General features: G+C 71.4%; 172 protein-coding genes, 1 other RNA gene and 1 pseudogene (2 of these 174 cut by a window edge). 94 read left to right on the top strand and 80 right to left on the bottom strand.

Features of this window, described 5'->3' with window-relative positions; all coding sequences use genetic code 11:
• The 3 genes from WMF14_RS41760 to WMF14_RS41750 form a co-directional block, all read right to left on the bottom strand.
• A protein-coding gene (locus WMF14_RS41760; protein WP_437795860.1) for an AAA family ATPase crosses the window boundary here: on the bottom strand, positions 1 to 693 show its start. 4,839 nt of this gene lie to the left of the window's left edge; the window shows 693 of its 5,532 coding nt (coding positions 1–693); its start codon is at positions 691 to 693; its stop codon lies off the left edge, out of view.
• Between the two features lie 76 nt (positions 694 to 769).
• On the bottom strand, positions 770 to 1,864 hold the full coding sequence (locus WMF14_RS41755) for a type VI secretion system protein (RefSeq protein WP_437795857.1): 1,095 nt from the start codon (positions 1,862 to 1,864) through the stop codon (positions 770 to 772).
• Positions 1,861 to 2,502 carry a DotU family type IV/VI secretion system protein gene (locus tag WMF14_RS41750; RefSeq protein ID WP_272102341.1) on the bottom strand — a complete coding sequence of 214 codons (642 nt, stop codon included), beginning with the start codon at positions 2,500 to 2,502 and terminating at the stop codon, positions 1,861 to 1,863. The genes WMF14_RS41755 and WMF14_RS41750 overlap by 4 nt, the downstream gene beginning before the upstream one ends.
• 206 nt (positions 2,503 to 2,708) lie before the next feature.
• Here WMF14_RS41750 and eno point away from each other — a divergent pair, with 206 nt between their 5' ends.
• Positions 2,709 to 4,004 (top strand): phosphopyruvate hydratase, encoded by a 1,296-nt coding sequence (gene eno, locus WMF14_RS41745; RefSeq protein ID WP_437325518.1) that lies wholly within the window; start codon positions 2,709 to 2,711, stop codon positions 4,002 to 4,004.
• 185 nt (positions 4,005 to 4,189) lie between these two features.
• On the opposite strand, the gene WMF14_RS41740 is transcribed toward eno, so the two are convergent.
• Complete coding sequence (locus WMF14_RS41740; protein ID WP_437742042.1) at positions 4,190 to 4,564, bottom strand: RNA recognition motif domain-containing protein; 375 nt, start codon at positions 4,562 to 4,564, stop codon at positions 4,190 to 4,192.
• A 481-nt stretch (positions 4,565 to 5,045) separates the two neighbouring features.
• Between WMF14_RS41740 and WMF14_RS41735 the strand changes: the two genes are divergently transcribed.
• Positions 5,046 to 7,010: a hypothetical protein gene (locus WMF14_RS41735; protein WP_437795853.1), complete on the top strand. Its 1,965-nt coding sequence runs from the start codon at positions 5,046 to 5,048 to the stop codon at positions 7,008 to 7,010.
• A 37-nt stretch (positions 7,011 to 7,047) separates the two neighbouring features.
• Here the strand turns inward: WMF14_RS41735 and WMF14_RS41730 are convergent, their stop codons facing one another.
• On the bottom strand, positions 7,048 to 8,172 hold the full coding sequence (locus WMF14_RS41730) for a S8 family serine peptidase (RefSeq protein WP_437795850.1): 1,125 nt from the start codon (positions 8,170 to 8,172) through the stop codon (positions 7,048 to 7,050).
• Positions 8,173 to 8,303: 131 nt separating this feature from the next.
• On the opposite strand from WMF14_RS41730, the gene WMF14_RS41725 reads away from it, so the two are divergent.
• On the top strand, positions 8,304 to 8,636 hold the full coding sequence (locus tag WMF14_RS41725; protein ID WP_437795847.1) for a hypothetical protein: 333 nt from the start codon (positions 8,304 to 8,306) through the stop codon (positions 8,634 to 8,636).
• A gap of 96 nt (positions 8,637 to 8,732) precedes the next feature.
• Here the strand turns inward: WMF14_RS41725 and WMF14_RS41720 are convergent, their stop codons facing one another.
• Positions 8,733 to 9,593: a fibro-slime domain-containing protein gene (locus WMF14_RS41720; RefSeq protein ID WP_437795845.1), complete on the bottom strand. Its 861-nt coding sequence runs from the start codon at positions 9,591 to 9,593 to the stop codon at positions 8,733 to 8,735.
• A gap of 649 nt (positions 9,594 to 10,242) precedes the next feature.
• Here WMF14_RS41720 and WMF14_RS41715 point away from each other — a divergent pair.
• From WMF14_RS41715 to WMF14_RS41685, 7 genes are all read left to right on the top strand, one after another.
• Positions 10,243 to 11,709, top strand: coding sequence for a YncE family protein (locus WMF14_RS41715; RefSeq protein ID WP_437795842.1), 1,467 nt, complete (start codon positions 10,243 to 10,245; stop codon positions 11,707 to 11,709).
• Positions 11,706 to 13,130, top strand: a complete 1,425-nt coding sequence (locus WMF14_RS41710) for a YncE family protein (protein WP_272102349.1) — start codon at positions 11,706 to 11,708, stop codon at positions 13,128 to 13,130. The genes WMF14_RS41715 and WMF14_RS41710 overlap by 4 nt, the downstream gene beginning before the upstream one ends.
• A gap of 461 nt (positions 13,131 to 13,591) precedes the next feature.
• On the top strand, positions 13,592 to 19,330 hold the full coding sequence (locus WMF14_RS41705; RefSeq protein WP_437795839.1) for an AAA family ATPase: 5,739 nt from the start codon (positions 13,592 to 13,594) through the stop codon (positions 19,328 to 19,330).
• A 229-nt stretch (positions 19,331 to 19,559) separates the two neighbouring features.
• Positions 19,560 to 20,924 carry a hypothetical protein gene (locus WMF14_RS41700; protein ID WP_437795837.1) on the top strand — a complete coding sequence of 455 codons (1,365 nt, stop codon included), beginning with the start codon at positions 19,560 to 19,562 and terminating at the stop codon, positions 20,922 to 20,924.
• Between the two features lie 57 nt (positions 20,925 to 20,981).
• Positions 20,982 to 22,013: an expansin EXLX1 family cellulose-binding protein gene (locus tag WMF14_RS41695; protein ID WP_437795834.1), complete on the top strand. Its 1,032-nt coding sequence runs from the start codon at positions 20,982 to 20,984 to the stop codon at positions 22,011 to 22,013.
• Positions 22,014 to 22,226: 213 nt separating this feature from the next.
• Entirely contained in the window at positions 22,227 to 23,330 is a 1,104-nt protein-coding gene (locus tag WMF14_RS41690; protein ID WP_272102355.1) for an alpha-hydroxy acid oxidase, read from the top strand.
• A gap of 311 nt (positions 23,331 to 23,641) precedes the next feature.
• Positions 23,642 to 24,559, top strand: coding sequence for a metallophosphoesterase (locus WMF14_RS41685; RefSeq protein WP_272102356.1), 918 nt, complete (start codon positions 23,642 to 23,644; stop codon positions 24,557 to 24,559).
• Between the two features lie 185 nt (positions 24,560 to 24,744).
• Here the strand turns inward: WMF14_RS41685 and WMF14_RS41680 are convergent, their stop codons facing one another.
• Both WMF14_RS41680 and WMF14_RS41675 read right to left on the bottom strand, forming a co-directional pair.
• Complete coding sequence (locus tag WMF14_RS41680) at positions 24,745 to 25,320, bottom strand: hypothetical protein (RefSeq protein WP_437795830.1); 576 nt, start codon at positions 25,318 to 25,320, stop codon at positions 24,745 to 24,747.
• Positions 25,317 to 25,658 (bottom strand): hypothetical protein, encoded by a 342-nt coding sequence (locus tag WMF14_RS41675; protein WP_437795827.1) that lies wholly within the window; start codon positions 25,656 to 25,658, stop codon positions 25,317 to 25,319. Before WMF14_RS41675 ends, WMF14_RS41680 begins: the two co-directional genes overlap by 4 nt.
• A 362-nt stretch (positions 25,659 to 26,020) precedes the next feature.
• Between WMF14_RS41675 and WMF14_RS41670 the strand changes: the two genes are divergently transcribed.
• The gene (locus WMF14_RS41670; protein ID WP_437795824.1) at positions 26,021 to 26,782 is read left to right on the top strand and encodes a hypothetical protein; all 762 of its coding nucleotides are present in this window, start codon (positions 26,021 to 26,023) and stop codon (positions 26,780 to 26,782) included.
• Between the two features lie 59 nt (positions 26,783 to 26,841).
• Here the strand turns inward: WMF14_RS41670 and WMF14_RS41665 are convergent, their stop codons facing one another.
• Positions 26,842 to 27,531 (bottom strand): Kazal-type serine protease inhibitor domain-containing protein, encoded by a 690-nt coding sequence (locus WMF14_RS41665; RefSeq protein ID WP_272102360.1) that lies wholly within the window; start codon positions 27,529 to 27,531, stop codon positions 26,842 to 26,844.
• Positions 27,532 to 28,381: 850 nt separating this feature from the next.
• Here WMF14_RS41665 and WMF14_RS41660 point away from each other — a divergent pair.
• The gene (locus tag WMF14_RS41660) at positions 28,382 to 29,608 is read left to right on the top strand and encodes an ROK family protein (protein WP_437325505.1); all 1,227 of its coding nucleotides are present in this window, start codon (positions 28,382 to 28,384) and stop codon (positions 29,606 to 29,608) included.
• A gap of 11 nt (positions 29,609 to 29,619) precedes the next feature.
• On the opposite strand, the gene WMF14_RS41655 is transcribed toward WMF14_RS41660, so the two are convergent.
• Entirely contained in the window at positions 29,620 to 30,057 is a 438-nt protein-coding gene (locus WMF14_RS41655; RefSeq protein ID WP_437795820.1) for a membrane spanning transport protein, read from the bottom strand.
• A gap of 15 nt (positions 30,058 to 30,072) precedes the next feature.
• A complete protein-coding gene (locus WMF14_RS41650) occupies positions 30,073 to 30,852 on the bottom strand; it encodes a helix-turn-helix domain-containing protein (protein ID WP_437795817.1) in 780 nt (259 codons plus the stop codon).
• A 223-nt stretch (positions 30,853 to 31,075) separates the two neighbouring features.
• Here WMF14_RS41650 and WMF14_RS41645 point away from each other — a divergent pair, with 223 nt between their 5' ends.
• Complete coding sequence (locus WMF14_RS41645; protein WP_272102364.1) at positions 31,076 to 31,279, top strand: CopZ family metallochaperone; 204 nt, start codon at positions 31,076 to 31,078, stop codon at positions 31,277 to 31,279.
• A 57-nt stretch (positions 31,280 to 31,336) separates the two neighbouring features.
• A complete protein-coding gene (locus WMF14_RS41640; RefSeq protein ID WP_272102365.1) occupies positions 31,337 to 32,716 on the top strand; it encodes a GH1 family beta-glucosidase in 1,380 nt (459 codons plus the stop codon).
• Positions 32,717 to 33,135: 419 nt separating this feature from the next.
• On the opposite strand, the gene WMF14_RS41635 is transcribed toward WMF14_RS41640, so the two are convergent.
• Together WMF14_RS41635 and WMF14_RS41630 are read right to left on the bottom strand one after the other, a co-directional pair.
• The gene (locus tag WMF14_RS41635) at positions 33,136 to 33,474 is read right to left on the bottom strand and encodes a hypothetical protein (RefSeq protein WP_437795815.1); all 339 of its coding nucleotides are present in this window, start codon (positions 33,472 to 33,474) and stop codon (positions 33,136 to 33,138) included.
• 182 nt (positions 33,475 to 33,656) lie between these two features.
• Positions 33,657 to 35,825, bottom strand: coding sequence for a serine/threonine-protein kinase (locus tag WMF14_RS41630; RefSeq protein ID WP_437795813.1), 2,169 nt, complete (start codon positions 35,823 to 35,825; stop codon positions 33,657 to 33,659).
• Between the two features lie 114 nt (positions 35,826 to 35,939).
• Between WMF14_RS41630 and argS the strand changes: the two genes are divergently transcribed.
• The gene (gene argS / locus WMF14_RS41625; RefSeq protein WP_437795810.1) at positions 35,940 to 37,673 is read left to right on the top strand and encodes an arginine--tRNA ligase; all 1,734 of its coding nucleotides are present in this window, start codon (positions 35,940 to 35,942) and stop codon (positions 37,671 to 37,673) included.
• Between the two features lie 242 nt (positions 37,674 to 37,915).
• Positions 37,916 to 39,148 carry a choice-of-anchor L domain-containing protein gene (locus tag WMF14_RS41620; RefSeq protein WP_437795807.1) on the top strand — a complete coding sequence of 411 codons (1,233 nt, stop codon included), beginning with the start codon at positions 37,916 to 37,918 and terminating at the stop codon, positions 39,146 to 39,148.
• Between the two features lie 82 nt (positions 39,149 to 39,230).
• Here WMF14_RS41620 and WMF14_RS41615 read toward each other — a convergent pair whose 3' ends face one another.
• Both WMF14_RS41615 and WMF14_RS41610 read right to left on the bottom strand, forming a co-directional pair.
• Complete coding sequence (locus WMF14_RS41615) at positions 39,231 to 39,743, bottom strand: hypothetical protein (protein WP_272102370.1); 513 nt, start codon at positions 39,741 to 39,743, stop codon at positions 39,231 to 39,233.
• A 543-nt stretch (positions 39,744 to 40,286) separates the two neighbouring features.
• Positions 40,287 to 40,664, bottom strand: a complete 378-nt coding sequence (locus tag WMF14_RS41610; RefSeq protein WP_437795804.1) for a hypothetical protein — start codon at positions 40,662 to 40,664, stop codon at positions 40,287 to 40,289.
• On the opposite strand from WMF14_RS41610, the gene WMF14_RS41605 reads away from it, so the two are divergent.
• The 4 genes from WMF14_RS41605 (at position 40,663) to WMF14_RS41590 (ending at position 44,864) form a co-directional block, all read left to right on the top strand.
• Positions 40,663 to 40,875, top strand: coding sequence for a hypothetical protein (locus WMF14_RS41605; protein ID WP_437795803.1), 213 nt, complete (start codon positions 40,663 to 40,665; stop codon positions 40,873 to 40,875). The genes WMF14_RS41610 and WMF14_RS41605 overlap by 2 nt on opposite strands.
• Before the next feature lie 12 nt (positions 40,876 to 40,887).
• A complete protein-coding gene (locus WMF14_RS41600) occupies positions 40,888 to 42,699 on the top strand; it encodes an ABC transporter ATP-binding protein (RefSeq protein WP_437795801.1) in 1,812 nt (603 codons plus the stop codon).
• 112 nt (positions 42,700 to 42,811) lie between these two features.
• A complete protein-coding gene (locus tag WMF14_RS41595) occupies positions 42,812 to 43,267 on the top strand; it encodes a helix-turn-helix domain-containing protein (protein ID WP_272102373.1) in 456 nt (151 codons plus the stop codon).
• A 292-nt stretch (positions 43,268 to 43,559) separates the two neighbouring features.
• Complete coding sequence (locus WMF14_RS41590; protein WP_437795799.1) at positions 43,560 to 44,864, top strand: serine/threonine protein kinase; 1,305 nt, start codon at positions 43,560 to 43,562, stop codon at positions 44,862 to 44,864.
• A gap of 489 nt (positions 44,865 to 45,353) precedes the next feature.
• On the opposite strand, the gene orn is transcribed toward WMF14_RS41590, so the two are convergent.
• A complete protein-coding gene (orn, locus tag WMF14_RS41585) occupies positions 45,354 to 45,917 on the bottom strand; it encodes an oligoribonuclease (protein ID WP_272102375.1) in 564 nt (187 codons plus the stop codon).
• 121 nt (positions 45,918 to 46,038) lie between these two features.
• Here orn and WMF14_RS41580 point away from each other — a divergent pair, with 121 nt between their 5' ends.
• Both WMF14_RS41580 and WMF14_RS41575 read left to right on the top strand, forming a co-directional pair.
• Positions 46,039 to 47,271 carry an acetyl-CoA C-acetyltransferase gene (locus WMF14_RS41580; protein WP_437795797.1) on the top strand — a complete coding sequence of 411 codons (1,233 nt, stop codon included), beginning with the start codon at positions 46,039 to 46,041 and terminating at the stop codon, positions 47,269 to 47,271.
• On the top strand, positions 47,268 to 48,380 hold the full coding sequence (locus WMF14_RS41575; protein WP_437795795.1) for a cation diffusion facilitator family transporter: 1,113 nt from the start codon (positions 47,268 to 47,270) through the stop codon (positions 48,378 to 48,380). Before WMF14_RS41580 ends, WMF14_RS41575 begins: the two co-directional genes overlap by 4 nt.
• A gap of 182 nt (positions 48,381 to 48,562) precedes the next feature.
• On the opposite strand, the gene WMF14_RS41570 is transcribed toward WMF14_RS41575, so the two are convergent.
• The 4 genes from WMF14_RS41570 to WMF14_RS41555 form a co-directional block, all read right to left on the bottom strand.
• Complete coding sequence (locus tag WMF14_RS41570; protein WP_437795794.1) at positions 48,563 to 50,143, bottom strand: hypothetical protein; 1,581 nt, start codon at positions 50,141 to 50,143, stop codon at positions 48,563 to 48,565.
• The gene (locus tag WMF14_RS41565) at positions 50,101 to 50,484 is read right to left on the bottom strand and encodes a hypothetical protein (RefSeq protein ID WP_012240257.1); all 384 of its coding nucleotides are present in this window, start codon (positions 50,482 to 50,484) and stop codon (positions 50,101 to 50,103) included. The genes WMF14_RS41570 and WMF14_RS41565 overlap by 43 nt, the downstream gene beginning before the upstream one ends.
• Positions 50,484 to 52,949 (bottom strand): Hsp70 family protein, encoded by a 2,466-nt coding sequence (locus WMF14_RS41560; RefSeq protein WP_437795792.1) that lies wholly within the window; start codon positions 52,947 to 52,949, stop codon positions 50,484 to 50,486. The genes WMF14_RS41565 and WMF14_RS41560 overlap by 1 nt, the downstream gene beginning before the upstream one ends.
• 168 nt (positions 52,950 to 53,117) lie before the next feature.
• A complete protein-coding gene (locus WMF14_RS41555) occupies positions 53,118 to 54,275 on the bottom strand; it encodes a CAP domain-containing protein (protein ID WP_437795789.1) in 1,158 nt (385 codons plus the stop codon).
• A gap of 124 nt (positions 54,276 to 54,399) precedes the next feature.
• Here WMF14_RS41555 and WMF14_RS41550 point away from each other — a divergent pair, with 124 nt between their 5' ends.
• The 3 genes from WMF14_RS41550 (at position 54,400) to WMF14_RS41540 (ending at position 58,638) form a co-directional block, all read left to right on the top strand.
• Entirely contained in the window at positions 54,400 to 55,872 is a 1,473-nt protein-coding gene (locus WMF14_RS41550; RefSeq protein ID WP_272102381.1) for an MlaD family protein, read from the top strand.
• A 110-nt stretch (positions 55,873 to 55,982) separates the two neighbouring features.
• Positions 55,983 to 57,614, top strand: coding sequence for a multiheme c-type cytochrome (locus WMF14_RS41545; protein ID WP_437795787.1), 1,632 nt, complete (start codon positions 55,983 to 55,985; stop codon positions 57,612 to 57,614).
• Between the two features lie 106 nt (positions 57,615 to 57,720).
• A complete protein-coding gene (locus WMF14_RS41540) occupies positions 57,721 to 58,638 on the top strand; it encodes an alpha/beta fold hydrolase (RefSeq protein WP_437795784.1) in 918 nt (305 codons plus the stop codon).
• A 231-nt stretch (positions 58,639 to 58,869) separates the two neighbouring features.
• Here WMF14_RS41540 and WMF14_RS41535 read toward each other — a convergent pair whose 3' ends face one another.
• From WMF14_RS41535 to WMF14_RS41525, 3 genes are all read right to left on the bottom strand, one after another.
• Complete coding sequence (locus WMF14_RS41535) at positions 58,870 to 60,882, bottom strand: hypothetical protein (protein ID WP_437795782.1); 2,013 nt, start codon at positions 60,880 to 60,882, stop codon at positions 58,870 to 58,872.
• Between the two features lie 111 nt (positions 60,883 to 60,993).
• Positions 60,994 to 61,599, bottom strand: coding sequence for a hypothetical protein (locus WMF14_RS41530; protein ID WP_272102385.1), 606 nt, complete (start codon positions 61,597 to 61,599; stop codon positions 60,994 to 60,996).
• An 84-nt stretch (positions 61,600 to 61,683) separates the two neighbouring features.
• Positions 61,684 to 63,300 carry an AMP-binding protein gene (locus WMF14_RS41525; RefSeq protein ID WP_437795779.1) on the bottom strand — a complete coding sequence of 539 codons (1,617 nt, stop codon included), beginning with the start codon at positions 63,298 to 63,300 and terminating at the stop codon, positions 61,684 to 61,686.
• A gap of 62 nt (positions 63,301 to 63,362) precedes the next feature.
• Here WMF14_RS41525 and WMF14_RS41520 point away from each other — a divergent pair, with 62 nt between their 5' ends.
• Both WMF14_RS41520 and WMF14_RS41515 read left to right on the top strand, forming a co-directional pair.
• Complete coding sequence (locus WMF14_RS41520; RefSeq protein ID WP_437795776.1) at positions 63,363 to 64,142, top strand: ExbD/TolR family protein; 780 nt, start codon at positions 63,363 to 63,365, stop codon at positions 64,140 to 64,142.
• Positions 64,143 to 64,679: 537 nt separating this feature from the next.
• Positions 64,680 to 65,969, top strand: coding sequence for a hypothetical protein (locus tag WMF14_RS41515; RefSeq protein ID WP_437795773.1), 1,290 nt, complete (start codon positions 64,680 to 64,682; stop codon positions 65,967 to 65,969).
• A gap of 3 nt (positions 65,970 to 65,972) precedes the next feature.
• On the opposite strand, the gene WMF14_RS41510 is transcribed toward WMF14_RS41515, so the two are convergent.
• The 10 genes from WMF14_RS41510 to WMF14_RS41465 form a co-directional block, all read right to left on the bottom strand.
• On the bottom strand, positions 65,973 to 66,512 hold the full coding sequence (locus WMF14_RS41510; RefSeq protein ID WP_437795770.1) for a DUF2085 domain-containing protein: 540 nt from the start codon (positions 66,510 to 66,512) through the stop codon (positions 65,973 to 65,975).
• A gap of 1 nt (position 66,513) precedes the next feature.
• The gene (locus tag WMF14_RS41505; protein ID WP_437795767.1) at positions 66,514 to 67,617 is read right to left on the bottom strand and encodes a uracil-DNA glycosylase family protein; all 1,104 of its coding nucleotides are present in this window, start codon (positions 67,615 to 67,617) and stop codon (positions 66,514 to 66,516) included.
• A gap of 10 nt (positions 67,618 to 67,627) precedes the next feature.
• Complete coding sequence (gene trxB / locus WMF14_RS41500) at positions 67,628 to 68,587, bottom strand: thioredoxin-disulfide reductase (protein ID WP_272102391.1); 960 nt, start codon at positions 68,585 to 68,587, stop codon at positions 67,628 to 67,630.
• A 203-nt stretch (positions 68,588 to 68,790) separates the two neighbouring features.
• Positions 68,791 to 70,362 carry an OmpP1/FadL family transporter gene (locus WMF14_RS41495; protein WP_437795764.1) on the bottom strand — a complete coding sequence of 524 codons (1,572 nt, stop codon included), beginning with the start codon at positions 70,360 to 70,362 and terminating at the stop codon, positions 68,791 to 68,793.
• 42 nt (positions 70,363 to 70,404) lie between these two features.
• Positions 70,405 to 72,168 carry an MXAN_5187 family protein gene (locus WMF14_RS41490; protein WP_437795762.1) on the bottom strand — a complete coding sequence of 588 codons (1,764 nt, stop codon included), beginning with the start codon at positions 72,166 to 72,168 and terminating at the stop codon, positions 70,405 to 70,407.
• A gap of 3 nt (positions 72,169 to 72,171) precedes the next feature.
• A complete protein-coding gene (locus WMF14_RS41485) occupies positions 72,172 to 73,014 on the bottom strand; it encodes a hypothetical protein (protein WP_437325477.1) in 843 nt (280 codons plus the stop codon).
• Between the two features lie 277 nt (positions 73,015 to 73,291).
• Positions 73,292 to 73,484, bottom strand: a non-coding RNA gene (gene ssrS / locus WMF14_RS41480) — 6S RNA.
• Between the two features lie 310 nt (positions 73,485 to 73,794).
• Positions 73,795 to 74,682 carry an inositol monophosphatase family protein gene (locus tag WMF14_RS41475; protein WP_272102395.1) on the bottom strand — a complete coding sequence of 296 codons (888 nt, stop codon included), beginning with the start codon at positions 74,680 to 74,682 and terminating at the stop codon, positions 73,795 to 73,797.
• Complete coding sequence (locus tag WMF14_RS41470) at positions 74,679 to 76,166, bottom strand: UDP-N-acetylmuramate--L-alanine ligase (protein ID WP_437795758.1); 1,488 nt, start codon at positions 76,164 to 76,166, stop codon at positions 74,679 to 74,681. Before WMF14_RS41470 ends, WMF14_RS41475 begins: the two co-directional genes overlap by 4 nt.
• Before the next feature lie 305 nt (positions 76,167 to 76,471).
• Entirely contained in the window at positions 76,472 to 77,086 is a 615-nt protein-coding gene (locus WMF14_RS41465; RefSeq protein WP_437795755.1) for a ComEA family DNA-binding protein, read from the bottom strand.
• 324 nt (positions 77,087 to 77,410) lie between these two features.
• Here WMF14_RS41465 and WMF14_RS41460 point away from each other — a divergent pair, with 324 nt between their 5' ends.
• Together WMF14_RS41460 and WMF14_RS41455 are read left to right on the top strand one after the other, a co-directional pair.
• Positions 77,411 to 78,511 carry a DUF362 domain-containing protein gene (locus tag WMF14_RS41460; RefSeq protein WP_272102398.1) on the top strand — a complete coding sequence of 367 codons (1,101 nt, stop codon included), beginning with the start codon at positions 77,411 to 77,413 and terminating at the stop codon, positions 78,509 to 78,511.
• A 66-nt stretch (positions 78,512 to 78,577) separates the two neighbouring features.
• Positions 78,578 to 79,330: a hypothetical protein gene (locus tag WMF14_RS41455; RefSeq protein WP_437795752.1), complete on the top strand. Its 753-nt coding sequence runs from the start codon at positions 78,578 to 78,580 to the stop codon at positions 79,328 to 79,330.
• Positions 79,331 to 79,399: 69 nt separating this feature from the next.
• Here WMF14_RS41455 and WMF14_RS41450 read toward each other — a convergent pair whose 3' ends face one another.
• The 3 genes from WMF14_RS41450 to WMF14_RS41440 all read right to left on the bottom strand — a co-directional run bounded on the left by WMF14_RS41450 (position 79,400) and on the right by WMF14_RS41440 (position 84,634).
• Complete coding sequence (locus WMF14_RS41450; protein ID WP_437795749.1) at positions 79,400 to 80,641, bottom strand: serine/threonine-protein kinase; 1,242 nt, start codon at positions 80,639 to 80,641, stop codon at positions 79,400 to 79,402.
• Between the two features lie 250 nt (positions 80,642 to 80,891).
• The gene (locus tag WMF14_RS41445) at positions 80,892 to 82,619 is read right to left on the bottom strand and encodes an acyl-CoA dehydrogenase family protein (protein ID WP_437795747.1); all 1,728 of its coding nucleotides are present in this window, start codon (positions 82,617 to 82,619) and stop codon (positions 80,892 to 80,894) included.
• Positions 82,620 to 82,684: 65 nt separating this feature from the next.
• Positions 82,685 to 84,634 (bottom strand): HDIG domain-containing metalloprotein, encoded by a 1,950-nt coding sequence (locus WMF14_RS41440; RefSeq protein WP_437795744.1) that lies wholly within the window; start codon positions 84,632 to 84,634, stop codon positions 82,685 to 82,687.
• A gap of 493 nt (positions 84,635 to 85,127) precedes the next feature.
• On the opposite strand from WMF14_RS41440, the gene folP reads away from it, so the two are divergent.
• From folP to WMF14_RS41425, 3 genes are read left to right on the top strand one after another with little or no spacing between them, the layout of a single operon-like run.
• Entirely contained in the window at positions 85,128 to 86,051 is a 924-nt protein-coding gene (gene folP / locus WMF14_RS41435) for a dihydropteroate synthase (protein ID WP_437795741.1), read from the top strand.
• A complete protein-coding gene (cdaA, locus tag WMF14_RS41430) occupies positions 86,044 to 87,360 on the top strand; it encodes a diadenylate cyclase CdaA (protein WP_437795739.1) in 1,317 nt (438 codons plus the stop codon). The genes folP and cdaA overlap by 8 nt, the downstream gene beginning before the upstream one ends.
• Complete coding sequence (locus WMF14_RS41425; protein ID WP_437795738.1) at positions 87,357 to 88,295, top strand: CdaR family protein; 939 nt, start codon at positions 87,357 to 87,359, stop codon at positions 88,293 to 88,295. Before cdaA ends, WMF14_RS41425 begins: the two co-directional genes overlap by 4 nt.
• Before the next feature lie 33 nt (positions 88,296 to 88,328).
• On the opposite strand, the gene WMF14_RS41420 is transcribed toward WMF14_RS41425, so the two are convergent.
• Both WMF14_RS41420 and WMF14_RS41415 read right to left on the bottom strand, forming a co-directional pair.
• Positions 88,329 to 89,363 carry a BMP family lipoprotein gene (locus tag WMF14_RS41420; RefSeq protein ID WP_437795736.1) on the bottom strand — a complete coding sequence of 345 codons (1,035 nt, stop codon included), beginning with the start codon at positions 89,361 to 89,363 and terminating at the stop codon, positions 88,329 to 88,331.
• A gap of 37 nt (positions 89,364 to 89,400) precedes the next feature.
• Entirely contained in the window at positions 89,401 to 89,889 is a 489-nt protein-coding gene (locus WMF14_RS41415) for a nitrate reductase associated protein (RefSeq protein WP_437795734.1), read from the bottom strand.
• Between the two features lie 112 nt (positions 89,890 to 90,001).
• On the opposite strand from WMF14_RS41415, the gene WMF14_RS41410 reads away from it, so the two are divergent.
• Both WMF14_RS41410 and WMF14_RS41405 read left to right on the top strand, forming a co-directional pair.
• Positions 90,002 to 90,703, top strand: a complete 702-nt coding sequence (locus WMF14_RS41410) for a hypothetical protein (protein WP_272102408.1) — start codon at positions 90,002 to 90,004, stop codon at positions 90,701 to 90,703.
• A 1,280-nt stretch (positions 90,704 to 91,983) separates the two neighbouring features.
• Positions 91,984 to 93,300: a carbohydrate porin gene (locus tag WMF14_RS41405; RefSeq protein ID WP_437795731.1), complete on the top strand. Its 1,317-nt coding sequence runs from the start codon at positions 91,984 to 91,986 to the stop codon at positions 93,298 to 93,300.
• A gap of 96 nt (positions 93,301 to 93,396) precedes the next feature.
• Here the strand turns inward: WMF14_RS41405 and WMF14_RS41400 are convergent, their stop codons facing one another.
• Both WMF14_RS41400 and glpK read right to left on the bottom strand, forming a co-directional pair.
• Positions 93,397 to 94,188 carry a UPF0158 family protein gene (locus WMF14_RS41400; RefSeq protein ID WP_272102409.1) on the bottom strand — a complete coding sequence of 264 codons (792 nt, stop codon included), beginning with the start codon at positions 94,186 to 94,188 and terminating at the stop codon, positions 93,397 to 93,399.
• A 276-nt stretch (positions 94,189 to 94,464) separates the two neighbouring features.
• Positions 94,465 to 96,009 (bottom strand): glycerol kinase GlpK, encoded by a 1,545-nt coding sequence (gene glpK / locus WMF14_RS41395; RefSeq protein WP_437795728.1) that lies wholly within the window; start codon positions 96,007 to 96,009, stop codon positions 94,465 to 94,467.
• 236 nt (positions 96,010 to 96,245) lie between these two features.
• Here glpK and WMF14_RS41390 point away from each other — a divergent pair, with 236 nt between their 5' ends.
• The 10 genes from WMF14_RS41390 to WMF14_RS41345 all read left to right on the top strand — a co-directional run bounded on the left by WMF14_RS41390 (position 96,246) and on the right by WMF14_RS41345 (position 110,854).
• Positions 96,246 to 98,126, top strand: coding sequence for an adenylate/guanylate cyclase domain-containing protein (locus WMF14_RS41390; protein WP_272102411.1), 1,881 nt, complete (start codon positions 96,246 to 96,248; stop codon positions 98,124 to 98,126).
• Positions 98,127 to 98,248: 122 nt separating this feature from the next.
• Entirely contained in the window at positions 98,249 to 99,202 is a 954-nt protein-coding gene (locus WMF14_RS41385; protein ID WP_272102412.1) for an acetyl-CoA carboxylase carboxyltransferase subunit alpha, read from the top strand.
• Positions 99,203 to 99,257: 55 nt separating this feature from the next.
• Positions 99,258 to 99,659: a hypothetical protein gene (locus tag WMF14_RS41380; RefSeq protein WP_272102413.1), complete on the top strand. Its 402-nt coding sequence runs from the start codon at positions 99,258 to 99,260 to the stop codon at positions 99,657 to 99,659.
• Positions 99,656 to 100,675 (top strand): Gfo/Idh/MocA family protein, encoded by a 1,020-nt coding sequence (locus WMF14_RS41375; RefSeq protein WP_437795725.1) that lies wholly within the window; start codon positions 99,656 to 99,658, stop codon positions 100,673 to 100,675. The genes WMF14_RS41380 and WMF14_RS41375 overlap by 4 nt, the downstream gene beginning before the upstream one ends.
• A 229-nt stretch (positions 100,676 to 100,904) precedes the next feature.
• Positions 100,905 to 101,243 carry a gamma-butyrobetaine hydroxylase-like domain-containing protein gene (locus tag WMF14_RS41370; RefSeq protein WP_044966844.1) on the top strand — a complete coding sequence of 113 codons (339 nt, stop codon included), beginning with the start codon at positions 100,905 to 100,907 and terminating at the stop codon, positions 101,241 to 101,243.
• Complete coding sequence (gene yihA, locus WMF14_RS41365) at positions 101,240 to 102,007, top strand: ribosome biogenesis GTP-binding protein YihA/YsxC (RefSeq protein WP_437795722.1); 768 nt, start codon at positions 101,240 to 101,242, stop codon at positions 102,005 to 102,007. Before WMF14_RS41370 ends, yihA begins: the two co-directional genes overlap by 4 nt.
• A gap of 207 nt (positions 102,008 to 102,214) precedes the next feature.
• Positions 102,215 to 104,806: an NADH-quinone oxidoreductase subunit L gene (locus WMF14_RS41360; RefSeq protein ID WP_437795720.1), complete on the top strand. Its 2,592-nt coding sequence runs from the start codon at positions 102,215 to 102,217 to the stop codon at positions 104,804 to 104,806.
• A gap of 7 nt (positions 104,807 to 104,813) precedes the next feature.
• Positions 104,814 to 107,069 (top strand): complex I subunit 4 family protein, encoded by a 2,256-nt coding sequence (locus WMF14_RS41355; protein WP_437795718.1) that lies wholly within the window; start codon positions 104,814 to 104,816, stop codon positions 107,067 to 107,069.
• 3 nt (positions 107,070 to 107,072) lie between these two features.
• On the top strand, positions 107,073 to 108,593 hold the full coding sequence (locus WMF14_RS41350) for an NADH-quinone oxidoreductase subunit N (RefSeq protein ID WP_437795716.1): 1,521 nt from the start codon (positions 107,073 to 107,075) through the stop codon (positions 108,591 to 108,593).
• A 110-nt stretch (positions 108,594 to 108,703) separates the two neighbouring features.
• A complete protein-coding gene (locus tag WMF14_RS41345) occupies positions 108,704 to 110,854 on the top strand; it encodes a beta-galactosidase (protein WP_437795713.1) in 2,151 nt (716 codons plus the stop codon).
• 78 nt (positions 110,855 to 110,932) lie between these two features.
• Here WMF14_RS41345 and WMF14_RS41340 read toward each other — a convergent pair whose 3' ends face one another.
• Entirely contained in the window at positions 110,933 to 111,661 is a 729-nt protein-coding gene (locus WMF14_RS41340; protein WP_437795712.1) for a TM2 domain-containing protein, read from the bottom strand.
• 194 nt (positions 111,662 to 111,855) lie between these two features.
• Between WMF14_RS41340 and WMF14_RS41335 the strand changes: the two genes are divergently transcribed.
• Entirely contained in the window at positions 111,856 to 112,995 is a 1,140-nt protein-coding gene (locus WMF14_RS41335; RefSeq protein ID WP_272102422.1) for an AI-2E family transporter, read from the top strand.
• Between the two features lie 57 nt (positions 112,996 to 113,052).
• Here the strand turns inward: WMF14_RS41335 and mrtC are convergent, their stop codons facing one another.
• A complete protein-coding gene (gene mrtC, locus WMF14_RS41330; RefSeq protein WP_437795707.1) occupies positions 113,053 to 113,883 on the bottom strand; it encodes a myxosortase MrtC in 831 nt (276 codons plus the stop codon).
• A 240-nt stretch (positions 113,884 to 114,123) separates the two neighbouring features.
• On the opposite strand from mrtC, the gene WMF14_RS41325 reads away from it, so the two are divergent.
• The 5 genes from WMF14_RS41325 (at position 114,124) to WMF14_RS41305 (ending at position 121,349) form a co-directional block, all read left to right on the top strand.
• Positions 114,124 to 115,536: an extensin family protein gene (locus WMF14_RS41325; protein ID WP_437795705.1), complete on the top strand. Its 1,413-nt coding sequence runs from the start codon at positions 114,124 to 114,126 to the stop codon at positions 115,534 to 115,536.
• A 191-nt stretch (positions 115,537 to 115,727) separates the two neighbouring features.
• Positions 115,728 to 116,720: a serine/threonine-protein kinase gene (locus WMF14_RS41320; protein ID WP_437795702.1), complete on the top strand. Its 993-nt coding sequence runs from the start codon at positions 115,728 to 115,730 to the stop codon at positions 116,718 to 116,720.
• Positions 116,717 to 118,102, top strand: coding sequence for a serine/threonine-protein kinase (locus WMF14_RS41315; protein WP_437795699.1), 1,386 nt, complete (start codon positions 116,717 to 116,719; stop codon positions 118,100 to 118,102). Before WMF14_RS41320 ends, WMF14_RS41315 begins: the two co-directional genes overlap by 4 nt.
• A 60-nt stretch (positions 118,103 to 118,162) precedes the next feature.
• Positions 118,163 to 119,143 (top strand): hypothetical protein, encoded by a 981-nt coding sequence (locus tag WMF14_RS41310; protein ID WP_437795696.1) that lies wholly within the window; start codon positions 118,163 to 118,165, stop codon positions 119,141 to 119,143.
• 88 nt (positions 119,144 to 119,231) lie between these two features.
• Complete coding sequence (locus tag WMF14_RS41305; protein WP_272102428.1) at positions 119,232 to 121,349, top strand: ATP-dependent helicase; 2,118 nt, start codon at positions 119,232 to 119,234, stop codon at positions 121,347 to 121,349.
• Positions 121,350 to 121,376: 27 nt separating this feature from the next.
• Here the strand turns inward: WMF14_RS41305 and WMF14_RS41300 are convergent, their stop codons facing one another.
• Positions 121,377 to 123,041, bottom strand: coding sequence for a nitrite/sulfite reductase (locus WMF14_RS41300; protein ID WP_437795692.1), 1,665 nt, complete (start codon positions 123,039 to 123,041; stop codon positions 121,377 to 121,379).
• A gap of 85 nt (positions 123,042 to 123,126) precedes the next feature.
• On the opposite strand from WMF14_RS41300, the gene WMF14_RS41295 reads away from it, so the two are divergent.
• Positions 123,127 to 124,323 carry a trans-sulfuration enzyme family protein gene (locus tag WMF14_RS41295; protein ID WP_437795689.1) on the top strand — a complete coding sequence of 399 codons (1,197 nt, stop codon included), beginning with the start codon at positions 123,127 to 123,129 and terminating at the stop codon, positions 124,321 to 124,323.
• Between the two features lie 84 nt (positions 124,324 to 124,407).
• On the opposite strand, the gene WMF14_RS41290 is transcribed toward WMF14_RS41295, so the two are convergent.
• From WMF14_RS41290 to WMF14_RS41210, 17 genes are all read right to left on the bottom strand, one after another.
• Positions 124,408 to 124,956 (bottom strand): response regulator transcription factor, encoded by a 549-nt coding sequence (locus WMF14_RS41290; protein WP_272102431.1) that lies wholly within the window; start codon positions 124,954 to 124,956, stop codon positions 124,408 to 124,410.
• Between the two features lie 7 nt (positions 124,957 to 124,963).
• Positions 124,964 to 126,436: a sensor histidine kinase gene (locus WMF14_RS41285; RefSeq protein WP_437795685.1), complete on the bottom strand. Its 1,473-nt coding sequence runs from the start codon at positions 126,434 to 126,436 to the stop codon at positions 124,964 to 124,966.
• A 193-nt stretch (positions 126,437 to 126,629) separates the two neighbouring features.
• Entirely contained in the window at positions 126,630 to 127,127 is a 498-nt protein-coding gene (locus WMF14_RS41280; RefSeq protein ID WP_437795682.1) for a cytochrome C oxidase subunit IV family protein, read from the bottom strand.
• Positions 127,128 to 127,142: 15 nt separating this feature from the next.
• Positions 127,143 to 127,829, bottom strand: a complete 687-nt coding sequence (locus WMF14_RS41275; RefSeq protein ID WP_437795679.1) for a cytochrome c oxidase subunit 3 family protein — start codon at positions 127,827 to 127,829, stop codon at positions 127,143 to 127,145.
• Positions 127,826 to 129,463, bottom strand: coding sequence for a cytochrome c oxidase subunit I (gene ctaD / locus WMF14_RS41270; RefSeq protein ID WP_437795676.1), 1,638 nt, complete (start codon positions 129,461 to 129,463; stop codon positions 127,826 to 127,828). The genes WMF14_RS41275 and ctaD overlap by 4 nt, the downstream gene beginning before the upstream one ends.
• 19 nt (positions 129,464 to 129,482) lie before the next feature.
• Positions 129,483 to 130,427: a cytochrome c oxidase subunit II gene (gene coxB, locus WMF14_RS41265; RefSeq protein ID WP_272102436.1), complete on the bottom strand. Its 945-nt coding sequence runs from the start codon at positions 130,425 to 130,427 to the stop codon at positions 129,483 to 129,485.
• A gap of 30 nt (positions 130,428 to 130,457) precedes the next feature.
• Positions 130,458 to 131,300, bottom strand: a complete 843-nt coding sequence (locus WMF14_RS41260; protein WP_437795674.1) for an SCO family protein — start codon at positions 131,298 to 131,300, stop codon at positions 130,458 to 130,460.
• On the bottom strand, positions 131,300 to 131,950 hold the full coding sequence (locus WMF14_RS41255; RefSeq protein ID WP_437795671.1) for a hypothetical protein: 651 nt from the start codon (positions 131,948 to 131,950) through the stop codon (positions 131,300 to 131,302). Before WMF14_RS41255 ends, WMF14_RS41260 begins: the two co-directional genes overlap by 1 nt.
• Positions 131,951 to 131,960: 10 nt before the next feature.
• On the bottom strand, positions 131,961 to 133,163 hold the full coding sequence (locus tag WMF14_RS41250) for a hypothetical protein (protein WP_272102439.1): 1,203 nt from the start codon (positions 133,161 to 133,163) through the stop codon (positions 131,961 to 131,963).
• Entirely contained in the window at positions 133,160 to 133,771 is a 612-nt protein-coding gene (locus WMF14_RS41245; protein ID WP_272102440.1) for a c-type cytochrome, read from the bottom strand. The genes WMF14_RS41250 and WMF14_RS41245 overlap by 4 nt, the downstream gene beginning before the upstream one ends.
• Entirely contained in the window at positions 133,768 to 134,535 is a 768-nt protein-coding gene (locus WMF14_RS41240) for a DUF3341 domain-containing protein (RefSeq protein ID WP_437795667.1), read from the bottom strand. Before WMF14_RS41240 ends, WMF14_RS41245 begins: the two co-directional genes overlap by 4 nt.
• Positions 134,525 to 135,958, bottom strand: a complete 1,434-nt coding sequence (gene nrfD / locus WMF14_RS41235) for an NrfD/PsrC family molybdoenzyme membrane anchor subunit (protein WP_437795664.1) — start codon at positions 135,956 to 135,958, stop codon at positions 134,525 to 134,527. The genes WMF14_RS41240 and nrfD overlap by 11 nt, the downstream gene beginning before the upstream one ends.
• Positions 135,955 to 138,954, bottom strand: coding sequence for a TAT-variant-translocated molybdopterin oxidoreductase (locus WMF14_RS41230; protein WP_437795662.1), 3,000 nt, complete (start codon positions 138,952 to 138,954; stop codon positions 135,955 to 135,957). The genes nrfD and WMF14_RS41230 overlap by 4 nt, the downstream gene beginning before the upstream one ends.
• Positions 138,951 to 139,382, bottom strand: a complete 432-nt coding sequence (locus tag WMF14_RS41225; protein WP_272102444.1) for a cytochrome c3 family protein — start codon at positions 139,380 to 139,382, stop codon at positions 138,951 to 138,953. Before WMF14_RS41225 ends, WMF14_RS41230 begins: the two co-directional genes overlap by 4 nt.
• 596 nt (positions 139,383 to 139,978) lie before the next feature.
• Positions 139,979 to 140,764, bottom strand: coding sequence for a phytanoyl-CoA dioxygenase family protein (locus WMF14_RS41220; RefSeq protein ID WP_437795659.1), 786 nt, complete (start codon positions 140,762 to 140,764; stop codon positions 139,979 to 139,981).
• Entirely contained in the window at positions 140,761 to 141,756 is a 996-nt protein-coding gene (locus WMF14_RS41215) for an aldo/keto reductase (RefSeq protein WP_272102447.1), read from the bottom strand. The genes WMF14_RS41220 and WMF14_RS41215 overlap by 4 nt, the downstream gene beginning before the upstream one ends.
• A gap of 10 nt (positions 141,757 to 141,766) precedes the next feature.
• Entirely contained in the window at positions 141,767 to 142,009 is a 243-nt protein-coding gene (locus tag WMF14_RS41210) for a hypothetical protein (protein ID WP_012240189.1), read from the bottom strand.
• 129 nt (positions 142,010 to 142,138) lie between these two features.
• Between WMF14_RS41210 and WMF14_RS41205 the strand changes: the two genes are divergently transcribed.
• The 4 genes from WMF14_RS41205 (at position 142,139) to WMF14_RS41190 (ending at position 148,805) form a co-directional block, all read left to right on the top strand.
• Positions 142,139 to 144,160 (top strand): SpoIVB peptidase S55 domain-containing protein, encoded by a 2,022-nt coding sequence (locus WMF14_RS41205; RefSeq protein ID WP_437795657.1) that lies wholly within the window; start codon positions 142,139 to 142,141, stop codon positions 144,158 to 144,160.
• Between the two features lie 69 nt (positions 144,161 to 144,229).
• Entirely contained in the window at positions 144,230 to 146,338 is a 2,109-nt protein-coding gene (locus WMF14_RS41200) for a hypothetical protein (RefSeq protein ID WP_437795655.1), read from the top strand.
• Between the two features lie 304 nt (positions 146,339 to 146,642).
• Complete coding sequence (locus WMF14_RS41195; RefSeq protein WP_437795653.1) at positions 146,643 to 147,509, top strand: hypothetical protein; 867 nt, start codon at positions 146,643 to 146,645, stop codon at positions 147,507 to 147,509.
• 99 nt (positions 147,510 to 147,608) lie between these two features.
• Entirely contained in the window at positions 147,609 to 148,805 is a 1,197-nt protein-coding gene (locus WMF14_RS41190; RefSeq protein WP_437795651.1) for a metallophosphoesterase, read from the top strand.
• Positions 148,806 to 148,818: 13 nt separating this feature from the next.
• Here WMF14_RS41190 and WMF14_RS41185 read toward each other — a convergent pair whose 3' ends face one another.
• Entirely contained in the window at positions 148,819 to 149,520 is a 702-nt protein-coding gene (locus tag WMF14_RS41185; RefSeq protein WP_437795649.1) for a hypothetical protein, read from the bottom strand.
• Positions 149,521 to 149,655: 135 nt separating this feature from the next.
• Between WMF14_RS41185 and WMF14_RS41180 the strand changes: the two genes are divergently transcribed.
• Positions 149,656 to 151,026, top strand: a complete 1,371-nt coding sequence (locus WMF14_RS41180; protein ID WP_437795646.1) for an OmpP1/FadL family transporter — start codon at positions 149,656 to 149,658, stop codon at positions 151,024 to 151,026.
• Positions 151,027 to 151,126: 100 nt separating this feature from the next.
• Here WMF14_RS41180 and WMF14_RS41175 read toward each other — a convergent pair whose 3' ends face one another.
• Positions 151,127 to 151,921 (bottom strand): response regulator transcription factor, encoded by a 795-nt coding sequence (locus WMF14_RS41175; protein ID WP_272102454.1) that lies wholly within the window; start codon positions 151,919 to 151,921, stop codon positions 151,127 to 151,129.
• Between the two features lie 59 nt (positions 151,922 to 151,980).
• Here WMF14_RS41175 and WMF14_RS41170 point away from each other — a divergent pair, with 59 nt between their 5' ends.
• From WMF14_RS41170 to WMF14_RS41160, 3 genes are read left to right on the top strand one after another with little or no spacing between them, the layout of a single operon-like run.
• On the top strand, positions 151,981 to 153,093 hold the full coding sequence (locus WMF14_RS41170; protein WP_437795643.1) for a DsbA family protein: 1,113 nt from the start codon (positions 151,981 to 151,983) through the stop codon (positions 153,091 to 153,093).
• Positions 153,090 to 153,866 (top strand): 3'-5' exonuclease, encoded by a 777-nt coding sequence (locus WMF14_RS41165; RefSeq protein WP_272102456.1) that lies wholly within the window; start codon positions 153,090 to 153,092, stop codon positions 153,864 to 153,866. The genes WMF14_RS41170 and WMF14_RS41165 overlap by 4 nt, the downstream gene beginning before the upstream one ends.
• Before the next feature lie 4 nt (positions 153,867 to 153,870).
• Positions 153,871 to 154,452 (top strand): hypothetical protein, encoded by a 582-nt coding sequence (locus WMF14_RS41160; protein ID WP_437795641.1) that lies wholly within the window; start codon positions 153,871 to 153,873, stop codon positions 154,450 to 154,452.
• Between the two features lie 31 nt (positions 154,453 to 154,483).
• Here WMF14_RS41160 and folK read toward each other — a convergent pair whose 3' ends face one another.
• The 6 genes from folK to WMF14_RS41130 form a co-directional block, all read right to left on the bottom strand.
• Entirely contained in the window at positions 154,484 to 154,981 is a 498-nt protein-coding gene (folK, locus tag WMF14_RS41155; protein WP_272102458.1) for a 2-amino-4-hydroxy-6-hydroxymethyldihydropteridine diphosphokinase, read from the bottom strand.
• A gap of 187 nt (positions 154,982 to 155,168) precedes the next feature.
• Positions 155,169 to 155,534, bottom strand: a complete 366-nt coding sequence (locus tag WMF14_RS41150) for a hypothetical protein (RefSeq protein ID WP_272102459.1) — start codon at positions 155,532 to 155,534, stop codon at positions 155,169 to 155,171.
• A gap of 55 nt (positions 155,535 to 155,589) precedes the next feature.
• Positions 155,590 to 156,546, bottom strand: coding sequence for a glutathione synthase (gene gshB, locus WMF14_RS41145; protein ID WP_437795637.1), 957 nt, complete (start codon positions 156,544 to 156,546; stop codon positions 155,590 to 155,592).
• Between the two features lie 86 nt (positions 156,547 to 156,632).
• Positions 156,633 to 157,514 carry an anti-sigma factor family protein gene (locus WMF14_RS41140; RefSeq protein ID WP_437795635.1) on the bottom strand — a complete coding sequence of 294 codons (882 nt, stop codon included), beginning with the start codon at positions 157,512 to 157,514 and terminating at the stop codon, positions 156,633 to 156,635.
• On the bottom strand, positions 157,511 to 158,197 hold the full coding sequence (locus WMF14_RS41135) for a sigma-70 family RNA polymerase sigma factor (protein ID WP_272102462.1): 687 nt from the start codon (positions 158,195 to 158,197) through the stop codon (positions 157,511 to 157,513). The genes WMF14_RS41140 and WMF14_RS41135 overlap by 4 nt, the downstream gene beginning before the upstream one ends.
• Before the next feature lie 34 nt (positions 158,198 to 158,231).
• Entirely contained in the window at positions 158,232 to 158,975 is a 744-nt protein-coding gene (locus tag WMF14_RS41130) for a polyhydroxyalkanoate synthesis regulator DNA-binding domain-containing protein (protein WP_272102463.1), read from the bottom strand.
• A gap of 96 nt (positions 158,976 to 159,071) precedes the next feature.
• On the opposite strand from WMF14_RS41130, the gene WMF14_RS41125 reads away from it, so the two are divergent.
• The 4 genes from WMF14_RS41125 to WMF14_RS41110 all read left to right on the top strand — a co-directional run bounded on the left by WMF14_RS41125 (position 159,072) and on the right by WMF14_RS41110 (position 164,946).
• Complete coding sequence (locus WMF14_RS41125) at positions 159,072 to 159,878, top strand: ABC transporter ATP-binding protein (RefSeq protein ID WP_437795632.1); 807 nt, start codon at positions 159,072 to 159,074, stop codon at positions 159,876 to 159,878.
• 109 nt (positions 159,879 to 159,987) lie between these two features.
• A complete protein-coding gene (nuoH, locus tag WMF14_RS41120) occupies positions 159,988 to 161,928 on the top strand; it encodes an NADH-quinone oxidoreductase subunit NuoH (RefSeq protein WP_437795630.1) in 1,941 nt (646 codons plus the stop codon).
• Between the two features lie 49 nt (positions 161,929 to 161,977).
• Positions 161,978 to 163,780: a hypothetical protein gene (locus WMF14_RS41115; RefSeq protein ID WP_437795627.1), complete on the top strand. Its 1,803-nt coding sequence runs from the start codon at positions 161,978 to 161,980 to the stop codon at positions 163,778 to 163,780.
• The gene (locus WMF14_RS41110) at positions 163,777 to 164,946 is read left to right on the top strand and encodes a trypsin-like peptidase domain-containing protein (RefSeq protein ID WP_437795625.1); all 1,170 of its coding nucleotides are present in this window, start codon (positions 163,777 to 163,779) and stop codon (positions 164,944 to 164,946) included. Before WMF14_RS41115 ends, WMF14_RS41110 begins: the two co-directional genes overlap by 4 nt.
• 18 nt (positions 164,947 to 164,964) lie before the next feature.
• On the opposite strand, the gene WMF14_RS41105 is transcribed toward WMF14_RS41110, so the two are convergent.
• Positions 164,965 to 165,222, bottom strand: a complete 258-nt coding sequence (locus tag WMF14_RS41105; protein ID WP_437795623.1) for a hypothetical protein — start codon at positions 165,220 to 165,222, stop codon at positions 164,965 to 164,967.
• 374 nt (positions 165,223 to 165,596) lie between these two features.
• Between WMF14_RS41105 and WMF14_RS41100 the strand changes: the two genes are divergently transcribed.
• From WMF14_RS41100 to WMF14_RS41040, 13 genes and pseudogenes are all read left to right on the top strand, one after another.
• Positions 165,597 to 165,770 (top strand): hypothetical protein, encoded by a 174-nt coding sequence (locus WMF14_RS41100; protein ID WP_437795621.1) that lies wholly within the window; start codon positions 165,597 to 165,599, stop codon positions 165,768 to 165,770.
• 174 nt (positions 165,771 to 165,944) lie between these two features.
• Entirely contained in the window at positions 165,945 to 166,922 is a 978-nt protein-coding gene (locus WMF14_RS41095; RefSeq protein ID WP_437795618.1) for a hypothetical protein, read from the top strand.
• A gap of 299 nt (positions 166,923 to 167,221) precedes the next feature.
• Positions 167,222 to 168,658, top strand: a complete 1,437-nt coding sequence (locus WMF14_RS41090) for a hypothetical protein (RefSeq protein ID WP_437795616.1) — start codon at positions 167,222 to 167,224, stop codon at positions 168,656 to 168,658.
• A complete protein-coding gene (locus WMF14_RS41085) occupies positions 168,655 to 170,859 on the top strand; it encodes a hypothetical protein (protein ID WP_437795615.1) in 2,205 nt (734 codons plus the stop codon). Before WMF14_RS41090 ends, WMF14_RS41085 begins: the two co-directional genes overlap by 4 nt.
• The gene (locus WMF14_RS41080; protein WP_437795612.1) at positions 170,856 to 171,914 is read left to right on the top strand and encodes a hypothetical protein; all 1,059 of its coding nucleotides are present in this window, start codon (positions 170,856 to 170,858) and stop codon (positions 171,912 to 171,914) included. Before WMF14_RS41085 ends, WMF14_RS41080 begins: the two co-directional genes overlap by 4 nt.
• Positions 171,915 to 171,922: 8 nt before the next feature.
• Positions 171,923 to 172,873 (top strand): annotated as a pseudogene (locus tag WMF14_RS41075) (hypothetical protein); the annotation flags it as partial.
• 2 nt (positions 172,874 to 172,875) lie between these two features.
• Positions 172,876 to 173,085: a hypothetical protein gene (locus tag WMF14_RS41070; protein WP_437795610.1), complete on the top strand. Its 210-nt coding sequence runs from the start codon at positions 172,876 to 172,878 to the stop codon at positions 173,083 to 173,085.
• On the top strand, positions 173,082 to 174,143 hold the full coding sequence (locus tag WMF14_RS41065) for a hypothetical protein (RefSeq protein WP_437795607.1): 1,062 nt from the start codon (positions 173,082 to 173,084) through the stop codon (positions 174,141 to 174,143). The genes WMF14_RS41070 and WMF14_RS41065 overlap by 4 nt, the downstream gene beginning before the upstream one ends.
• A 108-nt stretch (positions 174,144 to 174,251) precedes the next feature.
• The gene (locus WMF14_RS41060) at positions 174,252 to 174,683 is read left to right on the top strand and encodes a hypothetical protein (RefSeq protein WP_437795605.1); all 432 of its coding nucleotides are present in this window, start codon (positions 174,252 to 174,254) and stop codon (positions 174,681 to 174,683) included.
• A gap of 441 nt (positions 174,684 to 175,124) precedes the next feature.
• Positions 175,125 to 175,400, top strand: coding sequence for a hypothetical protein (locus WMF14_RS41055; protein WP_437795602.1), 276 nt, complete (start codon positions 175,125 to 175,127; stop codon positions 175,398 to 175,400).
• 580 nt (positions 175,401 to 175,980) lie between these two features.
• Positions 175,981 to 178,353 carry a 3-hydroxyacyl-CoA dehydrogenase/enoyl-CoA hydratase family protein gene (locus WMF14_RS41050; RefSeq protein WP_437795599.1) on the top strand — a complete coding sequence of 791 codons (2,373 nt, stop codon included), beginning with the start codon at positions 175,981 to 175,983 and terminating at the stop codon, positions 178,351 to 178,353.
• A 9-nt stretch (positions 178,354 to 178,362) separates the two neighbouring features.
• Entirely contained in the window at positions 178,363 to 179,544 is a 1,182-nt protein-coding gene (locus tag WMF14_RS41045; RefSeq protein WP_437795596.1) for a thiolase family protein, read from the top strand.
• Positions 179,545 to 179,654: 110 nt separating this feature from the next.
• Positions 179,655 to 179,912 carry a BolA/IbaG family iron-sulfur metabolism protein gene (locus WMF14_RS41040; protein ID WP_272102490.1) on the top strand — a complete coding sequence of 86 codons (258 nt, stop codon included), beginning with the start codon at positions 179,655 to 179,657 and terminating at the stop codon, positions 179,910 to 179,912.
• Positions 179,913 to 180,066: 154 nt separating this feature from the next.
• On the opposite strand, the gene WMF14_RS41035 is transcribed toward WMF14_RS41040, so the two are convergent.
• Complete coding sequence (locus WMF14_RS41035; protein WP_437795593.1) at positions 180,067 to 180,831, bottom strand: DUF4215 domain-containing protein; 765 nt, start codon at positions 180,829 to 180,831, stop codon at positions 180,067 to 180,069.
• 421 nt (positions 180,832 to 181,252) lie between these two features.
• On the opposite strand from WMF14_RS41035, the gene WMF14_RS41030 reads away from it, so the two are divergent.
• From WMF14_RS41030 to WMF14_RS41010, 5 genes are all read left to right on the top strand, one after another.
• Positions 181,253 to 183,328: an OmpA family protein gene (locus WMF14_RS41030; RefSeq protein WP_437795590.1), complete on the top strand. Its 2,076-nt coding sequence runs from the start codon at positions 181,253 to 181,255 to the stop codon at positions 183,326 to 183,328.
• A gap of 82 nt (positions 183,329 to 183,410) precedes the next feature.
• Positions 183,411 to 183,917 carry a hypothetical protein gene (locus WMF14_RS41025; RefSeq protein ID WP_437795587.1) on the top strand — a complete coding sequence of 169 codons (507 nt, stop codon included), beginning with the start codon at positions 183,411 to 183,413 and terminating at the stop codon, positions 183,915 to 183,917.
• A gap of 60 nt (positions 183,918 to 183,977) precedes the next feature.
• A complete protein-coding gene (locus WMF14_RS41020) occupies positions 183,978 to 185,783 on the top strand; it encodes an acyl-CoA mutase large subunit family protein (protein ID WP_437795584.1) in 1,806 nt (601 codons plus the stop codon).
• Between the two features lie 326 nt (positions 185,784 to 186,109).
• Positions 186,110 to 187,849, top strand: a complete 1,740-nt coding sequence (locus tag WMF14_RS41015) for an ABC transporter substrate-binding protein (protein WP_437795581.1) — start codon at positions 186,110 to 186,112, stop codon at positions 187,847 to 187,849.
• A 132-nt stretch (positions 187,850 to 187,981) separates the two neighbouring features.
• Positions 187,982 to 188,632, top strand: coding sequence for a hypothetical protein (locus tag WMF14_RS41010; RefSeq protein ID WP_272102496.1), 651 nt, complete (start codon positions 187,982 to 187,984; stop codon positions 188,630 to 188,632).
• 43 nt (positions 188,633 to 188,675) lie between these two features.
• Here WMF14_RS41010 and WMF14_RS41005 read toward each other — a convergent pair whose 3' ends face one another.
• The 3 genes from WMF14_RS41005 to WMF14_RS40995 all read right to left on the bottom strand — a co-directional run bounded on the left by WMF14_RS41005 (position 188,676) and on the right by WMF14_RS40995 (position 191,753).
• Entirely contained in the window at positions 188,676 to 189,338 is a 663-nt protein-coding gene (locus tag WMF14_RS41005; protein ID WP_437795577.1) for a PE-PGRS family protein, read from the bottom strand.
• A 181-nt stretch (positions 189,339 to 189,519) separates the two neighbouring features.
• Positions 189,520 to 190,749, bottom strand: a complete 1,230-nt coding sequence (locus tag WMF14_RS41000) for an AAA family ATPase (protein ID WP_437795574.1) — start codon at positions 190,747 to 190,749, stop codon at positions 189,520 to 189,522.
• Positions 190,750 to 190,814: 65 nt separating this feature from the next.
• Positions 190,815 to 191,753: an FKBP-type peptidyl-prolyl cis-trans isomerase gene (locus WMF14_RS40995; protein WP_437795571.1), complete on the bottom strand. Its 939-nt coding sequence runs from the start codon at positions 191,751 to 191,753 to the stop codon at positions 190,815 to 190,817.
• Positions 191,754 to 191,930: 177 nt separating this feature from the next.
• Here WMF14_RS40995 and ppdK point away from each other — a divergent pair, with 177 nt between their 5' ends.
• The 5 genes from ppdK to WMF14_RS40970 all read left to right on the top strand — a co-directional run bounded on the left by ppdK (position 191,931) and on the right by WMF14_RS40970 (position 198,696).
• Entirely contained in the window at positions 191,931 to 194,702 is a 2,772-nt protein-coding gene (gene ppdK, locus WMF14_RS40990) for a pyruvate, phosphate dikinase (protein ID WP_437795568.1), read from the top strand.
• 202 nt (positions 194,703 to 194,904) lie between these two features.
• Positions 194,905 to 196,446 carry a hypothetical protein gene (locus WMF14_RS40985; protein ID WP_437795565.1) on the top strand — a complete coding sequence of 514 codons (1,542 nt, stop codon included), beginning with the start codon at positions 194,905 to 194,907 and terminating at the stop codon, positions 196,444 to 196,446.
• An 87-nt stretch (positions 196,447 to 196,533) separates the two neighbouring features.
• On the top strand, positions 196,534 to 197,265 hold the full coding sequence (locus WMF14_RS40980) for a PspA/IM30 family protein (protein WP_272102502.1): 732 nt from the start codon (positions 196,534 to 196,536) through the stop codon (positions 197,263 to 197,265).
• 293 nt (positions 197,266 to 197,558) lie between these two features.
• Positions 197,559 to 198,272, top strand: coding sequence for a hypothetical protein (locus WMF14_RS40975; RefSeq protein WP_437795562.1), 714 nt, complete (start codon positions 197,559 to 197,561; stop codon positions 198,270 to 198,272).
• A gap of 142 nt (positions 198,273 to 198,414) precedes the next feature.
• Entirely contained in the window at positions 198,415 to 198,696 is a 282-nt protein-coding gene (locus WMF14_RS40970) for a hypothetical protein (RefSeq protein WP_437795559.1), read from the top strand.
• On the opposite strand, the gene WMF14_RS40965 is transcribed toward WMF14_RS40970, so the two are convergent.
• The 6 genes from WMF14_RS40965 to WMF14_RS40940 form a co-directional block, all read right to left on the bottom strand.
• Positions 198,645 to 200,666, bottom strand: a complete 2,022-nt coding sequence (locus tag WMF14_RS40965; protein WP_437795556.1) for an ATP-binding protein — start codon at positions 200,664 to 200,666, stop codon at positions 198,645 to 198,647. The genes WMF14_RS40970 and WMF14_RS40965 overlap by 52 nt on opposite strands.
• Positions 200,663 to 207,034 carry an AAA family ATPase gene (locus WMF14_RS40960; protein WP_437795554.1) on the bottom strand — a complete coding sequence of 2,124 codons (6,372 nt, stop codon included), beginning with the start codon at positions 207,032 to 207,034 and terminating at the stop codon, positions 200,663 to 200,665. Before WMF14_RS40960 ends, WMF14_RS40965 begins: the two co-directional genes overlap by 4 nt.
• 553 nt (positions 207,035 to 207,587) lie before the next feature.
• Positions 207,588 to 207,866, bottom strand: coding sequence for a response regulator (locus WMF14_RS40955; protein WP_437795552.1), 279 nt, complete (start codon positions 207,864 to 207,866; stop codon positions 207,588 to 207,590).
• Positions 207,863 to 208,966 carry an ATP-binding protein gene (locus WMF14_RS40950; RefSeq protein WP_437795550.1) on the bottom strand — a complete coding sequence of 368 codons (1,104 nt, stop codon included), beginning with the start codon at positions 208,964 to 208,966 and terminating at the stop codon, positions 207,863 to 207,865. Before WMF14_RS40950 ends, WMF14_RS40955 begins: the two co-directional genes overlap by 4 nt.
• A complete protein-coding gene (locus WMF14_RS40945; RefSeq protein WP_437795547.1) occupies positions 208,927 to 213,714 on the bottom strand; it encodes an AAA family ATPase in 4,788 nt (1,595 codons plus the stop codon). The genes WMF14_RS40950 and WMF14_RS40945 overlap by 40 nt, the downstream gene beginning before the upstream one ends.
• A gap of 234 nt (positions 213,715 to 213,948) precedes the next feature.
• On the bottom strand, positions 213,949 to 214,095 hold the full coding sequence (locus WMF14_RS40940; RefSeq protein ID WP_437795544.1) for a hypothetical protein: 147 nt from the start codon (positions 214,093 to 214,095) through the stop codon (positions 213,949 to 213,951).
• Between the two features lie 908 nt (positions 214,096 to 215,003).
• Here WMF14_RS40940 and WMF14_RS40935 point away from each other — a divergent pair.
• The gene (locus tag WMF14_RS40935) at positions 215,004 to 216,533 is read left to right on the top strand and encodes a hypothetical protein (protein WP_437795542.1); all 1,530 of its coding nucleotides are present in this window, start codon (positions 215,004 to 215,006) and stop codon (positions 216,531 to 216,533) included.
• Between the two features lie 159 nt (positions 216,534 to 216,692).
• Here WMF14_RS40935 and WMF14_RS40930 read toward each other — a convergent pair whose 3' ends face one another.
• A complete protein-coding gene (locus tag WMF14_RS40930; RefSeq protein WP_437795539.1) occupies positions 216,693 to 219,215 on the bottom strand; it encodes a hypothetical protein in 2,523 nt (840 codons plus the stop codon).
• 504 nt (positions 219,216 to 219,719) lie between these two features.
• On the opposite strand from WMF14_RS40930, the gene WMF14_RS40925 reads away from it, so the two are divergent.
• The 7 genes from WMF14_RS40925 to WMF14_RS40895 form a co-directional block, all read left to right on the top strand.
• The gene (locus WMF14_RS40925) at positions 219,720 to 221,447 is read left to right on the top strand and encodes a S53 family peptidase (RefSeq protein ID WP_437795536.1); all 1,728 of its coding nucleotides are present in this window, start codon (positions 219,720 to 219,722) and stop codon (positions 221,445 to 221,447) included.
• Between the two features lie 70 nt (positions 221,448 to 221,517).
• Positions 221,518 to 224,973: a poly-gamma-glutamate biosynthesis protein PgsC/CapC gene (locus WMF14_RS40920; protein WP_437795534.1), complete on the top strand. Its 3,456-nt coding sequence runs from the start codon at positions 221,518 to 221,520 to the stop codon at positions 224,971 to 224,973.
• Positions 224,970 to 227,717 carry a hypothetical protein gene (locus WMF14_RS40915; protein ID WP_437795531.1) on the top strand — a complete coding sequence of 916 codons (2,748 nt, stop codon included), beginning with the start codon at positions 224,970 to 224,972 and terminating at the stop codon, positions 227,715 to 227,717. Before WMF14_RS40920 ends, WMF14_RS40915 begins: the two co-directional genes overlap by 4 nt.
• 101 nt (positions 227,718 to 227,818) lie before the next feature.
• Entirely contained in the window at positions 227,819 to 228,130 is a 312-nt protein-coding gene (locus WMF14_RS40910) for a hypothetical protein (protein ID WP_437795528.1), read from the top strand.
• Entirely contained in the window at positions 228,114 to 228,524 is a 411-nt protein-coding gene (locus tag WMF14_RS40905; protein ID WP_437795526.1) for a type II toxin-antitoxin system VapC family toxin, read from the top strand. Before WMF14_RS40910 ends, WMF14_RS40905 begins: the two co-directional genes overlap by 17 nt.
• A gap of 408 nt (positions 228,525 to 228,932) precedes the next feature.
• The gene (locus tag WMF14_RS40900; protein WP_437795524.1) at positions 228,933 to 230,021 is read left to right on the top strand and encodes a PEGA domain-containing protein; all 1,089 of its coding nucleotides are present in this window, start codon (positions 228,933 to 228,935) and stop codon (positions 230,019 to 230,021) included.
• Positions 230,022 to 230,047: 26 nt separating this feature from the next.
• Positions 230,048 to 230,686: the 5' portion of a formylglycine-generating enzyme family protein gene (locus WMF14_RS40895; protein WP_437795521.1), read on the top strand. Its footprint extends 210 nt past the window's final position; 639 of the gene's 849 nt are visible here — the first part of the coding sequence; the start codon lies at positions 230,048 to 230,050; the stop codon falls past the right edge of the window.

Genomic DNA, 230,686 nt, shown 5'->3' with positions numbered 1-230,686 from the left:
CTCGTAGAGGACGACGCCGAACGAGTACATGTCGGTGCGGTAGTCCACGCTGCGGTTCATGCGGCCGGTCTGCTCCGGCGATGTATAGGGGAGCACCTTCGAGAGGACGCGGCGGCAATAGATCTCCTCCTTCTCGCGCGTCACGATGGAATCCACGCCGAAGCCCGTGAGCTTCACCTGACCGTCCTCTCCGAGCAGGATGTTCGGAGGCCTCACGTCGCCATGGATGAGGGCATGGCGATGGATGTCGGCCAGGGCTTCGGCCACGGGGATCAAGATGTCCAGCGACGCGCAGACGCCCAGCCTGCAGGCCGCCCTCGCGGACAGCGGGGCGCCCGGGAAATACTCGGTGACGAGCGCCAGTCCGTCCTCGTGCTCCTCGACGGCGTACACCTTGACGACCCTCGCCGAGTCGACCTGCCGTATCGCGCGGTAGGCGTGCCTGACGCGCATGATATCGCCGGCTCGAGCGTAATCGGTGTGCAGCACCTTGATCGCCACGTCGATGCCGTCGGCGTCCCGATAGGCTCGATACGTGGCGGAGCCCGGGCCCTCGCCGGTCTTCGCGGTGACGTGATACCCCTTGAGGTGGGCTGTGCCCGGTCGCAGCGAGAGGTGTGGCGCGCGCCCAGGCTCAACGGAGCGAGCCTGCTGGACAGCAGGTCGATCCCATGCCTCCGACGTGCCCCGCATATCAGAGGCGTTTGGGCCCCCGAGTTGCCATGTCAACTGGACGGCCGGGGCCGGCGGGGCCGCCCTCGGCGCCCGCTCACATCGCGTAGCGCAGGATGATCTCGGTGAGCGCCGCCGCGAGCAGCAGCAGGAGCCCGCCCACGAAGCAGACCAGCGTGAACCGGTCGTCCCGCCACCGCTGCCGGAGCGGCACGATGTCCCGCTCCGGCAGCACGACGGCCCTCAGGGTCGCGTGGATCGGCAGCCCCCCCGGCCGCATCGCGACCGCCACGCTCGGCGGCTGCGCCAGCCCCATGTTCATGAACCGCGTCACCCCCGCGCGGAGCCGGTCCCCCATGCCGGGCATCGCGCTGCCGATCGCCACCGCGCGGAGCCACGGCGCCCGCTCGAAGGCGTTCGCCATCGCGATCACCCCGAAGAGCTGCCGCAGCCGCGGCATCAGCGCCCGCACCTCGGCGAGGTGCTGGAACGCCCGCGTCCGCGCCTCGGGCGCGTCCTCCGAGCTCACCCGCGCGAGGCAGGTCGACTCCAGCCGCGCGTTGAGCCCCTCGAGCTCCTGGAGGATCCGCGGCCCCGCGTTGTCAGGGCTCGTCTCGAGGGGGAGCGTGAAGCCCCAGGGCTCCTCGCGCCCGCGCTCGGCGGTCCAGTGGAACACCTCGGCGAAGCCCCAGAGCGTGTCGTAGCGCGACAGCACCACGTACGTCGGCACGTCGGCGCGCAGCGCGCGGCCGACCTCGACGAGGTACGCGCGGATGCGGTTCGCGTACGCGTCGAGCCCCTGCTCGTCGAGCTCGACGAACTCCGCGATGCTCAGCACGAGCAGGATGCCGTCGATCGGCTCGCGCTCCCGCGAGCGGCGCAGCTCGTCGCAGAGCCGCGAGAGCTCGGCCGGCTCCCGCCGCGGGCCGAGCACCGACGCCTCCGGCTCGATGAAGAGCGCCTCCTTCGCCAGCCAGTAAGAGCACCGCGCCCCGGGCACGCCGATCGGGAGCTGCCCGCCGCTCACGGGCCACGTCAGGTTCATCGAGCGGATCACCGTGGAGCGGCCCGACCCGGGCTCGCCGAGCACCAGGTAGCAGGGGACCGCGTAGATCCCCTGGCTGCTGTCCAGGTTCGCCTGCTCGACGAGCGTGTGGACGCTCGCCAGCTCGTAAACGAAGGAGCCGCTCATCGGACCCTTTGGGCGATCGTCCACGCGAGCGCGAGCGCGCCGGCGATCGCGACGAGCGACGCCAGGGCCCGCCCGACCAGGATGGAGCGCCAGAACGACAGGGTGGGGAGGTGCTGGACCGTGACGCCCTCGACCTGCACCGGCTTGAGCACCCCGCCCTTCCAGTCCCGATCGGGATCCACGCCGAGCTTGAGCGACAGATCGCGGCGGATCCGCAGCAGCTCGTCGGTGTTCTGCCCCGGCAGCCCGTAGCGGCCGCGGAAGCCGAGCCCGAGCACGCATGCGTACGTCGCCATCACCGGGAGCGGGCCCTTCCGGACGCGCTCCAGCCGCTCGAAGAACTCGACGCCCGCGTTGTTGGTCGTCCACCGCGACGCCTGGAGCGGGCGCTGCGCCCAGACCGGCCGCAGGTCCGGCAGCGACATCGCGATCTCGTCCGCGCACGCGGCGATCGCGAACATCCCGTCGTCGACCGACGCGACCGGCATCTCCTGCGCGAGCCTGGACCCCTTCAGCTCCTCGAGCAGCAGGTTCGCCTGTCGCAGCACGTGATCGGCCGGCGGCCGCCGCGGGGACTGGCGGAGCATGCAGAGCCAGAGGAGCATCTCCTCACCGAAGACGCCGATGGACGTTTCCACGCGGGCCCGAGCTTACGCCAGGCGCGCACCGACCGTCGACCCGGGCGCGCGTTCACCGTCGACGGTGGCGCCGGGCCGCGCCGTGCGCCGCGGGTGCACCGGAGCGTCGACATCCGGGGAGGGCCGTGCCTATGCTCCGCCCGCTTCTCGAGCCCCCTTCGAGAGCAGCCGGGGTCGCGCGAAGGCGACCCCCTTGAGGAGAGGTCATGTCGGAGATCCAGAGCGTCATCGCGCGCGAAGTCATCGATTCGCGCGGCAACCCCACCGTCGAAGCCGAGGTCACCACGCTGAGCGGCACGGGCCGCGCGGCCGTGCCGAGCGGCGCGTCGACCGGCGAGCACGAGGCCGTCGAACTCAGGGACGGCGACAAGAAGCGCTTCCTCGGCAAGGGCGTCCTCACCGCGGTGAAGAACATCGAGACCGTCCTCGGTCCGGCCGTCCTCGGGATGGATGCGCTCGACCAGGCCGAGCTCGACAAGGTGCTCATCCAGGCCGACGGCTCCCCCAACAAGTCGAAGCTCGGCGCCAACGCCATCCTCGCCGTCTCGATGGCCGCCGCCCGCGCCGCCGCGGACACGGTCGACCTGCCGCTCTGGCGCTACCTCGGCGGCGCCGCGGCGCGCGTCCTCCCGACGCCGCTCATGAACATCCTGAACGGCGGCGTGCACGCCGACAACGGCCTCGAGATCCAGGAGTTCATGATCGTCCCCTACGGTGCCGAGTCGTTCGCCGAGGCGCTGCGCACGGGCGCCGAGATCTTCCACACGCTGAAGGGCCTTCTCAAGAAGGACGGCATGGTCACGGCCGTCGGCGACGAGGGCGGCTTCGCCCCGCGCCTCCCGTCGAACCGGGCGGCGCTCGAGTACGTCGTGCGCGCCATCGAGGCCGCCGGCCACCGCCCGGGCGAGGACGTCGGCGTCGCGCTCGACTCGGCGCTCAGCGAGTTCTATGACGCGAAGACCGAGCGGTACACCTTCGACAAGCAGTCGAAGACCCGCGAGGAGATCGTCGCCATCTACGACGAGCTCGCGAAGGCGTTCCCGATCGTGTCGATCGAGGATGGCGTCGCCGAGAACGACGAGAAGGGCTGGCGCCTGCTCACCGAGCGCCTCGGCAAGAAGGTCCAGCTCGTCGGCGACGACCTCTTCGTGACGAACCCTGCGCGCCTCGCGAAGGGCATCGAGGACGGCCTCGCCAACGCCATCCTCATCAAGCTGAACCAGATCGGCACCGTCACCGAGACCCTCGACTGCATCCGCCAGGCGGCCGAGGGCGGCTACCGGTCGATCATCTCCCACCGCTCGGGCGAGACCGAGGACACGTTCATCGCCGACCTCGCGGTCGCGACGAACGCGGGCCAGATCAAGACCGGCTCCGCGTCCCGCTCGGATCGCGTCGCGAAGTACAACCAGCTGCTCCGGATCTCGTACGCGCTCGGCGACGGCCAGGTCTTCGCCGGCCGCGCGCCGTTCCGCCGCCCCGGGGCGAAGCGCTCCAGCTAGTCCCACCCGCCAGGAGTCCGGCCAGGGTGGCCGGGCTCCTGCGCGGGTCGCCGCGCCCTCGCGCTGGCGTTCCTTGCTTTATTTGCTGGGGGATTCCCCTGCGCGCCGCGCCCCGGCGTCCGTGGTCGCGGCGGCGAGAGGCCCCGCGCGGCGCTGAGCGCGCCGCCGGGGTCGACCTTGCAGCGCTACCAGCGGTCGCGCCCGCCACCCCCGCGGCCACCGCCGCGCCCGCCGCCGCCCCCTCCACGGCCGCCGCCGCCGCCGCCACCCCCGCGGAAGCCACCGCCGCCGCCGCCGCCGCCGGGGCCGCCGGTGCGCTCACGCGCCTCGTTGACCGTCAGGGTACGGCCGTCGAGGTCCTTGCCGTGCAGCGCATTGATGGCCGCCTGCGCCTGGGCATCGCTGACCTCGACGAACCCGAACCCGCGCGACTGCCCGGTCATGCGGTCCGTCATCAACTGAATCGAGAGCACCTCGACGCCGGCCCCTTCGAACGCGGTGCGCAGGCTGTCTTCCGTCGAATGGAACGCCAGGTTCCCCACATAAAGCCGCTTGCTCATGTCTGCCGCCAATCCCGTTGCACGATCCCCGCTTCCCTCGCGGACGGCCCGGATCGTGCCGCGGGCCGCACGCGAAAACGCTCCCCGACGACCGGCCGTCACCCCACGTTCGGACGAGGCAACCACGTTGCAGCAGGCGGCCGGATCAGAGGTCGAGGACGAACGAGCCTTGAGGCGCTCCGGAAGCTACCGGCCGGCGACGGGGTACGCAAGGTATTCCCCCAGGCTGGCCGCGTCTGCCTGTTCATGACCGCGCGTCGGGCGTCGGGCGTCGGGCGGCGAGCGGCGGCGGCGGGCGGCGCGCGACAGCGCGCACCCGCGTCGGGATACGGCGTGCGCCTCGTGCCGCGATGCTCCGTGCGATGTGGACGAACAGGGCTCCGGGCCCTCTTCCAACCGTTCGTGCTTGAAGGCTCGGCGAGCCGGCCGTCAGATCGGCATGGTACCCTGCCGGTTCGGAGCTCGACTTGGAGGTCAGATCATGAGGCCACGCGTGTTCTCGGCGGGGGCGGGCCCGCGCACGGTGAATCGAGGGGCGCTCCTCCTCGCCTTGGCGACGGCGATCGCGGCCTCCGCGGCGGCGTGCTCCTCGGGCGACGGCGCCGGCGCGTCGGCGGGCATGTCGGCGGGCGGGGCGCAGGGCGGCGGCGGCTCCTCGGGCAGCGGCGCCGTGGAGGGGCTCGTCTCGCTGCGCGTCGAGCCGGGCGCCGCCTCGGTCGCGCTCGCCTACGGCGAGTCCGCCGTCGTGCAGCTCGCGGCGATCGGCCGCTTCCAGGACGGCTCCGAGCGCGACGTCACGGCGCAGGTCAGCTGGGGGACCAGCGACCTCTTCGCCCGCGTGGACGCCGGCGAGCTCACGACCGCCTCGCCCGGCCGCGTCCGGGTGATCGCCGCCGACGGGCCCCTCACGGCGAGCGCCGACGTCACCGTGAAGCTCGCCGGCACCGTCGCGCTGCCCGGAGCTCCCCCCGGCGCGAGCGCCGCGCTCGACGGCGCGCCCGACGCGGCGAGCGCCCCCGCGATCGCCTATCCCCTCGACGGCGCGCTCTTCCCGTCGAACATCGGCGAGGTCGAGGTCCACGTGCGCAAGGGCAGCGCCGGGCAGCGCGTCGGCCGGATCGAGATGGTGGGTGATTTCATCGATCTGAGGTTGGTCGGCGCCTGCGAGCCGCTGCCGGACGAAGGCGGGTGCGCGATGGCGCTCCCCGCGGAGGTGGTCCCGATGCTCGTGCGCACGAGCGAGGGCGAGGTGATGGAGACGCGCGTCCGCCTCGCCGCCGAGGACGGGGCCGAGCTCGGGGAGAGCGCGGCGATCGACGTCCGGTGGGCGAGCGCGGCGCTCTCCGGCGGCCTGTACTACTGGCGCACCGACGGGACCACGCTCCAGTCGGCCGCCATCTACCGCTACGATCTCGACGACGCGGCGAGCCCGCCCGAGCTGTTCTGGGAGAACGAGCAGTCGCCGCCGCTGGCGAACGGGCAGGAGATGCCCTGCATGGGCTGCCACGCCCTGGCGCAGGCCGGCGACAAGATGGCGCTCACCTTCGGCGGCAGCGGCCCGTCCTCGTTCGCGCTGGTGGACGTCGCGACCGCGGACATCATCGCCCTCCGCAACACCGACGCCGCCGGATTCGCCACGATGACCACGTTCTCGCCGGACGGCGAGCTCATGGTCAACGCCTTCCGCGGCGCGCTGACGCTCCGCCGCGCGGACGAGACGCTCGAGGCGCTCGGCGATCTGTTCTCCGACGAGGGCGAGCGGCTGACGCAGCCGTTCTGGTCGCCGGACGGCAAGCACCTCGCCTTCGTCGCGTGGCAGCCGGGGGAGAACGGCGCGGGCGACGAGCTCTACGGCGACACGGTCCGGGGCGCGCAGATCCTGATCGCGCGCTCGGACGGGGCGGGCGCGTTCGAGGCGCCGCGGGCCCTCGTGCCGCGCGCGCAGGACAGGAGCCATTACTATCCCGCCATCTCGGACGACGGCGCCTTCGTCGTGTTCAACACGTCGCGTTGCGACGGGCCGCCCGGCAACGGGCCTTACGGCAACGATCCGTGCGACACCTATGACGACAACTCCGCGCGGCTCCAGATCATCCCGGTCGAGGGGGGCGCGCCCGTCGATCTCGCCCGGGCGAACGGCGACGACACCTGGGCGAACTCGTGGCCGCGCTTCGGGCCGAGCCACGACACCTACCGTGGCAAGAACCTTTACTGGGTCGCGTTCTCGTCGCGGCGCCCCTACGGCCTGCGCCTCGTCGGGTCGAGCGACGGCACGACCACGCCGCAGCTCTGGTTCGCGGCCGTGACGCTCTCGCCGGGAGGGGCGCAGGGCGGCGACCCGAGCTTCGCGCCGGTGTGGATGCCCCGGCAGAACGACGACATGGCCCATCCGACCGGCAACCATATCCCGCAATGGGCCGAGAAGGCGCTCCCCGTGCCGCAGTGAGCGAGGCAGGAGAGGGGCTCGCCGCCGGGCCTCCCGCTCAGGCGGCGCGCGCGGCGGCCACGGCGGCGCGGGGCTGCACGACGCCGAAGCCCTGCCGCTCCGCCGCGATGCCGGGCAGCCCGCGCGCGGTCTTCATCAGGATGCGCCGGCATTGCTGCGGGGAGAGGCGCGGGTTCGCCTCGAGCATCTGCGCCACGACGCTGCTCACGATCGGCGCGGCGAAGCTCGTCCCGTCCACGTGTTTGTAATGGCCGGAGATCACCTTCTGATCGCGCAGCTTGGCCGCCGCGAGCTGGCGCACGAGGTACGGCTCGCGGCCGGCGATGGCGTCGAGGTCCGGATCGACGCACGCGTGCTCGACGAGCAGCCCGGGCAGCTCCTCGTCCAGGGCGCTGTCGAGCAGCGAGAGGAGCTGCGCCTGCGCCGCGGTCGGCGTCCCGGGCAGGATGGGCGCCGCCAGCCAGATCGCCGGCGCGATGATCTCCGGCTTCTGCAGCCCGTCGAGGGTGAGTCCGTACGAAGAGTGGTAGTTCCACGTCTGCTCTCCTGCGCCGCCGTCGTCGAGCCCCCCGACGGCGATGACGCTCGGCGCGCTCGCCGGCGGCAGGACGCGGTGCCCCGGGTCGTGCCCTGCGTTGCCCGCGGCGGCCACGACGACGATGCCGTGCCGGGTCGCCTCGTCGGCGGCGCGCGACAGGCTCCCGGTCAGGTACGACTCCTCGTAATCGCCTCCACAGGAGATGTTGAGCACACGGATCCCGTACTGCTCGCGGTGCGCGATCACCCATTCGATGCCGCGCCGGATGTCGTCGTGGACGATGCGGTGGGCGAAGCCGACCTTGACCAGCACGAGGTTCGCCTCCCAGGCGAGCCCGCGGAAGCGCCCGTCGGAGAGCGCGCCGTTCCCGGCGGCGACCACCGAGGTCATCATGCCGTGCCACGACGAGGCGTCCCCGTGCTCGAGCGCCGACGGCCCCGCCTCGGGCGCGAAGAGATCGTGGTAGGCGAGGACGCGGTTCCGGGGCGTTGTGAGGTCCGGGTGGGCGTAAAAGCCGGAGTCGAGGAAGGCGATGGTGACGCCGCGGCCGGCGTAGCCAGGGTCCGCGTGGAGCCGGTCCGCGATGGGCAGGATACGCCTGGGGTCGAGGTCGCTCGGAGGCATCGGCGGGACACTGTTTCACCGTTCCGCCGCCCCCGCCCGCGGGAACTCCGCGCGAGCCCGCCCGCTCGTCCGGCGGACGCATGCGGCGCGCCGTCTGGACGGGCGCGCGCCGCTCCGGCAGGCTCGGGCGCATGAGGTCGTTCATCGCGACGATGGTGTATGAGCTCCACCCGGACACGCCCCCGGAAGCGAGGAAGCTCCTCCGGGCGCACCTCGTCGGCAGGCGCTGGCAGGACAGGCACGAGGGCGCGGCGATGCCGTCGACGGCGGTCTGGATCCGCCGCTCCGCGGAGGATCACGAGACGACCGACGACCTGCACGCCGCGTGCGCGCGCGACCTCGGCGACGCGGTGGCCGCCGTGGCGCGGGCGGGGCGGTCGATCCAGGTGGTGCGCGCGTGGATCCAGATCAGCGGCGCAGGGACGTACGGGCTCGTCACGGTGCCGAGGCCGGCGGAAGGCTGAGCGCGCGGCGGGAGGCGCGCTCTGCCGCGGCGCTTCGGTAGGCTCGGACGGTTCGAAGGGAGGCGACGACGGCTCGGCGCGCGCCCCTCGCCGGCGTCAGTTGACCTGGATGCCGCAGTTGAGGAACTCGATCGAGGTGTCGATCCGGAAGTGGGAGTCGGTCACGTGGCGCTCGGCAAAGAAGAAGTCGAGCTGATACGTCTTCCCGATCTCGAGCCCGAGCTCGTCGAGGTCGACGACCTCGAGCTCCTCGGCGTGGATGCCCCCGAGGTCGACCACCTTCTTCCCGTTGATGAACGTGAAGACGTCGTCGTCGCCGGCGAACGTGAACTGTTCGCCGCCCTTGTACTCGAAGCCCATGTGCATCTCGAAGGTGAAATGGTAGTTGTGCGGCCGCCCCTCGTTGCCGTACAGCGCCTCGTCGATCGGGAAGAACTCCCGGTTGTTGTACGTCCACACGCCGTCGCCTTCGGGGTCCTCGAACTGCAGCGTGAGGTTCATCGGCATGTTCACGCCCTCGGTGTCGCGGAACCACACGTCGAAGTTCTCCTTGCCGGTCGTGGTCATGGTGCCTTCGGCCCCGCCGCCATAGACGGGCTTCAGGTCCGCTCCGAGGGTGTCCGTGACGATCATGTGATCGTCGCAGTTGATGCACTTGCCCTCGTCTTGCGGCTCCATGTCGGGGTGCGCCTCCTGGAAGTCGCGCACCCGGCCGGTGAACTTGCCGTCGCACGACTTGCCGGTTTCCTGGTCCCCCCCGGGGTTCCCGCCGACACCGCTGCTGCCGACGCTGGGGTTGACCGAGCCGAAGCTGTCATCGTAGCCGCCCGTCCCGGTGGGCCCACCGGTCCCGCCGGGCCCGCCCGTCCCGCCGGGCCCAGCTGCCTGCGACGACGTATCGCCTCCGCTGCTGTTCCCCTGATTGTCCACCGCGCTGCACGCACTCAGCACACCCATAAGCGCAAGCGCCGCCACGCACCCAGCCGTCTTTTTCATCGCCAACCTCGTGTTAAGAACGCCGTCCCAAGACCCCTGCGGCAAATTAGCATGATAACGTCCTCCCGGCGTGCTGACGTGGTGCGTTATCTGGTGGAATTGCACCCGGCAAATGTGCCTATTCTTTTGATGGCGCTGGCATTTTCTTTCGGCGGTGTTCGTCGGACGAGTCATGGCGCACAGGCGCCCCGGGAGCGGGGAGCACGTCAATTCGGCGATACCGACGCTTCGGCTACCCGGCGTCCGCCGGCCGACTCCCGAGCTGACGTCCGCCGGCCGACTCCCGAGCTGACGGCCACAACCATGTTCCCCTCGGCTGCGCCGGCGACCCTCGCCCGCCGCGCGAGGCGCCTTTCGCGGCGGTGGGATCTCCAGCCACGTCGTTTCGTCCACGGCGCGGGTCGTTCGTGGCTTGGGCCACGTCGCCGGAGCGGCTGCGCCGGCACGAGGGGCTCGACTTCCGGGCACGCTCGGGTTACGCGAGGACCGCTCGTCACGGACACGGAAGAGACGCAGGTGCGCAGTGGACCACGAGACGCGGAGCGATATCGAGCCCGGCTCCAGCCACGCTGATGCGCGGGAGGCTCGCCACGCCGCCGAGGCGAGCCCGGTGCCTGTCCCGTGGACGGAGCCGCTGCCCCGGCGATCGACCGGCGCCGGCGCCGGCCAGGCGGTCTGTCCAGTCTGCCTCGAGCGCATCGCCGCCGGGGTCGCCCTCTGCCCCGAGTGCGGGGAGCCGCCCGACGCGCCCAGGCGGCCAGCGACGGCGCCTTCGATCCCCGATGCCCCCAAGGACGCGAGTTGGCTCGCCCTCCACTGGCGCCCGCTCGTCACGATCGGCGCGATCCTGGGGCTCATCAGCACCGGCGGCGCGCTCCGCTACCTGGCGCCCCACCGGTTCGCGCCGTCCCGGGCCGCGTCGCCTGTCGCTCCCCCGGCTCCGGTGTGCGGGGCGCCGTGCTGGAGCGGTGAGTCGTGCCAGCTCGGCCGCTGCGTCTGGCAGCGCCCGAACGACGTCGGCCACCTGGCCGACGAGCATGCGCCCTCGATCGCCGGGCCCTTTTCGCTCCCCAAGGACGCGCTCGACGCGCTCCCGCTCGACCGCGACCGCTTCGTGGTCGCGCTGTCCGCCGGCCTGGAGGTGCGCAGCTCCCGGACCGGCGAGGCGCTGAGCCTCGTCTCCGAGGCGCCCCACGTCCGGCGCCTGCACCGCGTGGGCGATGTCGTCTACGCGACCGCGCCCTCGCGCATCTACGTGATCGACGCCGCCACGACGCGGCTGCTCAAGACGATCGAGCTCGGCGAGGCCGTGGGCGACATCCAGGTCGGCGCCTCGGGCCGGCGCGCGCTCGCCTCGCTGCCGGCGGCGCACGCGGTGGCGATCCTCGCGACCGAGTACCACGCCGAGATCGAGCGCATCCAGTTCGGCGACGACGCCGTGGGCCCCGTGGCCGTGGACGACAGCGGCAGCCGGGCGATCACGACGACGGGCCAGCTCCCGCTGCCCGGCCAGCGCGAGCCGGCGGGCGGCGTCGCCTATCCGTTCGACCCGAGCCGGCTCGGCTCGGAGCAGGATCGCGTGCGCACCTCGATGGTGGGCAACCCGGCCAGCGCGCTCATGATCCCCGACGGCTCGGCGGGCTTCGTGGCCCTCCGGGCCGAGAACACCCTGGTGCCGCTCACCTGGCTCCCGTCGGGCGCGGTCCGGCAGGAGGCGCGCATCACGACGTGCCGGGAGCCGGAGCAGATCGCGCTCGTCCGGAGCGACCGGCGCGCGATCGTGCGGTGCAACGAGGGGCGGGCGATCCAGGTCTTCGATCTGTCGAAGCGCGAGCTGCTCCGCGCCGTCACGTTCCCCGGCCGCGCGCTCGACATGGCCGTCGCTCCGGACGGGGCGCAGGCGGTCGTCGCGCTGAGCGGCGACGGGGCGGGCTCGGTGGCCCTCGTCGATCTGAAGAGCTACGCGGCGAAGGTCCACCCGCTCGGCGGCGAGCCGACGCGGGTGCGGCTCGCCCCGGACGGCGGCTCGGCGCTCGCGCTCGGCGATCGCGCGAAGGTCGCATGGGTGCTGCAATGAGCGAGCGTCGCGTCCCGTGCCCGAGCTGCGGCGCGCGGATCGTCGAGGGGGCGCGCAAGTGCCGCGCCTGCAAGGGGTGGCTCGGCGAGGGCCACCGCGGCTCCGTGGGGTCGCTCTCCGGCCGCGAGCCGCGCCTGGCGCGGGCCGCGGTGACCGTGGCGAGCGGCGTCGCGGCCGTGATCATCGCCACCCTGACCAGCCTGAAGTCGCCCGTCGGGGAGGCGCCGCCGCTGACCGCGCTCGCGCCGGAGGGCGCCGCCTCGCGCGCCGCGCGCGACACGCCTGACGACGCGCCGGACCCCGCGGCGTTCGGCCCCGACGCCGCCGAGCCCGCGCCGCCCCCGGCGGAGCAGAAGGGCCGCTGGCGCGCCCGCGAGTTCCGGATCGGGGACGTGCACCCGCTCGACGTGGTCTTCAACCCGAGCGGCGCGTCGATCTACGTCAGCGCCGACGACGCCTCGCTGCGCGAGTACAAGCTCCAGAGCGGCGAGCTCATCCACAAGGCGTCGATGCCGGCGCAGGGCGACCACATCCGGCTCCTGTTCGACCGCTACGTCGCGGTGCTGCGGCACGAGGACGCCGCGCGGATCCCGGTGATGGACACGACCGCGTGGGATCGCGATCCGGTCCTGCTCGACGTCGGCCGGACGCCTGGCGACATCGTGGCGCTGCCGGACGGCAGGACGGTGGTCGCGGCGACGACGGACACGAAGCGCGTGACGAAGTTCGAGCTGCCGACGGGGGTGCGGCTCGCGAACATCACGCTCCCGCACGCCACGGGGCAGCTGTTCCTCGTGCAGGCCGAGGGGCGCCCCTACATCGCGGCGCTCGGCGCGCTGACGCACGCGGGCCGGCCGGCGGGCGCGTGGATCGACCTGTTCGATCCGAGCGAGTCGCCGTTCGGCGCGACCCGGCGGAGCATCGCGGTCGGGCGCGAGCCGCGCGAGGGCGACATCACGAGGGACGGCGGCGCCGTGTTCTTCCCTGATCGGCTGTCCAACACGGCGATCCTGCTGAGCGTCGCCGGGGTGACCGAGACGAGGAAGACGCCGGTCGGCGTCGGGCCGACCGCGGGCTTTCTGCTCGACGAGGACCGGTACGGCATCACGCTCAACGCCGAGGCGCGGACCGCGAGCGTCATCGACCTCTCGACGATGGAGGTGAAGAGCACGCTCCCGCTCCGCGGGGTGCCGCTGACGGGCGTGACGTCGCCCGACCGGAAGACGCTCTTCGTGGCGCTCGGCGGGACCCAGTGGCCGCCTGTCGGCAGCGGCGTCGCGGTCATCGCGGGCGACCCGCCGCGGGTCGTCGCGTCGCTGCCCACGGGCAAGGGCGCGTGCGCCGTGGCGGTCTCGAAGGACGGCGCGCGGGCGGTTGTCGCGTCGTACTGGGACCGGTCGATCACGGTGCTCGAGCAGTAAGCCCGGCCGCGGCGGCGGGCGGCGCTCCGCGCGGAGCGCGCCCGCGGCTCCTCTGGAGGGCCGGCGTGTGACTCCGACGTTCCGCGGCGCGCGGGTGACGGACGTCTCCGGCGCCGGCCCGCCCGTCCGGTGCATCCGGCGGCCCGAGCAGCCGACCGATCGCTTCGTGAATCCCCTCCTGCCGGGCGCTGGCCGCGCAGGGACGAGCGCAGCGGGGTTGTCGTGGTATCGATAGGGTATCGATACGGGAGGGACCCGACGTTGGTGCGATGGCGGGAGCAGGGGGCGGGGGGCGCGGTGTCCGGCGGGAGCCGCGCGCGCAGGCCGATCGTGTGGCTGAGCCGTCTCGGGATGGCACACGAGCTCGGCAGCTCCGGGTTCGCCGACGATCCCGATGTTCCACCCGGCCGACCGGCGCCAGCGCTTCGAGGCGTGTCGTCCTCGCGAGGCTGCCCGAGGAGATGAGCGCTCCGTCCCCGTACACGATCACCGGGACCCTCCACGAGGGCGGCAGAACCCGCCTGCTCCGCGCGGTCCGGAGCGCCGATGGCCGCCCGGTGATCTTGAAGGTCGTCGACCCGAGGAGCGGCTGCTCGCAGGACATCGAGCGCCTCCAGCGCGAGTACACGATGGGCAAGACGCTCCGCCACGAGGCCTTCGTCGAGCCGCTCGCCCTGGAGACGTTCGAGGGGCTGCCGGCGCTCGTCATGGAGGATTTCGGCGGCGAGTCGCTCGATCGCCTCATCGTCATCGACGCGCCCATGAGCGCCGGGCGGTTCCTCGAGCTCGCGGTCCGCCTCGTCACCTGCGTGGCGGAGCTCCACCAGCGGGACATCCTCCACAAGGACCTCAAGCCCCAGAACATCCTCGTCAACGCGACCACGGGCGAGGTGAAGCTCGCCGACTTCGGTCTTGCCTCCCGGCTCCCGCGCGAGCAGCCCCCGGTGGGGACTCCACCGCTCATCGAAGGCTCCTTGCCGTACCTGTCTCCGGAGCAGACGGGGCGAATGAACCGGGCGATCGACAGCCGCGCAGATCTCTATGCGGTCGGCGTCACATTCTACCAGATGCTCACGGGGCGCCTGCCGTTCGAGGCGCGGGATCCGCTCGAGTGGGTGCATTGCCACGTCGCCCTCGCCCCGCCGCCTCCCTCCGCGGTCGTCCCGGGGGTGCCCGAGGTCCTCTCGGCGATCGTCCTGAAGCTCCTCGCCAAGATGGCGGAGGATCGCTACCAGACCGCCCGCGGCCTCAGGCACGACCTCGAGCGGTGCCTCTCGCAGCACCGAGCGTGCGGCAGGATCGAGCCGTTCTCCCTGGGCGAGCGCGACGTCTCCGGCCGCGTCCAGCTCCCGCAGAAGCTCTACGGCCGCGAGCGCGAGGTGAGCGCCTTGCGGCGCGCGTTCGAGCGCGTCGTGGACACGGGAGCCCCCGAGCTCGTCCTGGTCTCTGGCTATTCCGGCAGCGGAAAGTCGACCCTGGTTCACGAGCTCTGCAAGCCGATCATCCGGGAACGAGCCCTGTTTCTTTCGGGGAAGTTCGAACGATGCAAACGCGGCGTCCCTCACTTCGCGCTCGTCCAGGCCTTCCGGGAGGTCGTGTGCGAGATCCTCGCCGAGCCGGAGGACAGGATAGCGGCCTTCCGGCAGCGGCTGCTCGGCGCGCTCGGGCCCAACGGACAGCTCATCGTGGACGTCATTCCGCAGCTCGAGCTCGTCATCGGCCGGCAACCGCAGGTCCCTGAGCTCCCGCTGGCCGAGGCGCAGCACCGGTTCCGCGTCGTGTTCCGGAGCTTCATCGGGGCGTTCGCCCGGAAGGAGCACCCGCTCGTGCTCTTCCTCGACGATCTCCAGTGGACCAACCCCGCGAGCCTCGGGCTCCTCCATGATCTGGTGACCCACCCCGAGGTGCGCCACCTCCTCTTCGTCGGCGCGTACCGCGACAACGAGGTGACGCCCTCACACCCGCTCATGGTGGCGCTCGACAAGGCGCGAAAGGACGGCGCGCGCGTCTCGGACATCGTGCTCGGCCCGCTCTCCCGGGAGCAGCTGGGCGCGCTCGTCGGCGACGCGCTCCGCTGCCGCAGCGAGGACGCCGCGCAGCTCTCGGCCCTCGTCCACGAGAAGACGGCCGGCAACCCCTTCTTCGCTATCCAGTTCCTCACCGCGCTGCACGAGGAGCGGCTCATCGAGCTCGACGAGCGCGCCGAGATCTTTCGATGGGACGTGGCGAAGATCCGCCAAAAGGGCTTCACGGACAACGTGATCGACCTGATGGTCGGCAAGCTCGCGCGGCTCCCTCCGGGCACCCAGGAGGCGCTGAAGCACCTCGCCTGTCTCGGAAGCACCGCCGACGTCGACCTCCTCGCGATGGTCCGCGGAAGATCGGTGGAGGAGACGCACGCGGACCTCTGGGATGCCGTCCGCATGGGGCTGGTCCTGCGCAGGGACGTCTCGTACAGGTTCCTCCATGACCGGGTCCAGGAGGTCGCCTATTCGCTCATCCCCGAAGACGAGCGGCCGGCGATGCACCTCGGAGTCGGCCGGCTACTCGCGTCGCGCGCGGCGCCGGAGGAGGTCGAGGAGAAGATCTTCGAGATCGTCAATCAGCTCGACCGCGGCGCTCCGCTGATCACCTCAGGGCCGGAGCGCGAGCGGGTGGCCGAGCTCAACCTCATCGCGGGCAAGCGGGCCAGGGGATCGAACGCCTGCGTCCTGGCGCTGAGGTACCTCGCCGTCGGCAGGGCGCTGCTCCCGGAGGATTGCTGGGAGCGACGGTACGAGCTCACCTTCGAGCTCGAGCTCCATCGGGCCGAGTGCGAGTACCTCACCGGTGATCTCTCGACGGCCGAGGAGCGGCTCTCGGCGCTCTCGCGCCGCGCCGCGAGCCTCGTCGATCTGGCCTCCGTCACGTGCGTGCGCCTCGGCCTCTACACGACCATGGACCGCAGCGATCGCGGCGTCGACGTGGGCCTCGACTACCTCCGCCGCGTCGGCATCGCGTGGTCACCGCACCCCACGGACGAGGAGGTACGGAAGGAATACGAGCGAGTCTGGGAGCTGCTCGGGAGCCGTCCGGTCGAGGACCTCATCGACTCACCCCGGATGACGGACCCGGAGTGCCGCGCGATCCTCGAGGTCCTGACCCACGCGCAATCGCCGGCCCTGTTCACCGACGCGAACCTGAATTGCCTCGTCGTGATGCGCATGACGACCCTCAGCCTCCAGTGTGGCAATGGCGACGCATCATGCCTCGCGTACACCTGGTTCGGCATGCTCCTCGGGCCGCGCTTCGGCGATTACCGCATGGCCTACCGGTTCGCCAGGCTCGGCCTCGACCTCCTGGAGCGCCGCGGGGCCCTGCGCTTCAAATCCCGCGTTTACCTGGGCTTCGGGCACCGGGTCAACCCGTGGGTGAGGCACATGCGCACCGGCGTCGAGCTCCTGCGACGGGGCTTCGAGGCGGGGCAGGAGACCGGGGACCTCACGTATGCGTCGTACAACAAGAGCTGCCTGATCACGATCCTCCTCGCCGCGGGAGAGCCCCTCTGCGAGGTGCAGCGAGAGGCCGAGCGCGCGCTCGACTTCGTGCAGCGGGCGCGGTTCGGCCTCGAGGTCGACATCGTCACCGCGCAGCTCAGGCTCATCCGGGCCCTCCGGGGCCTCTTGCCCGATCCCTCCTCGTTCAACGACGCCGACTTCGACGAGCGCCGGTTCGAGCAGCGCCTGGAGGGCGATCCGCGCCTCGCGATCGCCGCCTGCTGGTACTGGATACGCAAGCTGCAGGCGCGCTTCCACGCGGGCGATCTCGACGGCTCGCTCGAGGCCGCCGAGAAGGCGCGGCCGCTCCTCTGGACGTCGGGCTCGTTCTTCGAGGTGGCCGAGTACCACTTCTATGGAGCGCTCGTGCGTGCGGCGCGCTGCCGCGCGGCGGACGCCGCCGAGCGGCGCCTGCACCTCGAGACGCTCGCCGCCCACCAGAGGCAGATCGACACCTGGGCGGAGAGCTGCCCCGAGAACTTCGGCGACCGGGCGACGCTGATCGGCGCCGAGATCGCGCGCCTCCGCGGCGCATGGGACGACGCGGCCCAGCTCTACGAGCAGGCGATCGGCGCTGCGCGCGCGAGCGGCTTTGTCCACGACGAGGCGCTGGCCTACGAGATCGCGTCGGGGTTCTACCGCGAGCGACGGTTCGAGCTGATCGCCGACACCTACCTCCGCGAGGCCCGCGCCTGCTATGTCCGCTGGGGGGCGGACGGCAAGGTCCGGCACATCGATCAGCAGAATCCGCGTCTCTGGGACGCGAGGCCGCTCGCCCCGACCGCCTCCTTCGCGGCGCGGTTCGATCAGCTCGACCAGCTCTCGATGGTCAAGGCGTCCCAGACCATCTCGGGCGAGATCGTCCTCGACAAGCTTCTCCGGACGCTGCTCACGGTGGTCCTCGAGCAGGGCGGCGCGCAGCGAGCTTGTCTCGTCCTGTATCAGGACGAGCGCCTCTCCATCGGAGCCGAGGCCCTCCTGGAGGAGAGCGGGGAGGTGAAGACCCTCCTCCCGTGCTCTTCGGATAGCGCTTCACGGCGCGTCCCCATGTCGCTCGTCCGTTACGCGCAACGAACGAAGGAGTGCGTCATCCTGAGTCCTACCGAGGCTTTCGCCGGCAAGTTCTCCGGCGACGAGTACTTCGCGCGGCACAAGCCCAGATCGGTCCTCTGCATGCCCATCCTGAGGCAGGCGGAGGTCGCAGGCCTGCTCTATCTCGAGAACGACCTCCTCGCCGGCGCGTTCCCGCCGGAGCGGCTCACCGCCCTGTCGCTGCTCGCCGCGCAGGCCGCGATCTCCCTGGAGAACGCGCGGCTCCTCTCCAAGGAGCAGGCCGCGAGGACCGGGGCCGAGGCGGCGGAGCGGCGTGCGGCCTTCCTGGCCGAGGCCGGGGAGATCCTCTCCGGGTCGCTCGATTACGAGGAGACGCTGGCGCGCATCGCGCGGCTCGCGGTGCGATCGCTCTGCGACTGGTGCATCACCGACGTCGTTGAAGGCGAGCAGATCCGGCGAAGCATCTGGGCGCACACGGATCCTGCGAAGGAACCGCTGCTCGAGCAGCTACGGCGACGGCATTCTCCTGCCCTGGATTCACCCCATCTGGCGGCCAAGGCGTTGCGGTCCGGTGAGCCGCTGCTGGTCGCCGAGTGCTGCGAGGAAGAGCTCCGGAAATACTGCGAAGACGACGAGCATGCGAGGCTCATCCGCGAGCTCGGGGTGCAGAGCGTCATCGCGGTGCCGCTCATGGCGCGGGGACGGCCGATCGGGGCGCTGAGCGTCGTTTCGTCGGCGCCGGGGCGCCGCTACGGGGAGGCCGACCTGGAACTCGTCCGGCACGTGGCGCACAGGGCCGCGCTCGCTATCGACAATGCGCGGCTGTACCGCGTTGCCCAGGAGGCCATCCGCATGCGGGACGAGTTCCTGACCGTGGCGACGCACGAGCTCAACACGCCGATGACGTCGCTCACGCTCTCGCTCGAGGCCATGGATCGGAGCCTTCGCTCGGGTCGGCCCTGCGACCAGCCGGCGATGGGCAGGCAGGTCGACCGCGCGCTGCGGCAGGCGATGCGCCTGGCCCGCCTGAACAGCGAGCTCCTCGAGGTCTCGAGGATCGACACGGATCGGGTCTCGCTCGACGTCGCGGAGGTCGACCTCGGCGCGGTCGTGCGCGACGTGATCGCGCGGTTCGAGCTCGATCTGGCGCGCGCCGGGTGCTCGGTCTCGCTGAGGACCAGCGGCCGGAACGTGGGCCTCTGGGATCGCTCCCGCGTCGACCAGATCGTCACGAACCTCGTCGCCAACGCGATCAAGTTCGGCGCGGGCAAGCCCATCGAGATCGTGCTCGGCGAGGAGGCCGGGACAACGCGGTTGTCGGTGAAGGATCACGGGATCGGCGTCGACCCGGCGCGCCAGGAGCGGATCTTCGATCGCTTCGAGCGCGCCGTGTCCGACCGGCATTACGGCGGGCTGGGGCTCGGCCTTTACATCAGCCGCCAGATCGCGGAGGCGCACGGCGGCTCGATCCGTGTCCAGAGCGCGCCCGGCGCCGGCGCCACGTTCACCGTCGAGCTCCCCGGCGCCGGACCGCCGGTGTCGCCGCGCGCGCCGGATTTTTCGAACGATTCGATAGGATCGTGCGGCTCCAGGAGGCAGCTCAGGCAGTGATGTCCTGGGATCGTTCGAGCCGTCATAACGCTCTTCTTCTTCGCGCGACCGGCTCGCCAGAGGTGGTGAGAACACCAGCCTTCGCTCTTCGCGTGGACTCCCCATCTGTTCCACGGGCCGTCGCGGCACCCGGCGATGCTTCCCCGGTTGACGCTACACGCCGTCCGCCCGATAGCTTTCGCATGCGTTCGGGGAACATCCTGGCCCTGCTCGGAGTCGGGCTGCGGTGGTGAGCCATCCCCCCCTGCGCGCGCGCCTGCTCGTGCTGGCGGCGCTCGCCGCCTGCCGTGACGGCTCGGGTACGCCGGGCGCCGGGCTGGCGCCTGACGCGGGTGCTGCCGCGCCGGCGCCCTCCGTTGCGCCCACCGCGAGCGAGGCAAGCGCCCCGAGCGCGCCGTCGCTGGACGCGGGGGTGGCGGACGCAGCGGCACCGGACGCAGCAGCGGCAGATCCGGCAACGCTAGATGCAGCAGCGCCAGACGCGGCAGTTCCGGACGCCGCCGCGCTGGGCGCAGGCTGCAAGCTGCGCCGAGGGCCGCTCTCGCTCACGCTCCGGGGGCCGGCGCTGCTGTGGTCTCCTGACGAGGCGGAGCGCGCGGACTTCCGGGTGATCTTCAACCGCGACGGCGTGGCGCAGCACGTCGCGCCCTCGTTCGGCGGGCTCACCGCGCCGGGCTCGCCGCCCGCGGAGGCCGCGCCCGACGCCGGGGATGGCAGCGGCGATCCAGAGCGCGCCTCGTGGCCGGCGTGCGCGGTGGCCTCTCGGTTCGTGTACTGCATGGATCACGGCGGCACGATCCGGAGGACCCCGCTCGGCGGCGGCGAGGGACCGCCCATCGGCGCCGGGCGCCGCGGCACGGGGATCTCCGCCGTCGCCCTGCCCGGAGGGCACACGCTGCTCGCCTTTCTCTCGGATCGGAAGACGAGCGAGGGCGCCGTGACGCAGGCCTTCGCGGTGCTCGACGACAGGGCCGCCGTGCCGCTCTCGGAGGAGGGCAGCGGCGCCACCTTCGTCGCGCTGTCGCCCTGGAAGGGAGGCGCGCTGGCGATGTACATCGACGCGCGCTCGGCGCTGACGCCTGTGCACGCCCGCACGCTGGGGCTCACGGCGGAAGGCAAGCTCGAGCTCGGCCCCGACGCGGTCGTCTTCGTCGGCGACGCGGGGGAATCGCGGATGGGCGGCGCGCTCGCCATCGGCGCCGCCGGGCCTGCGTACGTGCTGCTGCCGGCGGCCAAGGACATCTCGGCGTTCGGCATGGCGACGATCCGCATCGACGAGGCGCCGCGCGACGACATGCCGGCGGTCTGGTCGCTCTACCCGAACGGGCTCAGCCCCGCGCCGATCGCGGCCACGCAGGGCGTCTCGCCGATCCATGTGGCCCGGGTCCGACCCGTCTCGCGCGAGCCCGGGGCGCGCCACGCGCTCGAGCTCGGGCAGCTCGACGGCGAAGGGCGGTTTCATGCGCGCTGCGTGGCGGTGGAGGGCAAGTCGTTCAAGCACGTGGCGATCGAGGCGGATCGCGGCGGCTCGCTGTGGATCGCGTACACGACGCCGGCCGGCACCTTCATCGAGCAGCGCGCCGCGGGGCCGTGATAAGCCAACCGCGTGGATTCGCGAATCCATCCCTATCGTAAATCTTAAGGAGTCGAGATGAAGCTAGGTTATCTGCCCAAGGGCATTTCATGGCCGCTCGTGTCGCTGATCGCGCTTGGCGCCGCCGGCTGCAGCGACGGCGGCGGCGGTGACGCCGGCAGCGCGGAGAGCGCCTCGTCCGCCGCCGGCGGGCCGGGCGGCGCGGGCGCGGTCGGCTCCGGCGGCGGAACCGGCGCAGGGGCAGGGGGCGGCGGCGCCACGACGGGCGCGGGCGCTGGCTCCGGCGGCTCCACGACGAGCAGCGCCACGTCGACGAGCAGCGGCGAGCCCGGCGAGACGGCCACCGGCGCGACCACCACGACGGCGGCGACCGGCGGCGAGCAGGCGGTGAGCTGCGATTATCCCGCGGCGTACGAGAACGGCTCCGTCACCTTCTACACGCTCGACATGGGCTCGACCGAGGTGAACTGCAGCTATCCGATCGTAGGGCGCAACCCGGACGTCGTCGGGCACGTCCCGTTCGAAGGAGGCAAGTTCTTCGCCGCCATGAACACCGCCGACTACAACGCGGCGGCGATGTGCGGCGCGTGCGTCGAGGTCTCCCGGGACGACGGGCGCAAGGTGCAGGCCATGGTCGTGGACCAGTGCCCGATCGCCACGAACCCGAAGTGCACCGCGGGCCACATCGATCTCAGCAAGAGCGCCTTTCTCAAGATCGGCGAAGAGCGCGAGGGGTATGTGGGGACCACCCACGGCGGCACGGGGGGGAAGATCTCCTGGCGGTACATCCCGTGTCCGACGACGGGCGCCGTCTCCTTCCGCCTCAAGGAGCCGACAAACAAGAACTGGAACCAGATCCTCGTCGAGGGGCACGCGCACCCGATCGAGAAGCTGGAGGTGGAGATCAACGGCACGTGGAAGACGGCCACGCGGGAGCCGTACAACTATTTCGTCGTCGGCGACGGGAACATGGGGAATGCGCCGTACCACGTCCGCGTCACCGACATCAACGGTTCCACCGTGGAAGCGATGCTGGAGCTCAAGGCCGGAAACCAGCCCGCGAGCGCGCAGTTCCCCGCCTGCAACTGAGCCCGAGGCCTGCGCCCCCTGCTCGAGCGCGGCTGCCCGGAGGCCCGGTGGTGGCCGCGCGCCTCGCGCGGCGCGGCCGAGCGCACACGGGCGCCGCGACCGCGCCCGGGATGCGGGGGAAGCGCGCTCGCCGGCCGGCTCGTCGCGGGGCTAGCTGGTAGGATGGCCGTCCCCTGCGGGCGGACGCGCCGCCGGGATCTCCAGGAGAACACCGTGCAAGACCCTCGCCCCGCCCCGTCGCTTCTCACCGTCGACGACTTCGAGCGCGCAGCGCGCGCTCGGCTGTCGAAGATGGCCTATGACTACTACCGATCGGGCGCCGACGAGGGCCGCACCCTCCGCGAGAACCGGCGCGCCTTCCGCCGCCTCGAGATCCATCACCGCGTCCTCGTCGACGTGGCCGAGCGGGACATGAGCACGACGGTGCTCGGCACGAGGGTGCCGTTCCCCATCCTGGTGGCGCCGACGGCCTACCAGCGCCTCGCGCACCCCGACGGCGAGATCGCCTCGTCGCGGGCGGCCTCCGAGCTCGGCACCATCTTCACGCTCTCCACCCTCTCGACGACGAGCCTCGAGGCGGTCGCGGACGCGTCTTCAGGGCCGAAGTGGTTCCAGCTCTACGTCCACAAGGATCGCGGCCTCACGCGCGCCCTCGTCGAGCGGGCCGAGTCCGCCGGCTACCGGGCGCTGATGCTGACCGTCGACACACCGGTCCTCGGCCGCCGGATAGCGGACGTGCGCAACGGCTTCGCGCTGCCCGAGGGGCTCGTGATGGCGAACCTCGTCGACGCCGCGTCGGCCGCGCCGGCCGAGGAGCGGGGCTCTCTGCTCGCGTCCTACGTGGCCTCGCGACACGACGCCTCGCTGACGTGGCGCGACGTCGGGTGGCTCGCCTCGCTCACGAGGCTCCCGCTCCTGCTCAAGGGCATCGTCAGGCCGGACGACGCGGTCCGCGCGCTCGACGCGGGCGCGGCCGGCGTCGTCGTCTCCAACCACGGCGCGCGGCAGCTCGACGGCGCCCCCGCGACGATCGAGGTGCTCCCGGCGATCGCCGAGGCGGTCGCCGGGAGGTGCCTGGTGCTGATGGACGGCGGTATCCGGTGGGGTACCGACGTGCTGAAGGCGATCGCGCTCGGCGCCCGCGCGGTGCTGGTCGGACGCCCAGTCCTGTGGGGACTCGCCGCGCTCGGCGGCGAGGGCGTCGCGCGCGTGCTCGCGGGGTTGCGCGATGAGCTCTCGATCGCCATGGCGCTCGCCGGCTGTCCTACCCTGGCATCCATCGATCGCGACCTGATCCGACGAGCTCAGGCGCGGTGATGGATGCCTGAGTCGCACGAGCGCGGAGTTTTCCAAGATCGGCGCTCTCCCCGTGTGCGTCCCGGCGGATGGCGACGATCACGGCGTTCACGTCGCCCATGTAACCCATGTAGACAGATTGTCTGCGCTCCGCTGAATCGAGGTGTCAAGGCGTCTTCGACGAAAGAAAAGGTGGCGGCCACTCGGCCTCACCCTTACACTCGGCCATCGTGAGCAGCGCAGTACCTGCGAGGGAGCGGTGGCGGAGGCTCTTCACGCGAGGCGCTGGCGCCTCCGGGGGGGTGCCAGCGCCCGAGGGAGCGGACCCGACCATGGGGATCCGGCTCCGGCGCTTCGCGGGGCCTGCGGCCTACCTCGATCAGGTGTCGTCGCTCCGGATTGCCCACCTGACGGATCAGCATGTCGGTCGCGTGACGTCGGTGCGGGTGCAGCGCGCGGCCGTCGCGCTGACGAACCTGCAGCGGCCCGACCTGGTCGTGCTCACGGGCGATTTCGTGTGTCACAGCCAGCTCTACCTCGATCAGCTGGAAGAGGTGGTGCGCGGCTTCGAGGCGCCGGTGATCGCCGTGCTGGGGAATCACGATCACTGGTCGGGCGCCGACGCGGTGAAGCGCGCGCTCGAGCGGGGCGGCGCCGCGGTGCTCTGCAACGCGAGCACGGTGATCACGCTGGGCCATGAGCGGCTCCAGGTGGTGGGGCTCGACGACGCGTATACCGGCCATGCGTCGCTCGAGAAGGCGGTGAAGGGGGTGCGGCGCGACCTGCCGACGCTGGGCCTCTCGCACATCGCGGAGGAGGCGGACGGGCTCTGGCGCCATGGCATCCCGCTGGTGCTGTCGGGCCACACGCACGCGGGCCAGGTGACGGTCGCGCGCCTGAACGAGCTCTCGATCGGCAAGATCGCGGGGCACCGGTACATTCACGGGCTCTACGGCACGCGCAAGCGGGGGGAGCCCGGCCAGGGGGCGGTCTACGTCGGTGCGGGGATCGGCGCGGCGGTGATGCCGTTGCGCCTCGGCGAGCGGGGCCAGCGGGAGGTCGCGATCTTCGAGCTCGGCAGCGAGCCGGGGTCGTTCGACGAGCACCACGCGGAGCAGGCGCCGCACCTGGGGCGCAAGCCGTCGCCGGAGCTCATGGCGAGCCGCGCGGCGAAGGTGGCGAGGAACCGGGAGCGGCGGGCGCGGGTGCACCGGCACGGCGAGGGCAGCGCCGGCGGCGGAGAGCCGTAGCGCCGCGGCGCCGAACACGACTTCGGGAAGTTGCCCCGGATCGGCAGAAAAACCGCCATGGCGCCAAGGCCGCCAAGGGGAGAGAGGAAGTGCCGTCTTGGCACTGTCCCCTCCCATCTCCCTGGTTTCTTGGCGCCCTTGGCGTCATGGCGGTTCGCTCCCTCGTCCGACTTCCCGCAGCAGCGCTAGTAGCGAAAGCCCAGGGCTCCCGAGGGCCCCCAGAGGATCGCCGAGGCGAGATCGACGTTCATCCGAGCCTCGAGGTAGATCGCGTGCTGATCGAGGGTGACGAGGTCGTAGCTCAGGTGCCCGCTGAACCCGAACGCCGCGGAGGTCATCGACGACGTTGACGTCGCGCGGGTCACCGCGAGCACGAGCATGCCAGCGCCTCCGCCGAGCCGGAAATCGCCGAGGTGGGTCTCCACCGCGAAGCTCGGGCGGATCATGCGCGCGGGGAGGCCGAACTCGGTGACGCCGACGAAGCCCTCGCACCCTCCCCAGAGCGCGACGTGCTCGAGCGTGCCCCCGGCGGCGGCGCCGAAGCTCGCTCCATAGATGGCGAGGGAATAGAAGCTTTGCCACGAGCCCCCGGCGTAGAACTTGGCGCCGAAGCCGCGCCTCCACCCCTCCGGGCCCCCGGGCGCGGGCGCCCCCGGAGGAGGCGGCGGCTCCTGCGCGCTGGCGAGGGCGGGGGCGAGGAGCCCCGAGAGCGCGGCCGCGACGCCCCATCGTCGCCTCGACGAGCGGATACGCCGCCTCACCGGCACACCACCGGGCGCGCGACGCCCGTGCTCCCGCCCTCGGCGAGCTTCATGCGCGTGGCGGCCTGCTCGCAGACGTTGCTCGCGACGAGGTCGCCGCACTCCCTGTCCTGGATGCACCGGCTCTCGTCGGCCGTGAGCCACAGCTCCTCGTCCCCGTTGCAGCCGACGTTCTGCCGGCAGAGCGCGGGAGTCGCGGAGAACGACGGACAGCACTCCTCGAGATGCGCAGCCGCGTTCTCGCACAGGAACTCCTGCTCGCTGATGCCCATCCCGAGGGCGAGCGGCGCGAGCAGGAGGACGCACAGGATTCGACGGGCAGAGATCCAGGATCTCACGTTCAACCTCGCTGCAAAGCGCGAAGGCGGCGCGGCGGAGCGCGGCGCCCCGGGCGCCATGGCATCCTACCGCGAGCGCACGCCCATGTCCGCATGTCCTCGGTCTCGCTCCCCCGCACGCTCGAGGAACCCCGCGGGTCGGTCGATTCGCGTTGACGCCCGTCATGTGAACGTTCACATTGTCGACCGCACGTCCTCCTTTGGCTTCGTCCGGTAGTGCACCGGACCGCTCACGACCCTGACATGGCCACGCGAACGAGCCGTGATACCAAGGCAACGACGTTTCGCGTCCCGAGCCTCAACTGCCGGCGCCCTCGCCGGACTGGTGTAAAATGAGAATCTCTTTGATCGTGGTTCCTGCGATGATGGTCCTTCTCGCCTGCGGCTCCGATTCCGACCCGCCCGCGGACGACCAGGCCAGCGCCAGCACGACGGGCGCTGCGGGTTCGGGCGGGGGAGCCTCGACGGCCGCCAGCACGAGCGCCTCCAGCAGCACGAGCGCCTCCAGCAGCACGAGCGCCTCCAGCAGCGCGAGCTCCGTCGGCAGCGGCGGGGCCGGCGGCAGCGGCGGGGTCGGCGGCAGCGGCGGCGGCGAAGAAGAGAACCTGCTCGCCGCGGCCGACAGCATCGACGGCTTCCGCTGGGAGATGCCGTGCGACCGGGACCCGGGCAACAGCGACGAGTGTGCGTGTTCGGCGCAGGTCGACGAGACCAAGACGTTCGGCGGCTCGCCCGACACGGTCTATCTGGTGACCGTCCGGCTCCGCGGCGTCGTCGAGCCGGAGACCTACAAGGGCGGCACGTCCGACGGCATGCACTTCCGCGTCGGCGGTGCGCCCGACCACGGGGAGTACAACCGCTACAGCATCTCCGTCTCCGATCCGGCCGAGGTCTACTGGCTCAACGATAGCCCCAACGTGGGGCACGACACGTTCAAGATCGACCACACGAAGACCATTCCGATCCGGGGCGGATCCAAGGTGTCCTTCAAGGGCGAGGATCCGAATGACATCAGCATCACCAACTTCAAGCATCTGGTCGTGGACGGCGTCCCCCCGGCGCCCCAGCCGTTCAACGGTCAGTTCATCCAGCTCGACGTGCAATCCGTCGAGAAGAAGCCGTGACCGCGCGCCGCCCGCGCTCCTCGCGCTCGAGCAGCCGCGGAGCGGGGCGGCGATCTCGCTCACTCGATCGGCGCGTCCACGCACGCGCCCCGCGCGTCGACGGAGGTGCCGCTCGCGGCCGCCGTGCACGCGTTGGCGTACGTCTGGCCGTCACAGCCGCACACGGGCGCGAGCTCCTTCGTGCAGACATCGGGCTTCTCCGCGCATCTGCCGGACGCGTCCGCGCGCCCGCAGATCGCGGAAGGCGCGTACTTGCAGTAGAGCCCCTCGCCGCACACGCGCGGCCCGCCGAGGGTGAAGCCGCCGCAGCTCTCGCCGACCCCCACGATGGTGGGGCCGCACTCCCCCGCGCTCCTCACCGAGACGCCGGCCGTGGCCGCGACGCAGCCGTTGCTGTACGTGCGGCCATCGCAGCCGCACACCGGATCGTAGTCCTGCGGGCACGCGTCGGGCATGAGCGCGCACGTGCCGCTCCGGTCGTACGCGCCGCAGTTCGCCTCGGGGGCGAAGTCGCAATAGAGGCCCACCGCGCAGCGTATGCCGGCGATGCCCCCGCACATGGCGCCGGGCCGCGCGAGGCTGAAGCGGCTCTCGTGCTCGGAAGTCGCCGGTGCAGCCGCCACGTCGCTCACCCCGAGCGCGCCCTCGTCGGCCCCGGTCTCCTCCGCGTCCGCGACCTCATCGGATGTCGCCGTGCAGGCGGCGAGCGTCACAGCGAACACTGCACCCAGAACGTCTGCCATCTTCATGATCGTGAAAACTCCTCGTGAGGATGCCGCCCGGCGCTCCGGGCGTCTCCTCGGCATTGCGCATCGCGCGCGAGCTGGGCAAAGCGTCGCTGCGCGATGTCGCCGTGTCCTCCAACCCCTCGAGCCCTTGGCTCGACCTGGGACGACAGCGCGTCGGCATGTCAGGACTCCAGCGCCTCGACGATCGCTCTCCTTCACGCCCCACGGCGTCTGCGCTCATCGACTCGATGTCTGCTCGCTTCCCGCGTTTGCCGTTTGTCGTTCATTGGACGTCGAGGGCCGATGAGCGTCTGCCGTCTGTCATCCACCGCTTGTTGTTCGTTGCTGTCTGCAATCGGTGTTCCCTGCGAGAAGAGATGAGCCCGCCCGCCGCGGAACTTTGCGGCGTCGCGGGAGCGGGGAGCGCGGCGATCGTCAGGTCCGGGCGGGTCGAACGCCGAGAGGACCGCGCGCTCCCTGTTTCTACCTCACAAGGGGTGATGCGGCGTTCCGCCACACGGAGGTGCGGGCTGTAGGAGCCCATCCCCCGAAGCGGGGCAGTTTGCTACGTGGAAGGCGGGAGGGGCGCTGCGCGGCGGCCGTCTCGGGCAGCGGCGATTGTGATGCTGACATAAGCAGCTCTGACGCGCCGCGGGGTGGGGGCGTCGAGGCAGCGATGCGCTCGGTGAGCGAGAGGAAGCGGGAAGACGTGGCGGAGAGGCGGGGAGGAGCGGGAAGCGCGCGTGACGCGCGTGAGGGGCGGGGAAGCGCGGGAGACCACGAGCGCTCGCCGCGCGCGCTTTCGTGACAGCTCGGTTGCGACCCCCCTTGCTTTTGCTGTGCGAGGACGGCTAAGTCTGGTTCTGCTCGAATGGTCCGTGCCAGCGACAAGACGGCGAACAACCGCACCCCTCGGGAGCTCAACCGCTCCCTCGTCCTTGACCTCGTGCAAGAGCACGGCCCGATTTCCCGCACGAACCTCGCGCGGTTGAGCGGGCTGACCAAGCCGACGGTCTCGGCCATCATCGAGGAGCTCCTCGACAGCGGCAGCGTCCGCGATGTCGGGAGCGAATCGCGCGGCGGGCGCCCGGCGCGGCTCCTCGAGTTCAACGACGACAGCGCCGCCTTCCTCGGCATCGAGATCGGCGTCGAGCAGACGGCCGTGGCCGTGGCCGACGCCCGCGGGCGGCTGCGGGCGCGCCTGGAGCAACCCACCGTCCTGCGCGATCCGCACCGGACGGTCCGCGATATCGTCGAGCTCTTGCCAAAGGTGCTGCAGCTGAGCGGGGTGCCGCGGAAGCGGCTGCGCGGCGCCTGCGCGGTCTTGCCTGGGCTCATCGAGCGGCCGAGCGGCGTCTGCGTGCTTGCGCCCAACCTGGGCTGGGAGCGGTTCCCTGTGCGCGCGGAGCTCAGCCGCGCGCTCCGCATGCAGGTGCCTGTGTACAACCTGCCTCAGGCGGCGGCGGTGGCGGAAGGGGAGCTCGGCGCGGCGCGGGGGCAGGCGTCGTATGTGTGGATTTACGTCGGGCTCGGCGTCGGCGCGGGCCTCGTCGCCGATGGACGCCTGTTCTTCGGGATGCAGGGGTACAGCGGTGAGATCGGCCATTGCCGCATTGCGGACGACGGCCCGCCTTGCGGCTGCGGGCGCCGCGGATGTCTTGAGACGTTCGCCTCGGTCATGGCGCTCCGGCGCGCCGCCGAGGCGGCGTCGGCGCGCTCACCCCAGCTCGCCGCGCTCGCTCGCCCGCACGCCGTCAGCGCCATCGCGAGCGCGGCGCTCGCCGGCGACGAGAGCGCCCGCGCGATCTTCCACCAGGCGGGCACGCAGCTCGCGCGCGGCATCGCGGTCCTGCTGAACCTGCTCAACCCCCAGCTCGTCGTGCTGGGCGGCGAGCTGCTCGCCGCGCCCGACATCCTCCTCGCCGGCGTGCGAGAGGAGCTGCCGCGCCACGCCGTCCGCGGCGCGGACGTGCCGGTCGTCGCCTCTCCGCTGGGCAGCGAGGCGGGGGTGCTCGGCGCCCTCCTGCTCGCGCGCGAGGGCGCGGTTCGCTCGCTCCGCCTCGTGCCCGACGGCGTGCTCCAGGACAGCGCGCCGTAGGTGATCGGGCTCTAGGCGGGCGAGGCGCGCTCTCCGCGCGCCGCGTCGCCGCCCATCGGCGCGCGGGTGCGCGACCCGGCGCGCCCCTCGGCGAGCAGCGGCGCGAACGCGTGGCGATCATGCCAGGTGAGGGCGCCGAGCAGGCCGAGGAGGATGACGGCGTTGATGCCGGCGCGGGGGTCGAGCAGCAGGTGGAACAGGGCGATGTTCACCACGACAGGCCATAACAGCGCGAGCGCGAGCGGGCGGCGGCGGTCGAGCAGGAGCAGGACCGCGGCGGCGATCTCGACGACCTTGACCGCGTGGATGTAGCCGCTGTCGACGAGCAGCTGGATGAACGGGTGGAGCGGCTCGGGGACCGGGACGATGCGCACGAATCCGTTGATGCCGCCGAGCAGGACGATGAGGCCGAGGGCGACGCGGGCTGCGCCGACAGCGCGGGGGGGCATGGATCCTCCTTGGGTTCAGGGGATCACCATGGCCCCGGCCGTGGCTGTGGCTTGTACGAAGTGGCTGCGAGCGACCGAGCCCGGCGTGCGGCCCAGCGTCGCGACGACCGCGCGCGCCAGGTGGGCCTGGTCGTGGAAGCCGCCGGCGAGCGCCGCCTGCGCCAGCGGGGTGCCCTCCATGAGCGCCCGGATGGCCGTCATCACCCGCAGGAAGGTCACGTAGTCGCGCAGCGGGTGGCCGAAGGCGCCGTGAAACAGGTGGGAGAGCCGCGAGCGTGAGAGGCCCTCCGCGGCGGCGAGCGGGCCCAGCGCGGGGCGGCCCGGCGCCTGCTCCGCCAGGCGGCGCATGGCGCGCAGCACGCGGCGATCGGCCGGCGGGCCGCCCCGCGCGAACGCGCCGGCGCACGTCCTCATGAGCTCGTGCGTCGCCGCGTGATCGAGCCCGCTGCGGAGCACGTCGCGCGCCGCCGCGCGCGCCCGCTCGGCCTGCGCACCCTCGAGGGCGAGCACCCGCCCGCGGGCGGCCGCCTGGGCGCCGGCGCCGAGCCCGTCGGGCGCCAGGAAGACCGTCACCGTCGCGCCGGGAGATCCGATGGAATGGGCGACCCCGGCGCCGGTGAGCACGGGCGCGCGCACCTCGAACGGCCGCCCGATCTCGGCCTCGATCTCCAGAGGACCCTCGACCGGCACCACCAGCTTGACCAGGTGGAGCGCATGGCGGCGCGTCCCCCCGGCGCCCTCGATGATGTGCACGCCGCCGTGGCCGACAAGCGCCGTGTGCTCGAGAGCCGTCACGCTCGAGAGAACATCACCGGGGCGCGGGCGGCGCAACCGATGCAACTGGCGCAACCGATGCGACCGATGCAACTGGCGCAACCACGCAGCAGCGGAGCGCCGGCGCGCGCTGGAGAGGGCATTTCCTGGGCGGTTCCGGAGGACTCTTGCGTCGAGGGCGCTCCGCGCTGGCGCGCCGCGTGCCCTCGTTGACGCTGCCACCTCGAGCGGGCATAGGGGGGAGATGCGCAGAATCGCTATCGAAGGGATGACGTGCGGCCACTGCGTCCAGGCGGTCTCGAAGGCGCTCGCGAAGGTCCCTGGCGTGACGCGGGTGAGCGAGGTGAGCCTCGAGCGCGGAGAGGCGGTCGTCGAGGGGAGCGCGACGGAGGAGGCCCTCCTCGCGGCCGTGCGCGAGGCCGGCTACGAGGCGCGCGACGCCGGCTGACGCCGCGGTGCGCCGCGGTGCCGAGACGCGGCCGCCTTTGGTATGGTGGCGGCCACCATGACGCGACAGCAGAGCGAAGAGGGCTTTCCGGAAGGGTTCCTGTGGGGCGCCGCCGCGGCGTCGTACCAGATCGAGGGCGCCGCGTACGAGGACGGCAAGGGGCCGTCCGTGTGGGACATGTTCTGCAAGAAGCCGGATGCCGTGTGGAACGGCCAGACGGGCGACGTCGCGTGCGACCACTACCACCGGTACCCGGAGGACGTCGCCCTCATGCGCGACATCGGCCTCCGCGCCTATCGACTCAGCATCTCGTGGCCGCGTGTCCTCCCAGAGGGCACGGGCGCCGTCAACGAGCGCGGGCTCGCGTTCTACGATCGCCTCGTGGACGCGCTGCTCGAGGCGGGCGTCGAGCCCCACGCCACGCTGTTCCACTGGGACTTCCCTCTCGCGCTCTACCACAAGGGCGGGTGGCTGAACCGCGACAGCGCCGACTGGTTCGCCGAGTACACGAGCGTCGTGGTCAGGAAGCTCGGCGATCGGGTGAAGGACTGGATGACGCTCAACGAGCCGCAGGTGTTCGCCGGCGCCGGCCACTACGAGGGTCGCCACGCGCCCGGCGACCGGCTGCGCTTCGCCGAGGTGCTCCGGGTCTGCCACCACGTCTTGCTCGCGCACGGCAAGTCGGTGCAGGCCATCCGCGCGTCGAGCCCCGGGAAATGCAACGTCTATTATGCGCCCGTCGCGCAGGTCAAATACCCCGCGACCTCGTCACCGGAGGATCTGGAGGCGGCGCGCGCGGCCACGTGGTCGGTGAACGCTCGGACCACGTGGACCAACACGTGGTGGATGGATCCCGTGTTCTTCGGCAGGTATCCCGAGGACGGGCTCCGCCTGTTCGCGAAGGAGCTCCCCGAGGTCCGGAGCGGGGACATGGAGATCATCGCGCAGCCGGTCGATTTCTGCGGCGTGAACGTCTACTGGGGAGTCCCGGTGCGCGCCGGGGCGAACGGCGCCGCCGAGGTGGTGCCCCACCCGGTGGGGCACCCGATCACCGCGTTCGAGTGGTCGGTCACCCCCGAGTGCCTCTACTGGGGGCCCAGGTTCTTTTACGAGCGGTACAAGCGGCCCATCGTGATCACAGAGAACGGCCTGTCCACCCGGGACTGGATCTCGCTCGACGGGAAGGTGCACGACCCCCAGCGCATCGATTTCATGGCGCGCCACCTGATCGAGCTCCGCCGGGCGATCGCCGAGGGCGCGGTCGTGAACGGCTACTTCCACTGGTCGATCATGGACAACTTCGAGTGGGCCCACGGCTACAAACACCGCTTCGGCCTCGTCTTCGTCGATTACCCGACGGGCAGGCGGGTCCTCAAGGACTCGGCTCACTGGTATCGTGAGGTCATCGCCTCGAACGGCGCGACCCTCGGGGGGTGAGCGGGGCCGCGTCGCGCGCAGCGCCTCGATGATCTGTGGCGTTAACGAGGCTCGTTCGGTCACGTTCAGGGCACGAATGCTGTCCCCCCACCAGTCACCAACGTGAACGTGAACGTTTACGTGGTCGTGGTCGTGGTCGTGGTCGTCAACGGCAGGCCGTGAACGACCACGACCACGACCACGTGAACGTTCACGACCACGTGAACGTTCACGACCACGACCACGACCACGACCACGTAAACGTAAACGTTCGGATGTAGGAGAACGCGGCGCGAGCTTGATTAAGGCCGAGGGGAGGGTCGTGGTCTCCGTCAGCCGCAGAGTGAAGGCGGTGTGAGGAACCGCCACTCGCCCGGCATCGCCGGGCGAATGGCCGTGTCACCGGCGCACGCTGCGCGTCCGTGCCTCGAAGGAGCGCCTCAGGAGGCAATCGGCTCGTCGCCGTCTTCGTCCTCGTCGTCTTCTTCTTCTTCTTCTTCTTCGTCCTCGTCTTCGAGCGACTCGTCGCCTCCGCCCGCCAGGTCGTACCCGTGCGGGTCGAACTCATCGAACATGGCCTGCAGGCGCCCGGACAGGGAATCCCATGTATCAGGCGGCTCGCTCGCCTGGCGGTCGCGCTCGGCGAGGGCGAGCGCGGCGGCGATCACCGACGTCAGCGGGCGCGCGTCCTGGAGCACCGCGACCTTCGAGGCGTCGCCGGTGCACGCGTAACCCAGCAGATACGCCCTGTAGATCTCCTCATTCGTCTTGTCGCTCATTCCTGTTCCTTCGTTCTTGTCGTCCGCAGGTCGCCCGTCGCCCCGTCGCCGTGCTCTGGCCTCCTGGGCGCCGTGGAACCCGGGGGCGCGAGCCTAGCCCATCTCGGCGGCCCTCGGGGCCGCCTCGCGCCGGGAGCCCGCGCCGCGCGGGAGCGGTCGGCTCACGCGCGGGCGCGGTCGGCTCAGTAGCGCAGCCGGTCCCGCAGGGCGCGCACCGCGTTCTCGAGCCCCGCGTGGTGGTGGAAGCAGCACTGCCCGATGCGCGGCTGGCACTGCGACGAGCGGAGCATCTCCAGGAACACCAGCGCGCGCGCGTCCCCCTCGAGCGCCGCGCGCTCGAAGAGCGCCTCCTTGCGCCGGCAGGGGGCCTCGCGCAGCGCCACGGCGATGCGCAGCGGGACGCTCGCGCGCTTCAGCACCTCGGGGCGGCGGAGCAGCGCCGCCGCGCGCTTTCCGCCCTGAGTGCCCCCGTAGCCGCTCGCGATCTCGTAGGCGATGTCGAGGCCCTCCGGGCCCAGGCGGCCCTCCAGCGCGTCGAAGATCGCGTCCGCGCGGCCGTCGGTCCGGTACGAGCTCTTCACGGCGACGGCGGCCGCGGCCGTCATCACGTCGCGTTGCTCGAAGGCGGCGCGATCCTTCTCGAGCAGCGTGAGCAGCGCGCTCTCCGCGTCGCCCCACCGCTTCGCCCGGACCGCCGCCACGAGGCGCTCGCGCTCGGCCGGGAGGCCCGCACCCTCGATCGGCGCCGTGCCGGCCGACGCCACGCCCGTGTCCGGCGCCGCGGCATCCGCTTCCGGTGCCGCCGCGCCCGCGTCCGACGCCGCCGCGGCGTCGGCCGACCCGGGGGCCGAGGCGCTCGCGACGGGCGCCGCGGAGGGCGCTTGCGGAGGGGGGGCGAGGGCGTCCTGCGCCTGGGCGGCCGGCCCCCCGGCGGGGGCCGCCTGCGCCGCTGCGGGCGCCGCCTGGAGCTCCGGGCCGGCGGCCGCCGGGGCGCCCGCGCGCAGCCAGCCTGCGCCCGCGGGCAGCCGGCCGAGGAGCAGCGCGCCCGCCGCGCCCATCGCGGCCACGGCGGCCACCCCGAGGAGCCAGCCCCACGCGCGCCTCCGCGCTCGCGGCCGGCCTCCTGCCGCCCCGCGCGCTGCCTTCCCGGGCGCCCCGCCGTCGGCTCCGGCGGCCCCGAGCTGCAGGCCGAACGCATCGGCCTCGGCGCTGCCGGTCGCCGCGCCGCCGGCCGCGGCTCCCCGGGCCGCGGCGCCGCCGGCCGCGCCCGCGCGGTCTTGCCCTGCCGGCAGCTCGGGCGGCGCGGCGTGCGGGATCGCGCGCAGCGGGTCGCTGAGCCGCCACGCCCCGCTCGAGAGCGGCTCCTTCCAGGGGAGGAGGCCGAGCGCCTCGGACCTCGGCACGGCCGCGTCGAGCGCCGCGAGCAGCGCGCGGGCGTTCGCGGGGCGCTCCGCCGGGTCCTTGCGCAGGATGCGCATCACGAGCGCCTCGAGCTCGCGCGGCGCCGCCGTGCCCGGGGCGCGCAGCCGGAGCGGCGGCGGCGCCGTGTGGATCTGCTCGCGGAAGATCTCGACGGGGAGGATCGCGTCGAACGGGTGCTTTCCGGCGAGCATCTCGTAGAGGATGAGCCCGAGCGCGTAGAGATCGGAGCGCTCGTCGACGTGATCCATGCCCTGCGCCGCCTCGGGCGCCATGTACGCGAGCGTGCCGAAGACCATGCCGCTCAGCGTGATCCGGCCGGCGTCGGGCCGCGCCTCGCTGCTGTGCGCGTCCGTCGTGGAGAGGCGCTCGATCGGCACCTTCGCCAGGCCGAAATCGATGAGCTTCACCGCGTCGGTGCCGTCCTCGACCATGACGTTGCGCGGCTTCAGATCGCGGTGGATGACGCCGCGCTCGTGGGCCGCGGCGAGCGCCGCCGCGATCTGCCGCGCGATCTCCGCGGCGCGCGGGGCGGGCACGGGGCCCTTCTTGATGATGCGATCGAGCGTCGTGCCGCGGACGTGCTCCAGCACGAGGAACCGGGAGCCGTCGGGGAGGGTGCCGAAGTCGGTCGCCGAGGCGATGTTCGGGTGCTGGATGTGCGCGCCCGCGATCGCCTCGCGCTCGAACCGCGCCGTGAGCTCCGCGGATCCCCTCGCCTCGGGCAGGAGGAGCTTCACGGCCAGCCACTTGCGCAGGAGCAGGTGCTCGGCCTTGTAGACCGCGCCCATCCCGCCCGTCGCCACGAGCTCCACGATCCGGTACCGGTCCGAGATGACCGTCCCGACCAGCTGGGCCGCCGCGCTCTCCGCGAGCGCGTTGCTCGCGGCGGGCGGCGGATCGCCGGGGGCAGGGGGCGGGGAAGCGCTCACGTGAGGCGTGAACTGTCCGGCCTACCCCGATTTTTGTCAAAGGTGCGCTGATGTGGCGGTGCCGCTCCGGCTTGCCTATTGAATTGGCCGGGCGCCCGGGCCAAAGGATGCGCCATGGCCGATCCCGTCCACGCCCTCGCCCGCGCATTGCAGGCGGCGATCACCGCCGCGTTCGGCGCCGAGCACGCCGCGGTTGATCCTTCCCTGCGCCGCTCCACCCACGCCGACTACCAGGCGAACGCCGCCATGGCGCTCGGCAAGCGCCTCGGCAGGCCGCCGCGCGAGGTCGCGGCGGCGATCGTCGCGGCGCTGCAGCTCGACGGGATCTGCCGGAAGGTCGAGATCGCGGGCCCCGGGTTCGTGAACCTGACGCTCGAGGATGCGTACCTCACGCGCGAGCTCGCCGAGACGGCGGGCGGCGGCCGGCTCGGGATCGCGCCCGCGGCGCAGCCCGAGACGGTGATCGTCGACTACTCGGGCCCCAACGCCGCGAAGGAGATGCACGTCGGCCACCTCCGCAGCACGATCATCGGCGACGCCCTCGCGCGCGTGCTCGAGGCGCTCGGCCACCGCGTGATCCGCCAGAACCACCTCGGCGACTGGGGCACGCCGTTCGGCATGCTGATCGAGCACATGCTCGATCTCGGCGAGGCCGCGGCCTCGCAGGAGCTCTCGGTCGGCGATCTCGACGCGTTCTACCGCCAGGCGCGCGCCAAGTTCGACGGCGACCCGGCGTTCGCCGAGCGCTCGCGCCGGCGGGTCGTGCGGCTGCAGGGCGGCGACGAGCAGACCCTCGCGCTCTGGCGGCAGCTCGTGCGCGAGTCGACGCGCTACTTCGAGTCGGTCTACCGCCGCCTCGGCGTGACGTTGACCGACGCGGATTTCGCCGGCGAGAGCTTCTACAACCCGATGCTGCCCGACGTCATCGAGGAGCTCGGCCAGAAGGGGCTGGCGCGCGAGAGCGAGGGCGCGCTCTGCGTCTTCCCGGCCGGCTTCACGGGCAAGGACGGCGCGCCGCTGCCGCTCATCGTGCGCAAGCAGGACGGCGGCTACGGCTACGCGACGACGGATCTCGCGGCGATCCGCCACCGCCTCACGACGGTCGGCGCGCGCCGGATCGTCTATGTCGTCGGCGCGCCGCAGAGCCAGCATTTCGCGATGGTCTTCGCGACCGCGCGCGAGGCGGGCTGGCTCGCGCCGCCGGCCCGGGCCGAGCACGTGGCGTTCGGCTCGGTGCTCGGGGCCGACAAGAAGATGTTCAAGACGAGGAGCGGCGACACCGTGAAGCTCTCGGACCTGCTCGACGAGGCCACGGAGCGCGCGTCGAAGGTGGTGCGGGAGAAGAACCCCGAGCTCGACGCCGAGGCCGCGGACGCCGTGGCGCGGGCGGTCGGCGTCGGCGCGGTGAAGTACGCCGATCTCTCGAGCGACCGGATCAAGGACTACGTGTTCGACTGGGATCGCATGCTCGCGTTCGAGGGGAACACGGCGCCCTACCTGATGTACGCGCACGCCCGCATCCGGTCGATCTTCCGGAAGGCGGGCGTCGAGTCGCCGCGCGAGGCCGGGATCGTGCTGAGCGAGCCGGCGGAGCGGGCGCTCGCGCTGGAGCTGCTCCGGTTCGGCGCCGTGCTGGAGGACGTGGCCGCCACGCTCGAGCCGCACCGCCTGTGCGGTTACCTGTTCGAGCTCGCGGGGTCGTTCACGACCTTCTACGAGCGCTGCCCGGTGCTCCGCGCCGAGAGCGACGAGGTGCGCCGCTCGCGCCTCGCGCTGTGCGATCTGACGGCGGAGGTGCTGGCGAAGGGCCTCGGCCTGCTCGGGATCGAGGCGCCGGAGCGGATGTAGAGCGGCCGGCAACGGCGCCCGTCCCTGTCTGCGTTCGGCGGGCGCGCGTCTGCGTGAGCTGCGCGTCTGCGTGAGCTCCGCGCTCGCGTGAGCTGCGCGTCTGCGTGAGCTCCGCGCTCGCGTGAGCTGCGCGTCTGCGTGAGCTCCGCGCTCGCGTGAGCTGCGCGTATTCGAACCGAGGTTGCGCTCGCCCGCTCGAGGTTGCGTGGGACGTCGGTCCGTTCCCCATGGCAAAGTGCAGCATGATCGAACAACCGATCGCTCTCCCCTGCACCGGCATGGCCGTGATGGCGGTGCTCGCCGTTGCACTCGGGTGCTCCGCGGTGGGCGGCGCGTCCGCGCAGGGGGGCGGGGGAGACGGGCGCGGTGAGCCCGCGGGGACCATCGGCGAGGACGCCTCCGACGGGCTCGATGAGCCGGGCGAGCCAGGGCTCGGCCCCGGTGGCGCAATCCCTGTCACGGATCCCAACGTGGACGGCGACGGGGACGGGTTCACGCCCGCGGAGGGCGACTGCAACGATGTCGATGGAAATGTGAATCCAGGCGCGATCGAGGTCGAGGTCACCGAGCCCGACGCGAGCGGCCATATCCCCGCGCCGGCGGACGAGGATTGCGACGGTGTGATCGACAACGTGCCGCCACCGTGCGACGAGGGCCTCGCGCTGGAGGACTTCGATCCGGTGGACGGGGCCAAGGCGATCGACCTCTGCGCCGTGGCGTCCCGCGAGGACAGGCGGTGGGGCGTGCTCTCCGCGAGGTATGTCCGCGGGGACGGCTCGTCTGCAGAGCGGTCGCCCGCGGTTGGCGTCTTCGATGGGTTCGGCCCCAACGTGCGCGTGCAGGGCGGCGCGCGCCTGCTCGCGCTCTCGACGGGGAGCGCACGCCTGCCTGGCCACCCCGACGCCTGCTGGTCCGAGAGCTGCTCGAGCTACGGTGCCGGCACAGCGCCCCCCGGGTTCCCTCAGGACAACCCTGCCTGTCCTCCGTCCAGCTTCATCAACGACGACATCGGCCTCGAGGTCGTCCTGCGCGCTCCGACGAACGCGACCGGCTACGAGTTCCTCTTCAAGTTCTATACGTTCGAATACCCGGAGTGGGTCTGCGAGGACTTCAACGATCAATTCGTCGCGCTGGCCACGCCCGCGCCTCCCGGGTCGTACAACGGCAATCTCTCGTTCGACGGGGAGGGGAGGCCGGTCAGCGTCAATATCGCGTTCTTCGATGTCTGCGACGGATGTCCGCTCGGCTCGGGCGAGCTCGTGGGGACGGGGTTCAGCCCGCGCCACGACGGCGGCACCCGGTGGCTCAAGACCCGCGCGCCGGTGCGCGGCGGCGAGGAGATCTCGCTCCGGTTCATCCTGTTCGACACCGGCGACGATCGCTTCGACTCGACCGCGCTCATCGATGGCTTCCGCTGGATCGCGACCGGCGGCACGGTCAGCCTGGAGACGGCGCCCGCGGTCAATCCCCTCTGAGGCGAGGGGGCGCTCCTCCCTCGCGCCGACGCCTCGTCGGGGTGGGGTCGCGAGGCCTGGTCGCCTCGCCGGGCGCTCCGGGCTACCGGCACGTCAGGCAGTCCCCCCCGCAATCCACGGCGAGCTCGCTTCCATTCAGGACCCCGTCGTCGCACGAGGGCGCCTGGCAGACACGCTCCCTGCACACGCCGGACGCGCAGTTCTCGCCGGTGAGGCAACCCTCGCCCGCGGGGCAGAGCGGGCATGAGCGCGTGCCGCAGTCGATGCCGGTCTCGAAGCCGTTCGCCACGCCGTCGACGCAGGTCGGAGCCTGGCAAACCCCCTGACGACACACGCCTTCCTTGCAGTCGATGCCCGTCTCGCACGAGGCGCCGAAGCCGCACGGCTGGCACGAGCCGCCGCAGTCGCGGTCGGTCTCTCCCTCGTCCTCATCCGTGACGTCATTGCTGCAGTGCGGGGGGATGCAAGCGTCCGCCGTGCAGGTCCAGCCCTTGAGACACTCCTCGCAATTCCAGATCTGGATGACACCACCACTCCCCTCGCAGGAAAGGAAAAAAGGCGCCGTCAGCCCCAATGCAATGACGCGTCGAAGCATGGTGCTCGCTCTTCTCGTAGTTGATGGTCTGGTGACGATGACAGTACATCATGCACGGGCATCGAGGGCACCGATCTGGCTTTTTGCGAGCGGATTTATAGCATTCCGGACTGCCGGTCCGGATTGCCAAATAATCGACATGAAAGAGCTCCTCGGTGCGCGGGCGCCTGGATCCGACGAGCGGAGATCGGACACGCAGAGATGGGACGTGCAGAGTAAGGCGGGTGAGGAGAGGGGACGAGGCTCATCCACCACACGCCACGCGAGAGGAGCCGCAGCGGCCGTTCTCTACGGATCGGCAGGAGCGCGCCGTTCGATGGCTCTCGCGCCCGACAGGACCGCACGGAGCGCGCCGGCCGGACGGGGATGGGAAGGCGATGGGTGGAGCGGGCTGGGAGGGGGCCTTGGCTCCTTGGCAGGGCGGCGCGCTCCTCACGCGAGGCGGCGCGCGCCGCGTGGCGGGGCCGCGCGCTCCTCACGCGAGGCGGCGCGCGCCGCGTGGCGGGGCCGCGCGCTCCTCACGCGAGGCGGCGCGCGCCGCGCTCAGGTGCGGGCGGCGGCGCGGCGCGCCGTGACGAAGGATCGCGCGCAGAGCGCGACGTAGCCCGCCGAGAGGACGGCCATCACGGACTGGGCGATGACGGCCGGCGGGCGCGCCACGTCGCCGCCGGAGAGCAGGGTCGGCAGCTGGGCCAGGCCGCGCGCGGAGCCGAGGAAGCCGAGGACGCCGACCATGGCCGACGCGTGCATGGCGTGCATGCGGTACCTCTCCTGTCGCGCGAGCAGGCCGAGCCCGATCGCGACGACCCCGAAGCCGGCCGGGATGAGCGCCGTCGGCGCGCTCGTCGCCGCGAATCCTCCGACGCCGAGCGCTGTGAGCAGCGCTCCGTAGCCCATGGTCAACGTGGACATGCTCGACATGAAGAGCCTCCTTTTCGGAGCCCCGGGATACCGCGCCGGGCGCGCGCCCGCCACCGCGTCCTGCCTGCTCGCCCGCCCGTCGAGCGCCCGCGCTCGCGCGCTCGTCATCACCCGGTCCGGGAGGCTGCCCGTGGTCGCCGCGTTCGCGTCCTCGGCCCTCGCGCCCTCGCGCCCTCGCGCCCTCGCGGGCGGGGCGCCGCGGCGTGGTTAGAATCTGCCGTCCATGCTCGGCCTCTCCCGCCTGCGGGACAGCTTTGCCTACACCCCACGGACGCTCCAGCTCGTCTGGCGCTCGTCGAAGGCGGCGAGCGCCGCCCTCGGCGCGCTCACGCTCGCCGCGGCGGGGCTGCCGCTCGGGGTGGCCTACGTGGGAAAGGCGATCACCGACGCGGTGGTCGCCCGCGATGAGCGCGCGGCGATCGTGTGGGTCTCGGTCGAGCTCGGCCTCGTGGCCGCGCTCGCGCTCGTGCAGCGCGGGCTCTCGCTGATGCGGCAGCTGCTCGGCGCGCGGCTCTCGATCGACATCCACGGGATGATCCTCGAGAAGGCGCTCTCGCTCTCGCTGGTCCATTTCGAAGACTCGGAGTTCTACGACCAGCTCACCCGCGCGCGCCGCGAGGCGTCGTCTCGCCCCGCCTCCGTCGTGACCGAGAGCTTCTCCCTCGTGCAGAACCTGATCACGCTCGCGGGGTACGCCGCGCTGCTCGTCGGGTTCAGCGCCCTCGCGGTGATCGCGCTCGTGCTCGCGGCCGTCCCCGCCACGGTCGCCGAGGCTCGCTTCTCTGGCGCGGCGTTCCGCCTCCGGAACTGGCGCTCTCCCGAGGCCCGCCAGCTCAACTATCTGGAATACGTGCTCGCCAACGACGGCCACGCCAAGGAGGTGAAGCTCTTCGGGCTCGGGCCGATGTTCCTCGAGCGGTACAAGGCGCTCGCGACGTCGTTCTACCGGGAGGACAGCGCCCTCGCGGTCCGCCGCGCCGGGTGGTCCTACGGCCTGTCGCTCCTCGGCACCGCCGCGTTCTACGGCTGCTATGGCGCCATGGCGGCCGGCGCCGCGGCGGGGAGGCTCTCGCTCGGCGAGATGGTCCTTTACGTCGCCGCCTTCCGGCAAGGCCAGCAGGCGTTCCAGGCCGTCCTCGCCGGCGTCGGCGGCATGTACGAGCACAACCTCTACATGTCGAATCTCTTTCAGTATTTGGCCATCCCGACCGGCGAGCCGACCGCGCTGCCGGCCGGCAGCGGAGGCGCGCCTGCGCCCCTGTCGGCCGACGGCGCGCACGACCGGGGCGTGCGGTTCGAGGGCGTCGGCTACCGGTATCCTGGCCAGTCGCGCTGGGCGCTCCGGGGGATCGATCTCCACATCCCGAGCGGCCAGAGCCTGGCGCTCGTCGGGCACAACGGCGCCGGAAAGACCACGTTCATCAAGCTGCTCGCGCGGCTGTACGAGCCCACCGAGGGGCGAATCCTGCTCGACGGCAAGGATCTCCGCGCCTGGGAGCCCGACGCGCTCCGCCGGAGGATCGGTGTCGTCTTTCAGGACTTCAACCAATACCAGCTCACGCTGCGCGAGAACGTCGGGCTGGGCAGCGTCGAGCACCTCGCGGACGAGCCGCGCGTCGCGCGCGCGGTCGCCGAGGGCGGCGCCGACGAGGTCGTGACGACCGTGCCCGGGGGCCTCGACGCGCAGCTCGGGCGCTGGTTCAAGGGCGGCGTCGAGCTGAGCGGCGGGCAGTGGCAGAAGGTGGCGCTCGCGCGCGCCTTCATGCGCGAGCAGGCCGACCTCCTCGTGCTCGACGAGCCGACCGCGGCGCTCGACGCCGAGGCCGAGCACGCGGTCTTCCAGCGGTTCCGGTCGCTGTCGAAGGGGCGGACGACCATCGTCATCTCTCACCGCTTCCCGACCGTGCGCATGGCCGACCGAATCGTCGTGCTCGACGGCGGGCGCATCGTCGAGGAAGGCACCCACGACGAGCTCGTCGCCCGTGGCCAGCGCTATGCCCGCATGTTCGCGCTGCAGGCCGAAGGGTACCTGTAGCGCCGCCGGCGCGGCGCGTTCGGTGCGCCGGCGAGCGAGCGGCGCGCTGCTCACGCGAGGCGGCCTGCCTTCTCGGGGGCTCAGGCGAGCTCTGCCTGCTAGGCTCGCGCTCATGCGCGACACGCTCCCCAAGGAGGTCGGCCAGGCGGTCCACATCCTCCGGTTGCTCCGTGGGCTCAGCATGCAGGAGTTCGCGGAGCGGGCGCAGCTCTCGGCCACGTACCTGCGGCAGGTCGAGCGAGGCGAGCGGGATCTCGGGCTCGGCGCGCTCGGCCTGATCGCCCAGGGGCTCCAGTGCGAGCCGCGCCTCCTGCTCCCCGGCGACGGGCGCAGCCCTGTCGCATCCATCGTGGCAGAGCGCTTTGACCAGGCCGAGGAGACGCTCCAGAGCGCGATCCTCTTTCTGCTCATGGAGCCTGACGATTCACCGAGAAAGCAAGCAATGCTCGCCCTCGCCAGCGAAGACCCGGAGCGCGCACGCCCGGCAGCTCCGCCCAAGTCGCCCCGGCCGGAGCGCGCTTTTTCAGGGCGTATTACTCCGCCGTCGAGCCGTCGTTCCGGAAAGTGATAGACCTGCCTCGCGCGCTCCGTGGCGCCGGTCCGCGCTGGCGACGGCTTCCGCGCGCCTGAGACCTCTGTTACTGTCCCCGCCAACCGATGTTCCCCGCGCCGTGTCCGGGGGTGTCATGGACTCGAACCTCGTGCCGGAGGTCCGACGCAGTGAGCAGAATCTTTTGGGCTGATCCAACACCGCAGCCAGCATTGAAGAGCGCGTGCCGCGCCGTCCTCTCCCTCTTCTTCTTCCCGCGCGCGAGGCCTGAATCCTCCGTCTCCATCGCGCTGGCCGAGGCGGAGGGGCCATGGTGATCCTGGGGCAGGAGTTCGCGGGCTACACCATCGTCGCGAGCCTCGACTCTCCCGCTCCGGCGGAGGCGTATCGCGCGCTCGACGCGGATGGCCGCGAGGTGACGCTCTATGTCCAGGAGGGCATGGGCACCGACGCCGATGCGTTTCGCGGCGCGCTGGAGAGGCTCCTCTCGCTGTCTGCGGGGGTGCACGGCATCGTGCCTGTGATCGCGGGCGGGATGGCGGGAGACGCGGGGTGGATCGCTGCCCGGCAGAGCGACGATCCTTCGGTGGAAGATCTGCTGCCCCGGCTTCGCTCCGTCGCGTACGAGCTCGTCGTCGACGTCGCGCGGACGCTCGGCGCGGCGCACGCGCTGGGGCTCTCGCACGGGGATCTCGGCCCGCACACGGTGGTGGTCACCGGTCAAGGCGCCGCTGTCCTGAGGGCGTTCGGGCTGCACCTGCTGTTCGGGGCGCCCGAGGACGCCATGGCGGACGCGGCGCGGTACCGGGCGCCGGAGCTCTTCGACTCGCGTGCGATCGATGAACGAACCGACGTCTACGGGCTCGGGATGCTGCTGTATTGCCTCCTCGGGGGTCAGCGCCCGTTCGACGGCCGCGACGATCTGGATGTGTGCGCGCTCGACGAGGTGCCGCCGCCGCTCGAGGGGGTGTCGGCCCAGGTGAACGAGGCGCTGACCCGGGCGCTCGCCAAGGACCCTGACGCGCGATTCCAGACGGTCCACGAGCTCATGGCCGCCGTGCGGCCGCTGCTCGTTGCCGCGGCGCCGCTCGCGGGGGGCGCTCCGCCGCCGAGGGCGGCGCGCCCGCAAGCAGCGGCGGCCCCGTCGCTGCAGGAGTCGGCGCCGGATACGGAGCGGAGCGTGCCCGCTCCGGCGTCCCGCAACACGCTGCCCACCGGGACCTTCCCTCCGGAGGCCATGCGGCACCCCGTCGTCGAGATCGCCGCACCGCGCTCGCGCAACAACGTCCTGCTGGCCGGTGGAGCGCTGCTGCTCGTCGCGTTGACGAGCGCCGCCGTCGCGGTGCCGTTGAGCTCGTACATCGCCCAACGGGGGACACCGCTCCCGCCGGCCGAGCCGCCGGCGCACGCAAGTGATTCACATCGCGATGAGTCGACAGCCTCACCGGCACAGTGCGACCCCGGCGCCTCGGAGGCGGTGGGTCCTTCCGTCGAGGCGCCGGTGACGAAGTCCGGGGCGACGCACCGTGTCGAGCCGGCCCCGCTGGTCGCGACTCCGGCCGTGGAAGCCAAGGGCAGCCCCGGGCCACGGTGGTACGGCGACCAGCTTTTCTAAGGCAATGCCGCAAGTCCGGTAGCAAACGACACCCCGGCGGATTGGGGCCGCCGGGGTGTCTACGCCGCAGACCTCGTGCCGGAGGCCTGGACGCATGGCTACCCTACTAAAAGCATTGCCTCGATCGATCGTATTTTCTCACTTCGCGGAGAATTTTTCTTCGATTGCCAGCAGAGCCGCCTTTTCAGCCGGATTTCGGAGGGCGGGGTGCCGGACGAACCGACCGAGGTTGAGGTAACGGGCGGGCGAACCGACCGAGGTTGAGGTGCCGGAGGGCCGAACCGACCGAGGTTGAGGTAACGGGCGGGCGAACCGACTGAGGTTGAGGTGCCGGAGGGCCGAACCGACCGAGGTTGAGGTAACGGGCGGGCGAACCGACCGAGGTTGAGGGAACCGACCGAGGTTGAGGACGCCAGCGAGCGGGGACGCTGAACCGCAAGCCCAAGGACGCGGGCGGCCCTCAGACTCCCCTCGGCGCTCCGCGAGCGCTCAGCGGAGCTCGTTCCCAGGGAGCGGCTGGAACACGCTCGCCCGGTACCACCTGAGCTCCTCGATCGACTCGCGGATGTCGTCGAGCGCGCGGTGGATCTCGCGCTTCCTGGGCGCGGCGCGCGTCGGGTACCAGCGGCGCACGAGCTCCTTGAGGGTCGAGACATCCACGATGCGGTAGTGCAGGAAGGAGAGGAGCTCCGGCATGTAGCGCTGCAGGAAGGCGCGGTCCTTCCACACGGAGTTGCCGCACAGCACGGCCGTTCCCTTGTCGCAGTGCGCCTCGAGGAACGCCCGCGTCTGGGACTCCGCGTCGCCGACCGAGAGCGTGGACGCGCGGATGCGCTCGAGGAGCCCCGAGCGCTCGTGGAGATCGCGGACGAAGTCGCTCATCCCCGCGAGGACGCTCTCCGGCTGGTGGATGACGAGGCACGGCCCCTCGGCGACCACGGTCAGGTCGGGCTCCGTGACGATGGTCGCGATTTCCACGATCGCACACGAGCTCTCGTCGAGCCCCGTCATCTCGAGATCGACCCACACCATGCGCTGCGACCGGTCCGTCATCGGCCGCGAGCATAGCCGATCCGCGCCGGCTCCGGTCCACCGAGACTCGGCGCGACCGAGGCTGCCCCGGGAACGGACGGTGTGCTAAGCACGGGCCGGACATCGGGCTCGGAGGCCTGTCATGCGAGACGTCTTCATCGTGGATGCCGTTCGCACGCCGCGCGGCCGAGGCAAGGCGGGCAAGGGAGCGCTCTCGGGCGTGCACCCGCAAGAGCTCCTCGCGCAAACGCTCAATCGCCTCGCCGCGAAGACCGGCATCCGCAAGCAGGACGTCGAGGATGTGGTCGTCGGGTGCGTGACGCAGGCGGGCGAGCAGGGGGCGTGCATCGCGCGCACCGCCATCCTCGCGGCCGGCTGGCCGGACGCCGTGACCGGCGTGACCGTCAACCGCTTCTGCGGCTCGGGCGCGCAGGCGGTGAACTTCGCGGCGATGGGGGTCATGTCCGGCCAGCAGGAGGTCGCCATCGGCGGCGGCGTCGAGAGCATGTCGCGCGTGCCGATGGGCTCGGACGGCGCGCCCCTCGACGGGAACAACCTCGCCCTCCGCAAGAAGCTCGCGATGGTCCCGCAGGGCATCTCGGCGGACCTCATCGCCACGATCGAGGGCTTCTCGCGCGAGGACGTCGACCGCTTCGCGCTGGAGAGCCAGCGCAAGGCCGAGCGGGCGGCGGGCGAGGGGCGCTTCGCGAAGAGCCTCTTCACGGTCGTCGATCTCGACGGCAAGCCGCTGCTCGACAGGGACGAGCACCCGCGCGCCGGGGCGACGATGGAGGCCCTCGCGAAGCTCGAGCCCGCGTTCGCCAGCCTCGGGTCGACGCCGATGGGCCCCGCCGGCGAGACCGTGGATGCGCTGGCGCTGGCGCGCTATCCGCAGGTGGCGTCGATCCAGCACGTCCACACGGCGGGCAACTCGAGCGGCATCGTGGACGGGGCGGCGGTCGTGCTGCTCGCGTCCGGCGACTACGTGAAGGCGCACGGGCTCGCCCCGCGGGCGAGGATCCGCGCCACGGCGACGGCCGGCGCCGAGCCGGTGATCATGCTGACGGCCCCTGCGCCCGCGTCGGAGCGCGCGCTCAAGAAGGCGGGCATGCAGGCGCGCGACGTCGATCTCTGGGAGATCAACGAGGCGTTCGCGGCGGTGCCGCTGCAGACGGCGCGCAAGCTCGGCATCGACCTCGACCGCGTCAACGTGAACGGCGGCGCGATCGCGCTCGGGCACCCGCTCGGCGCGACCGGGGCCTGCCTGATCGGGACGGCGCTCGACGAGCTGGAGCGCGCCGGCAAGGCGACCGCGCTGATCACGCTGTGCATCGGCGGAGGGATGGGCGTGGCCACCATCATCGAGCGGGTGTGAGCCGCTCCGGCGCGGTGATGGAGGTGCGCGATGAGCACGAGAGCGCCTCTCACGAGCACCAGCACGGGCGCGGCGCTCGACGCGGCGAGGGGCACGATCACGGGCATCACCACGCTCCGGGGAGCGATCACGGCCACGACCACGACCACGGCGACCCGCACCACCATGACCACGGCCACGATCTCCGGCGCGCGCCGCTCCGCCGGCTGATCGCGGCGTTCGCGCTCACGGCGTCGTTCCTGGTCGTCGAGGCGGCGGTCGGGTGGTGGTCGAAGAGCCTCGCCCTGCTGGCCGACGCGGGCCACATGCTCGCGGACGCCGCGGCGCTCGGCATCGCCATCATCGCCCAGCGCATCGCGGCGCAGGCGCGGACGCGCGAGCGGACGTACGGATTCCGGCGCGCGGAGGTGCTCGCGGCCTTCGCCAACGGCGTCGCGCTCGCGCTGACGGCGATCTGGATCTTCATCGAGGCGGCCCACCGCTGGCACGCGCCCCAGGCGGTGCACGCCGAGGCGCTGGCGATCACCGCGGCGCTGGGGCTCATCGTGAACGTGGTCGCGGCGCTGCTGCTCTCGACCGGCGAGCACGGGCACAACATCAACACGCGGGCCGCGCTGGCGCACGTGGTGTCGGACGCGCTCGGCTCGATCGGCGCCATCGCGGCGGGCGTGCTCATCCTCTCCTTCGGCTGGACGCGGGCCGACCCGGTGATCAGCGCGGCCATCGGCGCCCTCGTGCTCTGGGGCGGCTGGCGGCTCGTGCGCGACACGTCCCGCGTGCTCATGGAGGGCAGCCCGATCGAGATCGATCTCGCCCACGTCGAGGACACCATCCGGAGCGTGCCCGGCGTCGTCGACTTCCACGATCTGCACGTCTGGTCGATCTCCGACGGATTCAACGTGCTCACCGTGCACGTGGTCCTCGCCAAGGGGCACCACGGAACGAACGTGGCCGCCGCTGTGGCCCGGCGGCTGCGCGAGAAGCACGCGCTCAACCACTGCACGATCCAGCCGGAGCCGCTCCAGGAAGAGCACCTGGTGACGCTCAGGCGGCCGGGCGCCGAGGCGCCGCGCGGGGACGGGCCCGCGGGCGACCGGAGCGGCGCTTAGAGCGGCGGTCACCCGCGTCGGATACGGGCCCATCTCGACGTTTTCGGTGCTCAGCGCACCGGAGTGCGCTTCCGCGCCGAAAACGCCGATCTGGGCCCGTCTCCTGTGCGGGTGACCGCCGCTCGGCGACGCGTGGTTCAGGGGGGCTGAGCGCCGCTCTAAATCGGGCTCTCCGCTCCGCGTCAGACGCCGCACTCGACGTTGCCGCGCTGGAGCCCCGTGAGGCGCGAGTCGCCGAGCGCCTCGGCCTCGGCGAGGAGCCAGCGGAACATCCCGTTCGCGATCGCCCGCTCCTTGCGCGTGTTGAACAGCCAGACGGCGGCGTGGCACACGTCGGCGTGCAGCTTGGGGAACGCGAGGCGGCGGAACTCCGTGCCGACGAGCACCGCCGCGGCCTCGTACTGCGCGCGCAGCGAGGTCCACTCGCGCCACTCCGAGAGCGGCGGGAGCTCGCGCCGCTCGTCGACGCGGCGGCGCAGGGCGTCGCACGCGATCTCCACCTCGGACAGGAGCTCGTCCCGGAGGCGCCGGTGCGTGCGGCCGATGGTCGCGCCGAGGTCGTCCCACGCTTCGCGCGGCACGCGCGCCGCGCGCAGCGTCGCCGCGAGATCCTCCTCGACCGCGCGCGCGAGCGGGCCGAGCGCCGCCTGCGCCCCCGAGGCGCCGAGCGACGCCGCCCGCTCGCGGAGCTCGGCCTGCGCGCGCTCGTCGTCGAGCGCCGCGTCCCACGCGCCGCCGAGCCGCCTGAGGTCGTCGCCCGAGACCTGGCCCCGAGGCCGGAGCAGAAGCGCGGCGTGGAGCAGCACCGCCCGGCTCCACAGGTCCCCCTCGGCGACCTTCGCGGCGCAGGGCTCGGGCGCCTCCGGCTCCGGGCGCGGCGCGCCCGCGCCCGCGGCCAGGGCGCGGCGCACGAGCGGGAGCGTGGCGCGGCGGCGGGGCGCGATGAGCCAGCGCAGCCAGAGCTCGAGCGCCCCTGGCGCGGGCTCCTCGCCGAGCAGCCGCGCGGCGACCGCGCCGAGCAGCGACAGCGCCCGGCCGCCCCCCACGCACGCGTGCGCGGACACGGCCGCCCAGTCGCCGCGGGAGGCCGCCTCGGCGGCGAGCCAGCCCGCGGCGATGCGGCGGGCCTCGCGGGGGCACGCGCGCTCGTCCAGGCTGGCGACGCTGTCGAAGAGCGCCCGCGCGCCCTCCACGTCCCCGCGGTGCGCCGCGAGCATCGCGCCCGCGGCGATCCCCGCGCCGCGCAGCGGAACGGCGCTCGGCGACGTCGGAGACGGCGCAGGCCCCGCGCCGATGCGCTCGCCGCCGCGCTCGATCCGCTCGCTGACCCAGGCCTCCACCGCGGCGTCCGGCTTCCGCGCGCGGCAGAGCGCCCACGCGGCCGCGAGCGCCGCGCCGCCGCGCCGGTCGGCGCGAAAGGTCCAGTCCGACAGCCACGCGACGCAGTACGCGGCGCGCGGCAACCCGAGCGGGATGATCACGTGGCGAGCGAAGGGCCAGGGCGCCATGAGCACCGCGAGCGGCGCGAGCGGCAGCGCGCACCAGAGCTGACCCGAGGCGAGCGCGAACGCGATCGGCACGAGGACGATCACCACGACGGTGTTCCAGTGGCCCAGGCCGAGCATCGGGGGGCGCGGCGGCGCCGAGGGCGTGGCCTTCCGCGCGGCAGCCTCGCTGATCACCCGCGCGAGGAGGGCGAGCACCAGGAGGCCGCCCCAGTTCATCGCGCCCTCCAGCCGAGCGCGGACAGCGCCTCGGGCCACGGCGCGCGCGGATCCTCCCCGGGCGGCTCCGGCGGCGGCAGCTCGCCGAGATCGTCGTCGAGGTCGTCCTTCGGCGGGGGCCTCGGGTCGAGCCGCGCCCAGACCTCGTGCGCCAGGCGGCGCTCCGGGTCCCGCAGCGCCGCCATGGCCTGCCGCACCTTGTCGGCCGTCCGCGCGCCGGGGCCGACCGGCGTCGGGTACGTCGCGGCGCTCGCCAGCTTGAGCTCGAGCATCCCGAGCAGCTTCTGCCCCTCGCGCTCGATCTCCGCGCGGCTCGCGCTCGGGCGCAGGCCGAGCACGTAGAACGGGTTGTCGCGGATGCGGCCGAGCGCGTCGTCCATCACCGCACCCCGGACTCGTGGCCGAGCCTGCGCTTCTGCGCGTCGACCGGCAGGAGGCGCCAGAGCTCCTCGGTGATCGTCCGGAGCGCCGCCGTGTCGCCGCGCCCCGCCGCGCCGCGCCCGTCGCGCACGAGCCGCTGCGCGCGGACCAGATCCGAGGCCTGGTGCGCCTCGGAGGCGGCGTCCTCGAACATCCACTCCCACGCCTTCGGGTGGCGGTGGAACGCCGCGCTGCTCAGGTTGCGGACCAGGCGGAGCTGCCGCTGCAGCTCGACCTGGTTCTTCTCGGCCCGCGCCCGCGCCACGCCCTGCGCGGCCTCCTCGAGGAGCGCCTTCTCGGTGCTCGAGCCGAGCTGGGAGATCCACGTCGACGCGTTCGCGACGGCGGCCTGGGCCTCGGCGTCGAGCTCCGGCCAGCGCTTGTCGGCCTCGGCCTGCTCGAGCAGGACGTCGAGCTCGAGCAGCGCGCGCCGCGCCTTCTGCCCCGCGTCGGCGTCGCCGCCGCGCGCCGCGGCGGCGTCGCGCTCCACCTCGGCGAGCGCGCACTCCACGTACGTGACCTTGCCGAGCGCGTGCGGCGCGTCCCTGCGCAGGGCGGCCTGGCGCACCGCCGCGAGCCGCTCGCGCATGGCCGCGAGCGAGGCGTCGAGCACCTCCGGCGCCGCCTCCGGGACGAGGAGGTGCGCGACGCGCTCGAACACGAGCCCCTGCGACGGGATCAGCGCGCGCGCCGAGAGGTGCCCGCCCCGATCGAGCTCGAGCGTCAGCTCGATCGCCGAGCCCGCGGGCAGGGTCGCGGTGAGCCCGCTCCCGTCGATCTCGAGCGCCCCGACCACGCGGCAGAGGTGCGCGACGTCGAGCTCGCCCTGCACGACGGGGATCTTCAGCACGCACGCGCTGGAGCCCTTCGGGACGCTCTCCACGCTGTGGTGCACGAACGTCCGCCGGGCCGGCAGCGGCGCGCCCCGCTCGAAGTAGACGCGCACGGAGTTGTCCGCGAGCGCGACCCCGATCGTGCGCGACAGCGGCGGATCGCCGATCGTGAGCCCCTGGACGATCGTGATCGTCTGCGGGTGCACCGGCACCCTCGCGCCGCCGGCCGCGCTCGCCTCGATGTTGAAGACGTTCGGCCGGCGCGGGAGCAGGTCGACGGTCACCACGAACGCCCCCTCGGCGTCGAGCGGGGCCTCGGCGCTCGTCCACCCGTCGCCCTCGCGCGCGAGCCGGATCCGCTCGGGCGCGGCCCCCGGCCCCTCCATGACGCGGCCGACCACGTGGGGCGTGAGATCGCTCGACATGGCCGGGTACTGGAGCCACAGCCGGCGACCCTCCTCCTTGGATCGCGCGCCCGCGGAGGAGGCCCGCGCGTCGAGCCCCGCCGTCGCCGCGTAGATCGAGGCGCCCTGCGCGACGAGGGTCATCGGGTCGAGCCCCTCGCCGAAGGGCGCGCCGAGCGCCTCCCGGACGCGCTCGCGCAGCGCCGGCATCACGGTCGGCCCGCCCACGAGCACCACGCGCGCGAGCTGCGATGCATCGAGCCCGTGCGCCGCGAGCAGCCGCCGGCACACCTCGATCGAGCGGTCGATGATCGGCGCGCAGAGCGCGTCGAGCGTGGACCTCCGCAGGACAAGGTCGACGTCGACGGGCGCGCCGTCCACCTCGAACGCCGCGGGCACCGCGAGCGCCGCCTCCTCGGCGCGGGTGAGCTCGATCTTGATCTCCTCGACCGCGAGCTTGAGCTTGCGGAGCGCGGCGGCGTGCCGCGGGTCGGCGCGGCTCACGGTCGCGCCCTGGGTGCGCGCGATCTCGGCGAGCGCCCAGTCGACGATCGCCCAGTCGAAATCGCGCCCGCCGAGGAAGTTGTCGCCGTCGTGCCCGACGACGCGCAGCAGCCCGTCGCGCGTCTCGAGCAGGGAGACGTCGAACGTCCCGCCGCCGAGGTCGTAGACGAGCCAGCTGCCCGTGGACTCCTCGGCCGTCCAGCCGGCGGCCAGCGCCGAGGCCACAGGCTCCTGGATCAGCTCGACGCGCTCGAACCCCGCCCGCCGCGCCGCCTCCGACGTCGCCGCGCTCTGGGGAAGCTCGAAGAGCGCGGGCACGGAGATCACCGCCGAGGCCGGCAGGACCCCGAGGTGCTCCGCGACGTCGGCGCGCAGGGAGCGCAGCACCTCGGCGGCGAGCTCCTCGGGCTTCTTCGCGACCTTCGCCGCCGCGAACTCGATCGGCTGGGCCGTCCCCATCAGCCGCTTGAACTCAGCGCGGGTGTTCTGCGGATCGCTCTCCAGGAACCGGCGCGCGCGCGCGCCGACCGTGATCGTCCCGCGCGCGTCGATCCGCACGACGCTCGGGGTGAGCGTCGCGCCCTGGGAGTTCCTGACGAGGGTGACCTTCTCGCCGTCGAAGGCGGCGGCGGTCGAGTTCGTGGTGCCGAGGTCGATGCCGACGTAAAGCGGGCGTGCAGCCATCGCTCGCAAGGATACACGCGCGGAACGGCGGCCGCCCGGTGAGGCACGGAACACGCCCGGCGAAGCGCCCGCGTGGCGCCTCGCCGCGGGCGCCCGCTCGCCGCGAGGCGCGTCCGCCCTCGGGGTACGGGGACAGCGTACGTCGGCGCAGCGCCGCGGCGCCCGCGGTCACCCTGCGAACAGCTGTGTCACCCAGACCCGGCCGCTCGGGTCGCGCACGACCGCCGCGCCGGTCCTCCGGTAGCGCGGGTCGAGCAGGTTGCCCCGGTGCGACGGGCTCGCCCAGATCGCGCGGTGCGCTCCCTCGGTCGTGCCCGAGCTGGCCACGTTCTCCCCGGCGATCGTCGCCTCGTACCCGGCCGCCCTGAGGCGCGCCGCCGGATCGCCCGAGCCCACGTCGTGGCCCACCATCTTCGCCTTGATCATCTCCTCGGAGTGCGCCCGCGCCAGCGCGGCGAGCGCCGCGTCGCGCGCGAGCGCGGGCAGGCGCTCCGACGCCCGCGCGGCGTTCATCATCCGCAGCATCGCGTCGTCGTCGCCCTGCGCCCCCTTCGCGGCCTCCTCGCCAGGCGCCGCCGCGCGGACGAACCGGCCCGGTGGAGCGCTCCCCGCGAAGATCATCGCCTCCAGCACGGGCCTCGGCCCTGTCGACACCGTGGCCAGCACCTGCACGAGCCAGCTCCCCGGCTGGTCGACCGCGAAGCTCGAGCGGAACCGCGCGCCCGACAGGGAGCTCAGCACCGTCTTGGGCGCGCCCCGCGGCCCCAGCAGCACCACCTTCGCCGCGGTCGCCGGGACCCGCATCATCCCTTCGAGGGTCACCCATTGCCCCACCCGCGCGGTCGTCGGCAGCGGCGACAGATCCGCGAGCGCGTCCACCCCGATCGCGGCCACGATCACCGTCCCGTCCGGCTTTTTCGCCTGGGCCACCCCACATCGCCGCACCCCGAGGGTGGGCCAGCCCGAGAGCCACCCGTCGATCCGCGCCCCGATCTCCGCCGGCCCGAGCCCTTGGCCGGAGATGGACCATCCCCTCGGCCAGGCGTGCGGCGCGCCGGCGGCGCGCAGGGTGAACGCGAGCTCGTCGGGCGGCATGATCTCCCCGCCCTGGAGCTGCCGCTCGACGTTGCGCTGGGCGACGGCGGCGAGCGCCGTGTCCGCGCTGCCGCAGCGCGCCGCGAGCGCGGCGATCTCCGGCGAGACCGCCCTCGGGGGCTGTGGCGAGCGCGTCGTCGCCTCCCACGTGAGCGCCGGCGGCTCCGCTGCCGCCGCGCCCGCGGAGGCGAGCGCCGCGCCGAGCACCCCGCTGGCCCACCATGACCGCATTCGACTCGGCTAGCAGGTTTCCCGCCCCGGCGCTCGTTCACCTGCGTTCCCCGCATCCACCTGCGTCGCCGCGAAAGCCGCGCATTCCCGCGGGCGGCTCGTGCTACCGTGGCCGTCGCGCAGCATGGCTGAGGTCTCCAAGGCCGCGAAGGTCGGCGTGATGACGATCGTGCTCGCGGGCGCGGCCTACGGCGGCTACCGCTTCGTCTCGCGCGACGTCGGCGGCGGGAGCGGCTACCGGGTCTGGGCCACGCTGCCCGACGCGATCGGCGTATCGCCGCAGTCGCGGGTGATGATCTCGGGCATCCAGGTCGGCGTCGTCGACAAGATCTCGCTCTACAACGGCCAGGCGCGCATCGACATCAAGATGAGCCCCGACGTCCCGCTCTACGAGGACGCGGCCATCGGCAAGCGCGCGACGAGCCTCATCGGCGAGTCGTTCGTCGTGCTCTCGCCCGGCACCGAGGGCAAGCCGCGCATCCCCGACGAGGGGAGGGTCCTCTATTACATCGACGAGCCGACGATCCAGTCGATGCAGGGGCAGGTCGCCGAGATCCTGAAGGACGTCAAGACGGTCACCGAGACGCTGAGGAACACCGTCGGCTCCGAGAACGGGCAGGAGCGGCTCGCCCAGATCCTCGACAACCTCGCCGAGGTCACCGAGCAGATGAACGCGACCGTGCGCGAGAACCGCGCCGGCGTCACGCAGACGATCAACAACATCAACCAGATCACCGGCGAGTCCGGCCCGCGCCTGCGGGAGATCCTGCGCAACGTCGAGCAGGTGACCCGCGACATCCGCACGATGACGGCCGCGGCCGAGGTGCCCGGCCGGAACGGCCAGCCCGGGGAGCTCCGCAGCGCCGCGGAGCGCGTGGGCCGCGCGACCGAGAGCCTCGAGTCGGCGCTGAAGCACGTGGACAGCGTCGCCGCGCGCGTCGACCGCGGGGAGGGGACGCTCGGCCGCATCACCCGGGACGAGACGCTGATCAACGAGGTCGAGACGGTCGTCGAGAACGTCGGCGAGCTCGTCGGCGGGCTCAGCCGGTTCCAGACCGTGGTCGGGCTGCGGACCGACTACAACTTCCTGGCGAACACCATCAAGAGCTACGTCGAGCTCAGGCTCCAGCCGGCGGAGGACAAGTACTACGTCGTCGAGCTGGTGAACGACCCGCGCGGCAAGACGGACTTCCAGCAGATCGACATCGACACGACCAACCCGAACGAGCCCGCGCACTACCGCGAGGTCCGCACGATCACGACGAACGCCTTCCGGTTCTCGTTCCAGTTCGCGAAGCGGCTCGGCCCCTTCACGGGCCGGTTCGGCATCAAGGAGTCGACGGGCGGCCTCGGCCTCGATCTCCACCTGCTCGACGATCGGTTCGAGCTCCGCCAGGACCTCTTCGGCTTCGGCGAGGAGCTGTCGCCGCGCTGGCGCGTCGCGCTCGCGTACGAGTTCATCCGCAAGCTGTGGCTGCTCGGCGGGATGGACGACATCCTGAACGCCGATCGCCGGGATTACTTCATCGGCCTGCAGCTCCGGTTCAACGACGCGGACCTGAAGACGGTCCTGCCCTTCGCGCCGTCGAGCTTCTGAGCGCGCCCCCGCCCTCTCGGCGCGGCCCCGGCGGTGCGCACGAGCCCCTGTGCTATAGCGCGAGCATGAAGCGCTCGCTTCTTCGTGAAGTGCGTCGCGGATACGCGCTCTTGATCCCTCTCGCCGCGATCTCGGCGGCGGCCTTCGCTTCGGCCTGTCAGGGGTGCAAGCTCCCTGCGACGGCCGCGGTGACCGCGGACGCGGACGTGGACGCGAACGCGAACGTCAACAGACCGACGGTGCGCCTCTACGTGCTCAGCACCGTGGCTGGCGCGCTGGAGCCGTGCGGCTGCACGAAGGATCAGCTGGGAGGCATCGACCACCTCGCCGCCCTCATCGAGGCCCAGCGCGGCGAGGCCCCGGATCGGCTCGTTGTCGGCGCGGGGCCGCTGCTCTTCACGGACCCCGAGGTGAAGCCGGAACGCTCCTCGCAGGACGCGTGGAAGGCCGAGGCGATGGCGCTGGCGGCGAAGGAGGTCGGGCTGACGGCGTGGGCGCCCGGCGAGAACGACTGGGCGCTCGGCGCGGAGGCGCTCGGCAGGTACCAGGAGCAGTCCGGGGCGGCGCTGCTCGGCAAGAACCTCGAGGGCGCGAAGGGCGTCCAGGGGGTCGTCGTGCGCGACGTCTCCGGCGTGAAGGTGGGCCTCATCGGCGTGAGCGACCCGAAGGGCCGCGCCGGCGCCTACCCCGACGGCGTCAAGGCCGCCCCGGCGATCGACGCGATGAAGGCGGGCGTCGAGGAGGCGAAGAAGCAGGGCGCGAGCGTCTTCGTGGGGCTCGCGGCGCTGCCCAGGGGCGAGGCGCTGCGGCTCGCGGACAACGTGCCGGAGCTGCACGTGCTGGTGCTCGGCAAGCCGACCGAGCGCGGCGACGGCAACGACGGCCCGAAGCCGCCGGAGATCATCGGGTCGACGCTGGTCGTGGAGACGCCGAACCACCTCCAGTCGGTGGCGGTCGTGGATCTCTTCGTCCGAGGCGGCGGCAGCGGCCCGCTCGTGTTCGCCGACGCGGGCGGCGTCGCGAAGGCCGGGGAGCTCATCAGCCTGTCGGAGCGCATCCGGGAGCTCGAGATCCGCCTCAACGGCTGGGAGGGCGACAAGCGGGTCGCGGCGAAGGACGTCGAGGCGCGGAAGGCGGATCTCGAGAAGCTCCGGGCCGAGAAGGCGCAGCTCGAGGCGGCGGAGACGAAGGTGACCGGCAGCTTCTTCCGCTACAGCTCGATCGAGGTGCGCGAGAAGCTCGGGGCCGACAAGGACGTCGCCGGGCAGCTCCTCGCCTATTACAAGCGGGTCAACGACCACAACAAGCAGGCCTTCGCGGATCGCGTCCCCGAGAAGCCGGCGAAGGGCGAGGCCAGCTACATCGGCATCGACGCCTGCACGAACTGCCACGACGAGGAGCGCAAGGTCTTCGACGGCACCGCGCACGCGCGCGCCTACGCCACGCTGCAGCAGGATTTCAAGGAGTTCAACCTGGACTGCGTGAGCTGTCACGTGACCGGCTACGGCAAGCCGGGCGGCTCCACGGTGACGCACAACGCCTCGCTGCAGAACGTGCAGTGCGAGGAGTGCCACGGTCCCGGCTCGCTGCACGCGAAGGATCCCGACAAGAAGGGGCTCATCGTGCTCTCGCCCCCGCCCCAGAGCTGCGTCGCGCAGTGTCACCACCCGCCGCACGTGGAGGGCTTCGATCCCGTGGCCAAGATGCAGCTCATCCTCGGCCCCGGGCACGGCAGGGACTGAAGGAGGGGGCGCGACGGCAGCCCTCTCCTCGTGGTTCTTCTGGTTCTGGGCTGCTTCCGGGCTGCGGCATTCCCGCGCCGATTCGATCGCGCTACGGCATGCGCCTGTGACGAACGTCCACGCCGTCGTCTCCCGCCTTGGCCCGGTCGAGAGCGCGATCCTTGCGGAGCTCACCGCGGGCGCGCCCCCGTTCGCGGTGCACCGCCGCGCCGCGCTGAGCTCGACGCTCCGCTACCTGGAGGGCGGCAACGGCTCGCCGGTGGTCCTCCTGCACGGCCGCGGGAACGCCGCGACGACGTGGTTCCCGCTGCTCCCCGAGCTCGCGCGGCGCCACCGCGTCGTCGCTGTGGATCTGCCGGGCTTCGGCCACGCGTCGTCTCCGCCCTTCGAGGGCGGGGGCTTCGAGGAAGGGCTCCGCTTCTTCGCCGATCCCGTGGAGGAGCTCCTCCTCGAGCTGGATCTCGGCGACGCCGCGCTCGTCGGCCACTCCCTCGGCGCGCTGGTCGCGGCGGAGATCGCGCTCCGCAAGCGCGCGCGCCCGCGGAGGCTCGTGCTCATCGGCGCGATGGGGGTCGGTCCCGTCATGACCGCGTGGAGCCGCGCCTACTTCCGCGCCCCGCCGGAGCGCCTGGTGCGGGTGCTCGGCCCCGCGCTCTTCCGCCGCATCCATCCGCCGCGGCCCACCCCGCTCGGCGAGCGTCTTGCCGCCTTGCACAGCGAGTTTTACGCCGTGCCTGACGGCCGGGTCGCGCCCGTCGCCGCGTTCAACGCGCTGTTCCCCGCCCTCGGCGCCGTTCCCCATCGCCTCCCGCGGCTCGGCGAGATCGACGCGGAGACGCTGGTGCTCTGGGGCGAGCGCGACGACGTGTTCCCGGCGCCGATCGGCATCGCCGCGGCCGCGGCGATCCCCCGCGCCACGCTGCACATGGTGCCGCTCGGGCACGCGCCCCACCTGGAGGATCCGGCGTTCGTCCTCCCGGCGCTCACCGCGTTTCTCTCGGCCGGTGCAGCCTCATCCCCGTAGCCCTCACGCGGTGGCGTGACGCCGCCGCGCCCGTCCAGGATGGGAGGATCGCGGCCCGGGATGGGAGGATCGCGGCCCGGGATGGGAGGATCGTGGTCCGGGATGGGAGGATCGTGGTCCGGGATGGGAGGATCGCGGCCCGGGATGGGAGGATCGCGGCCCGGGATGGGAGGATCGTGGTCCGGGATGGGAGGATCGTGGTCCGGGATGGGAGGATCGCCGTCGAGGGCCTCAGTGCACGCCGCCGACGAGCCACGCCTGCGCCGGGACGAGCACCTCTTCGGGCGAGCCTCCGCCCTGCGACGCCGGGCCGGTCGCGCTGCCGTCTCCCATCGGCGTCATGCGGAACCCGTGGTCGCCGAACACGAGCAGCAGCGTCCGCGGCGGCAGGCTGGCCATGAACCGCGCGACCACGTCGGCGACCTCCTCCGCGATGGCCTCGATCCGCTCGGCGAGCGGCGGACCCGCGGCGCGCAGGCGCGCCTCCACGAGGTCGAGCTTCATCAGCTCGCGCGACCCGACCCGCTCGCGCCGCAGCGTCGCCACCGCGCGCCCGCGGGCGATGGCGGGCTCCGCCTCGCTCGGGGGCATCGTCTCGCGGAGCCCGTCCGGCCCGCGGGCAAGCAGCGAGATCTGCGCCGTGGTCGTCGGCGGCAGCGCCGCCCAGAGCAGCGATCGCTCCACCAGGATGGCCCGATCCATCATCATCTCCCTCAGGTGCGCGGCGACCCGCTCGCCGAGGTCGAAGCGCATCGCGTCCACGAGCAGGAGCTTCACCCCGCGCGCCCCGTTGAGCCGGGCGATGCGGGCGGCGATGTCCGGCGCATCGAACACCATGGGCGGCCGCTTGCCGGTCACGCGCAGCGCCGAGAACGCCTCGCGGTAGCTGTGCTCGAAGCTGGTCCTCCAGCTGTCGACGACGCCGCGCACCGCAGCGTCCGTCTCGCCGGCGAGCGTCGCGCCGAGCAGCGGCGTGTAGTGCGTCGCGAACAGCTGCTCGATGACCCGGACCGGCTTGGGGCCGCGGGCGTTGTCGAGCTCGACGGCGAGCGCGCGCCACTCCGCCGCGCTGAGGACCCGGTCGCGCGGCGCCTTCCGCTCCCGCCGCGCCTCCGGGGGCGCGTCGGCGTCCGCCTGGGCCGCGTCAGCGCTCGGCGCGCTCGGCGCGGCCTCGTGCGCCCCTCGCGGCGGCCTGAGCGTCGTCCCTGCGCCGTGCTCCTCGTGCGGCGCGGCGGGCTCGGCGGCCGGCGCGACCGGCTCGGCGCTGGCGGGCGCCATCGCGGCCGCCTCGTCCGCGGCGGGCGGCGTGCTCGCGCCCGGCGCCCGCGCCGCGACGGCGCCTCTCCCGGCGACGGCCGCCGGCGCGTCCGCGCGGCGGATCCTCGAGGAGCGGGGGGGCAGCACGCCGCGCAGCCGCCCCTCCGTCCGCCCTTCGGCGGAGGCGGTCGACGCAGCGGCTCGGTGCGTCTCGGGGGCCGTCGGCCTGGCCCGGAGCGCCTCGTCCGGGGCTGTCGGCCCGGCCTGCAGCGCGTCGTCCAGCGCTGTCGGTCCGGCCGGGCGCGCGTCGTCCAGCGCTGTCGGTCCGGCCTGGAGCGCCTCGACCGGAGCTCTCGCTGCGGCGCTCGGCTGCGCCGGCCCGACGGGGCGCTCCTCCCCGCGCGCCGCGAGGCTCCGCGCCTGCCCGCGCGGGGACACGGAGGAGATGGCGCCGTACCCGTCGCACGCGCTCCTCTCGACGAGATCCGCGAGGGGCACCGGCGCGAGCACCTGCGCGGACCTGTCGTCCGCGTCGAAGACGAGCGCGACGGGCGCCTCGCGCGCCGCGCCGAGCCAGGCGAGGAGCGTCGCGCTGTCGTCCGGGTGGATCGCGCGCGGCGAGGCTGCGCGCCCGCCCGCGAGGCGCGGCAGGGCGACGGCGAGGCCCGCGGCGCCGAGCGCCCTGGCGCGGAAGATCTGGTCGGCGATCACCACCTCGACCGGCGCGCCTGCCTGGACCCGCGGCGGCAGCGCGCCGCGCAGGGCCAGCGCGAGCTCGACGGCCTCCTCGATCGTCGCGCGGAGCTGCCCGTCGGGCGCCGCGGGGGCGCTCGCCCAGAGGAAGCGCTGTGACCTGAGCTCGCGCTCGGAGTCGGCGCCCTGCCCGCTCGGGGCGAAGCGGGCCGTGCCGCACGGGGGCGCAGGGGGGGACGTTGGTCGGCCCTCCTCGGAGGCGGAGTCGAGGCGGGAGACAGGATCGAGGCGCATCGCGCGGGACCCTCGCAGAGCTCGCGGAAATGGGCCAAGTTTCGGCGAGCGCGCGACCGCCGACCGCGCCGGCCGCGGCATCAGCGGGCCTCGCCCGAGGCCGCGGCGGGCTTAGCGGGACTCGCGCGCGGTCTCGGCCATGAGGGCGAGCAGGGAGCAGGCGATGGCGAACCGGGCGTCGAGTCGCCCCTGGTTCATCGACAGGTCGAGCGTGAACTCCTTCACGAAGAACCGGAACACCTGCTTCACCTTCGCGACCTCCTGCTGGTGGAGCTCGATGTGCCACTTCCCGACGAGGAGCGGGAACATGCGGCGGAGCAGCGCGGCGCCGTCCTCCTGCATCAGCCCGACCGGCTGATCCGCAGGGTCGAGGATGTCCCAGGTGTCGCGGACGATCGATTTGAGCCCGCGCGAGCGGATGGTGCCGACGCGCTCGCCGGTGCGCGCGTCGAGGACGTCGAGGCACCGGTTGAGGGCGATGACCTGCCGCGATCGGATCGTGAGCAGCGGCTGCGACTCCGACTCGTCCGCGAAGAGGGTGAACTCCTCACGCAGCTTGAGCAGCGGGTGCTTGACGAAGCAGACGAGGGAGCCGTCGGGCGCATAGACGTGGAACTTGCGGCCGAGCAGCGACCAGAAAGGCCGCTTGATCGTGTACGTGGGGTGCGAGAACGGTTGAACCGCGAGGCCGCCGTACGCGGCTTGGGCTTGGACCATGGGGCTGGCAGTCTGCATTGGCGTCGAGTAGGCCGGAGCCGAGCGCGTCGGTCAAGCGGCGACTACCGCGTCTCCACCGCGCGTCTACCGCGCGAGCGGGCCGCGCTCATCGACGGCGATCCCCGCGGCGATGGCCTTCACGAGCTCTGGTTTGACGACCTTGCCCATTGCGTTGCGCGGCAGGGCCCGCACGACGATCGACTCGCGTGGGACCTTGTAGGGCGCGAGGCGCTCCTTCGCCCAGGCGCGGAGCGGTCCGGTGGCGCACTCCGCCTCTCGCCCGGGCGCGGCGACGACGACCGCGACGACGCGCTCTCCCCACGCCTCGTCAGGGACGCCGATCACCGCGACCTCGGCGATCGCGCCGTGCTCCCTCAACGCCTCTTCGATCTCGAGGGCGGACAGCTTGTATCCGCCGCTCTTGAGGATATCGACCGAGGTCCGCCCGAGGAGCCGGAAGCACCCGTCGGCGGAGCGCTCCGCGACGTCGCCGGTGCGGAACCAGCCGTCCTGGAAGGCCGCGGCCGTGGCGTCCTCGCGCCCGAGGTATCCCTTGAAGACGCTGGGCCCGCGGATCCAGAGCTCGCCTCGCGCGACCGCGGCGCCGCCGCCCGGCGCTGGCGGGTCGCCCGGCGGTCGTTCCCCCGGCGCCCACGCGTTGCCCGCGTCGTCCGTGATGCGTGCCTCGACGGTCGGCAGCGGGAAGCCGACCCAGCCTGCCCGCCGCGCGCCTGGATCGAGCAGGTTGCTCATGCCGACGCCGATCTCGGTCATCCCGAAGCGCTCGAGCGGGATCGTGCCGGTGAGGTCGCGCCAGCGCTCGGCGAGCGTCACCGGCAGCGCCGCGGAGCCGCTCGTCGCGAGCCGCAGGGCCTGCGCCCCGGCGGCGAAGCCGGGCGCGCCGCCCCGGTCGACGTGCTCGAACAGCCGCTGGTACATGGTCGGCACCGCCATGAACGACGTCACCGAGCGGCGCTCGATCTCGGCGGCGACGCGCCGGGCGTCGAAGCGCGGCAGCATCCTGGTCGCGCCGCCCGCGAGCAGCGACGTCATGAGCGCGATGACGACGCCGTGGAGGTGGTGCAGCGGCAGCGCGTGCAGCAGCATGTCGTGATCCGAGAAGCCCCAGGCCGCGCGCAGGAGCTCCGCCTGCACGGCCAGGTTCCGGTGCGTGAGCAGCGCCCCCTTCGGCTTGCCGGTCGTGCCGCTCGTGTAGAGCAGGAGCGCCGGATCGTCCGCGGCGATGTCGGAGATCGCCGCGTCGCGCCCCGGGGCGGCGCGCTCGAGGTCCTCCACGCGGAGCACGGCGCGGCCCTGCGCGATCGGGGCGGCCACGGCGGCGAGATCGCCGTCGGTGATGATCCGCCGCACGCCGGCGTCGCTCGCGAGCCACTCGAGCTCTGCCGGCGGATAGAGCGCCGACAGCGGCAGCGCGATCCCGCCGGCGAGGAGCGCGCCGAGGAACGCCGAGACCCACGCCGCGCCGGGCGAAACGAGGAGCAGGATCCGCTCCCCCTCCAGCGAGCTCGGGTTATCGACCTCACCCGCGCCGCGCCGCGCGCCGCCGGCGAGCAGCGCGCCGCGGACGCGGAGGGCTCGCTCCAGCAGCGCCGCGAAGGTGGTCTGCCCCCGCTCGTCCTCGACGGCGGTTCGGGCGGACGAGCCGAGCTGCGCGAGCCGTTCGACGAGCGGGGAAGCCATCGCGCGGACTCTCGCACAGCGGAGGTGCGCGGAGCCAGGCCGGTTGGTTACACTGCCACGTCATGAGAGCTTCCTGCCTCCTTTTCAGCGCCTCGCCGCGCCTCGCGGTCGCCGCCGGCCTGATCTTCGCTGCGGCGGCGTGCGAGAGCGCGCCGAAGCCCTCCGGGCCTGGCGCGGCCGTGACGGCGGCCCCGAGCGTCGAGGCGCCCGTCGAGCCGCCGAAGCCGAAGGGCATGCCCGAGCTGCTCGTCGACTCCATGGGCCCCTACATCGGCGGCCAGCGCGTGGATCTGGCGCAGAAGGAGGGGCCCGAGAAGCTGACGAAGGTGATCCGCGAGCTGCCGATCGAGGGCAAGCCCGTGACCCTGCTGGCCGACAAGAGGGCGAAGCCGAGCGCTGTCGCCGCCGTCGTGACGGAGCTCGGCGCGGCCGGCGCGCCGAAGGTCGTCATCAAGACCGACGGGCGAGACGACCTCCCGAAGGAGATCACGGTGGTGCCCGAGGGGCGCGTGTCGAAGCCCCCTTCCTGCGCCGTCAGCACGATGGTGCTGAAGGACCTCGCGACGGCGATCTGGCCGTTCGGCGGCGGCCTGGGCAAGAAGCAGCGCAAGGGGCTCGCCGGCCCGGATCTGTCGAACACCGGCGAGCAGCTCACGAAGGACATCGCCGCGTGCAGCGCGACGGTGGCCTTCTTCTCGGCGGACGACGAGGTCCCCTGGGAGATGGCGCACAACCTGGCGGGCACGGTCATGGCTTCCGACGCGAAGAAGAAGCTCGACACGCTCGTCCTGCTCCGCGCTGCCCCGGTCGCGGGGCGGCCGGTGCAGCTCGGTGGAGGCTGACGTGCATGGCGCCGGGGGGCTCCATCGCCTGGACCGCCGTGCCTTCGGGGCGCATCGGGCAGCGGGTGCGCTCGGTGCGCATTTTTTCGGAGGGGCTGTCAAAGGCGGCGGGGCGAGATCGCGTGTGTGCTCGTTCGAGCGCGGGTAGGGTTGGCTGGGGTGACCGCGGCACGATCCGGCACACGCGATGGTGCTGCGAAGGCACGGAAATGCGCGGGTGAGCGCTCGCCGTTGGGGTCGGCCTGGATCATGAATAGGGCGAGTCGCCGGTCCCCTGCGCCATCGGGGGCGTGACAATCACGGGAGGATGGTTCGGACATGTCGAAGCGACTTCTTGGATCGGCCCGCGCGAACAGGGGCCGGAGTCTCCGCCCCCGGGCCTCCCAGCCGCGGGTGTCGGCGGCGCCGGAGGGGCCGGCCGTCGCGACAAGGGACTCTGCGAGGCCGATCGCGAACGGCTCGGACGTCGTCGCCGAGGAAGCTGAGTGTTCCGCCGCTCCTGCGCCGGCGGCTGCCGCTGAGGACGATGCTCCCGCCGTGTCGCCGGCTCTCGAGGCGCCCGCTGCACCGATCGTAGCGGAGGTGGCCGCGGCAGCGCCGGTCGCAGCGGCAGCGCCGGTCGCAGCGGCAGCGCCGGTCGCAGCGGCAGCGCCGGTCGTTGCGGCAGCGCCGATCGTTGCGGCAGCGCCGGTCGCAGCGGCAGCGCCGGTCGCAGCGGCAGCGCCGGTCGTTGCGGCAGCGCCGGTCGCCGCGCCTGCGCCGGTCGTTGCGGCAGCGCCGGTCGTAGCGATCGCCGCGCCTGCGCCGGCGTCCGAGGCGCTCGCCGCGCAGCGCGCCGTTCCAGGCGGTACGGACGACGCGGACGCTGACAACGCCCTGGATCACGACCTGTTGATCGTGGCTCGACAAGCCGGCGCCCCGAACCAGCCGGGTGCCCTTGCGTCCCCGTCCGATGAGCTGGCGCCCGACTCGGATGCGCTCGATCTGATCGACCCTTCCTCGCCCACGGCGGCGTTCTTCCGGCGCGAGGAGGAGGAGTCGTTCCCGCCTCTCGCCGAGGTGGCCAGCGGCCCCGACGATCACGCTGACGAGCGCCTCGTGGTGGTTCATCAGCTGTCGCCCGAGACCCTCGCCCGGCGGGCGCGCCTTCGTCGGATCGTCGCAGCGGTCGCGGGGCTCGCCGGAGTGATCTCCGTGGCGGTCGTCGCCAAGGCGGTGTTCTCGAGCAAGCCGTCCTCGCCTGCTCCGGTCGCGATGGCCGCGCCGGCTCCGAAGCCAGCGCCCGTCGAGACGAAGCTCCTGGCCGCCGCGGGTGCCCCCGCTCCAGGACGGGCGAAGACGCCCGCGCAGACCGAGTCGGCGCTGATGGAGCCCTCTGCGAAGGGGGCAGGTGCCGTTCCCGATCCGGTGAAGGCGGCCGCCGAAGCGGAGAAGGCCGAGGCAGAGAAGGCCGAGGCAGAGAAGGCCGAGGCAGAGAAGGCTGCGGCAGAGAAGGCTACGGCGGAGAAGGCCGAGGCAGAGAAGGCCGAGGCAGAGAAGGCTGCGGCGGAGAAGGCCGAGGCGCCGGCGGCCGGCGCCGAGGACGCGGGCAAGCTGAAGAAGGAGGCGCTGAGCTTCCTCAACCGCGGCAGGTACAAGGACGCGATCGAGGCGTCCCGCGCGGCCATCGCGGCCGATCCGAGCGACGCGCTGCCCTACCTCTACCTGGGCTCGGCGCTCCAGGACACGGGGAAGTGGAAGGATGGCCTCGCCGCGTACAGCGATTGCGTTCGCAATGCCACGAAGGGCCCCATCCACGAGTGCAGGGCCATGGGCGGCCGCAAGTAGCGCTCAGAGCGGGCGGCGAGCGATCTGTGCGAGGAACGCCGCGGACGCGGCGTAGCCGAAGGCCACGCCCGTGGCGAGGCGGCTCGCATGCCAGACGGGGCGCAGCCCGAGGTCCTGGGTCGCCACGTCGACCGCCATCAGCGCGGCGAGGGCGATGAGGATCGGGCGCCATGCCGTGATCGCCAGGCGAGGGCGCGCGATCGCGGCGCCCGCGGCGAACCCGGCGAAGATGCCAGCGCAGCGACTGCAGAGCGGCATGACGACGCCGTCGAGCGCGAGGGATCGCTCGGGCATCCGGTGGCACAGCGGCGCGAAGACACGATCGAGCGCTGCGCCGAGCTCTCCGAGCGGCGCGCGGCTCCGCGCGAGGGCGATGCACCAGGGCAGGACGCCGAGGAGCACCAGCGCGCAGCGCACGATCGACAGCAGCGAGGGCTGCTCGGCCGGGCTCGATTCGCCGGGCGCGTGCGGCTCGGCGCCCGCGCGGACGGCGGCGGGGACCTGCGCCGCTGGCTGCCCGCGCCCGGAAGCGCACGCGGCCACCTCAGCCTCTGTCGGGCGCGCTCTTGCCGAGGTGGCGCATCACCTCTTTCAGATCGCTCCAGACCTCTCGCTTCGCGCCCGGCTGGCGCAGCAGGTAGGCCGGGTGGAACGTGGGCATGATCGGGATCGAGCCCTTGTAGAGCTTCCACGTGCCGCGGAGCTTCGTGATCCCCTCGCTCGTGCCGATCAGCCCCTGCACCGCGGTGGCGCCGAGCGCCACGATCACCTTCGGCTTGATCAGCGCGAGCTGAGCCGTGAGGTACGGGCTGCAGGCCGCCATCTCGGCCGGCTCCGGCTTCCGGTTCTTCGGCGGCCGGCACTTCACGATGTTGCAGATGTAGACCTCGTCGCGGTGGTACCCCATCGCCGCGATCATCTTGTCGAGCAGCTGCCCGGCCGCGCCGACGAACGGCTGCCCCTGCAGGTCCTCTTCCGCCCCTGGCCCCTCGCCGACGAACACGACCTCCGAGCTCGGGTCGCCGCGCGAGAACACCGTGTGGGTGCGGCCCTCGTGGAGCGGACACTTCTGGCAGGTGCGGACCTCCTCCGCGAGGAGCGCGAGGCGCGCCACGCGCTCCTCCTTCGTGTCCGGCAGCGCAGCGCTCGCGCGCGCAGCCGTCTCCGCGCGAGGCGCCGGTGCGGCGCTCACGGCAGGCCGGGGCGACGGCTCGGGACCCCGCTGCGCCTGCGTCGGCGACCACGCCCCCTGCGACTCGAGGCCGCCGCGCTGCTCCGGACGCGGGGAGGCGCCCGCGGCGCTCCCACGCTGCTCCGGAGGTGACAGGGAGGCGCTCGCGGCGGCTCCGCGCTGCTCCGGATGCGGCAGAGGGGCGCCCGCGGCGCCAGCGCGCGGCGGCGGCGGCGAGAAAGCCGCGCCGCTGCCCCCTCGCGCCACCTGCGGCGAGGGCGCATCCTGCCCGGAGAAGCCGCGCTCCGGCCGCCGAGGCGCCAGCGGAGCGCCTTCCGAGGAAGCCGCACCCAGCGCCTCGTGGAGCGCTGCAGGGTGGCCCGGCATTCCGTCTGCGCCGGTCGTTGCGTGCCATTCCAGGAACGCCCGGACCGAGGCGGTCAGATCGGCGAGCTCTTCGCGCAGCGCTTCGACCATGGTCGTCCCCTCAGTGGCCGCCCTGCTGCGCGAGCCAGCGCTCCGCGTCGAGGGCGGCCATGCAGCCCGTGCCAGCGGCCGTGACGGCCTGGCGGTAGTTCCAGTCCTGCACGTCGCCCGCGGCGAAGACGCCCGGGATGTTGGTGCGCGTCGAGCCCGGCACCGTCTTCAGGTAGCCGTTCGGGTGCGTGTCGAGCTGCCCGACGAAGAGATCGGTCATCGGCGTGTGGCCGATCGCGACGAACATCGCCGCCGCCGGCACGAGGTGGCTGTCGCCGGTCTTCGTGCTCTTCACGCGGACGCCCGTCACCATATCGGCCTTCACGTCGAGCACCTCCTCCACCACGTGGCTGTAGAGGATCTTGATCTTCGGGTTCTCGACCACGCGCTGGACCATCGCCTTCGACGCCCGGAACTCGTCGCGGCGGTGCACCAGCGTGACGCTGCTGCAGAGCCCGGACAGGTAGGTGGCCTCCTCCATCGCCGTGTCGCCGCCGCCGACGACCACGACGTCCTGGCCGCGGAAGAGCGCGCCGTCGCAGACCGCGCACGCGCTGACGCCCTTGTTCTTGAGCTTGTCCTCGCTCTCGAGGCCGATGTAGTTGGCGCGCGCGCCCGTCGCGACCACCACCGCCTTCGTCAGGTAGAGCGTGTCCTCCACCCAGATCTTGAAGGGGTGGCCCGTCAGCTCGACCTTGGTCACGTCCGCCGTCACGATCTCCGTGCCCTGATGAGCGGCCTGGTCGCGAAAGCGCTGCATCAGCTCCTGGCCGGTGATCTTCTCGGGGAAGCCGGGGTAGTTCTCGACGTCGGTCGTGAACATGAGCTGGCCCCCCGGGATCAGGCCGCCGGCGCTGAAGCCCTCGATGAGGAGCGGCTTCAGGTTGGCGCGCGCCGCATAGATGGCGGCGGTGAGCCCGGCGGGGCCGGAGCCGATGATGACCAGGTTGCGGACGTTCGATTCACTCATGATGGAGGCATCTTATAGGCGCGACCGCCTTCCGCGTCGACCGCCCCGGCGGCCCGGCGCGCCGCCGCTGCGCCGCAGCTCCGCGCGTCCTGCGCTCCGGTCCTCCATGCCGGAGGCATGCCGGAGGCATGCCGGAGGCACGCCGGAGGCACGCCGGAGGCACGTCGGAGGCACGTCGGAGCCGCGCCCGAGCAGCCGCCCGCTCAGAAGCGCATGGTTCCGCTCAGACCGAACTCGTCCAGGCTGCTCTCGAAGCGGCCGCCGTTGACGCTCTGGATGCTGCGGTAGCCGCTCAGCGCAGCGCCGGATACGGCCTTGAGGCGCCCGTTCCCGCCGTTGTCCAGCGCACCGAACGACGTGTGCTGAAACGCGGCTGAAATGTCGACCGGGCCGACCCGCGCGGTCACGCCGGCCCCGACGCCGATCCGGTAGCCGAGGTGGAAGTCGAGGTTCAGATCGGCGTCGTCCTGCCCCTTGTTCTCGAAGAAGCCGCCGGCGCGCAGCGCGAGGAGGCTCGGGAGCACGACGTAATCGCCGCCGAGCCGGACCCCCAGGACGTCACGCCAGCGGTGCGGGACGTCGGCGTTGGGAGGCACCGTGCCCACGCTCGTGCCGCGGACGGGGATGCCCTCGCGGAACCGGACCACGATCGCGTCCACCGCGCTGTTGTTGGCCCAGGTGAAGTCGAGCTCCACATCGAAGACGTCATCCGCCATCGGGTCGCGGACGCGGGGCTCGGCGGCGGAGGCGCGGCGCGCGCTCGCCGCGCTCCGCGCGCCGGCGCGAGGCCTGTGGTACCGGAGGCCGAGCTTCGCCTCCATGGGGATCCGCATCGTGAGATCGCCGGCGTTCTGCTCCTCGGTGACGTTGCACTTCGGCGCCTCGCTCTTGCAGGGGTCCTCGTCCTTGGCCCCCGCCGGCGTCCAGTAGCGAGACTCGATGGTGAGATCGGTCTTCGCGCGCACGGCGTCCTGCCACTTGAACCATGCGCCCAGGTCGAGGTGAGCCGCCGCCGCCCAGCGCGCGCCGAGGACGAAGCCTGGGATGAAGAGGTCGGTCGCCTCGGCGCGGGTGCGCAGATCGCCGTGCGCCTTGAAGTCGTCGCCGCCTTCGCCCGAGAGGGCCTCGCTGAAATTGACGAAATCGATGGCCGCCGTGCCCCAGATGAAGCCGGCGCCGAGCGAGATCCCCTCCGCGGGGGTGAAGCCGACCGAGAGCGTGGGCATCAACATCAGGGCGTCGAGCGACGTGAGCAGGTACCGCTGGGGCGACGGCTGCGTCATGTCGCCGAAGCTCGGGTGCGTGTACCGGAGCGACTCCGGCCACGCCCGCTCGCCGACGCCGTGCGGGCCGAGCACCGCGACGCCGAGGGCGAGCGCGTCGCTCAAGCGCAGGGTCGCCGCGAGCTGCGGGTTCGGGAACAGGCCGCCCTCGGCGCACACCTCGGGGTCGGGGCCGCCGTCGCTGCCGGGCGCCGGGATCGCCGTCGTGGCGCTCGGCGGGACGGGGCGGCCGCCGGGGCCGAGCCTCGTGAAGCACTGGGCCAGCTGGATGAAGTGGACGCCGCCGTGGGCGCCGCTCCGCTGCGCGGCGAGCCCAGCCGGGTTGAAGTACGCGGCGAGCGGATCGTCCGCCCGCGCGACCCACGCCCCGCCGCGGCCGAGCTGGAGCACCCCGATGTCAGGCGAGTCGAGCCCCGACGACGCGCGCGCGGCGCCGGCGGCCACCATCGCAGCGAACGCGGCGCCCGCGGCGCCGGCAGATCCTCGTCTCATGACCCCCCGTCCCCGCCGCGCGGCGATCCCCGCCGCGCGGCCTCACTTCACCGGAGACGCCTTGAGCGCCGCCTTGCCGTCCTTCACGTAGACCGTGAAGCGAACACGCGAGCAGTTGTGGCGAGCCACGAGCGCGTCCTTGTTGCGCTGCAGGGTCCCCTTGAACTTCTCGAAGGTGAGCGCGTTCGTGGGCTCCCCGCACTGCTGCTTCACCGACAGGAACTCCTCGTAGACGGCGTTCCACTCGGTGAGCTCGTCCGGATCTCCCGCGCCGTCCTGCTGCGGCGCTGGCGCTGCCGGCGCGCTCGCCGCCTCGGGGATCGGGTTCGGCAGGGCGGGCGCCCCCGGCGCCCTGGGCGGCGGCGGCGGCGGCGGGCGCCGTGGCGGCGGGCGCCCGGGAGCGCCCGCGGGCTCGAGGGCGGAGATCGGCATCCCCGCGTCCGAGACCTCCTCGATCGCCTCGACGGGCTCCACGGAGTCGCGGGCCGGCGGCGGACCGCTGAGCGGGTGCGAGCCGGGCCGCCGCGTCGGGCCGCGCGGGCTCACCATGGGCTTCGGGTAGGAGGGGCGCGAGTCGGGGCGCGGCTCGCCGGGGCCGAGCGGCACCGAGAACGCGCTCATCGCCGGCTGCGTCGGGATCGGGCCGAGCACCTGCTCGAGGTCGGCGGCCTTCCGGGGCGCGCCGCCCTTCGCGGCCACCTTCTCGACGCCGTCGTTGATGTCGGCCGCGATCTTCCGGTACGCGCCGCGGAAGCGGCTCGGCGCCAGCACGTCGACCTCCCCCTTGGCGAAGCGCGCCGCCTCGCCGCGGAAGACATGGAGCGGCCGCGTGTGCTCCAGGAACGAGAGCACCAGCCCGAGCGCGGCCATGCCGAGGACGCCGGCCAGGATCAGCACCGTCGGCACCTCGCTCTTGTCGTCGTTGTTCGCCTTGTCGAGGAAGTTGAGCGGCGAGTCGACGGACGCCGCGAGGCGGCCGACCGCGTAGCCGGCGCCGAGCTCCCACGCCTCGCCGGGCAGCCGCGCGTAGACGACGCCGAGGTGCTGGCCGATGACGCGGACCTCGGAGCGCCCCTTCTCGACGTAGTCCTTGTTGTCGTCGAGCAGCTTCAGATCCTGCGTGATCTGGTCGAGGTTCGCCTTGTCGAACCCCTCGGGCGCGCCCGAGGCGACGCGCGCCCCCTCGGCGTAGAAGCCGACGGCGGCGCCGGTGCGCTTCGTGACGGCGCGGGCGAAGGTGTCGTCGATGATCTTGGCGCCGATCACGGCGCCGACCGGCTCGCCGTTGACGTCCTGCTCGACGGGGCGCGCCACGACACGGAGGATGCGGCCCTTCCAGACCCACGCGTCATCGCGGATCCAGCCGTGGAGGGCGTCGGCGACCAGCGGGTAGCCGCCGAGCTCCCAGTCCTCGCGGTGCTCGAAGTCCACCGACGCGATCACCCGCCCGGCCGCGTCGACGGCCCACACGTGATCGAACTTGAGGTCCGGGGGCACCTCCGCGGTCGCGGTGCGCAGCGCGGTGCGGGCCTTCTCGCGCAGCTCGGCGCCGGGCTTGGCCTCGGTCGACGACTTGGCCAGCGCGGTCCGCAGGGCCGGGTTCAGCGCGACCCGGATGAGCGCGCTCGAGCGCTTCCGGGCGTCGTCGTTGAGGAACCACTCGACCGCGCTGGAGTCGGCGCTGAGCGCCTCGCTCATCGCGCGGTGGCTCGAGCGGTTGTAGAGCTGCGCGGCGACGAAGAGGACGAAGACCGCGGCGCCGAGCGCGAGCGCGAGCACCCCGTACCAGAAACGCGACAGCAGCATGGCCTACTTTCCAGCCTCCGCGCTCGGTCCGCCGGTCTCGCCCACGACGACCGCGTCTTTGATGAACTGCTCGTCCGGCCCGGGCTTCACGATCGCCTCGATGGCCTTCCCGACCGGCTCGCCGTTGAAGTAGCCCTGCAGCGTGTACGTGCCGGCCTCGATCTCCATGGCGAAGTTGCCCTGGCGATCCGGGTAGGCGATGGCCACGGCCTTCGGCTCGACGACGATCCACGACCGGACGCTCGGGGCGAGCTGGTCGCGGAGCTCGTACTTGCCGGGGCCTGGCGGCGTCCAGGCGCGGGTCTTGGCCGCGGCGATCTCGACCGGCTGGAGCCCCTTGTTGCCGACGTCGTAGATCTTGTGCGGGAACGGGTCCTGGTTCTCGAACTGGATCTGCTGGCCCTCGGCGACGACGACCGTCACCGGGGAGGTGCGGCCGCCCGCGATGACGATCGATCGCGGCGTCTTGAGCGGCGCGCCCTTCTCGCCGAGCGCGGCGATGCACAGCTCCTTCGGCGCGTAGCCGAAGAGCGCGCGGACATCGGCGCGGACGGTCGGGGACGGCTCGCGGAAGGTGTACCGGTTCGTCTTCGGGTCCTTGGCCTCGTTCCAGACCGGGTTCAGGAGCTTGGGCATGCCCGTGGTCCGGCCCTTGATCGTCACCGCTGCCAGGGCGGCGCCGGGCACGGTGAGGATCGCGAGCGTCAAGGCCAGGCGCCGGACGAAGCGCGAGCCGCCGGGGAGGCGGCGCGCGAGGTGGCCTGACGACCCAAACCGCGCTGCGCCGACGAGCGGGCGCTGCTCGCCGTGCTGCGCACCTGCAGATCGAGGGGATCTCGTATCCATCGCAGGCCCGAAGCTACCGGAAGGGGGATGAGAACGGAAACAAAAGCCGGGCCGTGCTCCGCGTGCCCTGCCTGAGCCGCCCCCCGGGCTCCCCGTTCCTTGTGCGGTGTGCTCGGCCTTGTTTCGGGCCGCGCTCCATGCCGCGAGCGCCGCGAGCGCCGCGCCCAGGCGGGGTACCCCCCGCCGTCAGGTGACGCCGCGGTGCGCCGGTCGCCGGGCGCATGTCGAGGACATCAAAAAACTGCGGGCCGCTTGGACGGCCCGCAGGAGAGAGATGTTCCGTACCGCCGAGGACGTGGGCCGAAGGACTTGAACCCCTAGCATAGCTGCTAGGTGGGAGCCTAAGTACCGCTTCAGGCTTCCCGGTGAATGGTTCCGGGCCTAGCTCACCACGGTATCGTTGTTGGCTCCCTGGTTCTTGCTTACTCGGGATTCAATCGTCCAGCGCCTCACGAAGTCGGCAGAGGGAACAACCATAGGATAGTTCACTGGGCGGCTCCGTCAACCGCTCTTCCGCACGTCCTCATGTTTTGCTCATGTTTTGATGGGCGCGCTCGCCGTTTGACGCTCTTGACTCTTGACGCTCGCCGTTCGCCACTCGTCGCTCGCCGCTCGCCGCTCGCCGCTCGCCGCTCGCCGCTCGCCGTTCACGTCGCTCGCCTCGCCTCGCACGGGTCATGCATGAATCGCGCACGGATCTCGCTCGATTCGCCCGCGAGTCATGCACGGGTCAGGCATGAGAGCCTGATGGCGTACGGGTAGCCCCGAGCTGGGCGGCGCCTAGCAGGTCGGCGGGCCCGGGTGGGAGAACAGCGCGACGATGGCGGCATGGACGAGGCCGTTCGACGCCACGATGTTGCCTGTATGGTAGTTCGGCAAACCGCCGTCGAGCGCGGTGACGACGCCGCCCGCGCCGCGCACGATCGCGCTTCCGGCGGCGACGTCCCATGCATGCAACCGGCGCTCCCAGTACGCATCGTAGGTTCCGTCCGCGACCATGCAGAGATCGATGGCCGCGCTGCCGCAACGACGCACGGCCTGAGCGTTGCGCTTGACGGTCATGAAGGCGTCGAAGTTGTTGTCCGGCGCCCGGTCGCGGATCGGCGGGAAGCCGGTCGCCACCATCGCGCGCTGCAGCGACGCCGTGGCGCTGACAGCGCATCGCTCGCCGTTGCGGCGCGCCTCTCCGTCGATCGCCGCCGTGCTCACCGGCGCGCGAGCGGCGTCGCGCGGGCCTGGCTCGCGCGGCCGGAAGCCCGTCCAGCGCAGCCCGAGCGCGGGCGCGACGACGGCGCCGGCGACGGGCACGTCGTCATCCATCAGGCCGACGGACACGCACCAGAACGGGTGGCCGTGGACGAAGTTCGTCGTGCCGTCGAGCGGATCGACGTACCAGACGAGCCCGCCGCGCGGCTCCTCGCGGCGCGCGGCGCTCCGCTCCTCGCCGACGACGGCGACGCCGGGCGTGAGCGCGTCGAGCCGCGCGACGAGCAGGTCCTCGCTCGCCCGGTCGAACTCGGTCACGAGGTCGTGCGGCCCCTTCTCCTCCACGTGCAGGCCGCGCGGCCCTGCCCGGAACCCGGCCTGGACGAGCGCCGCTGCCTCCTCGGCGACGCGCAGCGCGATCGCGGAGAGCTCGAGCAGCTCGGCTGATCCGCGCCCGCTCATCGCGCCCCCGCCGACAGCGCGCCGCGGAGCTTCTCGTAGATGCCGCCGAACGCCCCGTTGGACAGGAGCGCGATCGTGTCGCCCTCCCGCGCGTCGCGCGCGATCGCGGCGACGATCGCGTCCACCGAGCCCGCCGCCTCCGCGCGCTTGCCCCCGCGCTCGAGGTCGTGCACCAGCCTGTCGAGATCGAGCCGCTCGCCGGCGGCGATGTCGGGGCGCCCGAGCGGCGCCAGCACGACGCGGTCGGCCGCGTCGAACGCGCGCGCGTAAGGCTCCTGGTGGAGGGCGCGGCACGCGGTCGCGCTGCGCGGCTCGAACACCGCCCACAGCGCGCCTCCCGGGTGCCTGGACCGGAGCGCGCGCAGCGTCTCGTCCACCGCTGTCGGGTGGTGCGCGAAGTCGTCGTAGACGCGGACCCCGCGCGCCTCGAAGAGGAGGTCCTGCCGGCGCCGGACGCCGGTGAAGCCGGCGAGCGCCGTGGTCGCGGTCGAGAGCGGCACGCCGAAGCCCTGCGCCGCGGCCGCGATCGCGGCGATGGCGTTGCGCACGTTGTGGTGCCCCGGCATCTGCAGGGCGAAGCGCCCGGCCAGGACGCCGCCGGCGTACAGATCGAACGACTGGCCGCTCTCGCCGGCCTCCGCGGGCGCGGCGAGCCAGTGCGGCGGCTGCCCGTGCGTGTCGTCGCCCTCGAGCGCGAACCACGCGACCTCTGCGCGCGCCGAGCGCGATACCATCTCGACGACCCGCGGATCGTGCGCCGCCGCCACGAGGAGCCCGGCCTCCGGGATCCGCTCGACGAACCCGCGGAACGCCGCCTCGTAGGACGCGGCGTCGGGGTAGATGTCGATGTGATCGTGCTCCATCGACGTGACGACCCCCACCTCGGGCTGGTAGTGCCAGAACTTCGGCGTCTTCTCGAAGAAGGCGGTGTCGTACTCGTCGCCTTCGACGACGAACGGCGTCCTGCGGCGACCCGCGCCCGCCTCGCCGAGGAGCGGCAGGCCGCGGCGGTCGCTCGCCGAGGAGGCGCTCCGGGGCAGGCGGAAGCTCGCCTCGAAGTTCTTCGGCAGGCCGCCGATGAGGAAGCCCGGGTCCCTGCCCGCCTCGTGGAGGATCCACGCGCACATCGAGCTCGTCGTCGTCTTGCCGTGCGTGCCGGCCACGACGAGCGCGGAGCGGCCCGCGAGCATGTGATCCGCGAGCGCGTGCGCCATCGTGGTCACCCGCATGCCTCCGTCGATCGCGGCGCGGGCCTCGGGGTTCGTCGGGCGGCAGACGTTGCCGATCACGACGAGATCGGGCCGGGGGTCGAGGTGCGCGGGATCGAACCCGGTCAGGAGGCGGATGCCCCACCGCTCGAGGGCCGGCCCCATGGGCGGGTAGAACGAGACGTCGGAGCCCGAGACGTCGTGCCCCGCGGCCTTGAAGAGCCCCGCCAGCGCACCCATGCCGGTGCCCGCGACGGCGACGAAGTGGACGTGCATCGCGGCGCAGTGTGCCCGAGCGCCCCGGGGGGGCAAGGGGGCATCCGCGCGAGAGCTCGCCAGACCGCGCCGGTCCCAGGAGTCGCCGCGCGCAACGCCCGCGATGCCTGGAGTCGCGCGCGCAACCTCGTTGCGGGGATACCGAAGACAGCGAGCGCCCCGTGACTCGACATCTCGCGCTCGGCGCGTTGACCGGTCCTTTCAGACTCCTTGTCTGGACGGCTCGACCGAAAGGGCGGCTCGACCGAAAAGGCGGTTCGACCGAAGAGGCGAGCGGGCCGCTGCGCCGCGGCGCGCGTCCAGCGTCAAGGCGGATCGACGAGCACGAGCGGTCTCAGCCGCTTCAGCGACCGCCGGCCCAGCCCCTTGACCCGGAGCAGGTCATCGACCTTCCGGAAGCGCTTGAGCTTGGCGCGGAGCGCCAGGATCGCGGCCGCCTTCGCTGGACCGACGCCCGGAAGGCGCATGAGGTCCGCCTCGGTCGCGAGGTTCAGCACGACCTTTCCGTCTGCGGTCACGCCAGCGGGAGCGCCCGCCCCGCCATCGCTGGGCTGCGGCGGCTCTACCGCTGCAGCCCCCGCATCGGCAGCCGGCTCGGAGGTGGCCTGGGGCGGGGGGCTTACCGCGGAGCCGAGCGGCGCTGGATCGCCGGCGACCATCGCCAGCCCTGCGGTCGGGTCTGCCGGGCGGGCCGGGTTGGCCGGGCGGGCCGGGAGCAGGCTCAGCGCATGGCCGGAGCCCACGAGCGCCAGCGCGAAGAACCCCGCAACGTAGGCCGCGACCTTGCCGCCCAGCGCGGTCCAGGCCGAGTCCCTCAGCGCTGCCAGCGCTCGCTCTCGCCACGGGCGACACCCCTCGTCGTCCTGCACTGCATCTGCCGGCCCGGCGTGCGAGCCCGTCCCCTTCGATGTCGTTTGCATCGTTCCGCGTCTCCTTCCCATGCCAAGGACGTCGCCCTCCGCGCACCAGCGAGCGGCGTTCGTCTCCTCGGCGTGGTCGCCTGGCGAACGGCGTGCCGGCGCGCGCTCGCCTGGAAACCCCAGCAAATCCCGGGTGCCAGGCGCTCCGGGGCCTGGCGCCGCCATGGCGGAGGCGCGCGGCGCGGCCGGCGCGGCGTGGTCGACCTCGCCGGCGGGCGGCCGAGCGCCGTGTCTCGAGCGAGAAGCTCGGCTACCATCACCGCCCCGGGCGCCCCGCGACCGGCGGCATCCACCACCGCCGCAAGGCGCTCACCACGAGGTCTTATGCCCCACGATCCCCGTCGCTTCGTTGATCCCGGCCCCGCGGGGCGCTCGCGCCGAGGCTTCCTCGGCGGGCTCGTCGCCGGCGCCGCGGGCGCCGCGCTCCTCGGCTCGCGCGCGGCGTTCGCCGAGGAGCCCCTGAGCCTCGCGGCCACGCCGCCCCCCGGCTTCACGCCGCTCTCCATTCCGGGGAAGATCGTGAAGGTCACGAAGTCGAACTCGATGCAGCCGAACGGCCTCTGGCCCGACGCGTCTGCGGCGAAGGTGATGCTCGAGCGGGCGATGGCCGAGCTCACCGGGAAGGCCGACCTCGGGGCCGCCTTCGCGCGGTTCGTCCACAAGGACGACCGCGTGGCGATCAAGACGAACGGGATCGCCGGCCAGAAGGGGGCGACCATGGCCACCAACAAGGAGCTCGTGCTCGAGATCGTGCGCGGGGTGATCGCGGCGGGCGTCCCCGCGGAGAACGTGGAGATCTTCGAGCAGTACCCGTCCTTCCTCGCCGGCACCCGCTGCGCCGACCGCAGCGCAAAGCCTGCTGCCGAGTTCCCGGCCGGGATCCGCGCCGCGGTTCACGAGAACAAGGATGCGGTGATGCCGAGCATCTCGGTCTGTGGCATCCCCACCAAGTTCGTGCGCCCGTTCACCGAGGCGACCGCGGTGATCAACGTCTCCTTGATCAAGGACCACTCGATCTGCGGCTATACCGGCTGCCTCAAGAACATCACCCACGGCACGACGATCAACCCGCACTCCTTCCATGAGCACACCGCGAGTCCGCAGATCGCGGAGCTCTACGGGCAGGACGTCGTGAAGAGCCGTGTCCGCCTGCACATCACGGACGGCTTCAAGCTCATCTACGACCAGGGCCCGCTCGACAAGAACCCGAAGCGGCGTGTCCTCCACGAGTCGGTCTACGCCACGACCGATCCGGTCGCGATGGACGTGATCGGCTGGGGCGTGGTCGAGGCGTGGCGCAAGGAGAACGGGCTGCCCACGCTGAAAGAGGCGAGCCGTGAACCCTCGTACATCCGCATCGCGGGAGAGCTCGGTCTGGGCGTCTTCGACAAGAATAAAATCGCGATGCGCGAGGTCGGATTGTAGCGGCGCCGCGGGATCCGCCCGCGTGACCGCCGTCGATGAGGCCGCTCGCCGAGGCTCGTGTTGCTCATGTCCTGCTCCAGGTCGACTGCGCGCTCGTCCACACGCCGGAGGGCCGCGCCGGTGGTCCCGCTCGTCGCGTCCCTCGCGGTCGTCGCCTGCAGCAGCACCCCCCCGACGAGGCCGCCGGGGTTGCCTCCCACGCCGGCTTCGGTCACCCGCGAGAACCCGGGGGGCGACGCGGCAGACCCCGAGCGGGCCGCGCTAGAGCGGCTGCTGGCCGAGCCGTGGGGCAGGCGGCAGGACCGGTTCAACACGCTCGACGTACCGCTTGTCGACTGGAAGAGCTGGCGCAGGGTGCGGATCTTGACCTACCCGACGCGCGCGACCTTCCGGTACGGCGACGAGCACTACGCCGCCCTGTCGGTCGTGTACACGACCACCTCGGGGCCGAGCGACCCCGACAGCTGCCTCGACGAGTTCTGGGCGAAGAACGCGCCGCTCGCCGACGGTTATGGCGTGCGGCTCGGGGAGGCGCAGATCATCCGCACGACGCAGGAGATCGACGGCGAGGTGCGGCCGCTCGTGTTCAAGGTCCTCGAGGGCAGCGTCGACTCGGTGCTCGTGAGCGACGAGTACGTCGGAGCGATCGCCGTCTACGAGTCGTGGCCGGGGACATGCCTCGTGGCCGCGATGGCCGTGAAGTCGACCCAGCACCCCGAGCTCGCGCGCCGGGTGCGCGACCGCTGGATCGACGAGGGCGCCCCGAAGCTCAAGTGGACGTCCAGTATCACCGAGGCGCCCACGACCAGCGCGCGGTAGCGGCGCCGGCGCGCCCTGGCGATGGCCGGTGATGCGAGCGCCACGGCGGCGTCGCGGCGCCCCGCGAGATCAAGGTCCCGTGGGCGCCGGGCTCTCCGCGGCCTCGAGCGACCACGGCGCGCCCTGAGCCACGCTGTGGCCAACGACGCAGGCGGCCGCGATGAGCAGGCCGACGGCGACCATCCAGGGGACCCGCAGCGGCGGAAGGACGCGGCTGTCCAGCACGACCTCGCTCTGCCTGTCGCACGAGGCGGAGGCGGGCTCGACGGCCGCGTCCGTCGCCGTGGTGCTGCCGAGATCGTTCGCCGGCGTCGCCAGCATCGCGGCCATGGTCGTCTGATCATCCATCGCGCAGCGGAGCGGGGCCGCGACCGCGCCTATCGCGCTCCGCTTCACGATGGCGCTCCGCTCGGAGGGCGGCGGGACGGGGATCGCGCGCAGCGACTCCGACGACGGCAGGGAGGCCGGCGCCTGCACGATCGCGGAGAACGCTTCCATCATCTCCTTGCCCGACTGGAACCGCGCCTCGGGCTCGAACTCGAACGTCCGGGCGAAGAACGCGTCGATCCCGGGCGGGAGCTCCGGCGCGAGCTCGGACGCCTTCGGGAACGACGTCTGGCAGATGTGCCTGACCAGCTCATTGATGTTGGCGCCCGCGAAAGGACACTGGCCGGTGATCGCGCGGTAAAGGATCACCGCCATCGACCAGAGATCGCTCCTGTAATCGACCTGCCTGGGCGCCATGGTCTGCTCGGGGCTCATGTACCTCGGCGTCCCGAGGACCATGCCCGTCTTCGTGATCCGATCGCGAGAGCAGGACGACTTCGCGACGCCGAAATCGAGGACCTTGACCAGATCGTCGCCGGCCGAAGACGTGATGAAGATGTTCCCCGGCTTCAGATCCCGGTGGATCACCCCCGCGGCGTGGATCGCGTCGAGGGCCTTGCCGAGCTGCGTGAACAAGGTCGTCGCCTGCGCGAGCGGGATCCGCTCCTCGCGTTCGAGGCGGCGATTCAGGTCCTCTCCCTCGAGGTACTCCATCACGATGAACGCGCAGCCGCGGTCGACGCCGTAATCGTAGGTCTCGATGACGTAGGGGCTCCGGACACGCGCGGACGCGCGGGCCTCGCGCTCGAAGCGGGCGATGAGCTCGGGCTCCGTCGCCGCGAAGCTGCGGATGAACTTGATGACGACCCGCCTCCTGAGCTTGATATCGAAGCCCAGCCACAGATCACCCATCCCACCGCCTCCGAGCCTGCGCTCGAGACGGTACTTGTCCATCACGGCACGACCTTCAGCAGTTTCGTTCATGGCTCCGCACCTGCCACCCACTGCTCTAGCCTGGGACAAGTGATCACCCGATTCCTGTCGAAGGGCCCACCCTTGATACTACGCCTGATCAAACTATAGAGCAATCCGTCCGGACGGTGAGCCGAAAACGTCCCGAAACAGAGCGCAGCTCACAACGAATGAGCGTACTGCGCTGAAACGCGCATGGCGCATGTGTGGCTTGATGCGACGTGAGGTGAATCGATGTCTGTCGAGGTGCGGCAGCCTGCGATTACAGGATGTCGAAGGGGTAGGCGCGATCCGCATACGCTCGCACCGCGATGGCCTTGCGCAGCTCGTCGTCGTTCTTCTGGAAGTCGGCGACGTGCTGCCGCAGCCGCTTCTGCGCCATGCCGGTGAACACGGTCGTGAGATCGATCTCCCGCCGCGCGCCGTCCTCCCCGCGCCGCTCGATGGCCCGGGTCGTGCGCGAGATGCACGCGGCCATGCAGTAGAGATCGATGGCCATCTCCGCGATGCGGCGCTGCGCATACTGCATCTCCGCGATCTCCCGCCCGTGCTTCCGGAGCATGTCCTCGCTGTGGGTGGCGAGCTCGGCGGTGCAGTCCTCGAAGATCACCGCCTCCCGGCTGAGCAGCGGGTGCGCCTTCGACATCCGCTCGCGCCCGAGCACCGACCGCGCCTTGCGGAGCGCGAAATCGCTGAGCAGCCCGAAGCCCTTGATGGGCTCTCGCATCGCCTTCGCGACGTCCGCGAGCGCCTTGCCCGGGCCGCTCATCCCGGAGAGCGCCATGAAACAGCGCAGGATCTCGTTCGTCCCCTCGAAGATCATGTTGATCCGAGCGTCGCGCAGGTGGCGCTCGTAGGGGTACTCCTCCATGTAGCCGATGCCGGCCGCGATCTGGAGCGTCTCGTTGACGACGAACCACAGGGTCTCGCTCCCCATGACCTTGCAGATCGCGCTCTCGATCGAGAAGTCGGGGACCTTGGCGTCGACGAGGCTCGCCGTCAGGTACGTGATGGACTCGAGCGCATACGTGTGCGCGAGCATCGTCGCGATCTTGTCCTTGATGAGCCCGAAGTCGCCGATGCTCCGGCCGAACGCGCGCCGCTCCTGGACCCGGTCGAGCGCCATCCGGATCAGCGTGTTGCACGCGCCCACGCACCCCGCCGAGAGCCCGAGGCGCCCGTTGTTGAGCACCTCGACGGCGACCTTGAAGCCCTTGCCGACCTCGCCCAGCACGTTCTCGCGCGGCACCCTCACGTCGTCGAAGAAGAGCTCCGTCGTCGACGAGCCGCGGATCCCGAGCTTCTGCTCGTTCGGCCCGTTCTTCACGCCCATGCTCCGCTCCACGATGAAGGCGGTGAGCTTCGGCTTGTTCCCCTCCTCGAGCGCCGAGGTCCGGGCGAACACCGTGAAGACGTCGGCGAAGCCTCCGTTCGTGATCCAGATCTTCGACCCGTTCAGCGTGTAGTACGAGCCGTCGGCCGACATCTCGGCGCGCGTCCTGATCGCCGCGGCGTCGGAGCCGGCGCCCGGCTCCGTCAGGGCGAAGGCCGCCATCCACTCGCCGGTCGCGAGCTTCGGGAGATACCGCTGCTTCTGCTCCTCCGTCCCGAAGAGCTGGATCGCCTTGAAGCCGATCGACTGGTGCGCGCCGAGGGTGACGGCGATCGACGCGTCGAGCCCGCCGATCTCCTGCATCACGCGCGCATACGCCATGTTGCTGAGGTTGACGCCGCCGTGCTCGGCCTGGATCTGCAGGCCCATCAGGCCGAGCCTCTTCATCTCGGCCAGGAGGCCCGGATCGATGGCGTGCTCCCTGTCGATCCGGCCGCTGTCGACGCTCGACGCGAAGAACCGCCGCACGCTGTCGAGCATCATCGACGTCGTCTCCCGATCCTCGGCCGGCATCTCGGGATACGGGAAGATGATGTCCTCGGCGATGATGCCGTGGAAGAGGGCCTTCATGAAGCTCTGCTCGATCGTGGGAGGCATCGGACCGTCCTTTCCTGGAGCAGGCCGCTCGGCCTCCGCGGGAGCGCGCGGCGCGCCCGGCCTGCTCAGTGCGTCTTCCTCGGCGTCCGCACGGACTCCGCTGGGCTCTCGTCCTTCACGGGCCCTCCGGCCTCGTCGACGACGACGGGCGCGACAGCGCCCCGTGTGCTCGAGGAGGGCGGCGGGACGGCGCCCCGTGTGCTCGAGGGGGGCGGCGGGACAGCGCCCCGCGCGCTCGAAGAGGGCGACGGGGCGGCGCCCCGTGCGCTCGACGAGGGCGGCGGGGCGGCGCTCCCGTCCCGACCCGGCGCGCTGGACGCCGGGACGGGCGTGGGCGTGGCGGGGCGCGTGGGGTGCGGCGTGACCGTCGGCGGCGCAGGCGTGTGCCCGGCGCGATCGCTCTCGCGCTGCCACGGGTACTTGATGCGCCCGTGGTACATGTTGACAAGCGTCGACGCCATCCGGCTCGTCATGATGCGCAGGTCCTCGATCGTCAGCCCGGATTGATCGAGCTGGCCAGACGCGAGCTTCGAGAACATCACCCGCTGGATCATCTCCTCGAACTTCTTGTGCTCGGGCGGCCAGATGGTCCGCGACGCCGCCTCGATGGAGTCGACGAGCATCAGGATGGCCGTCTCCTTCGTCTGCGGCTTCATGCCGGGATAGCGGAAGTGCTCCTGCGTCAGATCCTTCGGGTTCCCGTGCTCGACGCACTTGTGCCAGAAATACTCGACGACCTGCGTGCCGTGGTGGGTGTACGCGAACTCGACCACCGGCTCGGGGATGTTGCCCTCGCGCAGGATCTTCGTGCCCATCACGACGTGCGCCATGATCGCGTCGGCGCTCACCTCCGGCTCGAGCTCCTCGTGCGGCGATCGCTCGCCGTGCGGGAGGTTCTCGATGAAGTACTTGGGCTGCACGGTCTTGCCGAGGTCGTGGTAGTAGGCGCCCACCCGCGTCAGCAGCGCGTCGGCGCCGATCGCCGCGGCCGAGGCCTCGGCGAGGTTCGCCATCGCGCGCGCGTGCTCCCAGCTGCCCGGCGCCTCCGCCGCCATCTTCTTGAGCAGCGGCTGTTCCAGGTCGGTGAGGTCGAGCAGCTTGTCGCGGGGCACGTGCCCCATCGCCCGCTCGGCCGGCTCCCTCAGGCTCCGGCCGAGCACGCCGACGAGCAGCCCCCCGCCGACGCAGGCCAGGACGTTGGAGCCGAGCCAGCGCTTCAGATCGGCGCCGAGATCGAAGCTCCCCTCGAACAGCACGGTCAGCGCGATGAACCCGATCGCGCCGGCGATGCCCGCCAGGCTGCCCGCGACGAACAGCTGCCGCGAGCCCTTGCGCTTGAAGAAGAACATCGTCGCGGCGATGCCGCGCACGAGCAGCACCGACAGGAGCACCACGTCGAACCGGAGCAGCGACGACGCGATGAACGCGACCCCGACCTCGACGAGGAACGCGGTCCGCCGATCGAACGCGATCGCCACCCAGAGCGGGAGCGCCGCGACCGGCATCCAGAACTCGGGCAGCGCCGTGAAGAGCAGGAGGAGCTTCGCGACGATGAGCGAGCCCGTCATCAGGACGAACATGCCCACCTGCGTGCGGAGCAGCCGCACCCGGTTCTGCCCGAAGCGACGCAGGTAGACCGTCAGCATCAGGCAGACGATGAGGTAGATGGCGTACATGCTCGCGAGGCGCGCGCCGAGCCCGGGCCGCCTCATCCGCCGCACCGTCTCGTACGCCATCGCGGCGTTGTGATCCTCGTTGTGCTCCGAGAGGAACGTGCCGCGCGGCACGATCACGCGCCTGTGCTCGTAAGAGAGCGTGAAGCTCCCGTCGTGCGTGTCGCGCACGATCCGTGGACCGTACGGGACGCGCAGCGTCACGGGCGCAGGCTTGCCCATCTCGGGGCTGAGCGCAGGGATGAAGAGCTCGCCAACGCCGAGCACGGCGAAGCACGCCGCAAAGAGGGCGCTCAAGACGAAGCCGGCGAGGGGACCTGCCCGGATACGCGTGCGCAGCATGGAACCGCTCGGTATCGTCCGCTGGTGCAGCCTGAGAAACGGTTGACAGGGCACGCTCGCGCGTCGCCCCGCCTCCACCGGACGACCGCGAGGGGCCGCCGATGTCAATGTGTAGGCGGGACCCTAGCAAAGAAGCAAGGCCGAGTCAGCGGCGCGCGGAGCGCGGGCCCCCGGGCACGCCGCCCCCTTGCTTGATTGCCTCGGTTCTCTGCGTTCCGTCCGTTCCCTCGGTTCCCTTTCTTCCCCATGGTCCGCTCCGAGTCCCCGCCCGAGGGCGGGGCGGCCGCCGGGAAGCCGGCGCCCGAAGCGAATGTGGACGCCGGTGCGCCGTCCAACGCCGGCGCGCGCCCGTCGGCCCACCCGGCATTGGCGGGAGCGCAAGGCGCCGGACCACCCTCGCGATGTTCCAATTGCTCCTGGAAAACATCGATTCGAGCAGACAATTGCCGTTCGGCGCAAAAGTTGCTACCCACAGGAAATGTCCCCGCTGCGCATGCTGCTCGAACGCCGCAGGAGCGTGGTGATCATGGGGGTCCTGAACCGCACGCCGGACTCGTTCTCCGATGGCGGTCGCTTTGCGGATGAAGATACGGCTCTCGCGCAGATCGATGCGATGCTCTCCGAGGGGGCAGACATGATCGACATCGGCGCGGAGTCGACGCGGCCGGGCGCGCGGCCCGTGCCGGATGACGAGCAGATCGCGCGCATCGGCGGGAGCGTGCGCGACGCGGTGAGGAGGGGAGCGGTGGTCTCCATCGACACGACCTCTCCCGCCGTGGCGGCGCGCGCGCTCGACGACGGCGCGGCCGTGGTCAACTCGATCTCGCTCGACAGCGCGGCGGAGCTCGGCGCGCTCTGCGCTCGGCGCGGGGCGTCGCTCGTGCTCATGCACAGCCGCGGACCGATGTCGGCGATGGCCGGCTTCTCCGCGTACCCCGACGACGCCTACGGCGACGTCGTGGCCGACGTGGCCCGCGAGTGGTCGAGCGCCGCCGCGCGGGCGATCGAGGCGGGCCTGCCGGAGGGCGAGCTCGTCCTCGATCCGGGCCTCGGCTTCGCCAAGAACGCGCGGCAGTCGCTCGAGCTGTGCGCTCGGCTGCCCGAGCTCTGCGCCCTCGGCTTTCCCGTGCTCGTCGGGCCGAGCCGCAAGTCGTTCCTGGCGCGCGCCGCGGCCTCGGAGGCCGCGGGGCGAGGCGACGGCGGGGAAGCGCCGCTCGCGCCGCCCCCCGACCGCCTCGGCGGCACCGTCGCCGCCGCGCTCGCGTGCGTCGCGCGCGGCGCCGCGGCGGTCCGTGTCCACGACGTCCTCCCCGTGCGCCAGGCCCTCGACGTGATGCGCGCGATCGAGCGCGCGGGCGCCGGCGACCGTCGGCGCACGGATGGCCCCGTCGCCCAGGGGGCGCGCGGCGATGGTTGAAGGGTTCCTCCGCCTCTTCTCGGTGAGGCCGGCGACGCAGGTCATCCGGGACTTCTTCGACATCTTCATCGTCGCCTACGTCGTCTATCGCGCGCTCCTCGTGCTGCGCGGGACCCGCGCGATGCAGATGGGCCTCGGGCTCGGCATCGTCTTCCTCATCTATCTCGGGGCGAAGATCTTCGGCCTGACCACGCTCCTCAACCTCCTCTCCTGGCTCCTCTCCTCGATCATCCTCATCGTGGTCGTCGTCTTCCAGAACGACATCCGCCGCGCCCTCATCCGCGTGGGCGGCAGCAACTGGTTCACGAGCGGACGCGAGCAGCAGTCGCGCGTCATCGACGAGGTGGTCGCCGCCGCGACCGAGCTCGCCCGCCACCGCATGGGCGCGATCATCGCCTTCGAGCAGGACGCCAACGTGCTGGAGTTCGTGAAGAGCGAGGGGATCCACATCGACTCGGTCGTCACCCGAGAGCTGCTCGTCTCGCTGTTCGTCCCCGAGTCGGTGAACAAGCTGCACGACGGCGCGGTGCTGATCCGCGATCTCAAGATCGCGCGCGCCGGCGTCTTCTTCCCGATGCCGGAGACCAAGATCCTCGACGCCAGCCTCGGCTCCCGCCACCGCGCCGCGCTCGGGATCACCGAGGAGACCGACGCGGTCGTCGTCGTCGTCAGCGAGGAGCGCGGCACGATCAGCTTCTGCTTCAGCGGCAACATCGTCTCGAACCTCGACGGCCAGTCGCTGCGACACGCGCTGCTCGGGCTCTTCGGCCGCTCGTCGCGCAGGCGGCGCTTCGCCAAGAAGGTCGCCCAGGTCGGCCGCGCGAGCCTCCCCACGCCGGCGGCGCGCGGCCCCGCCGTGGGCGCGACGCAAGGCGCCGGGCAGGCGCACGAGCCCGGCAAGCCCGCCGCCGCGAAGCCTGCGCCGATCGAGGCCAAACCTGCAGCGCCGGTCTCGAAGACGTCCTCGATGATCAAGGCGGCCGTGGACCCCGACGCGCGGCCGATGGCGCGGATGTCGACGTCCACGCCGATGCGCTCGGGCGCCGACGCGCGCGCCGCGATGGGATCCAGCGCCGACCTGCGCGCCGGGGCCGGCGCCGAGGCGCGGGGCCCGGGGGGGACGGCCGGGCCGCAGGACGCGGATCGCCCGTCCGAGCGCGGCCGGCCGGCCATGGTCGACGTCCCCGCGGCGGCCGCGACCGACTCTCCCGTCCCGTCACAGCGCACCTTCGTCCCGACCGGGCAGGTCGCGGCGACCGCCGCATCCAAGGGGAGCGCGGAGGGGATGCCCCCGCGAGATGAGCCATGACGCTTGCCGGCATCCGCGAGGCGCTCCGCTCGGCGCTGCTCGACAACCTCGGCCTCAAGCTGCTCTCGATCACCTTCGCGCTGTGCCTCTACGCCTTCATCCACGGCGCGGAGAACGCGCAGCGCACGCTGATGCTCAGCGTCGTCTCGATCCTCCCGCCCGAGTCGAGCAACCGGCAGCTCATGACCCAGATCCCGAACGAGGTGGCGGTCACGGTGCGGGGCTCCCGGACGCAGCTCGACGACCTGCGCGCCGAGAGCCTCGGGACGCTGCGGCTCGATCTCCGGAACGGCACGGTGACGCACATCGATCTCGACGCCTCGATGTTCCACGTGCCGGCCGGGCTGGTGGTCGAGCAGATGTACCCGTCGACGATCGAGCTCGGCTGGGACGACGTCGTCACCCGGGCCATCCCGGTGCACGTACCCCGCACCGGGGACGCCGCGCAGGGGTTCCTCGTGAAGGGGATGATCTCGGTCGAGCCGCCGATGGTCAGCGCCCGCGGCCCGCGCTCGGTCGTCGACGTGATGCAGCTCGCGCGCACCGCGCCGTTCGACATCAGCGGCCTCACGGAGGGCACCTACCAGCGGCAGCTGGCGCTCGATCGGCCGCCGAAGCTCGTGACGTACAGCTTCGAGAGCGTGATGGCGACGCTGGAGATCGGGCGCGAGCTCGCCACGCGGACGTTCGAGCGCAAGGTCGAGGTGATCGGCATCCCGCGCGCGACGGTCGCGCCGGCCGTGGTGCAGGTGCGGATCACGGGGACGCCGGAGGACGTGGGCGCCGTCAACGCCGACGCCATTGTGGCGCGCGTGGAGCCCAAGGCGGCGAACCTCGATCTGAGCCAGCCGGGCAGCGACTTCCTCGACGTGCTCGTCGACGTCCCGCGCGTCACCGCGGAGGTCAACCCGTCGAAGGTCATGGTGAAGTGGTGAGCGCGGCGCGCTGACGCTCCGCCGCCGCGGACGTCAGCGCGAGGGGACGACCAGCTCGCCCCGCGCGATCCGCGCGGACAGCGCGCTCACCCGCGCCTTCGTCGCGCCCGGGATCCCCGCCGCGTGCGGGCCTTCGCTCACGTAGCCGACGCCGCCCTCGGCCAGGCCGAACGACGAGAGGCCGCCCTCGAAGCGACCCTCCACGAGCGCGCGGATCACCTCGAAGACCGCCACGTCGGCGCGCTTGATCATGCTGGTGAGCACCGTCCCCGGCATCTCGTCGTGCTGGTCCCTGTCGACGCCGATCGCCTTGACGCCCATGTCGCGCGCCGCCTCGAGCACGCCGTGACCCGTCGCTCCGGAGACGTGGAAGAGGACATCGGCGCCCGCCGCGGCCTGGCTCACGGCGAGCGCCTTGCCCTTCACGGGATCGCGGAACGCGTCGGGCGTGGTCCCGGCGTAGGCGACGCTGACGTCGCACGCGGGGCAGACCTCTCGCACGCCCGCGCGGTAGCCCGCCTCGAACCTGTGGATGAGCGGCATGTCCATGCCGCCGATGAAGCCGACGTGACCCGTCGCCGTCGTGAGCCCGGCGACGGCGCCGACCAGGAAGGTCCCTTCTTCTTCGCGAAAGGTGATGCCTGCGAGGTTCTCCGGCGGCGCGCCGGACGGCGGCGGCGCGTAGTCGAGGCACGCGAAGCGGGCGGCCGGGAACGCGCGCGCGACGACCTCGACGTCGGTCGAGAAGATGAAGCCGACGCCGATCACGAGGTCGAACCCGCGCGCGGCGAACAGCCGCATCGCCGCTTCGCGATCCTCCGCGCCGCTCGGCTCGAGCACCTCGGTGGTCACGCCGAGCTCGCGCGCGGCGCGGGCGAGCCCGAGATCCGCGGCGTCGTTGAAGCTCTTGTCCCCGCGCCCGCCGACGTCGAAGACGAGGCCCACGCGGACCGACGCGCGCTCGCCCTCGCCGCGGGGCGCCTCGCCGCGCGCGGGCAGGAGCAGCGACAGGGCGGCGAGCGCCGCGACGACGGCGGTGGCACGGCGGAGGGGCAGCGCGGCGGGCATGGATCGAGCGGGCGACAGCGGCGCGCCGCTCGGCTGCTCAGCCGGGCGGCCGCTCGCCGCCGGCGTCCCGGGACAGCCCGAGCTCGCCGAGCAGCGCGCGCAGCTTCTCGGGCCCGCGCTTCGGATCCGCAAGCTTGACGATGGCGTAGCGCTCCTCCTCGGTCAGCTCCGCCAGGCGGCCGAGCGCGCCCTCGTCGAGCGCGCCGTCCGGGCCGAGCCGGTCGCGCAGCCGCGCGCTGACGCTGTCCCGGTCCCAGGCCGCGCGGCGCACCGGCGCGCCCGCGAGCGGGGCGAGGGCGACCCCGGCGCGCTCCGCGAAGCCGCGGAGCACCTCGGCGTAGACGGCGACGTCCTCGTCCGTGTCGGCCGGCAGGTGACACAGGGCGAGCCGCTCCGCGCGCGACAGCGCCTGCCACCCTGCGAGCGAGATCTTGATCTCGGCGAGGTCCAGCTTCCGCCGCACCGAGAGCGGCACACAGTCGAGCGAGGCGTGGACCTCGCCCTCGAGCGCGAACTGCCTGTACATGGCGCCATTCTATACCCGCTGCCCGCGCGCGGACCCTCCGCGAACCGACGCTCCGCGAGCCGCGGCGCAGCCCGGGATGGGATGCGCCGCGCCGTTGCGCTAGCCTGCCGGTGTGCGCCGCTCCGGGCTCCTCACGACGCTGCTCGCGTCGCTCGCGCTCGCGTCGTTGACCCCGAGCGCCCATGGCCAGGCCGCGACGTCGGCGGCGGCGCCGGTGCCGCTCGACCGCGTCGTCGTGCGCTGGCATGCGCCGGAGACGGGCGGTGTGCGTCGACCTCAGTTCATCTTCGAGCGGGAGCTCGCCTTCGAGGCGCGCCTCGAGGCGCTCGCGGATCCCGACGCGGAGCCCGGGCTGTACCGGGACAGGCACGTCCGCGCCGCGCTCGACAGGCACATCGCAGAGACGCTGCTCGCCAGCCTGCCGATCTCGCCGGCGCCGACCTCGACCGAGGTGGCGCAGCGGGCCGAAGCCGCCCGGATCGCGCTGGAGCAGCGCGCTCGCGGCCGCGCGCGCCTCCTGGCCGCGGCGGCCGCCGAGGGGATGAGCTCCGACGAGCTCGACGCGCTGCTGCGCCGTCAGGCGCGCGCGAGCTTGTACCTGGACCGCATGGTCGCGCCGATGCTCGAGCCCACCGATTTCGAGCTCAAGATCGTCCTGCGCTCCGGCGCCACGCCGTTCAAGGATCAACGCTACGAGGAAGTCGCCCCGGCGCTGAAGCGATGGTATGTCGGGCAGCGGCTCGCCCAGGCGCTCGACGCGTACTACCAGAACGCGCGGGCCCGGGTCTCCTTGAGCATCATGCCCGCTCGTTGAGCTGCGCCGCGCGACGTGGCGAGCGGCCGGTCGGTCGCGCGCCAGGTCTGACATGACCGAGCGGCGAGAGAGCGGAAGTCCATCTCGCAGGTCGATTCCACCTCTCGATATCGATGGACGGCACCAGACATCGCGAAGAGGGCCCACATGCCGCTGTCGACGCGAAGGATGGAGGCCTCTCGTTCAACTCAAGCGTTCGGTGCGGCGAGTCGGTGGCATCGCGGCGCTCGCCGCAACCGCGCCCGGGGGCTGCCAGGCACACCCGGCCTCGCCGAAGCACCTGGGATGTCTCGGGGCGACAGCGCAACGCCCTTCCTGGACAAGAACATGTCCACCCGCGCTGCACTGCAATCGAGACTGGCCCGCTCTGGATCTGCGCCGTTGCGACGCGATGCGTTATCATGTCGACCGAGGGCGATCCGGCTGCGCGGCCTGCGCTCAGCGCGCCGATCCTGCGCGCGCGCGCAGGATCGGCGCGCTGGCGCGGCGCGTCCGGTGCGCCGGCGAGCGTCAATGAAGCTCACCGGGGCGAGGGGTCGCTCTGGGTTCAACCCAGGAGAGAGAGACGAGCACCCCGGCGGCGCCCGGCCAGGTGTCGACATGAAAAGCCAGGTTCGTGGTCCCGAAACACGCGGCACATCGTCGGGCGCGGCGGCGCCACCGCGCTGCGAAAGCGCAGCTGGCCGGGGCTCGCCAATGCAGCCTTCCTGTCCGTGTCACGCGCGCGGCGCGCACCCGGTAACGCACCAGGGGGCACCCGTGAATTCTTCTGGCAACACTTCAGCCAGCGCGAGAGCCAGCGCGAGCCTGTTTTTGGTGCGATGCGTCATTTCAGGCCCCCGTTCCTGGCCCGAAGAAGAGGGCGGGTCCTGCTTAACCAAGTGATTTCGATTACTTAATAATAACGCGCCGCAGAAGATGACAAACTGCCGAAGGCGGTTCGGAGACCTTTGACATGAACAGAACGTTCCTGTTAACTGTGCCCCCCGCGGGCCCCGCATGTGTGGCAGCGGGTGGCTCTTTCCTACAGAGTCAACTTAGATTCTCTTGACAGGCCACTACCTCTGCCGCGCTTGGCCATCTGGCCGAATCACCTCCCATCACCCCAAAGCACACTCCCAGAGAATGGATAGGAGCGTCGTTCGATGACATCACTTATGAGAGACAGGTCGTCGGTCCCCAGCAAGCGAATCGCGGGTCGGCGCGCCGCTGTCCGAGCCCTCGGGCTGCTTTCCGTCTCCGCCCTTTGCCTCACGGCGGCGCCGCGGTCGGCTCACGCGGTGGGGAGCGAGAATTTTGAGTGGCACTGGTACTCACGCCTCGGCATGGCGTGGTCCCCGGTCTACGGGCAGAACGTCCAGGGCGCGTCCCTGAACCTGCTCGGGTTCGGCATCGGCGGCCGCTACGAAGAGGGCGATTACTCCGAGCCGTCGTTCGTCGCGCACGTGGTGAAGGGCGCGACGCCGGATGACTTCTACGTCAAGTCCGAGATGACCTTCGCCATCTGGAACCAGTACGGCGGGCCGTTCATGCAGCCGTCCTCGAACGGTGGCCAGTCGATCACGGTGCAGTTCAACCAGGCGTACATCGAGGCCGGCAACTTCCTCGTCCCGGGCCTCAGCGTCTGGGGCGGCGCGAAGTTCTTCCGCGAGCAGTACGCGCCGATCGGCGACTACTTCTACCTCGACGACCTCAGCGGCCAGGGCGGCGGCATCAAGTACGGCGGCCTGCAGCTCGCGATCCTCGGGTATCGCGGCTTTGGCAACACCACCCCCCCCTACAACGTCGACGTGAACGGCGACGGCGGCGTGGATGTCGAGCGCTTCCGCACCGTCTTCGCCGGTAACTACAAGGCGGAGTTCGGCGGCGAGGCCAAGCACCACGTCAAGGTCCACGGCGAGTTCCACGTCCTGCCGGCCGCGAAGCGGGGCGAGGGGTGGAATGTGCCCGACAACGCGCCGGCGGACTTCGGCGGCGTCATCGGCGCGAAGCTCCACCTCGGCCTCGGCCAGGGCAACTGGAGCGACACGGCGGTGCGCTTCGGCACCGGCATCGCCAACGGCGCCGCCGGCGGCGCGAAGACGTACCAGACCTGGGGCGCCCCGAACGACGAGGGCACCTTCGCGGGCTCCTTCGCCATCGAGGCGGTCGAGCACCTCGGCTTCCGGCTCGGCGACGCCGCCGCCCTGGAAGGCCTCGCCACCTTCCACTACACGAAGGCGGCGTACGAGGCCGAGGGCGCCGCGCCCCCCACCGCCCTCGAGAAGCAGATGGACTTCTCGGTCCAGGCGAACGCCACGATCTTCGCGCACAAGAACTTCCACCCCGTCGTCGAGGCCTCGTTCCAGGGCCGGAAGGACGGCGACGGCGACCTGGGCACCGCGGTCAAGGTCTCGGTCGTCCCGACCCTCGTGCCGACGGGCGAGCTCAGCGCCGGCGCGCGGCCGCACTTCAAGCTCATCTACTCGCTCGCCATCTACAACGATGTCGCGAGGGATGCGGCGATGTCCGGCTACCTGCAGCGGGTTGGCGCCGGTCCGGGCGTCGGCTCGAAGGTCGGCCAGTACATCGGTGCCCGTACCGACTGGTACTTCTAGACCGCTCGGTCCTCGAAGCCGCCGCTCTCTTCCGTTCCCCCACCCACCCTCAGGCCAGCGCCCCGGCGCCGCGATCGCGGCGCCGGCGGCGCGCCCTCACGCCGTATCGCTGCGCGACTCGCTCGCGATCTCCTGCGAGGCAGGCCCGGCGTCGTCGTCCACCGGCCCCTGGGCCTCGTGGTAGTGGTGCGCGAACGAGCGCGCCGCGCGGCGCGCCTTCAGGAACTCCGCGAACGCCGTCAGCGTGTCGAGATCCCGCGGACCGAGCGCCTCGGCGATGTCGCGGAGGTTCTTGCGCAGGCTCTCCACGCTCTTGCCGCGGCGGGGCTCTCGCGTCTCTTCACGCTCGCGCTCGCGCGCCGGCGGCTCCACCGCAGGGGCCGCCGGGACGACCGCCTCCGGGCGAGCTGGTACCTCCGGCACCCAGAGCGGGCGAGGGACCGGGTTCAGCGCGTGAGCGCTCAGCCACGCCTCCATGAAGATCCGCAGCCGCTCGCTGCGGAACGCGAACCAGCGCTCCCGCTCCGGACCGTAGGACATCAACACATCCTTGAAGCGACGGAACGCGCCCTTGCCATCGATCGCCTGGCTGAGCTTCGCCTGGAGATCCATGTCTTCCACCATCGGGATGTAGCGCTCCATCCACCGGTACTGCTCGCGCGAGCTCACGGGATCGATCCGGAGGTAGTTCGCGTCCGCCGCGATGCGCGCGTGCATCTGCGGATCCGCCACGCCGTCGACCACCCGCAGCACGTCGCCCGTGCCGAGGTGCAGGTACGAGTGCACCTCTGGGGCGTTGTTCTCGAAGGCGTCCTCCAGCGCCTCCCAGTCGATCGGGATGTCGCGAACGGCCGTCCCGCCGGCTGAAGCATTCTCGGTAGTCGGCATGTCCTCCTCGTCTCCATCGAAAGCAGCGAGGCGGCGGTGGGCTGGCCGCGCGCCTCGGTTCAAGTGCACCAAGTTTGAACGGAAATGCGCCGTCGTCATAGCACTCTACGCTGGTTGGGGGCTTCTGGGCCTAACTCTCGCAACCTAGGGTTGATTCCTTGATCCGGAAGCCCGTTCGGCCGCCGAGCCGCGGCGCGATGACGGCTCGGGAGAGAGCTTCGGAAGTCCTGGTTCAAGCGGAAAACAGCGTGGAAATTCAGGGGAATCGGCGAGTGCTCAGCTGCGCTTCGAGCGCGTGCGGGCGATGGCGTCGGCCCAGCGGTGGAGGTGGGCGGATCGATCCGCTTCGCTCATCGCGACCTGGAAGCTCTGCCCCACACGGGACATGCGGGCCGCGTCCTCCTTTGTGAGGAAGAGGCCGGCGCCGACCCCGGCGAGCATTGCCGCGCCTCGCGCCGTCGTCTCCAGGTCGGTGGGGCGCTCGATAGCGACGTTCGCCACGTCCGCCTGGAACTGCATGAGCAGGTCGTTCGCGGCGGCGCCGCCGTCCACGCGCATCCGGCGCAGCGGGTGGCCCAGGTCGTCGGCCATGGCCCGCACGAGATCCGTCACGGAGAGCGCGATTCCCTCGAGCGTCGCGCGGGCGACGTGCGCCGCGGTCGTGCCGCGCGTCACGCCGGAGATGATCCCGCGAGCGTCCGGATCCCAGTAGGGCGCGCCGAGGCCCGAGAGCGCCGGGACGAACGTGACGCCCTCGCTCGAGGGCACGCTGCGGGCGAGCGCCTCGATCTCCGCCGCGCTCTTGATGAGGCCCAGGCCGTCGCGGAGCCACTGCACCGCCGCGCCGGCGATAAAGGCGCTTCCTTCGAGCGCAAAGACCACCTCGGAGCCGATCTTCCACCCGACGGAGGTGAGCAGGCCGAAGCGGCTCCTCAGCGGGCGATCGCCGATGTTGGCCAGCACGAACGCGCCGGTGCCATAGGTGCACTTCGCGTCGCCCGTCGCGAAGCAGGCCTGGCCGAAGAGGGCCGCCTGCTGGTCGCCTGCGATGCCGGCGATCGGGATGCCGTCGGGCAGGTGCGGGAAGCCGCGAGTCGCCGCGATGCGGCCCGCCGACCCGACGATCTGCGGCAAGAGCGGGCGCGGGATCTGGAGCATCGCGAGCATCGCGTCGTCCCAGCTCAGCGACGCGAGGCTCATGAGCAGGGTGCGCGACGCGTTGGTGACGTCGGTCGCGTGCACCGGCGAGCCGCCGGCCGCGTCGCCCGAGAGCCGCCAGACGAGGAAGCTGTCGATGGTGCCGAAGCAGAGCTCGCCGCGCTCGGCGCGCGCGCGCGCGCCGGGCACGTTGTCCAGGAGCCACGCGAGCTTCGTGCCGCTGAAGTACGGATCGAGCACGAGGCCGGTGGTCTCCTCGACCGCCTGCTCGTGGCCCGCGGCGCGGAGCTCGGCGCAGCGCGCCGCCGTGCGGCGGTCCTGCCACACGATCGCGCGGTGGATCGGGCGCCCGGTCGCGCGCTCCCAGACGAGCGTCGTCTCGCGCTGGTTCGTGATGCCGATGGCCTTGATCGCGCTGCCGGCCACGCCCGCCGCCCTGAGCGTCTCGCCCACGGCATCCTGAACGCTCTGCCAGATCTCCTCCGGGTCGTGCTCGACGAGGCCCGGCTCCGGGAAGTGCTGGCGAAATTCGCGCGTGGCGCGGCCCAGCGTCGCGCCCGACGTGTCCATGAGGAGAGACGTCGTTCCGGTGGTGCCCTGGTCGATCGCGAGGAGGTACGCGGAATCCATGCGGCCGACTAACGCGGCGGCATGTGGGCGCATAGCCGTTCCAGGCGGCGCCTCCATGAGATGCAGGGCCCGGCAGGCTAATCATCCGGTCAGGTATCCATGCGACAGCCGACGGCAGCCGCCCCGGGCGGTCGGGCTCGGCGCAGGTGTTTCCAGCGGGGCCGAGGCGCATTTGGCGCGGCCCGGCACGGTCGCTCCCCTCGGCCGACGCTGGACTTCGGCCGGAAAGATTGTCGGTCCGTGCCCGGCTGGGTAATCTGCCAGAACCGATGGCCCGCCTCATCCTGCAGACCGCCGAGGGCCAGCAGGCGATCGATCTGCGACCCGTGAACTCGCTGGGGCGCCACCCGAACAACTCCATCCAGTTGCTCGACAAGATCGTCTCCAAGGAGCACTGCATCATCGAGCAGCGGGGCGATCACTTCGTCCTGCGCGATCTGGGGAGCCTGAACGGCACGTTCATCAACAGCGAGCGTGTCCGGGGCGAAGCGCCGCTCAAGCACGGGGACGAGATCGCCCTGGGGTCCACGCGTGGCCGCTTCGACGATCCGGGCGCCCCGGTCGCGCCGCCGCTCGTCCCGGGCTGGCCGCCCGTGGTCAACCACCAGGGCGCGGCGCCGGCGCAGCCGCCGGGCCACGGGTATCCGCCGCAGCCGCCGCAGTACCAGCGCCAGCCGCAGCCGCCGCTCCCGGGTACGCCGGCGGCGCCGCCGGTGACGCGCCAGCCGTACGTGCCGCCGCCGCCGCTGGGCGCCGGGCCGGGCGGGACGGCGCCGCTGCCAGGGCGCTCGGGGGCGCACGGTGGCTCGTTCGTCGCGCAGGGCACCCGCATCGACGTGAACGATCAGGCCCGGCAGATCGGGACCCAGATCGCCGCTGTCGACAAGGGGTTCCTGGCGTTCGATCGGATCGCCAACGACATGAACCAGCTGCGCGCCGACTACGAGCGGCTGCGCCTGTCGCACGAGCTGTCCCGCGAGATCGCCGCCGAGCGCGACACGACGAAGCTGCTCGAGAAGATCCTCACGAGCGTGTTCAAGTTCATCCGCGCCGACCGCGGGGTGATCTTCCTGCGTAACGAGAACGGCGAGCTCACCCCGCAGGCCATGCAGCGGCGCGACGGGACGACGGCCCCGATCAGCGTGTCGTCGACGATCCTGAACCACGTCGTCCACGAGCGGGCGGCGGTGCTGACCCACGACGCGGCGATGGACTTCGCGGCGTCGAAGGGCAAGAGCATGATCTTGAACCGGATCAGCTCGGCGATCGTCGCCCCGCTGCAGCACAACAGCGAGGTGCTCGGCGTGCTCTGGCTCGACTCGGAGACGCTCGCGCAGTTCCAGCCCAAGGACCTCGAGCTGGTCACGGCCATCGCCTATCAGGCGGCGATGTTCATCGAGATCAACATCCTCGGGAAGAAGATCGAGAACGAGATCGTCACGCGCGAGCAGCTGCGCCGGCTGCTCTCGCCGAACATCGCCGAGCGCGTCCTGAGCGGCCAGCTCGCCGTGAAGCAGGGCGGCCAGCACGTCGAGGAGTGCACCGTCTTCAACAGCGACATCCGCGGCTTCACGCGCATGGCCGAGAGCAAGCGGCCCGAGGAGCTCGTCGAGATGCTGAACGAGTACTTCGAGCGGATGGTCGACACCATCTTCCAGTTCGAAGGCACGCTCGACAAGTTCATGGGCGACGGGATCATGGCGCTCTGGGGCGCGCCGGTCGCCCACCGGGACGATGCGGTCCGCAGCGTGGAGTGCGCCCTGAAGATGGGCGAGGTGCTCGGCGAGTTCAACCGCGAGCGGCTCGAGAAGGGCGAGCTGCCGCTCGCTGTGGGCATCGGGATCCACACCGGCCCGCTCGTCGCCGGGTACATCGGGAGCTCGAAGGCGCTCAGCTACACGGTGATCGGGGACGTGGCGAACACGTCGGCGCGGCTCTGCTCCATCGCGCTGGCCGGACAGATCGTCATCAGCGAGAGCACGTACGCGCAGCTCGGCGGAAGGTTCGAGACCGAGGAGCTCCAGCCCGCCAAGGTGAAGGGCAAGGACAAGCCGGTCACGATCTACAACGTCATCCGGAGCCGGCCGATGTCGCAGGTCCCGGCGAACGCCTTCATCCACGCCGAGCCGACCAACGCGCTCCCCGAATGACCGAGGTGACGCGGCGCCTCGGCCGATCGGCCGGGGCGTGCGCGCGCGTCATCCCGTGGACGATGCGGCGCGGCAGCACTGCGCCGTAGCCGTCCGCCCGCTGCAGCGTTAGGGTCCGCGCCGTGGCTGCTTCGATCCTACCCTTTGAGAAACCTGTCGCAGAGCTCATCGAGAAGGTGCGGGAGCTGCGCGCGCTCGCCGCGGCGGACCCGCGGTTCGAGCCGGAGCTCGCCCAGCTCGAGGACAACACGGGCCGGCTGGCGCGCGAGATCTTCGCGGGCCTCACGCCGATGCAGAAGGTGCTGCTCTCGCGGCACGCGAACCGGCCGTACACGCTCGACTACATCAAGCGGCTCTTCACCGACTGGGTCGAGCTGAAAGGCGATCGGCGCTTCGCCGACGACTGCTCCATCGTCGGCGGGCTCGCGACATACCACGGGCGGAGCGTGGTGGTGGTGGGCCACCAGAAGGGGCGCGGCGCGAAGGAGAACGTGAAGCGCAACTTCGGGATGCCGCACCCGGAGGGATACCGGAAGGCCATCCGGCTCTACGAGATGGCCGACAGGTTCGGGCTGCCGATCCTGACGTTCATCGACACGATGGGCGCCTACCCGGGCATCGGCGCCGAGGAGCGCGGCCAGAGCGAGGCGATCGGCGCCGCGCTCGCCGCGATGGCGCGGGTCGGGGTGCCGATCGTGGCGACCGTCATCGGCGAGGGGGGCTCGGGCGGCGCGCTGGCGCTCGGCGTCGCCAACCGGGTGCTGGTGCTCGAGTTCAGCTGCTACTCGGTCATCTCGCCGGAGGGCTGCGCGGCCATCCTCTGGAAGGACGGCTCCCGCGCCGACGAGGCCGCGGCCCGGCTCAAGATCACCGCGCCGGATCTGCTGCAGCTCGGCGTCGTCGACACGATCGTCGACGAGCCGACCGGCGGCGCGCACCAGGACCACGACGACGCCGCGGCGCGGCTCGACAAGGCGCTCTGGGCGACGCTCACGTCGATGGACGGGCTCGGGCCGGAGGAGCTCGTCGACGACCGGTACCGCAGGTTCCGCGGGCTCGGGTCGTTCGTGGGTTAGGCGGCGCGCCGCCCCGGCTGGCTCTCCTCGAGCGCCGGGGCTATACGGCTCGCGGATGGACTACGGCAAGGCGGTGCGGATGCTGCTGCTCGTGGGCACCAGCGCCGCCGCCGGCGGCGCGGTCCTCTGGACGCAGGCGAGGTTCAACGCCTCGGACCGCAGGGCGGCGCTCGGCATCGTGCAGCAGTACCGCCCCGAGGGCGGCCGGAGCGTGCCGGAGGCGATCGGCGCGCGGCACCCGGGAAAGGCGCCCGACTGGAGCACCATGACCGAGTCGGCCTGCTTCCAGCACGTCCGCGTGCGCGCGACGATCGAGGGCGAGGCGCGCGCGCCGTACGACTTCCTCGTCGACATCAACGGGCCCTCGATCCACCCGGGCAACGCCGAGGGCGAGGCGATCCTCGGCGAGCTCGCGCTCCGGCCTGCCGAGTCCGCCGCCGCGCCGGGGGCGCCGTGAGCGCCGCGAGCGTCCGCGTCGCGCTGGTGGGCTGCGGGCGTTGGGGGGAGAAGCTCCTCCGCGCGCTGTCGGAGAACGCGCGGGCGCGCGTGATCGCCGTGGCGGACGTCGACCGCGGCCGCCTCTCGCGGGCGCGCGCGCTCGCCCCGCGGGCGCGGCTCGTGCGCACGATCGACGAGGCGCTGGCCGCGCGCGTGGACGCGGTGGTCATCGCGACCCCCGCGGCGAGCCACGCCGAGCTCGCGCTGCGGGCCCTCGAGGCCGGGGCGGACGTCTTCGTGGAGAAGCCGCTGGCCCTCTCCGCCGCGCAGGCCGATCGCTGCGCTTCCCGCGCCGCGGCGCTCGGCCGGATCGGCATGGTCGGCCACCTGCTCCGCTACCACCCCTCCGTGGTGCGCCTCGTCGCGCTCGCGCGCGAGCGGCGCCTCGGCGATCTCGTGAGCTTCAGCGCGGCGCGCCTGTCGATGAGCGCCGGCGCCGCCGGCGCCGTCGGCGGGGCCCGGTCGGCGCTCTGGACGCTCGGGCCGCACGACCTCTCGTTGCTCTCGGCGCTCGACTCGAGCCCGCTCGCCGAGGCGCGGGCCCACCTCTCGCCGTGCGGCGAGCTCGTCACGCTCGAGGCGCGCCTCGAGAGCGGCCTCGCGGCGCGGATCGAGCTCTGCTCGTCGAGCCCGACCAAGGAGCGGCGGCTGCGGCTCGTCGGCAGCGCGGGCGTCGCGGTCTTCGACGACGTGCGCGCGCCCGACCGCATCCTGTTCCTGGACGCGCGCGGCGCCGCGGCGGGCGCGCCGGCCGGCGAGCGCGCCTCGCACCTCGAGCTCGCGCCGGCAGGGCGGGAGCTCGAGGTGCCGTGGCGCGAGCCGCTCTCCGTGGAGATCGAGCACTTCCTCCGCTGCGTCGAGGACCGCGCGCCGCCGCTGACGCCGCTCGACGAGGGCGCCGCCGTCGTGACGATCCTCGAGCGCGTCGAGGCGACGCTCGCCCCCGTCGATGCGCGGGTGGTCGCCGCAGGGTGACGCGCAACGTGCGTAACTGCGTAACTGCGTAGCCGCGTCCGCTCCCGCTTCGGCCAGCCCGAGGCCCGGGAGGGCGCGGAGAGCACCGGCGCGGTCGAGCCCGGCGGGAGCCCTGGAAGCCTCGGAGACACCGCCGGATCCGAGAAAAGCGGAGCTGCGCCCGCTCGACGCGCCGGGGCGCTTTGCAGCGCCGGATCGGCGTGGTACTGCCGTCGGCTGGAAGGGCACGATGCCGCAGGATCCGAAGCTCACTCCCACTCAGGTCAAGGCGCCGCACGGAGCGCGGGTGATGGAGATCCACTGGGCCGACGGCCACCGCAGCGTCCTTCCGCACGAGATCCTGCGCGGGTACTGCCCGTGCGCGAACTGCCAGGGGCACGGCGGCACGATCAACTTCGTGCCCGGCGGTGACCTGAACGTCCGCGAGATCGAGCAGGTCGGCAACTACGCGCTCCAGTTCACGTGGGGCGATCGGCACGACTCGGGCATCTACACCTTCCGGTACCTGCGCTCGCTCTGCCAGTGCGACGAGTGCAAGCCGCAGTTCCAGCCGCCTCGCTCGAAGTGACCACCTCCCGCCGCGCCCCCAAGCCTCAAGCTGCTCCGACGGCCCGCGCCGAGCGGCAGCTCGATCCGTTCCAGATCGTCGACTCGTCCTTCGTCGCCGGCGCGGGCTCGCTCGCGTCGCTCCCTCCGCCCGTCAGCGCGGAGGTGGCGTTCGGCGGGCGCTCGAACGTCGGCAAGTCGAGCCTCATCAACACGCTCGTCGAGCGCAAAGGGCTCGTCCGGACGAGCTCGAACCCCGGCTCGACGCGGCAGATCAACCTCTATGAGGCGCGGGCCCGCGACGGCGCGGTGTTCCAGCTCGTGGATCTGCCGGGGTACGGCTTCACCCGGCGCTCGAAGTCGGAGCAAGCGGCGTGGGCGTCGCTCATCGAGGGGTACCTGCGCGGGCGCGTCACGCTCGCCGCGGTGCTGCTCCTTGTCGATGCGCGGCGGGGCCTCGAGGAGGACGATCTCGAGCTCATCCGCTTCATCGAGGCGTCCCGCGACGTCGCCCGGCGGCCGGTGGAGCTGCTGCTCGTCGCGACGAAGGTCGACAAGGTGCCGCGCTCGTCGGTCCGGCGCGCGCTGGACCAGCTGTCCGCGGCGGCCCCGCGCACGGCGGGCGGCGCCCTCCGCCGCGCGATCGGCTTCTCGTCGATCACCGGCGAGGGCAGGCGGGATCTGTGGCTCGCGATCCGTCGCGTGACGCGGCTCGGCGGCGCGGCGCCGTCACCGAGCGGCGACGCGGGACGCGAGGACGACGCCTCGAGGACGACCGACGGGTGACCTCGCAGAGGTGCGAGATGCACGCAGAGGCGGCGCGTCTCGCCGTGGAACAGGGCGGATGGAAGTATTGACCCGCCCTGTGGCCCTCCATTAACGTGCGGCTCCTCCGGTTCCGCGGGGGAGTCACCAGAGCCGACTGACACGTCGCGGGGTGGTTGCAGAGCAAGACGCGCGTGCCGGCCCATGTTCTCACCGGCTGCCCCAACGATGCCCGACTACTCCGGCCAGGTCACGCACGTTCACACGGCGCTGACGCCGCTCTGGTGGATTCCGCTCCTGCCCATGCTCGGCGCGGTGATCAACGCGCTGTTCGGCCGCGCGTTGCAGCGGAGCGCGTTCGGTCGCGGTGTGTCGAAGCGGCTCCACATCGGGAGCTTCGGCGTCACGCTCGTCGCGGTGGGCGCCATGCTGGGCGCCTTCGCTCTAGGGCTCGCGAGCTTCGTGCAGCTCGTCGGGCTCGCTCCGGGAGAACGCGCGCTCTACAGCTTCGCCTGGCAGATGATCCGCATCGGATCGCTCGACGCGAACTTCGCGTTCGTGATGGATCCGCTGAGCTGCCTCATGACGCTGATCATCACCGGCGTCGGCGCGCTCATCCATGTTTATGCCGCCTCGTACATGGAGGCCGAGCCGGCGTACTGGCGATTCTTTACCTACCTGAACCTCTTCGTCTTCTCGATGTTGCTCCTCGTCCTCGGGGACAACTTCATCGTGATGTTCTTCGGCTGGGAGGGCGTCGGCCTCTGCAGCTATCTGCTCATCGGGTTCTGGTACAGCGACTACAAGAAGGCCTCTGCCGGCATGAAGGCCTTCGTCGTGAACCGGATCGGCGACTGGGGCTTCGTGTGCGGCCTCGCGCTCCTCTTCTGGGGTCTCGGCGCCAGGTGGCTCGACGACGGCCGGTTCCTCTCCGATTACCGCGCGCGCTTCATCGCGGTGGCCGAGGAGGCGCGCGGCGACCACGGCGCCTCCGCCGGGGCGCATGACGGCGCCGGCGGCAAGGCGGGCGAGCGCAGGGCGCAGCCGCTCGCCGGGGCGAAGGGATATCTCACCTTCACCGGTCATCCCGGCGCGCGCGTGTACCTCGGTATCGCCGACGCCGCTCAGCTCGCCTCGAACCCGCGGCCGTTCGGCGTGTCCCCCTTCATCCGCAAGGAGATCGACGCCGGGGCGCACTCCGTGGTGATCGTGCCGGGCGACGGCGCCGTGATCGGGGGCGACGGCGTCGAGATCGCCGCGATCGAGCGGATGCGCGTCGAGCCGGGCAAGGAGATCGTGGTGGCGACCGTGGGCTCGACGGTCACGTTCCGCGAGATCCACGATCAGCTCGTGATCAAGGACGCGAGCGGCAAGGCGTTCCTCAAGGATGCCCTCGAGTCGAAGACGGTGTGGGGCGGCGTCGCGCTGATCACGCTGGCCTGTCTCTTCCTCTTCGTCGGCGCCGCCGGCAAGAGCGCCCAGATCCCGCTCCACGTGTGGCTGCCCGACGCGATGGCCGGCCCGACCCCCGTCTCCGCGCTGATCCACGCTGCCACCATGGTCACGGCCGGCGTTTACATGGTCGCGCGCCTCAGCTTCCTGTTCTCGCTGAGCCCCGTCGCAGGCGGCGTCATCGCGCTGATCGGGGCCTCGACGGCGCTCCTCGCGGCGACGATTGGCTTCTTCCAGTACGACATCAAGAAGGTGCTCGCCTACAGCACGGTGAGCCAGCTCGGCTTCATGTTCATCGGGGTCGGCGTCGGGGCGTACTGGGCCGCCGTGTTCCACCTGATGACACACGCCTTCTTCAAGGCGTGCCTGTTCCTCGGGTCGGGCTCGGTGATCCACGGGATGCACGCGGTGGAGCACGACGAGGCCGCGGCCCAGGACATGCGCAACATGGGCGGCCTCCGCCGCGTCATGCCGCTCACGGCGCGGACGTACCAGGCGGCGTGCCTCGCCATCACCGCCGCGCCCATCCCGTTCTTCGCAGGCTTCTGGTCGAAGGACGAGATCCTCTGGAAGGCGTTCGGCGCCGAGAACACCGGCCCGATCCCGGGGCTGCTCCTCTATGCGATGGGCCTCGCGGCGGCGCTCGGCACCTCGTTCTACATGTGGCGGAGCTACTTCCTGACGTTCGAGGGGCCCCACGCCCGAAAAGAGATCGAGACCCGGGTCCACGAGTCGCCGCCGGCGATCACCTGGGTGCTCGCGGTGCTGGCGGTCCTGTCGGCGTTCGCGGGCGTCGTGTTCGGCTTCTCCAGCCACTTCGTCGGCGGCCACGGCGAGCCCCTGCTGGAGGCGTGGCTCCATCCAGTGTTCGCTCACGCGGAGGTCTCGTTCCGGCGCCACGGGCTGGGGCTCGAGCTCGCGCTCATGGCGCTCTCCGTCGGCGGCGCGATCGTCGCCTTCTCGCTCGCGCGCGCCCGCTACGGCGCGCGTCGCTCTCCGCGCTGGGCCGAAGAGGAGCGGCGGCTCCCGGGCTTCCAGCTCCTCTCGAACAAGTACTACGTCGACGAGATCTACGACGCGACCGTGGTGCGCGCCGCCCTCTCGCTGCGCCTCTTCTTCGCCGAGATGGATCGCTGGATCGTCGACGGCATCGTCAACGGGGTCGCGGTCCTGGCCCGGGCCGCCGCCTGGGTCACGGGCGCCATCGATCGGTACCTCGTCGACGGCGTCGTGAACCTCGTCGCCGAGGGCACGCTGAGCGCCGGGGCGAAGCTCCGCACCCTGCAGACAGGGCGCATCCAGAGCTACGTCTACTTCCTCCTGGGCGGCGTCGCCTTGTTCAGCATCGTTCATTACTTCCTGCGGTGAACGGCCGATGTCGAACCTCTCCCTCGTCAGCATGCGCCGTGGATTCGCCCTCGCGAGATCGGCCAGGTCCACCTCGATGAAGCTCCTGATCCCCCTCCTGATCGCGCTCTCCGTCGTGCTCGGGGCGGCGCCGCTGGCGCAGGCGCTCGATGCGCCGAGGGCGCCCGGGCCGCGCGGCCAGATCGCGCTGCGCGCTGAGCCGCCCGGCGCGCCTGTCGAGCTCGCCGCGAGCGGGCCGGACCACGTCGGCTCGTTCACGATCGAGAACCAGGGCGACGGCCCCTTGAAGGTGACGCGGGTGATCGTGCGGACGTCCCCCGAGGATCCGCGCGTCCCGCCGGGCGTCAGCGTGGAGCTCGAGGGCGGCGGCGCCTCGGCGACCCTCGCGCCGGGCGCGAGCCGGAAGGTGGTAGTCCGGTGGAAGACCGCGGGCGTGCGCGCGCGCGAGCTCTACGGGCACGTCGTCGTCGAGTCGGACGCGGTGGCGGCCGGCGCGGCCGGCGTGCTGGAGGTAGCGCGGACCGTCGCGATGGGCATCCACGCGGAGCGCGGGAGCAGCCTCGGCTTCGTCGGCGACCACATCCTCTCGATCCTGACGTTCCTGCCGCTGCTCGGCGTGGTCGCTGTCTTCCTCGCGCACCTCTTTCGCTACCGGGACGACAGGAAGCTCCGGCTGATGACCGTCGTGCTGATGGGCGTGAACCTCGTCCTCGCGGCGTGGCTCTACGCGCAGTTCGACCGGGGCTTCACCAGGATCGACGGGAACGACGGCTACCAGTTCATCGAGCACGGCGTGTGGATCCGCTCGCTGAACGTCGAGTACTTCGTCGGCGTCGACGGCGTGTCGATCTCGATGGTCCTGCTCACGGCGCTGATCTCGTTCGTGGGCGCCCTCGCGAGCTACAGCGTCCACGACCAGCTCAAGGGCTACTTCGCGATGTACAACCTCCTCGTCACGGGGATGTTCGGCGTCTTCATCGCGCTCGACCTGTTCCTCTTCTTCGTCTTCTGGGAGGTGATGCTCCTGCCGATGTACTTCCTCATCGGCATCTGGGGCGGACCGCGGCGCGAGTACGCGGCGATCAAGTTCTTCCTCTACACGCTGGCCGGCAGCGTCTTCATGCTGCTCGCGTTCATCTGGTTCTACCTGAACGCCGGCCACACCTACCTGGTCGACGGCCAGGCCACCGAGCGCATCTTCTCGATCCCGGAGCTCTCGCGGGTCGCCTGGGCGGCGCAGGGGCTCACGATCCTCGGTGCCGCCGCGGTGAAGGTGGTCTGGATCTGGCTGTTCGTCGGGTTCGCGATCAAGATCCCGATGTTCCCGTTCCACACCTGGCTGCCGGACGCCCACGTGGAGGCGCCCACGGCGATCAGCGTGATCCTCGCGGGGGTGCTCCTCAAGATGGGCACCTACGGCATCCTCCGCATCAACTTCACCCTGCTGCCCGAGGCGACGCAGTGGGCCGCGCCGGCCATGGCGGTGTTCGGGGTGGTCAACATCCTCTACGGCGCCTTCTGCGCCATGGCGCAGAGCGACCTGAAGAAGCTCGTGGCCTACTCCTCCGTCAGCCACATGGGCTTCACGCTGCTGGCGCTCGGCGCGATGACGCCGCAGGGCATCCAGGCCTGCCTCGTCCAGATGTTCAACCACGGCCTGATCACCGGGATGCTCTTCACCCTGGTCGGCGTGGTCTACGACCGCGTGCACACGCGCGACATCGACAGGTTCGGCGGCCTCGCCTCGGAGATGCCGCTCTACACCGCGCTCGTCGGCTTCGCGTTCATGGCGTCGCTCGGCCTGCCCGGCCTGTCCGGCTTCTGGGGGGAGGCGATGACGTTCATCGGCGCCTTCCCGCGCTACCGCGCGCTCACGATCCTCGCGGCCGTCGGCGTCATCGTCACCGCGGCCTACCACCTCTGGGCCCTCCAGCGGATGTTCCTCGGCACGTTCCGCGCGTCGTGGCGGCAGAGCAAGTACCTCGAGCCGTTCGGCGGGAAGTTCCCGGAGATCAGCGGGCGAGAGCTCGCGTCGATCGCGCCGCTCGCGGCGCTGGTCCTCGTCCTCGGCTTCTGGCCGCGCCCGCTGCTCAGCCTCATCGACCGCGGGGCCCTCGAGGTGCACCGCCTCGTCGACAGGCCGGGGCAGTCCCAGATCGCCGGCGCGCCAAGCGTGGACAGCGTGGGCGCCGCGCACGCCCGCGCGGGCGCCCCGGACGAGGGCGCCTCGCCGGGCCAGGGCGCCCTCGCCAGCGCCAGGTAAGCCGTGGAACCCCGCGCCCTCGACAACGTGGCGAGCCTCGCCTACTTCGCGCCGGAGCTCGGCCTCATCGCGGCGGCCCTGCTGCTCGTCGTGTGGGACCTCGCGTCCCCGGCGCGCCTCAAGCTCGCCGGCCTCGTGATCCTCAGCCTCGCGGCGCTCGCCTGGTCAGGCGGGCTGGGCGCGTACTTCCTGGCGACGGACGCCGGCCCTCGCGCGCTCTTCCACGGCCTGCTCGCGTTCGATCGCTTCTCGAACCTCTTCCGCGTGATCTTCGCGCTCGTCACCGGGGCGATCATCCTCTTCTTGGTGCCCCCGCGGGCCCCTGGGATCGAGCCCGAGCTCCGCCGCGACTCGGGCGAGCTCTTCACGCTGATCCTCGTGCTCTCGCTGGGCATGAACCTGATGGCGGCGAGCCGCCACCTGCTGCTCATCTACCTGTCGCTCGAGCTCGTCAGCGTCATCAGCTTCGTGCTGGCGGGCTTCAAGATCAACGACGCGAAATCGAGCGAGGCGGCGCTCAAGTACGTCATCTTCGGCGGCGTCGCGTCGGGGATCATGCTCTACGGGATGAGCTGGATCTTCGGCATCACCGCGTCGATGCGGCTCGACGAGTGCGGGGCGCGGATCGCCGCGCTCACGGCGCAGCAGGGCAAGGTGCCGGAGGTCGTGTTCGTCGGCACGGCCTTCATGCTCGCGGGGTTCGGTTACAAGATCAGCGCCGCCCCGTTCCACATGTGGACGCCCGACGTGTACGAGGGCGCGCCGACCCCGGTGACCGCGTTCCTCTCGGTGGGGCCGAAGGCGGCGGGCTTCGCGGTGCTGATCCGCTTCTTCTCGGACGCGCTCGGCGCCGGGAGCGCGTCGCCCGGCGTCGCGACGCCGTGGCCGGTGCTCTTCGGGTGCCTCGCGATGGCGACCATGACCGTCGGCAACCTGTCGGCGCTCGAGCAGGAGAACGTGAAGCGCATGCTCGCCTACTCGAGCATCGCGCACGCGGGGTACATGCTGCTCGGCTTCTCGGTGTTCAGCGGCGCCGGCGTCGCCGCGATCGCGTTCTACATCGTCACCTACTGCTTCATGAACCTCGGCGCGTTCATGGTGGTGATGGCCGTGGCCGAGGAGAGCGGCGGAGACGAGACGTTCGCCGCCTTCCGGGGGCTCGGGCGCCGCGCCCCGCTCGTCGCCGCGGCGATGGCCGTGTTCCTCGTCTCGCTCACCGGCCTGCCCCCGATGGCCGGCTTCATCGGCAAATTCTACCTCTTCTCGGCGCTGCTCGCCGCCGGGGGCGCGTGGAGCTGGGTCCTCGCGGTCGTCGGCGTGCTGAACAGCGTGATCTCGCTCTTCTATTACGCGCGCCTGCTCCGCACGATGTATCTCGACAAGAGCGATCGCACCGAGCCCACGCCGGTGCGGCCGCTGCTCGGCGCGACGACGTGCGCGCTCGCGGTTCCGACCCTGCTGCTCGGGGTCTACTGGGGGCCCGTTTACGACTTCGTGGCGCGCTCGGTGACGATCCTGCGCTGAGCGCTGAGCGCCGAGTGCTGAGTCAAGGACCGACGTCGCCCCATCCGGCGCGCGCCGGGCCGAACGCGGCGGTATCGATCTCCCTGCGATCCTTGCTAGTGTGCGCGCGCGTGGCCACGACGCAGGACGCGAGCTCTCCAGAGGAACGTTTCGCGCGGGGGGTACGCCTTGCCCCGGGCGGCCTGGACATCGGCGGCAAGCTGGTCCCGCTGTACGCCGGCAGCGTGCACTACTGGCGGCTCGACCCGCAGCACTGGCGCGCCTGCCTCGAGGCCACGCGCTCGCTCGGCGTTCACCTCATCGACATCTATGTGCCGTGGGCCGTCCACGAGACCGGCCCGGGGCAGTTCGATTTCGGCCGGGCCGATCCGCGCCGCGACGTCGGCGCCTTTCTCCGCCTCGCGCACGAGCTCGGTTTTTACGTCATCGCCCGCCCTGGCCCGCACATCAACGCCGAGCTCACCTGCTTCGGCATCCCCGAGCGCGTCATCTGGGATCCGAGCTGCCAGGCCCGCTCGGCGCGGAACAACCCGGTCGTGCTCCCGATGTTGCCGTACGGGTTCCCGGTCCCGAGCTACGCGAGCAACGCATTCCACGACGAGGTCGCCCGCTATTTCAACGCGCTCGCCCCGGTCCTCACGCCGCACCTCTACCCGGACGGGCCCATCGTGCTCTTGCAGATCGACAACGAGGGCGCGCTCTACTTCCGCGACGGGGCGTACGATCAGGATTACCACCCGGACGCGATCTCCCTGTACCGCGACTTCTTGCGCGAGAAGTACCGGACGATCGAGGCGCTCCAGCGCGCTTACGCGAAGCGGGCGGAGCCCACGCCGGAGGGCGACGCGGTCGAGGACGTCGGCGCGGCGCTCGTGCGCGCGGTCGCCCGCGAGCGCGCGCAGGCCGAGGAGGGCGACCTGCGGTTCGCCACGATCACGCCGCCGGTCGCGTTCGACGCCGAGACGCCGGGCGATCTCGCGCGCCACCTCGACTGGAGCGAGTTCCACGAGCACCTCCTCGAGACCGCCATGGGGCGCTTCGCGAGGGCGCTCTCCGCGGCGGGCGTCGATGGCCTGCCCACGATGCACAATTTCCCGATGGGACAGGACGCGACGCCGCTCAACCCCGCGCGCATCTCGCGCGTCGTCGACCTCGTCGGCCTCGACTACTACAGCATCGCGAGCCCGAGCACCCGGCAGATCATCGCCCGCCGGACGAGCGAGCTCGCCGTGCGCTGCGAGGCGCTCTCGCTGCCGCCGTTCGCGTGCGAGATGGGCGCCGGCTTCCCGCCGTTCTTCCCGCCGCTCGAGGAGCGCGACAGCGTGTTCGTGATGATGGCCGCGCTCGCCTACGGGCTGCGCGGGTACAACATCTACATGGCGGTCGAGCGCGACCGCTGGATCGGCGCGCCGATCGATCCGCGCGGCCGTCCTCGCCCCTTCGCCGCCTTCTGGCGGAAGCTCTCCGCGGCCCTCGAGGCGACGAGGTTCCACGAGCTCCGGCGCCCGGCGCCGGTGCGCATCGTCACGCCGCGCACGGAGCGCCGGCTCTCCCGCGTGATGCACGCCTTCGGCCCGCTCACCGGGGCGTTCTTCTCGATCATGAACTTCGGCGCCCGCGATCGCTGCCTCGAGGACGACCTCGGGCTCGGCTACCCGCTGGCGGTGGAGTCCGACACGTTCGTGCGCGCGTTCGAGGAGGCGCTCGACGCGCGCGGCGTCCCCTACGCCCACGTGGGCGGCGAAGATCGCGACATCTCGCTCGTCGGGGCGCGCTGGGTCATCTGCGCCACCTCGGGCGGCCTGAGCCCGGAGCTGTTCGCGTGGCTCGAGGCGACGTCCAGGCAGGGGACGCTGATCACGCTCGGCCCCCGCGAGCCCACCTTCGACGGCGCCTTCCGCCAGCTGCCGCGGCCCTACGAGCTGAAGCGGCTCCTCGCCCCCGGCCAGAACCTGCCGGCGCTCCTCCAGGACGACCCCGCCGCGGCCGACGCCGCGGTGTCGCGCGCCATCGACGCGCTCAACCTGCCGACCTTCGCGTGTGATCCGGACAGCGTGTTCGCCACGCTGCACGAGGACGCGTCGGGCACGCCGCGGGTGCTCTTCCTGCTGAACCCCGGGGACGCGGACGTGGTGGCGCGCGTCACCGTGAGCGCGCAGCGAGCGCGCGATGTGCTGGACGACGCGCACTTCGAGGCGCGGCGCGGGGCGCTCGAGGTGCGGCTCGTGCCTCGCTCCGTGCGGATGCTCGCGCTGGAGTAGCCCCGCCGCCGCGCGCTGCGCCGGCCGGCGAGGCTCGTTATCTCCGCTCGATCGCCTCCTGACCCGGTGTGCCCTCGATCAGCGCTCGAACCGCAGCGAGTTGCCCTCTGCATCGCGGAAGCGGCCCATGCCGATCATGAGGATGTCGATCAGCGACCAGATGCCGAGCCCGCCGCACGTCAAGAGCTTCGCTATGCCGAGCCCGGTCTGTCCCAGATAAAAGCGATCTACGCCAAAGTAGCCGAGGAAATAGGAGAGCAAGAACAGCGTGGACTGGCTCTTGGTCGGGTGGCCGACGGGCGCGTCGCGCCTGAGCACGAGCCCCTGGGCGTCTCGCATCGATCCGGTGCCGATCAGGATCGTATCGATGAGGCTCCAGAAGCCGAGGCCACCACACGTGAACAGCTTCAGGAGCCCGAGCCCCGTCTGGCCCAGGTAGAAGCGATCGACGCCGAAGGTCCCGAGAAACACCGCGAGCATGAAGGCTGTCGCCTGGTCCTTGTCGGAATAGGCGTGCGCCGGGGCGCCGTGAGGCGGTCCGCCGCCATGAGCCGGCGGCGGGCCCCAGCCGCCTCCAGGCGGCGCGCCGTAGCCGCCTGGGGGCGCGCCCCATCCTGCGCCAGGAGGCGGGGTTCCGCCGGGTGGCGGCGGCGGGTATCCGCCCGACGAGGATGCGCCGCCTCCGCCGCCCGGCGCCACGCCCTGGCCGCCGGGCGGGCTAGACCCCCAGCCGCCATTTCCCCAGCCGCCGCCTGCGTTGCCCCAGCCTCCGCCACCGGGCGGAACTCCGCCTCCGCTCGTGCTCATCCTCGTTCCCTCCAGCGGATGCGGCTGTGGAGGCGGCCGTGCGCCCCCGCGGTCGTCCGCCGAGCCTGACTGTATCGCGGAACCGGGGCGCCGCGCTTGTGCAACGCGGAAATCGCTGGTGGTTGCCGGAGGCCCACCCTACCTTGCCCGCGATGGGCCGCTGAGCGCGGCGCCAGGAGCGAGCGCACCCGGCGATGCAGCAAGATTTTCAGTCCGATCGATGGCTGTCGTTCGCCCTCCGGGCGGGGCTCATCGCTCTGTTCTTCTGGATGGTGAAGGGGCTGCTCGTCCCCGTCCTGCTCGGCGGTCTGGTCGCGCTCCTCGTCTCCCCGCTCCAGGGCCGCCTCGCGCCTCGACTCGGCCGCTTCCGCAAGTTCGCGCCCGCGATCTCGACGGTGGGCGTGATCATCCTCGTGTGCATCCCGCTCGCGGTGATCATCATCGAGGCCTCCGCCTCGATAAGCCGCTTCTTCGCGCGGGACTGGTCGAACACGATCGAGCGGGTCCAAGGCCTCCTGAACGACGGGAGGATAACGGGGCTCCTCAACAGGGCCGGCCTGTCCGGGGACGACGTCCGCACGTATGTGAGCAACCTGTTCGAGCGGGTGGGCAGCTCGATCGCCGGCTTCGCGGGCGGCATGGTCGCCGCGGTGCCGCAGACGATCGTCGACGCGTTCCTGTTCATCGTCGGGCTCTACTACCTGCTCCGCGACGGGGGCCTGCTGCTGCGCTGGTTGCTCACGCAGTCGCCGTTCAGGAACGAGGAGACGGACGTCCTCTTCGCGTCGATCCAGGACACGGTGCACGGCGCCGTCCTCGGCCTGCTCGCGACGGCGGCCGTCCAGGGGACGCTGACGACGATCGCGCTGTTTGCCTGCAAGGTGCCGGGCGCGTTCCTCTTCGGCCTCCTGGCCACGCTGCTCTCGCTCGTCCCCATGATCGGCACCACGCCGGTCACGCTGGGAGCGGCCATCTACCTGTTCGTCGTCGGGCGCATCGGCGCGGGCGTCGGTATGTGCGCCGCGGCGGTCGTCGTCGGGCTCTCGGACAACGTGATCCGGCCGTGGGTCCAGAGCTCGCACGGCGGCATGCACCCGCTCATCGCGCTCCTCGCCATCTTCGGCGGCCTCGAGCTGTTCGGCGCGGCGGGGATCTTCATCGGCCCGGTCGTCGCCGCGATCGTCCTCTGGGCGGTCGACACGCGCGCGGGCATCCCCGGTCCGAGCCTCCCGCTGGGCCCGCACACGTCGCAGCCGCCACCCTCGCTGAAGTCGCCGACGTCACGACCACCGCCGACGTCGCGACCGCCGCCGGCCTCGCGACCGCCGGTGTGACGCGACGGCGCGCCGGAGCGCCGCGAAAGGCGCGGTCCGCACCCTGGAGCGAGGCGCTCACGGCGACAGGCCGTAGCCGCGGGCGAGGGTGAGGGAGAGGAGGTTGCACGCCGCGTGGAACACGAGCGACGCCCCGATGCCGCCGGTGCGCGCCCGCAGCCATCCGAAGAGGAGCGCGGGGAAGAAGACGGCGAGCCGGGCCGGGTGCTGGATCGTGAGCACGTGGCCGAGCGCGAAGATCGCCGACGAGAGGAGCCACGCCGGGCCGAGCGCCGCGCCGGCGACGCGGAAGCGCGGCGGGAAGACGCGGTCGAGGGCGCTCTGGAGGTAGCCCCGGAAGAACGCCTCCTCGGGCAGCGCGACCACGAGCAGCTGCGCGGCGATCTCGTCGGCGAGCGATGGCGGCGGGCGCAGCACGAACGGCGAGGTCGCGCCCCAGTACAGCCGGTAGCCCAGCCAGAAGAGCGGGAAGACGATCGCGGCGACCAGCGCCGCCCAGGCGACGGCGTGGAGCGCGGCGCGGACGAGGCGCTTCGGCGACAGCGGCACGGGCTCCAGGAGCCCCCCGAGCGACAGGCCGTGGGCGCGGATCGTCGACTCGTCGTACCTCAGCACGAGCCAGAACGTCGCCGCGAAGAAGGTGAGGCCGACGAGCGTCCCGGCGTAGCTCTTCGGCGCCGCGTAGGACACGGCCGTCACGGCGGCCGTCGTGACGCCTGCGGCGAGGAGCGCGCGCGCGGCGGTCGGCTCGGGCGCCCGCGGGCGCTCGCGCTCGCGCTCGCCGACGCTCGCGTGGGCGGCGTTCGCGTCCGCCGGCGCGCCAGGTGTCTCGTCGCCGGCACGTGGGCGGGCGTCGCGGCTCGGTTCGATGGGTGTGGGCGGCTGCAAGGCGTGTTCGTCGCGGAGGGGAGTGCGCGGTGCGGGGGCTTACGCGGGGGTCTCGGCGACCAGGGTTCGCGGCCGCGCGCGCTCAGCCTAGCCGCCAGGATGTCCCTCCGCGATGGTCAGCGCTCACGGCGGCGCGATTCGAGCGCTGCACACGGGTCCAGCCACCGCCCATTTTCTAGCCTTCCAGCCCGGTCACGTTAGAGTGCGGCCGCTGTGGCGTTTTCCCGACTTCGCTGTCTGATGAAGCCGTTGGCCTGCGCGCTGCTTGCGTCCGTCGCGACGCTCGATCCGGCGCCCGCGTCGGCCGCGTCGCCGTTCCTCATGATGCCTGAGGCGAGCGTCGCCGAGGCGTCCCCGGCGTACCGCTATGCCAACATGACGAACGAAGAGGCGCTGGCGGAGCTGGATCGCCGGAAGATCCTGTATCTCAAGGTCGACCACGCGCCCGGGGTGCGCGCTCCGATCCGGCTCACGGGTCGGCTGAACGGCGTGTACTTTCATTCGGTGCTCCCGCCCGAGCAGCGCGTGACGAGCATGTTCGAGATCCTGGACGCGCGCCTCGCGCTCGCCCTCGACGATTTCGCGGCCGTGCTCTCGAGGCACGATATCGACGAGGTCGTCCATTACACGATGTATCGGCCCAACGTGCCGATGCGCGGCGGCGAGGGCGTGGACGGCGACGGAGAGCACGGGCACCCGATCGCCCACGCGAAGGCCGCTGACAGCGCGGTGAAACAGGCAGAGGCTGCGGACGGCGCTGCCCGCGAGGAATCGACGAGGCAGGCCTCGCCGGTCGAGCCCGCGCCGCCGGTGGAGCTCGGCAAGAAGGGCGCGCTCGATGGGGCGTCGAAGGCGCCTGATGAGCCACCGCGACGCCTGAAGGAGAAGGGGGCCGCCGAGGCCGGGCCGAAGGAGAAGGCCGCAGCGGAGGCCGGGCCGACGCGGAAAGGGGCGGTGGAGGCCGGGTCGAAGGAGAAGGCCTCAGCGGGGGCCGCGCCGAAAGAGAAGGCCGCAGCGGGGGTCGCGCCCAAGGAGAAGGCCGCAGCGCAGGCTGCGCCGAAGGAGAAGGCTGCAGCGGGGGTCGCGCCGAAGGAGAAGGCCGCAGCGCAGGCCGCGCCGAAGGAGAAGGGCGCGTCGGAAGCCGAGCCAAGCGCCGCCTCCAAGGCTCCTGGCCAGCGCACGCGCACGATCGCGGCGCGCAGCGGGCAAGCCAAGGCCGCCGGCAAGGTCGGAGCGCGCCGCGCTGCTCGGCGCAAAGCCGTGGGGCCGACCCGGGCCACGACGTCTGCGGTCAAGCACCGTGGCGACGTCGCTCTGCGCAGCGATGCAGCGCAGAAGCCTCGCGGTACGTGGGCTCCGCCTGGCACGCGGCACCCCGCCGGCCTGGCCATCGACGTCGGCGCGCTCAAGAAGCGCGACGGCACCTGGATCAGCGTCGCGCGCCACTTCCACGGCCGCATCGGGGACAAGACCTGTGGTGCCGGGGCGCCGCAGCCCGAGCTCCCCGAGGCGCGCGAGCTCCGGTCCATCGTGTGCGAAGCGGCGGATCTCGGGATTTTTACATATGCGCTGACGCCCAATTTCAATGCGGCGCACGTCGACCATTTTCATATGGAGATCAAGCCGGGCGTCCGGTGGTTCCTCTATCACTGAGCGAAGGCCGCGCGCTCCTTGTACAGCCCTGAACGGCTCGCAGCGCGCCGCACTGCACATCCGTTGATTGCGCGTTTTTTGATGATCTGAGCGGTTTGTTCGCGCAACTTCCGCCGCGAGAGCGACGATTCCCTTCCCGAACGAAGGCGCCGGCGCTCCGCCGCGCGCCCCCGCAAGGGAGGTCGACGGACATGGTGCAAAAGAGAGACGGACAGCCGCTGCCGGGGACTTCCTACCGTGTGCTCCGTCGGATCGGAGCAGGCTCGTGCTCGGAGGTCTTCGAGGTGACCGGGCGCCGCGGCCAGCTGCGCGCGCTCAAGCTGCTCCGCGCCATGCACGACGGGTCGAGCGAGATCGGAGCGCGCCTGGTCCAGGAAGGGCGCACCCTCTCGGCGCTGAGCCATCCCCACATCGTGAAGGTCGAGGAGGTCGGCGTGACGAGCGACGGCCGGCCCTTCCTCGTCATGCCGCGCCTCTTCGGCGAGACGATGCGCGAGCGGCTCGACGCGCGCGGACCGCTCGCGACGCCCACCGCCGTGCGCGTCGCCATCCAGGTGCTCGGCGGGCTCGCGGCGACGCACCGCGCCGGCGTCATCCACCGCGACATCAAGCCGGCGAACGTCTTCCTCGCGCAATCGAGCTGCGCCGAGCAGGGCCTGGCCGATCTGGACAGCGCGTCCGGTGCGCCCGAGGCCGAGCACGCCGTGCTCATCGACTTCGGCATCGCGAAGGTGAGCCGCGAGGGGCTGGAGCCGTCGATGGGCTCGAACGTCCTCGGCACGCCGCGCTACCTGTCGCCCGAGCAGATCCGCGGCGAGGAGGTCGACGCTCGCACCGACGTGTACGCGGTGGGCCTCCTGCTCTTCGAGGCGATCACAGGGCGCGGTCCGTTTCCGGTGGTCGACTCGATGGCGGTGATGCGGGCGCACCTCGGCACACCGGCGCCGCGGCTTCGCTCGCTCCTCTGGGTGCCTCCGGCGCTCGATCATGCCGTCGCGCGCGCGCTCGAGAAGGATCCGGGGCTCCGCTGGCAGACGGCGGACGCGATGGCCGCCGCGCTCGCGGAGGCGCAGGGCGAAGACGGGGGCAGGGAGACGCCGGCTCTCGGCGGGGCGGGGCGCGCCTCGCCGCCGGACGGCGAGCGCAGCGCGCGGGCGCGCCTCGCGGCCGGAGGGACGCGATGAGCGGCGCGTCCGCCGAGTGCTCCGGGGCGCGCACGCTGCTCTACGCGGGCGGGGTGTCGCTCGCGCCGAGGGCCCCTTTCGCGCGTCCGCTCCGCGCGAGAGGCGAGGGCGAGCCGCTCGAAGACGCGTGGCCGCTCCGCGCGCTGGGCGAGGGGGAGCCGCTGCGGGGCACGCCGTACGTCGTGCTGCGCCTGCTCGGTCAGGGCGGCATGGGCGAGGTGTACGAGGTCGAGCACCGGGCGCTCGGCCGCCGGTTCGCGGTCAAGGTGCTGCACCGCAGCCACGCCGGCCGCAGCGATCTCTCGGCGCGCCTGCGCGCCGAGGCGCGCTCGATCGCACGCCTGCGCCACCCGGGCCTCCCCGGCGTGTTCGACCTCGGCGCGACCGACGGCGGCCGCCCCTACTTCGCCATGGAGCTCCTCGAGGGGCGCGATCTCCGGACCGAGCTCGCGCGCCTCGGCGTGGTCGCGGTCCCGACAGCGCTCGACCTGGTCCTGCAGGCCCTGTCCGCGCTGTCACTCGCGCACGCGGCGGGCATCGTCCACCGCGATCTCAAGCTCGAGAACCTGTTCCTGTGCGATGACGGCACGCTCAAGGTCCTCGACTTCGGCGTCGCCAAGCTCCTCCACGCCGGCGCCTCGATGACGGCCCCGGACGCCGTCATCGGCACGCCCAGGACGATGGCGCCCGAGCAGTGCGCCGCCCTGCCGATCGATCCGCGCGCGGATATCTATGCGATGGGCCTCGTCCTCTACGAGCTCGTCGCCGGGCGGGGCCCCTTCGACGAGCTGCGCGGCCGGGGCGACGCGCTCCGCTTCGCTCACTGCGAGCGGGAGCCTCCTCCTCCCTCGCGCTTCGCGCCGCAGCCGATCCCGGCGGCGCTCGAGCAGCTGATCCTGCGCGCGATCGCGAAGGCGCCCGAGCATCGCTTCCAGACGGCCGCCGACATGGAAGCCGCTGTGCGCCGATTGCACGGCCGGCTGCACGACGGATCGCAGTCGAGCGCCGCGCCGGCGGTCAGCGCGACCGCGCTCACCCCGACCACGGCCGACGCCGTCGCGGCCTGCACACCTGCGCGCGGCGAGGTGCCCGCCGAGGTGCTCCGCCGATCGCTGCTCGCCGCGTCGGCCGGCGCCGCGCGCCTCTCGCGCCGCCCGAGGGCGCGCTCGACGCGGCGCGCACCTCCGGCGCGGCCCGTCGCCCGTGCGGCGTCGCGCGCCTCCGCGCTCGCCGTCTGCGCGCTCGCCATCGGCGCGCTCGCCGTCGCGTCGGCCGCGCTCGGGCTCGCGCTCGGGCAGCGCTCGATCGCGGCGAGCGAGCACGCCGCGCCTGCGCCGCCGTCCGCGCCCGCCGCGGCGCAGGCGCGCTCGGCTGTAAGGTAGCCTCGTCGAGCCCGTTCCTTGGTCGACACCGCAATGCGGAGTGGAGGGACCATGAACCGGATGCGACGAATCGGGCTGGCTTGTTTGGCGATATCGCTCCTCGCGGGCACCGCCGGCTGCGGCGGCGGCACCGCGGCCCGGCCGGCGGATCCCACGGCAAAGGGGGGACGCGCGATCACGGGCGCTCCCGAGCCCTCCAGCGCACAGGGGTTCGAGGACGGCGCCGCGTTCGAGCCGGGCGCGCCCGCCGCGCCGCCGTCGCCCGACGCCTCGCCCGCGGCGCCTTCGGCCGCGCTGGAGCAGCCCTCCGCCACGGGCGGCGCCTCGCGCGCCGAGGGGGCGGCGCGCAAGGCGCCGAGCAGCCAGGTCGCGCCGGAGCCCATCGATCGCCCGGGCCTCGGCACCGAGTGGGGTGAGACGCGCGTGTCGCGCATCTCGACCGCGCCGTTCGTCCGGGCCGACGTCAACCGCCCCTTCGTCGTCGCGAGCCTGTTTTACAACGACGCCGAGGGCGCCCGCGCCATGGCGAGCGCGTCCGGCTTCCGCCGCACGTCGCCGCAGGCCTTCACGCTGGCCGGCGGCGCGGTCGCGGTCGGGCTCCGCGGCGAGGGCGGCGGCTTCCTGAGCGGCTTCGTCGCCGGCGAGAAGACCCACGTCGTCGGCGAGGCCGGCCAGCGCTACAGCATCGTGCTGCGCAACCTCACGCCGACCCGGATCGAGTGCGTCGTCTCCGTCGACGGCCTCGACGTCATGGATGGCCAGGCCGCGGCGTTCAGCAAGCGCGGTTACCTGATCGATCCCCACGGCGAGCTCGAGATCGACGGCTTCCGCCAGTCCGTGGACACGGTCGCCGCGTTCCGCTTCGGCTCGGTCCGCGGCTCCTACGCGAACCAGAAGCACGGCGACACAAGGAACGTCGGCGTGATCGGCGTGGCCCTCTTCAACGAGCGCGGGACGACGCCCTGGACGTTCGACGAGGTCCAGCGCCGCCGGGAGGCGGACCCCTTCCCGGGGCAGTTCGCCACGCCGCCCGGCATCTGAGCCTTTCCAGCGGGCATATCGCGCCTCCTCCGCGCTCCGACAAAATCAAGCTCCCGCTCCGCCGCGCGCCGGGCTAGGCCACGGCACGGTGTCGGACTTATTGAACCCGTCTCAACGTGCGGCCGTCGAGCACGAGCTCGGGCCAATGCTGGTGCTCGCCGGCGCAGGTTCCGGCAAGACGCGTGTGGTGACCACGCGGATCGCCCGCCTCCTCGATCGCGGCATCCCGGCGCGCTCCATGTTGGCGATGACCTTCACCAACAAGGCCGCCGCCGAGATGCACGAGCGCGTCGGCAAGCTCGTCGGCTCGAAGGTCGCGCGCGAGCTCAAGGTCTGCACCTTCCACCGCTTCGGGCTCGACGTCCTCGGCGCGGAGACCCGCGCCCTCGGCCTGCGCGGCGGCTCCTTCGCCATCTTCGACCAGTCCGACGCCCTGGGGGTCATCCGCGAGATCCTCCGCGAGCTCCGCGCCGGCAAGAGCTACGACGTCAGCGCGATCCTCTCGCGCATCTCGAACGCCAAGAACGCGTTCCTCGACGCCGAGACCTGGGCCGAGGCGCAGCGGCAGGGCAAGGGCATCGACGAGTACGACGAGATCTCGATGCTCGTGTACCCGCGCTACATGGCGGCGCTGCGCTCGTTCCAGGCGTTCGACTTCGACGATCTCATCTGCGAGGTGGTCCGCCTCTGGCAGTCGCGCGCCGACGTCCTCGAGCGCTGGCGGATGCGCTACCGCTTCGTGATCGTCGACGAGTACCAGGACACGAACCGCGCCCAGCTGGAGCTCCTGCGCCTGCTCTGCGGCGAGCACCGCAACGTGGTCGTCGTCGGCGACGACGACCAGTCGATCTACGCCTGGCGCGGCGCCGACGTGCGCAACATCCTCGATTTCGAGGAGCACTTCTCGGGCGCGAAGGTCGTCAAGCTCGAGCACAACTACCGCTCCCGCAAGCCGATCCTCGACGTCGCGAACGCGGTGCTCGCCAAGTCCGGCGCCCGGCGGCACAAGAAGTCGCTCATCGCCACCCGCGTGGAGGGCGACAAGGTGCGGTCCATCATCTGCGTGGACCCCGACGTCGAGGCGAGCTTCGTGGCCACGGAGGCGCAGCGCCTCCTGGAGCGGGAGGCCGCGCGGCCGAAGGACATCGCCGTGCTGTACCGCTCGAACCTCCAGGCGGCCGCGATCGAGTCGGCCCTCAAGGAGCGGCAGATCCCGATCCGGATGATCGGCGGTCAGCAGTTCTTCGAGCGCAAGGAGGTCAAGGACCTCATCGCCTACCTCCGCGTCGCGCTCAACCCGGGCGACGAGATGTGCCTGCGGCGCATCCTGAACTACCCGGCGCGGGGCATCGGCGACGTCGCGGTGGCCAAGCTCGGCGCCTACGCGACGGCGCACGACGCGACGCTCTGGACGGCGGTGTCGCGGCCGCACGCCGTGCACGAGCTGACCGCCGCCGCGATCGAGGGCTGCCGCCAGCTGCTCCGGATCATCGAGGCCACGCGCGCGCGGTTCGAGCGCGGCGAGCCCTCCGCGGAGGTCGCCCGCGCGCTCCTCGCCGACGCCGGCTTCAAGGAAGACATCATGGCCGGCTCGTCCACGGCCAACGCCGCGGCGCGCCGCTGGGGCAACATCGAGGGCCTGCTCAACGTCTTCGCGCGCCGCGACGAGAAGGGGAAGGGGGACCGCGCGAGCTTCGCGGAGTTCCTGCGGCTGCTCGCCCTGCGGCAGGACTCCGAGGAAGAGGAGGCCACCGATCGGGTGACGCTCACCACGATGCACGGCGCGAAGGGGCTCGAGTTCCCGTACGTGTTCGTGATCGGCCTGGAGGAGGGGTTGATGCCTCACCAGCGCAGCCTCGACGAGCGCGCCACGGACGCCGCGCCGAGCGGCGCGGAGGGCGGCGACACGGGCGGTCACAGCATCGAGGAGGAGCGGCGGCTCTTCTACGTCGCGGTCACGCGGGCCCGCGATCGGCTCTACCTCACGCGGGCCAAGCACCGTGGCTCGCGCGGCAAGATGGTGCCGAGGACGCCGAGCCGGTTCATGCTCGAAATTCCGCCCGAGCTCCTGGAAGAGCGCGAGGAGCTCGCGCCCGTCGCTCCGGGGATGGAGAAGGTGAAGGCGGGCGCGGCCGGCGTGCTGGCCGCGCTGTCGATGAACCCGTTCGCAGGCGATCCCCCCCTCATCCCGCGCCGCCGCTCCTGAGCGGGGCGCGGGACGGCGGGGGCTCGGTCAGAGGGCGCCCTCGGCGGCCGCGAAGCCGGCGCGGGTGATCTCCTGCACGCCCTTGCGCGTGACGAAGTCGCGGAAGCTCTCGCCCTCGGCGCGGCCGGCCATGTAGAAGCGCGCGATCGCGGCGATGACCTTGGGCGTCTCCTCCTCGGGGATGCGGCCGTCGAGGCGCTCGCCGATGCGCGCGCTCGGGCCGCAGCAGCCGCCCACGCGGAGCGAGTAGTGCGGGCGCTCCACGCCGTCCTTGCCCTTCACCATCAGGCCCGTCATCCCGATGTCCGCGACGTGGTGCTGGCCGCACGAGTTCGGGCACCCCGAGATCTTGATGTCGAACTCGCCGAGCGCGCTGACGAAGTCGTCGGTCTCCTGGCGGCTGCCGTTCGGCACCAGGTGATCCCGGATGCGCGTGCCGACCTCCATGCTCTTCGTGATCGCGAGCGTGCAGTAGTCGCCGCCGGGGCAGGTCACCACGTCGGTGATGTGCCCCGAGTCCGCCTCGGCGAGGCCGATCTGCGAGAGCTCGCGGTGCAGGCTGAGCAGCTGCCCCTCCGGCACCCAGCGCAGCACGAAGTTCTGGGTGTTCGTCGCCCGCACCTCGCCGTTGCCGTAGCGCCGCGAGATGTCGGCCAGGCGCCTCAGCTGCTCGCCGGTGATGTCGCCGAGCGGCAGCTTGACGGTCGCCACCCGGTAGCCGGGCTGCTTCTGCGCGATCGTGTTGGTCCGCTTCCAGCGCGCGAACGCGCCGTCGCCGAGCGTCTCCCGCAGCGGCGTGAGCGGGGGCGGATCGTTCTCCCGGTACCCGGCTACCTCCTCCGTCAGCTCGGCCGCGAGCGCCTCGCCGCGCTCCGCCTTGATGCGAGCAAACTCCTCGTCGAGCCTGCGCAGGAACTCCGCCTCGCCGATCTTGCGCAGCAGGAACTTGAGGCGCGCCTTCTTCCGGTTCTTCCGCTCTCCGTCCCGGTGGAACACGCTCACCACGGCCTCGCACACCGGCAGCAGATCGGCCTCCGGGATGAACTCCTTCCAGAGGTGCGCGATCTCGGGCGTCGACCCGAGCGAGCCGGCCACATAGACCGCGAAGCCGCGCCCGCGGTCGCCGATCTTCGCGAGCAGACCGACGTCGTTGATCATGATCTGCGCGTGATCGCGCGCGCTCCCCGAGAAGGCCACCTTGAACTTCCGCGGTAGCCGCCGGTTGTGCTCGTGGAAGAGGAAGTGCTCGGTGACCGCGTGCGCGTAGGGCGTCACGTCGAACACCTCGTCCTCGACCACGCCGGCGAGATGGGACGCGGTGATGTTGCGGAGCGTGTCCGCGCACGCGCCGACCGTCGTCACCCCCGCGCGCACGAGCACGCGCTGCAGGTCGATCGTCTCTTCGATCTCCAGGTAGTGGAGCTGGATGTCCTGGCGGGTCGTGACGTGCGCTAGGCCGCGCCCCCACCGCTCCGTGACTTCTGCGAGGGCTTCCAGCTGCGCAGCCGTGAGCTGCCCTCCAGGAATCTTGATCCGCTGCATGTGCTTCACGTGCGCGAGCTGCGCGTAGACACCCATGGCCAGCCGTAGAGGACGGAACTGGTCGGGGGTCAGCTCACCACGTTTGAATTTGGCGACGTTCTCGGCGTGTACGTCGATGGCCGCCGCAAGGCGCTCGACTCGTTGCGACATAACCGATGGTATTCCCTATATTTCCGACGCGTCAAGTGCGACAATTATCACGGTCGGTTCCACGTGGTATCCGGCCTCCAGCACCATGAAGACCGCTCTGCCGAACTCGACCGAAGCCGTGCACGCGGGCGTACTCCGCCAGCGCCCCTCCCACACCCTCGCGCCTGCGATCGCGCAGACGGCGACGTACACCTTTGCGGACACGGCGGACCTCGAGCGCTATTTCGCCGGAGGCGACGCGGATCCCGAGCGGCAGGAGTACGGTCGTTACGGCAATCCCACGGTGCGCGAGGTCGAGCAGCGCATCGCGGCGCTCGATCGCGCGGAGGACGCCCTGCTCTTCGCGAGCGGCATGGCGGCGGTGACGACCACGGCGTTCGCGCTCCTCAAGGCGGGCGACCACGTCATCCTGTTCCGCGACGTGTACCGCCGCACACGGCAGTTCGTGATCAACGTGCTCTCGCGGCTTGGCGTCGAGCACACGCTGATCGACCCGGGCGCGTTCGATCAGCTCGAGGCGGCCATCCGGCCGCGCACGCGCTTCGCGCTGAGCGAGTCGCCGACGAACCCCTACCTCCACTGTATCGACCTGTCCCGCTTCGCCGAGATCTGCAAGAAGGCGCGGGTGAAGACGGTCGTCGACGCGACGTTCGCGACCCCCTGCAACTCCGATCCGATCGGCCGCGGCATCGACCTCGTGGTCCACAGCGCCAGCAAGTACCTGTCGGGCCACAACGACGTCCTCGGCGGCGCGGTCTCCGGATCGAGCGCGCTGATCTCGCTGATCCGCGACATGCGGAGCGTCCTTGGGAGCATCATGGATCCCCACGCCGCGGCGCTGATCGGGCGCGGGATGAAGACGCTCGCGCTCCGCGTCGAGCGGCAGAACGCGACAGGGCTCGCCGTGGCGCGCGCGCTCGAGGCGCACACCGCGGTGGAGCGGGTGTTCTATCCGGGGCTCCCGTCGCACCCGGATCACAAGGTCGCGGCCGAGCAGATGCGCGGCTTCGGCGGGGTCGTGAGCTTCATCGTGCGCGGCGGGCGAGAGGCGGCGTCGCGCGTCGTGGACGGCGCGCGCATCGCGGCGATCGCACCGAGCTTCGGCGGCGTGGAGACGCTCATCGAGCAGCCCTGCATCATGAGCTTCCACGAGCTCAGCGACGAGCAGCTCGCGGCGATCGGCATCTCCCCCGCGCTGATCCGCCTGTCGGTCGGCATCGAGGAGACCGAGGACGTCGTGAGGGACATCGTCGGCGCGCTCGACGCGCTCGGCAAGCCCTAGCCGCGCCAGCGGGGCCGCCCGCGCGAATCCGCCGCGAAGCGGCGCAGAAGTCCGGCCATCCGGCCGGGCTCCTGGTGGGCGGAGCTAACTGAGCTTCTTCAGCTTCCGCTGCAGCGTCCGCCGGTCGATCCCCAGCAGCTTCGCCGCGGTGGCCACCACGCCGCCCGACTCCCTCAGCGCGGCGCGGATCGCCTCGCGCTCGAGATCGTCGAGCTTCAGGCTCCCCGGCGGCGGCGTCGGCGCCGCCGAGGGCGGGGGGCGCTGGCGGTCCCGGAGGTTCGCGGCCTCGCGCAGCAGCTTGTCCGCGTCGACGGGCTTGCTGAGCAGCGTGTCGGCGCCCTCGCGCATCGCCGCCACCGCGAGCGGGATGTCCCCGAACCCGGTCAGCATCACGATCGCCGCGTCGGGCTGCAGCTTGCGGTACTGGGCGAGCGCGCTGAGCCCGTCGCCGCGCGGCATGCGGTAGTCGATGACCACGAGGTCCACCGGCTCGTACTCGAGCGCCACGAGCCCCTCGTCGATCGTCGCCGCGGTCCTCGCCACGACCCCGCGGCGGCGCAGCGCGCCCTGCAGGGTGGTGCGGAACGCGTCGTCGTCGTCCACGAGGAGCGCCGTCTCGATCCGTCGCGTCATCTTCACCTCAGGCGGCCCCGGAGCGCTTCAGCGCGCCGGGGAGATCCGCGTCCATGGGGTCCGTGCTCCCGTCGAGGCGGAGGCGCAAGGTCGCCTTCGCGCCGCCGGTCTCGACGCTCTCCATGCGCAGCACCGCGTTCATGCGGGAGGCCATCATCGAGCTGATGTAGAGCCCGAGCCCCATGCCCCCCTGCTCCATCTTCGTCGTCTGGAACGGCTCCCCGAGCCGCCCGGCGATGTCGGGGTTGAGCCCCGGCCCGTTGTCGGAGACCGCGATCTCGCAGACGTCGCCGCGCTCGACGACGCTCACCTCGATCCGCTGCTCGGCCGAGCCGGCCGTCGCCTCGGCGGCGTTGGCGAGCAGGTTGACGAGCACCTGGCAGAGCGCCGGCCGCAGCACGTCCGCCTGCACCGGCCGCGGCGTGTCGAACGCGAGCGCGCCGCGGTAGCCGAGCCGCGCGAGCTCGACCTTCGTCAGATCGCGCACGAAGCGGGTGAGCTCCAGCGGCTCCAGCCGCTGATCGAGCCGGATCTGGCCGCGCATCAGCCCGATGATGTCGCTCGCGCGCCGCGCCTCGCCGGCCACCGTCTCGGCCATGCGCGCCGCGTCCTCGGAGCCCGTCTCCCGCGCCACGTCGACGAGGTCCTTGCTCGCGAGGAGGATCGTCGCGAGCGGCGTGCTGAGCTCGTGCGACATCCCGCCGACCATGCGGCCGAGCATCGCCAGCCGCTCGTTCCGCTGGCTCTGCTGCCGGAGCTCCTCGAGCCTGTGCGCGTAGACGACGACGAAGAAGCCGAGGAACAGCGTCAGCGACGTGAGCGACACGAGGTCGCCGAGCCGCCGGATGCGCTCGCCGCCGAGCGGCGCCGCGTCGAGCGGCAGCGGCGCCGCGTACGTGAGCACGGCGATCGCGGCCAGCGTCAACAGGCCCACGAGCACGGTCGTGCGCCGCGGGCAGAGGAGGCCGGAGAGGGCGATGTGGAAGGCGAGGAAGACGGCGAAAGGATTCGCCAGCCCGCCCGAGAACCAGAGCATCCAGGCGTTCGCGAGCACGTCGCCCACGAGCTGGGCGCGCGCGTGATCCTGCGCGGGCTCGCGCGCCGAGGGCTCGCCCCCGTCCGGCCGGCGCGCGCGCTGGACCCGGAAGGTCCAGGCGACGTTGGCCGCCGCGATCGCGGCGATGCCGACGATCAGCGGCGCGAGCCCGAGGTCGGGGACGAGCTTCCTGCCCGCGACCGTGGTCGCGATCATCCCCGCGATCGCCCCCCACCGCAGCTGGATCAGCCACCTGTCGGCGGTGTCCCAGGACGGGGGCTTCGGCCCGGAGAGCAGGACCGCGAGCCGCCGGCGCGCCGCCGGGGGCGCGCTGCTCTTGGCGGGGTCGGGACCTGCGTCAAGCGACCATGGCTGGAAGGAGGATTGCATCCGCGCGCGGACAGAGGGGCTTTCCAGGGCGCGGTCGAGGCGTCCGGCGTCCATCCCGGAGCAACCTTCCGACGTTGCCTTGCATCCGCTCCCTTGTACCGCGCACGAAAGCCGCGAGCACGCGCGAGGTGCGCCCCGGCCCACATCCTGGGGCTGTCAGGAAAAACCCCAGCGAATACCGTGATTTGAAATTGTTGGCTGGGTTACATCCGGTCCCGTGCCGGCGGGGCGCTCGGCCCCGGGCCGGTCACTTGGCCTGTTCGGCTCCGTCGCCGTGCGCGCCGTGCGCGGGCGGCGGCGGCGCCTTGTGCGAGCGCTTCATCCTCCAGTCGTCTGCGGCGCGCTTGCCGTCGAACGGCGCCTTGATGTCCGCCGGCCGCTCGGCCTCGATCCCCTCGGCCCGGCCGCGGTTGGCCGTGTCGAACATGGTGAAGCCGATGAAGATCGCCAGGAAGATGAGCGACGACGCGAAGATCAGGGCGTGGAACTTATGGTCCCACTTGAGGTGCATGAAGATGAGCGCCACGACGCCCGCCTTCGTCGTCGCGATGATGATCGCGATCGCCAGGTTGGCGGCGCCGAGGTCGACGTAGCTCGCGCCCACGGTGACGACCGTGAGCACGAGCAGCGCGAGCCACGTGGCGATGTAGACCTTGAGCGGCAGGACGTGAGGCACGTGATCGGCGCCATGGCCATGGCCGTGCCCGTGCCCGTGCGCGCCGGCTGCTTCTGCGTGTGTCGACATGCGGTCCTCTAGGCCTCAGCCCACCAGGTAGAGCAGGGGGAAGAGATAGATCCAGATGAGGTCGACGAGGTGCCAGTACAGCCCCACCCCTTCGACCGGCGAGTAGTAACGGCTCGAGAACTCACCGCGCGTGTTGCGGATGAGGATCCACGTGATGAGCCCCATCCCGATGACGACGTGCAGGCCGTGGATGCCCGTCATCATGAAGTAGATGGCGAAGAACGTCCCCGCGTGGGCCGTGGTGAAGCCCTCGGCGGTGAAGTACTTCCCGGGCAGGAGGCCGTCGTGGAACTTGTGCTTGTACTCGAAGTACTTGATCACGAGGAATACGGCCGCGCAGAGCAGGGTCACCACGAGCAGCCGGGTGGTGTTCTTCTTGTCGCTCCGCTGCGCAGACCGGACGGCGAGCGCCATCGTGAGGCTGGAACAGATGAGCACGATCGTGTTGATGCCGCCCATCACCTTGTCGAGGTGGTGGTGGGCCTCCACGAACGAATCGAAGAACCAGCCGCGGAAGATGGCGAACGCGCAGAACAGACCGCCGAAGAGCAGGATCTCCGTGACCAGGAAGAGCCAGATGCCCATCCGGCCGGCGTCGAACTGCGTGTCGGCGGAATCGAAATGATGGGCGACGTGGAAGTCGGGGGACAGGGCGGTGCCTGCCTTGTTCGGCCTGTCGGCGGCCTCGGCGTGCGCGCTCATGCGTTCTCCGTGTTGAAGTCGTATGCGCCCTTGGTCACGATCGGGGTGCGGACGAAGTTCTCGGTGATGGGCGGGGAGGCGGTGGTCCACTCGAGGCTGAGGCCGCCCCAGGGGTTCGCCGGCGCCGGCGCGCCGGAGCGCAGCGACTTGATGAAGCAGATGATCATCACGAGGAAGCCGAGGCCCAGGATCCACGAGCCCACGGTCGAGAAGGCGTGCAGCGGCTGGAACTGGTCCAGGTAGTTGTAGTAGCGGCGCGGCATCCCGCGGCTGCCCATGATGAACTGCGAGAAGAACGTCACGTTGAAGCCGATGAAGACGAGCGCGCAGGAGATCGTCGCGAGCCGCTCCGAGTACATCTTCCCGGTGATCTTGGGCCACCAGTGGTGGAGCCCGCCGATGTAGGCGATGACGGTGCCGCCGACCATCACGTAGTGGAAGTGCGCGACCACGAAGTACGTGTCGTGGAGGTGCAGGTCGATGCTGAGCATCCCGAGGAAGATGCCGGTGAGCCCGCCGATCGAGAAGAGGATGAGGAACGACAGCGCGTACAGCATCGGCGCGCTGTAGCTGATGGAGCCGCGCCAGAGCGTCGCGATCCAGTTGAAGACCTTGACCCCGCTGGGGATGGCGACGAGGAAGGTCAGGAACGAGAACATGATCGCCGCGAACTCGCTCTGGCCGGAGGTGAACATGTGGTGGCCCCACACGAGGAAGCCGACCAGGGCGATGGCGACGCTGGAGAACGCGATCGCCTTGTACCCGAAGATCCTGCGCCGCGCGTGGACCGAGATGAGCTCGTTGATGATGCCCATGCCCGGCAGGATCATGATGTAGACGGCCGGGTGGCTGTAGAACCAGAAGAAGTGCTGGTAGAGCACCGGGTCGCCGCCGAGCGCCGGGTCGAAGATGCCGATGTGGAACGCGCGCTCCGCGATGAGCAGGAGGAGCGTGATGCCGAGGACCGGCGTGGCGAGGATCTGGACGATGCTGGTCGCGTAGATCGCCCAGAGCATGAGCGGCATCTTGTACCAGCCCATCCCGGGCGCCCGGAGCTTGTGCATCGTGACGATGAAGTTCAGCCCCGTGAGCACGCTGGAGAAGCCCAGGATGAACACCCCGAACGTGACGCTCAGGACCGACGTCGTGGTCACCGTGCTCGAGTACGGCACGTAGAACGTCCAGCCGGTGTCGATGCCGCCCGTGATGAGCGACGACAGCGTGAAGAGGGCGCCGATCCAGTAGAGGTACAGGCTGAGGAGGTTCAGCTTGGGGAAGGCGACGTCCTTCGCGCCGATCATGATCGGCAGGAGGAAGTTGCCGAGCGCGCCGGGGATGCTCGGGATGATGAACAGGAACGTCATCACCGCGCCGTGCAGCGTGAACATCTGGTTGTAGGTGTTCGCGCTCATGATCGTCGCCTTCGGCGTCAGGAGCTCGAGCCGGAGGATGAGCGCGAACACGCCGCCCATCGCGAACGCGATGAACGTGCTGATGAGGTACATCAGGCCGATCCGCTTGTGATCGACCGTGGTGAGCCACGACATGATCCCGCTCTGGGCCCGGATGTAGTCCGTTCCGTGGCCGCCGTCGGGTGCCGTATTGACGTCGAGGGTTGTTACGGTCTGCGACATGACTGCTTCTCCCCGGCGCTCACTTCACCGTCTTCAGATAAGCGATGAGCGCGTCCACTTCTTTGTCCTTCAGGAGCCCCTTGAACGACGGCATCACCGGCGGATAGCCGCGCACGACCTGGCCGCCGGGGTTGAACAGGCTCTCGCGGATGTAGTTCTCATCCACGACGACCTTGGCCCCGTCCGCGAGCTCCTCCTCGCGGCCGAAGACGGCCTTGAGCGACGGGCCCTGGATCCGCGTCCCGTCGAGCGAGTGGCAGGTCGCGCAGCTCCGCTTGGCGAAGAGCAGCTTGCCGAGCTCCTCGGGGGGCAGGTCGCTGTTGTTGTTGCCCTCGAGCCACTTGTCGAAGTCCGACGGCTCCAGCACCTTGACGGTGGCCATCATGTCGGAGTGACCGGACCCGCAGTACTCGGCGCACAGGAGCACCGTCTCGCGCGCCTCGGTCGCCTCGAACCACACCGACGTGTACGAGCCCGGGACCACGTCCTGCTTCACCCGGAACTCCGGGATGAAGAAGGCGTGGAGGATGTCCTTCGAGCTCAGGATGATCCGCACCGGACGCCCCCGCGGCACGGCGAGCTCGTTCACGGTCGTCGTCCCGTCGGGGTAGGTGAACGTCCACAGGTACATCTCGCCCGTGGCGTTGATCTCGTAGGCCTCGGCCGGCGCGACGGAGGCGTGCACGTAGCCGCGCATGCCCACGAAGAAGAGCGAGATCACGATGGCGAGCGGGATCAGCGTCCACACGACCTCGACCGTCGTGCTGTGGTCGATGGGGCTCGTCTTGTCGCGCTCGCTGCGCCGTTTGTACTTGATGGCGAAGAGGACCGTCGCCCCCGCCACCAGGATGAAAAAGAGGACGGAGACCCAGTAAGCCGCGGCCCACGCGGAGTCGATTCGCTCAGCGAGCGTCGAGCCCTGGCGGGGCAGCCAGAAGGAGCCGAGTTCGATCGGGTTTTTCATCACCATAGTTGTGGCTCCGCCACCTTGTACCTAGGAAGCCTCGTTTACGCGCACCCTCGTGCGGGAGCGTTCAGTCCGCCAGAAGCGAATCAGCCAGAGCCCGAGGAGCACGACGGTGACGGCGCCTGACGCCATCATCAGCCGCTTCGTCGCCAGGACGTACCCTCGGGCGTTGGGATCGTAGTGAAAACAGAACAAGAGCACGCGATCCCAGGTGCTCCCGACCTGCCCGCTGCCCGCTTCGCGCAGCGCGAGGCCGAAGTTCTTCTGTGGGAAGGAGATGCCGTAGAGCGTGCGCGACAGGCGTCCATCCGGCGTGAAGACGAACGCGCCCGCCGCGTGCGCGTACTGCTTCGTCGTCTCGTCCCACCGGTAGTGGAAGCCCACCGCGTCGGCGAGCGCGCGCACCGACGCCTCGTCGCCGACGAGGAAGTCGAAGCCGTCGCCGGTGACCGGCCTGCCGTACGCCTCGATGTAGTTCGCCCGCTTCTTGCGCCCGGCTTCGGGCGTGTCGCGGGGGTCGAAGCTCACGACGAGGGTGCGGTACTCCTTGCCCGCGCTCCAGGCGCTCTCCTTCATGGCCTGGAGCACGCCGTTCAGGACCAGCGAGCACAGCATCGGGCACTCGAAGTAACCGAGCACCAGGACGAGGGGCTTGTCCCCCGCCGCGTACCTGGCGAGCTCGACCTCCTGCCCCGACTGGTCGCGGAGCCGGAGCTTCTGCGGGAGCAGGGCTCCCGGCCGCTCCTCGATGTCGATGCCGGCGAGCTCGGTGGGGATGGTCGTGTCCGCAGCTCGCGCGCTCCGCGCCGGGGTAACCGTGGCCACCACGAGCGCGAGAACGGCGAGCAGGCTAGACAGCGGGCGGGACATCACTGCTCCGGAGCGGGGGTCGCCGGGGCCGCGGGCTTGGGCGCCGCGCCTGCAGGCTGGGCGGGCTTCGCGTCCGCGGGCTTGGCGGGCTTCACGGCCTCGGCGGGCTTGGCCGACTCGGCAGGCTTCGCAGGCGTGGCCGTGGCGGCAGGCTTGGCGGCGTCCGAGGGCTTCGCCGCGTCCTTGTCGCCCGGCTTCGCTGCGTCCTCGGCCTTCGACGGCTCGCCGGCGGCGGCGCCCTCGTCGGGCTTCGCCGCGCCGTCCGCGGGCTGCGCGGGCTCGGCCGTCGCAGCGGGAGCGGCCGCGCTCCTCACGCGCCTCTCCTGGTAGTCCTTCAGCGTGAGCGCGACGGCCTGATCGACCGGGATGCGGACGACGCCCTTCTTCTCGTCGGCCCACTGGTAGCGGCTGAGCCGCTCCTGCTCCATGGCCCGCAGGCCGCGGAGCGCGCTGTTCGGCGGCTCGAGCACCTTGCTCGAGATCTCGTGCTCCATCGTCGACTTGAAGATCTCGTTGACGAAGAGCACGACCGCCACGATGGAGAACAGCGTGGCGATCACGATCACGAAGATGAGCGAGTTGTTCGGTCGATCCGCCTCGGCCTGGGCCTCGTCGTGATCGGTCGCTGTGTTGTCGGTCGCTTCGCTCATGGCCGGCTCCTTACGGGTTGTCGATCCGAGCCGCTTCGGCAAGGTGAGGGTCGTTCAGGGGATACAGCGGGCTCTTGGCCGCCTGGAGCGCGAGCATCCAGGCTCCCACGCCCAGCGGGCCGAGCAGGCCGGCGAGGTCGATCCAGCTCAGGTGCAGGTGGTGATCCACGTTCGGCATGACGAGCCAGTAGAGGTCGACATAGTGCATCACGAGGAGGAGCACCGACGCCGCGCCGAGCACGAGCGGGCTCCGCTTCGCGTGCCGCGACAGGAGGACGAGGAACGGGATGACGAAGTGCCCGAACAGCAAGGCCAGGCTCACGACGTGCCACGAGCCCTCCCAGCGGTGGCGGTAGAAGATCGTCTCCTCGGGGATGTTCGCGTACCAGATCAGGATGAACTGCGAAAACGCGATGTAGGCCCAGAAGATCGTGAACCCGAAGAGCAGCTTGCCGATGTCGTGCTGGCGCTCGACGTTGCTCACCTTGCGCAGGAGCCCCGCCTTGTGGAGCGCGATCGTGATCAGCGCGAGCGCCGAGAGGGAGCTCGTGGCCGAGCCGGCGAACACGTAGACGCCGAAGATCGTCGAGTACCAGTGCGGGTCGATGCTCATCAGCCAGTCGAACGCCGCGAACGAGATGGTCAGGGCGAAGACGATGACGGCCGGGGCCGCTCCGGCGCGCATCCTCGCGGTGGGCCGGAAATCGGCGCTCTTGTCCTGCGCGCGGGAGGTCTTGATGAACCAGAGCGCGAGGCCCGCCCACGCCGCGAGGAACACCACGGCGCGGATGTAGAAGAAGGTCGGGTTCAGGTAGGGCGCCTTCTGGTGGAGCACATGATCGTTCGCGGCGTCGGGCCCCATCCAGTGATGGTAGATGTCGTGGGCGAGCACCGCGACCGGGAGGAACAGCACGATGCAGGCGGGCAGGATGCCGCTCATCCACTCCATGTGGCGGCGCGCGGCCGCCGACCAGCGCGCGCGGGTCAGGTGCTGGATGATCACGAAGAACAGCGCGCCGAGCGCGATCGTCACGAGCCACGTGAAGCCGGTGAGATACGAGAACGCAAAGCGCTTCGTGTCAGTCACCGCCGCCGCCGCCGAGAGCACCACGCCGACGATCGCCAGCGCCATGCTCCCCGAGACGAGCCGCTTCGCGACCGCCGGATCGAGGACCTTCGTGTCCTCGGCCAGAGCACTTCCGTGGGACTTCATGGAGTTCCGCTCTCCTTCGCGATGTTGCCCCGCTGGGCCTCGGGCACGTCGTCGATGTGCGCGTGCTGGCTGTGCTGCAGCACGCGCACCCACGTGACGATCGCCCACCGGTCCTTGACCGGGATCTGCTTCCGATAAGCCGGCATGTTGCGCACGCCGTTCGTGATGACGTTGAAGATCTCGCCGTCGGGCAGGCCGAGGGCCCGGTCGGACGCGAGGTCGATGGGGGGCGGGTATCCGCGCTTCACCACCATGCCCTGGCCGCTCCCGCTGTGGTCGTGACACGGCGTGCAGTAGATGTGGAAGCGATCCTGGCCGCGCCGGATCACCGCCTCATCGACGGTGATGGGCGCAAGCGCCAGGAACGTCTCGCCGTCCTTCTCCTTGCCGGTGCGGAAGGCCTCGCTCTCGTCGAGCGATCCCTGGGCCACCGTGCCCTCGACGATCGGCCGCATCGCCCGCCCGTCGGGGAACAGGCGCGTGCCCTCCTCGGGCTGGAACTTGGGCTGCCAGTCCATGTCTCCGAAGACGTGGATCGGGGGATCGCTGCTCGCCTGTCCACGGCAGCCTGCCAGGACGAGGAGGAGGGGAATGCTCCAGCGCTTCACGACGAGACCTCCCGGATGCTCTGGGCGCCGAGGCGCTGGAGGAGGCTGCGCGTCTCCGTGGAATCGAACTTCGGGTCGCTCGCCTCGACGCTGATGAAGAAGGCGTCGTCGGTCGCGCGCGGGAACGAGGGGTGCGTCATGGTGGGGTGGAACAAGGTGGGCAGGCGCCCGAGCGCGAAGAGCCCGAAGAAGCACGTGAGCGCCGCGAAGAGGACCGTGAGCTCGAAGAAGATGGGGATGAAGGCCTGGTACGAGAACGACTGCTTGCCGCTGATGATGAGCGGATAGTCGTAGTACTGCGTGTACCAGGCGAGCGCGATGGCGCTGGCGAGCCCCGCCGTGCCGCCGCCGAGCACGAGCCACGGCAGCGGAGACGGCTTGAGCCCCATCGCCTTCTCCAGCCCGTGCACGGGGAACGGCGTGTGCGCGTCGAAGCGGCTGTACCCGGCGTCCCGGAGCGCCTCGCACGCGTGATAGATGTCCTTCGGGCTCGTGAAGTAGCCCATGATCCCGAACAGGGCCGACTCCCCGTCCGCCTCCTGCTCGGCCTTGCGCTCCAGCTTGCGCTCGATCGAGAGCGCGGCCTGACCGTGCGGCCCGCTCTCGTGGGGCTCGGAGTACTCCGCGTCGTCCTCGGGCACGTGGCCCTGCGGCTCGATGTCGGGCTGGCTGTCGCGCGCGGAGCCCTTGTGCGCTCGTGCCTCCTCGGCCGAGGCCGGCTTCCCGGAGCGCTTCTGGCGTCGAGTATCGCTGTTACGCTGCATGATGAGCCTCGTCGTGGCTGTGCGAGCCGTGAGGATCGGCCGCCGCCGTGACCCCCTTCACCTCGCTGATCGCGACCATCGGGAGGTAACGGACGAACAGCAGGAAGAGCGTGAAGAAGAGGCCGAACGAACCGAAGAACGTCGAGATGTCCCAGATGGTCGGGCGGAAGTAGGTCCAGCTCGAGGGGAGGAAGTCGCGGTGGAGGCTCGTCACGATGATGACGAAGCGCTCGAACCACATCCCGATGTTGACCAGGATCGAGAGGATGAACATCGCGGGGATGCTGGTGCGCACCTTCTTGAACCAGAAGAGCTGCGGGAAGATCACGTTGCAGCTCACCATGGTCCAGTAGGCCCAGGCGTACGGGCCGAGGATGCGGTTCCGGAAGGCGAACTGCTCGTAGCCGTTGCCGCTGTACCAGGCGATGAAGAGCTCCATCCCGTACGCGTAACCGACCATGGTGCCGGTCGCGACGATGACCTTGTTCATGTTCTCGAGGTGCCGCATCGTGATGAGCCCCTCGAGTCCGAACGCCTTCCGCGCGAACACCATCAGCGTGACGACCATCGCGAACCCGCTGAAGATGGCGCCCGCGACGAAGTACGGCGGGAAGATCGTCGTGTGCCAGCCGGGGACGATCGAGACGGCGAAGTCGAACGACACGATCGTGTGCACGCTGAGCACGAGCGGCGTCGAGAGCCCGGCGAAGATCAGGTAGGCCTTCTCGTAGTGCAGCCAGTGGCGGTGCGAGCCGCGCCAGCCGAGGCAGAGGATCCCGAAGACGATCTGCTTCGTCCGGGTCGTCGCCCGGTCGCGGATCGTGGCGAGATCAGGGATGAGCCCGACGAACCAGAACAGGGTCGAGACCGTCGCGTAGGTCGAGACGGCGAACACGTCCCAGAGCAGCGGGCTCTTGAAGTTCGGCCAGATGCTCATCTGGTTCGGGATCGGGAACAGCCAGTGGGCGAACCAGATCCGGCCCAGGTGGGCCACCGGGTAGATGGCGGCGCACGCGACCGCGAAGATCGTCATCGCCTCCGCGGCGCGGTTGATGCTCGTCCTCCACTTCTGGCGGAAGAGGAAGAGGATGGCGCTGATCAGCGTGCCGGCGTGGCCGATACCGACCCAGAACACGAAGCCGGTGATGTCCCACGCCCAGTTGACCGTGGTGTTCAGCCCCCAGATACCGATACCGGTACCGACGAGGTGAGCGAGCGAGCCGGCGAGGATAAGGAGGATGCTGAGGGCAAGGCACAGCAGGACGAGCCACCCCGGGGGGCGCTTGCTGAGGATGATGCCCGAGACCTTGTCGGTGAGAGAGCGGAAGTCGTCCTTCCCCTGCACGAGGGGCGCCTCGTCCAAGAGGGCGGCGCGGTCCGAGAGCCGGGGGTGGTCGACCTGGAGGGGTGCTGTGGCGCTCATGCGTCGGCGAGCTCCGGGTTCTTGTTGCGAATCTTGGCGAGGTAGGTGACCCGCGGCTTGGTGTTGATCTCGTCCAGCAGCCTGTAACCGCGCGGGCTAGCGGACGTGGCGGCCACCTGGCTCGTGGCGTCGTCGAGGTCGCCGAAGACGATGGCCTGCGTCGGGCAAGCGCCCTGGCACGCGGTCACGATCTCGCCGTCCTTGATGTGGTCCCGCCCCTCTCGCTTGGCGTCGATCTTGGCGTGGTTGATCCGCTGCACGCAGAAGGTGCACTTCTCCATGACGCCCCGCGATCGGACGGTGACGTTGGGGTTGAACTGCATCTTCCGCTCCTCCGAGTCCGGCTGGCCGTACTCGAGGAAGTTGAAGCGACGGACCTTGTAAGGGCAGTTGTTGGCGCAGTACTTCGTGCCGACGCACCGGTTGTACGCCATGTCGTTCAGCCCCTCGGGGCTGTGCGTCGTGGCGGCGACCGGGCAGACCTGCTCGCACGGCGCGTTCTCGCAGTGCTGGCAGGGGAGCGGCTGCTGGATGCTCTCCGGCTCGTTCGGGTCCGTGCCCTGGAAGTAGCGGTCGATCCGGAGCCAGTGCATCTCGCGCGTCATGCGCACGCCCTCGGCGCCGACGACCGGGATGTTGTTCTCGGCCTGGCAGGCGACCACGCACGCGTTGCACCCGATGCAGGCGTTGAGATCGATGCTCATGCCCCACGCGTGCCCCTGCCGCCGGTTCGGCTCCTTGAACAGGCTGAGCAGCGGCGGCACGTGGACGTGCTTCTTGGCGAACTCCGCGTCCTTCTGGAACTCGTCGAGCGACCCCTCGCGCGCGAGCGGGCGGCCCTCCATCACGAAGTGCTCCTGCGTGCGCGCCAGCGCCACCACCTCGCCGGCCTTCTCCAGCGAGAAGCCGCCGGCGAGATCGAAGGCGTCGCTCTTGCGCAGCGGGGTCGTGTCGACGCCGACGCCATGGCCGACCCGGAGCTGCGCGCGCCGGCCCTGGCCGATGGTGATACCCACCGAGTCGTCCGCCTGCCCCGGCGCGACGAGGACGGGGATCCGCACCGACGCGCCGCTGCCCGTCAGCGTCACGACGTCGCCGTCCTTCAGGCCGAGCCGCGCCGCCGTCGAGGGCGAGAGGTTCGCGGCGCTGCCCCAGGTGAGCTTCGTCATCGGGTGGGGCAGCTCCTGGAGCCACCCGTTGTTCGCGAACCGGCCGTCCCACGCGTGCACGTCGGGCCGGAAGGTCACCTCCAGGCCCTCGCCCGCGGCGGGCGCGAACGCGCGCAGCGCCTCGATCGCGCCCTGCGCCGCGGCGGCCACCTGCTCGTCCGCGAGCTGGGTGCCCGCGACGAGGCCGTCGTGCAGAGCGCGGCGGAAGTCGTCCTCGGTGCGCTTCGCGCCCTCGGCGGTCAGCCAGGTCGCCCGCACCAGGTCGTACGCCGTCCGCGAGCCGCCGAGCAGGAGCTCGATGACCTCGGCGTCCGTCCTGCCGCCGAAGAGCGGCGCGATGAGCGGCTGCGCGACGCTCGCCGTCCCGTCCTCCGCCCGGACGTCGCTCCACGACTCCAGCGGGTGGGCGCGGTTCAGGTGCCATTTGGTCCGCTCGCTCGTCTCGTCGACGTGCGTCGAGACGTGCACGCTCACGGCCACCTTGGCGAGCGCGTCGGCGAAGCGCGCGTCCGCGGGCGCGTCGAAGGCCGGGTTGCCGCCCAGGATGATCAGCGTCTCGACCTCGTTCTTCTCGATGGAGCGCGCGAGCTCGACGAGCGCCTCGGGGCCCTCGCGCGAGTCGTCGAAGGGCGCGACGAGCCGCACCGCCTTGCCCGTGTTGTCGAGGGCGAGGTTGATGAGGTGCACGAGGCCGTGGACCTCCTTCGGCAGCGAGCGCCCGGCCACGACCGCGCCCTGGCCCCGGTTGGCGGCGAGGTCGGCGGCGATGGCGGCGACGTGCCGGGTCGCCTTGGCGTCGAGCCCCTCCGATTTGCCCTCGAGCGCCTTGAGCAGCTCCGCGTCGAGCGCGACCCCACGCTTGCCGAGCTCGGTCGCGAGGGCGAAGGCGAAGGCGGGGATCTTGCGGCTCTGGATGCGGAGCCGGTGATCCGCGGCCGCGCCGGTGATCGTGAAGGTGCTCTCGACGGCGTAGAGGCGGTTCATCGCCTTCGGGTCCTTGTCGACCGCGCGGCCCGCCGAGAACGCGCGCGCCTGCTTGAGCGGGCTGCCGTCGGAGGCGAACAGGTCGGCGTCGAGCGCGACGATCACGCGCGCCTTCGTCAGGTCGAGCGTGGTCTCGAGCGGCTTGCCGAACGCGAGCCGCGCGCCCTCCCGCGCGGCGTCGCGCGAGAAGGGCTCGTACCGGACGACGCGCGCCTCGGGCAGCGTCTTGCGGAGATCCGCGAGGCGCGCGGCCAGCGTCGGCGACCGGTGCGCCTCGGTCAGGATCGTGAGCCCCTTGCCGCCGCGGCCGCGGAGCTTGTCGCCCTCGGTGCGGAGGAACGCCGCGGCGTCGTCCCAGGACTTCTCGTTCGCACCCTCGCGCGGCGACTTGCTGCGATCGGGATCGTAGAGGTCGAGGACCGCGGCCTGGGTGTAGAGGGTGGTGCTGCCGAGGCTCTCGGGGTGCTTCGGGTTGCCCTCGATCTTGGTGGGCCGCCCCTCGTGGCTCTCGACGATGACGCCGAAGGCCGTGCCCATCATCGGGAGCGCCGTCGCGAAGAACAGCGGCTTGCCCGGGATGACCTCCTCCGGGGTCCGCGAGTACGGCAGGATCTGCTCGACGGGCCGGCGGCAGCCCACGAGGCCACCGAGCGCGAGCGACGCGCCCATGAGGCTCAGGAACGTGCGCCGCCCGACGCCCTCCGGCGGCTCGAACGCGGCCGGCGGGAACTCGCGCCCGAGCGCGTCGACGAAGTCGGGCGAGCCGGAGAGCTCGTTCAAGCTGCGCCAGTAGGTCTTTCCAGAGAGGTCCTGGGCGAGGGGGAGAGGAGTTCGTTTACTCATCGGTGGCACCCCGAGCAGTGAAGCGGCGCCTGCACCTGCCGCCCGGAGGAAGTGACCGCTGGCACGCGATCGTTGTAAGGCTCGTGGCTCGCCGGGATGCCGGCGCCCGCCATGGCGGCCGTCGCGGGTGCCATATCCATCTTGGTGACGTCGGCGGGATTGCGGAGGTTGGGACCTGGATTGCGGTGGCAGTCCAGGCACCATCCCATCGAGAGCGGCTGGACCTGCCGGACCTTGTGCATCTGGTCCACGCGGCCGTGACAGCTCACGCAGCCGACCCCTGCGGCCAGGTGGGCCGAGTGGTCGAAATAGGCGTAGTCCGGCAGGTTGTGGACGCGCACCCAGGGGATGGGTTGATCCGTCGCCCAGCTCTCCTGGACCAGGAGGAGCTTTTCGCTGTCCCGCCGCACCTTGGCATGACAGTTCATGCACGTCTCGGTGGGGGGAACTGCGGCGAAGCTGGAGACCTCTACTGTGCTGTGACAGTAGCGGCAGTCGATACCGAGGTCGCCGGCGTGCAGCTTGTGGGAATAGTCAACCGGTTGATCCGGCTGATACCCGACCTCGATATGTTTGTTGGTACCGTAGTACCAGAATCCGCCGATCACAGCGGTGCCGAGGGGCAGGACTCCGAAGAGCAGCCCCAACGGAACCACTTTGTTGGCCCATCGTGGGAACAGGAACCGCGCCATAGGGTTGTGGTGGGCGTCGGAGGGACGCGCGGGCGCAGTTATGGCTTGCTGGCGGGGTGCGACAAGACGGCAAAGTGCCGCGTGACTGCGGCAGATTGCCGCTGTGGATAACGGAAGGTCCACGCCGCGGCAGGCCGCCGCGGGGGTGCGGCACTTTGCCGCGGCTGCAGGCGTCCGTCCTTACGACACGGGTGCAAACTGGACGCGACACCGGCTCGAAAAATTCTCGAAACATCGACGCCGGCCGGAGAACCCCCCCGACGAAGCCGGGGAGGGGGAGGGCTGGCGAGCGGGGGCCGCCGACCGCGCCGGGGCCGCCTGCCCGGGGGAGCTCAGAACACCGGCGTGAACGTGCGTGGGGCCTTCTTCTTCCGGAGGCATCGGGTCGCCCTGCTCATGTAGCAGACCGTGAAGGCCCGGCGCGGCTGGCCGCTCCGGTTCACGGCGGAGCAGTGCCAGAGGTAGTTGTGGATCAGCAGGGCCTCGCCCGCGCGCGCCGGCAGCGCGATTTTGCGGGCGTCCGCGTCGGCCGCGCGCACGCGGTCGCTCGGAACGACGCCGCCGAGCGGCGTCGCGAGCCCGTCGATGTGGCTGCCTTCCAGCACCTCCACGCAACCGCCGCCTGTGGGGGCGTCGTCGAGCGCGGTCCAGATCTGCAGCTCGGGGTCGCGATCCAGCCCCCAGTAGCTGCCGCCGTCCTGGTGCCAGGGCAGCGGCGTCCCTCCCGACGCGGCCTTGTTGAAGAGCACGGCCCGGTAGATGGAGACCTCTCCCTCGATGAGCGCGCGCGCGATCCTCTCGAAGAGCGGGTTCTCGATCCAGGCGAGGAACAGCGGATCCTTCTCGAGCTTCTCGAGCTTCCGGTACGACGTGCTCGGCCCCTGGTAGCCCTTGCCGTACGGCAGATCCTCGTAGCGGCCCGAAGCGGCGTCGTGCTGGAAGAAGAGCCCGGGGTACGTGACGCGCCCGAGCATCAGGTCATCCGAGCGCGCGCGCAGGGCCGCGAGCCCCGCGTCGGTCATCACGCGCCCGAGGCGGGCGTGGCCGCGGGCGGCGTAGTCGGCCAGGGGGCCCGCGAGATCGAGATCCCTGGCCTCGGGCAGCAGGAGATCGATCATCGCGCGTAGCTCGCGTCGGTGCCCAGGTGATCGCGGTAGAGCGCGTCCATGCGCCGCGCCGCCTCCTTCGAGAGCGGGCGCGCGACGGCGTCGGCCGCCGCGTCGAGGTGCTCTGCCCGGACCGGGCCGACCAGGATGGAGTCGACGACGTCGCGCCCCGCGAGCCAGGCGTACGACAGCGAGATCAGGCTCGTTCCCTCGTCCGCCGCGATCGCGGCATAGCCGGCCGCGAGCTCGAACATGCGCCTGCTCCAGTACCGGCGCTGGTAGAGGCCGTTGCCCTCGAAGCGCGAGCCCGCCTGCGTCGCCTCCGGCCCGGCGTGCCGCCCCGTCAAGAGCCCGCCGGCGAGCGGGTTGTACACCGCGGTGGCCAGCGCGTACCGCCGCGCGAAGGCGGCGTACTCGACGTCGAGCTGGCGGATCAGCGCGTTGTAGAGCACCTGAGAGACGGCGGGGCGCGGCCTCCCGACGGCGTCGCGGCGCGCGATGATCTCGAGGATCTGCCACGACGCGAAGTTAGAGACCCCGTACTGCAGGATCTTCCCCTGCTCGAGCAGGGCGTCGATCGCCGACAGCGTCTCCTCGATGGGCGTCTCCGGGTCCGGCGCGTGGAGATAGCAGACGTCGACGTGGTCGGTGCCGAGGCGCGCGAGGCTCTCCTCGACGGCGCGGATCACGCGCTCGCGCCCGAGCCCCTCGGGCCTGCCCCGGAGGCGGCGCAGGCCGACCTTGGTGGCGATCTGCGCCTCGGCCCGGCGGCCCCGGAGCGCCCGGCCGAGGATCCGCTCGGACGCGCCGTCCTGGTAGAGGTTGGCCGTGTCGAACGCGGTGATCCCTCGATCGAGCGCGCGCAGGGTGATGCGCTCGGCCTCCTCGGGCGGCGTGCGGCCGCCGAAGTTCATCGTGCCGACGAGGATCGCGGGCGGCGCGCCCGGGCGCCGCTTCGCCGTCATTCCCGCGCTCACGTCGTCAGCCTTCACGTCAGGCGCCACGCCCCGCTCCTCACGCCCGCGCGACGAGGAGCGCGAGCACGTACACGATGAGCCATACGAGCCACAGGGTGCTCGTCCGCCGCCACCCCAGCCGGAAGCCGTACATCGGCGCGAGCGGCGGCACCACCAGCGCGACGAGCCCGCGCCAGCGCGGCTGGCTCCGGAGCGCGAGCCGCGCGGCCAGCGCGACGTGGGTGGTCACCCAGGCGGCGAACGAAAGGACGAGCGTCGCGGTCGCCGCGATATCCTTCACGGGGCGAAGCCTAGCGTCGCCGGCGCGCCCCGCCTCTGGAAAACGGCGACCCCGGGTGGCGCGGCGACCTCCCGGCGCGCCTCTGGCCCCCGCTCTGTCGCGCTACCAAATCCGGGCTAAGCTTGGGCCGTGCCTCTGCGCAACATGCCGTGTTTTCGTCCGGATTCCTTCCTCACCGCGCGCGCCGCCCCGCTCGCGACCCGCGGCGCGAGGGCGATCGCCGGCGCCGCCCGCGCCCTCGTCGACCGCGACGGCCGCCTCATCCCCCTGAGCCTGCTCGCCGGCGCGGCGTGCAGCGTCGCCGTCGGCGTCGGCGCGGCTCAGGCGATCTCCGCCCCGCCCGACACGTTGCCGATCTCCGAGGTGAAGCCGGGGATGAAGGGATACGGCCTGACCGTCTTCTCCGGCACCACGCCCGAGAAGTTCGACGTCGAGGTCATCTCGACGCTCCGCAACTTCCGGCCGAACCAGGATCTCATCCTCATCAAGACGCAGCACCCGCGCCTCGAGGTCGCCCGCACCGTGGCGGGGATGAGCGGCAGCCCGATCTACCTGAACGGCAAGATGATCGGCGCCTACGCGTACGGCTGGCTCTTCGGCGCGGAGGCGATCGCCGGCGTCACCCCGATCAAGTCGATGCTCGACGAGCTCGCGCGGCCGCTCCCGCGCGGGATCGCCCCGAAGGTCGGCGGCCCGCTGCCCGCCCCGGTGAGCCGCGCCGGTGGTGCGACGCCGCCGCCGCGCGCCGCCGCGCCCGCCCGCCTGCACGGGAGCCGCGGCTTCCTCGGGGCCGTCGACGCCTACGACCTCGCCGGCCACGCCGGCCAGATCGCCGCGCGCGTCGCGTCGTCGCTCGCCCCGCCCGAGTCGACGGGCCTCGCGCGCGCCTCGACGCCGGTGATGCTCGGCGGGCTCGGCGGGACGTCGCTGCGCATCGCGAGCGATCTGCTCGGCCCCATGGGGCTCGATCCGATGCAGGCCGGCGGCGGCTCGTCCGCGAACCCGGAGCCCGGCGCGCCGACCAAGTACGTCGACGGGGGGGCGATCGGCGTCGAGCTCGTGCGCGGCGACATCTCCGCGATGGGCATCGGCACGGTCACGCGCGTCTCGGGCGACAAGCTTGTCGCGTTCGGCCACCCGATGATGAACGGCGGCGTCACGAACCTCCCCGCCGCGATCGCGCGCGTCCACTGGATCCTCGCGAGCCAGAACCGGAGCTTCAAGATCGGCGAGGCGGTGCGGCCCCTGGGCACGCTGGTGAACGATCGGCAGGCCGCGATCGTCGTCGACAGCTCGGCGAAGGCGCCGGTCTTCCCGATGCGCGTCCAGATCGACGGCGTGGAGGGCGCGCCGCACCCGACGTGGAACGTCGAGGTCGCGCACGATCAGTTCCTCGCGCCCGCCTTCGTCTCGATGGCCGTCGGCAACGCCGTCGAGGCGACGACGGCCGAGCGGCGGGACATGACCTGGCGCGCGGTGAGCCAGGTGAAGATCGGGCGCTACGGCACCATCTCGCTCGTCGACTTCGGCGCCGGCAACGGCACCCCGCTCAGCAGCGACGATTTCGTCCGCAGCCGGCTCGTCCGGGCGATGGGCGCCCTGCTCAACAACCCCTGGGAGGACGTCTCGATCGAGCGCGTCGACACCCGCGTGAAGGTCACCTTCGACCGCGAGGTCGTCCTGCTGCGCGGCGCGAAGGTGCTCGAGCCGGAGATCGAGGCGGGCGCGCCCGCGCGGATCCGCCTGGATCTCCAGCCTCATCAGGGCCCCATCGAGTCGCGCGTCATCGAGGTGCCGGTGCCGCGCGAGCTCGCCGGCAGCCAGGTGGACATCGATCTCGCGCCCGGCTACGAGGTGGAGCGCCCGATGGCGACCCCGAACAACGTCGCCGAGCTCGTGGCGATGCTGCCGAACCAGACCCACGACGCGGAGAGCGTCGTCGCGACGTTCCGGCTCCGGGAGAACGGCGCGGCGTACCGCGGCAAGGTCGCGTCGCGGCTCCCCCCGGGCGCGATGGACACGCTGCGCCCGAGCTCCGCTTCCGACGCGCCCGAGACCTTCGGCGCGCAGGTGCAGGTGCCGGTGTCCCTCAAGCGCTTCCTGGTCGGGAAAGACTCCGTGAGCGTCACGGTCCGGCCTATCCTCCGCTGAGCCCGCCGGTTCCCCGCCTCCCTCTCTTCCCTGACCCCCCTCTCCCTGACCCCCTCCATCTTGCGACCCATGAGCACAGAGCGCTCTTCTGCCCATTCCCGATCGCCTCACCCTCGCCGCACCATCCCCTCTTCGCGCAGGCTCCTCGCCGCCGCCGTCGCCGCCGCGGGGCTCGTGGCGCTGCCGGCCCACGCGGTGGGCACGCGCAGCTTCGAGCTCCGATCGCTCGAGGACCTGAAGGGCGGGGATCTCACCGGCGTCAGCGTGGACTCGAACGGCGCCGTGCGCGCCGGGCTGACGCTCGGCGCGACGCCGCTGCCGGACGCGACGTCCATCTGGAGCTCCGTGGTGCTGCCGGACGGGACGGTGCTGCTCGGCACGGGCAACGAGGGGAAGATCTACAGCGTCTCGGGCGGTCGGGTCGCGCTCGTGGCCACGACCGGGCAGATGGCGGTCAGCGCGCTCGCGCTGGCGGAAGGTGGCGACGTCATCGCGGGGACCTTCCCCGAGGGCAAGCTCTTCCGCCTGCCGCGCGGCGCGGGCAACGGCGGCCCGGCGAAGGTGTTCGCCGAGCTCCCCGACACCGAAGACGTGTGGGGCCTCGCGTACGATCCCAGGGCGAAGGCGCTCTATGCGGCGACCGGCTCCGGCGGGAAGCTCTTCCGCGTCGACGCAGCGGGCAAGGCCCAGGTCTACTTCGACAGCGACGAGCCGCACCTCGTGAGCGTCGCCGTCGGGGACGACGGCGCCGTCTACGCCGGCTCGAACGGCAAGGCGCTGCTCTACAAGCTCACGGCGCCCGGGCGCGCGACCGTGCTCTACGACTTCGACGCCGACGACGTGAAGGCCATCGCCGTCGCGCCGGGCGCGAAGGGCGGCGCGATCTACGCGATCGCCAACAAGTACGCCGAGGCGTTCGCCCCCCCGAAGCGCAACCGGAGCGGGCCGCCGTCGCCGCAGCCGGCGCGCGCGCAGAAGCCCGGCAAGGGCGTGCTCATGCGCTTCGATCGGAGCGGCGTCGCCGAGAAGATGATGAGCGACGACGACACCCACTACGTCTCGCTCGGCCTCGGCGACGACCTGGCGCCGTACGTCGGGACGGGCGCGGAAGGCCAGCTCTACACCGTGAGCGACAACCACGTCGCGCGGCTCGTCGCCGACACCGACGAGCGCCAGGTCGGCGCCTTCATGATGGCCGGGAAGCGCAGGTTCGTCGCGACCACCGACCCCGCGGTCTTCCACGAGGTGAAGGGCGTCGGCGGCCCGGACGCGGTGTGGACGAGCAAGGTGCTCGACGCCGGGCTGCGGGCCACGTTCGGGCGCCTTTCGTGGCGCTCCGACGGCGCGCTGGAGCTCGAGACCCGGAGCGGAAACACCGACGCGCCGGACGGCACCTGGAGCCCGTGGTCCACAGCGCTCGCCGCGCCGGGCGACGCGAAGAGCCCGCCGGCGCGCTTCGCGCAGATCCGCGCGCGCTGGCGCCGCGATCCGGGCGCGGTGCTCCGCGAGGTGAAGCTCTCGTTCGTCACCGACAACGCGCGCGCCGTGGTCACGTCGATCGAGGCCGCGCCGAAGGGGCAGACCAAGCCCTCTCGCTCGAGCCTCCCGCCCTCGGGCGGGGAGGCGCCGAAGCCCGTGAGCGCGCTCCAGCTGACATGGAAGGTCGACAATCCAGACCAGGACGACCTCCGCTACCGCCTCTCCTACCGGATGGAGGGGCAGTCGACCTGGCGCAGCCTGCTGAAGCCGGGCGAGAAGGTGACGCGCGCCGAGCACGTATGGGACACGACCGCGCTCCCCGAAGGCGAGTACCGCATCCTCGTCGAGGCGAGCGACGAGCTGGCGAACCCGCCCGAGCGCACGCTGCGCCACAGCCTCGAGTCGGGCACCGTCCTTGTCGACAACACGCCGCCGCTGTTCCGGGCGCTCGCGCTGCAGGGGCGCCGGCTCACGGGCGAGGTCGCGGACGGCCTCGGCCCTGTCGCGCGCATCGAGGTCTCGATCGCGGGCCTCGACGAGTGGCGGCCCATCTTTCCGAGCGACGGCGTCTTCGACGAGGCCGTCGAGCCGTTCGAAGCGGATCTCGGCGCGATCGTGCCGCCTGGCGCGCACCTGATCGCGGTGCGCGCCTATGACAGCGCGGGCAACGTGGTCACCCGCGACATCGAGGCGCGGTAGGCGCCGTCACACACCGTCGCGCGAGGCCCGGCGCTCGGCGCGACATGGGCGTCATGCTTGCGCCAGGGGCGCCCGCAGGCGAGGCGCATCCGTGTCCGCGGCGCGCAGGGTGGCGCCCCCACCCAGGTTGCGCTCGGCGCCCTGGCGACGACGCACCGAATGGGCACATTCTGTGAATGCAGGAGGCGACATGATACGCTCATTCCGCTTGTGCTTTTCTGGTAGTCCTGGAATGAGCTCACACCACGCCCGTCTGCTTTCCGGCCTCGTTGCGACCTGGGTTTTCGCGATCTGCGCGTGCTCGATGGGCGACTTCGATGCGGCGGGTGGGTACGAAGATGGCGGCGGGGTGTTCGCGGGTGGGGGGGGCGAGAGCGAGTCGGCCCAATCGGGCGGCAGCCCTCCGCCCGCGAGCGGAAGCGCCAGCGGCAGCGGCGGTGCCGGTGCTGGTGGCGTCGTGAGCGAGGACGTCAACATCCCGGCGGCTCCGGAGGCGCAGGATCCCTACACCCGCTTCGCTTACCTGTGCGGCGATGGCTGCACCCCAGGCGGCGAGCCGACCGAGTGCTCGTCGGACGGCGACGCGGGGACGGGGACGGGGCTCCCTGCCGCGCAGACGCTGCACTGTCAGCTCGTGCTCGACGACGGCGATGCGATCCCGAGCTGCCGTCCGGCGGGCCGCTTCGAGGCAGGCGGCCCCTGTCACAGCGGCGCCGATTGCGCGGCGGGCCTGGGGTGCGTGGCTGCCGACGGCGAGGGCGGCGTGTGCCGGCAGTACTGCTGCGGTCACGTCGAGAGCTGCGCGGCTGGGACGTACTGCGACGAGCGACCGATGGCCGAGTCGGTCGTCGAGGCGAGCGCTCCGGTCCCGATCCCGGTCTGCGTTCCCGCGATGAACTGCGAGCTCTTGAACGACAGCGTGTGCCCGACGGGCCTCACCTGCACGATCGTCCGCGAGGATGGGACGACGAGCTGCGTGGTTCCCGGCGAGGGGCGGACCGGCGAGCAATGCCCGTGCGCGCCCGGCTTCGTGTGCTCGATGCTGACGAACCAGTGCAAGCAGCTCTGCCGGATCGACAGCAGGGCGCAGGACTGCGGCGCAGGCGCCAAGTGCCAGGGCGGCAGCGCGATCTACCCCGCCGGGTTCGGCGTGTGTGTCAGCACCTCGTAGCCGTCGTCCGCCGCGTCGCTCCGTTAAGAAATGTTGTAGAGCCCGGCTCCCGCGCGGATCGGAGCGGCGGGCGCGCGCCGCCGTGGTCATGCTGGACGCGTGCAGCGGCCTCTCCTCTCCTTCGTCATCTTCATCGCCGTCTTCAGCGCCATCGTGGCGGGCGTCCACTACTACCTCTGGCAGCGCCTGATCCGCGCGCCCGAGCTCGGCCCGCTCTGGCACCGCGTCGGCAGCGTGGCCCTGGTGGTGCTCGCGTCGCTGGTGCCCCTCGGCCTCCTGCTCACCCGCGCGCTGCCCCGGCACATCGCCGGCGTCGTGGCCGGCGTCGTCTACACGTGGGTCGGGCTCGCCGTCCTGCTCTTCTTCCTCCTGCTCACCTCCGAGCTCGTCCGCCTCGGCGCCCACGGCCTCACCGCGCTCCTGAACCAGCCGCTCGACGGCGAGCGCCGCACCTTCCTCTCGCGCGCCCTCGCGGGCGCGGCCGGAGCGCTCGCCATGGGCTTCGGCGTCGCCGGCGCCGCGAGCGCCCTCGGCGAGGTCGCCGTCCGCCCGGTGCGCGTCCGCCTCCGCCGCCTCCCCGCGGCCATGTCGGGCTTTCGCGTGGTTCAGCTGACCGACCTCCACATCGGCCCGACGATCGGCCGGGCGTGGCTCGAGCGCGTCGTCGCGCGCGTGAACGCGCTCGAGCCGGATCTCATCGCCATCACGGGCGATCTCGTCGACGGCTCCGTGGAAGAGCTCCGCGAGCACACAGCGCCGCTCGCCGATCTGCGCGCCAAGCACGGGGTCTTCTTCGTGACGGGCAACCATGAGTACTACTCCGGCGCCGAGGCGTGGATCGCGGAGCTCCGCCGGCTCGGCGTGACGGTGCTGCGCAACGAGCGCGTCTCGATCGGCGACGGCGAGCACGGCTTCGACCTGGCCGGCGTGGACGACTGGAGCTCCCGCGGCATGGGCCGCGGCCATGGCCCCGACCTCGCGCGCGCGCTCGCGGGGCGGGACCCTTCCCGGGAGCTCGTGCTGCTCGCGCACCAGCCCAAGCAGATCCTGGAGGCCGCGGAGCGGGGCGTGGGCCTGCAGCTCAGCGGCCACACCCACGGTGGTCAGATCTTCCCGTGGAACTTCTTCGTGCGGCTCGACCAGCCCTACGTGGCCGGGCTGTCCTCGCACGGCGACAGCCAGATCTACGTGAGCCGCGGCACGGGCTACTGGGGGCCGCCGATGCGCGTCGGCGCGCCGTCCGAGATCTCGCTGATCGAGCTCGAAGGCGCCGCCGCGGCGGAGGCCGTGGTGTGATCCGACCGGGCGCTCACGGGAGCGGGCTCGCCGGGTCTCTCTTGCAGTTGATGACCGGCGCCGGGTAGCTGCTCGGATCGGCGATTCGCTCCATGGCGAAGGTAGAGCCCTTGAGATTCAGGGGGATCGGCCTCGCCGCGCTGCCGGTGACAACGCCACAGATGAAGTCGGCTGGCGCGCAGAGGGAGCCGGTGAGCGTGATGGTGGCCTCGAGCTCGCTGCCGGAGATCGGGTTGGCGTCGCCCGGCACGATGAGCGTGGGCAGCTGCGCGGTGAACTTCCCATCGGCGGACAGCTCGAAGGGACCCACATCGAACGGCTCGCCCGTGGGCGTCCTCCGATCGGCGGCCGTGAGCGGCTGGAAGGTGAGCGAGAAGCTCAGGCCGCCGTCGCTGGCCTCGGTGGTCAGGCTGGCCACGAAGAGGATAGGGGCCCGCGGGTTGAGATAGGCCGAGAGGCTGAAGAGGAAATCGCCGTCGACGGCGCCCGCTTCCGGCAGCAGGCAGTTGTCCCCGCCGCCACCAGCGCCGCCATTTCCGTCGCTGCCACCACCACCACCACCCTCGCCGCCGCTGCTCTGGTCTTCGCGGATCGTCGTATCGCGAGCTTCGAAGTCATCGTATCTGCCTTCCGGGTCGGCGCAGCCGATGAGGAGCGCGGTGGAGGTGAGGGCAGCTGAGGCGAGCGTTGTCCAGATGGTGCGGGAGAAAAGCATTTGACACCGTTCGAAAGGTGACATTTGACTTGAGCGGGTAGAACATTCCCCGACGTGGCAGGAGTTGCAACCCTACCATGCAGGGTCCGCCGCAGGCGCCGCATTCCTCCGCCCTCAGAATCGAGAACACCGGATATGTCCATCAACCGCCCCTGTTTCGCGATCTCCGTCGGCCTCCTCGGCGGTCTCGCCTGGACCGGATCCGCGCTCGCCGGTGGGTTCGCGACCGCGCGGTTTGGCGGCGAGCACGGCAACCCGATCACGAGCAATCCGACCGCGGTCTACTACAACCCCGCAGGCCTCGCCGAGAGCGAGGGGATTCACCTGTTCCTGGACGGAACCATCGCGCTGCGCTCCGCGTCCTACACGCACGCGGCGGCGGCGACCGATGACGTGACGGTGCCGCAGGCGAACACGGGGAAGGCGACCCTGTTCAACGTGGCTGCCGCGCCGATGCTCGGCGCGTCGGCCAAACTCGGCGACCTGGCGCTGGGCGCCGGCGTCTATGTGCCCTTCGGCGGCGCCGCGTCCTGGGACACGAACGCGGCGTTCGAGGGAAATCGCGAGCTCGCCGGGCCGGTGGACGGCGTGCAGCGCTGGCACTCCATCGAGTCTTCGCTCCAGGCGATGTTCTTCACCCTCGCCGCCGCTTACAAGATCCCGTCGCTCCGCCTCAGCCTCGGCGTCTCGGGCAACCTGATTCGGACCCAGGTGAACACCGTGCGCGCCCGCAACGCCTCCGGCGACAACCTCCTTGCGACCGAGGGGCGCTCGCTGCTCGAGGTGAGCGGCTTCCACGCGAGCTTCGGCGTCGGCGCGCTGGTCGAGGCGGTGCCGGAGCAGCTCTGGATCGGCGCGTCGTACCAGTCGCGGCCGAACGTCACGGGGGGAGAGTCGCTCGAGGGCACGCTCACCAACCGCTTCAGCGGCGTGTCGGGCTCCCCGAGCGACGTGGAGCTGCACGAGGGCCTGCCGGACATCGTGCGGCTCGGCGCCCGCTTCGTCCCGGCGGAGCGCTTCGAGGTGCGGCTCTTCGGCGACTGGACGCGGTGGAGCTCGATGGAAAACCAGTGCCTCACCCAGGTTGGCGCCGCGTGCGAGATCGACCGCGACGGCTTCGCCGGAGAGGGGGCCCGCGTGGTCCAGAACATCGCCCGCCGCTGGAACGACACGTTCGGCGTGCGCGTGGGCTGGAGCCACTGGCCGCGGCCCGCGATCGAGTTCTTCGGCGGCGTCGGGTACGACTCCAACGCAGTTCCTGACGAGACCCTGGATCCATCGGGCGTCGATTTCCACGACGTCTCGTTCTCCCTGGGCGGGCGCTTCCATGTCGCGGAGCAGCTGCACCTCGCCGCGTCGTATACCCAGCTGTTCTACGTCGACCGCGACACCGCGGGGGACAGCATCACCGCGGGCCTGCACCCCAACTCGAGGGCTCCCGACTCCGGCGGGCACTACACGCAGAACATCGGCGTGCTCAACCTCAACGTCGATGTCGCCTTCTGAGCGCGGAATCTGCGCGCGGTGACCGAGCGCGGAATCTGCGTGCGGTGACCGAGCGCGAGCCCGCGTCGCGGCGGACGCCGCTGCGCCTCGGCGAGGGGCCTCAGGAGGTGAAGCGCCGCGTCCGGCGGAGCAGGCTGAAGATGCGAGCCCCGAGCTCGGGGGCGCGGAAGGGCTTCACCATGTAGTCGTCGGCGCCGCTGGCGAAGGCCTCGACCATGTCCTGCGAGGAGGCGTGCGCCGTCAGGAAGAGGACCGGAAGATCGCGGAGCCCGGGCTCCTGCCGCAGCGTCCGGCACAGGTCGATGCCGGTCATCTTCGGGAGGTTCCAGTCGAGGACGACGAGGTGAAACGGCGCGCCCCGGACCCGCGCCAGCGCCTCTTCCGCGCTGGCGACGGCGACGACGGTGAGCTCGACCGCCTCGAGCATCGCCGACAGCAGCTCGCGGATGTGGGGATCGTCGTCGACAACGAGGACCCGTGAGCCTTTGCCTTTCAGCCGAGGCGGCGCAGGGGGCGGCGGCGCCCGGCCCGCCGGGCCGGCGCCCTGGACGCCGGCTGGCGCGGCGCCGGCCCCGTCCGCGGCGCGGAGCAGCGCCGCGGCGTCGGTGTCGGGCACGGATCCGGGGCGGGGCGCCTCCGTCCGCGCGAAGTGGGCCAGGCGATGCCAGTCGCGCGGCTCGAACGTGAGCCGCGCCCCCTCCGGTGAGACCGACGCGCACGCCGCGGCCGACGTCGCGCGGCGGTTTTCGCCCAGCTCGAAGATGGCGAGCACCCACTCGCCGTCGGCCACGGCCTCCCCCGCGGGCAACCCGAGCTCGAGGTCACGCTCCTCCGGATCGCACACGATTTGCTCGAACTGCTGCAGATCCGGGAAGCGGTAGAGGACGCTCCGCACCTCTTGACGCTACACCCGCGCTAGCATCTCGCAAGGGGTCCGACTAAGCTCGCGCCGCGATGTCATTCCTGCGCTGGATGCCGCCGCTCCTCGCGTTGCCGTTGCTCGCGATCGGCGCCACGGGCTGTCCTGGGAACCCGAGCTCGAACGAGCCCAAGCCGGCCGCGAGCCCGGAGGTAACGGTCTCGCTGCCGGGCGTGGACACCTCCTCGCTGACACCCCGCGAGCGCCGGGAGTGGGGGGCACAGGTCTCCGAGCTCCTCTCCCCTTGCCCGGACACGCCCGTGAGCATCGCGCAGTGCGTGAAGGAGCAGCGCGCGTGCAAGGCGTGCCTCCCCGCCGCGCAGCTCCTGCTCGGTCAGGTCAAGGACGGCCGGTCGAAGAAGGAGCGCGAGGACGCGTTCCACATGCGCTTCGACGCGAACAAGGTGAAGACGCTCGCCACCGACGGCTCGCCGGAGATGGGGCCGCCCGACGCGCCGATCACGATCGTCGAGTGGGCCGACTTCGAGTGCCCGTTCTGCAGGCTCATGGCGCCGCTGCTCGAGGGGCTCGTGAAGCGCTTCGACGGGCAGGTGCGCCTCGTCTTCAAGTTCTACCCGCTCTCGGCGCACGTCCACGGCGAGCCCGCCGCGCGCGCGGCGACCGCCGCGCTCAACCAGGGCAAGTTCTGGGAGATGCACCACCTCCTCTTCGAGAACCAGGACAAGCTGGAGCAGGCCGACCTCGAGCGTTACGCGCAGCGGCTCAAGCTCGACATGGTGAAGTTCCGCGCCGATCTCGTCTCGACCGACACCAAGGGGCGCATCGACAAGGACAAGCTGCAGGCCGACGGGGTCGGGCTCGAGGGGACGCCCCTCATCTTCATCAACGGCCGCGAGGTCAACCTCCAGCTCCTCACGAACCCCGGCGAGGATCTCGAGGCGTGGGTCAAGCTCGATCTGGAGCTCCTCGGCAAGACGCCGCGGCCTGCGCCCCCGAAGGCAGGCGACGCGCCGCCCTCCGGCAGCGCGATCCCCGCGGCCAGCGCGACGCCCGCAGCCAGCGCGACGCCTGCGGCCAGCGCGACGCCCGCTGCCGGCACCAGCGCGCCGGCGGGCGGCGCGGCGCGCCCCGCGACCTCGGCTGCACCCGCCCAGCCCGCTCAGCCCGCCAAGCCGAGGACGCCGTGAAGGTCGCCGACCCGTGCGGCTGCTTCCCGACGGGCCGGCACTACCCTGGGATCGCGCACCTCCTCAAGGTGCGCGCCGTCGGCGTCGCGTCGGAGATCGACGCGGGCAGCGCCTGGATCGAGCAGCCCATCGCCTTCGTCGACGTCGAGACCACGGGGCGCGATCCGGCGGGTGACAGGATCATCGAGCTCGGCATCGTCATCGGCCGCGCCGGGGAGATCCTGACGCGTTACAACTGGCTCATCCACCCGGGGCGGCCCATCCCCGCGGAGAGCACCGCCATCCACGGCATCAAGGACGCGGACGTCGAGGGCAAGCCGTCGTTCGCCGAGGTCGCGGAGGAGATCCTCGCCTGCTTCAAGGGGGCGATCCCCGCGGCGTACAACGCCACCTTCGACCGCTCGTTCCTGCTCGCCGAGCTCGAGCGCGTGGGCATGCGCCCGCAAGAGCCGCCGCCCGCCATGCGGCGCGAGGTCGACTGGGTCGATCCGCTCACGTTCGCCCGCGAGCTCTACAAGAACGAGGAGAGCCGCGCCCTCGGCGACATGGCCGCGCGGCTCGGGATCTCGCTCGAGAAGGCGCACCGCGCGACGGACGACGCCGAGGCGGCGCTCCAGGTCCTGTACGCGCTCGCGAAGGATCCGCGGGTGCCTCGCGCTTATGGCGGCCTGATCCAGGAGCAGCGGCGGCTGGTCCGCCAGCAGGACGAAGCGCGGAAGTTCTGGCGGAAGGCTCCTGCCGCCGCGCCGCCCCCGACCTCGAAACCCAGCTGACGTCATGGGGGACGCGCCGAAGCGACGCCTCCCGGTCGTCGGCAGCGGCGCGGCGCCTCCACGCGGCGGCGCGGCGCCTCCCGGCGGCGGCGCGGCAGTGCCGGAGAAGCGCAAGCTCCCCGTGCTGCAGAGCAGCGGCGACGACGAAGGCGAGGACCGCCCGCCGTGGCACTGGATCGCGCTCGGGACGGTGGCGATCTTCATCGCGTGGCTGCCGCTCGCGGGCCTCGTCAACACGCTGCTGCGCAAGATGATCGAGCGGACGGGGGACGCCGGGGCAGATGGCTCGGTGCGGCTCGCGATGGTGGGGCTCAACGCGATCGCGTTCGCGCTCGCCGGGGTCGCCGGCGGCTACCTCGTGGGGCGGTTCGGCGGGCGCGCCGGGCGGCGCGAGGCCGCCGCGAGCGGCGCCGTCGTCGCGGCGCTCGCCTGGGCGCTCGCCCTCGCCGAGGGCGCGCCGGCGGGCGCGCTGGGGTGGGCGCTGCTCCTGGTCGTGGTGGTCACGATCGGCAGCGCGGCTTCGTACGCCGGCGGCAGCGCCGGCCTCCGATCCCGCGCCGCTTTCGGCCCGCCGCGCTCGCGCTGAGCGCCGCGCCCGCGCGCCGCTGCGGCGCAGATCAGCTCGGATCGAGCTTGCGAATCGGCGCGCTCGCCTCGGGGAGCGCGGCGTAGGCGACGGCCGTGCGAGGGTCGCGCGCGTCGGGGGCGACGTCGAGCAGCGGCCTGAGCGCGAACACACGGCCGCAGAGCCGCGGGTGAGGCACCTCGAGATCCGGCTCTGCGACGGCCTCGCCCTCGATCCAGAGCAGGTCCAGATCGATCGTGCGCGGCCCCCATCGCACAGGATCGGGGCGCGTCCGCCCGAGCGAGCGCTCCACGGCGAGGGTGCGCTCGAGGATCTGGCGCGCGGGCAGCGACGTGGCGATGAGCACCGCGGCGTTCACGTAGTCGCCTTGCGGAGGGCCGCCTGCGGGCGGCGACTCGTAGCGCGACGACTCGCGGATGACGTCGAGATCGGGATCAGCGCCAAGCGCCGCGATGGCGGCGCGGAGGGTCGCCAGGCGATCGCCCAGGCTCGACCCGATCCCGATGACGACGCGCCGGCGGGGCCTCATGGCGAGAACTTACCATGCGCCGCGCGCACCCGGCGGCATGCGGCGCTCCGCGCGGAGCGCGGGTATCGCTCCGGAGAGCGGCGCGCGGTGGGCTCCGGCGTGCGCGAGGTGGGCTCCGGCGTGCGCGAGGTGGGCTCCGGCGTGCGCGAGGTGGGCTCCGGCGCGCGCCAGGAGGGCGCCGTCGCGATCACTCGCCCGGATCCGAGGCGCGGCGTCCTCCACCGATCCGCCGGCCCTCCGGCCGCGGGGGGAAGACGCGCCGATCCTCGGGGCTGCGGCGCGCGATCGGGGAGCGGCGCTCGACGGACGGATCGCGCTGCGCCGGCTGCGCGCTGCGCTGGAGCCCCACGAACAGCGCGCGCATCTCCTCGAACGTCTCCGGCATGGCGGCGGCCACGGTCGCCGCGTGCGTCCGGCACAGGCTCAGCGAGCGCCCCTGGATGACCACGCGCGCCATCCGCGTCCTCGCGCGAGGATCCCCGGGCGCGCCGCCCTCCCGATCGCCCTGCTCGCCGTCGCTGCACACGGCACACCGCTCGAATGACTCGCCCATGGGGGAGCCTTCGCAGAGGCGGGCGCTCCGGGCCAACTTTCCGGAGCCAGGTGGCTCACGCGCGCGCGGACCGGCCGCGCGCCCGCTCCTCGGCCCAGGCGATCACCCTCGCCGCCGGATCCGCGCCGGTGAAGCGCCCGAGCTCCTGGATGCCCGTCGGGCTCGTGACGTTCACCTCGGTCAGGCGCTCGCCGATGACGTCGAGGCCCACGAAGAAGAGGCCGTCGGCGCGGAGGCGAGGCGCGACAGCGCGGACGAGATCGAGCTCGCGCGGCGAGAGCTCCGTCGAGACGACGCGCCCGCCGACGTGGATGTTCGAGCGGTGATCGTCGTCGCGGGGCACCCGGAGGATGGCGCCCAGCGGCTCGCCGTCGAGCAAGAGGACGCGCTTGTCGCCGTGGACGACGGCGGGCAGGTACTCCTGGACCATGGCGAGGCGCTGCCCCTCGCTCGTCATCATGTCCGCGATGGCGCGCGCGTTCTTGTCGCGCTCGCTGATCTGCAGCACGCCGAGGCCGCCCGCGCCGTCGAGCGGCTTGATCACCGCCGTTCCGCCGAGGGCGCGCACGAACGCGTGGATCTGCTCGCGGTCGGCGGTCACCAGCGTCCTCGGCGTCCACTCGGGGAAGTTCAGCGCGTAGAGCTTCTCGTTGGCGTCGCGCAGCCCGCGGGGGTCGTTCACGATGAGCGGGCAGCGCCGCGCGCGCTCCAGGATCAGCGTCGCGTACAGGTAGCTGCGATCGAACGGCGGGTCCTTGCGGATGAAGATGGCGTCCACGTCCGCGAGCCGGAGCCGCTCGGGGCCCGCCGCGAGCGAGATGAACGGGGGCGCGTCGCCGATGTGCAGCGGCGAGGCCGAGGCGTGCGCCTCGCCGCCCTCGATCGAGAGGTCGCGCGGCAAGCAGTGGTAGCTCTCGTGGCCGCGCGCCTGCGCCGCTCGGATGAAGGCGAACGACGTGTCCTTGTCGTGCGTCACGCGGCTCAGCGGATCCATGACGAAGACGAAGCGCATGCGGTCTCTCGCGGTAGGGGTTGGTCGGAAAGGTGATCGAGGGAGGGGAGAGGACGGCGCCCGCCATGGAGCGAGCGCCGGCGCGCTCACTGCATCGCAGCGAGGACGAGCTGCGTGCTGAGGTCGTCGCCGAGATCCGAGGCGAGCGCGTAGCCGACGCCGCTGCGCTCGGCGGCGGCGACCGAGTAGCCGTTGATGTTGCCCACGTAGACGGGGCGCTCGCGCACGACGCGAGGCTGCAGGATCGGCTGCGCCTTCTGCACCGGGACCGCGCGCGAGTTGAACAGGTAGACCGTGACGCGGTGGTTGCCCCGCACCACGAACTGGAGCAGCGCGGCGCGCCGATCGCGCATCGTGTGCACGCGGGCGCCCATGAAGTTCGCCGGTATCGACTGGAACTGCGGCCTGCGGACCGGGACGCCGACGAACGGATCGAAGCGCGGGAGGTCCTCCGGGTTGGTCGTCTCCGGCGGCAGCGGCTGCGCGTGCTGGGTGACGAGATCGTCGAGCAGGACCTCGACGCTCTCCGCGCCCGCGAGATCGACCGCCGCCCTCGAGGGGCTCGCCTTCGCGGCGTCCGCCGGCGCGTCCGGCCGCCGCGCCACGCCCACGATGAAGACGACGCCCGCCGCCGCGGCGAGCGCGATCGCGTACCCCTTGTGCACGAGGCGCGGCCTCGCCTCGTGCGACTGCGCCGCGTCGCGCGCCGCCCCGCGCGCCTGCTCGTGCGCCACCGCCGCGGCGACGCGCGCCCGCAGCGCGTCCGGGCACCCCGACCCCGACGGCCGCGCCCGCTTCAGGCTCGCCCGCAGCGAGCGCAGGAGCCTCACCTGCTCGAAGCACGGAGGGCACTGGACGAGGTGGGACTCGAGATCGACGGCGTGATCCGGATCCAGCTCGCCGTCGACGTAGGCGGACAGCGCGTAGTCGAACCGCGAACAGCTCTCGATCGATTTCGCAGCGCTCATGCGGCACCCCGCTTCCGCTTGCGGTACGCGTCCAGGTCGGCGGGCGCGTCCTTCGCGGCGTCTTCGCTGACGATGCCCATCAGGACCGCGTGCTCGCGCAGCGTCTTCTGGAGGAGCTTGCGGCCCCTGTGCAGGCGCGACATCACCGTGCCGATCGGGCAGCCCATCGCCTCGGCGATCTCCTTGTAGGAGAGCTCCTCGATGTCCGACAGCACCACGGCCAGCCGGAACTCCTCGGGCAGCGCGTCGAGGGCGCGCTGCACCTCCGCCTCCACGAGCGGCGTGAGCGCCTGGGTCTCCGGATCGCGCATCGCGCGCATCGTCGTCGCGCCGACCCACGCATCGGTGAGCGGCTCGGCGTCGGGGCCGTCGAAGATGCCTCGCTCGAGGCCCCCGCGACGGTACCGGTTGATGAACGTGTTCGTCAGGATCCGAAGCAGCCAGGCCTTGAGGTTGGTGCCCGGCTCGAACTGACCCCGGGCGCGCATCGCCTTGACGATGGTGTCCTGGACCAGATCCTCCGCCTCCGTCGAGCTCTTCGTCATCCGGCAGCTCACGCCATAGAGCGTGTCCAGATGACCCAGCAGCTCGATCTCGAAGGCGTCGGCGCGGCCACCGTCGGCGCTGGCCAACGACAGGTCCTGCGCTACGGACGCAGGTTTCTTGCTGAAGAAGAACGGCATGGACTCGCTCGGGGGAACAGAGGAGCGCCCAGGGCTATTCCAGCCTGCTCTCGCCCCCCGAACCCTCGACCGCGGGTTCGTCCGCGCCGGAGCCCGCCTGGAGCGGAGCCGCGTCCTCGATGGGTTCACCAGAGCGTCCCTGGAGCTTGGCCTCCAGCTCGTCAATGCGCTGCGACAGGCGCTTGACATCGGCCTGGAGATCGCGGACCAGCCCGAGGCCCGGGAGGATGGCGCGGATGCGCTCGTCGACGGCCTGCTGCCACTGATCGAGCGTCTGCTTCGAGCTCTCGACGATCCCGCTCAGGCGCCCCTTCGCGTGGCTCGACCTGTCCGTGTCGAGCGGCGGGGGCGGATGGGACGATGGCGACACGGGCGTCGCCTGCTCCGTGCCCGGGGCGGGCGCCGTTCCAGGCGCCGCCACGCCGCCCTCGCCAGGGACCGCGCCGGGGATGAGCCGGCCGATCGGGCCCTCGCGCAGCTGCGAGAGCAGCCGCTCGCCGCGCTCCTGGATCAGATCTCTCAGCGTGCCGAGCGGTACCGAGCGCGGCTGCGATTTGAGATCCTCCGAGATGATCAGCGCCAGCGTGACCTCGGTCTTGTCCTCCTTGGTCGCGTTGTCGATGATCTGGACCTCTTCGCCAGCCCGGACCATCTCCCCTATCTGCTGCAGGGTGACGTAACGACTGTCCTTCGTGTCGTAGAGCTTCCGATTGGAGTAGCGCTTAATAACGCGACGCGGTACCTCGCCGCCTCCCAGAGTCTCCTTCGCCGTTTCCATCTCCTCTACGCCTCGAGTCGATTGGACCACCGCGAGAAACCTCGCGCAAGGGAAGATCACTCGATATCACTCGAATCATTCGACAAAAGAGACCGCGTGCAGGGGCCGGCGATCGATCTGCGTGACGTGGCCGCGAGCTATCCCACCGGGAGGCTGGCGCTGGAGGGGATCAGCCTGGAGGTGCGCGCGGGCGAGCTCTGCGCCGTCCTGGGGCCGAACGGCGCGGGAAAATCGACGCTGGTCCGGGTCCTCTCGGGGGCCCTGCGGCCGGCGCGGGGCGAGGCGACCCTGCTGGGGAGGCCGCTCGCCGGCATGGACCGGCGGGCGATCGCGCGGCGCGTGGCGGTCGTGCCGCAGGGGATCGCCTCGGCGCCCGGCTTCACGGTGCGCGAGGTCGTCATGATGGGCCGCGCGCCCCACCAGGGCGCGTGGATGCTCGCCGCCGGCCGGGACGAGGAGGCGGTCGCCCGCGCCCTCGACGCCTGCGATCTCGTGGGGCTCGCGGGGAGGCCGGTGGCCGAGCTCTCCGGCGGCGAGCAGAAGCGGGTGGCCATCGCCCGCGCGCTCGCGCAGGAGGCGCAGGTGCTGATCCTCGACGAGCCCGGGGCGCACCTCGACATCCGCCACTCGATCGAGGTCCACGAGGTCGTGCGCAGGGAGGTGGCCGAGCGGCGCCTCGCCTGCGTCGCGGTGCTGCACGACCTCAACGCGGCCGCCCAGTACGCCGACCGCGTGGCGCTCCTCAAGGCCGGGCGGCTGGTCGCCCACGGCACCGTCGAGGAGGTGATGACCTACCGCCGGCTCAAGGACGTGTTCGAGGCAGAGCTCTACGTGGGCGTGAACGAGCTCGACGGCAGCCGTTACTTCCTCCCCGTCCGGGGCGCGCACGAAGGCCGGTCGTAGGCAGACAGCGCGAGCGCTTTTCTCCGCATTCTCGACCACGCGAGCGGCGCGGTTTATAAGCGGCGCCATGCGCGGATCTCCACCCTGGAGAGCTCTCTCTCGAGGCTTCTTGCCGTGCCTCCTGGCCCTCCTCGCGCTGCTCGGCGCGGCCGGCTGCGCCGAGAGCAGGACGGCGCCCGAGCTCCTGAGCGTCGTCGACGTCGTGCCGCGCGAGGTCGACCTCGGCGACCGCATCGAGATCCTCGGGACCAACCTGCCCACCGCCGAGGCGAAGGAGGCGGTCGTCACGTTCCGCGGCACCCTCCGCCGCCCCGGCCAGGCGCCGCTCACCGGCCAGAGCATCGAGATCGAGGGCGCGCAGGTCAGCAGCACGAAGATCTCGCTGGTCTTCTCCGAGGGCCTGCAATCCCGCTTCGCCGGCCGCGGCGACGACGCGGTGCACACGACCTTCCACGGCGACGTCGTCGTCGAGATCCCCGCGACCGCGCAGGGCGCGCTCCCCGTGAACGGCACGGTGAGGGGCGTCACCATGGACTTCCTCCCGCCGACCCCGCGCCGCGCCGTCATCGAGGCGCGCGTGAAGGAGGGGGCGCGCGCGCTCGCGTTCTTCGGCGTCGAGGTCGCGGCCGAGGCGCCGCCCGCCGGCGGGCTCGTCGTGACGGGCGTGCGCGACGGGAGCCCGGCGGGCCAGGCAGGGCTCCAGGCCGGCGACGTGATCACGCGCTTCGAGGGCGTGAAGGTCCTCTCGAAGGCCGACGTGATCCCGAGCGGCCACGAACGGCGCTCCGCGGTCGGGATCCGGCGGGGCGGCGGAGCGACCCCGTCCGAGATCGAGCTCTCGACCGAGGGGTTCCAGGCGAGCGCCCCGACCGATCTGCTCGGCGCCGGGATCATCCTCGGCGTGGCCGCCGCGATCATCCTGCTCTTCATGGCGCCGACCGCGGGGATCATCACCTGGGTCGAGCGGCGCGTCTCTGCGCGCATGCAGTCCCGCATCGGGCCGAACCGCGCGGGGCCGCAGGGCTTCCTCGTGTGGGTCGCCGACGGGATCAAGTCGATCATGAAGGAGGACGTCATCCCGGCCGAGAGCGACAAGGCGCTGTTCCGGCTCGCGCCCTACCTCGTGTTCGTCGGCGTGTCGGCCACGTTCGTCGTCATGCCGTTCGGCCAGTACCTCATCGCGGCCGACCTCGACATCGGGATCCTCTTCGTCATCGCCGTGACGTCGCTGGTCACCATCGGCCTCATGACCGGCGGCTGGGCGTCGAACAACAAGTGGTCGCTCCTCGGCGGGATCCGATCGGCGGCGCAGATCATCAGCTACGAGATCCCCGGCGCGGTCGCGATCGTGTGCATCGTGATGATGACGGGCTCGCTGCGGCTCCAGGACATCATCGGCGCGCAGGGCGGCGCCGGGCCCTCGCTCCTCGACGTGGGCGGCTGGCCCTGGCACTGGTTCGTCTTCCGCAACCCGATCACGTTCGCGCTGTTCTTCCTCTATTTCACGACGGCGCTCGCGGAGGGCAACCGCGCGCCGTTCGACCTGCCCGAGGCGGAGAGCGAGCTCGTGGCCGGCTACTCGACCGAGTACTCCGGCATGCGGTACCTCTTCTTCTTCTTCGCCGAGTGGGCGAACGTCTTCGTGATGTGCGGCATCGCGAGCGCGCTCTTCCTCGGGGGCTGGCAGATCCCCGGCGTCTCGCCGGCCCAGCAGGAGGCGAGCTTCGGGCTCCAGCTCGTCGGCGTCTTCCTCTTCCTGCTGAAGAGCTGGGCGCTCGTCTTCGTGGTCATCTGGATCCGCTGGACGCTGCCGCGCGTCCGCATCGACCAGATGATGAACCTCTGCTGGAAGTGGTTCGTCCCGCTGTCGTTCGTTGCCTTCCTCCTGACGGCGCTCTGGATGGTGATCGGCGTCAGCAAGACGGTCCAGCTCGTCATCAGCGTCGTCACCTTCGCCGCCTGGGCGTACCTGTTCATCCACTTCATCCGCAGGGTCCAGCACAACCTGCGGGAGGCCAAGGTGGCGCTCCACCTGAATCCGTTCCTCTGAGCGCAAACCGCGGTGCCACCTCGGCCTTGCGCTGAGGTATGCTGTCGGCGTGGCGGTCCCCTCGAGCCCGGCCTCCGACTTCTGCTCCGCGTGCGGGTTCCCGCTGCGTGGGCCGCGGTGCGAGGCGTGCGGGGTGGACCGGTCGCCGGCGCGCTCCGTCTCGCGCAAGCCGCCGCCCGCGGACGCCGACTGGGACGGGAGCTCGATCGACGCCTGGCGCACGCGCGACCCGGTGCGCTTCGTCGCGCACTGCGCCTCCGCGGAGGCCGGGGCGAGCCTCCAGGCGACGACGCTGCAGGAGGGCGTGGGGTGGATCGTTCCGCTCGGGGCGATGACGCTCTTCGCCTCGCTCGACGCGGCGAACGAGCGGGTGTCGATCGACGTCCCGGTCGTGCGCGTCGCGGAGCGGCACCGGGTGCCGCTGCTCAGGACGGCGCTGGAGCTGTCGGGCGGCTCCGAGCCGTTCCGGCTCTGCATGCGGGAGGATCTGCTGCTGCTCCGCCGCGTCGGCCGCGTCGCCGCCTTCACCCCGGAGGCGCTGCGCCAGGCGCTGCGCGAGAGCGGCGAGGCGGCGCGGCGGCTCGGCGAGACGCTGGGCGCATGGTTCGACGCGCGGCCGCCGTTCTCCGAGGAGCAGCGGGCGAGCCTCACGTGGGCCTCCGCCGGCCGCGCCCGGCCGCTCAAGAACCTCACCGTCCCACCCGCGCCAGCCCGCCCGCAGAGCGCGCCCTCGGTGCGGGCCGGTGCGCCGGCGGCGCCGGTCTCGGGGGCGCGGACGCCGCTCGAGGAGCTGGCGGCGTGGGCGGCGCCCCCCTTGCCGCGCCTGCCCGAGTCGGTCGCGCGCCCCATCCGTGACGCGGACGCGATCCCCGACATCCTGTCCCCGTCGCTGGCGTCGGCGCCGACGCCGGCGGCGAGCGTCGCGTCGTCGAAGAACGGCGGCGCGCCCGCGCCCAAGGCCGGCATCCTCCCGCCTGCGCACGACGCCGGCGCGGCGTCGAAGGCGAGCGTCGGCGCCGCGACGCCGGGGTCCGAGGGCGGCGCTGCGAAGCCGGTCTCGGCGAGCGCGGCGGCGCCGCTGTCGGGCGAACAGGCGGCGGCCGCGGACAATCCGGCGCAGGTCGGCGATCGCCGCAGCGCGCGCACCGTGCCCTTTCGTCGCTCGCCCTCCATGGCGGCGACGCCGCTGTCGGTGCGCCCGCCCGCGCTGCCGGAGGTCGAGATCGAGCCTCCGTCGCGCCGGAGCATCCCGTCCCGCCCGGAGTCGGCGAACGCGGCGGCCGATCGGTTCTGCCAGCTGCTCCGGGACGCGCAGGTGCTCGGCGCGGCGCTCAGCTTCCAGGAGCGGCCGGGCGTCATGGTGCTCCTCATCCGGTGCACGGTCTTCCGGGCGATCTACGAGCACGGCGAGGCGATGCCCGACGCTGTCGCGCACCTCTACCGCTGCACGGCGGCCGCGACCCGCGAGCTCATCCAGGCCGAGGGCGGCTCGCGCCGCGGGAACACCGCCGGCGTCGCGGAGCCGGCGCTCCTCGCGATGGAGCGGCTCGTGGCGATGCGCGGCCAGGTGCCCGAGGAGAAGCCGCTGCACATCGATCCGCTCACCACGGCGGCGCTCGCGCGCGAGCACCTCGGCCGCTACCTGCGCGAGATCGAGCGCGCGCCGGCCGACCCGATGCTCCGCCACTTCCTCGCGATCGGGGCCCTGTCCGAGCTCCTGGTGCGCACGAAGCTGCCCGCCAAGACCGAGCAGCGGCTGCGCGACATCGTCGCCTACGCGCAGCGGGACGGCGCCAAGCCCGGCACGATCGAGCTGCTGATGACGGCGCTCTCGAGGATCGTCGCGCAATGACGTCGCAGCTGGCGGCGCACGGCGACGGCGATCTCGCGCTGCTCCACGAGCGCGTCGCCCGCGCCCGCCGCTCGGTGGTGGCGATCCGCGCCGGCGCGCTCGTGACGACCGGCTGGGTGGCGCTCGGCAACGGCGTCGTGGTGGCGAGCCGGCGCGGGCTCGGCTACCCGACGGAGGTCGCGCTGACGTTCGAGGACGGGCGGGGCATGGCCGGGCGGGTGATCGCCGCGGACGTGGGCCGCGACGTGGCGCTCGTCGCGCCGGCCGAGCCGCCCGGCGTCGCGGCGCTCGCCGCCCGCGCGGCGGCCGAGCCGCGGCTCGGCGAGCGCGCCGCGGTGCTGAGCTGCCTCCCGGGGCAGAGCCTGCGCCTCGCGGTCGCGCGGGTCTGCCACGTGGCGCGCAAGGTCGACGGGCAGCTCCCGGCGTTCGAGCTCGACGTGGCGGCGCCCCTCGGCGCGCCGGTGCTCGATCCGGAGGGGCGGGTCATCGGCGTGGTCGCGGCGCCGTCCGGCGCGGCCGGGGAGCTCGCGGGTCACTGCGTGGTGGTCCCGGCGGGCGCGTTCCAGCCGCTGCTCGCCCTGGGGGACCGGCCGCTCGCGGAGCTCAGGGACCGGGCGCCTGTGTATCGATGCCCGGCGTGCGAGGAGCCGTTCGACGTCGAGTGCGACCGGTGCCTGGGCTGCGGCCGCCTGCTGCCGCACGCGTACCCGCCGTGCCCGGCGCGCGCTGGCGTCGAGCGGGTGATCCGGCAGGGGCTGACGGCGCTCGGGCTCATCGCCAACCGGGTGCGCGTCGGTCCGAGGGCGTGGCGCATCGCGCAGCGGCCGTACCCCACGGCGGAGACGGCGACGCAGGTGGACATCGAGATCGACGAGGCGGGGCGCCTGCTCACGCTGCGCGCGCCGGTCGTGGGGCTGCCTCTGGCGAACCACGAGCCGTTCTACCGGTTCCTGCTCACGATGAACGACCAGACGACGGGGGAGTTCCGCGTGTCGCTCACGGGCGACGAGGTGTCGGCGTCGTGCGTGGCGTCGCTGGAGGGCTGTGCGGACCACGACGTGGCGCTGCTCATCGATGGGCTCGTGCAGATGGCCGACGAGTACCGGAGGACGCTGGCGGAGACGTTCGACGCCGCGCCCAGGTTCGAGTCGGCCGCGGTGCGCTGAGGGGGAGGCCCGTCGGCGTTAACCAAGCGCGTTCAGGTCCCCACGCTCGCCCCCAGCAGTCCCCGTCGTGGACGTGGTCGTGAACGTGGTCGTGGTCGTGGTCGTGAACGTGGTCGTGGTCGTGGTCGTGAACGTGGTCGTGGTCGTGGTCGTGAACGTGAACGTGGTCGTGAACGTGAACGTGGTCGTGGTCGTGGTCGTGGTCGTGGTCGTCAACGGCGATGCGGTGCCGCCCATGGCGGTGCCGTCCGTCAGGCGATGCCACCAGGTGCCCATTGCCTCACCTCGACATGTTTTCTCATGCCTTGATGGCTTCTCCCCACTCTTCGCCTCCCTGTCGCCCCCAACCCCAGCGTCATTGCAGGCTCGTACTTTGGCCGCGTAATCTCGGGCGCCATGAGACGCCGTTTGGCGCGTCGGGAGCCACGATCTCCGGTCTCGCGCTGAGCTGGGCGATGATCTCGTGCGGCGCCGCCGTCGGTTATTCCGACGATTGCGCCGAGATCTCAGCGGCGGGCACGGCGGCCGGGCAGGAGCGGTAGCCGAGCCTGTCCGGCCAGCGGATGCCGACGGGTCTGCGCCGGATGACGACAGGTTCCATCTCGGATGACGATGAACCCCCCACCGGATGACGGCGGGTACCCGCCTCGATGACGACGTCTCCGGGCCGGCTGACACTGGCTCGCCGCCCGGTGCCGATGGATGACGGCCGGATGCTGATGGGCTCCGGCCGCGTGCTGGCGGGCCCCAGCCCCGATGACGACGTCTCTGGGGCGGATGCGGATGGCTTCTGGGCGGATGACGATGAAGTCCATCTCAGATGACGACGGCCCCCTCCCGGAATGACGACGCCCTCCGCCGCGATGCCGACGATTCCGCGTCGCGCGCTTGCGCGCCGCCATCCACGGGCACGCGCCCCGGCGCTAGCTGGCCTGGCGCCATGGCCAAAACTTGCCACCCCGTCGACATGCCGCTCCGGACCCTCTTAGCCTGCGCTGATGGCCAAACCTATCTCTCCTCCCGAAGAGACCGACGACAACGATCCCACGCTCGAATCCCTGGCTGAGCGGCTCGGCAAGCCGGAGCCAGGCATCATCGAGGCATTGCTCGACGGCACGACCGGATCCCAGCTCGTCGAGCGAGGGCGGCAGATCGCCTCCTCACGTGTCTTGACCGACCTGCGCCGCCTCTACGCGACGGCGCACGCGTGCTGGTCGGGTGCGTCGAAGGAGAAGCGGGAGAAGCTGCGCGGCTTCTCGCCGGAGCTGCTCGCGCTCGCGGTCGACCAGGCGCTCGCGCTGGAGCGGCTGCTCGAGGCGCACGAGAGCGCCGGGCAGAAGAAGGACGCGGCGCGCGCCACCAAGGACGCGGCGCTGCGGGAGCGGCTCTCGCGCGCGCTGCTCCTGCGCGACCAGGCCTACGAGGTCCTGCGCGGCGTCGCCGGCTCGGGCAAGGAGGCGCGCGAAGAGCTCGCGCAGGCCGTCGGCACCGCGGAGGATCCGGGCGCGCTCGCGCGCGGGCTCACGCAGCTCGCCGCGCTCGGCAAGCGCTACCTCGCGCAGAAGAAGGGCCCCATCGCCGTCCGCGCCAAGCTGATGCGGCTTGACCAGGACTACGTCGCGCGCCTCGAAGAGACCGCCGAGGAGCTCACCCAGGCGGCGAAGACCGCGGCCGCGCGCCCCGCGGGCCAGAAGGTCACGAGCGGCGACCTCGACCGGGCCGACGGCATCAACCTGATCCTCCTCGAGCAGATCGTGCGGGTGTTCGAGCGCGCCAACGAGCAGGATCCGACCATCCCGCGCCTCGTGCCCATCGCGACACGGCGGCTCTTCAGCCGGAGCACCAGGAAGAAGTCGACCGAGACGCCCGGCGGAGGAGGCGGCGCCGCTGGCAGCGGCAGCGCTGGAAGTGGCAGCGCCGGCGGCGCGCCGCAGGACGAGGAAGATCCGGTCGAAGGCGACGACGCGCCGGCCTGAGCCCAGAGCGCCCAGATCGGACCCGAGCATCGACCGAGGGCCCAGGCTGCATGGAACCTGGGCCCTCTTCCTTTTTTGTCACGCCCTTGCCGGCGACTTCGCTGGCGGACCCTCGCCCGCGGCCAGCTCGCATCCATTTCCCGTGGATTCCCGTGGCTCTGCGTGGCCAGCCAATGTGCTCCTCGGCCGAGCAATGTCCTACCGATTTCGTGAGGACGCTTGCGCCTGTTGAACGGGCGGGCGAGCGTGCTTTGGCGAGAAAATCGCGGGGTGGAGGCAATGAGATGAGAACGGCGCGATTGGCGACGATCGTTGCGGCGGCCCTTGTCGCCCTGGTGCTTGGTGCGACGGCGCCTGGGTGCCTGTGGGATCGCGAGGAGCCCCTGAGCGGGAGGATCTGCGCGATACCGAATACCGGTGTTGTCGAGCACTGCGTCGACGCGAGCGAGGGCCCGGCCAGCGCGTGGAGCAAGGCCGAAGCGGACGGCGAGCTGCCGATATTCATGTGGGCATGGTGGTCGGGTCGGGTGACGCCCGAGGAGCTCATCGCGAACGAGGCGGAGCTCGGGGCCTGGTTCGACACCATCGATCGGGTCGTGTCCTATGTGCGCGACGAGAGGAAGCACGCCGAGTCGCTCCGGGCGACGCTCCATGGCGAGCTCGGTAAGCTGCTCCGGCTGATCAGGGATAGCCAGGAGGAGGCCCTCCAGGCAGAGCCGATCCATGCGGCCGACAACTTCAACGAGGCGATGACCGGTAAGGCGAGCGCCGAGCGGGAGCCTCTCATCGCCACGATCGCGGCGGACAAGCTGGCGATGGCCGCCGTGCGGGCCGTCCTCGATCGAGCCAGGGACGAGGGCGCGCCGCTGCAATCCAGGTACGCGGGCGCGGCGGCGCGCTTCGCCGCCTACCGCGCGACCGAGGCGGCGGAGACGGCGGCGTACGCGGCGCTCTCGGCGCAGGCATCGCGATCGATGATCGACGAGCTCGACGGCGTGGAGCAGGCGGTGCTCGCGGCGGCGCGCGAGGCGAGCCGCGCGCCGAGCGAGCTCGCCGCGGAGGTGATGACGCTGTCGGCGGAGCTCCAGGCGCTCGCCGTCTCGTTCGACGAGGCAATCGCGCCGCATAAGGAAGTCCTTGCGACACACGGCTCGGTGGTGCCGGACATGACATCGGGGGCGCTGCGGTCGCTGAGCGCGATGCTGGGGTATGTGCAGCGGCGGGTCGCCCGGAGCGACGCGACCGCGACGGCGCTGCTCGGCGGCATCGCGCTGCGCCGGCAGGCGCTCCGCGTGCTGCAGATGGACGAGGGGGCGCGCGAGGCGAGCGCGCGGTCGCGGATCCGCCGGGCCTCGGAGGTGTTCAGCGAGGGAGCGCGCGCGCGGGCGGCGGCGCTGTCGGCGGCGCCGCCGATGAGCGAGAAGGTCGGGCTGCCGCTCTTGGCCGAGCGGTACGGGGAGCTCTTGGCGCTGGTGCAGATGCGGCCGCTCTGCGAGGCGGCGTCGTCCTCGTGGCGAGAGGCGGGGTGCGCGGCGCTCCGAGGGCGGTTCGACGCCGCGGAGGCCGAGCTCAGGACGGGCTTGCCGCAGAAGATCGCGGCGGGCCTCGCGGCGCTGCGGGAGAGGGGGATGGGCGCGGCGGAGCTCGATGCGGCTCAGGCGAGGCTCGACGCGGGCGACGTGAAGGGCGCCGCGATCGCGTATGACGCCGCCGTGCGCGGCGCGGAGGGGACATGAGACGCTCGAAGGACGTTGCGCTGCGCGGCCGGAGCGCCATGGTGGTCCAGAAGCTCGTCGCGCTTGTCACGGCGCTGGCGGTGCTGGCGCCGTCGTTCGCGTGGGCCGGCACGCCGTACACCATCCTATGGAGCAACCACCAGGACGTCGACTCGTGCGCGAGCGGCGAGCTGGAGACGGAGGGTGACGCCCTCTTCGAGGTGAACCAGACGCCCCTGCCCACCTACGGGATCCCGGGCGCGCTGCAGGTCGAAGGCGACGGCTCTCGGAGCAACAAGCTCGAGGCGGGGTTCGACTCGGTGCTGCTCCTCACGGGGGCCAACCAGTTCGACTTCGGGGTCCACACCGTCAACGGGGGCAACTGGTGTACCCATGCGCACGACGTGGTGCACCTCGTCTCGGAGCCGCTCGGACTGAACAAGCCGCTCTTCGACATCCGCCGCGATGGGACCGCCTTCAATGGCAGCACCGTCGCCGACCTCAGCCTCGCGGAGATCAACCCCGCGCTCGCGCGCGACATCGCGGAGCTGGAGGTCGCGATCGGCAAGCTGATGGAGGCGATCCTCCGGAACGCCGCCAAGATAGCGGACCTCCGCGCGCGGATGGATCTGCTGCGGCAGCTCGACACCGAGCTGCACGACCTGGTGAGCCGGCCGCTGGACGAGATCTCGCGGACCGACCTCGATGAGATCCTCGACCGCTACGAGGCCGTGCTCGACCCGGCGACGCGGGCGGCGATGGAGCAGCTCGTCGACGACCTGAAGGAGAGCGTCAGCGACCTGGGGGACGAGCTCGCGCGGCTGATGGACGAGTTCGGCGCGCAGGCCGACGAGGTGGCGGACCTCGCGACGCAGGACGCGCGCGCTGATGGGTGGAACCCGGATGATCCGTGGGCGTATGCGCTCGGGGAGAGCGAGGTGCCGTGGGTCGAGGTGCCGGACATCGCGAAGGTAGAGGGAGCGTTCGAGGAGGGGAGGGACCCGTACGCGGCGTATGCGGACGGCGTGATCGCGGCGCTGGAGAAGGACGTGAGCGGGGGCGCGGTGGTCGCGCGGGCGGACTTCGTGGCGAACGTGAGGGCGTGGCGGGCGAACAGCGCGGCGCTGGAGATCGCGCTGCGCGACCGGGTGGGCGTGTCGCTGGCGGAGACGAACGCGTTCCTGAAGGCGCAGAACCGGATCACGGCGGTCGTGCGGCGGTACATGGATGCGTCGGACTGGTTCGAGGACTCGCCGGTGCCGGCGGACCTGCGGGCGCAGGTGGACACGGTGCTCAAGCCGAGGTTCGACGCGCTCGCGGACCAGATGAAGGACAGCCTGAACCAGTGGACGGGGGACGGGCTCGATCTGGAGCAGACGCAGCTCTACCAGACGATCAGCGCGTTCGCGGCGGCGATGTCGACGATCGGCGAAGGGTTCGAGGCGTACGCGGAGGTGATGCAGACGCTCGTCCACGCGACGACGCGCGTCGGGGTGGGGTTCGTGCCCGTGGTCGGGCCGGCGCTCGACCTGTGCGAGGCCGTGACGGGCAAGGCGTGGTGCCTGCCGTCGGGGCAGGAGCTCAGCGACGAGGAGCGGATCTTCTCGGGGATGGGGTTCGGACTCGGGGCGATCGGGCCGATGTGGCGCGCGGTCAAGACCAGCAGCGGACTGCGGCCGGCCGCGATCCGGGTGGCCGGGGAGATCGCGGAGATCGAGGAGGTGTTCGCCAAGATCGTGAAGACGAACCGCGTCCGGGGGTACAAGACGCTCACCGGGGCGATCACGAAGTTCGAGGTGAACATCTTCGAGAAGAAGGCGGCGAAGTTCCTGATGGACGACGGCCGATCTCTCGTCGGAGTCGGCGACGACGGCGTGCGCGAGGTGGTCGGGATTCCGAAGACCTCGCGCCCCAAATCCAAGGAAGCGATGGCTCCCGACTTTGTGTCAATATCCCGGGGGCACAAGCTGATCATCAGCGAAGCGAAAGGCGGAAAGATCTATGTTGACGATGTGCGCAACCAGCTGTCAAACGCGATGAAGGCCCTGAAGAAGAAGAGGCTCGATGGAGACGTGGAGCGGGTCGAGCTCATCATGGAGCAGGGCGCGGAGTTCGAACCGAAAAAGTACACGGTCAAGGATGGCTACCTGTTCGATTCGGACGAGGGCAAGACCGTGCCCCTGATAGACTTCGACAAGTTCATCATGGTGATCCGCCTATGAGCGAATCAGGCCCCCACTTTTTTGCGTGGTGTGACGAGGTAGAACGGCTCGATGCGTTCGCCGCGGCGCTATCGGCCCTCGTCATCCCGGGGGATCTCATCGGCCTGATGATGAGCGCGAGCATATCGCGCGAGACGCATTCGGTCGATGAGGTTCTCGCCATGGTCCGCGCCCACTTCGGAGGTTTGAAGAGCGCTCACATACTGTCCGGCGTGAATCTGCGCGATTCCGAGCGCGACATCTGTGCCGGCATCGCGTGCTACCCCGAAGAGAGCGAACGTCGCTCTCCAAGCGGCCCTCTCAAACTGAGAATGTGCGAGAAGCGGGATTTCTTCCCGTTCGAGATTGCCGTGCGCAGTTACAGCCCACGCTTCGTGGAGGCCGAGGCCGCGGTCGCCTGCCACCTGGTCCAAGGTGACATCGAGGACCTCCTGCTCCGCCTCTGCGCGCCGGATACGAGCGGGCGCGTGCTGACCGGCGCCTGCACTGACAAGGAGGACTGGCTAGCCCCCATCGAGATGTGCGCCACCTACAACGCAGACGCCGCGGAGATCGCGCGCGATCTGGCCCTCACGTGGTTGAGCCTTCACGACAAGGAGAGCGTTTCACGCATCGCAGGCACGTCTCTGGATGCGCTGCACGCGCGCATGGACGCCGCGCCGCGCGGGGCGCGCGTGCCCATGAAAGGCACGAGCGAGCTTACACGTTCCCTCTCGCGCGAGACCGTGCTCAAGGCGATCGCGACGCCGCCGGCTGCGCTGCTCGATGCCCTCGAGGCGGCAGCGGTGCCCGATGACACGTGGCGCGCCGCCGAGCCCGAGGCGCACGAGATCATGGCGCTGCTCCGCCAGCTCGGGGAGGCCCCAGCGGGCCAGGGGCCGCCCGCGTTTAGCGTGAGGGTCACGTCGGCTAGCCACGTCCGCTTCCTCGAAGAGCACGCGCCTTTCCACGTGCGCTGCCTGCCGAGCGGCGGCGTGATGCTGGCCACGCACCCGTACCGGACGCTCTGGCCGCTCTGGGCCGACGCGCTCTTCGTGCTCGGCCTGATGTCCTGACGCACGTCGTGCACCCTCTCGCTTCCCCGAACATCAAATGCCTGCGGCAGGTACCAGACGGCGCACCCCTCCCTGAGCGCGCGGAGCGCGCGATTAGGGAGGGGCGGACTGCGCGCAGGCGCGGAGCGCCGAGCACGGGCCGGGGGTGGGCATCCGCGCTCCCGGAACAGTCCTCCCCCCTTGCAGATCGGTCCTCGTCGACGATCATCACCGAGGGGTGGAATCCGGATGATCCGTGGGCGTATGCGCTCGGGGAGAGCGAGGTGCCGTGGGTCGAGGTGCCGGACGTCGCGGAGGTAGAGGGAGCGTTCGACGAGGGGAGAGACCCGTACGCGGCGTATGCGGACGGCGTGATCGCGGCGCTGGAGGCCGACGTGAGCGGCGACGTGGTGGTCGCACGCGCGGACTTCGTGGCGAACGTGCGGGCGTGGCGGGCGAACAGCGCGGCGCTGGAGATCGCGCTGCGCGACCGAATGGGGGTGTCGGTTGCGGAGACGAACGCGTTCCTCAAGGCGCAGAACCGGATCACGGGGTACGTGCGGCGGTTCATGGACGTGTCGGACTGGTTCGAGGACTCACCGGTACCGGCGGACCTGCGGGCGCAGGTGGACACGGTGCTCAAGCCGCGGTTCGATGCGCTCGCGGACCAGATGAAGGACAGCCTGAACCAGTGGACGGGCGACGGGCTCGATCTGGAGCAGACGCAGCTCTACCAGACGATCAGCGCGTTCGCGGCGGCGATGTCGACGGTCGGCGAGGGCGTCGAGGCGTACGCGGAGGTGATGCAGACGCTCGTCCACGCGACGACGCGCCTCGGGGTGGGGTTCGTGCCGGTGGTCGGGCCGGCGCTCGACCTGTGCGAAGCGGTGACGGGTAAGGCGTGGTGCTTGCCGTCGGGGGAAGAGCTGAGCGACGAGGAGCGGATCTTCTCGGGAGTGGGGTTCGGGGTCGCGGCGATCAGGTGCGCAACCAGCTCTCGAACGCGCTGAAGGCGCTGAAGGAGAAGAGGCTGGATGGAGACGTGGCCCGGTACGAGCTCATCATGGAGCAGGGCGCGAAGTTTGATGACCCGAACATCACGGTTCGGGACGGCTACCTGTTCAACTGGAAGACAGGCCAGGCAGTGACCCTGATAGACTCCGACAAATTCATCCTGGTGATCCGGCTATGAGTGAATCAGAACCTTGGTTCTATGCGTGGTGTGACGAGGCAGAACGGCTCGGCGCGTTCGCTGCGGCGCTGTCGGCCCTCGTCAGCCCGGGGGCTCTCATCAGCCTGATGATGAGCCATCAGCAAGGGTGCGAGACACGCGCCGTGGACGAAGTGCTCGCGATAATCCGCGCCCACTTCGGAGGAACGAACAACGCTCACCTGGGCTCTGGCGTGAGGCTGAACGATTCCGCGCGCGACATGATGTTCGAGCTCAAGTGCTACACCGACGAAAGCGAGCGAATCCATCCTTGGGGCCCCTTCCGCTTGACGGCGGGCGAGCGCACGTGGGATTTTTTCCCCGACGAGGTCCTCGTGGGCAGCTCCAGCCCGCGCTTCGTGGACGCCGAGGCCGCGGTCGCCTACCACATGGTTCAGGGTGACATCGAGGAGCTGCTGCTTCGCCTCTGCGCGCCCGATGCGAGCGGGCGCGTGCCGACCGGCGCCTGCACGATCAACCAAGAATGGCGCGCCCCGGTCGAGATGTGCGCGACTTACAACGCGAGCGCCGCGGAGCTCGCGCGCGACCTCGCCCTGTCGTGGGTGAGCCTCCACGACAACGAGAGCGTCTCGCGCACCGCGGGTATGTCGCTGGAGGCACTCCACGCGCGCGTCGACGCCGCGCCGCGCGGCACGCGCGTGTCCATGAAAGGCAAGAGCGAGCTCACGCGTTCCCTCTCGCGCGAGACCGTTCTCAAGGCGCTGGCGACGCCGCCGGCAACGCTGCTCGAAGCGCTCGAGGCTGCGGCAGTGCCTGACGACGCGTGGCGCGCGGCCGAGCCAAAGGCGCACGAGATCATGGATCTGCTCCGTCAGCTCGGGGAAGCTCCCGAGGGCGAGGGCCCGCCTGCATTTCGGGCAGACATCACGACGCGCGGGCACACCCGCTTCCTCGGAGAGCACGCTCCCTTCCACGTGCGCCGCCTGCCGAGCGGTGGCGTGGTGCTGGCGACCCATCCCTACCGCACGCTCTGGCCGCTTTGGGCAGACGCCCTCCTCCTGCTCGGTATCACTTCATGACGTGAAGGGTCTGTTCGCTCTGCGTCGCGGCTCGCGGTATTCCATCGAGGCCGCCGGCACCATCAGAATCGGGATACATCGTCTATGAACAATGAACATGGCGAAAGGATGGGCGATCTCTCGCGTCTCGTTGAGCTGGTACTCGACATTGCAAAGAGTGCTCTGGAGGAACAGGGAACATTTCTCCCCGGCTCCCTCGCGGTCGACGCCGCCGGGAAGTATGCCATCGGCGTGGCGCCGCACGGCGGTGTTGACGGCTGGACGCTCCTCACGAACGCGTTCCGGCAGCGCGCGGCGGCCGAGGAGCTCCGAGCGGTCGCGCTCTATCGAGACGTGCGGGGCCGCGAACGAGGCGCATCGGAGGACGTGGACGCCATTCATGCCGTCGTGGAGCTCGCCTCGGGCGAAGCGGTCCAAGTGTTCCAGAACTATCGCAAGAATGACGCGGGGGAGATCGTCTACGACAGACCGGAGATCGAGCCGGCACCCTCCGTCATCTTCGTGGAGGCGGCTCGCATGGCGGCAGCCGCCAGGCGATGATGGGAGTTCTGGAAGTGATCGCCGCGATCGCTCCCTCCCTTGTTCTTGCCACTCAGCCTGACTGCCCCGCGTCGAACCCTCTCCGCAATCGATGCCGCGCTGGCCGCCATCCTTCACACCCTCGATGCGCGGTGCCTCGCATCCGCCGGCCCAGCGCCCACGCCACTCCCGCAGTCCGCGCCGCTCTCGCAACGCCGTCCGAGCGCAGCGCGGACTCCGGCGCGCGGTCGCCTGGCCCGGTACGCACACCCCCTGGACGAAGTCAACCCACATGCCCACACGCCGCCGCCGCCGCCATCCGCGGGCGACGTCGCGCCGGTCCGTCCCGCGCCGCCGCGCCGCAGTCCCCCGCACCGCCGTCCGGGACCCTCGCCAAGCGGCGCGTGGTAGCTTCACCCGCGCCCGCACGAGGCCGTGCGGCCACCCGTCATCGAGGAGACCATGAAGCGAGAGAAGCGACTGACCAAGCGCGAGCGGAAGGCGCTCGCGCCCGCGCGCCCGGCGCAGCCCCACGAGCACAAGCACATCCACTGCGTCGCCTGCGGCAAGCACCTCGATCCGGAGGAGTTCCTGGCGCAAGGATCGGCGACCTGGATCCAGTGCCTGCACAAGTCGCGCTTCGCCACCTGCGTCGAGTGCGTCGAGATCTCGAAGCGCCTCCTCGCCGAGCACGACCGCACCGGACAGCCAGTTCAGTCCGCTCAGGCATGGCACTGAGCGACCAACACCCGCCAACGCGCCCGCGCGGCCTCACCTGAGCACGCCCGCACGGCTTCACCTGAACGCGCCCGCACGGCTTCACCTGAGCACGCCTGCGCGGCCCAACCTGAGCACGCCCGCCCCGCAAGCGGGCGCCCTGGACAGCTCGTCCCAGAGGCCAACTCCCTATCTCCGCTGCTCTCCCGGAAACGGAAGCGCACCGAGGACGGCCAATCGCTGGAACGCACGGGTCGTCGGTAGTCCAGAGGACGCTGCCGCGTCGGCTCGGATGCGCCACCCCTCATTCCGGTGCGCCGCCCTTCATCGCTGCTGCCGTTCGCACCACCCACCCGCGCTGGCCGTGCGGTGTCCCACGTACGCCGCCTCTCATTGTAGCTGTCGCTCGGTGTCGCACACCCGCGCTGGTCCGCCCGGCGTCCCGCGGCGCCCCGCCGCGCCTCGCCGATCAGCGCGCGCCCTCGACAGCGACGCGTGACCTTGCTCGCTCTCCCGCGCAACCGTCCACCTCGGATACGCTTGCGCTCGGGGCCCTTTCCGTCAATGGTTTGCGCCCCATTCATCTCTCCGGAGGATCTGCATGACGAAACCAATCCGCCGCGCGGGCGTCATCGGCGCGGGCGTCATGGGCAGCGGCATCGCCGCCCACTTCGCGAACGCCGGCATCGAGGTCCTGCTCCTCGATATCGTGCCCCCGAACCTCACCGACGCCGAAAAGAAGGACCCGGCCGCCCGCAGCAGGTTCGCCGCAGGCGGGCTCGAGAAGGCCCTCAAGGCCAGGCCCGCCGCGTTCTTCCACCCGTCGAACGCCCGCCTCGTGCGCACCGGCAACACTGAAGACCACTTCGCCGAGCTCGCCCAATGCGACCTCGTTATCGAGGCCATCATCGAGAAGATGGAGCCGAAGCGCGCCCTCTTCGCGCGGCTCGAAGAGGTCTTGCGGCCTGACGCGGTCGTGGCGTCGAATACGTCCGGGCTGCGCATCGAGGAGATGATGCAAGGGCGCTCCGCGGACTTCCGCAAGCGATTCCTCGTCATGCACTTCTTCAACCCGGTCCGGTACATGAAGCTCCTCGAGCTCGTGGTCGGGCCCGACACCGATCCCGCCGTCGTCGCCCGCGTGCGGAAGCTCGGCGAGGACGTGCTCGGAAAGGGCCTCGTCTTCGGCAAGGACACCCCGAACTTCGTCGGCAATCGCATCGGCACCCACGCGATGCTGACCGCCATCCACCTCATGATCGAGGACGGCCTCGCGCCGGAAGACGTGGACGCCATCACCGGCATCGCCATGGCCCACCCGAAGAGCGCGAGCTTCAGGACAGGCGATATCGTCGGGCTCGACACCTTCGCCCACGTCGCCGACAACTGTTACTCGGCGCTCGAGCGCGACGAGGACCGCGACGTCTTCAAGGTGCCCGCCTACATCCGGAAGATGATCGAGGCGAAGCTCCTCGGCGACAAGACCAAGGGCGGCTTCTACCGCAAGGCCAAGGAAGGCCTGGAGACGCTCGACCCGGCCAAGCTCGAGTACCGCCCCCACGGCGGCGACGAGGCGATCAAGAAGGCCACGAGGTCGTGCGAGAAGATCGAGGACCCCGCCGCGCGCGTGAAGAAGCTCGCCAGCGACACCGGCAAGGCCGGGCAGTTCGCATGGAAGGTGCTCTCCCGCTCGCTCGCGTACACGGCGCGGCGCGTCGGCGAGATCGCCGACAGCATCGTGGCGATCGATGACGCCATGCGCTGGGGGTACAACTGGGAGCTCGGGCCGTTCCAGACCTGGGACGCGCTCGGCTTCGCCGAGACCGTCGAGCGCATGCAGAAGGACGGCATCAAGCTGCCCGAGTCGATCCTGCGCATGAAGCAGAGCGGCGCGACGTCGTTCTACCGCGCCGATGGGGCGGTGTTCGATCTGCTCAAGGGGGAGTACGTCGCCCGGCCCGTCGATCCGCGCAACGTGACGCTGGCCGGCGCTCGGCGCGGCGCGAAGGCCGTGCTCGCCAACGACGGCGCAGAGGCCTGGGACCTCGGCGATGGCGTGCTCGGCGTCACCTTCAAGACCAAGGCGAACAGCCTCGATCCGGACTCGATCGGGATGCTCTCGCTCGCCGCCGAGAAGGCAGAGCAGGACTTCCGCGCGCTCGTGGTCTTCAACCAGGGCGAGCACTTCTGCGTGGGCGCCAACCTGTTCCTCGTGGCCATGGCCGCGGGCAACAAGGACTGGGACGCGATCCGCAAGATGGTGAAGGCGTACCAGGACGCGACCCAGCGGCTGAAGTACGCGAGCGTGCCGGTCGTGGCCGCGCCCTACGGGATGACCCTCGGCGGCGGCCTCGAGCTCTGCTTCGCCTGCGACGCGGTGCAGGCCGCGGCCGAGACGTACGCGGGGCTCGTCGAGGTCGGCGTCGGCCTGATCCCGGGCGGCGCGGGGACGCTCAACATGCTCTGGCGCGCGCTGGAGGGGATCCCCGAGGGCGTGACGGTGCCGACGTACGACATCGTGACGCAGGTCTTCAAGAACATCGCCCTCGCCAAGGTCGCGACCAGCGCGGACGAGGCGAAGGCGCTCGGCTACTTCCGCAAGACGGACGGCGTCTCGTTCGACCGCGCGCGCCAGCTGTACGAGGTGAAGGCGCGCGCGATCGGGCTGGCCGAGGCCGGGTACCACGCGCCCGTGCCGCGCGCCTACAAGCTGCCGGGCGAGAGCGGGATCGCGACGCTGCAGATGATGATCGACACGCTCGTCGCCGGCGGCCACGCCAGCGAGCACGACGCGAAGATCGCGCGCAAGCTCGCCGAGGTGCTCTGCGGCGGCGCGGGCGGCGGGGCGCGCGAGGTGACCGAGGACGAGATCCTCGAGCTCGAGCGCGAGGCGTTCGTCAGCCTGTGCGGCGAGCCCAAGAGCGCCGAGCGTATGCAGTACATGCTGATGAACAACAAGCCCCTCCGGAACTAGGTGAACGCCATGGTCGACGTCGTAATTGCAGAGGCCGTCCGCTCGGCCGTTGGCCGGGCCCACAAAGGGTCGCTCGCGCTGAAGCGCCCCGACGAGCTCGCCGGCGAGGTCGTCGCCGCGCTGTTCCAGCGCGTCCCCCAGGTGAAGCCGGAGGACGTCGAGGACCTCGTCCTCGGCTGCGCCATGCCGGAAGGCGAGCAGGGGCTCAACGTCGCGCGCGTCGTCTCGCTCCTCGGCGGGATGGCGCAGGAAGGGTCCGCGATCACCATCAACCGCTTCTGCTCGAGCGGGCTCCAGGCGATCGCGAGCGCCGCGGGCAGCATCGCGATGGGATCGCTCGACATCGCCGTCGCCGGCGGCGTCGAGTCGATGACGATGGTGCCGATGACCGGCAACAAGCTGAGCGCGTCGCCGGAGGCGATGGAGCGGTGTCCGACGGTGTACACGCCGATGGGCATCACCGCGGAGAACGTGGCGAACCGCTTCCAGGTGAGCCGCGCCGACCAGGACGCGTTCGCGCTGAAGAGCCACCAGAAGGCGGCGGCGGCGCGCGCGGCCGGGCGCTTCGAGGACGAGATCGTCACCGTGAAGGGGGTGCGCTTCGAGAACGGCAAGCGCGCGACCTTCGACTTTCGCACCGATGAGCTGATCCGCAAGGAGACGACGGCGGAGGCGCTCGCGGGGCTGAAGCCGGCGTTCTCGGCGAAGGGGAGCGTCACGCCGGGCAACAGCTCGCCGCTGTCGGACGGCGCCGCCGCGGCGCTCGTGATGAGCAAGGCGAAGGCGGACGCGCTCGGCGTGAAGCCGCTCGGGTACTTCCGGGCGTTCGTGACCGTCGGCGTCGACCCCGCCATCATGGGCATCGGCCCGGTGCCCGCGGTGCGCAAGCTGCTCGCGAGGACGGGGCTGAAGATGGTCGACATCGACCTCTTCGAGGTCAACGAGGCGTTCGCCTCGCAGGCCGTCTACGTGCAGCGGACGCTCGAGATCCCCGAGGAGAAGCTCAACGTGAACGGCGGCGCGATCGCGCTCGGCCACCCGCTCGGGTGCACCGGCGCGAAGCTCACCGCGACCGCGCTCTACGAGCTGCGCCGGCGCGGCGGCCGGTACGCCGTCGTGACGATGTGCATCGGCGGCGGCATGGGCGCGGCCGGCCTGATCGAGCTGGCCGGCGCGGCCGCGCGCGCCTGATCCCACCTCTCCCCTCCCGTCGCGTCGATCCCGTCGACAGCGCGCCCCGCCGCGGCCCGAGCCCAGCGCTCCGGCTTTCCCGCGGCGGGGCGATGGCCTATAGATCGCCCATGCCGAGCCACCTGACGACCTTTCAGGGGTCGATCCCCGAGGCCCTGAAACAGGCCATCGAAGCGAAAATCGAGGGCTCCACCGCCGAGGTGACCGGCGGCGGGGGCCACTTCAACCTGGTCGTGACGTCGCCGGTGTTCGCCGGCAAGAGCATGCTGGAGAGCCAGCGGCTGGTCTACGGGGCGATCGCCCACCTGATGGCCGGCGACCAGGCGCCCGTCCACGCGATCGACAGCCTCAAGACCAAAACTCCCTGAGCGAGCGGGGCGCACCCGCTGCGGATACGGGCCCATCTCGACGTCTTCGGTGCTCAGCGCCCTTCCGTGCGCTTCCGCGCCGAAGACGCCGATCTGGGCCCGTCTCCTGTGCGGGTGCGCCCCGCTCGGCGGATCGGCGTCAGGGGGCGTGACGTCAGTCGCTCTCGACGTGGCAGGTGCTGCTGCAGCCGTCGCCGTTGGCGGTGTTGCCGTCGTCGCACTCCTCCGGGCCCGCCTCGACGTTGTCACCGCAGATGGGGGCGCAGGCGCTGGGCTCGCCGGTGCAGAGGTAGCCGAGATCGACGTCGCAATCGGGGCTGCAGCCGTCGCCGTCGACGGTGTTGTCGTCGTCGCAGCCCTCGTTGCCGATGAGCAGGCCGTCGCCGCAGAGCGGGCCGCAGGCGCTGGGCTCGCCGTTGCACTCGTAGCCCGCCTCGATCACGCAGACCGCGTTGCAGCCGTCCTCGTTCCGGACGTTGCCGTCGTCGCAGGCCTCGGCGCCGCGCACCAGGCGGTCACCGCACATCGTCGAACACGTGCTCGGCGCGCCGGCGCAGGTGTAGCCGGGCTCGACGGCGCAGCCCGCGTCGCAGCCGTCTCCTGCCGCGGTGCCGCCGTCGTCGCAGGCCTCCGCGCCGCCCACCGCGCCGTCGCCGCACTCGCCGCCCCCGGCGCCGCCGCCTCCGCTACCGCCGCCCGCGCCGCCGTCGCCTGCGCCACCTGCGCCACCCGCGCCGCCCGCGCCCGAAACCCCGCCGGAGCCCGCCGTCGTCGTGCTCGACACGGCGCTCGACCCGTTCGTGCTCGATCCGGACCCGCCGCCCCCGCCGTCGCCGTCGCTCGCGCCTTCCCGTTCGCACGCGAGCAGCGCCGTGGCCGCGATCACCGCGGCCGCCCCAGTCCACCTCGTTAACAGCATCTGTTCCTCCAGGAGCGAGGTCCGCGGGCGACGGGGGCCTCCCCTCGACCCCCGAGCGCGCGCCGAGCACCTGTTGCCCCAACCTTCCACGGAATACTCCGCTCCGATCGTCCGGACAACTTCGCCCTACCCGGACGTCCCGGCGTTCGGCCGCGCAGCACGTCAGCGCGCATCGACGCGCATCGACTCAGGATTCCCGGCGGATCGCGGGCCCTCCGCGAGGGCGCGGCGGGCGCGCGCCGCTCCCGGGCCAGGCGCCCGGCGCCGGGCGTGTGGCAGGTCCGCCGGGGCGCCGCCGTCGCTCGCGCCGCGAGCTCGCCGCGCCGTCTGTTTGACACCGGAATTCGCGCGATGGTACGTGGCGCTGGGCGCCCCACGCGCTGGCCTGATAGCGACCTCACACGATCTCGAGGACCCTCCCATGACGCCTCGTTCCCCGTTGCTCCCCGCCGAACCGCTCCCAGGCGCTCCTGGGGCGAACGACGCCCGGCTCCCGGCGCTCCCGGCCCAGGCGCGCCCCGGCCGAGCCTCCCGCCTGGGCGCCGGGCTGCTCTCCCTCGTCCTCGGCGCCGCGATGACCGCCGCCACCGCGGGCGACGCCGCGGCCCAGACGCGCACGGGAGACGGCACCAACGGCGACGGCATGGACCTGCACCTGTTCAGGCCGGCGATCGACTCCAAGGGGCTCTTCTCCGTCAACGGGGCAGACATCCTCGGCGCGAACGACATCAGCCTGGGGCTCGTGCTCGATTACGGGCACAACATCCTGCCGCTCACCAAGAACGACCGGGGGACGGACGTGATGCTCAATCACGCGTTCCAGGGGACGTTCCAGTTCGATTACGGCATCGCCAACTTCCTGGTCGTCGGGCTCTCGGTCCCGGTGGTGCTCAACGGGGGCAAGCCGGTCGACGACATCGGCCCGGGCGGCAGCGCCAACTACAACGACGACTCGCTCGACGCGCAGGCGCTCGGCAACCTGGCGATCCACGCGAAGGCGCGCATCCTCCGCCCCGATCAGGACGTGATCGGGCTCGCGGTGATCGCCCAGGCCGGGATCGGGGTCGGCGGGACCCAGGACTTCGCGTCGGATCCGGGGTTCTTCTTCTGGCCGCAGCTCGTGCTGGAGAAGCGGCTCGGCACGACCAACCCGTTCCGGATCGCGGCGAACGTCGGCTACCGCGGCCACGCCGGGAAGAACCCCGTGTTCGGCCTGCGCCAGGACGGCACGACCTTCCAGCTGAAGCACGGGGACCTCGAGTACTCCGACCTGATCACCGCCGGGGCCGGCATGAGCTACCGCGTCCTCACGCCGCTCGACCTCGTGGTCGAGACCTACCTGACCCAGCAGGTCGGCGGCGGCGACAGCGCCGAGCAGAAGCTGTCGGCCGAGGCGATGGGGGGCATCAAGCTCTTCATCGAGCGGAACAGCTTCCTCATGCTCGGCTTCGGGGTCGGGTACACGCCCGGATTCCAGGCCGCGGCGCAGCGCGGGACCATCGGGTTCGTCTTCGAGCCGTCGATCGGCGATCGGGACGGCGACGGCATCAAGGACGATCAGGACGACTGCCCCGACGAGCCCGAGGACTACGACGGCTTCCAGGACACGAAGGCGGACTCGCCCCCGGGGAAGTATGGCTGCCCGGATCCGGACAACGACGAGGACGGCATCCTCGACGTCGACGACCGCTGCCCGAACAACCCGGAGGACCGCGACGGCGACGAGGACGACGACGGCTGCCCGGAGGGGAGCGACGGCGATCGCGACGGCGACGGCATCCTCGACTCGCGCGACAAGTGCCCGGACGACCCGGAGGACCGCGACGGCTTCCAGGACAAGGACGGCTGCCCGGATCCGGACAACGACAAGGACGGCATCCCGGACAAGTCCGACCAGTGCCCGAACGACCCCGAGGACAAGGACGACTTCGAGGACGAGGACGGGTGCCCGGAGCCCGACAACGACAGGGACGGCATCCCGGACGTGGCCGACAAGTGCCCGAACGATCCGGAGACGTTCAACGGCCTCGAGGACGAGGACGGCTGCCCGGACAAGGGCAGCGTCGTGATCGAGGAGAACAACATCGTCATCCTCGAGAAGATCCAGTTCGCGACCGGCAGCGCCGAGATCCTCCCGGAGTCGTTCGGCATCGTGCAGGCGGTGGCCGAGACGCTGAAGCACCACCCGGAGTTCACGATGATCGAGGTGCAGGGGCACGCCGACGAGCGCTCGGCCGACGCGTACAACCTCAAGCTGACCCAGGCGCGCGCGGACGCTGTCGCCGCGGCGCTCGCGCAGCGCGGCGTCAACAAGGACAGCGTTCGCTCGATGGGCTACGGCGAGTACTGCCCGATCGATCCGGCCCACAACGCGGCCGCCTGGGAGAAGAACCGGCGCGTCGAGTTCAAGGTGGTGCGGACCGACAAGGGGCCGACCAACGTGGAGCTCGGCTGCGCCCTGGCCCGATCCAAGGGCGTCAACCCGCCGCCTCCCTGAGCGGAGGTGCGGCGCCGCCCTGAGCGGAAGGGCGGCGCCGCCGATCTGGACAGGACGGGTCGGGCCGGGAGAGAGTGGGCCCATGAAGGCCCGAGCCAGCCGCTCCGCCGCCACCACGCTCGCCGCCGCTGCGCTCGCCATGGTGGCGAGCGGCTGCATCAACACCGACGCCGCCGTGTTCGTCGACCCGTCCATCGCGGCGCCCGAGGCGACCGTCTCCTCGAATGCGCTGGGGACCGGCCTGACCGCGAGCTTCGCGCTGGAGCTCCACCTGAGCGCGCGGGCCAGCGGGCCCAGCCGCGTCGCGGTGCGCACCTTCGCGATCACGAGCGCCGATCAGAAGACCTCGATCGTCGAGCCGCTCCCCGCCGAGACCACGGCGGCGCTTCCGGTCGAGGTCGCTCCGGACAGCGACGTCACCGTGGCGTTCACCGTCGATACCGGCGCTCAGGGCGGGACGCTCCCGGCCGACGCCGCGGCGGCGCTCTGCGCCGCGGAGGGGATCCGCATCACGGGCGCGATCGAGGACTCGCTGGAGGACGGGGCGACGCCGGTCGCCTCCGCGGTGTTCCACGCGGACTGTCCGTGATGCGCCGCACCGGCGCGTTGCCGGGCGCCATCGCGCGCGCGCCGCGCTAAAATGCCGGCCATGGCGCCTCGAGAGCTCACCCACCCTCCGGAGACGGCGGCGGATCGCGCGGTCGGATCCCCGGAAAACGCCGGCGAGCGCGGCGGCGACGCGCTCCGCTCCACGAACGGCGGGGGCGGAGAGGGGCTCGGGCTCGACGAGGCAGGGCTCGCGGCGCTCCGGCGCGCGGTGGCCGCGTGGCGCGCGGGCCCGGTCGCCGAGGCGTCGGCGCGCTTCCCGCCGCGGAGCGAGCGGTTCACGACGTGGAGCGGCATCGACGTGCCCGACCTCGCGACCCCGGCCGACGCGCCGGTCGACCACGCGGCGGATCTCGGGCTGCCCGGGGAGTACCCGTTCACGCGGGGGGTCCAGCCGACGATGTACCGCGGCAGGCTCTGGACGATGCGGATGTTCGCGGGCTTCGGCACGCCGGAGCAGACGAACGCGCGGTTCAAATACCTGCTCGCAGAGGGCCAGACGGGCCTGTCGACCGCCTTCGATTTCCCGACCCTCATGGGCTACGACTCCGACTCTCCGCGGTCGCTCGGCGAGGTCGGGATGTGCGGTGTCGCGGTCGACACGCTCCGCGACATGGAGGTGCTCTTCGACGGTATCCCGCTCGACCAGGTGACGACGTCGATGACCATCAACGGCCCCGCCGCCGTGCTGCTCGCGTTCTATATCGCGCTCGCCGACAAGCGCGGGATCCCGCGGAGCCGCGTCGGCGGCACCGTGCAGAACGACTGCCTCAAGGAGTTCATCGCCCAGCACGCCTGGCTCGTCCCCCCGCGCCCGGCGATGCGCATCGTGACCGACATGATCGAGTTCTGCGCGCGCGAGGTGCCGCGGTGGAACTCGGTGTCGATCAGCGGATACCACATCCGGGAGGCGGGCTCGACAGCCGCGCAGGAGCTCGCGTTCACGCTCGCGGACGGGCTCGCCTACGTCGAGAGCTGCGTGGCCCGCGGCCTCGACGTGGACGCCTTCGCGCCGCGCCTGTCGTTCTTCTTCGACGTCCACAGCGACTTCTTCGAGGAGATCGCCAAGTTCCGCGCCGCGCGCCGCATGTGGGCGCGGTTCCTCAAGGTGCGGTACGGGGCGAAGAAGGCCGAGAGCATGAAGCTGCGGACGCACGCGCAGACAGCCGGCGTGTCGCTGACGGCGCAGCAGCCGTACAACAACGTGGTCCGCGTCTCGCTCCAGGCGCTCGCCGCCGTGCTCGGCGGCACCCAGTCGCTCCACACGAACTCGCTCGACGAGACGTACGCGCTCCCGACCGAGGAGAGCGTGACCATCGCCCTCCGGACCCAGCAGATCATCGCCCACGAGAGCGGGGTCGCGAACACCATCGATCCGCTCGGGGGCAGCTACTACGTGGAGTGGCTCACAGACCGCCTGGAGAAGGAGGCCCTCGCTTACATCCAGCGGATCGACGAAATGGGCGGGATGGTGGCCGCCATCGAGAAGGGGTATCCGCAGCGCGAGATCGCCGCCTCGGCCTACAGGTTTCAACGAGAGCTGGAATCGAACGAGCGGATCACGGTGGGCGTCAACCGCTACGCCGCGGCGGGCGAGAAGACGATCCCCCTCCTCCGCATCGACGAGCAGGTGCAGCGCGTTCAGTGCGAGAACCTGGCCCGGGTCAAGGCCCAGCGCGACCAGGACCGCGTGCGGCGCGCCCTGGCCGACGTGCGGAGCGCCGCGCGGGGCCGCGATAACCTGATGCCGCCCCTCATCGCGGCGGCCAGCGCCTACGCGACCGAGCAGGAGATCTGCGACGTGCTGCGCGACGTCCTGGGGACCTACAGCGATCCGGCCGAGTTCTGAGCGCGCGCGGGATCGCGCGGGATCGCTCGGGTAGGAGCGCACAGGAAGGAGCGCGCGCCGCTTGCTGCGGTGCGCCGCGGGCCCCGGCGTGCGCATCCGATCAGGTTGCGGGCGGCGTGGGGGGCCGGGGAACCCCTTGATTCGTCAGGTTGACACTTCTCTACGTCGGCCGGTAGAGTGCGCCGGCGTCAGGTTGCCGCAGTCGCGGCTCATCCGTGGCGCCGCCGTACGGTCTGCTGTTGTCGCTGCGCTGCGGCGCTGCGAGCTGTCGGTCGAGAAAGAGGATCGTCGTGGGCGACCGAGGTCGCCGCGTAGGGAGCAAGCTTATGAAGAGTCGATCCATGTCGCGCCGCATTTTTGCCCTTTCGGCGCTCGTCCTATCTGTCGGCGCCACGGCGGCCTGCGACAACAAGGGGCCCGAGTCCGGTGCCGCGGGGCCCGCTGGCTCGGCCGGGCCCGCTGCCGGGGCTGCGGGCGCGAAGGGCGACGCGAAGGGCGGCGCGAAGTTCGTCACCATCTCCAGGGAGCAGCAGGCGTCCTGGGTTCGTAACTTCAACCCCCTGCTCGGCGAGGGGGCCACGCGCTTCCCCACCGTCGCGGGCATCTACGAGCCCATGATCGTGTACAACACGATGAAGGGCGAGTACGTCCCGTGGCTCGCCACGAAGTACGAGTGGAGCGACTCGAACAAGAAGCTCACCTTCACGACCCGCTCCGAAGTCAAGTGGTCTGACGGACAACCCTTCTCGGCGAAGGACGTCGCGTTCACGTTCGGGCTCCTCAAGAAGTTCCCGGCGCTCGATCTCACGGGCGTGTGGAAGCTCATCGACTCGGTCGAGGCCAAGAGCGACACCTCGGTCGAGTTCGTCTTCAAGGAGGCGTTCGTCCCCGGCCTCACCTACATCGGCCATCAGCCGATCGTGCCGGAGCACAAGTGGAAGGACGTCGCCGACCCGGTCACGTTCACGAACGAGAACCCGGTCGCGACGGGGCCCTTCACCGAGGTGAAGACCTTCCAGAACCAGATCTACGAGCTCGGCAAGAACCCGAACTACTGGCAGAAGGGCAAGCCGGCGGTCGAGGGGCTCCGCTTCCCGGCGTACCCGGGCAACGACCAGGCGAACCTGGCGCTCATCAACGGCGAGGTCGACTGGGCCGGCAACTTCGTGCCCGACATCGACAAGACCTACGTCGCCAAGGACCCGGAGAACAACCACTACTGGTTCCCGCTCGTCGGCGGCACCGTGACGCTCTACCCGAACGCCACGAAGAAGCCGTTCGACGACATCAAGCTGCGCAAGGCCATCAGCATGGCCATCGACCGCGCCCAGATCGCGAAGGTCGCGGTCAACGGCTACACGGTCGGCGCGGACGGGACCGGACTCGACGACGCCTACGGGCGCTGGCGCAGCGACAAGGCTGCCGCGGCCGGCGACTGGACGACCTTCGACGTGGCCAAGGCGAACGCCCTCCTCGACGAGGCCGGCTACGCCAAGGGCGCCGACGGGATCCGCGCGAAGGACGGCAAGCCGCTGAAGTTCGACATCAACGTCGTGACCGGCTGGTCCGACTGGGTGCGCGCCGTCCAGATCACCGCGCAGAGCCTGAAGGCCGTGGGCATCGATGCCACGCTGAAGACCTACGACTTCAGCGCGTTCTTCGAGGCGCTCCAGAAGGGCACGTTCGACATGTCGATGGGCTGGACCAACACCGAGCCCACGCCGTTCAACTACTACCGCGATCTCATGGCCCCGGAGTTCGTGAAGCCCGTCAACGAGGTCTCGAACCGCAACTGGCACCGCTTCGCCGCCAAGGAGGCCGAGCCGCTGTTCAAGAAGTTCGCGGCCGCGACGGATCCGGCGGAGCAGAAGGCCATCGTCGACGACCTGCAGATGATCTACGCCCAGCAGGTGCCGGTCATCCCGCTGTTCAAGAACCCGTCCTGGGGCGAGTACAGCACGAAGCGCTTCGTCGGGTGGCCCAGCAAGGAGAACCCGTACGCGAAGCTGTCGCCGAACAACTCGCCGGACTACCTGCTCGTCCTGACCGAGATCAAGCCGAAGTGAAGGCCGCTGCGCTGCGCGCCGGGCTTCCGGCGCGCAGCGTGTGTGTCCCCGCCTAGCCTTTCTCTCTCTCTTCTCCCTCCGACTCAGCACAAACCTTGGCCGCCGGCGGCGCCGGTGCGAAGATCGCACTGCATGCTCCCCTCGGGCGTCCAGATTGCACGCTTCGCTGCGCTCCTCTCCGGAGTCTTCCTCCTCGCCGCTTGCGGCGGCAACCAGCACGCGGGCGCCGCGGCGTTCTGGGAGGGCAACGCCGTCGATCCCGCCGCGCCGGAGGATCAGGCGGGCGCGAAGAAGAAGGCGCCGCGCAGGGCTTTCGGCGAGCCCGACGATTTCGGTGGCGCCCCGTCCACGCCCGAGGAGCGGGCGCCCTCGTCGTGGGTGGGCGTGCGGCACGATCTCTCGCTCGCGCGCGCCGAGTCGCGCAAGGAGCGCTGCAGCTGCCTGGCCGTGGAGGTGGGGGAGGCGCGCGACCCCAGGTTCCAGTGGGCGGCCGGCGCGCCGGAGACCTCGGCAAATACGCTGGCCATCGCCCTGAGCGCGCGCGGGGTGCCCTGCCCGGGCGGCGCCGCCGACGAGGAGAGCCGGCGGCCCTCGATCTCGGCGGTCGATCAGGAAGGGAACGATATCGTCATCGAGGTCGAGGAGCTGCCCACCGGGCGGCCGCTCGCGACAGGCGCCGTGATCCCGAGGCCCGCTCCGGGCGGGGCGATCTACGTGAAGGGGAGAAGCGCGAAGATCCCGTATGCGCGCGCCGCGGGCGGCGCGCGCTGCAAGGTCTACTGAGAGCCTGCGCCGTCGGGACAGGCGCTGAGCTGGGCAGAGGGGCTCACTCGGGAGCGCCGGCGCAGATCCAGTCGTTGATCTTCTTGATGTTGGCCGCAGACAGGGCCTGGTTCGGGGGCGGGGGCATGCGCTTGCCTTCGGCGCAGAGGTTCTGGCCGTGCAGCAGGTTGATGATGTAGCTCTCGCTCGGCTTGCCCGGCACGACGAGCACCCTGCCGTCGCAGGTCGCGCTGTCGTGCTCGACGAGCCCGTCGTGGGCCGCGTTCGCGCGGAGATCGAGGCCGCCGGGCGCAGGGCCGTTGTTGCCGTGGCACCCCGCGCAGTTCGTCTGCAGGATCGGCCGCACATCAGCGAAGGTCGCGGTGTCCGCGCCGCACGCGGGATCGCCTGGGGTGGCGGAGCCGCCTTCGCCGGTGCCAGCGCCGCCGGTGCCGCCGCCCTGGCCGCCCGTGCCGACATCCGCGCCGCCGGCGCCGCCGCCCTGGCCGCCCGTGCCGACATCCGCGCCGCCGGCGCCGCCCTGGCCGTCGGTCCCGCCGGCGCCGCCGCCCTGGCCCGAGCTGCTGCTGCTGCTGCTGCTGCTCGAGGTGCTTGTCGAGGTGCTTGTGCTGTTGCCCGTCTCGCCACCGTCGTCAGAGCAGGCAGCCGCCGAGAACCCGATGGTCAGACAGAGGACCAGTTGAAGTGCAGTTTTCTGGGAAAGCATGTGAGGACCTCTTTGACGCTGTGTTCGCGCGGCGAGCGCCGCGCCGTCAACTCGCGGAGGACCCTAGATGGCATCGTTACCATCCACAACGCATTTCAGAAAATGAAAATGCTTATCGTTATCGCGAGCTCGCGACACTGCAATGCAATGATAGAGCTGTACAGGGAGTGGTTCGTCGCGTCTACGCGGAGAACGCCTTCGAGGAGAGCAGCTCTCCCGGATCGCGCTCGGCCATGTCCTCGAAGCGCGGGAGGTCGGCGAGGCGGCGCGTCGTCGTGGCGGAGGTCTCGGGGTCGCGCTGGAACGCGATCGCGCGGCTGAGGCCCTGCTTCGACACCCCCCGGAGCAGCGCGGGCGAGTGGGTCGTCGCCACGATCTGGCAGACGGAGGGCCGCGCCGCCCCCTCGAGGAGCTGCGCGAGCAGGCCGGCGCGCTCGGGGTGCATGCCGGCGTCCGGGTCCTCCACGAGGAGGAGCGAGCCCTCCGGCGCGGTGAGCACGCCGGCGATCTTGCCGAGCGCGCGCAGCGCGCCGTCCGGGAGGCTCGGCGCTGGGACGCGGGCGCCGCCCTTCTCGACGAGCACCATCATGACGTCGCCGAGGCCCGTCTCCGCGAACTCGATATCTTCGATCTCGGGCGCGAAGATCGAGCGCACCCAGCCGAGCACATCGGCCTTGTGCTCGGCCTCCTGGCAGAGCCAGCGGAGCACGGCGGAGAGGTTCTGCCCGCCGGCGCCGAGGTTCTCTATCTCGTGCGGCACGTAACCCCTCATCCGCGAAGGATCGATGTCGAGCGACAGCGTGCTCCGCATCGCGACCTGGAGCGCGTTGCAGAGCGCGATGACGTCCGAGAGGCTCACGTCGTCGCCGCGCCCGCGGTGGTGCTCTATCTGGCCGAGCAGGCTGCGCCGCGCGGGGTTGCGATCCATCGACGCGAGCCGCATCGAGCGGCCCTTCTTCGACGCCGCCTTCATCACTCCGCCCGAGGCGAACCCCTCCAGCCCCTTCAGCGCCGACGCCGGCGTGTCGAAGAGCGTGCCCCCGGCCGACCTCGCCTCGAGCGACTCGTGCTCCACGATCACGTCAGGCTCGACCTGACATGTGATCTTGTGTGTGAGCTCCTCCTTCCCGATCGCCCATTGGCTCTCGATGGTGAACGATTTGGCGCCCCTGTGCGTGGCCCCTTGCGTGCCGCCGCGCAGGCCCGGCCACACCTCGCGCTTGCCGTCGACGCGGCCGCGGAAGATGTCGCACAGGGGTAGATCCAGCCCGACGCCCTGCAGGAAACGCAGGGCGTCGAGGAAGTTGCTCTTCCCGGAGCCGTTGGCCCCGAGCAGCAGCGTGAAGGGGGCCAGCTCCACCGTTTGATCGGCGAAGCTCTTGAAGTTCCTGAGTCGGATGGATGTCAGCATGCCTGGCCGCTCGCAGCGATCATGTGACCAGGCAGTCGGCCGGATGTAAAGCGCCGGCCGACGGCTCAGCGAAAGTCGATGAGCTCGACGTCGAATACGAGCATGCCGGCGGGCGCGCCGGGGCGTGTGGGCTTGTCGCCGTAAGCGAGGTCGGCCGGTATCCAGAATCGCGCCTTCTCGCCTTTCACCATCAGCTGTAAGCCCTCGGTCCACCCCTTGATCACGCCACCCACCGGGAAGGTGGCCGGTTCGTCGCGGACGATCGAGCTGTCGAACATCTTCCCGTCGGTCGTCCAGCCCGTGTAGTGGACGGTGGCGCGGCTCGTCGGCTTCGGGTGCTCGGTGCCCGTGCCCTTCTGCAGGACCTGGTAGGCGAGCCCGGAGGCGGTCTTCGTGGCGGTCTTCGGCGCTGCCTTCACGTCCTTCGGCGCGGGCGGCGGCTTCGGCGCGGGGGCGAAGTCGAGCAGCTCGACGTCGAACACCAGCATTCCGGCCGGGGCGCCCGGGCGGGTCGGCTTGTCGCCATAGGCGAGGTCCCCAGGGATCCAGAGGCGGCGCTTCTCGCCCTTGCTCATGAGCTGGAGCGCTTCCGTCCACCCCTTGATCACGCCGCCCACCGGGAAGGTGGCCGGCTCGTTGCGGACGATGGAGCTGTCGAACATCTTCCCGTCCGTGGTCCACCCCGTGTAGTGGACCGTCACCTTGTCGTCCGGGCCGGGATGCGCCTTCTCCTTGCTCGGCGCCAGCACCTTGAACGCGAGGCCCGATGCGGTCTTCTGCGCGTCGGCGGGCGGCGCCGCGACGTCCGGCGGCGCAGGCAGGCCGGCGGGTTCTTCGGGCTGCTGCGGCGCGGCGGGGGGCTCAGGGGTGGGCGGCGGCGGCGGGGCCGGGTTGACCGAGACGCTCGCCGGCGCGTCGGCGGTCGCCTGTGAGGCGGGCTTCTGGTCGCACGCGGTGAGGGGGACGGCGAGCATCGCAACGAGGACGAGGGAAAAGCGCTTCATGCGCGGCTTCATAGCTCGTCTGCCGTCGAGGGCCGGTATTTTTGTGAGGTGCACGCCGCGGTTCCGACGGCTCTGGATCTGACAGGGGACGTCGGCGGCCGGCCGTCCGTCGGGCCTCCATTCCGCGGTTCGAGGGATCTCGACCTGACTGCGAGGACGGTCTAGCGTGCGCCCGCCATGGGGAGATCGATATATTTCTTCGGCGCAGGGCAGGCGGACGGGGACGCTCAGCAGAAGGATCTGCTCGGCGGAAAGGGCGCGGGGCTCGCGGAGATGACCCGCCTCGGCATCCCCGTGCCGCCGGGCTTCACGGTCACCACCGAGATCTGCAACGCCTATTACGCTTCAGGGAAGGCGCTCCCCGCCGGCGTCGAGGACGAGATCAAGGCGGCGATCGGCCGGCTGGAGTCGCTGCGCGGCGCGGGGTTCGGCAGCCCCGAGGCGCCGCTGCTCGTGTCGGTCCGCTCGGGCGCGCGCGCGTCCATGCCGGGAATGATGGATACCATCCTGAACCTCGGCCTGAACGACGAGATCGCGCGGGGGCTCGCGCGGGGAACGGGCAGCGAGCGATTCGCGCTCGACGCCTATCGGCGGTTCATCCTGGCGTATGCCGATATCGTGCTCGGCGTGCCCCGCGACCGCTTCGAGGAGGCGCTCGGCCGCGCGCGCAGGCAGGCCGCCGCGAAGCTCGGCGTCGACGCGACGCGCCTGAACTCGGCCGAGCTCGAGCGCAAGGTGCCCGACTCCCAGCTCGATCCGGAGTCGCTCGCGGCCTTGATCCAGCGGCAGAAGGATATCGTCCTCGGGGCGACGGGCCGCCCGTTCCCCGACGAGCCCTACGCGCAGCTCTGGGGGGCGATCGGCGCCGTATTCGATAGCTGGAAGAACCACCGGGCCCAGGTATACCGGAAGATGCACGATATCCCGGAGGCCTGGGGGACGGCTTGCACCGTCCAGGTGATGGTGTTCGGCAACCTGGGTGACGACTCCGGCACGGGGGTCGCGTTCACGCGCGATCCGTCGACCGGAGAGCGGCGCTTCTATGGCGAGTGGCTCCCCAACGCGCAGGGCGAGGACGTCGTCGCGGGGGTGCGCACGCCGCACCCGCTGTCGATGACTGGCGCTAGCGACGGCGGCGGCGGTGTAGGTGACGAGAGCTCGCTCGAGGCGCGGATGCCCGCGGCGTATGCGGCGCTCGTCGAGGTGCAGGGCAAGCTCGAGCAGCACTTCCGCGACGTGCAGGACCTGGAGTTCACGATCCAGCAGGGCGAGCTCTTCCTGCTCCAGTGCCGCACCGCCAAGCGCACGGGCCGCGCGGCCGTGCGCATCGCGGTCGAGATGGCCAAGGAGGGCCTGATCAGCCAGCGGGAGGCGATCCTGCGGGTGGATCCGGGCTCGATCGATCAGCTGCTGCACCCGAGCATCGACCCGAGCGCGCCGAAGGAGCTGCTCGCGCGCGGCCTGCCGGCGAGCCCCGGGGCGGCGACGGGGCAGGTGGTGTTCAGCGCGGACGAGGCGGAGCGGCGCGCCGGCCAGGGCAGGGCGGTCATCCTCGTGCGCTCCGAGACGTCGCCGGAGGACATCCACGGCATGAAGGCGGCGCGCGGCATCCTGACGGCCCGCGGCGGCATGACGAGCCACGCGGCCGTGGTGGCGCGGGGGATGGGCAAGAGCTGCGTCGCCGGCTGCTCGGCCATCAGCGTGAGCCAGGGCCGTATGGCCGTGACGATCTACGACGATCACGGGCGCGCGACCGGCACCATCACGGTGAAGGACGGCGACCTGATCACGCTCGACGGCGGCACCGGCACCGTTTACCTCGGGGCGGTGCCGACCATCCCGGCGGCGCTGAGCGGCGAGTTCGAGGAGCTCATGGCCTGGGCCGACGCGGTCCGGCGCCTCAGGGTGCGGTCGAACGCCGACACGCCGCACGATGCGAGGACGGCGCGCAACTTCGGCGCGGAGGGCATCGGGCTCTGCCGCACCGAGCACATGTTCTTCGACGAGGAGCGCATCCAGGCGGTGCGGGAGATGATCCTCGCGGACGGCGAGCTCGGGCGGCGGCGCGCGCTCGCGAAGCTGCTCCCGTTCCAGCGCAGCGATTTCGTGGGCGTCTTCCGGGAGATGGCCGGCCTGCCGGTGACGATCCGGCTGCTCGATCCGCCGCTGCACGAGTTCTTGCCGCAGGACGAGGCGCAGCTCCAGCAGCTCTCGAGGGCGACGGGCGTCTCCGCGGAGGATCTCCAGCGCAAGAGCGCGGAGCTCGCCGAGTACAACCCCATGCTCGGCCACCGCGGCTGCCGGCTGGCGATCACGTCGCCGGAGATCTACGAGATGCAGGCGCGCGCCATCCTCGAGGCGGCGTGCGAGGTCGCGGCGGCGGGCATCGAGGTGGAGCCGGAGATCATGATCCCGCTCAGCATGACCCGGCGCGAGCTCGCCCTCACGCGCGCGCTCGTCGAGGGGGTCGCGGAGAAGGTCTTCGCCGAGAAGGGGCGGCGGGTCGACGTCCGGTTCGGGACGATGATCGAGCTCCCGCGCGCCGCGCTCAGGGCCGGCGAGCTGGCCGAGGAGGCCGAGTTCTTCAGCTTCGGCACGAACGACCTCACGCAGACGAGCCTGGGCATCTCGCGCGACGACGCGGGCCGGTTCCTCGGCGCGTACGTCGAGGCCGGCATCTTCGCGAAGGATCCGTTCCAGTCGCTGGACGTGCCCGGCGTCGGAGAGCTCGTCGAGATCGGGCGGGATCGAGGGCGCGCGGCGCGGCCCGGGCTGAAGCTCGGTATCTGCGGCGAGCACGGCGGCGATCCGAGCTCGATTGCGTTCTTCGAGAGGGCGGGGCTCGACTACGTGTCTTGCTCCCCGTTCCGCGTCCCCATCGCCCGCCTCGCCGCGGCGCAGGCGGCGCTCGCCGCCGAGGCCGCGAGGGGTCCGCGCGCGACGGACTGACACCCGCCGTCCGGCGACATATGCCCGGAGAGGGCGTCGGGACATCCGTTCTCACGAGCGTGCTTTGATTACGCTCGTGCGAGCTTTGGTATCTCGCCAAGTCTGCTAAACCAGGAACCTCGCTGTTCATCGCCGGTGTCTCGCCGGGCGCGCCTGCCTGCCCGAGCCGCACCACCGCGCGCTGGCGAGACATGGAGGTTTCATGCGTCATCTCGGCGTCTCCTCTGCGCTCCTCGCATTTCTCGGGGCCGCGACATCGGGTGTGTTCGTCGCGGTCGGCTGCCATGCCTCGGGCCCGCGCCCCGAGCTCGGCGCGAGCGGCGGCGCGCCCGGGGGCGGCGGAGGCGGCGCGGGCGGCGGCGCGTCCGAGGGCGGCAGCGGCAGCGGTGATTTCGTTCCGGATGACGGCCTTGGCGGGGCTGCCCCCGGCGACGACGACGGCGGCGGGGGCGATGCTGCCGTGAACCCGTGCGGGACCCAGTGCGGCCCCGAGGAGCTCTGCGATCTCAACCACCTCGGCCTCGACGACGACTGCGACGGTCAGGTCGACGAGACGTGCTCCTGCGTCGCGGGGCAGGCGCACGCGTGCTTCATGGGCGATCCCTCGTACCGCGCGGCGGAGGGGTGTTTTCCTGGCACCGAGCTTTGCAACGAGGTGGGGGTCTGGGGGCCGTGCGTCGGCGGCAGCCACGCGACGGAGGCCTGCTTCAGCGAGAACCCCGCGGGGTGCCACGCGCTGAGGGTGCCTCCGTTCGCGAACGTGGATCTGAAGGAGGGGACAGGCACGTTCAGCGTGGACGCCGAGCCTGGCTCGGAGACCTGGAGCGTCGTTTGCCCCGCGGGCATCGATCCCTGTCCGGCGGTGTCCGGAGCGAGCCCGGCGGATGACTACAAGCCGCTCCAGTCGGGGGAGTACAAGGTCATCTACACGAAGCGCCTCGCGGACGGCGCGACCGACTCTTGCGAGTATGCCCTTTACGTCGGCGCGCCCGGCCTGCGGGTCGAGCTCGAGTGGGAGCACGACCTCGGCGGCCAAGGGGTGGATCTCGATCTGCACCTGCACAAGCCGGGCGACACGCAGCCGTGGGCGGTCTCCGGCTCGCCGAACGACTGCGGTTACAACAACTGCACCGTGGACACGCTGGGGTCGGATCCGGAGCTCCGGTGGTTCAGCGACGGCGCGTCGCCGCCGGAGCCGGTGAGCTGGTATGCGGACCCGGAGGCGGCCAAGAACACGTGTTATTTCGCCCCTCGCGGCGCCGGGCAGGCGTGGCGCGATCTCGATCAGGGTTGCTATAACCCGCGGCTCGACATCGACAACATCACGTGCGACCCCGACGTCACGAACCCGGACAGCGATGATTTTTGCGCGCCCGAGAACATCAACGTGGATTTTCCGCCGTTCGGCCAGTGGACGCGGATCGGCGTCCATTACTACTCGGCTCATGGCCGGAATTACGCGGTCCATCCGCGGATCAAGATCTTCTGCAATGGCTCCCTCGGGGCGGATCTCGGCCCGACCGGGTTCTACGACCCGGAGGCGCCCGTCACGTTCGCGCCGGCCGACGGGAGCACCCGGTACTGGCTGGTCGCCGACGTCGCGTTCGTCGATGGGGGGGAGTGCGGGGAGGACACCTGCGTGGTGAGGCCGCTCTACGAGGACGAGACGCTGAAGACGCCGCTGCTGACGACGCGGTCGTCCGTGGAGTCGAGCTTCGGTCCGGCGTACCCGCCGCCGCCCTGATCGCCGGTCTCCCCGGGGCCGCGGGGGCGCCTGCGGCCCCGCGCGCGGGCGCTTTACAGGCGCGGCGGGGCGGTGCACGCTAGCGGCATGGGCATCTTCGACCGGATGGGAAAGGTCATCTCGAGCAACGTCAACGCGCTCCTCGACAAGGCGGAAGATCCGAAAAAGTCGCTGGATCTCATCGTCGAGGAGATGAAGGACCAGGTCCGCGCGGCGCGGAAGGAGCTGGTCGACGCGGTGGCGGCCGAGAAGGTGCTGCGCAAGAAGGTCGACGAGCTCGACGCCGAGGCGGAGAAGTGGGAGAAGCGCGCCGAGCTCGCGCTGAAGGCGAACGACGAGAAGCTCGCCCGCGAGGCGCTCGTGCAGAAGAAGCGCGTGGTGGGCGAGCGCGACCGCGCCGAGGCGATGCGCGCGGAGCAGCGCTCGGCGGTGCTCTCGATGAAGACCGAGCTCGAGCGCATGGAGGCCAAGCAGGAGGAGTTCCAGGCGCGGAAGGGCACGCTGGCGGCGCAGATCCAGCAGCAGCGCGCCGGCGGCGGCGCCGAGGGGCTCGGGGCGCGGGGCGGCCAGAGCGCCTTCTCCGAGTTCCGGCGGATGGAGGAGCAGGTCGAGGGGCAGGTGGCGCAGGTCGCGGCGTCGCGCGAGATCGAGGAGGCGATCTCCGGCGGCGGGCTGTCGGCGGCCGAGCTGGAGGCGAAGTTCGCCCAGCTGGAGCACGGCCGCGGGGGCGCCGGCGGCGGCAGCGCGGACAAGCCGGGCGGGGCGGCGGTCGACGACGAGCTCGCCGCGCTGAAGAAGCGGATCCGGATCGGGTCCTGAGGGGCCGAGAACCGAGAAGAAGCGCGGCACGAGGCGGGGGAGCGGCGGCCGTCCTCGCCGGACGCGCTCCGCGGCGCCGGCGATGCATCGAGCGTCATTCTGCCTCGGCGAGCATCCTTCCTTCGACAGATGACGAAGGCTCCATCACGGAGCGGCGCGGGCGACATCCCGCAGATCGGCGCGACCGCCGGGGGGGTGTCGCGAGATTGTGGGTTCAGCCGTCTGGGCCGATATTTGGGGCGTCTTTGTAGCTCATGTTACGCTGTCGCGCGTCACAGAGAGCCGAGGTGCGAATGAAGTGGATATCGATCGTCTTTCTTGGGTGCTTGCTGGTTGCCTGCGGGGATGACGAGGTCAGCTTTGGTAGCGGCGGCGCGGGCGCGGGCGCGGGCGGTCATGCCGAAGGTGGCGGCGGCGCGGGCACCGGCGGCAAGGCGGAGGGCGGTGGCGGCGCAGGCACGGGCGGCAGCGCCGAAGGCGGTGGCGGCGCAGGCGCGGGCGGCAATGCCGAAGGCGGAGGTGGCGCAGGCGCGGGCGGCAGTGCCGAAGGCGGAGGTGGCGCAGGCACGGGCGGCAATGCGGAAGGCGGCGGCGGCGCGGGCACGGGCGGCAGCGCCGAAGGCGGCGGCGGCGCGGGCGGCAGCAGCCTCGATACGACGGAGCTCGCGATCGCGTCCGATGAAGCCGCCACGGCGGGCTGCGCGACGTTCGTGGACGGGGCCTGGGGCGTCGGGGAGACCGACTTCATCGACGGCGAGCCCACCAACGACGCGTGCGCCCTGGTGCCCGTGCTGGTCGAGGGAGATCCCTATTGGATCGCGTCGCGCGAGTTCGAGGGGGACATCGATATCGACATCCTGGAGCACTCCTTCTCGGATGCAACGGCGGCGATCGGCGAGGGGCGCCATTCGTTCGTCCTCCGCAACTTCACGTTCGATGCGATCTTCACCGGGACCCTCGATGTGGTGGACGTGACGGATGACGCCGTCACCCTCTCGATCCAATAGAGCCCGTCGCAGAGAAGAAGAAGCCGCGACGAGAAGGCGCCGGCGAGGAAGAGAGCGGCGAAGACCGCCCGTCCTGCGTCGGGAAACGCAACGACGATCTCTTCCCGCCGGAGGTCGCCGGGCACCTCACCGAGATGCCGAGATGGACGAGCGCATCGCCGCCGGTCACGAGCGAGCCTTCTTCGCGGAGGAGCTTCTGCTCGAGGACAAGCGGACGACGGCCGTGGCGAGCCACTTGATCCAGGCGACGCGGGCCGCGGCGCTGCTCGGCGCCGAGTCGGCGTTAACCAAGAACCTGGCCCAGTGTGCTCCCATGAGCGATCGCGCTCGCCCCGGCGTTCAGCGGCGAGCCCACCGGATGACCGGCTCCGGCTATGTACAGTGGCTCGCTGCGCTCTCGGTCGAGAGCGGCAGCTCGACGTAGAAGGTCGAGCCCAGGCCGACCTCGCTCGACACGCTAATTCGTCCGCCGTGCGCCTCGACGATGGTGCGCGTGATATAGAGGCCGAGCCCGATCCCCCCATAATTCCGCGACGAGACGCCGCGGCGAAATCGCTCGAAGAGCTGCGTCCGCACCTCGGCCGGGATCCCGATCCCGTGGTCCGTCACCGAAAGCCGTGCGACCCCACCTTCCGCGGTAATGGTGATCTCGATCGGCGCGCCTTCCCCGAACTTGATGGCATTGGTCAGGAGGTTGATCACAACCTGTTCCATGCGGTACCGGTCCCACCAACCGGTGACCGGCTGCTCTGCGCGCACAGCGAGCGTGCTGCCCGACTGCGCGAGCTGGTCGCCGAGGTGGGTGACGACCTCGGCGACCACCTCGCGCAGATCGACGGCCGCCCGGTTCAGCTCGAGCCTCTCCGCCTGGATCCGGGAGACGTCGAAGAGCATGTCGACGAGGTTGGCGAGGCGTTTGATCTGGCGGCCGGAGAGGGCGACCGCAGATCGCACGCGCTCGACGTCCATGCCCCGCGAGAGCTTTTGCCCCAGCGATTGAATAGAGAGCTGCAGGGTGGTGATCGGGGTGCGGAGCTCGTGCGAGGCGATGAGGAGGAACTCGTCCCGCAGGCGGATGGCCTCCTCCGCCGCCGCGCGCGCGCGCCGTTCGTCCAGCAGGAGCCGATCGCGTTGCTGTTCGGCTTGCACGCGCGCGGTGATGTCGCGGAAGCTCCAGACCCGCCCGGCCACGCGCCCTTCGAGGCGCTGGGGCTGCGTATAACACTCGAAGACCCACCCGTTCCGAAGCGGGAACGTATCGAAGACGCTCGCCTCGGGATCGGCATCGAGGTCACGGACGCTTTGCAGGAATAGCTCGGGCTCGCGGAGCTGGCCGCCGGCGAACGCGAGGAACACATCGGCCGATCCGCTGGCGAGGACATCGGTGGGAACGCGCCACATCTGCGCGACCCTGTGGTTATGGCGCACGATGCGCCTCGCGCCGTCGACGACCAGGATGCCGTCCTCCGTCGATTCGAGCGTAGCCTCGAGGAGCGAGTAGGAATGGCGCTGCACGTCCTCGGCGCGCTTGCGGGAGGTGATGTCGGTCGCGATCCCGCAAATGCCCTCAGGTTTTCCGTTGGGGCCGCGCAGCGGGAACCTGAGGGAAATGTACGTGCGTACGCCGTCGCTCTGGGGGGCCAGCTCGTCGAGCTCGATGGCCCGATTCTGCTGCAGGACGAGCGAATCGTTGGCGCGATACTCCTCGGCCTGCTCGCGTGGGAAGACGTCATGGTCGGTCTTGCCGATGACCCGCTCGCGGCGCATCTGGAAGAGCTCTTCGAACCCGCGGTTGACGAGCATGTAGCGACCCTCGATGTCCTTGGCGAAGATGACGGCGGTCGTGTTGTCGACGATGGCCTGAAGCAGATGCTGGCTCTCGCGGAGAGCGGCGTTCGATCTGGCCAGCTCGGCCGTGCGATCTCGCACCCGTTGTTCCAGCTCTTCATGGGCACGCTGCAACTCCGCGTTCTTTTCTTCGAGCTCCTTTTGCGCATCGCGCAGGCTCAGATGCGTCGTGACCCGCGCTATCACCTCTCCAATCTCGAATGGCTTGGCGATGTAATCGACGCCCCCCGCCTTGAACCCCTCGAGCTTGTCAGCCGCATCGGTAAGACAGGTCATGAAGAGCACCGAGATGTCTCGGGTATTTTCATCCGCTTTCAGGCGCCGGCACGTCTCGAAACCGTCGATGCCAGGCATCAACACGTCCAGCAGGATCAGGTCGGGTTGCATGAGGCGGGCCCGCTCCAAAGCCTCTTCACCGTCCTCAGCGATGAGTACCTCATGACCCACCGATTCCAGATTATCCACCAGCACGTTGAGATTGGCTGGCATGTCATCCACGATCAGGATAATGCGGGTGCGAGCACCGGACGCTGTGGCGCTGCTCATGGTCGCCGGTCGCCCCCGATGCGCCGCGGCTCCAGCCCCAGCCTCGCCCTCGGCTCCATCCCCTGCAGGTGCTCCTCGACCAGGCTGCGGATCGCCTTGGACTGGCAGCCCTGCGCCAGGCGATGCAGGCGGTCGGCGAAGGGGCGGTAGCGTTCGTCGAGGGTGGTCAGGTAGGCCGCCCGCTTTCGGATGTCGCGCATGTTGCCCTTCAGGGCCAGGGTATGCAGGACTTCCATCTCCTCTCGGGGCGGCGCCAGGAGCTCCGCGCCCTCCCCGTCCCCGGCTCGCTCCTCGGCCGGTCTGCCATAGACCCAGGTCAACCCGAGCTGGGCGCCGATGATCCGCAGCAGGCTCTCCCGGTCGATCGGCTTGGCGAGGAAGGCGTCGGCACCGGCGGCAATGCTCTCAGCCTGGTCTTCCTCGTTGGCGCTCGCGGAGACGACGATGAACGGCAGCCGCGCGAGCCCCCGAGCCTGGCGATTGCGACGAATGCACTGCATGGCTTCCAGCCCGTCGATCACCGGCATGATCAGATCCATCACCGCCAGATCCAGCGACGCCGCCATCCCCTGCTCGACGGCCTCCTGGCCATTGGCCGCCTCGCAGACCTCGAAGCCCAGGCCGCTCAGCAGGTCCAGAAGCACCGCCCGATTGCTCACCACGTCGTCGGCAACCAGCACCTTCCGGCGCGGCCCCTCGTAGCCGATGGCGTCCCGCTCGGAGGGCCGGAGGGGTGCTGCGATCTCGGCCACTGGCAGGGTCACGTCGAACCAGAAGCGGCTGCCTTCGCCGGGCCGGCTTTGCACGTGGATCTCGCTGCCCGTGAGGTGCACCAGCTGGCGGCTTATCATCAGCCCAAGGCCGGTCCCGGCGCGACGCCGCACATCCCCCACCCGTTCGAAGGGCTGGAAGAGCTTGGCCAGCTGCTCCGGCGTCATTCCGACCCCGGTATCCTCCACCTCGAAGCGCAGCCGCGCCGTGGCCCCGTCCTGGGCCAGCCCCTGCACCCCGAAGCGCACCCGCCCCCGGTCGGTGAATTTCACCGCATTGCCCAGCAGGTTGAGCAGCACCTGGCGCAAGCGCTTCTCGTCGGCCAGCACCGCCTGGGGCAGGTGGGGCGTGACCTCGAAGACGAAGTAAAGGCTCTTCTGCTCCGCCCTGACGCGGATGATGTCGGCGACGACCGTCAGGAAGGTCGAGAGATGGATCGGTTCGGGGTAGAGATCGAGCTTGCCCGCCTCGATCTTGGCCAGGTCCAGAAGGTCGTTGATGAGGGTCAAGAGGTGCTGACCGCTCTGCTGAATGGTATTCAGTCCCACCGCCTCGCGGCCTTCGAGCCCCCGGGAGCGCTTGAGGATCTGGGCATAGCCGAGGATGGCGTTGAGCGGCGTGCGCAGCTCGTGGCTCATGTTCCTCAGGAACTCGGTCTTCGCTCGGCTCTCGGCTTCGGCCGTCTTGCGGGCTTGGCGCTCCGCTTCAGCCTGCTTGCGCTCGGTGATGTCGGTGGAAATGCCGCAGACGGCATAAGGCTGCCCCGCCGCGTTGCACAGGGGGTACTTGAGAGAGATGTAGGTGTGCAGCGCATCGCTCTGGGGAACCTCTTCCTCGGCTTGCAGCGCCGCTCCGGTGGCCAGCACCTCGTGGTCGACGGCGCGGAAGGCATCGGCCCGCTCCTTGGGGAAGACATCGTAGTCGGTCCGGCCGACGATCGCTTGCTCACCGACGTGGAACAGCTCGGCGTAGCGCCGGTTGATCATCAGGTAACGACCCTCGAGATCCTTGAGGTAGATGACCGCTGTCGAGTTGTCGACGATCGACTGCAGCAGCTCTTTGCTGTCCCGCACGGCCTGCTCCGCTCGCCGACGTTCGCTGTTCTCCTGGAGCAGGTCGGCGTAGAGCGTGGCATTGGCGATCGAGATGGCGGCCTGGGCCGCGAGCAGCTCCAGCACTGAAAGCCGGTCCGGGGTGAACGCGCCGGCGACGAGGTCGTTTTCCAGGTAGAGCAACCCCACGAGCTCCGCCTGCCGCAGGATGGGCAGGCAGAGGGCGGATTTGGGGTACCGATAGAGGTCGTCGCTGGCGATGATGGGATTCCGTGCCGTCCCGTCGTCCAGGATCACCTTCTCTCGGCTTCGCCGGACGTAGTTGAGCAGGGACGCCGGCAGGTCCGAAGGGGAGGCGTCGGGCTCGTGGGGAATACGCACCTCGATCTGGGACCCCTCCGCCCTTGCCTCGGCAGCCAAGAACAGGGTCTCGGCGCGGGCGAGGAGCAAGCAGCCCCGCCTCGCCCCGGCGTTCTTGACCAGGATGCGCATGAGCGCGTCGAGCAGGCGGTCGAGGACGATCTCGCCCGAGATGGCCTGGGAGGCATTGAGCACCGAGCCTAGGTCGAGCGCGGTGGTGGCGGGCGCGTCGGCCTCCGGGCACGTCGCGCCGCGGAGGATCTCGCACGGGACGAGGTCGGGGTACGAGCGCTCGAGGCGCCGCATCGCCTCGGTCGCGCCCCATCGGCCGTAGGCCCTGTGCGCCTCGGTCAGGTAGGTGCGGGCGATGGTGATCTTGCCGAGCGCGCGGAAGGAAAGGCCGGCGAGCTCGTTGGCGAGCGCCTCGTCGTGGACGTAGCCGCCGCGGTGCGCGAGGGCGATCGCCTCGTCGTAGCGCTCCCACGCCGCGCGCGCGTCGCCGCGGATGCGCTCGAGCTCGGCGCCGAGCAGGGCGCTGCGGTGCGCCATGTTCTCCGGGCAGAGGTCCGCCCAGCGCGAGAGTTTTTCAGCAAAGAGCTCCGCGCGGGCGAGGAAGAGCGCGCGCTCGTCCGGGGAGACCACGTCCGCCGCCCGCGTGAGCGCGACGCCGGCGTAGAAATGGCACGCGGGGATGCCGAGCCAGCCCGCCACGCTCTGGATCTCGAAGTCCATCGAGAGCGCGATGCGCGCCGCTTCCTCGAACGCGCCCTGGAAGACGCCGAGGATCACGATGTACATCTGGGCGGAGGGAGGCGAGACCACGTTGCCCATCCGGCGGGCCTTCTCGATCACCTCGTCGATGTCGATCCACGCGCCCTTGAGCTTGGCCGGGTGCGCGGTCTCGACCGAGAGCTGGTGCGCGATCTGTACGACCGCATCGACCATCCAGGAGATGGCGTTGCCCCTGTCGAGGTTGCATATCGGCTTGTAGCTCTGCGCCTCGGCGAGGAGGTCGGAGAGCGGGAGGCCGCGCAGGAGGCTGTTCAGCACGGCGTTGACCGCGGTGTAGAACGCCCAGATGTACTGGCCCGTCTCGAGCCCGGCGTGCATCCCCGCGAGCAGCGACTTCTGGCAGGCGGGGTAACCCTCCCTCCAGTGCTGCACGTAGGAGCCCCACATGTTGCGGAGTATCGCTTCGGACTTCTTGTCCGGGTAGCGCTCCGAAAGGTCGATGGCGGCGCGGCCGAAGCGGTAGCCGAGCTCGATGTCGCCGCGGCCGCAGAGGAACGTTGCGAAGTTGATGCAGCCGAAGATCGCGTGCTTCGATAGCCCGTGGCGCAGCGTGTTCTCGACGAGCTTCGCGACCGTGATGCCGCGGTTGTTGGGGCTCAAGAACCCGCAGGGGAGGAAGAGCGCCTCGAGCACATCCTGCATGGCGCGGATCTCCGGGTCCGCGAGCGGCGGCATGTCTGGCAGCGCCTCGAGCGTCTTTTCCCGGACGAGATCCACCGTCGCCCGGATCTGGGCGTCGACCATGGCTTCGTCGGGGAACAGGGGCAGGTCGAGCCCGAACGGGCGCAGGGCCGCGAGTCCCTCCGCGAGCGCAGCGGGCAGATCATTCTTGAGCACCTGCACGTTCATCTTGAGCCGCAGCACCTCGGTGCGATCGAGCCGGCTCGTGGCGCGCTCCAGGCAGTCGGAGAGGACCGCGAGGGCATCGTCGTGCTGGCCCGAGAGCGAGAGCATGAGGCCCGTCTTCATCCCGTACTCGAGGCGAAGCGGGTACTGCGACGTCCAGGCGTCCTCCGGAAGGCGCAGGAGGCCGAGCTTCAGGTAGCGCAGGGCCGCGCCGAAGGCGGACGCGTCCTCGGCGCGGCAGGCGGCCTCGAGGCTCATGCGGGCGAGGGAAAGCCGCTCCGCGGGGTCCGACACGAGGTCGCCGGCGCTGTTCAGGTGGCTGACGACGTCGAAGAGGCTCTGGCTCTCGGAGAGGTCCAGCTTGCCCGCGAGCAGCCGGCCGATCCGGAGGTGGAAGGCCGGCCGGTCCGCCTCCGGGATCATGGCGTAGGCGCCCTCCTGGACCTTGTCATGAGCGAAGCGGTAGCCCTCGCGCCCGGCGAGCACGAGCCCCTCGCCGACGGCGGGATCGAGGCGGCCGTACACCTCTTCCGGCGAGCACTCGCTCACCGTGGCGAGCACGTCGAGCTCGAACCGGCTGCCGATCGCCGCGGCGAGCTTGAGCGCCTCCACCGCCTCCGACGGCAGGCGCGCTATGGTGCGCACCATGAGGTCGACGACGTTGTCCGTGTACGCGAGCGCGTCGATCCTGGCGAGGTCCCAACGCCAGCCTGACCCGGCAGCGAACGTGAGCACGCCGTGGTCGTGCAGCGACCGGACGAACTGCTTGACGAAGAACGGGTTGCCGCCGGTCTTCTTCTGCACCGCATCGACGAGCGGCCCGCAGTCGTCGCGCTTGAGGCTGTCCGAGAGCATCTGGAGCAGGTGCGGGCGCGCGAGCGGGGCGAGGACGATGTCGCGCACGACGAGCCCGGCGAGCTTGAGCTCCTCGATGGCCCGGATGAACGGGTGCCCGGGCGACACCTCGTTGTCGCGGTAGGCGCCGCAGAAGAAGAGCGCCTCGAACGAGTCGTCGGCGAGGAGAGAGCGGAGCAGCCCGAGGCTCGCGGGGTCGATCCACTGGAGATCGTCGAGGAACAGGACGAGCGGGTGCGCGCCGCGTGCGAACACCGAGACGAACAGCAAAAAGCACCGGTTCAGGCGGTTCTGCGCCTCGAGCGGGCCGAGCGCCGGCACGGGCGGCTGCGCGCTGAGCACATGGAAGAGCGAGGGGATGACGTCGCAGACGACCTGCGCGTTCGGCCCGAGCGCCTCGAGGATCGCGCTGCGCCAGCGCTGGATGCGCGCCTCGCTCTCGGTGAGGATCTGCCGCACGAGGCCGTCGAACGCCTGGATCACCGCGCTGTAGGGCGCGTCGCGGTTGTACTGGTCGTACTTGCCGCTCGTGAAATAGCCCTTCTGCCGCGCGAGCGGACTCAAGATCTCCTGCACGAGCGAGGTCTTGCCGATGCCCGAGTAGCCGGAGACGAGGACGCTCTCGCGGCTGCCCTCGAGCGCGCGCTCGAACGCGGCGGTCAGCGCCTCGATGTCCTGCTCGCGGCCATAGAGCTTCTGGTGGATCCGGAACAGGTCGTGGCGGTCGTGCTGGCCCGCGACGAAGGGCTCGATCGTCCCCGCGGCGCGCAGGGCCTCGCGACAGCGGTCGAGGTCGGCGAGCAGGCCCTCGGCGCTCTGGTAACGGTCCTCGGCGTTCTTCGCGAGCAGCTTGAGCACGACGCCGGAGACGGCCTCGGGGATCGTCGGGTCGAGGCGGGACGGCGGCGCGGGGGCGAGGGCGAGGTGCGCGTGGATGAGCTCCATCGGATCCAGGGCCTCGAAGGGGCGCTGGCCCGTGAGCACCTGGTAAAGGATGACGCCGAGCGCGTAGAGGTCTGTCCGGTAGTCGACGCCGCGGTTCATGCGGCCTGTCTGCTCGGGGGAGACATAGGGCAGCACGTCGGCGATCACCGCCGGCGCGTAGAGCCGTTCGTGCGCGCGGGTGATCTCGGCGTCGACGCCGAAGCTGGTGATCTTGACCGCGCCGCACGCGCCGACGAGCACGTTGTGCGGGCGCAGATCGCGGTGGATGAGCCCCGCCGTGTGCACCGCGGCGAGGCCTTCGGCGAGCGCGGCCGTGAGATCGAGCGCCTCGCTGACCGGCATTGTGCGCGACGGGCGCGCGGCGAGGATCCGCGCGAGATCGCGGCCCGGGAAGTCCTCGAGAACGACGATCAGGGCGCCGGTGAGCTCCTCGACGCCGCGCAGCGCGACGAGGCGGGGTGAGGCGAGCTGCGCGATGCGCTCGCACTGGTGCTTGAAGCGCGCGACCTCGGCGCGAGTCGCTCTCTCCGCGCGCAGGACTTTCAGCAAGACGGGGAGACCGTCGCCCTCGCGGCACGCGCGGATTAGGCTGAAATCGGCGTTCTCCTCGATCTTCTCGACGAGCGCATAGCCTGTCCCGATGATCATCGACTCCCCTGCTCGCTCGCCAGTGAAAGGCGGCTCACGCGACCAAGTATCAAGTATATGGACGAGGGGAGACTTGGTACAGGGATTGGGCCGCACCACCGGGGCTTGGCGCTGCCCACGCCCCCCGCCCGCTCGCGCGCCGCGACCGGAGCTTTCACCGAGCTCAAGCTCTCACTTGGTTCCCTGGTGGACTGTTCGATAAGCTTTTAATATCATCACGAGGCATTCCGCTCAACCCAGCGGTGCATCCTCTCCCGCGTCCAGGACCATCTGAACGGGTGAGCGTAGAGCTGGTCGTACTCCCGCCAACTCGCGTCCAGGTGGTTACACCGCCTTGCATCGTTTCCTAAACCACGATGCGCCTATCCTTGCGCCCCCCTCAACGGGAACAACGGGCAGTTTACGTTTGATGGCAAGGCGGTGTAACGAACTGCTGGCGGCTCTTCCAGCTGCAGTGCCCGATGCGTCGGCGGAGAAAGCTCGTGATTCCAGTCGAGCAGAGGGGAAGTCCTTCATGAGCGTCCTTCGGGTGAGCGAGCGCTACCATCACCCGCAGGAGAGCTCCTGTTCAAGGAGTCGTGCAGCGGGGCACCGCCGCGGCGAGCCCACGCCGGGCACCCGCTTCACGCTCGGCACGGCGGCGTCCAACTACCTATATCAACAACTTATCCATGCATCGAGGGGCCGCGTTCACTCCACAGCCTGCGGGGCACGTCTCGAAACCGTTGATGTCCGGCATCACCACGTCCAGCAGGATCAGGTCGGGTCGCATGAGGCGGGTCCGCTCCAAAGCCTCGTCACTGCCCTCTGCGATGAGCACCTGATGACCCACGCATTCCAGATGATCCACCAGCACGGTGAGATTGGCTGGCGTGTCATCCACGAACAGGAGCGTGCGGGTGCGAGCACCGGACGCTGTGGCTCTGCTCATGATCGCTGGTCGCCCCCGATGCGCCTCGGCGAAAGCCCCAGCCTCGCCTCCGGCTCGCCCCCCTGCAGGCGCTCCTCGACCAGGCTGCGGATCGCCTTGGACTGGCAGCTTTGCGCCAGGCGATCCAGGCGGTCGGCGAAGGGGCGGTAGCGTTCGTCAAGGGTGGTCAGGTAGGCCGCCCGCTTTCGGATGTCACGCATGTTGCCCTTCAGGGCCAGGGTATGCAGGACTTCCATCTGCTCTCGGGGTGGCACCACGAGCTCCGTGCCCTCCCCGTCCCCGGCTTGCTTCTCGGCCGGTCTGGCATAGAGCCAGGTGAGCCCGAGCCGGGCGCCGATGATCCGCAGCAGGCTTTCCTGGTCAATCGGCTCGGTGAGGAAGGCGTCGGCGCCGGCGGCAATGCTCCAAGCGTGGTCTTCCTCGTTGGCGCTCGCGGAGACCACGATGAACGGCAGCCGCGCGAGCCCACGAGCCTGGCGATTGCGACAAATGCACTGCATGGCTTCCAGGCCCCCCATCACCGGCATGACCAGATCCATCACCGCCAGATCCGGCGACGCCGCCATCTCCTGCTCGACCGCCTCCTGGCCATTGGTCGCCTCGCAGATCTCGAAACCCAGGCCGCTCAGCAGGTCCGAGAGCACCGCCCGATTGCCTACCACGTCGTCGGCAATCAGCACCTTCCGGCGCGGCCCCTCGTAACCGATGGCGTCCCGCTCGGAGGGCTGGAGGGATGCTGCGAGCTCGGTCACCGGCAGCGTCACCTCGAACCAGAAGCGGCTGCCTTCGCCAGGTCGGCTTTGCACGTGGATCTCGCTGCCCATGAGGTGCACTAGCTGGCGGCTTATCATCAGCCCAAGGCCGGTCCCGGCGCGACGCCGCACATCCCCCACCCGTTCGAAGGGCTGGAAGAGCTTGGCCAGCTGCTCCGGCGTCATTCCGACGCCGGTATCCTCCACCTCGAACCGCAGGCGCACCGCGACCCTGTCATGGGCGAGCGCCTGCACCCCGAAGCGCACCCGCCCCCGATCGGTGAATTTCACCGCATTGCCCAGGACGTTCAGCAGCACCTGGCGCAGGCGCTTTTCGTCGGCCAGCACCGCCTGGGGCAGGGGGGCGTGGCCTCATAGATGAAGTAAAGGCTCTTCTGCTCCGCCCTGACGCGGATGATGTCGGTGACGACCGTGAGGAAGGTCGAGAGAGGGATCGGTTCGGGGTAGAGCTCGAGCTTGCCCGCCTCGATCTTGGCCAGGTCCAAAAGGTCGTTGATGAGGGTCAAGAGGTGCTGGCCGCTCTGCTGGATGGTGTTGAGCCCTATCGCCTCGCGGTGCTCGAGCGCCAGGGAGCGCTTCAGGATCTGGGCATAGCCGAGGATCGAATTTAGCGGCGTGCGCAGTTCGTGGCTCATGTTCCTCAGGAACTCGGTTTTCGCACGGCTCTCGGCTTCGGCCGTCTTGCGGCCTTGGCGCTCCGCTTCAGCCTGCTTGCGCTCGGTGATGTCGGTGGAAATGCCGCAGACGGCATAGGGCTGCCCCGCCGCGTTGCACAGGGGATACTTGAGAGAGATGTAGGTGTGCAGCCCATCGTCCTGGGGGACCACTTCCTCGGCCTGCAGCGCCGTTCCGGTGGCCAGCACCTGTTGGTCGACGGCGCGGAAGGCATCGGCCCGCTCCCCGGGAAAGACATCGTAGTCGGTTCGGCCGACGATCGCTTGCTCACTGACGTGGAACAGCTCGGCGTAGCGCCGGTTGATCATCAGGTAGCGACCCTCGAGATCCTTGAGGTAGATGATCGCTGTGGAGTTGTCGACGATCGACTGCAGCAGCTCTTTGCCGTCCCGCACGGCCTGCTCGGCTCGGCGGCGTTCGCTGTTCTCCTGGAGCAGGTCGGCGTAGAGCGTGGCATTGGCGATCGAGATGGCGGCCTGGGCCGAGAGCAGCTCCAGCACCGAAAGCCGCTCCGGGGTGAACGCGCCGGCGATGAGGTCGTTTTCCATGTAGAGAAGCCCCACGAGCTCCGCCTGCCGCAGGATGGGCAGGCAGAGGGCGGATTTGGGGTACCGATAGAGGTCGTCGCTGGCGACGATGGGATTCCGTGCCGTCCCGTCGTCCAGGATCACCTTCTCTCGACTGCGCCGGACGTAGTTGAGGAGGGGTGCCGGAAGATCCGAAGGGGAGGCTTCGGGCTCGTGGGGAATACGCACCTCGATCTGGGTGCCCTCCGCCCTCGCCTCGGCCGTCAAGAACAGGGTCTCCGCATTGCCGCGGGTGCGCGCGAGCTCGGCGCCGAGCAGGGCGCTGCGGTGCGCCAGGTTCTCCGGGCAGAGCTCCGCCCAGCGCGAGAGTTTTTCAGCAAAGAGCTCCGCGCGGGCGAGGAAGAGCGCGCGCTCTTCCGGGGAGACCACGTCCGCCGCCTGCGTGAGCGCGACGCCGGCATAGAAATGCAATGCGGGGGCGCCGAACCAGGCCGCCACGGTCGGGATCTCGAGGTTCAGCGAGAGCGCGGCGCGCGCCGCTTCCTCGAACGCGCCCTGGAAGACGTCGAGGAGCACGACGTACAAATGGGCGAAAAAGAGGGAGACCACGTTGCCGCTCCAGCGCGGGTCCTCGATCACCTCGTCGATATCGACCCATGCGCCCTTGAGCTTGGCGGGGCACTTGGTCTCGACTGAGAGCTGATGCGCAAGCTGTGCGGCGGCGCCCAACTTCCAGGTAATGGTGTTGCCCGTGTCGAGCTTGCATATCGGCTGGTAACCCTTCGCCTCGGCGAGGAGGTCGGAGAGCGGGAGGCCGCGCAGGACGCTGTTCGTGATGCCGTTGATTGTGGCGTAGAACGCCCAGACGTACTGGCCCGTTTCGAGCCCGGCGTGCATAGCGATGAGCAGCGACTCCTTGCAGGCGGGGTAGCTCTCTCTCCAGGGCTGCACGAGGCAGCCCCAAGAAAACCGAAGCATCGCCTCGGACTTCTTGTCCGGATATCGCTCCGAAAGGTCGATGGCGGCGCGGCCGAAGCGATAGCCGAGCTCGATGTCACCGCGGCCGCACAGGAAGTACCCGAAGCTGATGCAGCCGCAGATCGCGTGCTTCGATAGTCCGTGGCGGAGCGTGTTTTCGAGGACTTTCGCGACCGCGATGCCGAAGTTGTTGGGGCTCAAAGACGCGCATGGAAAGCAGAGCTCCTCGAGCACGTCCTGCATGGCGCGGATCTCCGCGTCTGCGAGCGGCGGCAGGTCTGGCAGCGCCTCGAACGTCTTTTCGTGGACGAGAGCCATCGTCGCCCGAATCTGGGCGTCGACCATCGCTTCGCCAGGGAAGGGGGGCAGGTCGATGCCGAACGGGCGCAGGGCCGCGAGTCCCTCCGCGAGCGCGGCGGGCAGGTCGTTCTTGAGCACCTGCACGCCTATCTTGAGCCGCAGCACCTCGGTGCGATCGAGCCGGCTCGTGGCGCGCTCCAGGCACTCGGAGAGGACCGCGAGGGCGTCGTCGTGCTGGCCACAGAGCGCGAGGATGAGGCCCGTCTTCATCCCGTACTCGCGGCGGAGCGGGTACTGCGACGTCCAGGCGTCCTCCGGAAGGCGCAGAAAACCGAGCTTCAGGTAGCGCAGGGCGGCGTCGAAGGCGGACGAGTCCTCGGCACGGCAGGCGGCCTCGAGGCTCATGCGGGCCAGGAACAGGCGCTCCGCGGGGTCCGACACGAGGTCGCCTGCGCTGCTCAGGTGGCTGACGACGTCGAAGAGGTTCTGGCTCTCGGACAGGTCCAGCTTGCTCGCCAGCAGTCGGCCGATCCGGAGGTGGAAGGCGGGCCGGTCCGCCTCCGGGATCATGGCGTAGGCGCCCTCCTGGACCTTGTCATGGGCGAAGCCGTAGCCATCGCGCCCGGGCGTCACGAACCCCTCGCGCACGGCGGGATCGAGGCGGCTGTACGCTTCTTCCTGTGAGCACTCGCTCACGGTGGCGAGCATGTCGAGGTCGAACCGGTTGCCGATCGCCGCGGCGAGCTTGAGCGCCTCCACCGCCTCCGGCCGCAGGCGCGCGATGGTGCGCACCATGAGGTCGACGACGTTGTCCGTGTACGCGAGCGCGTCGATCCTGGCGAGGTCCCAACGCCAGCCTGACCCGGCAGCGAACGTGAGCACGCCGTGGTCGTGCAGCGACCGGACGAACTGCTTGACGAAGAACGGGTTGCCGCCGGTCTTCTTCTGCACCGCATCGACGAGCGGCCCGCAGTCGTCGCGCTTGAGGCTGTCCGAGAGCATCTGGAGCAGGTGCGGGCGCGCGAGCGGGGCGAGGACGATGTCGCGCACGACGAGCCCGGCGAGCTTGAGCTCCTCGATGGCCCGGATGAACGGGTGCCCGGGCGACACCTCGTTGTCGCGGTAGGCGCCGCAGAAGAAGAGCGCCTCGAACGAGTCGTCGGCGAGGAGAGAGCGGAGCAGCCCGAGGCTCGCGGGGTCGATCCACTGGAGATCGTCGAGGAACAGGACGAGCGGGTGCGCGCTGCGCGCGAACACCGAGACGAACAGCAAAAAGCACCGGCTCAGGCGGTTCTGCGCCTCGAGCGGGCCGAGCGCCGGCACGGGCGGCTGCGCGCCGAGCACATGGCCGAGCGAGGGGATGACGTCGCAGACGACCTGCGCGTTCGGCCCGAGCGCCTCGAGGATCGCGCTGCGCCAGCGCTGGATGCGCGCCTCGCTCTCGGTGAGGATCTGCCGCACCAGGCCGTCGAACGCCAGGATCACCGCGCTGTAGGGCGCGTCGCGGTTGTACTGGTCGTACTTGCCGCTCGTGAAATAGCCTTTCTGCCGCGCGAGCGGCCGCAGGATCTCCTGCACGAGCGAGGACTTGCCGATGCCCGAGTAGCCGGAGACGAGGACGCTCTCGCGGCTGCCCTCGAGCGCGCGCTCGAACGCGGCGGTCAGGGCCTCGATGTCCTGCTCGCGGCCATAGAGCTTCTGGTGGATCCGGAACAGGTCCTGGCGATCGTGCTGGCCCGCGATGAAGGGCTCGATCGTCCCCGTGCCGCGCAGGGCCTCGCGACAGCGGTCGAGGTCGGCGAGCACGCCCTCGGCGCTCTGATAGCGGTCCTCGGCGTTCTTCGCGAGCAGCTTGAGCACGACGCCGGAGAGGGCCTCGGGGATCGTCGGATCGACGCGGGACGGCGGCGCGGGTGCGAGGGCGAGGTGCGCGTGGATGAGCTCCATCGGGTCGCGGGCCTCGAAGGGGCGCTGACCCGCGAGCATCTGGTAAAGGATGACGCCGAGCGCGTAGAGGTCCGTCCGGTAGTCGACGCCACGGTTCATGCGGCCCGTCTGCTCGGGGGAGACATAGGGCAGCACGTCGGCGATGACCGCCGGCGCGTAGAGCCGCTCGTGGGCGCGGGTGATCTCGGCGTCGATGCCGAAGCTCGTGATCTTGACCGCGCCGCCTGCGTCGACGAGCACGTTGTGCGGGCGCAGATCGCGGTGGATGAGCCCCGCCGCGTGCACGGCGGCGAGGCCTTCGGCGAGCGCGGCCGTGAGATCGAGCGCCTCGCAGAGCGGCATTCTGCGCGACGGTCGCGCGGCGAGGATCCGCGCGAGATCGGGGCCCGGGAAGTCCTCGAGAACGACGATCAGGGCGCCGGCGAGCTCCTCGACGCCGCGCAGCGCGACGAGGCGGGGTGAGGCGAGCTGCGCGATGCGCTCGCACTGGTGCTTGAAGCGCGCGATCTCGGCGCGAGTCGCTCTCTCCGCGCGCAGGACTTTCAGCAAGACGGGGAGACCGTCGCCCTCGCGGCACGCGCGGAACATGCTGAAATCAGCGTGTTCCTCGATCTTCTCGCGGAGCGCATAGCCTCTTTCGACGAACATCGACAGCCTAACCTCGCTCGCCTGCCCGTGAAAGGCGGTGCATTCAACCAGTTATATCTCCGCGGGGGAGGTCTGCACCGAGCTGTGCCGCCAGGGGGTTGGCGCTGCCGACGCCCCCCGGTCCGCCAACATCCTAGCGAACCAGGTTCAGGCGCCGGTCGCCTCGACCGCCACGATCAGCCGGCCGAGCGGCTCCAGACCAGCCGGGGCGGAGCCAGGGGCGGTGAGCACGCGCTAGAGCGCCGACTCGGGGAGCCTCAGGCCGCAGCCGACGTCCAGGATCGACAGCTGCACGCCCCGGGGCGCCTCGCGCACCGACGCCACGGGGCCGTGGCCAGGGAGCTCGCGGCCCGCGACGTCGGTCAGGAACGCCTCGAGCACCTGCCCGAGCTCGCCGCGGTGCCCGAGGGCGTGAATGTCTCGGCTGCGCGTGGCATCGGAGGGACACGCGCCGTATCGATTCGTGGTACCCGGCGGGGACCCTCGGGCATCGCCTGGGCTCGAGGAGATCGCGATGGGTCGCAGCCGATTCCGCTGGGAGCGCGATCGACCGGGCCGGCCGGTTCGCGCTGGAAGCGCTGTTGATAGACAGGAGCAGGGCGGGGGCGCGCGCGGCGCGCGGTGGGACATCCGGGGGCTTCGCCCCGGCTGCGCGGCGATGGGTGGTGGGGTGCTTTGGCCGACGGTGGGGTCTCTGGAACCGCCAAGCGCGCCAAACACGCCAAGAAAAGCACAAAGATCTTGGCGTCTCATAGCGCCTTGGTGGCTCCCTCATTCCGGCGAACCCGCGGTGCCCGGCGACGGGAACCGCGGGGGCTCACGGCCTGATCTCTGCGGCCTGGCCCATCCCGTCCCGACTAAAATCCGGCGACTTACTAAATTGTGTTGCCATAGTCGACTGACGCATCTACAGAGTTAATCGTGGGAGACCGCGCGTGCATGGCGCTCCCGCGTCGCAGGGGTATCAGGGCGACGGCGGACTCTCATGACCAGTGGACCAGTCGCTCGGAGTCCGACCGCGCATGATCCTGCGGTGCCCGGCCAAGGGGACCGCGGGGGCTCACGGCCTGATCTCTGCAGCCTGGACCATCTCGTCCGGACCAAGATGCGCCAAGCGCACCAAATGCACCAAATGCAACTGACTTACTAAATTGTGTTGTCGTGGTCGACTGATTCATCTATATATCTAATCGTGGGGGACTGCGCGCGCATGACGCTCCCGCGTCGCGGGGGTATCAGGGCGACGGTGGGCTCTCATGACCATTAGCCATTGGCGGAGGGTATGATTCATGGACAAGCACATCCGATATGCTCTATCGACCCTGCTCGCGGCTACCTCGCTGGGCATGGCGGGGACAGCTCACGCATACGTGACCATCACGGGGGACGTGTCGCCCGGAAGCCCGAGTGACCCGTGGGATCTGGGGTCGGGCACCCTCCGCGTCGGCGGCGCGAGCAACCCCTGGGAGCCCTCCTTCAATAGCGGGGAGGTGATCGTCGCGAGCGGCGGGCAGCTGCTCAGCGCGGGCGCATTGCTAGGAAATGATCGCAGCGGCACGGTTCAGGTCATCGGGTACGGCTCGAAGTGGACCAACAGCGGATCCATCCAGATCTGCGTCAGCGGCGATGATTGTCATGGGCTGCTCCTCGTCCAGAACGGCGCCGAGGTGCTCACCGAGGATCTCGTGGTGGGCGATCGCTCCTCCCAGAACCATGGGGTCCTGCGCGTCGAAGGGTATGACGCCACCGTGACGAGCCTGGGGGATACGTACGTCGGCCTCCGGGCGCAGGGCAGCGTCGAGCTCAAGCAAGGGGCGAGCTTCTTCTCGAACAATGTCTACATCGGCGGTGGGTTGGGCTGCTCGATCTGCAACGGCCAGGTGACCGTGGCAGGCTCCGGGACGAAGTGGGTGAGCACAGGAGAGTTCGTCTTGGGTGCGCACAGCCTGGGCACGCTGGACATCGACCGGGGCGAGGTCTCCACGATCAATGCCAGGATCGGCTACCGAGATGCTCTGATGCGCCCCTCGGCCAGCGTGCATGGTTGGGGTGGTACGTGGACCAACCAGGGGCTCTTTCGCGTGGGGACGGTGCAAGGGAACGGCGAGCTCACCATCGGGGCGTACGGGAGCCTCGTGACGGAAGATACCGAGATCCACTCCGAGCTTGGCGGGGCCTTCATCAAGGTGAACGACGTCTACTCGTCATGGCTCAACAGCGGCGACGTCACCGTCTTTGCCAGCGGCAATCGGTCTCCGTCGATGGTGGTCGGCAAGGACGCCTTCGTGAGCATCGACGGCCTCCTCCGGACCGCGCCGAAGGCCGTCGGGCTCTATCCCTACCTGGGGCCCTCCGTGCGCATCGAGGACGGCGACCTCATCGCGGGCGCCATGGAGATCGAGGCGGGAGACCTCGACTTCGCCGGCGGGCGCCTCGAAACCGGCAGCTTCGTGGGCGATCTCGCCAACATGCAGTCCGGCGAGCTCTCGGTCGGAGAGGCTCACCCGGCGACGGACATCGTCGGCAGCTACAGCCAGGGGCCGGGGGCCGCCCTGAGGATCGTCGTCGGGGGATCGAGCCCCTCGCCGCTCCTCCAGGTCGACGGGGACCTCCTCGTCGATGGGGCGCTGGAGGTCGTGCCGGCCGACGGCTCCGTGCCGTTCCAGGTCGGGGACACCGTTGCGCTGCTCGGCTGGGGTGGCGGCCTCGCGGGGACGTTCGCCGCCGTGAACATCGCCCTGCCGCTCGCCCCAGGCCTCGCCTGGGACACCTCGGCGCTCTACACCACCGGCGAGATCACCGTCGTGCCCGCGACCTGATCGCGCCACGCCGGGCCCTCACACCCCCTCCACGCCCCGGACCAGCGCCGGAGCGGCGTTGTCCCAGGCGACGAAGCGATCGCGTCAGCCCGGCACCACCTCCTCGGGCGGCGCGCACCCGCGCCGCCCCCGTGTGCTCGTCCCCCCCGGCGCCCGCGCCTACTTCGGGCCCGCCCTGCCGATCGCGATGACGTTCTGCTGCGCGGCCGGCTTGCCGCCCTCGTTCGCGGACACGAACGCGCGCGGGTGCGCCCTGAGGAGCGTCACGGTGAGCGTGATGCCCCAGCCGTCGTTCGTCTTGAGCTCTGCGTGACCGTGGCTGTCCTCGACGGCCACGATCAGCCGGCCGAGCGGCTCCAGACCCGCCGGGGCGGAGCCAGGGGCGGTGAGCACGCGCTGGAGCGCCGACTCGGGCAGCCCCAGGCCGAAGCCGACGTCCAGGATCGACAGCTGGACGCCCTGGGGCGCCTCGCGCACCGACACGACCGGGCCATGGCCAGGGAGCCCGCGGCCCGCGACGTCGGTGAGGAACGCCTCGAGCACCTGCTCGAGCTCGCCGCGGTGCCCGAGGGCGTGCGTCGCGCCGCGGATGGGCTCGAGCCGCACGGCCCGGCCCGTCGCGCGGGCGGCGCTCGCGACGGCATCGGCCACGACGTCGCCGAGCTGAAAAGCGCAGAGCGGATCGGCGGCGTCGCGCACCGCGAGCGGCCGCACGTTGTCGGACACCGGGGCGGCCTGCTGGACGGGGATGAGCGCGGCGACGTAGCCCGCGATCCACGAGGAGCCGTCGGACTCGCGCCGCAGCGGGCGCACCGAGAGCACGGCCGGCTCGGGCGCGCTGACGCTCAGCTCGATGCCGTCGTCGCTCGCCATCACGCTGGAGAGCGACACGGCGGCGTCGCTCGCGGACGTGGCGCCGAGGACGTCGCCCAGCGTGAGCGAGCCCGGCGGGAGCGCGGCGCTCGCGCTCTCCGCGGGCACCGTGACGTCGCGCGCCCGCAGCCACTTCGCGAACTCCGGCGCGACGAAGCGGACGTCGCCGAAGGCGTCCGCGTACAGCAGCCCGACCGGCGCGCTGCGCAGCATCGAGCCGAAGAGCTGGAGGTCGTCGAGCGCGACGCGCGCGCCCTCGACCAGATCGTCCTCCGGCGAGCCGCCGCCGCGCGCCTCGCCCGCGCCGGCCTGCGCCGTGCGCGCGAGGCGCTTCCTGCGCAGGAGCAGCGCGAGCTCGCGGCCGACGTGCTCGGCCCGCTCCGGCTCGCGCGAGAACGTCTGCTCGGCGACCGGGCCGCAGAAGAACACGTACCCCTCGATCTCGCCGAACGCGATGAGCGGGACCACGACCGCCGGCATGTCCTGCTTGGCCAGGAACCGGCGCGAGAGGCGGATCGCCGGCACGCCCTGCTCGCTGCTGTACGGGGGGCGGCGGACGTCGCGGCGGAGCTCGGCGACGAAGCTCTCGCCGCCGCCCTGCCTGTCGTTCCAGAACCGGAGGTGCCAGCTCCCCGCGGGCAGCTCCGCGATGAGCACGAGATCGGCCGGGTGCGCCTGCTCCGCGAGGCGCGCCACGCGCGGCCAGAACTCCTCGTCCGGCAGCGTGTGGACCCCCTGCATGCGGAACAGCGCGGCGCGCTGGATGAGCTCCGCGGCGCGATCGACGGAGCGCTGGACGACGAGCCCGCGCACGATCATGACCCCCGTGAACGCGACAGCGAGGCCGAACAGCGCGCTCGGAAGCGCAATGAGGCTCGCCTCGGCCCGCGCGGCGAGCACGCCCTGCCCCGCCGCGAGCGCGAACACGCCGAGGAACAGCGCGACCGTGGCGACAAGGCTCCCGTAGCGGCGGCGCGCGATCCACACGAGCCCGCCCGCGAGCAGCACGAACAGCGCCGGCACCCACGCCGGCGCCGCGGCGCGCCGGCCGCCGTCGAGCAACCCGCCGAGCACCGCGGCGATGCCCCTCCCCGGCGGCAGGGCCGACGTCGCGACCGCCTGGGGGGCAACGCCGCCGGCGCCCACCGCGACCACGGCGACGCGGCCCTCGAGCGCGCTCGCGGGGACCTGGCCGTCCGCGAGATCGCGCAGGCTGACCGCCGGGACGCTCTGCGGCGCCTTCTTGAGCACCCAGGGCGCCGCCGAGACGCCGAGCGCGCCGAGCTCCGGCGCGCGCTCCCCCGGCGCCAGCGGGAAGAAGCCGACGACATCGCCGGCGCTCAGGCGGAGCAGCTCGGGCGGCATCCGGACGACCGGCGCGGCGCCCGCGGCGCGCGTGGCGTTTGCGGCGCTCGTGGCGTTCGCGGCGCGCGTGGTGTTCGCGGCGCTCGCGGCGTCGCCGCCGCAGAACGCGTCCGCCGGGGGGATCAGCAGCGCGCCGCGCGCGCGCCCGCGCTCGAGCAGCCCGGGGAGCGAGCGCTCGCAGAGCCCTTCGCGCAGCGACTCGGGCGAGGCCGTGACGAGCAGCACCTGCGCGGACGGCGCGGCGTCGGCGAGCGCGGCCGCGGTGAGGCCGCGCGCCACGTAGTCGAGCCGATCGAGCGGCGCCACGGCGGCGATCAGCGCCCCCGCGACGATCGAGAGCACCTCGGGCCTGAGCCACCCGAAGCGCGCCGCATCCGACTGCGCGCCCATCGGGCGCGGGATGCGAAAGGGCTTGGGGATCCGCGGACGGTAAGTCTTCGCCATAATCGCTGAAGGCCGCGGCCTCGAGGGGGCGCGGGACGCCCCGGGCAGCCTGAGCGTCGCATCGTGGTCGAATCAATACAATTGTCCACCCGGGTCCGCCGCGCCAAAAACATCGGCTGTGCGACGAGAAGGTCGCTCCCCAGGGCCGCAGGCGCAGCCGTCGCGCCCGCCTCTATCGTCCTCCGGTGCGCCGCGATCTCCGACCGGGCCGCGGCGCCGCGGTGAATCCCGGGCCGCGGCGCCGCGGCAAATCTGGTCGCGCCAGGGTGCGACGTGGTGCTCCCAACGCTCCGCCGAGGCGCGTTGTGTTGCGGGCGGCGCACGTGTGATGCGACGTCAGCGCCCTGTGACGATTCGGCTGGATCGGCCTGTCGGAAGGCGTTTGAATCGTTGCTGCGTATGCGCCGTGCTTCACCTGTGCTTCGTGCCGCGCCCATCCTCGGCCTGCTCAGCTTGGTCAGCAGCGTGGCCTTCTCGGCCTCGAGCTGTGGCTGCGAGTCGGATGTGCAGATCGCAGATTCTTCGGGCAGCGGGGGCGCGGGCGGCGGGGGCGCCGGCGGCGCGACCGGGAGCGGCGGCGGCGCGGCCGGGAGCGGCGGCGGTGGCGCGGCCGAGGTCGGCGGCGGCGGGGCTGGCGGCGCCGGTGGAGAGGAGCTGCCGGACGAGCTGCCCGACTTCACCGAGGAGGAGCGTGAGCCCACCGAGGCCACGGACGGCATCCCGAGCCCGCTGCCGGGCGTGTACACAGACAAGGGCGTGGCCGGGGGCGACGAGGTGGTCCGCGCGCTGATGGGCTTCCCCATCCGCAACTCGGGGCTGCTCGAGCAGAGGATCGCGGAGATCTACGACCCGACGGGCCCGCACTTCCGCCAGTACCTCACCCGGGACGAGTGGATCGCGGCGTACGCGCCGCGGGAGCTCGACGTGCACCTCGTGAAGCTCTGGCTCGAGGAGCAGGGGATGCAGGTGAACTTCACGGCCACGAACCGGCTGCTGATCCAGTTCACCGGCACGGTGAGCCAGTTCAACGAGACCTTCGACACGGAGCTCCGGGTCTTCGAGCGCGAGAACCCTCAGGCGGGGAATCCGCCCTTCGACGTCTACGGCTCCCTCGGCCAGCTCACCGTGCCGACGTGGGTGTCGGAACGCACGACCGGCATCCTCACCGCGGATCTCGCGGCGAGCACCAGGCCGCTCCCGGGCGAGGGCGGGGAGATCGCGCCGGATCCGCCGGCCGGCGTCGAGAGGGGGCTGACCCCCGCGCAGATCGCGGGCGCGTACGACGTCGACGACCTCTACGAGCTCGGGTTCACCGGCGAGGGCGTGAAGCTCGGGGTCACGATCGGCGCGGCCTTCAAGTACAAGGACCTGCAGTCGTTCTGGCGGGCGCTCGGCGTGGAGCGGGCGAACCCGGAGGTCGTCCAGACCATGGAGCCGGCCTCGACGCGCTACGTGGAGTCGACGCTCGACGTGGCGTGGTCGGGCGGCCTCGCGCCGGGCGCGGACCTCGTGGTGTACCAGGGCCCCGACGCGCGCAACACGTCGATGGTCTACACGTTCAACGAGGCCGTCGGCCGCGGCGAGGTCTCGGTCATCACGGACTCGTTCGCCCACCGCGAGGACTCCGAGCCGCCGGCCGTGCGACTCCAGTACCACCGCTCGGCGCAGATGGCCGCGGCGCTCGGGATCACCGTGGTCGCGGCGACCGGCGACTCGGCGCAGACCGACACGCCCTCGGCGAGCCCGTACGTGACCGGGGTCGGCGGGACGTCGCTCTCGCTCGGCGCGGACGGCGAGGTCGAGGACGAGCTCGCGTGGTTCGGCTCGGGCTCCGGCCCGACGCTCTCGTTCCCGATCCCCTCCTGGCAGGTCGGGGTCGTCGAGGGGTCCGGCGGCAAGCGGGCGGTCGCGGACGTCGCCATGCACGCCGGGAACTCGCCGACCCCGTACTGGGTCTACTACCTCGGCGAGTGGCGGCGGTACGGCGGGACGTCGTTCGCCTCGCCCTGCTTCGCGGGGCTCATCGCCGTGGTGAACAGCTACCGCGCCGAGCAGGGCCTGCCGCGCGCCGGGTTCCTCAACTCGATCCTCTACACGACCCCCGCGGTGCAGGCGACGTTCCGCGACGTCGTGCGCGGCGAGACGGAGTTCTTTGCCGCGGGGCCCGGCTGGGACTACCCGACGGGCTGGGGCGCGCCGAGCGCGATCGGCCTGGCCACCACGCTGCCGTAGCGCGCCCGCGCTGGCAACCGCGCCGGGCGGCGGCGCGCGCCGACCCGCCCCGCCGCCGCCGCCCCGCCGCATGCTCGAGAACCTGCCGCTCTTTCCACCGAACGGGCTCGATCGGAGCCTCCACACCGCGGTCCTGATCGGCCTCGTCTTCGGGACGTTCTTCACCGAGACGCTCGGCTGGACGTACGCGGGGCTCGTCGTGCCCGGCTACCTCGCGACGGTGTTCTTCGCGGCCCCGGTCACCGCGGTGTTCATCGTCGCGGAGTCGATCGTGACGTACCTGTTCGTCGCGCTGATCGGCCGCTGGATCACCCGGACCGGCGCGTGGTCCACGGCGTTCGGGCGCGAGCGGTTCTACCTGTTCATCGTCGGCGCGGTGATCGTGCGGCTCTTCGTCGAGGGCTTCGTCGTGCCCGAGGTCTCGGCGCGCTACGACTTCGTGCACTCGCGGGAGCTCTACAGCATCGGGCTCGTGCTGGTGCCGCTCATCGCGAACGCCTTCTGGAACAGCGGCTTCCTGCGCGCGGCGCCGCGGCTCGCGGTCGTGACGGCGCTGACGGCGCTCGTGCTCGGCGTGCTGCTCCGGACGACGAACCTCTCGGTCTCGCGCTTCCAGGTGCTCAACGAGAGCCTGTCGCTCGAGTTCCTCGAGCTGCCGAAGGCCCACATCATCCTCGTCATCGGCGCGCTGATGGGCGCGCGCAACAACGTCCGTTACGGGTGGGACTACAACGGCATCCTCGTGCCCGGCCTGCTCGCCGTGGCGTGGTACGAGCCGACGAAGCTGCTCACGACGACGATCGAGGCGCTGGCCGTCTTCTACCTCTCGCGCTGGATCACCTCGGTCCGCCCGTTCTCCCGGATGCTGCTCGTGGGGCCGCGGCGGATGATCTTCGTCTACGTGCTCGGCTTCCTCGTGAAGATGGCGATCGGCTTCGCCATGGTGCGGTACGCGCCGGGGCTGCAGATGGTCGACTACTTCGGCTTCGGTTACCTGCTCCCGAGCCTGCTCGCCGTGAAGATGTGGAACAAAGAGCACGTCGGCATCGTGATCATGCCGACGATCCAGGTGTCGTTCACCGCGTTCCTCGTCGGCAACGGCGTCGGTTACGCGCTCGTGGCGCTCGGCTGGGGCGGGGCGCCGCCGCCGCCCGCGACCGCGGCGAGGCCGGTGCCGCGCATCGAGAGCGCCGCGCTGTCGCTCGTGCTGGCGGACACGGCGCCCCGGCCCGGCCCGCGCCCGAGGGCGGCCGCGATCGCCGCCGACATCGAGTCGCGGCGGATCGCCCACCGGCTCGCGCGCAGCGTGCTGCGCGACGGGCGGCCGGCGGACGAGCTGCTCGGCGCGGCGGAGCGCGCGCGGGTGTCGGTGGCGCGGGAGGGCGACGGCGAGCGGCCGTGGTACGTGCTGGGCCCGCGGTTCGACGATCCGGACGACGCGCCGGGCGTGCCGCGGGCGGCGATCCGCAAGCGCGTCGGCCGGAGCCCGACGTCCGCGCCCGAGTGGCTGGTGCTGGCGGCGCCCACCGAGCTCGGCTCGGCGCTGCCGGCGGTGGCGCTCCGGGTCGCGGGGCTGCTCGACGCCGCGGGGGTCGTGCTCCTGTCGCGCCACGGGGCGATCCGGCGCCACGACGAGGCGTTCGTGGCCGCGATGATCGACGCCATGGAGGACCCCCAGGTGCTCATCGTCGAGCCGGGCGGCGGCGATGGGCCGGAGCTCAGCGTCGTCGGCTCGCCGGCGGGGCTGCCCGTTGTGTCGATCGGCCTGGGGCTCGGCGCCGAGACGGCGATGACGTTCCGCCCGGCGGCGGAGCCGTCGACGCCCCTCGGCGACGCGCCGCGCCTGCACGTGCCGCGCGAGGTCGCCGAGGCGGTCGGCGCGCGCTCGCTCGGCGCGCCGGAGGCCGTGCGCTGGACCGGGACGCTGGAGGACGAGCTCGCGAAGCGGATGGTGTCCTTGACCGAGGTCCAGCCGGGCCGCTTCCGTCCGCCGTCGCTCGAGGAGCTCAGGCTGTTCGACGCCGTTGTGGCGCCGCGGTTGATCGCGGCGGCGACGCGCCCCGGCGGCGCGTCCGGCGCGGCGCCGCCGACCGCGTGGGAGCGGGCGATCCTCGGGCGCCTCGGCTTCCGCGAGGTGCGCATCGGCGGCACGGCCGAGGCGCCGGCGGCGTGGGGCATCGCGGAGCCGGGGCCGGACGAGGGGGGCCCGGAGCGGCGCGGGAACCCGGCGTGGCTCGTGCTGACGCATCAGTCCACGCTGCCGCCTGCTGCGTCGAGCGGCGACATCTTGCCCACGGCGCCCTCGACGGAGGCGGTCAGGTCGCCGCTGACGGGCGCGATGCTCGTCGAGGTGCCCGCGCCGCGGTGGCAGATCGGGGCGTTCGGCGCGGGGCTCGCGCTCGCCGACGCGCTCTCGGCGCAGTCGCTGCTGCTCGCCGGGGCGGTGCCCACGGCGGAGCCGAGCGGGGCCGCCGACGTGCGGCGCGCCGAGGGGCTGCGCAGCTACTTCCAGCGGGCGCACGAGGTCTGGGTCGGAGACGGCGGCAATGCGCTGTCGGTGCAGGCGATCGAGGCGGATCGGACCTACGAGCGGGACGCGGTGATCTCGTTCGGGTACGAGGTCGTGCGGCCGGGGCACGTGCCGACGTTCGCGGGGCCGCTGCTGGAGACGCTGCGCGATCTCGAGCTGCGCGTGGGGATCTTCGACGGCACGCGCGAGCAGGTGCCGTTCAGCGGCGCGACGGACATGGCGATGGCCTACGCGAAGCGGTTCGCCGAGGGGCGGTTCGCGATCGTGTACCTGGGCAGCGCGATCCGGCGCTTCTTCGAGCTCCGGCGCTTCGTGGAGCCGGGGCAGGGGGAGACGCGCCTCGAGGCGCGGCTCGCGCGGCTCGGCGTGACGCCCGAGCCGGCCGACGTGGCCGCGCGCGCCCAGGCGCTCGCGTCGTGCGCGGGGACCGCCGGCGCAGGCGCGAGCGGGGACGAGCTCTGCCCGACCCGGGGCGTGACCGCAGAGTGCGATCTCTCCGCTGCGATAGAGCCCTTCCGGCGCTACACGACCGAGCGGAACCCGTACTACCTGAGGGCGCACTTCTCGACGCAGACGGCCGGACCGGGGGGCGCTCCGGCGCCGGCGGACGCGCCGCGGGCGGGCGTGGCGGACGCGCCGCGGGCAGGGGCGGACGCGTCGCGGGCAGCGGTGGCGGTGGCGCCTCGGGCAGGGGTGGCGGCCGCGGCGCGCGCCGCGGCGGCGGCCGCGCTGCGCGGGAGCGCGCCGGCCGCGCCGCGGGGCGAGGCGCAATGCCATGTGGAGATCGGGCGCGACGTGATCACGGGGCGCCCGTGGGTGATCGCGGCGCGGCCGGGGGAGGCGCAGCTGCTGCCGATCGACGGCGCGCTCGTCGCGGTGCCGGGCGCGGCCGTGCCTGGCGGTTCGCGGCTGCGGCGCGCGGTCACCGTCGGCACGAGCGCGCTCCGGGTCGAGGCGGCCGGGCCCGGGGCGGCGCCGCAGAGGGCGACCCCGTGACCGCCCCGGTGAAGCGCCGCGAGCCGGCGGGCCACGGGGCACCTGCGCCGCCGCGCTCCAACGCGGCGCGGCCGGCGTCCCGGGCGCGCATGGCGACGGCGGGGTTCCGCGCCCGCGACGGCGCGCCGCGCAAGGCGCTGAACCCGCGGTGGCTCATCGCGATGGCGCTGCTCGGGGTGACGGCGTTCGCGCTCTCGCAGCTGTCGAGCGCGCCGCCGCTGGGCAGCTCGCTGCCGGCCGAGGACGAGATCCTCGCCTACCACATCGAGCCGGAGCGGGACCTCGTGATCAAGGTCCCGGCCGAGATCGACGCGGTGGAGGTGACGACCTGGGGGAGCGTGCGGGCCGACGCCTGCGACTCGGCGCGGCGCTACCCGTACGGGTTCATCGCGGCGTTCGTGAACGAGCGCGGGGAGGAGGTCGCGCGGCACGCGATCGATCTGGAGAGCCGGGTCAGCTGCGATCCGGATCGGCCGCTCGGCGAGGGCGAGTATGCGGCGCGGCTCGCGAGCGGCGGGGGCGCGGTGACCGATCCGCGCTCGACGCTGCTCATCACGCACGACGTGCTCCCGCAGGGCGGGCAGGTGCGGCTCCGGGCGAAGCCCGCGGTGGGGAGCGACGGCGCGCGCGTGCCGAGCGAGCTGACGATCCTGTCGCGGCTGGAGGGGCGCTACCAGCGCAGCGAGGCGTCGCGCGCGGTCTACGAGCAGAGCCTCGACGCGGAGGAGCGGCGGCAGCTCGGGCTCCGGGCGTCGGCGCTCGGCTTCGCCGATCTGCCGGAGCCGGCGCGGAAGGCGCTGCTCCGGGGCTGGGCGCGGCGGCTCGAGGCGGGGGGCCGCGAGGGGATCGACTACGAGATGTCGCGGCTGCTCCTGCGGCGGTTCCGGATGCCGTACCCGCGCGCCGAGGGGCGCGGCGCGTCCGAGTTCGTGATCGGCGAGCGCCGCGCGGCCGCGCTGAACTTCCGCGGCCCGCTGTCGCTCGACATCGAGGGCCCGCCGGGCCGCACGGTGCGGGTCGGCGACGGCGCGAGCGGGTCCACGAGCGTCGCGCTCGGCCCGCTCGGGCGGGCCACGGTGCGGCTCGTGCGGGCGGACATCCGGACGGTGGTGATCGACGGCGTCGGCCCGGATTTCGGCGTGCGGTTCAGCGCGTCGGAGGCGCAGGCGATGCAGCAGATCGGCGAGATCGTCCACCCGGCGATGCCCTTGCCCGCGGGCGAGGGGGGCCCCGGCGCTGCGCCGGGGGCGCTCCCGCCGGGGGCCACCGAGGAGCCGCCCGCTCCGTCCGCGTCCGCGGCGGCGCCGGCAGCGGCTCCTACGCGGCTGCAGACGCCGCCGGACGTGCGGATCGTGCGTTACCTGGCGCTGGATCCGAGCGACCCGGTGATCGCGCGCATGGCGCCCGGGCAAGAGCTCCTCGGGCTGCTGTTCCGGACGCAGATCGACGCGAGCGGGGGCGCGAACCAGGGCGAAGCGACGGTGGTGGCGCGGTGGGGCCCCGGGCCGTCCGAGCGGGCCGAGCTCAAGGTGACGCTCCCGCGATCGCGGTTCGAGTGGTGGAACGAGGGGTTCGACGCGTCCGAGCCGCGGCTCGCGATCCTCCGGCCGCCGGCGGGGGTGGAGCGGATCGAGATCACGGGCGACGCGAGGACGCGCCTGCGGCTGCGGGCGATCGAGCCGGGCGTGAACGAGACGCTGTACAGGCTGCCGTACCGGGTCACGCTGGCCGAGGACGAGACGTGGCGCTACGCGCCGTTCGACGTGAGCACGTGGACGGACGTCCGCGCGCTCAACCTCGACGATCTGGAGCGGAAGGAGCGCTTCTCGGATCTGCGCGAGCAGGTGCGGATCGAGCGGGCGGGGGAGGGCGCGAGGTCGGACGCGGATCGGCCGGAGCGGGTGCTCGTCCCGGAGCACGCGCCGGTGCGCCGGCGGCTGCTGATGCCGGCGTGGCAGTCGGCGGGGGAGCCGTCGCCGGGCGACGCGTGGACGCCGCTGCTCGTGGCGAAGGACGTGCGCGTGGACGGGGCGGGGGCGCGGGCCGGGCGGCTGTCGGTGATCTACCGGGCCGCGCGCGCGTCGCTCGGCAAGGAGGTGGCGGTGCGCGTGGACGGCGAGGTGGCGCTGAAGGAGCCGATCGTGGCGCTGTCCGGGTCGCTGCGGGTGGCGGCGCCGGCGGGCGCGCGCCGGATCGAGGTCGAGGGGCTTGGCGAGGCGGGGGTGGCGTACACGGACGCGCCGCCGGCGAACGGCGGGGCGATCGTGCGCCGGCGCGACGTGTTCGAGCTGACGCGCGCCCGGCCGATGACGTACGAGTTCAAGCAGGAGGCGGGCGAGACGCTGCACCTGGTGCTGTTCGTGGTGACGCCCGGGGAGAACGCGGACTACCGGATCCGGTACCGTCTCGAGGGGGCGAAGCCGGCGTCGCGGGAGGCGGCGTTCTTCCGGCGCGTGACGATCCCGGACGGCGTGCTGGCGGGCCGCGGCGGCGACCTGACGCGCGCGACGCTGTGGGAGGCGGCGACGGAGAAGCGCGGCACGGATGGCGTGGGGCGCGGGGTGATCCGGCTGGGGGACGACCTGGCGCCGGGCAAGCGGGTGGTGAGGCTGTCGCTGCTGGGGCCGCAGCCGGGCGATACGGGGGAGCCGGCGAAGGCGGTCTGGGTGGGGGCGGTGCTGGTCGGGCAGAAGGCGCCGGGGCGGGACGACGGGCCGAGGCTGTGGGTGGAGGACGATCCGTGAGGAGGAGCGTAGGGGGCGTCCGCGCGCGGGATGCGCCTGGTCTGGTAGGCTTTGAGTAGCCCGAAGCGAGGAGCCGAGGGCAACGCGAGCGAGGGGCCGGTATGACCATCGACGACGTCTACGAACAGCATGTGCGCGGGCTGCCGCTTGCCGACCGGCTTCGGCTGGCCGAGCGCATCGTGGCTCAGGCGGCGGCAGAGGCGCAGGGGAGTAGCCGCGTAGCCGGTGTGAGCGCGGGAGGCGAGGCACTCGGTACGCTCGGTGGCAGGCTGCGCGCCATCCGAGCGCGGATCGAGCGCTCGGGCGAGCCGCTGCTCGATGAGGTCGGCGTGCGCCAGGAGCTGGCCGAGCGCCGGGGCGGCGCCGCGGCGCTGGACCTGGAAGGCGATGAGGACGATGCGCACCTTCGTTGATGCGGGCGTCTTGATCGTTGCGGCGCGTGGTGCTGGCGAGCACGCGGAGCGTGCCCTCTCGGTCCTCGATGATGCAGGGAGGGAATTCGTCTCCAGTCCGCTATTGAAGCTGGAGGTGCTGCCGAAGCCTCTCTATTTCCGCCGTAAGGAAGAGGTCGAATTCTACGAGACATTCTTCTCCGCGGTCTGCGCCTGGGCGCCGCTCTCCGTCGAGCTCTCGGAGCAGGCGTTCGCTCTGGCCTCGCGGCACGGTCTGGCCGGGATGGATGCGTTGCACGTCGCGGCAGCGCTCACGCTGGGCGCGGAAGAGATGGTCACAACCGAGCGCAGAACCAGCCCGCTATTCCGCGTGCCTGGTTTGGCCATTACCAGCATTTTCGCAGATCAATCCTGATCGCCGCAGCGCGTGCCGCCCTGCATACGCTGGATTGTCATCGAGAGAGCTCGCCTGACAACGCCGCGGGAGGCCCTCCGGCCCCGTAATCCCTGCCGGTGTGCAGCCAAATGGGCCACCTGAAAGCGTTTATCGCCGGCAAGGACGAACTGGCACGGTGCCTCTTCGCACACGCCTGCGTTGTCGCCATGGCCGCTGCTGCCGCGGTCCGTCGCGTCCCGGTGTACACGCACCGCACGCCGCACAGCTGCGTGGGAGCTACGTCGAGCGGTGCGGATGGCAGCGGAAGGGGCTCTCCTCGTCAAGCCGAACCATGCGCGCGCTCATTGACGGGTTGGTCGTGTCGCCCTTTTTGTTGTAGGGTCTCCCCGCGCGCCCCAGCGGCGCGCTGCAGCGGAACGAGCACACATGGCGGAAACGACGACGAGCCCGCTCGGGAAATGCCTTGTTGCGGTGCCCCTCCTTCGCCTCGCCGACACCCGTCGTGGTGCTGGCCGCGCGCGAGGCGCGTGCGCCATCGCCGGCCTCGCGTCCGCTGTCGCGGTCGCGCTCGGCGGCGCGGCGGCGCACGCGCAGGAGCCCGGGCGCGACCCGGTGGCCGCGGAGGCGCTCTTCAAGGCCGGGCGCGCGCTCGTCGACAAGGGGGACGACGCGGCGGGGTGCCCGAAGTTCGAGGCGAGCCTCGCGCTCAACCCCTCGGCGAGCACCCAGATCAACATCGCGCGTTGCCGCGAGCGCGAGGGCAAGCTCGCGACGGCGTGGCACGATTACCACCGGGCCCTCGTCCTGAACCGCGAGACGGCCGGGGAGCAGCGGCGGCGAAGCCTGGAGGAGGTCGCGAACAAGGGGATCGCGGCCCTCGAGCCGCGCGTGCCGAAGCTCGTGATCGTGGTCAAGGGCGCGCCCGCCGGCGTGGAGGTGCTGCGCGACGGTACGGCGCTCCCGGCGGCCGCGCTCGGAGAGCCCCTGCCGGTCGATCCCGGCCCGCACGAGATCCGCGCGAGTGCCCCCGGGCACCAGGTAGAGACCCGTTCGATCACGCTCGCGGAGGGCGAGACGACGACGGTCGAGCTCACGCTGCGACCCGCGGCCACGGCCGCGACCAGCGCCGCGAAGCCGCCCACCAAGGCGAGCGAGGCGCGAGGCGGGGGCGCCCCGACCTGGGCCTGGATCTCCGGAGCCGCCGGGATCGCCCTTGCCGGCGCGTCGGTCGGGTTCCTGATCGACGACCTCTCCGCGATCAGCGCATTGCGCGAGAGCTGCCGCGATGTCGCCGGCGGGACGTACTGCGATCCCGGCTATGATTTCGCGGCCGACAACGCGCGCAAGAACCGCGATTTCGGCCTCTTCGTCGGCCTGGGCGCCGCGGGGCTCGTGGCGATGGGGGTGGCCGCCTATGGGATCGTCCGGTCGGGCGGCGAAGAGGCGCCGGCGGCCGTCGCGCTCCCGTGGATCGCGCCGTCCGGCGCTGGCGCCAGCATCTCCGGGAGCTTCTGATGCGAACGGGCGAGGCAAGACGCGTGGTGTTCTTCAGAGCTCTCTCTGCGATGGCGATCCCGATGGTCGCGGCGGGCGCGTGCATCCCTGACGTGGAGCCCACGGCGGGCGTGGTGGTGGGCGGCCAGTTCAACCGCCTGAACGACGCGCGTTATCCGGCCACGGTCGCCGACTTCCAGCTCGATCGCTTCGAGGTGACGGTGGGCCGGTTCCGGCAGTTCGTCGCGGGCTACCCGGCGACCAGGCCGAAGGCGGGAGCGGGCGCCCATCCGCTCATCCCGGGCAGCGGCTGGGATCCGGCGTGGGATGCGAGCTTGCCCGCGGGGCAGGACGAGCTGCGGGCCTCGCTGGGATGCGACGCCAATTTTCGGACGTGGACCGACGAGCCCGCCGGCAACGAGGCAGCGCCGATCAACTGCGCGAGCTGGTATCTCGCGTTCGCATTCTGCGCCTGGGACGAGGGCCGGCTGCCCACAGAGGCGGAGTGGAACTACGCAGCGGTCGGGGGGAACGAGCAGCGCGCCTATCCGTGGGGAGACGAGGCCCCGAGCCAGGAGCTGGCGGTGTACGGCTGCGATACCACGACGACTGTGTGCCCGATCCCGTCTGTCGGGTCGAAATCCCCGGCGGGCGACGGGAAATGGGGGCAAGCCGATCTGGCGGGG

It is taken from the genome of Sorangium sp. So ce693 (assembly GCF_051521375.1).
GTDB classification, from domain to species: domain Bacteria; phylum Myxococcota_A; class Polyangia; order Polyangiales; family Polyangiaceae; genus Sorangium; species Sorangium atrum.
This window is presented reverse-complemented; position numbering and strand designations above follow the sequence as displayed.

Bases quoted from the DNA above. Each gene is read 5' to 3' on its own strand.
- WMF14_RS41050 (WP_437795599.1), top strand. From the start codon at position 175,981: ATGACGAAACCAATCCGCCGCGCGGGCGTCATCGGCGCGGGCGTCATG.
- WMF14_RS41060 (WP_437795605.1), top strand. From the start codon at position 174,252: ATGGGCGATCTCTCGCGTCTCGTTGAGCTGGTACTCGACATTGCAAAG.
- WMF14_RS41275 (WP_437795679.1), bottom strand. From the start codon at position 127,829: ATGAGCGCGCACGCCGAGGCCGCCGACAGGCCGAACAAGGCAGGCACC.
- WMF14_RS41010 (WP_272102496.1), top strand. From the start codon at position 187,982: ATGCTCCCCTCGGGCGTCCAGATTGCACGCTTCGCTGCGCTCCTCTCC.
- WMF14_RS41260 (WP_437795674.1), bottom strand. From the start codon at position 131,300: ATGTCCCGCCCGCTGTCTAGCCTGCTCGCCGTTCTCGCGCTCGTGGTG.
- WMF14_RS41005 (WP_437795577.1), bottom strand. From the start codon at position 189,338: ATGCTTTCCCAGAAAACTGCACTTCAACTGGTCCTCTGTCTGACCATC.
- WMF14_RS41020 (WP_437795584.1), top strand. From the start codon at position 183,978: ATGGCGCCTCGAGAGCTCACCCACCCTCCGGAGACGGCGGCGGATCGC.
- WMF14_RS41170 (WP_437795643.1), top strand. From the start codon at position 151,981: ATGTCATTCCTGCGCTGGATGCCGCCGCTCCTCGCGTTGCCGTTGCTC.
- WMF14_RS41470 (WP_437795758.1), bottom strand. From the start codon at position 76,166: ATGCACGTCCACTTCGTCGCCGTCGCGGGCACCGGCATGGGTGCGCTG.
- WMF14_RS41685 (WP_272102356.1), top strand. From the start codon at position 23,642: ATGGGGATCCGGCTCCGGCGCTTCGCGGGGCCTGCGGCCTACCTCGAT.
- WMF14_RS41015 (WP_437795581.1), top strand. From the start codon at position 186,110: ATGAAGAGTCGATCCATGTCGCGCCGCATTTTTGCCCTTTCGGCGCTC.
- WMF14_RS41290 (WP_272102431.1), bottom strand. From the start codon at position 124,956: ATGACGCGACGGATCGAGACGGCGCTCCTCGTGGACGACGACGACGCG.
- WMF14_RS41135 (WP_272102462.1), bottom strand. From the start codon at position 158,197: ATGCCGTTCTTCTTCAGCAAGAAACCTGCGTCCGTAGCGCAGGACCTG.
- WMF14_RS40930 (WP_437795539.1), bottom strand. From the start codon at position 219,215: ATGGCGAAGACTTACCGTCCGCGGATCCCCAAGCCCTTTCGCATCCCG.
- WMF14_RS41615 (WP_272102370.1), bottom strand. From the start codon at position 39,743: ATGCTTCGACGCGTCATTGCATTGGGGCTGACGGCGCCTTTTTTCCTT.
- WMF14_RS41490 (WP_437795762.1), bottom strand. From the start codon at position 72,168: ATGCTGCTGTCGCGTTTCTGGTACGGGGTGCTCGCGCTCGCGCTCGGC.
- WMF14_RS41200 (WP_437795655.1), top strand. From the start codon at position 144,230: ATGAGCACAGAGCGCTCTTCTGCCCATTCCCGATCGCCTCACCCTCGC.
- WMF14_RS41370 (WP_044966844.1), top strand. From the start codon at position 100,905: ATGCCGCAGGATCCGAAGCTCACTCCCACTCAGGTCAAGGCGCCGCAC.
- WMF14_RS41550 (WP_272102381.1), top strand. From the start codon at position 54,400: ATGGCTGAGGTCTCCAAGGCCGCGAAGGTCGGCGTGATGACGATCGTG.
- WMF14_RS41230 (WP_437795662.1), bottom strand. From the start codon at position 138,954: ATGAGTAAACGAACTCCTCTCCCCCTCGCCCAGGACCTCTCTGGAAAG.
- WMF14_RS41095 (WP_437795618.1), top strand. From the start codon at position 165,945: ATGGCCAAACCTATCTCTCCTCCCGAAGAGACCGACGACAACGATCCC.
- WMF14_RS40970 (WP_437795559.1), top strand. From the start codon at position 198,415: ATGGACGAGCGCATCGCCGCCGGTCACGAGCGAGCCTTCTTCGCGGAG.
- WMF14_RS41185 (WP_437795649.1), bottom strand. From the start codon at position 149,520: ATGCTTTTCTCCCGCACCATCTGGACAACGCTCGCCTCAGCTGCCCTC.
- argS (WP_437795810.1), top strand. From the start codon at position 35,940: ATGGCCGATCCCGTCCACGCCCTCGCCCGCGCATTGCAGGCGGCGATC.
- WMF14_RS41710 (WP_272102349.1), top strand. From the start codon at position 11,706: ATGAGCGAGCGTCGCGTCCCGTGCCCGAGCTGCGGCGCGCGGATCGTC.
- WMF14_RS41080 (WP_437795612.1), top strand. From the start codon at position 170,856: ATGAGCGAATCAGGCCCCCACTTTTTTGCGTGGTGTGACGAGGTAGAA.
- WMF14_RS41645 (WP_272102364.1), top strand. From the start codon at position 31,076: ATGCGCAGAATCGCTATCGAAGGGATGACGTGCGGCCACTGCGTCCAG.
- WMF14_RS41355 (WP_437795718.1), top strand. From the start codon at position 104,814: ATGTCGAACCTCTCCCTCGTCAGCATGCGCCGTGGATTCGCCCTCGCG.
- WMF14_RS41280 (WP_437795682.1), bottom strand. From the start codon at position 127,127: ATGTCGACACACGCAGAAGCAGCCGGCGCGCACGGGCACGGGCACGGC.
- WMF14_RS40935 (WP_437795542.1), top strand. From the start codon at position 215,004: ATGGACAAGCACATCCGATATGCTCTATCGACCCTGCTCGCGGCTACC.
- WMF14_RS40910 (WP_437795528.1), top strand. From the start codon at position 227,819: ATGACCATCGACGACGTCTACGAACAGCATGTGCGCGGGCTGCCGCTT.
- WMF14_RS41425 (WP_437795738.1), top strand. From the start codon at position 87,357: ATGACGCTTGCCGGCATCCGCGAGGCGCTCCGCTCGGCGCTGCTCGAC.
- WMF14_RS41420 (WP_437795736.1), bottom strand. From the start codon at position 89,363: ATGCCCGCCGCGCTGCCCCTCCGCCGTGCCACCGCCGTCGTCGCGGCG.
- WMF14_RS41315 (WP_437795699.1), top strand. From the start codon at position 116,717: ATGAGCGGCGCGTCCGCCGAGTGCTCCGGGGCGCGCACGCTGCTCTAC.
- WMF14_RS41660 (WP_437325505.1), top strand. From the start codon at position 28,382: ATGGTCCGTGCCAGCGACAAGACGGCGAACAACCGCACCCCTCGGGAG.
- WMF14_RS41600 (WP_437795801.1), top strand. From the start codon at position 40,888: ATGCTCGGCCTCTCCCGCCTGCGGGACAGCTTTGCCTACACCCCACGG.
- WMF14_RS41620 (WP_437795807.1), top strand. From the start codon at position 37,916: ATGATCGAACAACCGATCGCTCTCCCCTGCACCGGCATGGCCGTGATG.
- WMF14_RS41240 (WP_437795667.1), bottom strand. From the start codon at position 134,535: ATGCAGCGTAACAGCGATACTCGACGCCAGAAGCGCTCCGGGAAGCCG.
- WMF14_RS41300 (WP_437795692.1), bottom strand. From the start codon at position 123,041: ATGTCGCAACGAGTCGAGCGCCTTGCGGCGGCCATCGACGTACACGCC.
- WMF14_RS41740 (WP_437742042.1), bottom strand. From the start codon at position 4,564: ATGAGCAAGCGGCTTTATGTGGGGAACCTGGCGTTCCATTCGACGGAA.
- WMF14_RS41000 (WP_437795574.1), bottom strand. From the start codon at position 190,749: ATGCTGACATCCATCCGACTCAGGAACTTCAAGAGCTTCGCCGATCAA.
- WMF14_RS41565 (WP_012240257.1), bottom strand. From the start codon at position 50,484: ATGGACGACGCGCTCGGCCGCATCCGCGACAACCCGTTCTACGTGCTC.
- eno (WP_437325518.1), top strand. From the start codon at position 2,709: ATGTCGGAGATCCAGAGCGTCATCGCGCGCGAAGTCATCGATTCGCGC.
- WMF14_RS41555 (WP_437795789.1), bottom strand. From the start codon at position 54,275: ATGCGGTCATGGTGGGCCAGCGGGGTGCTCGGCGCGGCGCTCGCCTCC.
- WMF14_RS40945 (WP_437795547.1), bottom strand. From the start codon at position 213,714: ATGTTCGTCGAAAGAGGCTATGCGCTCCGCGAGAAGATCGAGGAACAC.
- WMF14_RS41535 (WP_437795782.1), bottom strand. From the start codon at position 60,882: ATGCGCCTCGATCCTGTCTCCCGCCTCGACTCCGCCTCCGAGGAGGGC.
- trxB (WP_272102391.1), bottom strand. From the start codon at position 68,587: ATGAGTGAATCGAACGTCCGCAACCTGGTCATCATCGGCTCCGGCCCC.
- WMF14_RS41025 (WP_437795587.1), top strand. From the start codon at position 183,411: ATGAAGGCCCGAGCCAGCCGCTCCGCCGCCACCACGCTCGCCGCCGCT.
- WMF14_RS41220 (WP_437795659.1), bottom strand. From the start codon at position 140,764: ATGATCGATCTCCTGCTGCCCGAGGCCAGGGATCTCGATCTCGCGGGC.
- WMF14_RS41100 (WP_437795621.1), top strand. From the start codon at position 165,597: ATGACGACGTCTCCGGGCCGGCTGACACTGGCTCGCCGCCCGGTGCCG.
- WMF14_RS40985 (WP_437795565.1), top strand. From the start codon at position 194,905: ATGCGTCATCTCGGCGTCTCCTCTGCGCTCCTCGCATTTCTCGGGGCC.
- WMF14_RS41055 (WP_437795602.1), top strand. From the start codon at position 175,125: ATGAAGCGAGAGAAGCGACTGACCAAGCGCGAGCGGAAGGCGCTCGCG.
- WMF14_RS41580 (WP_437795797.1), top strand. From the start codon at position 46,039: ATGCGAGACGTCTTCATCGTGGATGCCGTTCGCACGCCGCGCGGCCGA.
- folK (WP_272102458.1), bottom strand. From the start codon at position 154,981: ATGAGGCCCCGCCGGCGCGTCGTCATCGGGATCGGGTCGAGCCTGGGC.
- WMF14_RS41325 (WP_437795705.1), top strand. From the start codon at position 114,124: ATGAAGCCGTTGGCCTGCGCGCTGCTTGCGTCCGTCGCGACGCTCGAT.
- WMF14_RS40955 (WP_437795552.1), bottom strand. From the start codon at position 207,866: ATGAGCAGAGCCACAGCGTCCGGTGCTCGCACCCGCACGCTCCTGTTC.
- WMF14_RS41110 (WP_437795625.1), top strand. From the start codon at position 163,777: ATGACGTCGCAGCTGGCGGCGCACGGCGACGGCGATCTCGCGCTGCTC.
- ctaD (WP_437795676.1), bottom strand. From the start codon at position 129,463: ATGTCGCAGACCGTAACAACCCTCGACGTCAATACGGCACCCGACGGC.
- WMF14_RS41085 (WP_437795615.1), top strand. From the start codon at position 168,655: ATGAGACGCTCGAAGGACGTTGCGCTGCGCGGCCGGAGCGCCATGGTG.
- gshB (WP_437795637.1), bottom strand. From the start codon at position 156,546: ATGCGCTTCGTCTTCGTCATGGATCCGCTGAGCCGCGTGACGCACGAC.
- WMF14_RS41605 (WP_437795803.1), top strand. From the start codon at position 40,663: ATGAAGAGCCTCCTTTTCGGAGCCCCGGGATACCGCGCCGGGCGCGCG.
- WMF14_RS41450 (WP_437795749.1), bottom strand. From the start codon at position 80,641: ATGAACGAAACTGCTGAAGGTCGTGCCGTGATGGACAAGTACCGTCTC.
- WMF14_RS41705 (WP_437795839.1), top strand. From the start codon at position 13,592: ATGAGCGCTCCGTCCCCGTACACGATCACCGGGACCCTCCACGAGGGC.
- WMF14_RS41730 (WP_437795850.1), bottom strand. From the start codon at position 8,172: ATGCCTCCGAGCGACCTCGACCCCAGGCGTATCCTGCCCATCGCGGAC.
- WMF14_RS41520 (WP_437795776.1), top strand. From the start codon at position 63,363: ATGAGAGCTTCCTGCCTCCTTTTCAGCGCCTCGCCGCGCCTCGCGGTC.
- WMF14_RS41525 (WP_437795779.1), bottom strand. From the start codon at position 63,300: ATGGCTTCCCCGCTCGTCGAACGGCTCGCGCAGCTCGGCTCGTCCGCC.
- WMF14_RS41725 (WP_437795847.1), top strand. From the start codon at position 8,304: ATGAGGTCGTTCATCGCGACGATGGTGTATGAGCTCCACCCGGACACG.
- nrfD (WP_437795664.1), bottom strand. From the start codon at position 135,958: ATGAGCGCCACAGCACCCCTCCAGGTCGACCACCCCCGGCTCTCGGAC.
- orn (WP_272102375.1), bottom strand. From the start codon at position 45,917: ATGACGGACCGGTCGCAGCGCATGGTGTGGGTCGATCTCGAGATGACG.
- folP (WP_437795741.1), top strand. From the start codon at position 85,128: ATGCTGCTCGAACGCCGCAGGAGCGTGGTGATCATGGGGGTCCTGAAC.
- WMF14_RS41590 (WP_437795799.1), top strand. From the start codon at position 43,560: ATGGTGATCCTGGGGCAGGAGTTCGCGGGCTACACCATCGTCGCGAGC.
- WMF14_RS41250 (WP_272102439.1), bottom strand. From the start codon at position 133,163: ATGAAGTCCCACGGAAGTGCTCTGGCCGAGGACACGAAGGTCCTCGAT.
- WMF14_RS41695 (WP_437795834.1), top strand. From the start codon at position 20,982: ATGAAGCTAGGTTATCTGCCCAAGGGCATTTCATGGCCGCTCGTGTCG.
- WMF14_RS41335 (WP_272102422.1), top strand. From the start codon at position 111,856: ATGCAGCAAGATTTTCAGTCCGATCGATGGCTGTCGTTCGCCCTCCGG.
- WMF14_RS41140 (WP_437795635.1), bottom strand. From the start codon at position 157,514: ATGAGCGCTGCGAAATCGATCGAGAGCTGTTCGCGGTTCGACTACGCG.
- WMF14_RS41400 (WP_272102409.1), bottom strand. From the start codon at position 94,188: ATGCCGACTACCGAGAATGCTTCAGCCGGCGGGACGGCCGTTCGCGAC.
- WMF14_RS41485 (WP_437325477.1), bottom strand. From the start codon at position 73,014: ATGGATACGAGATCCCCTCGATCTGCAGGTGCGCAGCACGGCGAGCAG.
- WMF14_RS41735 (WP_437795853.1), top strand. From the start codon at position 5,046: ATGAGGCCACGCGTGTTCTCGGCGGGGGCGGGCCCGCGCACGGTGAAT.
- WMF14_RS41225 (WP_272102444.1), bottom strand. From the start codon at position 139,382: ATGAACTGTCATGCCAAGGTGCGGCGGGACAGCGAAAAGCTCCTCCTG.
- WMF14_RS41310 (WP_437795696.1), top strand. From the start codon at position 118,163: ATGCGACGAATCGGGCTGGCTTGTTTGGCGATATCGCTCCTCGCGGGC.
- WMF14_RS41595 (WP_272102373.1), top strand. From the start codon at position 42,812: ATGCGCGACACGCTCCCCAAGGAGGTCGGCCAGGCGGTCCACATCCTC.
- WMF14_RS41670 (WP_437795824.1), top strand. From the start codon at position 26,021: ATGATGGTCCTTCTCGCCTGCGGCTCCGATTCCGACCCGCCCGCGGAC.
- WMF14_RS41455 (WP_437795752.1), top strand. From the start codon at position 78,578: ATGTCCTGCTCCAGGTCGACTGCGCGCTCGTCCACACGCCGGAGGGCC.
- WMF14_RS40905 (WP_437795526.1), top strand. From the start codon at position 228,114: ATGCGCACCTTCGTTGATGCGGGCGTCTTGATCGTTGCGGCGCGTGGT.
- WMF14_RS41340 (WP_437795712.1), bottom strand. From the start codon at position 111,661: ATGAGCACGAGCGGAGGCGGAGTTCCGCCCGGTGGCGGAGGCTGGGGC.
- WMF14_RS41195 (WP_437795653.1), top strand. From the start codon at position 146,643: ATGGGCGACTTCGATGCGGCGGGTGGGTACGAAGATGGCGGCGGGGTG.
- WMF14_RS41295 (WP_437795689.1), top strand. From the start codon at position 123,127: ATGAAGACCGCTCTGCCGAACTCGACCGAAGCCGTGCACGCGGGCGTA.
- WMF14_RS41380 (WP_272102413.1), top strand. From the start codon at position 99,258: ATGGACTACGGCAAGGCGGTGCGGATGCTGCTGCTCGTGGGCACCAGC.
- WMF14_RS40920 (WP_437795534.1), top strand. From the start codon at position 221,518: ATGCTCGAGAACCTGCCGCTCTTTCCACCGAACGGGCTCGATCGGAGC.
- WMF14_RS41160 (WP_437795641.1), top strand. From the start codon at position 153,871: ATGGGGGACGCGCCGAAGCGACGCCTCCCGGTCGTCGGCAGCGGCGCG.
- glpK (WP_437795728.1), bottom strand. From the start codon at position 96,009: ATGCGCCCACATGCCGCCGCGTTAGTCGGCCGCATGGATTCCGCGTAC.
- WMF14_RS41255 (WP_437795671.1), bottom strand. From the start codon at position 131,950: ATGAGCGAAGCGACCGACAACACAGCGACCGATCACGACGAGGCCCAG.
- WMF14_RS41655 (WP_437795820.1), bottom strand. From the start codon at position 30,057: ATGCCCCCCCGCGCTGTCGGCGCAGCCCGCGTCGCCCTCGGCCTCATC.
- WMF14_RS41415 (WP_437795734.1), bottom strand. From the start codon at position 89,889: ATGTACAGGCAGTTCGCGCTCGAGGGCGAGGTCCACGCCTCGCTCGAC.
- WMF14_RS41180 (WP_437795646.1), top strand. From the start codon at position 149,656: ATGTCCATCAACCGCCCCTGTTTCGCGATCTCCGTCGGCCTCCTCGGC.
- WMF14_RS41040 (WP_272102490.1), top strand. From the start codon at position 179,655: ATGCCGAGCCACCTGACGACCTTTCAGGGGTCGATCCCCGAGGCCCTG.
- ppdK (WP_437795568.1), top strand. From the start codon at position 191,931: ATGGGGAGATCGATATATTTCTTCGGCGCAGGGCAGGCGGACGGGGAC.
- WMF14_RS41465 (WP_437795755.1), bottom strand. From the start codon at position 77,086: ATGCAAACGACATCGAAGGGGACGGGCTCGCACGCCGGGCCGGCAGAT.
- WMF14_RS40980 (WP_272102502.1), top strand. From the start codon at position 196,534: ATGGGCATCTTCGACCGGATGGGAAAGGTCATCTCGAGCAACGTCAAC.
- WMF14_RS41105 (WP_437795623.1), bottom strand. From the start codon at position 165,222: ATGGGCACCTGGTGGCATCGCCTGACGGACGGCACCGCCATGGGCGGC.
- WMF14_RS41285 (WP_437795685.1), bottom strand. From the start codon at position 126,436: ATGGACGCCGGACGCCTCGACCGCGCCCTGGAAAGCCCCTCTGTCCGC.
- WMF14_RS41065 (WP_437795607.1), top strand. From the start codon at position 173,082: ATGAGTGAATCAGAACCTTGGTTCTATGCGTGGTGTGACGAGGCAGAA.
- WMF14_RS41445 (WP_437795747.1), bottom strand. From the start codon at position 82,619: ATGCCTCCCACGATCGAGCAGAGCTTCATGAAGGCCCTCTTCCACGGC.
- WMF14_RS40900 (WP_437795524.1), top strand. From the start codon at position 228,933: ATGGCGGAAACGACGACGAGCCCGCTCGGGAAATGCCTTGTTGCGGTG.
- WMF14_RS41720 (WP_437795845.1), bottom strand. From the start codon at position 9,593: ATGGGTGTGCTGAGTGCGTGCAGCGCGGTGGACAATCAGGGGAACAGC.
- WMF14_RS41320 (WP_437795702.1), top strand. From the start codon at position 115,728: ATGGTGCAAAAGAGAGACGGACAGCCGCTGCCGGGGACTTCCTACCGT.
- WMF14_RS41475 (WP_272102395.1), bottom strand. From the start codon at position 74,682: ATGAGCGGGCGCGGATCAGCCGAGCTGCTCGAGCTCTCCGCGATCGCG.
- WMF14_RS41755 (WP_437795857.1), bottom strand. From the start codon at position 1,864: ATGAGCGGCTCCTTCGTTTACGAGCTGGCGAGCGTCCACACGCTCGTC.
- cdaA (WP_437795739.1), top strand. From the start codon at position 86,044: ATGGTTGAAGGGTTCCTCCGCCTCTTCTCGGTGAGGCCGGCGACGCAG.
- WMF14_RS41665 (WP_272102360.1), bottom strand. From the start codon at position 27,531: ATGAAGATGGCAGACGTTCTGGGTGCAGTGTTCGCTGTGACGCTCGCC.
- WMF14_RS41035 (WP_437795593.1), bottom strand. From the start codon at position 180,831: ATGCTGTTAACGAGGTGGACTGGGGCGGCCGCGGTGATCGCGGCCACG.
- WMF14_RS41150 (WP_272102459.1), bottom strand. From the start codon at position 155,534: ATGGGCGAGTCATTCGAGCGGTGTGCCGTGTGCAGCGACGGCGAGCAG.
- WMF14_RS41440 (WP_437795744.1), bottom strand. From the start codon at position 84,634: ATGCTGCGCACGCGTATCCGGGCAGGTCCCCTCGCCGGCTTCGTCTTG.
- WMF14_RS41390 (WP_272102411.1), top strand. From the start codon at position 96,246: ATGGCCCGCCTCATCCTGCAGACCGCCGAGGGCCAGCAGGCGATCGAT.
- WMF14_RS40995 (WP_437795571.1), bottom strand. From the start codon at position 191,753: ATGAAGCGCTTTTCCCTCGTCCTCGTTGCGATGCTCGCCGTCCCCCTC.
- WMF14_RS40975 (WP_437795562.1), top strand. From the start codon at position 197,559: ATGAAGTGGATATCGATCGTCTTTCTTGGGTGCTTGCTGGTTGCCTGC.
- WMF14_RS41635 (WP_437795815.1), bottom strand. From the start codon at position 33,474: ATGAGCGACAAGACGAATGAGGAGATCTACAGGGCGTATCTGCTGGGT.
- WMF14_RS41530 (WP_272102385.1), bottom strand. From the start codon at position 61,599: ATGGTCCAAGCCCAAGCCGCGTACGGCGGCCTCGCGGTTCAACCGTTC.
- WMF14_RS41640 (WP_272102365.1), top strand. From the start codon at position 31,337: ATGACGCGACAGCAGAGCGAAGAGGGCTTTCCGGAAGGGTTCCTGTGG.
- WMF14_RS41610 (WP_437795804.1), bottom strand. From the start codon at position 40,664: ATGTCGAGCATGTCCACGTTGACCATGGGCTACGGAGCGCTGCTCACA.
- WMF14_RS41030 (WP_437795590.1), top strand. From the start codon at position 181,253: ATGACGCCTCGTTCCCCGTTGCTCCCCGCCGAACCGCTCCCAGGCGCT.
- WMF14_RS41505 (WP_437795767.1), bottom strand. From the start codon at position 67,617: ATGGTCGAAGCGCTGCGCGAAGAGCTCGCCGATCTGACCGCCTCGGTC.
- WMF14_RS41360 (WP_437795720.1), top strand. From the start codon at position 102,215: ATGCCCGACTACTCCGGCCAGGTCACGCACGTTCACACGGCGCTGACG.
- WMF14_RS41495 (WP_437795764.1), bottom strand. From the start codon at position 70,362: ATGAGACGAGGATCTGCCGGCGCCGCGGGCGCCGCGTTCGCTGCGATG.
- WMF14_RS41045 (WP_437795596.1), top strand. From the start codon at position 178,363: ATGGTCGACGTCGTAATTGCAGAGGCCGTCCGCTCGGCCGTTGGCCGG.
- WMF14_RS40965 (WP_437795556.1), bottom strand. From the start codon at position 200,666: ATGAGCAGCGCCACAGCGTCCGGTGCTCGCACCCGCATTATCCTGATC.
- coxB (WP_272102436.1), bottom strand. From the start codon at position 130,427: ATGAAAAACCCGATCGAACTCGGCTCCTTCTGGCTGCCCCGCCAGGGC.
- WMF14_RS41560 (WP_437795792.1), bottom strand. From the start codon at position 52,949: ATGGCTGCACGCCCGCTTTACGTCGGCATCGACCTCGGCACCACGAAC.
- WMF14_RS41460 (WP_272102398.1), top strand. From the start codon at position 77,411: ATGCCCCACGATCCCCGTCGCTTCGTTGATCCCGGCCCCGCGGGGCGC.
- WMF14_RS41130 (WP_272102463.1), bottom strand. From the start codon at position 158,975: ATGGAAACGGCGAAGGAGACTCTGGGAGGCGGCGAGGTACCGCGTCGC.